The organism is Modestobacter roseus (assembly GCF_007994135.1).
Lineage (GTDB): Bacteria > Actinomycetota > Actinomycetes > Mycobacteriales > Geodermatophilaceae > Modestobacter > Modestobacter roseus.
In genome coordinates, this window is record NZ_VLKF01000001.1 from 3,149,359 (window position 1) to 3,375,106 (window position 225,748).

The 225,748-nt window shown below is 74.7% G+C and carries 233 protein-coding genes, 5 tRNA genes, 1 pseudogene and 1 riboswitch (2 of these 240 running past the window's edge); of the genes and pseudogenes, 103 read left to right on the forward strand and 136 right to left on the reverse strand.

All coding sequences use genetic code 11. The features are described 5' to 3' along the window. The 8 genes from JD78_RS14990 to JD78_RS15025 all read right to left on the reverse strand — a co-directional run. A protein-coding gene (locus JD78_RS14990; RefSeq protein WP_153358674.1) for a DUF2516 family protein crosses the window boundary here: on the reverse strand, positions 1-226 show its 5' portion. Its footprint begins 65 nt before the window's first position; only the first 226 of its 291 coding nucleotides appear in the window; it begins with the start codon at positions 224-226; its stop codon lies beyond the left edge, outside the window. A gap of 145 nt (positions 227-371) precedes the next feature. Further along, positions 372-1,190, reverse strand: a complete 819-nt coding sequence (locus JD78_RS14995) for a hypothetical protein (RefSeq protein WP_153358672.1) — start codon at positions 1,188-1,190, stop codon at positions 372-374. Continuing rightward, positions 1,187-1,717 (reverse strand): helix-turn-helix domain-containing protein, encoded by a 531-nt coding sequence (locus tag JD78_RS15000; RefSeq protein WP_166521212.1) that lies wholly within the window; start codon positions 1,715-1,717, stop codon positions 1,187-1,189. Before JD78_RS15000 ends, JD78_RS14995 begins: the two co-directional genes overlap by 4 nt. A gap of 60 nt (positions 1,718-1,777) precedes the next feature. Continuing rightward, positions 1,778-2,719 carry an asparaginase gene (locus JD78_RS15005; RefSeq protein WP_228395031.1) on the reverse strand — a complete coding sequence of 314 codons (942 nt, stop codon included), beginning with the start codon at positions 2,717-2,719 and terminating at the stop codon, positions 1,778-1,780. Between the two features lie 86 nt (positions 2,720-2,805). Next, entirely contained in the window at positions 2,806-3,369 is a 564-nt protein-coding gene (locus JD78_RS15010) for an RsiG family protein (RefSeq protein ID WP_153358668.1), read from the reverse strand. Further along, positions 3,366-4,253: a beta-keto acid cleavage family enzyme gene (locus JD78_RS15015; RefSeq protein WP_166521213.1), complete on the reverse strand. Its 888-nt coding sequence runs from the start codon at positions 4,251-4,253 to the stop codon at positions 3,366-3,368. Before JD78_RS15015 ends, JD78_RS15010 begins: the two co-directional genes overlap by 4 nt. Next, a complete protein-coding gene (gene ygfZ / locus JD78_RS15020) occupies positions 4,250-5,374 on the reverse strand; it encodes a CAF17-like 4Fe-4S cluster assembly/insertion protein YgfZ (RefSeq protein WP_153358666.1) in 1,125 nt (374 codons plus the stop codon). The genes JD78_RS15015 and ygfZ overlap by 4 nt, the downstream gene beginning before the upstream one ends. Then, on the reverse strand, positions 5,371-5,868 hold the full coding sequence (locus tag JD78_RS15025; protein WP_153358664.1) for a Fur family transcriptional regulator: 498 nt from the start codon (positions 5,866-5,868) through the stop codon (positions 5,371-5,373). The genes ygfZ and JD78_RS15025 overlap by 4 nt, the downstream gene beginning before the upstream one ends. A gap of 39 nt (positions 5,869-5,907) precedes the next feature. On the opposite strand from JD78_RS15025, the gene JD78_RS15030 reads away from it, so the two are divergent. From JD78_RS15030 to JD78_RS15040, 3 genes are all read left to right on the forward strand, one after another. Continuing rightward, positions 5,908-6,753: an aminotransferase class IV gene (locus JD78_RS15030; RefSeq protein WP_153358662.1), complete on the forward strand. Its 846-nt coding sequence runs from the start codon at positions 5,908-5,910 to the stop codon at positions 6,751-6,753. A 105-nt stretch (positions 6,754-6,858) separates the two neighbouring features. Continuing rightward, the gene (gene nhaA / locus JD78_RS15035; RefSeq protein WP_153358659.1) at positions 6,859-8,256 is read left to right on the forward strand and encodes a Na+/H+ antiporter NhaA; all 1,398 of its coding nucleotides are present in this window, start codon (positions 6,859-6,861) and stop codon (positions 8,254-8,256) included. Positions 8,257-8,595: 339 nt separating this feature from the next. After that, a complete protein-coding gene (locus JD78_RS15040) occupies positions 8,596-9,321 on the forward strand; it encodes a hypothetical protein (protein WP_153358657.1) in 726 nt (241 codons plus the stop codon). Positions 9,322-9,381: 60 nt separating this feature from the next. On the opposite strand, the gene JD78_RS15045 is transcribed toward JD78_RS15040, so the two are convergent. The 3 genes from JD78_RS15045 to JD78_RS15055 all read right to left on the reverse strand — a co-directional run bounded on the left by JD78_RS15045 (position 9,382) and on the right by JD78_RS15055 (position 12,955). Then, positions 9,382-11,085: a DUF885 domain-containing protein gene (locus JD78_RS15045; protein ID WP_208104108.1), complete on the reverse strand. Its 1,704-nt coding sequence runs from the start codon at positions 11,083-11,085 to the stop codon at positions 9,382-9,384. A 2-nt stretch (positions 11,086-11,087) separates the two neighbouring features. Continuing rightward, positions 11,088-11,660 (reverse strand): heme-binding beta-barrel domain-containing protein, encoded by a 573-nt coding sequence (locus JD78_RS15050; protein WP_153358655.1) that lies wholly within the window; start codon positions 11,658-11,660, stop codon positions 11,088-11,090. A gap of 284 nt (positions 11,661-11,944) precedes the next feature. Beyond that, the gene (locus tag JD78_RS15055) at positions 11,945-12,955 is read right to left on the reverse strand and encodes an NAD-dependent epimerase/dehydratase family protein (protein WP_228395028.1); all 1,011 of its coding nucleotides are present in this window, start codon (positions 12,953-12,955) and stop codon (positions 11,945-11,947) included. 85 nt (positions 12,956-13,040) lie between these two features. Here JD78_RS15055 and JD78_RS15060 point away from each other — a divergent pair, with 85 nt between their 5' ends. After that, the gene (locus JD78_RS15060; RefSeq protein ID WP_153358654.1) at positions 13,041-13,724 is read left to right on the forward strand and encodes a TetR/AcrR family transcriptional regulator; all 684 of its coding nucleotides are present in this window, start codon (positions 13,041-13,043) and stop codon (positions 13,722-13,724) included. A gap of 71 nt (positions 13,725-13,795) precedes the next feature. Here JD78_RS15060 and JD78_RS15065 read toward each other — a convergent pair whose 3' ends face one another. The 6 genes from JD78_RS15065 to JD78_RS15090 form a co-directional block, all read right to left on the reverse strand. Beyond that, on the reverse strand, positions 13,796-14,089 hold the full coding sequence (locus JD78_RS15065) for a DUF1416 domain-containing protein (RefSeq protein ID WP_153358651.1): 294 nt from the start codon (positions 14,087-14,089) through the stop codon (positions 13,796-13,798). A gap of 1 nt (position 14,090) precedes the next feature. After that, positions 14,091-14,924, reverse strand: a complete 834-nt coding sequence (locus JD78_RS15070; protein ID WP_153358649.1) for a sulfurtransferase — start codon at positions 14,922-14,924, stop codon at positions 14,091-14,093. A 227-nt stretch (positions 14,925-15,151) separates the two neighbouring features. Further along, entirely contained in the window at positions 15,152-15,490 is a 339-nt protein-coding gene (locus JD78_RS15075) for a thioredoxin family protein (RefSeq protein ID WP_228395027.1), read from the reverse strand. A gap of 46 nt (positions 15,491-15,536) precedes the next feature. Continuing rightward, positions 15,537-16,226, reverse strand: a complete 690-nt coding sequence (locus tag JD78_RS15080) for an LmeA family phospholipid-binding protein (protein ID WP_153358645.1) — start codon at positions 16,224-16,226, stop codon at positions 15,537-15,539. Between the two features lie 5 nt (positions 16,227-16,231). After that, positions 16,232-17,065 (reverse strand): hypothetical protein, encoded by an 834-nt coding sequence (locus JD78_RS15085; RefSeq protein ID WP_166521214.1) that lies wholly within the window; start codon positions 17,063-17,065, stop codon positions 16,232-16,234. Further along, on the reverse strand, positions 17,062-17,901 hold the full coding sequence (locus tag JD78_RS15090) for an alpha/beta hydrolase (protein ID WP_208104109.1): 840 nt from the start codon (positions 17,899-17,901) through the stop codon (positions 17,062-17,064). Before JD78_RS15090 ends, JD78_RS15085 begins: the two co-directional genes overlap by 4 nt. A gap of 75 nt (positions 17,902-17,976) precedes the next feature. On the opposite strand from JD78_RS15090, the gene JD78_RS15095 reads away from it, so the two are divergent. The 6 genes from JD78_RS15095 to pstB all read left to right on the forward strand — a co-directional run bounded on the left by JD78_RS15095 (position 17,977) and on the right by pstB (position 24,023). Then, the gene (locus JD78_RS15095; RefSeq protein WP_153358641.1) at positions 17,977-18,720 is read left to right on the forward strand and encodes a winged helix-turn-helix transcriptional regulator; all 744 of its coding nucleotides are present in this window, start codon (positions 17,977-17,979) and stop codon (positions 18,718-18,720) included. A gap of 5 nt (positions 18,721-18,725) precedes the next feature. Next, the gene (mshD, locus tag JD78_RS15100) at positions 18,726-19,676 is read left to right on the forward strand and encodes a mycothiol synthase (protein WP_153358639.1); all 951 of its coding nucleotides are present in this window, start codon (positions 18,726-18,728) and stop codon (positions 19,674-19,676) included. Between the two features lie 259 nt (positions 19,677-19,935). Next, on the forward strand, positions 19,936-21,054 hold the full coding sequence (pstS, locus tag JD78_RS15105; protein WP_153358636.1) for a phosphate ABC transporter substrate-binding protein PstS: 1,119 nt from the start codon (positions 19,936-19,938) through the stop codon (positions 21,052-21,054). A gap of 125 nt (positions 21,055-21,179) precedes the next feature. Beyond that, positions 21,180-22,130 carry a phosphate ABC transporter permease subunit PstC gene (pstC, locus tag JD78_RS15110; protein ID WP_153358634.1) on the forward strand — a complete coding sequence of 317 codons (951 nt, stop codon included), beginning with the start codon at positions 21,180-21,182 and terminating at the stop codon, positions 22,128-22,130. Then, entirely contained in the window at positions 22,130-23,218 is a 1,089-nt protein-coding gene (gene pstA, locus JD78_RS15115; RefSeq protein WP_153358632.1) for a phosphate ABC transporter permease PstA, read from the forward strand. The genes pstC and pstA overlap by 1 nt, the downstream gene beginning before the upstream one ends. Positions 23,219-23,243: 25 nt before the next feature. Beyond that, positions 23,244-24,023, forward strand: a complete 780-nt coding sequence (pstB, locus tag JD78_RS15120) for a phosphate ABC transporter ATP-binding protein PstB (RefSeq protein WP_153358631.1) — start codon at positions 23,244-23,246, stop codon at positions 24,021-24,023. A 202-nt stretch (positions 24,024-24,225) separates the two neighbouring features. On the opposite strand, the gene JD78_RS22335 is transcribed toward pstB, so the two are convergent. Beyond that, on the reverse strand, positions 24,226-25,779 hold the full coding sequence (locus tag JD78_RS22335) for an LCP family protein (RefSeq protein WP_243731054.1): 1,554 nt from the start codon (positions 25,777-25,779) through the stop codon (positions 24,226-24,228). A gap of 1,129 nt (positions 25,780-26,908) precedes the next feature. Between JD78_RS22335 and JD78_RS15130 the strand changes: the two genes are divergently transcribed. Next, complete coding sequence (locus tag JD78_RS15130; RefSeq protein WP_166521216.1) at positions 26,909-27,961, forward strand: hypothetical protein; 1,053 nt, start codon at positions 26,909-26,911, stop codon at positions 27,959-27,961. Between the two features lie 67 nt (positions 27,962-28,028). On the opposite strand, the gene JD78_RS15135 is transcribed toward JD78_RS15130, so the two are convergent. Next, complete coding sequence (locus JD78_RS15135) at positions 28,029-28,457, reverse strand: DUF2795 domain-containing protein (protein WP_153358629.1); 429 nt, start codon at positions 28,455-28,457, stop codon at positions 28,029-28,031. A 35-nt stretch (positions 28,458-28,492) separates the two neighbouring features. Next, positions 28,493-28,702, reverse strand: a complete 210-nt coding sequence (locus tag JD78_RS15140; protein ID WP_153358627.1) for a hypervirulence associated TUDOR domain-containing protein — start codon at positions 28,700-28,702, stop codon at positions 28,493-28,495. Positions 28,703-29,037: 335 nt separating this feature from the next. On the opposite strand from JD78_RS15140, the gene JD78_RS15145 reads away from it, so the two are divergent. From JD78_RS15145 to JD78_RS15165, 5 genes are all read left to right on the forward strand, one after another. Continuing rightward, complete coding sequence (locus JD78_RS15145) at positions 29,038-29,841, forward strand: siderophore-interacting protein (RefSeq protein ID WP_153358625.1); 804 nt, start codon at positions 29,038-29,040, stop codon at positions 29,839-29,841. A gap of 104 nt (positions 29,842-29,945) precedes the next feature. Beyond that, complete coding sequence (locus tag JD78_RS15150; protein WP_153358623.1) at positions 29,946-30,671, forward strand: response regulator transcription factor; 726 nt, start codon at positions 29,946-29,948, stop codon at positions 30,669-30,671. A gap of 4 nt (positions 30,672-30,675) precedes the next feature. Further along, the gene (locus tag JD78_RS15155; protein WP_228395022.1) at positions 30,676-32,295 is read left to right on the forward strand and encodes a sensor histidine kinase; all 1,620 of its coding nucleotides are present in this window, start codon (positions 30,676-30,678) and stop codon (positions 32,293-32,295) included. A gap of 104 nt (positions 32,296-32,399) precedes the next feature. Then, complete coding sequence (gene cysD / locus JD78_RS15160; RefSeq protein WP_243731055.1) at positions 32,400-33,320, forward strand: sulfate adenylyltransferase subunit CysD; 921 nt, start codon at positions 32,400-32,402, stop codon at positions 33,318-33,320. Beyond that, a complete protein-coding gene (locus JD78_RS15165) occupies positions 33,320-34,621 on the forward strand; it encodes a sulfate adenylyltransferase subunit 1 (protein ID WP_153358619.1) in 1,302 nt (433 codons plus the stop codon). The genes cysD and JD78_RS15165 overlap by 1 nt, the downstream gene beginning before the upstream one ends. A 108-nt stretch (positions 34,622-34,729) precedes the next feature. Here the strand turns inward: JD78_RS15165 and JD78_RS15170 are convergent, their stop codons facing one another. The 5 genes from JD78_RS15170 to JD78_RS15190 form a co-directional block, all read right to left on the reverse strand. Next, a complete protein-coding gene (locus tag JD78_RS15170; RefSeq protein ID WP_153358617.1) occupies positions 34,730-35,548 on the reverse strand; it encodes an FAD binding domain-containing protein in 819 nt (272 codons plus the stop codon). After that, positions 35,545-36,045: a (2Fe-2S)-binding protein gene (locus tag JD78_RS15175; protein WP_153358615.1), complete on the reverse strand. Its 501-nt coding sequence runs from the start codon at positions 36,043-36,045 to the stop codon at positions 35,545-35,547. Before JD78_RS15175 ends, JD78_RS15170 begins: the two co-directional genes overlap by 4 nt. Next, positions 36,042-38,327, reverse strand: coding sequence for a xanthine dehydrogenase family protein molybdopterin-binding subunit (locus tag JD78_RS15180; RefSeq protein ID WP_153358613.1), 2,286 nt, complete (start codon positions 38,325-38,327; stop codon positions 36,042-36,044). Before JD78_RS15180 ends, JD78_RS15175 begins: the two co-directional genes overlap by 4 nt. 144 nt (positions 38,328-38,471) lie before the next feature. Further along, on the reverse strand, positions 38,472-38,627 hold the full coding sequence (locus JD78_RS15185) for a hypothetical protein (RefSeq protein ID WP_166521218.1): 156 nt from the start codon (positions 38,625-38,627) through the stop codon (positions 38,472-38,474). Positions 38,628-38,701: 74 nt separating this feature from the next. Continuing rightward, positions 38,702-39,109 carry an ATP-binding protein gene (locus tag JD78_RS15190; RefSeq protein ID WP_153358611.1) on the reverse strand — a complete coding sequence of 136 codons (408 nt, stop codon included), beginning with the start codon at positions 39,107-39,109 and terminating at the stop codon, positions 38,702-38,704. Between the two features lie 160 nt (positions 39,110-39,269). On the opposite strand from JD78_RS15190, the gene JD78_RS15195 reads away from it, so the two are divergent. Beyond that, entirely contained in the window at positions 39,270-39,626 is a 357-nt protein-coding gene (locus JD78_RS15195) for a hypothetical protein (RefSeq protein WP_153358609.1), read from the forward strand. Positions 39,627-39,635: 9 nt separating this feature from the next. On the opposite strand, the gene hrpA is transcribed toward JD78_RS15195, so the two are convergent. Next, positions 39,636-43,592, reverse strand: a complete 3,957-nt coding sequence (gene hrpA / locus JD78_RS15200) for an ATP-dependent RNA helicase HrpA (RefSeq protein WP_153358607.1) — start codon at positions 43,590-43,592, stop codon at positions 39,636-39,638. Between the two features lie 195 nt (positions 43,593-43,787). Between hrpA and JD78_RS15205 the strand changes: the two genes are divergently transcribed. After that, complete coding sequence (locus JD78_RS15205; RefSeq protein ID WP_228395021.1) at positions 43,788-44,348, forward strand: MarR family winged helix-turn-helix transcriptional regulator; 561 nt, start codon at positions 43,788-43,790, stop codon at positions 44,346-44,348. Beyond that, positions 44,345-46,255 (forward strand): MDR family MFS transporter, encoded by a 1,911-nt coding sequence (locus JD78_RS15210; protein ID WP_153358603.1) that lies wholly within the window; start codon positions 44,345-44,347, stop codon positions 46,253-46,255. The genes JD78_RS15205 and JD78_RS15210 overlap by 4 nt, the downstream gene beginning before the upstream one ends. Positions 46,256-46,417: 162 nt before the next feature. Here the strand turns inward: JD78_RS15210 and JD78_RS15215 are convergent, their stop codons facing one another. Then, positions 46,418-47,587, reverse strand: a complete 1,170-nt coding sequence (locus JD78_RS15215) for a zinc-dependent alcohol dehydrogenase (protein ID WP_153358601.1) — start codon at positions 47,585-47,587, stop codon at positions 46,418-46,420. Positions 47,588-47,660: 73 nt separating this feature from the next. Beyond that, positions 47,661-48,131, reverse strand: coding sequence for a hypothetical protein (locus JD78_RS15220; protein ID WP_153358599.1), 471 nt, complete (start codon positions 48,129-48,131; stop codon positions 47,661-47,663). Positions 48,132-48,228: 97 nt separating this feature from the next. Between JD78_RS15220 and JD78_RS15225 the strand changes: the two genes are divergently transcribed. Then, entirely contained in the window at positions 48,229-50,034 is a 1,806-nt protein-coding gene (locus JD78_RS15225) for an acyl-CoA dehydrogenase (protein ID WP_194290420.1), read from the forward strand. 90 nt (positions 50,035-50,124) lie between these two features. Here the strand turns inward: JD78_RS15225 and JD78_RS15230 are convergent, their stop codons facing one another. Further along, a complete protein-coding gene (locus JD78_RS15230) occupies positions 50,125-50,295 on the reverse strand; it encodes a hypothetical protein (protein ID WP_166521219.1) in 171 nt (56 codons plus the stop codon). Between the two features lie 251 nt (positions 50,296-50,546). Between JD78_RS15230 and JD78_RS15235 the strand changes: the two genes are divergently transcribed. Further along, a complete protein-coding gene (locus JD78_RS15235; RefSeq protein WP_153358595.1) occupies positions 50,547-51,593 on the forward strand; it encodes a YihY/virulence factor BrkB family protein in 1,047 nt (348 codons plus the stop codon). Positions 51,594-51,667: 74 nt separating this feature from the next. Here the strand turns inward: JD78_RS15235 and JD78_RS15240 are convergent, their stop codons facing one another. From JD78_RS15240 to JD78_RS15250, 3 genes are all read right to left on the reverse strand, one after another. Then, the gene (locus JD78_RS15240; protein WP_153358593.1) at positions 51,668-52,408 is read right to left on the reverse strand and encodes an enoyl-CoA hydratase-related protein; all 741 of its coding nucleotides are present in this window, start codon (positions 52,406-52,408) and stop codon (positions 51,668-51,670) included. A gap of 90 nt (positions 52,409-52,498) precedes the next feature. Continuing rightward, complete coding sequence (locus JD78_RS15245) at positions 52,499-53,338, reverse strand: hypothetical protein (RefSeq protein WP_153358591.1); 840 nt, start codon at positions 53,336-53,338, stop codon at positions 52,499-52,501. Next, positions 53,335-53,631: a hypothetical protein gene (locus JD78_RS15250; RefSeq protein ID WP_153358589.1), complete on the reverse strand. Its 297-nt coding sequence runs from the start codon at positions 53,629-53,631 to the stop codon at positions 53,335-53,337. The genes JD78_RS15245 and JD78_RS15250 overlap by 4 nt, the downstream gene beginning before the upstream one ends. Positions 53,632-54,035: 404 nt before the next feature. Between JD78_RS15250 and JD78_RS15255 the strand changes: the two genes are divergently transcribed. Beyond that, complete coding sequence (locus JD78_RS15255) at positions 54,036-54,560, forward strand: hypothetical protein (protein ID WP_153358587.1); 525 nt, start codon at positions 54,036-54,038, stop codon at positions 54,558-54,560. 56 nt (positions 54,561-54,616) lie between these two features. Further along, positions 54,617-55,096: a hypothetical protein gene (locus JD78_RS15260; protein ID WP_153358585.1), complete on the forward strand. Its 480-nt coding sequence runs from the start codon at positions 54,617-54,619 to the stop codon at positions 55,094-55,096. Here JD78_RS15260 and JD78_RS15265 read toward each other — a convergent pair. From JD78_RS15265 to JD78_RS15290, 7 genes are all read right to left on the reverse strand, one after another. Continuing rightward, positions 55,086-56,123, reverse strand: coding sequence for a hemolysin family protein (locus JD78_RS15265; protein WP_153358583.1), 1,038 nt, complete (start codon positions 56,121-56,123; stop codon positions 55,086-55,088). The two genes, JD78_RS15260 and JD78_RS15265, sit on opposite strands and share 11 nt — an antisense overlap. Next, positions 56,120-57,523, reverse strand: coding sequence for a hemolysin family protein (locus JD78_RS15270; protein ID WP_153358581.1), 1,404 nt, complete (start codon positions 57,521-57,523; stop codon positions 56,120-56,122). The genes JD78_RS15265 and JD78_RS15270 overlap by 4 nt, the downstream gene beginning before the upstream one ends. A 199-nt stretch (positions 57,524-57,722) precedes the next feature. Further along, positions 57,723-57,795: transfer RNA gene (locus tag JD78_RS15275), tRNA-Lys, on the reverse strand. A gap of 54 nt (positions 57,796-57,849) precedes the next feature. Continuing rightward, entirely contained in the window at positions 57,850-58,305 is a 456-nt protein-coding gene (locus JD78_RS15280) for a hypothetical protein (protein ID WP_153358579.1), read from the reverse strand. Continuing rightward, entirely contained in the window at positions 58,302-58,817 is a 516-nt protein-coding gene (locus JD78_RS15285; protein ID WP_153358577.1) for a hypothetical protein, read from the reverse strand. Before JD78_RS15285 ends, JD78_RS15280 begins: the two co-directional genes overlap by 4 nt. A 79-nt stretch (positions 58,818-58,896) precedes the next feature. Then, the gene (locus JD78_RS22635) at positions 58,897-59,031 is read right to left on the reverse strand and encodes a hypothetical protein (RefSeq protein ID WP_267128555.1); all 135 of its coding nucleotides are present in this window, start codon (positions 59,029-59,031) and stop codon (positions 58,897-58,899) included. Beyond that, positions 59,025-59,843 (reverse strand): hypothetical protein, encoded by an 819-nt coding sequence (locus tag JD78_RS15290; RefSeq protein ID WP_153358575.1) that lies wholly within the window; start codon positions 59,841-59,843, stop codon positions 59,025-59,027. Before JD78_RS15290 ends, JD78_RS22635 begins: the two co-directional genes overlap by 7 nt. A 99-nt stretch (positions 59,844-59,942) precedes the next feature. Between JD78_RS15290 and JD78_RS15295 the strand changes: the two genes are divergently transcribed. After that, entirely contained in the window at positions 59,943-61,478 is a 1,536-nt protein-coding gene (locus tag JD78_RS15295; RefSeq protein WP_153358573.1) for an HAD family hydrolase, read from the forward strand. Positions 61,479-61,538: 60 nt separating this feature from the next. Here JD78_RS15295 and JD78_RS15300 read toward each other — a convergent pair whose 3' ends face one another. Genes JD78_RS15300 through JD78_RS15310 form a run of 3 tightly spaced genes read right to left on the reverse strand, consistent with a single transcriptional unit; the run spans position 61,539 to position 63,209 of the window. Further along, positions 61,539-62,426: a Rieske (2Fe-2S) protein gene (locus JD78_RS15300; RefSeq protein ID WP_153358571.1), complete on the reverse strand. Its 888-nt coding sequence runs from the start codon at positions 62,424-62,426 to the stop codon at positions 61,539-61,541. A gap of 10 nt (positions 62,427-62,436) precedes the next feature. Beyond that, positions 62,437-62,877 (reverse strand): VanZ family protein, encoded by a 441-nt coding sequence (locus JD78_RS15305; protein WP_228395020.1) that lies wholly within the window; start codon positions 62,875-62,877, stop codon positions 62,437-62,439. Continuing rightward, the gene (locus JD78_RS15310) at positions 62,874-63,209 is read right to left on the reverse strand and encodes a hypothetical protein (protein ID WP_166520871.1); all 336 of its coding nucleotides are present in this window, start codon (positions 63,207-63,209) and stop codon (positions 62,874-62,876) included. The genes JD78_RS15305 and JD78_RS15310 overlap by 4 nt, the downstream gene beginning before the upstream one ends. Before the next feature lie 316 nt (positions 63,210-63,525). On the opposite strand from JD78_RS15310, the gene JD78_RS15315 reads away from it, so the two are divergent. The 3 genes from JD78_RS15315 to JD78_RS15325 all read left to right on the forward strand — a co-directional run bounded on the left by JD78_RS15315 (position 63,526) and on the right by JD78_RS15325 (position 65,146). Next, complete coding sequence (locus JD78_RS15315; protein ID WP_153358567.1) at positions 63,526-64,056, forward strand: GtrA family protein; 531 nt, start codon at positions 63,526-63,528, stop codon at positions 64,054-64,056. A 77-nt stretch (positions 64,057-64,133) separates the two neighbouring features. Continuing rightward, positions 64,134-64,736, forward strand: coding sequence for an NAD(P)H:quinone oxidoreductase (wrbA, locus tag JD78_RS15320; RefSeq protein ID WP_208104110.1), 603 nt, complete (start codon positions 64,134-64,136; stop codon positions 64,734-64,736). Positions 64,737-64,807: 71 nt separating this feature from the next. Next, complete coding sequence (locus JD78_RS15325) at positions 64,808-65,146, forward strand: hypothetical protein (RefSeq protein WP_153358565.1); 339 nt, start codon at positions 64,808-64,810, stop codon at positions 65,144-65,146. Positions 65,147-65,167: 21 nt separating this feature from the next. On the opposite strand, the gene JD78_RS15330 is transcribed toward JD78_RS15325, so the two are convergent. After that, positions 65,168-65,788, reverse strand: coding sequence for an AMIN-like domain-containing (lipo)protein (locus tag JD78_RS15330; protein WP_153358562.1), 621 nt, complete (start codon positions 65,786-65,788; stop codon positions 65,168-65,170). 153 nt (positions 65,789-65,941) lie between these two features. Here JD78_RS15330 and JD78_RS15335 point away from each other — a divergent pair. From JD78_RS15335 to JD78_RS15350, 4 genes are all read left to right on the forward strand, one after another. Beyond that, positions 65,942-66,014, forward strand: a tRNA-Glu gene (locus JD78_RS15335). A 72-nt stretch (positions 66,015-66,086) separates the two neighbouring features. Beyond that, positions 66,087-66,163, forward strand: a tRNA-Asp gene (locus tag JD78_RS15340). A 31-nt stretch (positions 66,164-66,194) separates the two neighbouring features. Further along, positions 66,195-66,268 (forward strand) — tRNA-Phe (locus JD78_RS15345). 104 nt (positions 66,269-66,372) lie between these two features. Continuing rightward, the gene (locus tag JD78_RS15350) at positions 66,373-67,116 is read left to right on the forward strand and encodes a response regulator transcription factor (protein ID WP_153358561.1); all 744 of its coding nucleotides are present in this window, start codon (positions 66,373-66,375) and stop codon (positions 67,114-67,116) included. 59 nt (positions 67,117-67,175) lie between these two features. On the opposite strand, the gene JD78_RS15355 is transcribed toward JD78_RS15350, so the two are convergent. Beyond that, positions 67,176-68,204, reverse strand: coding sequence for a glycosyltransferase family protein (locus tag JD78_RS15355; RefSeq protein ID WP_153358559.1), 1,029 nt, complete (start codon positions 68,202-68,204; stop codon positions 67,176-67,178). A gap of 236 nt (positions 68,205-68,440) precedes the next feature. On the opposite strand from JD78_RS15355, the gene JD78_RS15360 reads away from it, so the two are divergent. After that, the gene (locus tag JD78_RS15360) at positions 68,441-69,076 is read left to right on the forward strand and encodes a hypothetical protein (protein WP_166521220.1); all 636 of its coding nucleotides are present in this window, start codon (positions 68,441-68,443) and stop codon (positions 69,074-69,076) included. 2 nt (positions 69,077-69,078) lie between these two features. Further along, on the forward strand, positions 69,079-69,852 hold the full coding sequence (locus JD78_RS15365) for a hypothetical protein (RefSeq protein WP_166521221.1): 774 nt from the start codon (positions 69,079-69,081) through the stop codon (positions 69,850-69,852). Positions 69,853-69,890: 38 nt separating this feature from the next. Here the strand turns inward: JD78_RS15365 and JD78_RS15370 are convergent, their stop codons facing one another. Beyond that, positions 69,891-70,466 carry a TetR/AcrR family transcriptional regulator gene (locus JD78_RS15370; RefSeq protein ID WP_153358555.1) on the reverse strand — a complete coding sequence of 192 codons (576 nt, stop codon included), beginning with the start codon at positions 70,464-70,466 and terminating at the stop codon, positions 69,891-69,893. 53 nt (positions 70,467-70,519) lie between these two features. Between JD78_RS15370 and JD78_RS15375 the strand changes: the two genes are divergently transcribed. After that, complete coding sequence (locus JD78_RS15375; protein WP_153358553.1) at positions 70,520-71,233, forward strand: MBL fold metallo-hydrolase; 714 nt, start codon at positions 70,520-70,522, stop codon at positions 71,231-71,233. A 22-nt stretch (positions 71,234-71,255) separates the two neighbouring features. Here JD78_RS15375 and pcaC read toward each other — a convergent pair whose 3' ends face one another. The 5 genes from pcaC to pcaH are packed head-to-tail and all read right to left on the reverse strand — an operon-like array spanning position 71,256 to position 75,294. Continuing rightward, on the reverse strand, positions 71,256-71,684 hold the full coding sequence (gene pcaC / locus JD78_RS15380) for a 4-carboxymuconolactone decarboxylase (protein ID WP_228395019.1): 429 nt from the start codon (positions 71,682-71,684) through the stop codon (positions 71,256-71,258). Further along, positions 71,681-72,457: a 3-oxoadipate enol-lactonase gene (gene pcaD, locus JD78_RS15385; protein WP_153358551.1), complete on the reverse strand. Its 777-nt coding sequence runs from the start codon at positions 72,455-72,457 to the stop codon at positions 71,681-71,683. Before pcaD ends, pcaC begins: the two co-directional genes overlap by 4 nt. Continuing rightward, positions 72,454-73,815, reverse strand: coding sequence for a lyase family protein (locus JD78_RS15390; RefSeq protein ID WP_228395018.1), 1,362 nt, complete (start codon positions 73,813-73,815; stop codon positions 72,454-72,456). Before JD78_RS15390 ends, pcaD begins: the two co-directional genes overlap by 4 nt. 55 nt (positions 73,816-73,870) lie before the next feature. After that, the gene (gene pcaG / locus JD78_RS15395; protein ID WP_153358549.1) at positions 73,871-74,527 is read right to left on the reverse strand and encodes a protocatechuate 3,4-dioxygenase subunit alpha; all 657 of its coding nucleotides are present in this window, start codon (positions 74,525-74,527) and stop codon (positions 73,871-73,873) included. Beyond that, entirely contained in the window at positions 74,527-75,294 is a 768-nt protein-coding gene (gene pcaH / locus JD78_RS15400; RefSeq protein ID WP_153358547.1) for a protocatechuate 3,4-dioxygenase subunit beta, read from the reverse strand. Before pcaH ends, pcaG begins: the two co-directional genes overlap by 1 nt. Positions 75,295-75,362: 68 nt before the next feature. Between pcaH and JD78_RS15405 the strand changes: the two genes are divergently transcribed. The 4 genes from JD78_RS15405 to JD78_RS15420 all read left to right on the forward strand — a co-directional run bounded on the left by JD78_RS15405 (position 75,363) and on the right by JD78_RS15420 (position 78,409). Further along, a complete protein-coding gene (locus JD78_RS15405) occupies positions 75,363-76,139 on the forward strand; it encodes an IclR family transcriptional regulator (RefSeq protein WP_153358545.1) in 777 nt (258 codons plus the stop codon). Positions 76,140-76,189: 50 nt separating this feature from the next. Then, positions 76,190-77,362, forward strand: a complete 1,173-nt coding sequence (locus tag JD78_RS15410; protein WP_153358543.1) for a 4-hydroxybenzoate 3-monooxygenase — start codon at positions 76,190-76,192, stop codon at positions 77,360-77,362. Between the two features lie 254 nt (positions 77,363-77,616). Then, positions 77,617-77,826 carry a hypothetical protein gene (locus JD78_RS15415; RefSeq protein WP_153358542.1) on the forward strand — a complete coding sequence of 70 codons (210 nt, stop codon included), beginning with the start codon at positions 77,617-77,619 and terminating at the stop codon, positions 77,824-77,826. Positions 77,827-77,956: 130 nt separating this feature from the next. Further along, positions 77,957-78,409: a hypothetical protein gene (locus JD78_RS15420; RefSeq protein WP_153358540.1), complete on the forward strand. Its 453-nt coding sequence runs from the start codon at positions 77,957-77,959 to the stop codon at positions 78,407-78,409. Here JD78_RS15420 and mftG read toward each other — a convergent pair. The 6 genes from mftG to JD78_RS15450 form a co-directional block, all read right to left on the reverse strand. Next, the gene (mftG, locus tag JD78_RS15425) at positions 78,390-80,048 is read right to left on the reverse strand and encodes a mycofactocin dehydrogenase MftG (protein WP_153358538.1); all 1,659 of its coding nucleotides are present in this window, start codon (positions 80,046-80,048) and stop codon (positions 78,390-78,392) included. The genes JD78_RS15420 and mftG overlap by 20 nt on opposite strands. 35 nt (positions 80,049-80,083) lie before the next feature. Beyond that, positions 80,084-80,953, reverse strand: a complete 870-nt coding sequence (locus tag JD78_RS15430; protein WP_153358536.1) for an MBL fold metallo-hydrolase — start codon at positions 80,951-80,953, stop codon at positions 80,084-80,086. 13 nt (positions 80,954-80,966) lie between these two features. Then, complete coding sequence (locus tag JD78_RS22640; RefSeq protein ID WP_208104111.1) at positions 80,967-82,178, reverse strand: M23 family metallopeptidase; 1,212 nt, start codon at positions 82,176-82,178, stop codon at positions 80,967-80,969. A 335-nt stretch (positions 82,179-82,513) separates the two neighbouring features. Next, positions 82,514-83,329 carry an ATP-binding cassette domain-containing protein gene (locus tag JD78_RS15440; RefSeq protein WP_208104112.1) on the reverse strand — a complete coding sequence of 272 codons (816 nt, stop codon included), beginning with the start codon at positions 83,327-83,329 and terminating at the stop codon, positions 82,514-82,516. Next, complete coding sequence (locus tag JD78_RS15445; protein ID WP_228395017.1) at positions 83,326-84,381, reverse strand: ABC transporter permease; 1,056 nt, start codon at positions 84,379-84,381, stop codon at positions 83,326-83,328. Before JD78_RS15445 ends, JD78_RS15440 begins: the two co-directional genes overlap by 4 nt. Positions 84,382-84,401: 20 nt before the next feature. Beyond that, positions 84,402-85,385, reverse strand: a complete 984-nt coding sequence (locus JD78_RS15450) for a sugar ABC transporter substrate-binding protein (protein ID WP_153358530.1) — start codon at positions 85,383-85,385, stop codon at positions 84,402-84,404. A 254-nt stretch (positions 85,386-85,639) separates the two neighbouring features. Between JD78_RS15450 and JD78_RS15455 the strand changes: the two genes are divergently transcribed. Both JD78_RS15455 and JD78_RS15460 read left to right on the forward strand, forming a co-directional pair. Then, the gene (locus JD78_RS15455; RefSeq protein ID WP_208104113.1) at positions 85,640-86,704 is read left to right on the forward strand and encodes a Glu/Leu/Phe/Val family dehydrogenase; all 1,065 of its coding nucleotides are present in this window, start codon (positions 85,640-85,642) and stop codon (positions 86,702-86,704) included. Between the two features lie 200 nt (positions 86,705-86,904). Further along, positions 86,905-87,126: a DUF3073 domain-containing protein gene (locus JD78_RS15460; RefSeq protein WP_153358526.1), complete on the forward strand. Its 222-nt coding sequence runs from the start codon at positions 86,905-86,907 to the stop codon at positions 87,124-87,126. 123 nt (positions 87,127-87,249) lie between these two features. Here JD78_RS15460 and purM read toward each other — a convergent pair whose 3' ends face one another. From purM to purS, 10 genes are all read right to left on the reverse strand, one after another. After that, positions 87,250-88,314 (reverse strand): phosphoribosylformylglycinamidine cyclo-ligase, encoded by a 1,065-nt coding sequence (gene purM, locus JD78_RS15465; protein WP_153358524.1) that lies wholly within the window; start codon positions 88,312-88,314, stop codon positions 87,250-87,252. A 67-nt stretch (positions 88,315-88,381) separates the two neighbouring features. Further along, positions 88,382-89,941, reverse strand: coding sequence for an amidophosphoribosyltransferase (gene purF / locus JD78_RS15470; protein ID WP_153358522.1), 1,560 nt, complete (start codon positions 89,939-89,941; stop codon positions 88,382-88,384). Between the two features lie 95 nt (positions 89,942-90,036). Beyond that, on the reverse strand, positions 90,037-90,651 hold the full coding sequence (locus JD78_RS15475; RefSeq protein ID WP_208104114.1) for an MBL fold metallo-hydrolase: 615 nt from the start codon (positions 90,649-90,651) through the stop codon (positions 90,037-90,039). A gap of 76 nt (positions 90,652-90,727) precedes the next feature. Further along, positions 90,728-91,819 carry an S-(hydroxymethyl)mycothiol dehydrogenase gene (locus tag JD78_RS15480; RefSeq protein ID WP_166521222.1) on the reverse strand — a complete coding sequence of 364 codons (1,092 nt, stop codon included), beginning with the start codon at positions 91,817-91,819 and terminating at the stop codon, positions 90,728-90,730. Between the two features lie 121 nt (positions 91,820-91,940). After that, positions 91,941-92,066, reverse strand: a complete 126-nt coding sequence (locus JD78_RS22645; RefSeq protein WP_279526846.1) for an MFS transporter small subunit — start codon at positions 92,064-92,066, stop codon at positions 91,941-91,943. Then, complete coding sequence (locus tag JD78_RS15485) at positions 92,063-93,478, reverse strand: OFA family MFS transporter (protein WP_153358482.1); 1,416 nt, start codon at positions 93,476-93,478, stop codon at positions 92,063-92,065. The genes JD78_RS22645 and JD78_RS15485 overlap by 4 nt, the downstream gene beginning before the upstream one ends. 279 nt (positions 93,479-93,757) lie before the next feature. Further along, a complete protein-coding gene (locus JD78_RS15490) occupies positions 93,758-94,147 on the reverse strand; it encodes a sterol carrier family protein (protein WP_166521223.1) in 390 nt (129 codons plus the stop codon). Then, positions 94,147-96,474 carry a phosphoribosylformylglycinamidine synthase subunit PurL gene (gene purL, locus JD78_RS15495; RefSeq protein WP_228395014.1) on the reverse strand — a complete coding sequence of 776 codons (2,328 nt, stop codon included), beginning with the start codon at positions 96,472-96,474 and terminating at the stop codon, positions 94,147-94,149. Before purL ends, JD78_RS15490 begins: the two co-directional genes overlap by 1 nt. Beyond that, a complete protein-coding gene (gene purQ / locus JD78_RS15500) occupies positions 96,471-97,166 on the reverse strand; it encodes a phosphoribosylformylglycinamidine synthase subunit PurQ (RefSeq protein ID WP_153358481.1) in 696 nt (231 codons plus the stop codon). The genes purL and purQ overlap by 4 nt, the downstream gene beginning before the upstream one ends. 12 nt (positions 97,167-97,178) lie before the next feature. After that, positions 97,179-97,418: a phosphoribosylformylglycinamidine synthase subunit PurS gene (gene purS / locus JD78_RS15505; RefSeq protein ID WP_153358479.1), complete on the reverse strand. Its 240-nt coding sequence runs from the start codon at positions 97,416-97,418 to the stop codon at positions 97,179-97,181. Between the two features lie 230 nt (positions 97,419-97,648). Here purS and JD78_RS15510 point away from each other — a divergent pair, with 230 nt between their 5' ends. Next, positions 97,649-98,311, forward strand: coding sequence for a flagellar brake protein (locus JD78_RS15510; protein WP_153358477.1), 663 nt, complete (start codon positions 97,649-97,651; stop codon positions 98,309-98,311). 221 nt (positions 98,312-98,532) lie between these two features. Here the strand turns inward: JD78_RS15510 and JD78_RS15515 are convergent, their stop codons facing one another. Further along, positions 98,533-99,393, reverse strand: coding sequence for a phosphoribosylaminoimidazolesuccinocarboxamide synthase (locus JD78_RS15515; RefSeq protein WP_153358475.1), 861 nt, complete (start codon positions 99,391-99,393; stop codon positions 98,533-98,535). Then, the gene (gene purB / locus JD78_RS15520; RefSeq protein WP_166521224.1) at positions 99,390-100,697 is read right to left on the reverse strand and encodes an adenylosuccinate lyase; all 1,308 of its coding nucleotides are present in this window, start codon (positions 100,695-100,697) and stop codon (positions 99,390-99,392) included. Before purB ends, JD78_RS15515 begins: the two co-directional genes overlap by 4 nt. A 492-nt stretch (positions 100,698-101,189) precedes the next feature. On the opposite strand from purB, the gene JD78_RS15525 reads away from it, so the two are divergent. Together JD78_RS15525 and JD78_RS15530 are read left to right on the forward strand one after the other, a co-directional pair. Beyond that, positions 101,190-102,275: an AI-2E family transporter gene (locus JD78_RS15525; RefSeq protein ID WP_243731056.1), complete on the forward strand. Its 1,086-nt coding sequence runs from the start codon at positions 101,190-101,192 to the stop codon at positions 102,273-102,275. 88 nt (positions 102,276-102,363) lie between these two features. Next, on the forward strand, positions 102,364-102,825 hold the full coding sequence (locus tag JD78_RS15530; protein ID WP_153358471.1) for a VOC family protein: 462 nt from the start codon (positions 102,364-102,366) through the stop codon (positions 102,823-102,825). A gap of 66 nt (positions 102,826-102,891) precedes the next feature. Here the strand turns inward: JD78_RS15530 and purD are convergent, their stop codons facing one another. Continuing rightward, a complete protein-coding gene (gene purD, locus JD78_RS15535; protein WP_153358469.1) occupies positions 102,892-104,160 on the reverse strand; it encodes a phosphoribosylamine--glycine ligase in 1,269 nt (422 codons plus the stop codon). A gap of 23 nt (positions 104,161-104,183) precedes the next feature. Further along, positions 104,184-105,122 (reverse strand): ribosome small subunit-dependent GTPase A, encoded by a 939-nt coding sequence (gene rsgA / locus JD78_RS15540; protein ID WP_228395013.1) that lies wholly within the window; start codon positions 105,120-105,122, stop codon positions 104,184-104,186. A gap of 179 nt (positions 105,123-105,301) precedes the next feature. Here rsgA and JD78_RS15545 point away from each other — a divergent pair, with 179 nt between their 5' ends. Beyond that, positions 105,302-106,348 (forward strand): glycerophosphodiester phosphodiesterase family protein, encoded by a 1,047-nt coding sequence (locus JD78_RS15545; protein ID WP_153358465.1) that lies wholly within the window; start codon positions 105,302-105,304, stop codon positions 106,346-106,348. Positions 106,349-106,415: 67 nt separating this feature from the next. On the opposite strand, the gene JD78_RS15550 is transcribed toward JD78_RS15545, so the two are convergent. Continuing rightward, a complete protein-coding gene (locus tag JD78_RS15550) occupies positions 106,416-107,705 on the reverse strand; it encodes an adenylosuccinate synthase (RefSeq protein ID WP_153358463.1) in 1,290 nt (429 codons plus the stop codon). A 65-nt stretch (positions 107,706-107,770) separates the two neighbouring features. On the opposite strand from JD78_RS15550, the gene JD78_RS15555 reads away from it, so the two are divergent. From JD78_RS15555 to JD78_RS15570, 4 genes are all read left to right on the forward strand, one after another. Further along, a complete protein-coding gene (locus JD78_RS15555; protein WP_153358461.1) occupies positions 107,771-108,388 on the forward strand; it encodes a hypothetical protein in 618 nt (205 codons plus the stop codon). Positions 108,389-108,404: 16 nt separating this feature from the next. Continuing rightward, positions 108,405-108,896: a YqeB family protein gene (locus JD78_RS15560; RefSeq protein ID WP_153358459.1), complete on the forward strand. Its 492-nt coding sequence runs from the start codon at positions 108,405-108,407 to the stop codon at positions 108,894-108,896. A 118-nt stretch (positions 108,897-109,014) separates the two neighbouring features. After that, positions 109,015-110,079 carry an ABC transporter permease gene (locus JD78_RS15565; RefSeq protein WP_228395012.1) on the forward strand — a complete coding sequence of 355 codons (1,065 nt, stop codon included), beginning with the start codon at positions 109,015-109,017 and terminating at the stop codon, positions 110,077-110,079. Further along, positions 110,076-110,906: an ATP-binding cassette domain-containing protein gene (locus JD78_RS15570; RefSeq protein WP_153358457.1), complete on the forward strand. Its 831-nt coding sequence runs from the start codon at positions 110,076-110,078 to the stop codon at positions 110,904-110,906. The genes JD78_RS15565 and JD78_RS15570 overlap by 4 nt, the downstream gene beginning before the upstream one ends. A 132-nt stretch (positions 110,907-111,038) precedes the next feature. On the opposite strand, the gene JD78_RS15575 is transcribed toward JD78_RS15570, so the two are convergent. Beyond that, complete coding sequence (locus JD78_RS15575; protein WP_153358455.1) at positions 111,039-112,508, reverse strand: AAA-type ATPase lid domain-containing protein; 1,470 nt, start codon at positions 112,506-112,508, stop codon at positions 111,039-111,041. Between the two features lie 201 nt (positions 112,509-112,709). Here JD78_RS15575 and JD78_RS15580 point away from each other — a divergent pair, with 201 nt between their 5' ends. From JD78_RS15580 to JD78_RS15590, 3 genes are read left to right on the forward strand one after another with little or no spacing between them, the layout of a single operon-like run. Beyond that, a complete protein-coding gene (locus JD78_RS15580; RefSeq protein ID WP_153358453.1) occupies positions 112,710-113,753 on the forward strand; it encodes an amidohydrolase family protein in 1,044 nt (347 codons plus the stop codon). Between the two features lie 8 nt (positions 113,754-113,761). Then, positions 113,762-114,541, forward strand: a complete 780-nt coding sequence (locus JD78_RS15585) for an iron-sulfur cluster assembly protein (protein WP_228395011.1) — start codon at positions 113,762-113,764, stop codon at positions 114,539-114,541. After that, positions 114,538-115,563 (forward strand): NAD(P)-dependent alcohol dehydrogenase, encoded by a 1,026-nt coding sequence (locus tag JD78_RS15590; RefSeq protein ID WP_153358449.1) that lies wholly within the window; start codon positions 114,538-114,540, stop codon positions 115,561-115,563. The genes JD78_RS15585 and JD78_RS15590 overlap by 4 nt, the downstream gene beginning before the upstream one ends. Positions 115,564-115,608: 45 nt before the next feature. Here the strand turns inward: JD78_RS15590 and JD78_RS15595 are convergent, their stop codons facing one another. The 5 genes from JD78_RS15595 to JD78_RS15615 form a co-directional block, all read right to left on the reverse strand. Then, a complete protein-coding gene (locus tag JD78_RS15595) occupies positions 115,609-115,752 on the reverse strand; it encodes a GPGG-motif small membrane protein (RefSeq protein WP_166521225.1) in 144 nt (47 codons plus the stop codon). 119 nt (positions 115,753-115,871) lie between these two features. Beyond that, the gene (locus JD78_RS15600) at positions 115,872-116,276 is read right to left on the reverse strand and encodes a DUF3151 domain-containing protein (RefSeq protein ID WP_153358447.1); all 405 of its coding nucleotides are present in this window, start codon (positions 116,274-116,276) and stop codon (positions 115,872-115,874) included. A 1-nt stretch (position 116,277) separates the two neighbouring features. Beyond that, positions 116,278-117,309, reverse strand: coding sequence for a class II fructose-bisphosphate aldolase (gene fbaA / locus JD78_RS15605; protein WP_153358445.1), 1,032 nt, complete (start codon positions 117,307-117,309; stop codon positions 116,278-116,280). A gap of 99 nt (positions 117,310-117,408) precedes the next feature. Next, complete coding sequence (gene pyrE, locus JD78_RS15610) at positions 117,409-118,011, reverse strand: orotate phosphoribosyltransferase (protein WP_153358443.1); 603 nt, start codon at positions 118,009-118,011, stop codon at positions 117,409-117,411. Positions 118,012-118,021: 10 nt separating this feature from the next. Next, a complete protein-coding gene (locus tag JD78_RS15615) occupies positions 118,022-118,738 on the reverse strand; it encodes a fasciclin domain-containing protein (protein WP_228395010.1) in 717 nt (238 codons plus the stop codon). Between the two features lie 192 nt (positions 118,739-118,930). Between JD78_RS15615 and JD78_RS15620 the strand changes: the two genes are divergently transcribed. After that, a complete protein-coding gene (locus JD78_RS15620; protein WP_153358439.1) occupies positions 118,931-119,410 on the forward strand; it encodes a hypothetical protein in 480 nt (159 codons plus the stop codon). 52 nt (positions 119,411-119,462) lie between these two features. Here JD78_RS15620 and JD78_RS15625 read toward each other — a convergent pair whose 3' ends face one another. The 3 genes from JD78_RS15625 to clpB form a co-directional block, all read right to left on the reverse strand. Next, complete coding sequence (locus JD78_RS15625; RefSeq protein ID WP_166521226.1) at positions 119,463-120,149, reverse strand: DUF2628 domain-containing protein; 687 nt, start codon at positions 120,147-120,149, stop codon at positions 119,463-119,465. Between the two features lie 49 nt (positions 120,150-120,198). Further along, positions 120,199-120,657 (reverse strand): hypothetical protein, encoded by a 459-nt coding sequence (locus JD78_RS15630; RefSeq protein WP_153358435.1) that lies wholly within the window; start codon positions 120,655-120,657, stop codon positions 120,199-120,201. Positions 120,658-120,789: 132 nt separating this feature from the next. Further along, positions 120,790-123,381, reverse strand: a complete 2,592-nt coding sequence (gene clpB / locus JD78_RS15635) for an ATP-dependent chaperone ClpB (RefSeq protein WP_153358433.1) — start codon at positions 123,379-123,381, stop codon at positions 120,790-120,792. 221 nt (positions 123,382-123,602) lie between these two features. On the opposite strand from clpB, the gene JD78_RS15640 reads away from it, so the two are divergent. Together JD78_RS15640 and JD78_RS15645 are read left to right on the forward strand one after the other, a co-directional pair. Next, positions 123,603-124,064 carry a MarR family winged helix-turn-helix transcriptional regulator gene (locus tag JD78_RS15640; protein ID WP_153358431.1) on the forward strand — a complete coding sequence of 154 codons (462 nt, stop codon included), beginning with the start codon at positions 123,603-123,605 and terminating at the stop codon, positions 124,062-124,064. 138 nt (positions 124,065-124,202) lie between these two features. Then, positions 124,203-124,637 (forward strand): OsmC family peroxiredoxin, encoded by a 435-nt coding sequence (locus JD78_RS15645; protein ID WP_153358429.1) that lies wholly within the window; start codon positions 124,203-124,205, stop codon positions 124,635-124,637. A gap of 123 nt (positions 124,638-124,760) precedes the next feature. On the opposite strand, the gene JD78_RS15650 is transcribed toward JD78_RS15645, so the two are convergent. The 9 genes from JD78_RS15650 to JD78_RS15690 form a co-directional block, all read right to left on the reverse strand. Next, a complete protein-coding gene (locus tag JD78_RS15650; protein WP_153358427.1) occupies positions 124,761-126,467 on the reverse strand; it encodes an MDR family MFS transporter in 1,707 nt (568 codons plus the stop codon). Continuing rightward, positions 126,464-126,997 carry a MarR family winged helix-turn-helix transcriptional regulator gene (locus JD78_RS15655; RefSeq protein WP_153358425.1) on the reverse strand — a complete coding sequence of 178 codons (534 nt, stop codon included), beginning with the start codon at positions 126,995-126,997 and terminating at the stop codon, positions 126,464-126,466. The genes JD78_RS15650 and JD78_RS15655 overlap by 4 nt, the downstream gene beginning before the upstream one ends. Before the next feature lie 213 nt (positions 126,998-127,210). Beyond that, on the reverse strand, positions 127,211-127,684 hold the full coding sequence (locus JD78_RS15660; RefSeq protein WP_208104115.1) for a MarR family winged helix-turn-helix transcriptional regulator: 474 nt from the start codon (positions 127,682-127,684) through the stop codon (positions 127,211-127,213). A gap of 67 nt (positions 127,685-127,751) precedes the next feature. Next, on the reverse strand, positions 127,752-128,171 hold the full coding sequence (locus tag JD78_RS15665) for a heat shock protein transcriptional repressor HspR (RefSeq protein WP_153358421.1): 420 nt from the start codon (positions 128,169-128,171) through the stop codon (positions 127,752-127,754). Then, the gene (gene dnaJ, locus JD78_RS15670) at positions 128,168-129,406 is read right to left on the reverse strand and encodes a molecular chaperone DnaJ (RefSeq protein WP_153358419.1); all 1,239 of its coding nucleotides are present in this window, start codon (positions 129,404-129,406) and stop codon (positions 128,168-128,170) included. Before dnaJ ends, JD78_RS15665 begins: the two co-directional genes overlap by 4 nt. Positions 129,407-129,488: 82 nt before the next feature. Further along, positions 129,489-130,235 carry a nucleotide exchange factor GrpE gene (gene grpE / locus JD78_RS15675; RefSeq protein WP_153358417.1) on the reverse strand — a complete coding sequence of 249 codons (747 nt, stop codon included), beginning with the start codon at positions 130,233-130,235 and terminating at the stop codon, positions 129,489-129,491. A gap of 64 nt (positions 130,236-130,299) precedes the next feature. Beyond that, a complete protein-coding gene (gene dnaK, locus JD78_RS15680) occupies positions 130,300-132,186 on the reverse strand; it encodes a molecular chaperone DnaK (protein WP_153358415.1) in 1,887 nt (628 codons plus the stop codon). 179 nt (positions 132,187-132,365) lie between these two features. Then, positions 132,366-133,427 carry an HAAS signaling domain-containing protein gene (locus JD78_RS15685; RefSeq protein WP_153358413.1) on the reverse strand — a complete coding sequence of 354 codons (1,062 nt, stop codon included), beginning with the start codon at positions 133,425-133,427 and terminating at the stop codon, positions 132,366-132,368. Beyond that, the gene (locus JD78_RS15690; RefSeq protein ID WP_153358411.1) at positions 133,424-133,753 is read right to left on the reverse strand and encodes a PadR family transcriptional regulator; all 330 of its coding nucleotides are present in this window, start codon (positions 133,751-133,753) and stop codon (positions 133,424-133,426) included. The genes JD78_RS15685 and JD78_RS15690 overlap by 4 nt, the downstream gene beginning before the upstream one ends. A gap of 204 nt (positions 133,754-133,957) precedes the next feature. On the opposite strand from JD78_RS15690, the gene JD78_RS15695 reads away from it, so the two are divergent. The 4 genes from JD78_RS15695 (at position 133,958) to JD78_RS15710 (ending at position 139,256) form a co-directional block, all read left to right on the forward strand. After that, a complete protein-coding gene (locus JD78_RS15695) occupies positions 133,958-136,249 on the forward strand; it encodes a (Fe-S)-binding protein (protein WP_153358408.1) in 2,292 nt (763 codons plus the stop codon). A gap of 58 nt (positions 136,250-136,307) precedes the next feature. Then, entirely contained in the window at positions 136,308-136,868 is a 561-nt protein-coding gene (locus JD78_RS15700) for a hypothetical protein (protein ID WP_153358406.1), read from the forward strand. Between the two features lie 63 nt (positions 136,869-136,931). Continuing rightward, positions 136,932-137,897, forward strand: a complete 966-nt coding sequence (locus JD78_RS15705) for a DUF389 domain-containing protein (RefSeq protein WP_194290417.1) — start codon at positions 136,932-136,934, stop codon at positions 137,895-137,897. Positions 137,898-137,945: 48 nt separating this feature from the next. Continuing rightward, positions 137,946-139,256, forward strand: a complete 1,311-nt coding sequence (locus JD78_RS15710) for a CynX/NimT family MFS transporter (RefSeq protein ID WP_153358404.1) — start codon at positions 137,946-137,948, stop codon at positions 139,254-139,256. On the opposite strand, the gene JD78_RS15715 is transcribed toward JD78_RS15710, so the two are convergent. Continuing rightward, positions 139,253-139,975 (reverse strand): class I SAM-dependent methyltransferase, encoded by a 723-nt coding sequence (locus JD78_RS15715; protein ID WP_228395009.1) that lies wholly within the window; start codon positions 139,973-139,975, stop codon positions 139,253-139,255. The genes JD78_RS15710 and JD78_RS15715 overlap by 4 nt on opposite strands. A gap of 126 nt (positions 139,976-140,101) precedes the next feature. After that, a complete protein-coding gene (gene dcd, locus JD78_RS15720) occupies positions 140,102-140,704 on the reverse strand; it encodes a dCTP deaminase (protein WP_153358400.1) in 603 nt (200 codons plus the stop codon). 191 nt (positions 140,705-140,895) lie between these two features. Between dcd and JD78_RS15725 the strand changes: the two genes are divergently transcribed. The 4 genes from JD78_RS15725 (at position 140,896) to JD78_RS15740 (ending at position 143,116) form a co-directional block, all read left to right on the forward strand. Next, the gene (locus JD78_RS15725) at positions 140,896-141,423 is read left to right on the forward strand and encodes a PAS domain-containing protein (RefSeq protein WP_208104116.1); all 528 of its coding nucleotides are present in this window, start codon (positions 140,896-140,898) and stop codon (positions 141,421-141,423) included. A 2-nt stretch (positions 141,424-141,425) separates the two neighbouring features. After that, a complete protein-coding gene (locus JD78_RS15730; RefSeq protein ID WP_153358396.1) occupies positions 141,426-142,376 on the forward strand; it encodes a methyl-accepting chemotaxis protein in 951 nt (316 codons plus the stop codon). A 64-nt stretch (positions 142,377-142,440) separates the two neighbouring features. Beyond that, positions 142,441-142,511 (forward strand) — tRNA-Gly (locus JD78_RS15735). Positions 142,512-142,570: 59 nt separating this feature from the next. After that, positions 142,571-143,116: a GNAT family N-acetyltransferase gene (locus JD78_RS15740; RefSeq protein ID WP_208104117.1), complete on the forward strand. Its 546-nt coding sequence runs from the start codon at positions 142,571-142,573 to the stop codon at positions 143,114-143,116. A gap of 1 nt (position 143,117) precedes the next feature. Here the strand turns inward: JD78_RS15740 and JD78_RS15745 are convergent, their stop codons facing one another. The 3 genes from JD78_RS15745 to JD78_RS15755 are packed head-to-tail and all read right to left on the reverse strand — an operon-like array spanning position 143,118 to position 145,286. Then, complete coding sequence (locus tag JD78_RS15745) at positions 143,118-144,143, reverse strand: type III polyketide synthase (protein ID WP_153358394.1); 1,026 nt, start codon at positions 144,141-144,143, stop codon at positions 143,118-143,120. A 28-nt stretch (positions 144,144-144,171) separates the two neighbouring features. After that, positions 144,172-144,942, reverse strand: coding sequence for a methyltransferase domain-containing protein (locus JD78_RS15750; protein ID WP_228395008.1), 771 nt, complete (start codon positions 144,940-144,942; stop codon positions 144,172-144,174). Beyond that, complete coding sequence (locus tag JD78_RS15755; protein WP_153358392.1) at positions 144,939-145,286, reverse strand: DUF3140 domain-containing protein; 348 nt, start codon at positions 145,284-145,286, stop codon at positions 144,939-144,941. Before JD78_RS15755 ends, JD78_RS15750 begins: the two co-directional genes overlap by 4 nt. A 48-nt stretch (positions 145,287-145,334) precedes the next feature. Here JD78_RS15755 and JD78_RS15760 point away from each other — a divergent pair, with 48 nt between their 5' ends. From JD78_RS15760 to JD78_RS15805, 11 genes are all read left to right on the forward strand, one after another. After that, on the forward strand, positions 145,335-145,859 hold the full coding sequence (locus JD78_RS15760; RefSeq protein ID WP_228395007.1) for a DUF6328 family protein: 525 nt from the start codon (positions 145,335-145,337) through the stop codon (positions 145,857-145,859). A gap of 32 nt (positions 145,860-145,891) precedes the next feature. Next, the gene (locus tag JD78_RS15765) at positions 145,892-146,815 is read left to right on the forward strand and encodes a ribokinase (RefSeq protein ID WP_153358390.1); all 924 of its coding nucleotides are present in this window, start codon (positions 145,892-145,894) and stop codon (positions 146,813-146,815) included. 42 nt (positions 146,816-146,857) lie between these two features. Continuing rightward, positions 146,858-147,022 carry a hypothetical protein gene (locus JD78_RS15770; protein WP_153358388.1) on the forward strand — a complete coding sequence of 55 codons (165 nt, stop codon included), beginning with the start codon at positions 146,858-146,860 and terminating at the stop codon, positions 147,020-147,022. A gap of 326 nt (positions 147,023-147,348) precedes the next feature. After that, positions 147,349-148,362 (forward strand): metal ABC transporter solute-binding protein, Zn/Mn family, encoded by a 1,014-nt coding sequence (locus tag JD78_RS15775; protein WP_166521227.1) that lies wholly within the window; start codon positions 147,349-147,351, stop codon positions 148,360-148,362. Beyond that, a complete protein-coding gene (locus tag JD78_RS15780; protein ID WP_153358385.1) occupies positions 148,359-149,156 on the forward strand; it encodes a metal ABC transporter ATP-binding protein in 798 nt (265 codons plus the stop codon). Before JD78_RS15775 ends, JD78_RS15780 begins: the two co-directional genes overlap by 4 nt. Before the next feature lie 3 nt (positions 149,157-149,159). Then, positions 149,160-150,041, forward strand: a complete 882-nt coding sequence (locus JD78_RS15785; protein WP_243731057.1) for a metal ABC transporter permease — start codon at positions 149,160-149,162, stop codon at positions 150,039-150,041. A 109-nt stretch (positions 150,042-150,150) separates the two neighbouring features. After that, complete coding sequence (locus tag JD78_RS22650; RefSeq protein WP_267128554.1) at positions 150,151-150,279, forward strand: hypothetical protein; 129 nt, start codon at positions 150,151-150,153, stop codon at positions 150,277-150,279. Positions 150,280-150,460: 181 nt separating this feature from the next. After that, positions 150,461-151,096 (forward strand): TetR/AcrR family transcriptional regulator, encoded by a 636-nt coding sequence (locus tag JD78_RS15790; RefSeq protein WP_153358382.1) that lies wholly within the window; start codon positions 150,461-150,463, stop codon positions 151,094-151,096. 37 nt (positions 151,097-151,133) lie between these two features. Next, the gene (locus tag JD78_RS15795) at positions 151,134-151,574 is read left to right on the forward strand and encodes a hypothetical protein (RefSeq protein ID WP_153358380.1); all 441 of its coding nucleotides are present in this window, start codon (positions 151,134-151,136) and stop codon (positions 151,572-151,574) included. 105 nt (positions 151,575-151,679) lie between these two features. Further along, complete coding sequence (locus tag JD78_RS15800; protein WP_153358378.1) at positions 151,680-153,524, forward strand: acyl-CoA dehydrogenase; 1,845 nt, start codon at positions 151,680-151,682, stop codon at positions 153,522-153,524. A 32-nt stretch (positions 153,525-153,556) separates the two neighbouring features. Then, the gene (locus tag JD78_RS15805) at positions 153,557-153,736 is read left to right on the forward strand and encodes a hypothetical protein (RefSeq protein WP_153358376.1); all 180 of its coding nucleotides are present in this window, start codon (positions 153,557-153,559) and stop codon (positions 153,734-153,736) included. 85 nt (positions 153,737-153,821) lie between these two features. On the opposite strand, the gene JD78_RS15810 is transcribed toward JD78_RS15805, so the two are convergent. Genes JD78_RS15810 through JD78_RS15825 form a run of 4 tightly spaced genes read right to left on the reverse strand, consistent with a single transcriptional unit; the run spans position 153,822 to position 157,459 of the window. Further along, a complete protein-coding gene (locus JD78_RS15810; RefSeq protein WP_153358374.1) occupies positions 153,822-154,427 on the reverse strand; it encodes a response regulator transcription factor in 606 nt (201 codons plus the stop codon). After that, complete coding sequence (locus JD78_RS15815; protein WP_153358372.1) at positions 154,424-155,635, reverse strand: sensor histidine kinase; 1,212 nt, start codon at positions 155,633-155,635, stop codon at positions 154,424-154,426. The genes JD78_RS15810 and JD78_RS15815 overlap by 4 nt, the downstream gene beginning before the upstream one ends. A 34-nt stretch (positions 155,636-155,669) precedes the next feature. Further along, a complete protein-coding gene (locus tag JD78_RS15820; protein WP_153358370.1) occupies positions 155,670-156,497 on the reverse strand; it encodes an ABC transporter permease in 828 nt (275 codons plus the stop codon). Further along, the gene (locus JD78_RS15825; RefSeq protein WP_153358501.1) at positions 156,494-157,459 is read right to left on the reverse strand and encodes an ABC transporter ATP-binding protein; all 966 of its coding nucleotides are present in this window, start codon (positions 157,457-157,459) and stop codon (positions 156,494-156,496) included. Before JD78_RS15825 ends, JD78_RS15820 begins: the two co-directional genes overlap by 4 nt. 304 nt (positions 157,460-157,763) lie before the next feature. On the opposite strand from JD78_RS15825, the gene JD78_RS15830 reads away from it, so the two are divergent. Beyond that, the gene (locus tag JD78_RS15830; RefSeq protein WP_153358368.1) at positions 157,764-158,654 is read left to right on the forward strand and encodes a 3-methyladenine DNA glycosylase; all 891 of its coding nucleotides are present in this window, start codon (positions 157,764-157,766) and stop codon (positions 158,652-158,654) included. A gap of 38 nt (positions 158,655-158,692) precedes the next feature. Here JD78_RS15830 and JD78_RS15835 read toward each other — a convergent pair whose 3' ends face one another. Continuing rightward, entirely contained in the window at positions 158,693-159,778 is a 1,086-nt protein-coding gene (locus JD78_RS15835) for a GGDEF domain-containing protein (RefSeq protein WP_153358366.1), read from the reverse strand. Between the two features lie 133 nt (positions 159,779-159,911). Here JD78_RS15835 and JD78_RS15840 point away from each other — a divergent pair, with 133 nt between their 5' ends. Then, positions 159,912-160,748 carry a tyrosine-protein phosphatase gene (locus JD78_RS15840; RefSeq protein ID WP_153358365.1) on the forward strand — a complete coding sequence of 279 codons (837 nt, stop codon included), beginning with the start codon at positions 159,912-159,914 and terminating at the stop codon, positions 160,746-160,748. Positions 160,749-160,920: 172 nt separating this feature from the next. Here JD78_RS15840 and JD78_RS15845 read toward each other — a convergent pair whose 3' ends face one another. After that, positions 160,921-161,073 (reverse strand): hypothetical protein, encoded by a 153-nt coding sequence (locus JD78_RS15845; protein ID WP_153358363.1) that lies wholly within the window; start codon positions 161,071-161,073, stop codon positions 160,921-160,923. Positions 161,074-161,311: 238 nt separating this feature from the next. Next, a complete protein-coding gene (locus JD78_RS15850; protein WP_153358361.1) occupies positions 161,312-163,024 on the reverse strand; it encodes a putative PEP-binding protein in 1,713 nt (570 codons plus the stop codon). A 220-nt stretch (positions 163,025-163,244) separates the two neighbouring features. Here JD78_RS15850 and JD78_RS15855 point away from each other — a divergent pair, with 220 nt between their 5' ends. Genes JD78_RS15855 through JD78_RS15870 form a run of 4 tightly spaced genes read left to right on the forward strand, consistent with a single transcriptional unit; the run spans position 163,245 to position 167,508 of the window. Continuing rightward, on the forward strand, positions 163,245-164,012 hold the full coding sequence (locus tag JD78_RS15855; RefSeq protein WP_153358359.1) for a DeoR/GlpR family DNA-binding transcription regulator: 768 nt from the start codon (positions 163,245-163,247) through the stop codon (positions 164,010-164,012). Continuing rightward, positions 164,009-165,037, forward strand: coding sequence for a 1-phosphofructokinase family hexose kinase (locus JD78_RS15860; RefSeq protein WP_153358356.1), 1,029 nt, complete (start codon positions 164,009-164,011; stop codon positions 165,035-165,037). The genes JD78_RS15855 and JD78_RS15860 overlap by 4 nt, the downstream gene beginning before the upstream one ends. Positions 165,038-165,053: 16 nt before the next feature. Beyond that, on the forward strand, positions 165,054-167,213 hold the full coding sequence (locus JD78_RS15865; protein ID WP_153358353.1) for a PTS fructose transporter subunit IIABC: 2,160 nt from the start codon (positions 165,054-165,056) through the stop codon (positions 167,211-167,213). Between the two features lie 34 nt (positions 167,214-167,247). Further along, positions 167,248-167,508, forward strand: a complete 261-nt coding sequence (locus tag JD78_RS15870; RefSeq protein WP_153358351.1) for an HPr family phosphocarrier protein — start codon at positions 167,248-167,250, stop codon at positions 167,506-167,508. Between the two features lie 118 nt (positions 167,509-167,626). Here the strand turns inward: JD78_RS15870 and JD78_RS15875 are convergent, their stop codons facing one another. The 6 genes from JD78_RS15875 to pdhA form a co-directional block, all read right to left on the reverse strand. Next, positions 167,627-168,247 carry a flavodoxin family protein gene (locus JD78_RS15875; RefSeq protein WP_153358349.1) on the reverse strand — a complete coding sequence of 207 codons (621 nt, stop codon included), beginning with the start codon at positions 168,245-168,247 and terminating at the stop codon, positions 167,627-167,629. A gap of 111 nt (positions 168,248-168,358) precedes the next feature. After that, positions 168,359-168,820 (reverse strand): SRPBCC family protein, encoded by a 462-nt coding sequence (locus JD78_RS15880; protein WP_153358346.1) that lies wholly within the window; start codon positions 168,818-168,820, stop codon positions 168,359-168,361. Positions 168,821-168,987: 167 nt separating this feature from the next. Beyond that, a complete protein-coding gene (locus JD78_RS15885; RefSeq protein WP_194290414.1) occupies positions 168,988-170,169 on the reverse strand; it encodes an AGE family epimerase/isomerase in 1,182 nt (393 codons plus the stop codon). A gap of 2 nt (positions 170,170-170,171) precedes the next feature. Next, complete coding sequence (locus JD78_RS15890; RefSeq protein WP_153358341.1) at positions 170,172-171,599, reverse strand: dihydrolipoamide acetyltransferase family protein; 1,428 nt, start codon at positions 171,597-171,599, stop codon at positions 170,172-170,174. Continuing rightward, the gene (locus tag JD78_RS15895) at positions 171,599-172,576 is read right to left on the reverse strand and encodes an alpha-ketoacid dehydrogenase subunit beta (protein ID WP_153358338.1); all 978 of its coding nucleotides are present in this window, start codon (positions 172,574-172,576) and stop codon (positions 171,599-171,601) included. Before JD78_RS15895 ends, JD78_RS15890 begins: the two co-directional genes overlap by 1 nt. After that, positions 172,573-173,712 carry a pyruvate dehydrogenase (acetyl-transferring) E1 component subunit alpha gene (gene pdhA / locus JD78_RS15900; protein ID WP_153358336.1) on the reverse strand — a complete coding sequence of 380 codons (1,140 nt, stop codon included), beginning with the start codon at positions 173,710-173,712 and terminating at the stop codon, positions 172,573-172,575. The genes JD78_RS15895 and pdhA overlap by 4 nt, the downstream gene beginning before the upstream one ends. Positions 173,713-173,927: 215 nt before the next feature. Between pdhA and JD78_RS15905 the strand changes: the two genes are divergently transcribed. Further along, positions 173,928-174,413 carry an Lrp/AsnC family transcriptional regulator gene (locus JD78_RS15905; protein WP_194290413.1) on the forward strand — a complete coding sequence of 162 codons (486 nt, stop codon included), beginning with the start codon at positions 173,928-173,930 and terminating at the stop codon, positions 174,411-174,413. Positions 174,414-174,430: 17 nt separating this feature from the next. Here JD78_RS15905 and JD78_RS15910 read toward each other — a convergent pair whose 3' ends face one another. After that, complete coding sequence (locus tag JD78_RS15910; RefSeq protein ID WP_153358334.1) at positions 174,431-174,685, reverse strand: DUF3253 domain-containing protein; 255 nt, start codon at positions 174,683-174,685, stop codon at positions 174,431-174,433. Between the two features lie 54 nt (positions 174,686-174,739). Between JD78_RS15910 and JD78_RS15915 the strand changes: the two genes are divergently transcribed. Continuing rightward, positions 174,740-175,258 (forward strand): hypothetical protein, encoded by a 519-nt coding sequence (locus JD78_RS15915; protein ID WP_153358332.1) that lies wholly within the window; start codon positions 174,740-174,742, stop codon positions 175,256-175,258. On the opposite strand, the gene JD78_RS15920 is transcribed toward JD78_RS15915, so the two are convergent. The 4 genes from JD78_RS15920 to JD78_RS15935 form a co-directional block, all read right to left on the reverse strand. Then, on the reverse strand, positions 175,255-175,968 hold the full coding sequence (locus JD78_RS15920; RefSeq protein ID WP_228395004.1) for an aspartate/glutamate racemase family protein: 714 nt from the start codon (positions 175,966-175,968) through the stop codon (positions 175,255-175,257). The two genes, JD78_RS15915 and JD78_RS15920, sit on opposite strands and share 4 nt — an antisense overlap. After that, on the reverse strand, positions 175,965-177,296 hold the full coding sequence (locus JD78_RS15925) for a serine hydrolase domain-containing protein (protein WP_153358330.1): 1,332 nt from the start codon (positions 177,294-177,296) through the stop codon (positions 175,965-175,967). The genes JD78_RS15920 and JD78_RS15925 overlap by 4 nt, the downstream gene beginning before the upstream one ends. Before the next feature lie 9 nt (positions 177,297-177,305). Further along, positions 177,306-177,653: a DUF3817 domain-containing protein gene (locus JD78_RS15930; protein ID WP_228395003.1), complete on the reverse strand. Its 348-nt coding sequence runs from the start codon at positions 177,651-177,653 to the stop codon at positions 177,306-177,308. A 177-nt stretch (positions 177,654-177,830) separates the two neighbouring features. Then, a complete protein-coding gene (locus JD78_RS15935) occupies positions 177,831-178,955 on the reverse strand; it encodes a C40 family peptidase (RefSeq protein WP_153358326.1) in 1,125 nt (374 codons plus the stop codon). A gap of 15 nt (positions 178,956-178,970) precedes the next feature. Next, a riboswitch (cyclic di-AMP (ydaO/yuaA leader) is annotated at positions 178,971-179,140 on the reverse strand. 548 nt (positions 179,141-179,688) lie between these two features. Here JD78_RS15935 and JD78_RS15940 point away from each other — a divergent pair. The 3 genes from JD78_RS15940 to JD78_RS15950 all read left to right on the forward strand — a co-directional run bounded on the left by JD78_RS15940 (position 179,689) and on the right by JD78_RS15950 (position 182,362). Beyond that, positions 179,689-181,239: a phytoene desaturase family protein gene (locus tag JD78_RS15940; protein WP_153358324.1), complete on the forward strand. Its 1,551-nt coding sequence runs from the start codon at positions 179,689-179,691 to the stop codon at positions 181,237-181,239. Between the two features lie 90 nt (positions 181,240-181,329). Next, entirely contained in the window at positions 181,330-181,479 is a 150-nt protein-coding gene (locus JD78_RS15945; protein WP_153358322.1) for a hypothetical protein, read from the forward strand. 52 nt (positions 181,480-181,531) lie between these two features. Beyond that, entirely contained in the window at positions 181,532-182,362 is an 831-nt protein-coding gene (locus JD78_RS15950) for a YhjD/YihY/BrkB family envelope integrity protein (protein ID WP_153358320.1), read from the forward strand. Here the strand turns inward: JD78_RS15950 and JD78_RS15955 are convergent. Both JD78_RS15955 and JD78_RS15960 read right to left on the reverse strand, forming a co-directional pair. After that, positions 182,352-183,203, reverse strand: coding sequence for a PPK2 family polyphosphate kinase (locus JD78_RS15955; protein ID WP_153358318.1), 852 nt, complete (start codon positions 183,201-183,203; stop codon positions 182,352-182,354). The genes JD78_RS15950 and JD78_RS15955 overlap by 11 nt on opposite strands. A 91-nt stretch (positions 183,204-183,294) precedes the next feature. After that, positions 183,295-185,349, reverse strand: a complete 2,055-nt coding sequence (locus JD78_RS15960) for a HelD family protein (protein ID WP_228395002.1) — start codon at positions 185,347-185,349, stop codon at positions 183,295-183,297. A gap of 102 nt (positions 185,350-185,451) precedes the next feature. Between JD78_RS15960 and JD78_RS15965 the strand changes: the two genes are divergently transcribed. Beyond that, a complete protein-coding gene (locus JD78_RS15965; protein WP_153358316.1) occupies positions 185,452-186,228 on the forward strand; it encodes a PRC and DUF2382 domain-containing protein in 777 nt (258 codons plus the stop codon). Between the two features lie 23 nt (positions 186,229-186,251). On the opposite strand, the gene JD78_RS15970 is transcribed toward JD78_RS15965, so the two are convergent. From JD78_RS15970 to JD78_RS15985, 4 genes are all read right to left on the reverse strand, one after another. Then, positions 186,252-186,935: an alpha/beta hydrolase gene (locus JD78_RS15970; RefSeq protein ID WP_153358314.1), complete on the reverse strand. Its 684-nt coding sequence runs from the start codon at positions 186,933-186,935 to the stop codon at positions 186,252-186,254. Positions 186,936-187,054: 119 nt separating this feature from the next. Next, positions 187,055-187,726, reverse strand: a complete 672-nt coding sequence (locus JD78_RS15975; RefSeq protein ID WP_153358312.1) for an acVLRF1 family peptidyl-tRNA hydrolase — start codon at positions 187,724-187,726, stop codon at positions 187,055-187,057. A 4-nt stretch (positions 187,727-187,730) separates the two neighbouring features. Further along, entirely contained in the window at positions 187,731-188,966 is a 1,236-nt protein-coding gene (locus tag JD78_RS15980) for an MFS transporter (RefSeq protein WP_228395001.1), read from the reverse strand. A gap of 148 nt (positions 188,967-189,114) precedes the next feature. Then, positions 189,115-190,929 carry a phosphoenolpyruvate carboxykinase (GTP) gene (locus JD78_RS15985; protein ID WP_153358310.1) on the reverse strand — a complete coding sequence of 605 codons (1,815 nt, stop codon included), beginning with the start codon at positions 190,927-190,929 and terminating at the stop codon, positions 189,115-189,117. A gap of 202 nt (positions 190,930-191,131) precedes the next feature. Here JD78_RS15985 and JD78_RS15990 point away from each other — a divergent pair, with 202 nt between their 5' ends. After that, complete coding sequence (locus JD78_RS15990; protein WP_153358308.1) at positions 191,132-192,310, forward strand: NADH:flavin oxidoreductase/NADH oxidase; 1,179 nt, start codon at positions 191,132-191,134, stop codon at positions 192,308-192,310. 57 nt (positions 192,311-192,367) lie between these two features. Here JD78_RS15990 and JD78_RS15995 read toward each other — a convergent pair whose 3' ends face one another. Both JD78_RS15995 and JD78_RS16000 read right to left on the reverse strand, forming a co-directional pair. Beyond that, a complete protein-coding gene (locus tag JD78_RS15995) occupies positions 192,368-192,859 on the reverse strand; it encodes an SRPBCC family protein (RefSeq protein ID WP_153358306.1) in 492 nt (163 codons plus the stop codon). After that, entirely contained in the window at positions 192,856-193,185 is a 330-nt protein-coding gene (locus JD78_RS16000; protein WP_153358304.1) for an ArsR/SmtB family transcription factor, read from the reverse strand. The genes JD78_RS15995 and JD78_RS16000 overlap by 4 nt, the downstream gene beginning before the upstream one ends. 84 nt (positions 193,186-193,269) lie before the next feature. On the opposite strand from JD78_RS16000, the gene JD78_RS16005 reads away from it, so the two are divergent. The 3 genes from JD78_RS16005 to JD78_RS16015 all read left to right on the forward strand — a co-directional run bounded on the left by JD78_RS16005 (position 193,270) and on the right by JD78_RS16015 (position 195,121). Then, positions 193,270-193,506: a hypothetical protein gene (locus tag JD78_RS16005; protein ID WP_153358302.1), complete on the forward strand. Its 237-nt coding sequence runs from the start codon at positions 193,270-193,272 to the stop codon at positions 193,504-193,506. 110 nt (positions 193,507-193,616) lie between these two features. Further along, a complete protein-coding gene (locus tag JD78_RS16010) occupies positions 193,617-194,117 on the forward strand; it encodes an FBP domain-containing protein (RefSeq protein WP_153358300.1) in 501 nt (166 codons plus the stop codon). A gap of 23 nt (positions 194,118-194,140) precedes the next feature. Continuing rightward, entirely contained in the window at positions 194,141-195,121 is a 981-nt protein-coding gene (locus JD78_RS16015) for an NAD(P)H-dependent flavin oxidoreductase (protein ID WP_153358298.1), read from the forward strand. Positions 195,122-195,184: 63 nt separating this feature from the next. Here the strand turns inward: JD78_RS16015 and JD78_RS16020 are convergent, their stop codons facing one another. Then, complete coding sequence (locus JD78_RS16020) at positions 195,185-195,880, reverse strand: DsbA family oxidoreductase (protein ID WP_153358295.1); 696 nt, start codon at positions 195,878-195,880, stop codon at positions 195,185-195,187. Positions 195,881-195,936: 56 nt separating this feature from the next. After that, positions 195,937-196,302: a MerR family transcriptional regulator gene (locus JD78_RS16025; RefSeq protein WP_208104118.1), complete on the reverse strand. Its 366-nt coding sequence runs from the start codon at positions 196,300-196,302 to the stop codon at positions 195,937-195,939. Between the two features lie 108 nt (positions 196,303-196,410). Here JD78_RS16025 and JD78_RS16030 point away from each other — a divergent pair, with 108 nt between their 5' ends. Then, positions 196,411-197,115: an SDR family oxidoreductase gene (locus JD78_RS16030; RefSeq protein ID WP_153358293.1), complete on the forward strand. Its 705-nt coding sequence runs from the start codon at positions 196,411-196,413 to the stop codon at positions 197,113-197,115. Positions 197,116-197,234: 119 nt separating this feature from the next. Here the strand turns inward: JD78_RS16030 and JD78_RS16035 are convergent, their stop codons facing one another. Continuing rightward, the gene (locus JD78_RS16035; protein ID WP_153358290.1) at positions 197,235-197,612 is read right to left on the reverse strand and encodes an FKBP-type peptidyl-prolyl cis-trans isomerase; all 378 of its coding nucleotides are present in this window, start codon (positions 197,610-197,612) and stop codon (positions 197,235-197,237) included. Between the two features lie 231 nt (positions 197,613-197,843). Between JD78_RS16035 and JD78_RS16040 the strand changes: the two genes are divergently transcribed. From JD78_RS16040 to JD78_RS16080, 9 genes are all read left to right on the forward strand, one after another. Next, entirely contained in the window at positions 197,844-200,507 is a 2,664-nt protein-coding gene (locus JD78_RS16040) for an ATP-binding protein (RefSeq protein WP_228395000.1), read from the forward strand. Between the two features lie 407 nt (positions 200,508-200,914). After that, on the forward strand, positions 200,915-202,012 hold the full coding sequence (locus JD78_RS16045; protein ID WP_153358288.1) for an ABC transporter substrate-binding protein: 1,098 nt from the start codon (positions 200,915-200,917) through the stop codon (positions 202,010-202,012). 80 nt (positions 202,013-202,092) lie between these two features. After that, entirely contained in the window at positions 202,093-203,007 is a 915-nt protein-coding gene (locus JD78_RS16050) for an ABC transporter ATP-binding protein (RefSeq protein WP_208104119.1), read from the forward strand. After that, positions 203,007-203,861 carry an ABC transporter permease gene (locus JD78_RS16055; RefSeq protein WP_153358284.1) on the forward strand — a complete coding sequence of 285 codons (855 nt, stop codon included), beginning with the start codon at positions 203,007-203,009 and terminating at the stop codon, positions 203,859-203,861. Before JD78_RS16050 ends, JD78_RS16055 begins: the two co-directional genes overlap by 1 nt. Next, positions 203,858-205,603 (forward strand): dihydroxy-acid dehydratase, encoded by a 1,746-nt coding sequence (ilvD, locus tag JD78_RS16060; protein WP_208104120.1) that lies wholly within the window; start codon positions 203,858-203,860, stop codon positions 205,601-205,603. Before JD78_RS16055 ends, ilvD (JD78_RS16060) begins: the two co-directional genes overlap by 4 nt. After that, positions 205,600-206,964, forward strand: a complete 1,365-nt coding sequence (locus tag JD78_RS16065; RefSeq protein WP_153358282.1) for an FAD-dependent oxidoreductase — start codon at positions 205,600-205,602, stop codon at positions 206,962-206,964. Before ilvD (JD78_RS16060) ends, JD78_RS16065 begins: the two co-directional genes overlap by 4 nt. Continuing rightward, complete coding sequence (locus JD78_RS16070) at positions 206,961-208,238, forward strand: aconitase X (RefSeq protein WP_153358279.1); 1,278 nt, start codon at positions 206,961-206,963, stop codon at positions 208,236-208,238. The genes JD78_RS16065 and JD78_RS16070 overlap by 4 nt, the downstream gene beginning before the upstream one ends. Continuing rightward, positions 208,235-208,654 carry an aconitase X swivel domain-containing protein gene (locus JD78_RS16075; RefSeq protein ID WP_153358277.1) on the forward strand — a complete coding sequence of 140 codons (420 nt, stop codon included), beginning with the start codon at positions 208,235-208,237 and terminating at the stop codon, positions 208,652-208,654. The genes JD78_RS16070 and JD78_RS16075 overlap by 4 nt, the downstream gene beginning before the upstream one ends. Positions 208,655-208,737: 83 nt before the next feature. Further along, positions 208,738-209,577 (forward strand): IclR family transcriptional regulator domain-containing protein, encoded by an 840-nt coding sequence (locus tag JD78_RS16080; protein ID WP_153358275.1) that lies wholly within the window; start codon positions 208,738-208,740, stop codon positions 209,575-209,577. A gap of 10 nt (positions 209,578-209,587) precedes the next feature. Here JD78_RS16080 and ilvD (JD78_RS16085) read toward each other — a convergent pair whose 3' ends face one another. From ilvD (JD78_RS16085) to JD78_RS16125, 8 genes and pseudogenes are all read right to left on the reverse strand, one after another. Next, positions 209,588-211,258, reverse strand: coding sequence for a dihydroxy-acid dehydratase (gene ilvD, locus JD78_RS16085; protein WP_208104121.1), 1,671 nt, complete (start codon positions 211,256-211,258; stop codon positions 209,588-209,590). Next, positions 211,255-212,637: an FAD-dependent oxidoreductase gene (locus JD78_RS16090; protein ID WP_208104122.1), complete on the reverse strand. Its 1,383-nt coding sequence runs from the start codon at positions 212,635-212,637 to the stop codon at positions 211,255-211,257. The genes ilvD (JD78_RS16085) and JD78_RS16090 overlap by 4 nt, the downstream gene beginning before the upstream one ends. After that, complete coding sequence (locus tag JD78_RS16095; protein WP_166521229.1) at positions 212,634-214,325, reverse strand: AMP-binding protein; 1,692 nt, start codon at positions 214,323-214,325, stop codon at positions 212,634-212,636. The genes JD78_RS16090 and JD78_RS16095 overlap by 4 nt, the downstream gene beginning before the upstream one ends. Beyond that, complete coding sequence (locus tag JD78_RS16100; protein WP_153358271.1) at positions 214,322-214,744, reverse strand: hotdog family protein; 423 nt, start codon at positions 214,742-214,744, stop codon at positions 214,322-214,324. Before JD78_RS16100 ends, JD78_RS16095 begins: the two co-directional genes overlap by 4 nt. 9 nt (positions 214,745-214,753) lie before the next feature. Then, entirely contained in the window at positions 214,754-215,818 is a 1,065-nt protein-coding gene (locus JD78_RS16105; protein WP_153358269.1) for a hypothetical protein, read from the reverse strand. Next, positions 215,815-216,351: pseudogene (locus tag JD78_RS22920) on the reverse strand (UGSC family (seleno)protein). Before JD78_RS22920 ends, JD78_RS16105 begins: the two are co-directional and overlap by 4 nt. Before the next feature lie 159 nt (positions 216,352-216,510). Continuing rightward, the gene (locus tag JD78_RS16120) at positions 216,511-217,845 is read right to left on the reverse strand and encodes an acyl-CoA dehydrogenase family protein (RefSeq protein ID WP_153358263.1); all 1,335 of its coding nucleotides are present in this window, start codon (positions 217,843-217,845) and stop codon (positions 216,511-216,513) included. 105 nt (positions 217,846-217,950) lie between these two features. Then, positions 217,951-219,204 carry an amidase gene (locus JD78_RS16125; RefSeq protein ID WP_228394998.1) on the reverse strand — a complete coding sequence of 418 codons (1,254 nt, stop codon included), beginning with the start codon at positions 219,202-219,204 and terminating at the stop codon, positions 217,951-217,953. Between the two features lie 304 nt (positions 219,205-219,508). Here JD78_RS16125 and JD78_RS16130 point away from each other — a divergent pair, with 304 nt between their 5' ends. Beyond that, positions 219,509-219,799 (forward strand): FmdB family zinc ribbon protein, encoded by a 291-nt coding sequence (locus JD78_RS16130; protein ID WP_153358261.1) that lies wholly within the window; start codon positions 219,509-219,511, stop codon positions 219,797-219,799. Between the two features lie 68 nt (positions 219,800-219,867). Continuing rightward, entirely contained in the window at positions 219,868-221,121 is a 1,254-nt protein-coding gene (gene fmdA, locus JD78_RS16135) for a formamidase (protein WP_153358259.1), read from the forward strand. A 40-nt stretch (positions 221,122-221,161) separates the two neighbouring features. Here fmdA and JD78_RS16140 read toward each other — a convergent pair whose 3' ends face one another. Continuing rightward, the gene (locus JD78_RS16140; protein WP_153358257.1) at positions 221,162-221,956 is read right to left on the reverse strand and encodes a CPBP family intramembrane glutamic endopeptidase; all 795 of its coding nucleotides are present in this window, start codon (positions 221,954-221,956) and stop codon (positions 221,162-221,164) included. Then, on the reverse strand, positions 221,953-222,879 hold the full coding sequence (locus tag JD78_RS16145; RefSeq protein ID WP_153358255.1) for an NAD(P)H-binding protein: 927 nt from the start codon (positions 222,877-222,879) through the stop codon (positions 221,953-221,955). The genes JD78_RS16140 and JD78_RS16145 overlap by 4 nt, the downstream gene beginning before the upstream one ends. Before the next feature lie 91 nt (positions 222,880-222,970). Here JD78_RS16145 and JD78_RS16150 point away from each other — a divergent pair, with 91 nt between their 5' ends. Then, positions 222,971-223,396 carry a DUF2237 family protein gene (locus tag JD78_RS16150; RefSeq protein WP_153358253.1) on the forward strand — a complete coding sequence of 142 codons (426 nt, stop codon included), beginning with the start codon at positions 222,971-222,973 and terminating at the stop codon, positions 223,394-223,396. 6 nt (positions 223,397-223,402) lie between these two features. Further along, on the forward strand, positions 223,403-223,897 hold the full coding sequence (locus tag JD78_RS16155) for a glutathione peroxidase (protein ID WP_153358251.1): 495 nt from the start codon (positions 223,403-223,405) through the stop codon (positions 223,895-223,897). Positions 223,898-223,918: 21 nt separating this feature from the next. Here JD78_RS16155 and JD78_RS16160 read toward each other — a convergent pair whose 3' ends face one another. The 3 genes from JD78_RS16160 to JD78_RS16170 all read right to left on the reverse strand — a co-directional run. Next, complete coding sequence (locus JD78_RS16160) at positions 223,919-224,875, reverse strand: EamA family transporter (RefSeq protein WP_153358250.1); 957 nt, start codon at positions 224,873-224,875, stop codon at positions 223,919-223,921. 49 nt (positions 224,876-224,924) lie between these two features. After that, positions 224,925-225,326: a VOC family protein gene (locus JD78_RS16165; protein ID WP_153358248.1), complete on the reverse strand. Its 402-nt coding sequence runs from the start codon at positions 225,324-225,326 to the stop codon at positions 224,925-224,927. Positions 225,327-225,398: 72 nt separating this feature from the next. Beyond that, on the reverse strand, positions 225,399-225,748 hold the end of the coding sequence (locus tag JD78_RS16170; protein WP_153358245.1) for an alpha/beta fold hydrolase. Its footprint extends 439 nt past the window's final position; only the last 350 of its 789 coding nucleotides appear in the window; the start codon falls outside the window, past its right edge; it ends in the stop codon at positions 225,399-225,401.

The following is a 225,748-nucleotide window of genomic DNA, read 5'->3' on the forward strand; positions in this document are numbered from 1 at the left end:
AGACCACGGCCGCGATGACCGCCGGCAACCCGAACAGGTTGAGCGGCCCCTGCCACCACAGCAGCAGCGCGGCCAGGCCGGTGATCGCCATCCAGCCGGGCTTGGTCAGCTTCCCCGCGGCCACGAAGGCGGGCGCCGGGCGGATCACCGCGTCGACGAACGCCCACAGCGCGAGCGCCAGCGTGCCCAGGCGGACCAGCTCGTAGACGAACCCGTCGAAGCCCATGCCCCCGAGGATAGGCGTCCCCGGGCCCGCTCCGGCGGGTCTGCCCGCGGCACGTCGGCGACCTGACCCGCCCGGGTGAGACGCACGCCGCCCCGGCACCCGCGACGATCGCGGGTACCGGGGCGGCGTGCCGGGCGGAGGTGCCTTACTCGGTGTCGCTGCTCTTGGCCGGGACGGCGAGCGGGTCGGGCACCGGGGTGCTGCTCTGCGCGGCGGTGTCCGGTGCTGCCGCCTTCTTGGCCGGGGACTTGCGGGCGGTGGCCTTCTTCGCCGGCTTCGGGGCGCCGTCCCGGACGCGCCGCTTCGTGGCCGCGGCGGCCTCGGCGGTCTCGTCGGTGACGGTGTCGAGCGCGTCGTCGGCGCGGGCCGCCGTCTTCTGCGCCACCGAGGTGACCTCGTTCGACGCGGCGTCGACGGTCTCCTGCACGGTGTCGGCGGCGTCGGCGACGGCATCCTCGACCGTGTCGACGGCCTGCTCGGCGCGCCCGGCGAACCGCTGGAACGTCGGGCCGACCAGCGTCGCGCCCCGGTCGGCGAGCTCGCCGATCGTGGTCAGCGCCTGGGTGCGGGCGGTGCCGACCAGGCCGGTGACCGTGCCGAAGACCGTCTCCGGCCGCACGGTGGCGGCGGCGTCGACCGCCGCGGTGCGTGCCTGGGCGGCGGCGACGCGGGCCTGCTGGGCCGCCGCGGCGGCCTGCTCGCGGGCCTGACCGGCGCGGGCGCGGGCCTCGGCGGCGGCGTGGGCGGCGCGGGTGCGGGCGTCCTCGGCGCGGGTGCGCGCCTCCTTGCCGGCGAGGTCGGCCTGGACCTGGGCCTCACCGGGCAGCGCCTCGGCGCGGGAGCGGAACTGGCCCACGACGGTGCGGGCCCGGTCGACGGCGACGTCGCCGGCGCCGAGGGCGGCCAGCAGGCCGGTGCGGACGACGTTCTCGCCGTGCTTGATCAGGGTGTCGGTGCGGCTCATGCCGTCTCCTCCTGAGGTGACTGGGGTGACTGGGTGGGTGACTGGGGTGCGGCCGGCTGCGCTGCCGCGGTGTGTGCCTGCTCGGTGCGCGCCTGCTCGGTGCGCGCCTGCTCGCGGGCGTAGGTCTCGTAGAGCTCCAGCAGCACCGCCTTGTGCCGCTCGGAGAGCGCCGGGTCGGCCCGGATGGCGGCGACCGTGCCGGCGGTGCCCGACCGGCGGTCGAGGATGCCGGCCTGCTCGTAGAGGGTCTCGGCGGAGATCTTCAGGCCGCGGGCGATCTGGGCCAGGATCTCCGCCGACGGCTTGCGCAGGCCGCGCTCGACCTGGGACAGGTAGGGGTTACTCACCCCCGCGGCGCGGGCCAGTTCGCGCAGCGACACCTGGGCGGCGCTGCGCTGGCTGCGGATGAAGTCGCCCACGTGGGTGCCCACGCTGGCCGGCACGTGGCCGGCCTCGGCCGCGGCCGAGGTGACCGTCTCGCGGACGGCGCTCACCTGGTCGCGGACGAACTCCGTGGGGCGTGGCACGACTCCACGGTAACCTCGTGTGCTAGCTCTTGCAAGCGCAGTGCTAGCACCTGTCGGTCGTCAGGCGAGCGATGCCGCCGCCCGCACCTGGCCGACGACGCCGTCGCCTCCGCTCACCGGCGTGAGCAGCCAGCGGGACAGCGACTGGGCCGGCAGCCCCAGCCGCAGCAGACCGGCGGTCAGCGCCGGCAGCCGCCCGCGGTCACCGCCGTCGTCGAGCTTGAGGGCCACCGCACCCGCGCCGGGCAGGGCGGCGACGTGCACGCCGTCGGCACCGCCCTTCACCAGGAGTCCGGGCACCCCCTGCATCAGCTCGGTGTCGTCGCGGCCGGTGCCGGCGACCAGCCAGGGGTGGGCGCGCATCGCGTCGGCGACCAGGCGCTCCGGCGTGCCGGGGTCGGCCTCCACCAGCGACAGCACCCCGCGCGCCAGCCCGGTCAGTGACAGGGCGTGCTGCGGGGCGCCGCAGCCGTCGACGACGACGGCGCTGACCGGCTCACCGGAGGCCTCGCCGAGACGCGCCTCGATCGCCTGCTGCAGCGGGTGCTCCCGCTCCAGGTAGCCCTGGGTCGGCCAGCCGGCCGCCACGCAGGCGGACAGCATCGCCGCGTGCTTGCCCGAGCAGTTCATCGCCAGCCGGTCCGGCGACCGGCCGGCCACCAGCCACTGCGCCCGGGTGCCCTCGTGCTGGGGCAGCGCGGGCGGGCAGCCCAGGTCGTCCGGCCCGAGACCGGCCACCGCCAGCACCTGGGCGGCGAGCTCCCGGTGCTCGTCCTCGCCGTTGTGCGAGGCGGCACCCAGGGCCAGCTCCCGGTCGTTCCGGGGCCGCCAGCCGGCCGCCAGCAGCGCCGTCGCCTGCACCGGCTTGTTCGCCGAGCGGGGCAGCACCGGGCGGCGGACGTCGCCCACCTCCAGCAGCGGGGCGCCAGCGGCGTCCAGCACGACCAGCGAGCCCCGGTGCACCGACTCGAGGAAGCCCGAGCGCCACACCTCGACCAGCACCGGGGAGTCCGGCCACGCGCTCTGCTGGCCCCCGTGCAGGGGCCCGGGCCGAGCCTGCGAGGCCTGGGGAGCACGGGGGTCCTTCATCACGCGCGGTGCCGCGACTCGTCGGCGAGCAGCTGGGCGACGTCGGCCAGCCCGTCCCGGTACCGCCGGCCCAGCTCCCCGGCGAGCGCGTCCATGACCTGCTGCACCCCGCGCCGGCGCTCGGACAGGCTGCGCTCGCCCTCACCCAGGGCTCGCGCCGCGCGCTCGAGGTGGTCGTCCGGCAGCGCCGGGACGTCGGAGAGGTCGACCCCGGGGGCCAGCCCGTTCACCCAGTGCTCGTGCTGCTCGGGGGCGGTCGGCTGCACCGTCTGGTGCCGGCCCAGGCCGTGCGCGGGCCCACGGCCCTTCTCGGCCAGGATCTCCGGCAGCAGGTCGACCAGCGAGCGGCCGTCGTGCTCCGCGCGGCGCTGCAGCTCGCGGCGGACGATGTCCAGCCGGCCCTGCAGCAGGCGGCGCGTGTAGGAGAGGTTGACCTCGGCCTGCTCGGCCTGCTGGCGCAGCGCGCGGACCTCGGCCATCGGCAGGTGCTCCACGCCGTCGAGGAAGGACGGGTCGAGCAGCGCGTCGACGGCGGCGCCGCCGGCAGCGGTCGGGCTGGTCACGAGGAGACCTCCGCGGGGGTGTGGGACGGACCGGTTCGGGGGGACGGGGGTGCGATGCCCAGCAGCTGCCGGGCCTGCCCCGTGGACAGCGGTGGACGCTGGGCGATCCGGGCGAGCCCGGCCGCACGCGCCACCAGCTGGGCGTTGTCACGCACCGGCTCACCCGGTGCGTAGGTGAGGGTGTCCTCCATGCCCACGCGCAGGTGCCCGCCGGCCGACAGCGCGGCCAGCATCACCGGCAGCGAGGTGCGCCCCACGCCGGTGGCGGCGAAGGTCGCGCCGGGCGGCAGCGCGGGCAGGCAGGCGGCCAGCGCCGCCGTCGTCCCGGGCATGCCGCCGGGGACGCCCATCACCAGGTCGACGTGCACGTGGCCACCGTGCGGCGGGCCGTACCGGTCGAGCAGGCGGGTCAGGGTGGCCAGCTGCCCGAGGTCGAACACCTCGTACTCGGGGACGACGCCGCGCTGCTGCATCTGCGTGTGCAGCTCGACGATCAGGTCCCACGGGTTGTAGAAGACGCCGCGGCCGAAGTTCACCGTGCCCAGTGACAGCGAGGCGGCGTCCGGCTCCGCGTCCAGGACGGCGAGCCGCGCGTCCGCGGGGTCGGTGACCGCCCCGCCGGTGGACAGCTGCACCACCAGGTCGGTGGCCTCGCACACCGCGGCGACCACCTCGCGCACGCGGGGCAGGTCGAGCGTGGGGCGGGTGTCGGTGCCGCGCACGTGCAGGTGCAGGACGCCGGCGCCCAGCGCCTGGCAGTCCCGGGCGGTGGCGACGACCTCCTCGACCGTGACCGGCAGCGCCGGCACGTCGGCCTTCGCCGACTCGGCTCCGGTGGGGGCGAGGGTGATCAGCGTCCCCTCGACCCCGCCGGCAGCACTCACCCCCGCATCGTCGCAGACCGCACGGCCTTGACCCGGTTGCGGGCCGCCGCCACGTCGGCGTCGACCTCCTGCGGGGCGTCGTCGGGGTCGATGCCGGCGACGGCCTCACCGACGTGCAGCGCCGCGTCCGGGGCCACGGACTGCTTGACCAGGGCCAGGGCGATGACCCCGAGCTCGTGGTGGCGGACCACGGTGCCGACCCGGCCGACCTCGCGACTGCCGGAGGTGACCGCGGTCCCGGGGGCGGGGAGCGTCTCGCTCATGCCATCGAGGTGCAGCAGCACCAGCCGACGCGGCGGGCGGCCCAGGTTGTGCACCCGGGCGACCGTCTCCTGACCGCGGTAGCACCCCTTGTCCAGGTGCACCGCGGTGCGCAGCCAGGGCAGCTCGTTGGGGATGGTGCGGTGGTCGGTGTCGACGCCGGCCCGCGGGCGCCGGGCCTCCACCCGAAGCGCCTCGAACGCCTCGAACCCCGCCGGGACGGCGCCGGCGGCGAACAACGCATCGGCGCGGGCGGCCAGCTCGGCGCGCGGCACGAGCAGGTCGACCACCGCCGCGGTCCCGTCGCCGATCGCGGCCGACCGGCGGGCCCACCCGCCGTCGGGCAGGGCGACGACGGTGCCCACCACGCCCGGCACCGGCCAGCCGGCCGCGGTCAGCACGTCCTCGGCGCGCGGCCCCACCAGGCTCAGCAGCGCCCAGGCGTCGGTGACCAGCGCCGGGTCCACGCGGAGCATGAACCGCATCTTCTGCAGCCACCCGGCCAGCTCGGCGCCCGCCTCCGGCTCGACGTCGGCCCAGGTCGTGCCCGCCAGCTCGGCGAGGACGGCGTGGTGCTCCACGTGCCCGTTGGGGCCGAGGAACAGCGCCTCGGTGCCGGCGCCGTCGGCCAGCTCCCGCAGGTGCTGGGAGCTGAGGTCGTGCAGCCAGGACAACCGGTCGGCGCCGGTCACGGTGAGCACGTCGCGGTCGCTGCGGTCGACCAGCCCGGCGCCCTCGGCCAGGCGGCGCTGCTCGGGCAGCGGCTCGCCGTAGTGGGCGGCGACCGTGCCGGTGCCGCCCTCGGGGAGGGCGAGCGCGACGGCGCCCGGCCGGGACAGCAACGGGGAGGGGGTGGTCATGGGTGCTCCGTCCGGATCGTGTCGGCACAGGCCCGGCAGGTGCCCGACAGGGCCACGTGGCCCACGTCCAGGGTGAAACCCAACTCGGCCCCCAGACGTTCCGCGGCGCCGTCGAGCACCGCGGGGTCGACCGAGCTGATCTCCCCGCAGGTCTGGCAGACCACGTGGACGTGCCGGTGCTGCTGGCCCGCGTGGTAGATCGGAGCGCCCTTGCCCAGGTGGGTGTGCCAGACCAGGCCGAGCTGCTCCAGCAGCTCCAGGGTCCGGTAGACCGTGGAGGTGTCCGGCGCGGCGCCGTCCGGACCGGCCTCGGCGCGCAGCCGGGAGCTGATGTCCTCGGGGGTGCCGTGCGAGAGCGCGGTGACGGCGGCGAGCACCCGCTGGCGCTGGGTGGTCAGCCGCAGCCCCCGGGACCGCAGCTGCTCGGCCAGCGGTGCGGTGCTGGGTCCCTCGGACGGACTGGGTCCCTCGGACGGACTGGGCTCCTCGGACACGCCGCCCAGCCTAGGACCGCCGTACGGCAGGGTGGAGCCGTGACGAGCGCGCGCGTGGCGGTCTGGACCGACGGTGGGGCCCGGGTGGTCGACCCCACCGAGCCGGTGGTGACGGCGCTGGACCTGGGACTGGGGCGCGGTGACGGCTGCTTCGAGTCGGTGCTGGTCACCGGCGGCTCGACCCCACAGCTGGCCGGGCACCTGACCCGGCTGCGCCGGTCGGCCGCGCTGATGGAGCTCGCCCACCCCGGCGACGACGCGGTCCGCGCGGTGGTCGGCGCGCTCGTCGCGGACTGGCCGGGCGAGGTCGACGGCGCCTGCCGGGTCTTCCTCACCCGCGGGCTCGGCGACGGCACCCCGCCGACGCTGCTGGCCCTGCTGGCCCCGGTGCCGGCCGAGACCCTCCGCCAGCGGGCGCAGGGCGTGGCGGTGGTGACGCTGACGCTGGGCCTGGCCGCCGACGTGCGGGCGGCGTCGCCGTGGCTGCTCGGCGGGGCCAAGACGCTCTCCTACGCGGTCAACATGGCCGCGCTGCGCGAGGCCCACCGGCGCGGCGCCGACGACGTCGTCTTCACCTCCCTGGAGGGGCAGCTGCTGGAGGGCCCGACGTCGACCGTGGTCTGGGCCGCCGGCGGGCGGCTGCACACCCCGCCGCCGGAGACCGGCATCCTCGCCGGCACCACCCAGGCGCGGCTGTTCGCCGCCGCCGAGGCCGACGGCTGGCCGACCGCGGTCACCCCCGGCACGGTCGCCGACCTGCACGCCGCCGACGCGGTGTGGCTGCTGTCCGGGATCCGGGGGGCGACGGCCGTCGTCCGGCTCGACGGCGCCCAGCGCGGGGACGCGGGGCTCACCCCGCGCGTGCGGGAGCTGCTCGCCGGCTGACCGTCGTCCAGCGGGTGACCCTCGTCGCCGGTAGTGTGGCCGGGAGGTGCGCCGGGAAGTCTGGTCGGCAAGTCCATTCCCGACCCCGCACAACGGAGCCGCCTCGTGAGCACACCCACCCGCCTGTTCAGCCGGGGGTCGTACCCGGAGGCCACGCGCATCGCCGCGATCCTCCGCAAGGAGACCATCGGCGGGGCCCTGTTGCTGGTGGGCACGGTCATCGCCCTGGTCTGGGCCAACTCGCCGTGGTCGGAGGCCTACGAGTCGCTGCGTGACACCCGGGTGGGGCCCGAGTCGCTGCACCTGGACCTCACGCTGGGCACCTGGGCGGCCGACGGGCTGCTGGCGATCTTCTTCTTCGTCGTCGGGCTGGAGCTGAAGCGCGAGTTCGTCGCCGGCGACCTGCGCGACCCCCGGCGGGCGGCCCTCCCGGTCGCCGCGGCGGTCGGCGGCATGGTCGTCCCCGCCCTGCTGTTCGTCCTGGTGAACCTCGGCACCGGTGACGGCGCGCTGCGCGGCTGGGCCATCCCGACGGCCACCGACATCGCCTTCGCCCTCGCCGTCCTCGCGGTGATCAGCACCCACCTGCCGACCGCGCTGCGCACCTTCCTGCTCACCCTCGCGGTGGTCGACGACCTGCTGGCCATCACGGTCATCGCGGTCTTCTACACCTCCAGCCTGGCGATGACACCGCTCCTGCTGGCGCTGATCCCGCTGGCCGTGTTCGGCTTCCTGGTGCAGAAGCGGATCCGCTCCTGGTGGCTGCTCGTCCCGCTCGCCGTCATCACCTGGGTCCTGGTGCACGAGTCCGGGGTGCACGCCACCGTCGCCGGCGTGCTGCTGGCCTTCACCGTGCCCGTGGTGCGCAGCCAGGCAGCCGGTGGACCGGACGCCGGGCCGGGCCTGGCCGAGCACTTCGAGCACCGCATCCGGCCCATCTCCGCCGGCTTCGCCGTCCCGGTGTTCGCCTTCTTCGCCGCCGGCGTCACCATCGGCGGGTTGTCCGGGCTGGTCGAGTCGCTGTCCGACCCGGTGGCCATCGGCATCGTGGTCGGCCTGGTGGCCGGCAAGACGATCGGCATCACCGGCGCCACCTGGCTGGTGTCCCGCTTCACCCGCGCCGAGCTCGACGAGTCGCTGGGCTGGCCCGACGTCATCGGCCTGGCGATGCTGGCCGGGATCGGGTTCACCGTGTCCCTGCTCATCGGCGCACTGGCGTACGGCGAGGGCTCGCTGCGCGACGAGCACGTGAAGGTCGGCGTACTGGTCGGCACCCTCACCGCCGCGCTGCTGGCGTCGATCCTGCTGAAGTCGCGCGACCGCCGGTACCGGCAGATCGCCGTCATCGAGAGCGCGGACGTCAACGCGGACGGCGTGCCCGACGTCTACCAGACCGAGGACGGGCAGCAGGTCCACACGGTCGACGACAAGGCCCGCCACGACCCGGACTGGGAGGGCAGGACGCCGCCCGGGCGCACCGCCGGTCCGTCCGCCGACAGCTGAACGAATGTCGTTGCCGACCTCCCGGCAGCCGTCGTACCGTCTCAGGTACACGAGAGAGGAGGTGGTCCAGAAGTTGCATACGTTCAGGACTCGTGAGGTGGCTGTCCGCTAGCCGCCGTCCAGATGGGCCGCCCGTTCAGGTGCTGCTGGAGACCGGCAGGAACTGAACGACGGCAATCCCGCCCGTCCGTCGTACGGCGGCGAGCGAGAACCGGACAGTCACCCGACCCCCGGGCCGCCGACCGTTGTCCAGTCGGCCCGCGTGCAGCTCCCCGCTCCGGCGGGTCCAGCGCCGCGGAACAGCCCGGGGGTTGTCCGTTCCCTGGGAGACTCGACGCCGTGCAGTTCGCCGGGCGCGCGGTCGCGCTGGACACCACCGCGGGCCAGTGGCTCGCCGACGCAGCCCGCGGCGCCCGCCCGGACACCGTCGGGAAGCTGGTCCCCGGCACGTTCCCGGCGCTGGCCCGGGTGTTCCACCCCGCCGTCCGCTACGTCGGGGACGACGACGTCGAGGTCCCCTGGTCCTCCGTCGCCGCCGCCAACGGCACCGCCGCCCACCCGCTGATGCAGTGGGGCTCGGTCACCGGGGCGATGGACTACTTCGAGAACGACGACCAGGCGCCGCTGTGGCACGGTGCACCCGCGCGCGGGCACCTGCCGGTGCCGGTCGCCGAGCGGCTCGTCGAGGTGCTCACCCGCTGGACGCGCACGCCTGACGTCTGCTGGTTCGGCGTCGCGCTGGGCGGCGCCGTGCTCACCGACCACCCGACCCTGACCCTGCCCGAGCGGGAGTACTGGCTGGTCAACGGGCCGATCACGCTGGCCGCGGAGAACTTCGCCGCCGAGCCCTACGAGCAGAGCGCCAACCTGTGGTGGCCCGCCGACCGGGCCTGGTGCGTGGCCACCGACATCGACCTGGTGACCACCTACGTCGGGGGCAGCGCGGCCTGCATCGCCGAGCTGCTGGAGCTGGCGGAGCTGGAGACCGCGCCGGCAGCCGCGACCGACCGCACGACCTGGGACGCCGACGAGGTCAACCCCGTTCCCGCCGACGCCCCCGACTGAAGAAGGACCCCCTTCCTCCCCACCCTTCGCACGCTCAGCGCGGGCCCCTGGAAGGAGGCCTCACAGCTGGGCGAGCTCGGCCTCGAGGTCGTCCAGGCCCAGGCTGCCCTGGGCGAGGGCGGCCATGTGCCAGGCCTTGAGGTCGAAGTCGGCGCCGCGGGCCTGCTGGGCGGCCGCGCGGCCGGCGAGCCAGGCCCGCTCCCCCAGCTTGTAGCTGATCGCCTGCCCCGGCATGCCCAGGTAACGGACCAGCTCGCTGTCCAGGAACTCCGGGTCGCGGCCGCAGTTCTCCCCGAAGAACGCGCGGGCCAGCTCCGGGGTCCACGGCCGGCCGCGGTGGTCGGCGACCGCACCCTCCGCGTCGTCCGGGATCGGCAGCTCCAGGTGCATGCCGATGTCGATCACCACGCGGACGGCGCGCATCTGCTGCGCGTCCAGATAGCCCAGCCGGGCGCCGGCGTCGCCCAGGAAACCGAGCTCGTCCATCAGCCGCTCGGCGTAGAGCGCCCAGCCCTCCGCGTTGGCGCTGACCATGCCCAGCGACGTCTGGTAGGTCGACAGCTCGCCGGAGACGTAGGCCCACTGGGCCAGCTGCAGGTGGTGGCCGGGAACGCCCTCGTGGTACCAGGTGGAGACCAGGTCCCACAGCGGGAAGCGGTCCTTGCCCATGGTCGGGAGCCAGGTGCGGCCCGGGCGGGAGAAGTCCTGCGTGGGCCGGGTGTAGTACGGCGCGGCCGCACTGCCGGGCGGAGCGATCATCGCCTCGACCCGGCGCACCGGCTCGGCGATGTCGAAGTGCACGCCGTCCAGGGCGTCCACCGCCTCGTCCATCATCGACTGCAGCCGCTGCCGGACGGGCTCGACGCCCTCGACCGCCTCGCCGTGCTCGTTGAGCCAGCGCATCGCCTCCATCGGCGTGCTGCCCGGCAGCACGAGCTCGGCGAGGGTGCGCTGCTCGGCGAGGATCCGCTGGTGCTCGGCCCAGCCCCAGGCGTAGGCCTCCTCGAGTCCACGGTCGACGCCGAGGTCGCTGCCGTTCCAGGACCGGGCGAAGCGGACGTAGCGCTCCCGGCCCACGGCGTCCGGGGTGCCCTCGGCCCGCGGCGCGTACTGGTCGCGGAGGAAGTCGCGGACCTCGGCGACCGCGGCGTCCGCGGCCTGCGCCGCGGCGTCCAGGTCACCGCGCAACTCGTCCGGCCCCGCGGCGACCAGGCCGGCGAAGTAGGGCCCGGTCAGCCACTCGTCGAGCTGGCCGACGACGGTGTGCACCTGCCGCGGTGCGGCGAACAGCCCCTGGGCCGCCCCCGCCGACAGCGAGGCGCAGTACCCGCGGTAGGCCTCCGGCACCCGGGCCAGCCGACGGCCCAGCACGGCCCAGTCCTCGGTGCTCTGCGTGGGCATGAGCGAGAAGACCTGCCGGATGGCGTGCACCGGGGAGAACAGGTTGGACACCGAGCGGAGGTGCTCGCCCGCCTCGTGCAGGTCCAGCGCGGCGGTCAGCCGCTCGCGCAGCAGCCGGGCGCACCGGCGCTCCACCGGGTCGTCGGCCAGCGCCGGGTCCTCGGCCAGCACCCGGTCGAGCTCGGTCAGCGTCCGGCGGAGCAGCTCCGCCTCCGCCTCGGCGCCGGCCGGACTGGTGTCGGGCAGCCGGTCGTCGCCGGGCCGGGTGCCCAGGCCGGTCGCCACGAGCGGGTCGAGGTCGGAGATCGCCTCGACGTAGGCGTCGGCGACCTGCCGCGGTGTGCGGGGGGCGGGGCTGGTCACGGTCAGCGGATCCTCTCCAGGCGGGCGGACATGGTGGGCCGCAGCGGCTGGTCACCGGCGGCCCGGTCGATGGCGTACATCAGCGCGCCGTCGACGATGCCGTAGAGCCGGGTGGCGCGGCTGGTGTCGGGGTGGTCCGGGGTGCGGGCCAGCACGTCGCTGACCAGCTCCCAGCTCGTCGTGGTCCGGGCCGTGCCGGCGTAGATCTCGACGAGGCCGGCCGGGGAGGCGACCAGCAGCTCGACCTCCTCCTCACCGCGCGGGCGCCAGAAGCCGGACTCCCGCTGGTCGGCGCCGGCGACCTCGCCGTCGACCCCGATCCGCCAGGTGCGCGACTCGTAGAAGAGGAAGCCCCGGCCGTCGTGGGCGAAGCGCATCCACTGGCCGAAGCGGTGGTCGCCCTCGGCTCCGGCCGCCTGGCCCTCGCCGTGCCACTCCCCCAGCAGCGGGAGCAGCGACAGCAGCTCGTGGGCGACCTCCGGGCCCTCGCGGACGTCGACGGTGTCGGGCACCGGCAGCTCGGTCGGCCCGGCGGCCGGCTGCTCGGGCAGGCCGGGCGGGGTGGCGGCGGTCATCGGGCGCGCTCCGGACGCTCGCGGCGCGTCAGCCGCCACGCGGACACCGCGCAGCCGGCAGCGGTCAGCGCGGTGCACGCGACCAGGAACCAGGCGGAGAACAGACCCATGCCGTCACGGTAGTGCGCCGCCCCGCCGGCCCCAGGAACGGGTCGCGCTCGTCCGCGCGGGGCACACCGGGCTCGACCGCCGCGTGCTCCCCGCCGACGTACGGGTCGGCACGGGCGGGGAGACGACGGCGAGCGGGATGCGCTGACCGCGCCGGGTAGGCACCGGCCCGGGGCCTACGCCGCCGGCCGGCCCGTGCTGGGCGCGGACGCGCGGTTGCCGGCCGTCGTGCCGGCCTGAGCGGTCGCCCGCACCACGTCCTCCCACGGCGTGGCCCGCAGGCCGAGGACGGCGGTGGTCTCGCTGCCGTCCATCACGAAGTCGGCGTCCCACTGGTGCCGGATGGCGACGAGCTCGCGCATCTGGGAGTCCACGACCCCGAGCGCGCGCAGCACCGGCCAGGGGATGCCGCTCACCCGCGCCGGTCGGCTGCCCATCGCGGCGGCGAGGTCGGTGAGCACCTCCCGCTGGCTGCGCGGTGCGCCGCTGGGCACCAACCAGGCCCGCCCCTCCGCCTGCGGGTCGGCACCGAGGGCGACCAGGGTCGCCGCGACGTCGGGGAGGTAGGTCCAGCTGTGCCGGGCGTCGGGGTCCCCGATCACCCAGGCGCGCCGGCCGGCACGCAGCGTGGCCAGCTGCCGGACGACGTGCGACTGCGGAGCCGGGACGGTCGGTCCGACGAAGTCCGAGGCCCGCGCCTCGGTGACCCGCACCCGCCCGGCGGCCCGGGCGGCGAGCGCGTCGCTCCACATCCGCGCCTTGAGCCGCCCCTTGACGTCGGTGGCCGCCAGCGGGCTGCCGGCGGTGATCGGACCGTCGGGACGGCCGTACCCGTAGAGACTGCCCATCACCACCAGCAGGCCGGTGCGCTCGGCCGCGCTGAGCACTGCGGCCGCGATCGGCGGCCAGTCGCGGGTCCAGCGGTCGTACCTCGGCGGGTTGATGGCGTTGTACAGCACGTCGGCCGCGCCGACCGCGGTGGTGAGCGCTCCGGCGTCGGCGGCGTCCACGGCCCGGTGCGCCACGGCGTCCGTGCTCACCCCGCCGCTGCGGGAGAGCACGACCACCTCGTGCCCGCGCTCGGCCAGCAGCTGCGCGGTCGCCGTCCCGACCGGGCCCTTGCCCAGCACCACGTGTCGCCCCATGACGTCCTCCGATCGACATCCGAGAGCGGTGCTCTCGGTCATGTCGTGACCGTCCTCGCCGTCCGCCCGCTTGTCAAGAGCAGTGCTCTCCTTTGCGTGCAGTGCTCTCGTCGCGCACACTGGGCGGATGCCGACCGCCCGGGACCGCGCCCGCGCCGAGCTGACCGCCGAGATCACCGATCTCGCGCGGGCCCAGCTGGCCACCGTCGGTGCCGCCGGCCTGTCGCTGCGCGCCGTGGCCCGGGAGCTGGGCATGGCGTCCTCGGCCGTCTACCGCTACTTCCCGAGCCGCGACGAGCTGCTCACCCGGCTGATCGTCGAGGGGTACGACGCCCTGGGCGCGGCCGCCGAACAGGCCGACGACCCGACGGCGTCGCCGATGACCCGGTGGCTGGGGGTCTGCCGCGCGGTCCGCCGGTGGGCGCTGCGCCACCCGCACGAGTACGCCCTGCTCTACGGCTCACCCGTGCCCGGGTACCGGGCGCCCGAGGACACGGTCCGGCCGGCGATGCGGGTCGCCGCCGTCCTGGGCGGCATCCTCGGCGACGCCGCCCAGGCCGGCCTGCTGCCCCCGTCGGCCGGCCGGTCGCCCGGTCCGGTGAGCCCGGCCGTGACGCCGGTGCTGGGCGGGGAGCACCCGGCGCTGGACGACGCGGTGCGGGCCCGCGGGCTGCTGACCTGGAGCAGCGTGTTCGGCGCGATCAGCTTCGAGCTCTTCGGCCACTTCACCGGCGCCGTCACCGACGCCGATGCGTTCTTCGACGAGGCGATGCGGGACCTCGCCGGGCTCATCGGTCTGCCGGAGACCTGACCAGGGTCCTGGGCCGCACACGACAGCGCCCGCCCCGGCCGGGGCCGGGACGGGCGCTGGGTGATCGCGCGTCAGGAGATGGCGAGGGTGGTCTCGTTGAGGCCCACCTCGGCGTCGACCTTCCGCTCCGCGCGCCCCACGGGGGCCAGGGTGCGCAGGGTCCACGTGCCCGGCGCCGCGAAGAACCGGAACTCACCCTCGGGGCTGGTCACCACCTCGGCGGTGAACTCGTCCGTGGCGTCGAGCAGGCGCACGTAGGCGCCGGCCACCGGGGAGCCGTCGTGCCAGACCGAGCCCTGGATCACCGTCTGGGTGGTCAGGTCGATCCCGGCCAGGGCCCCGCCCTGCTTCGGGGCGCCGCACACGTCAGGCGCCCTTCGCGATCGGGACGCCGACCAGCGAGCCGTACTCGGTCCAGGAGCCGTCGTAGTTCTTGACGTTCTCCTGGCCGAGCAGCTCCCGCAGCACGAACCAGGTGTGGCTCGAGCGCTCGCCGATGCGGCAGTAGGCGATGGTGTCCTTGCCGCTGTCCAGGCCGGCGTCGGCGTAGAGCGCCCGCAGCTCGTCGTCGCTCTTGAAGGTGCCGTCCTCGTTGGCGGCCTTGCTCCACGGCACGTTGATCGCACTGGGGACGTGGCCGGGGCGCTGGGCGCCCTCCTGCGGCAGGTGCGCCGGGGCGGTGAGCTTGCCGGAGAACTCGTCGGGCGAGCGGACGTCGACCAGGTTCTGCGTGTCGATCGCGGCCACGACCTCGTCGCGGAACGCGCGGATCGAGGTGTCCGGCTCGGCGGCGGCGTACTGGGTGGCCGGGCGCTGCACGGTGTCGGTGGACAGCGGGCGGCTGTCCAGCTCCCACTTCTTGCGGCCGCCGTCGATCAGCTTGACGTCGCGGTGGCCGTAGACCTTGAAGTACCAGTAGGCGTAGGCGGCGAACCAGTTGTTGTTGCCGCCGTACAGCACGACGGTGTCGTCGTTGCTGATGCCCTTGGCCGACAGCAGGGCACTGAAGCCCTCGCGGTCGACGAAGTCGCGGGAGTCGGTGTCCTGCAGGTCGGTCTTCCAGTCCAGCTTGACAGCGCCCTCGAGGTGGCCCTTGTCGTAAGCGCTGGTGTCCTCGTCGACCTCGACGAAGACGATGCCGGGGTCGCCGAGGTGCTCCTGGGCCCAGTCGGCGGTGACGAGCACGTCGCTACGGCTCATGGGTCGTGTTCCTCCATCGGTAGGTGGATGGTGCGCGATCTGCGGTGCGTTCGCGGGGCCGGTACCCACTCGACCGCCGGCACACGGGCTCGGGCGGGAGGGGACGGCGGGGTGGCCGGAGGGAGGTGGTTCCTCAGCAGGCCGGACAGAGGCAGCTGCCGACGCGGCACAGGTCGACTGTGCGTCGCGAGGTCAGCAGGATGCCCACGGCCGCCGAGCCTAACCGATCAGCGGACAGCAGGTGCGTGCGCGTCGACCAGGGCGGTCAGCTCCTGCGGCCGGGGCGCCCCGGAGAACCGCGCCACGACCGCCCCGGTCCGGTCCAGCGCGATGAGCGTCGGGGTCACCCGGACCCCCAGCGCCCGGACCGCCGCCAGGTGGCTCTCCGCGTCGACGTGCAGGTGCCGCAGGCCCGGCCGGGTGGCCTCGAGCTGACGCAACCGCGCGCGGGTGGCGCGGCAGGGCCCGCAGAAGGCGGTGGAGAACTGGACCACGGTGAGGTCGACCTCCTCCCAGCGCGCACCGAGCTCGGCCAGGACGGCGCGGGTCGGCACGGGGTCGGTCACCTCCGGGGCAACGCCGCCCCGCGCCGGGGGCATTCCGTCGCGCCGGTCAGCCGCCGAGGACGGTGTCGGTCGCCTCGGCCCGCACCCGCACCCCGTCGTCGCGCGGGTCCACGCCGGTGAGCACCAGCCCGAAGGGCAGCTCCGGCACGGTGTACCGGAAGTCCAGCAGGTCGGCGGCGCGGCCGACGACGAACGCCGGGAGGTCGACGCCGGCGGCCGTGGCGTCGTCCACGTCGACCACCAGGTCCCGCCCGTCGAGGGTGACCGTGCCGGTGGCGCTCAGCGGCACCGCCGTGCCGAGCACGTCGACCGTGCGGGTGATCTGCAGGCCGTCGCCCGACCGCTGGAGCACGCTGTCCCCGCCCAGCTGCTGGCTGAGCAGCTCGTAGGAGAGCGTCGCCGCGCCGTCGACCCGCTCGACCGGGACCTCCTGCACCGAGCCGGAGACCACGTCGGACAGCGGCAGGTGGACACCGTGCAGCGTGACGTCGGCCGTGGTGCCGGCCGGCTGCCCGAGCTCCTCGGCGGTGGCCTGCACGCGCACCTCGTCGTACCGGCCGCCGATCACCTGGGTCAGGAACGGGAAACCGGCGATGTCCACCTCCGGCTCCCCGGCGAGCCCACCCTGCTCGACGAGCTGGCCGGCCACCTGGTCCTCGGCCACGAGCACCGCCACCCGGTCGGCCACGACGAGCAGGACCGCCAGGACGAGGAGGACGACGAGCAGCTTGCGCACCCCGCTCAGCCCGTCGCGTAGAGGGTCAGCGCGTACCCGAACGGCGCCGCGGCGGCGAAGGGGAGCACGGCCTGCACGACCGGGAGCGCCCAGCTGGGCTCCGCCCGCTCGACCACGACGTAGGAGGCGCCCACCGCGGTCAGCGCGGCCACACCGGCGAGCGTCGCCCCGTAGAGCGCCGCCCAGAGCTGCTCCACCAACGCCCCCCCGCCGTCGGCCAGCAGGGCGACGGCGACCCCGGCGAACACCGCGAGCACCAACCCGACCAGCCCGCGAGGCACGCCGGCGGCCAGTTGCGGGCGGGGCAGCAGGAGGTCGACCAGGTGGCCGACCACGAGCGCCGCGCCCACCACGAGCACCCCGGTGGCGGCCGCTTGCGGGCCGTCGTCGACCCGGGCGACGCCCAGCTGCACCGCCAGGGCGCACACCGAGGAGAGCAGCAGCAGCACCCCGGCCAGCGACGCCACCAGGTACTCCCGCGGCGCGCGGCGGGTCATCTGGTGGACGACCGCGGCGAGGAAGCCCAGCCCGAGGACGACCAGCAGCCCGTCGAGCTCCGGGCGCTCGGGCAGCAGCAGTGCGACGTCGGCCCCGGCGGCGGCCAGCACCCCGAGCACGGCCGAACCGACCGCCCCGCGGAGGCCGGTGGCCACCACCCAGCCGCCGACGAGCGCCAGCTGCAGCACCGCGACGGCAGCCACCCGGCCGGCGTCGTCGAACAGCGCCGGGAGCCCGGTCAGCAACGCGGCCACCGCGATCACGGCGCCGGCGGCGGGCAGGTGGTGGCGCGCCGACGACAGCTGCGGCGACGGCAGGGCGTCGGGCGCGGCGGAGGTCACCGGTCGATCGTCGCAGAGTGCGCCGTCACCGTCGGGACACCCCGGTCGGACGTGTCGGCGCCGGCCGCGACCGCCCAGCGGCCGATCCGCCCGGCGAGCGGGGCCGTCACGCCGTTCTCCGCGTGCCCCATGCCCGGCTCCACCCAGACCGTGGCGGCGGGGCCCGCCGCCTGCGCAAGGCTGCGGAAGTGCTCCAGCGGGAAGTACTCGTCCCGGTCGCCGTGCACCAGCAGCAACGGCACGGGCGCGATCGCCGCGGCCACCCGCGCCGGCGCGAGCGGCAGCTCGGCCCACGGCGCACCGAGGCGCAGCCCGAGCAACGGCGCGACCAGCCGCCGGCCCGGGGTGGTCTCCAGCAGCCAGTGCACCCGCCGCATGGGCGGGGTGTCCCGGACGTACCAACGGCTGACCGCGCTGACGCTGACCACGGCGTCCGGGCGGTGCGCGCCCAGCGCCGCCTGGCGCAACGCCACTCCACCACCCATCGAGAAGCCCACGGTCACGACCCGCCCGGCGCCCGCCTCCCGGGCGGCGCGGACCGCGGCGTCGAGGTCGAGCACCTCGGGGTCGCCGCCCACCGTGCTGGCCCCGGCCGAGCGGCCGTGCCCGCGGAAGTCGACGGCGCGCACGTCGCCGAACGCGCGCAGCCACCCGACCAGCCGGCGGAACGGCTCCGCGTCGACCGAGCCGGCGAACCCGTGCGCCAGCACGAACGTCGGCCCGGCCGCGCCGGCCTCCGGCCGGGCGGGTGCGGTGAAGCCGGAGAGCTGCACGCCGTCGGCGGTGCGCACCCGCAGCCGCGCGCCGCCGCTCGGCAGGGTGGACCGGGAGCGCACGTCCGCTATCCTGCCTGCTCACCTCGACATCGCCGTCGACGGCCCGCCAGATGGCAGCACGCTGAGGAGACCCCCATGCGACTCGTGCTCATGACCTCGGCCCGGCAGGCGACCACCGAGGTGCTCCCGGCCCTCGGCCTGCTCGCCCACCAGGTCCGCATCGTGGCCCCCGAGCTCTCCAGCCTGCTCGACGGCGACGCCGGCGACGTCGTCCTGGTCGACGCGCGGCACGACCTGGTCTCCGCCCGCACGCTCTGCTCGCTGCTGGCCTCCACCGGCGTAGCGGCCTCGCTGGTCGCCGTCCTCTCCGAGGGCGGCCTGGTCGCGCTCTCGGCCGACTGGGGCGTCGACGACGTGGTGCTCGACACCGCCGGCCCCGCCGAGGTCGACGCCCGGCTCAAGTGGGCCACCGCCCGCCGGCTGGCCGCGGCCACCCCGGTCGACGGCGGCGACGGCGGGGTGACCAAGGCCGGCGAGCTGGTCATCGACGAGCACAGCTACTCGGCCAAGCTCCGCGGGCGGCCGCTCGACCTGACCTACAAGGAGTTCGAGCTCCTCAAGTACCTCGCCCAGCACCCGGGCCGGGTGTTCTCCCGGGCCCAGCTGCTGCAGGAGATCTGGGGCTACGACTACTTCGGCGGCACCCGCACCGTCGACGTCCACGTGCGCCGGCTGCGGGCCAAGCTCGGCACCGAGCACGAGGCGCTGATCGGCACCGTGCGCAACGTCGGCTACAAGCTCGACCAGCAGGTCGCCGACGCCACCGCCGCGGCGAGCACCTCCCCCACCGCCACCGACGCCGGCTCGCCGGTCGCCTGAGCGGCGTGCCCGCCCCGCTCCAGATCACCGACGCCGACCGGCTCCCCCCGGAGGCCGTCGCCGAGGTCCGGGCGCTGCTGGCAGCCGCCCTGGGCACCGACGGCGTCCGGCCGGTGTCGGAGGAGGGCGAGCTGCGGCTGCAGCACGGCGGCCCCGCCGGCGGCCGGGACGTCGTCGCCCGGGCGGCTGACGGCACCCTGCTCGGCTACGCCCGGCTGGAGGCCGACCCGGCCGCGCCGGAGGCCGAGGCCGAGCTGGTGGTCGCGCCGCCCGCACGGCGGCGCGGTGTCGGCAGCGCGCTGCTGGCCCACCTGGAGACGCTCGCCGGGGGCCGCCCCCTGCGCGTGTGGGCGCACGGCGAGCGGCCGGGGTCGGCCGAGCTGGCCGCACGCCGTGGCTACGGACGCGCCCGGGTGCTGCTGCAGATGCGCCGCCCGCTGACCGACGTCGACCCCGATCCGCGGCCGGCGCTCCCGCCGGGGGTCACGGTGCGCACCTTCCGCCCGGGCGCCGACGAGTCCGCCTGGCTGCGCGTGAACGCCCGCGCGTTCGCCACCCACCCCGAGCAGGGCCGCTGGACCACCGAGGACGTCGCCCTGCGCGAGGCCGAGCCGTGGTTCGACCCGGCCGGCTTCTTCCTGGCCTGGCAGGGCGACCCCGATGACGGCGGCCGGCTGCTCGGCTCGCACTGGACGAAGGTGCACCCGGCCGGGGACGAGGGGCCGGACCCGGTGGGCGAGGTCTACGTGCTGGGCATCGACCCCGACGCGCAGGGCATGCGGCTGGGCCGCGCCCTGACCGACCTCGGCCTCGCCCACCTGCGCCGCCAGGGACTGGACACGGTGCTGCTCTACGTCGAGGAGGACAACACCCCGGCGGTGCACCTGTACGAGCGCAGCGGGTTCGTCCGGCACGCCGTGGACGTCGCCTGGCGGCGGGACTCCACCCCTTCCTGACGGCCGCACGGCGCCGGCACCCCGGAGAGTGAGCCACGCCACGCATTACCGTAACGAAGGGATAACGGCCACCGCGAAACGAGCTCGTTCACCCATTGGACGGACAACGTCCGCACACCGGGCACTCAAGCTCCGTCGGTCGTTCATCGCGCGTTCACCGACGCACCCGGATCCGTCCACCTGGCCTGCTTAGCGTCGTCGTCGTTCGGTTCCCGCTGCCCGGCTCCGACGTCCGGGCACACCAGCGAAAGGCACTGAGTTGAAGCTCAGCACGACGACGCGCGCTGCGGCCCTGTCCGCGGGGCTCGCCGCCACCCTCGCCCTCGCCGCCTGTGGCGCCTCCAACGAGGAGAGCTCCGCGTCCACCTCCGGTGGCGGCGACTCCTCCGCCGAGCAGCTCAGCGGCACCCTGGTCGGCGCCGGCGCCAGCAGCCAGCAGGCCGCCATGCAGGGCTGGACCGCCGGTTACTCCAGCGTCCAGCCCGACGTGACGGTCAACTACGACCCGGTCGGCTCCGGCGGTGGCCGCGAGCAGTTCCTCGCCGGCGGCACGGACTTCGCCGGGTCGGACGCCGCCCTGGACGAGGAGGAGCTCGCGCTGGCCGAGGAGCGCTGCGGCGCCTCCGGCATCTTCGAGCTGCCGAACTACATCTCGCCGATCGCGGTCGTCTTCAACCTCGAGGGCGTCGACGAGCTGAACCTCCCCCCGGAGGTCCTCGCCGGCATCTTCAACCAGCAGATCACCAACTGGAACGACCCGGCGATCGCCGAGGCGAACCCGGACGCCACCCTCCCGGACCTGGCCATCACCCCGGTGAACCGGTCCGACGAGTCGGGCACCACGGAGAACTTCACCGAGTACCTGGTCGCCGCCGCCGGCGACGCGTGGCCGCACGAGGCCAGCGGTGACTGGCCGGTCTCCGGCGGCGAGGCCGCCCAGGGCACCTCCGGCGTGGTCAGCGCCGTCGGGGCCGGCAACGGCGCCATCGGCTACGCGGACCTGAGCCAGGCCGGCGACCTCGGCGTGGCCAGCATCGGTGTCGGCGAGGAGTTCGTCGCGCCGTCCGCCGAGGCCGCGGCCGCCGTCGTCGAGAACTCCGAGACGCTGGAGGGCCGCGGCGAGTACGACTTCGCCATCGAGCTCGCCCGCGACACGACCGAGTCGGGCAACTACCCGATCGTGCTGGTCAGCTACCACGTCGGCTGCATCGAGTACGACGAGCAGGAGACCGCCGACCTGGTCAAGGACTTCATCGGCTACGTGATCAGCGAGGACGGCCAGCAGGCGGCGGCCGAGGCCGCCGGCAGCGCGCCGATCTCCGACGCCCTGCGCGAGCAGGCGCAGACCGCGGTCGACGCGATCACCGCCGGCAGCTGATCGAGCCCGTTCCACAGCGCGGTGCGGCGGCCCGGAGTGTCCCCTCGGACACCCCGGGCCGCCGTGGCGCGTGATCCACTGCCCCCGTCCCCGCACCAAGCACCACGAGCCCCCCGGAGCGATCGGTGACCTCGACCACCAGCGCACCACCCACCCGGCAGCAGCCCAAGCGCCGGCCGGGTGACCGCGTCTTCGCCGGCACCGCCAAGGGCGCCGGCATCCTGATCCTGGTCATCCTGGCCGGGGTCGCCGTCTTCCTCATCAGCGAGTCGGTCCCGGCGCTGACAGCCTCCCCGGACGAGCTCCCCGGCGACGCAGGCCTGGCCTCCTACATCGGCCCGCTGGTCTTCGGCACGCTGCTCTCTGCGGTGATCGCCCTGCTGGTCGCCACCCCGCTGGCGGTGGCCATCGCACTGTTCATCACGTTCTTCGCCCCGCGCCGACTGGCCGCCGGGCTGGGCTACGTGGTCGACCTGCTGGCCGCGATCCCGAGCATCGTCTACGGCTTCTGGGGCATCGCCTGGCTGGCGCCGCGACTGGTGCCCTTCTACCGCTGGCTCGAGGAGAACCTCGGGTTCATCCCGTTCTTCGCCGGCCCCGTCTCCTCCACCGGCCGCACCATGCTCACCATCGGGCTGGTGCTCGCCGTGATGATCCTGCCGATCATCAGCGCCATCTCCCGCGAGGTGTTCAGCCAGGTGCCGACCCTGCACACCGAGGCCGCCCTCGCGCTGGGCGCCACCCGGTGGGAGATGATCAAGATGGCCGTCATCCCCTACGGCAAGTCCGGCATCATCGGCGGGGCGATGCTCGGCCTCGGCCGCGCGCTCGGTGAGACGATGGCGGTCGCGATCATCCTGTCCGGCTCCGCCGCCGGGATCACCTGGGCACTGATCTCCAGCGCCAACCCGCAGACGATCGCGGCGAACATCGCGCTGCAGTTCCCGGAGTCCACCGGCCTCGCCGTGAACACCCTGATCGCCAGTGGCCTGGCGCTGTTCGTGATCACCCTCCTGGTCAACATGCTCGCCCGGTGGGTCGTCAACCGCCGGGCCGACTTCTCCGGAGCCAACTGATGAGCACGTCGACGCAGCAGCCCAGCACCGCGCCGGCCGGCCCGGCGCAGGAACAGGCCGAGCTGGGCCGTCACGCGAAGCAGGCGCCGTGGGTGCCGTGGGCGGTGTTCGGCGCCGCTGCGGTCGTGTCCCTGGGGATCGGGCTGCTGACCGGCTTCAACGTGGTGCTGTTCGTCATCTACACGGTCGTGTTGGGGACGGTGGGCACCTACCTCCTCTCCCGGGCCACCGAGGGCCGGCGCAAGGCCACCGACCGCCTGGTGACCTGCCTGGTGGTCAGCGCCTTCGGGATCGCGATGGTGCCGCTGGTCTCGCTGGTCTACGAGGTGGTCCGCCGCGGGGCGGAGCGGTTCGACGGCGAGTTCTTCGGCGCCTCCCTGGTCGGCATCATCGGCCCGGGCGGCGGCGCCTACCACGCCATCATGGGCACCCTGATCATCACGCTGCTGACGACGCTGATCTCCGTGCCGATCGGCCTGATGACCGCCATCTACCTGGTCGAGTACGGCACCGGCCGGCTCAAGCGGTCCATCACCTTCCTGGTCGACGTCATGACCGGCATCCCCTCGATCGTCGCCGGCCTGTTCGCCTACGCGCTCTTCGTGCTGATCTTCGGCCCCGGCGTCCGACTGGGCATCATGGGTGCCATCGCACTGTCGGTGCTGATGATCCCGGTGGTCGTCCGCTCGGCCGAGGAGGTGCTCAAGCTGGTGCCGAACGAGCTGCGCGAGGCCTCCTACGCGCTCGGCGTCTCCAAGTGGCGGACCATCGTCAAGGTGGTCATCCCGACCGCGATCGCCGGTCTCGGCACCGGCGTCACCCTGGCCATCGCCCGGGTCATCGGTGAGACCGCACCGCTGCTGATCACCGTGGGCATCACCAACGCCACCAACTTCGACCCGTTCGACGGGCGGATGGCGACCCTGCCGGTGTACGCGTACTACCAGCTCACCCAGCCGGGCGTACCGCCGGAGAACGCGATCGACCGGGCCTGGACAGCGGCCCTGGTGCTCATCATGCTGGTCATGGGCCTCAACGTGGTCGCTCGTCTGATCAGCCGCTTCTTCGCCCCCAAGACCGGTCGCTGACCGACCCGATCCGGAGGATCTCCCCGTGGCCAAGCGCATCGACGTCTCCGACCTCGACATCTACTACGGCAACTTCAAGGCCGTCGAGGGCGTCAACCTCTCCATCGAGCCGCGCAGCATCACCGCGCTGATCGGCCCCTCCGGCTGCGGCAAGTCGACCTTCCTGCGGTCGCTCAACCGCATGCACGAGGTGATTCCCGGCGCCCGCGTGGAGGGCAAGGTCGTCATCGAGGGGCAGGACCTCTACGGCGGTGACGTCGACCCGGTCGACGTCCGGCGGCAGATCGGCATGGTCTTCCAGCGGCCCAACCCGTTCCCGACCATGTCGATCTACGACAACGTGGTCGCCGGCGTGCGGCTGAACAGCAAGAAGATGAAGAAGTCCGACATGGACGACCTCGTCGAGCGCTCGCTGAAGGGCGCCAACCTCTGGGCCGAGGTGAAGGACCGCCTCGACCGGCCCGGCTCCGGCCTCTCCGGTGGCCAGCAGCAGCGGCTCTGCATCGCCCGCGCGATCGCCATCGAGCCCGAGGTGCTGCTGATGGACGAGCCGTGCTCGGCGCTCGACCCGATCTCCACCCTGGCCGTCGAGGACCTGATGATGGAGCTGAAGGAGCGCTTCACCATCGTCATCGTCACGCACAACATGCAGCAGGCCGCCCGGGTCAGCGAGACCACCGGCTTCTTCAACCTCAACGGCGTCGGCCAGCCGGGGCGCCTCATCGAGTTCAACCCCACCGAGAAGATCTTCAGCAACCCGGACCAGAAGGCGACCGAGGACTACATCTCCGGCCGCTTCGGCTGATCGCAGGGCCACCTCCGTCGCCGCCCCCGGCGCCGCGCCCGCCCGGGCGCCGCGCCGGGGGCGGTGTGGTGTCCGGGGGCGGTGTCGTGTCCGGGGCCTGCCGCCCACGCCAGTGTGCGCTGGACGTCGGTCTCCGCCCCCAGGACCGACGACCACTGCACAACGGCGGGCCGGCCGATGCGACGGCGCCCGTGTGGCGGGGTCAGCCGCAGTCGGCGGAGCCCTCCGGCACCGGCGCGGGGGCGGCCGACGACGGGACCGGGGTGCCCAGGGCAACCGGCACGACGCCGGTGAAGTCGGGGCCGATCACCAGCTGCACCGCGCCCCCCACCAGGTCGCTCTCGACCAGGACGGCACCGGGGACGGCGGCGGCCACGGTGCGGGCCGGCTCCAGCGACGCCGGGCCGTACCGGACGACGGTCCGTGCGACCGCGGCGGGCTCTGCCCCCTGCGCACCGACCCGGAAGCCCTGCGCGGTCAGGGCGCCGACGGCCTCCGCCGTCCGCTGACCGCCGGTGGCGTCGAGCACGTCGACGGTGACGCCGGCCGGTTCGACGCTGACGGTCGTCCCCGCCGGCACCGGGTCGGTCTCGGTGGGCACCGGCAGCTCGTCCGCCGGCGCAGCGCCGGCCGCCCCGCCCTCGGCCGGTGCGCCCTCCCCCGCGACGTCCTCGGCGGCGGCGTCCGCGGGCACCGGCAGCCGGCCGGTGTCGATGACCGCGTCGAAGAGCTGCCTGGTGGCGGCGGCGTCGACCACGACGGCCGCCTGGTCGCTGCCCGCGGGGACGTACCCGATCCGGCTCACCGGCAGGTCGGCGCGCTCGACCGCCTCGGCGCCCAGGTCGGCGAAGGTGGTGCCGAAGGTGCGCACGTCGCCGAGCGTGGTGTCGCCGTCGACGGTCAGCGCATCGGCAGCGCGGGTGAGGAAGCGGGTCAGGGTCATCGGGTCGGCCAGCGTGCCGCCGGCCGCGGCCGTACCCAGGGTGGCGGCGAGCACCCGCTCCTGGCGCTGCGCCGTCGCATTGCCGGTGACGTCGTGCCCGTCCCCTCCCGGACTCAGGTACCCGCCGGCCTCGTCGCCGGTCAGCCCGTGCGCACCGGCCGGCAACGGGAGGGCCGAGCCGGTCGTCGGCCCGGGCAGACACACGGTCACCTCGTCCAGTGCGTCGACCAGCTCCGGCAGCCGCGCCGCGTCCACCTGCAGGTAGTGGTCGATCCGCAGGCCCGACACCTGCTGCACGGCCCGGACCAGGCAGGCCGGCCCCCCGTCCAGCAGCGCGGCGGCGAAGGACTCGGTGACCGCCTCCCGGACCTCGCCGTCGGCGCCCAGACAGGTGGGCGTGTCGGTGAGCGCGGTGGGCGGCACGGAGACCAGCACCGCCGAGCTGCCGTCGCCACCGACGTGTGCCACGAGCGTGCTCACCGCGGCCGGGCCCGTGCGCCCGGGCAGGTCGGTGCCGACGACCAGGTAGGTGCGGGACGTCTCCTGCAGCTGGGGGGCGAGCACCTCGGGGCCGTCGGTGGCGAGCGCGTCGACCCGCGTCATGCTCACGTCGGCGTAGAAGTACAGCCCCACGTAGAAGGTCAGCACGGTGGCGAGCAGGGCGGCCGCGACGACGCCGGCCCGGCCGAGCCGACGTCGTGCCGGCCCGGCCGGCGCCGCGCGGCGGTGCACCTGAGCGGGCGGCTCGGGCGGGGGCGGGGCGGCGGGGGCATCCCGGCCGGGGATCGGCGGCACCGGGAGGCTGCGGCGCACGCCGGGGACCGGGACGGACGGCTGGGCGGGCAGCGGCGGACGGGCGGGCACGACGGGCGCGGAGGCCGACGCCGACCGGGACACCGGCGGATGGGACGCGGGCGGCTGGGACGCCGGCTGCTGGGACACCGGCGCCACGGCGGGCCGGGGCTGTAGTAGCCGTCCGGGCTGCTCGACGGGCCGTTGCGCCGGCCGGGGCGGCTCGGCGAGCTGCGGCGGCGCGGCGGGCTGCGGCGGCGCGGCGGGCTGCGGAGGCGCCGTGGACCGCGGCGGCACCGGCTCGGGCGGCGCCGTGCGGGGCGGCCGCTGCGGCGCTGGCGGGACCCGCTGGGCGTCGGAGGAGGGGCGGGCCCGACGGGGCCCGGCGTCTGCGGGGCGGGGGACGGCCGCGGCGGTGCACCGGGCCGACCGCCCGCCGCAGGCCGCGGGGCCGGCTGGGCTCCCGTGCTCGGTGCACCGGGAGGGCGCACGTGCGGCGTCGGCCGCGACGGGGGCGCCGGGTGGGGTGCGGGCGCAGCCGGCTGGAACCACGTGGCCGGCCGGGGGTCGCCGGTGGTCACCGGCTCGACCGGCAGGGCCGGCTGCCAGCCGGTGGGCAGGACGGCGGGTGCGGAGGGGCCGGGCGAGGCGCACCGTTCGGCCGCCCCGGCGGCGGCGAGCCCGGGGCGCCGCCGGTCCCCGGGTCGCGCACCACAGGGGTCGCCCCGGTGCCCTCCGCGGCCTCCCGCCGTTCCGCGCGCCGGCGGCGCACGCCGGCTCCCGCGCCGGTCCGGGCCAGCAGCTCGTCGACCGTGAGGGGAGCCGCCGGCCCGGCCGGGCCCGGCGCAGCGGGCCCCGACGGTGACCGGTCACCGTCGAGGCCACGTCGCCTGGGGTCGTCCGCCACCGGTCTGGGCACTCCATCGTCTGGTCCTGCGGCACCGCGTCCGGGCCGCCCGCTCGCTCGATCCCGCGCCGGCCGGTGACCGGTCGAGCACGGACCGTTCCACGATACGGGTGCCCGGCGCTCCTTCCACGCCGAACGCGCGGTGCGTACCGGCCGAGTCGGCCCGGCCGCGGTGGCGTCGTCCCCACCGTTCGACCGGCGCGGGCCGGGATGCCTCAGTAGCGTCGCCCCGGTGAGGACGCCGTGAAGCTGCCGATCCCCGGGCCATCCGACCTGCTGGGCGCCGTCGACGGGCTGCGCGAGGGCATCACCCAGGCGCTCGCCCTGCTGCCGCGGGCGGTCGGTGCGGTCGGGCAGGCCGAGCAGCTGCTCGTCCGGGTCGGCGGCCTGGTCGACCGGGCCGAGCTGGCCGTCGAGCGGGCCGAGGCAGCGATGGTGCACATCGACGCCACCCGGTCGCGCGCCGACGCCGCCATCACCGCCGTGGACGGCACCCGGCAGCGCGCCGAGCAGGCGATCGACGCCGTCCGGACCACGCAGCTCGCCGCCGGCGAGCTGGTGGCAGCGGTGGGCCGCACCACCGACCGGGCCGGGGAGCTCGTCACCAAGGTCAGCACCACCACCGACCGGGCCGGGGAGCTCGTCACCAAGGTCAGCACCACCACCGACCGGGCCGGGGAGCTCGTCACCAAGGTCGACACCACCACCGACCGGGCCGGCGACCTCGTCACCAAGGTCAGCACCACCACCGACCGGGCCGGTGAACTCGTCACCAAGGTCAGCACCACCACCGACCGGGCCGGTGAACTCGTCACCAAGGTCAGCACCACCACCGACCGGGCCGGTGACCTCGTCACCAAGGTCGGCACCACCACCGACCTGGCCGGTGAGCTGGTGACGGCGGTGGGCGGCACGACCGCCGACGCCGATGGCCTGCTGCGCCGCAGCGAGGCGCTGCTCGCGGCCTTCGCCCCGCTGCTGGACGCCTACCGCCCGGCCCTGGGCGAGCTCGCGCCGGTCGTCACCCGGCTCGCGGAGGAGCTGGACGAGTCCGAGGTGCAGGCGCTGGTCCACCTGGTCGACCGGCTGCCCGCGCTGGTAACCCACCTGGACGAGGACGTGCTGCCGGTGCTGGTCACCCTCGGCGACGTCGCGCCCGACGTGCACCAGCTGCTGGACACGGTCCAGGACATGCGCCAGGTGGTGAAGGGCTTCCCCGGGTCCAAGCTGTTCCGCCGCCGGGGCGCGGAGGAGATCGCCGAGGAGGAGTCCGACAGCGAGGCCCCGCCGCAGTGAACGGACGCCCGCACGCACGACCGGCGTCGCCCCCCAGGGGACGACGCCGGTCGGGGAGCTGTCGGGCTCAGGTCTCGGTGGGGTACCCCAGCGCCCGGACGACGTCGCCGATCCGGTCGTAGGACTCGCCGGCCGGGAGCTTGGCCAGCTCATCGGCCACCGCGTCGGGCGCCCGGTGGTCGCGGGCGGCCTCCACCAGGTCCCCGCCAGTGGCCGGGAAGTCGGCGCGGTCCAGCCAGCGCGCGAGCTCGGCGCGGGCGACCACGGCGTCCGCGGTCGTCCCCTGCGGAACGCCACCGGTCAGCGTGCCGGCCGGGTCGGCGTCGATGTCGGGCTGGTCCTCGCCGACGGGCTCGACCTCCCGCCACTCCTCCGAGCGGGTCGCCCGCTCGGCCTTCATCATCCCCTGCACCTCGTGCTCGAGCTCCTCGTCCAGGCGCGGGCTGTGCTTGGTGCTCCGGCTCGATGCGGCGTCGAAGCCTGCGGTCTCGCTCACGTCTCCTCCTCTCGCGCGGCCCCCGGCCGCGACGGTCAGTCCTTCTCGAGTGCGCCGGGCTTGTGGACGGCGGTCCCGCCGCTCTTCTCGCTCTTCACCTCGTACTGCGGGTCGTCCTCGCTGGCCCGCACGGTCCGGCCGGCGGCCTTCGTGTCGGAGGTGATCTCCCGCTGGACCGTGCCCTCCGCCTCACCGCCGTGGCTCTTCCACGTGACGTGGTCGCCCTTGCTGAACTCCTCGGCCATCCGGCCTCCTCCGTGCGGTGGGTCCCCGGCTCGGCACCCGTCGTGCGGGGGTGCCTGCCCGGGCCGGCGGCGCGGCACACATCAGCGGCACACCCGGCTGCCGGGCGCACCTCGGGGTCCCTCCAGCGCTCACCCCATCGAGGGGGGTCACCCGGCCGGGGAGTGCCGGGGCGAAGATCGTCACGTAGCGTGCTCACAGACGGAGGTCCTGGGACGTCTTCCCTGGCCAGTGCCGCGCACTGGTCACGTTCCGTGAGACCTCGTCCGCGATCGCCGGCCCGGCTGGCCCCTTTCCCCCGGGGCCGGTCGGGTCGGCCCGCTTAGGCTGGCTGACCGTGAGCGCCCCCGTCGACCCGCCGCCCGCCAGCACCGCCCCGGACGCACGCCCGGTCGACGTCCTCACCGTCACCGCCGTCCGCGACGTCACGCCCGCCGTCCGCCGGGTGACCCTGCACGCCCCGGCGCCCGTGGTCGCGGCCGCGGGTCCCACGCTCTCCCTGCTCGTCCCCCGCGTGGGCGACCCCGACCCGCGCTGGCCCGCCGTGGCCCGGGACGGCCGGATCGTCTGGCCCCAGGGCAGCCACGGCGTGAGCCTGCGCAGCTACACCTCGCGCCGGCAGGACCCGTCCGCCGGCGAGGTCGACGTCGACTTCGTGCTGCACGGCGACGGGCCGGCCGCCTCTTGGGCCGCCGCGGCCGCGCCCGGCGCCCTCCTCGGCGTCGCCAGCGCGGCGCCGCTGGGTTCGGCACCCGCGGGGTGGCTGCTGCTGGCCGGCGACGAGACGGCCATCCCGGCGATCAGCCGGGTGCTGGCCGACGCCGGCCCGGACACCCGCGGGGTCGCTCTGCTCGAGGTGGCCGGGCCGGCGGAGGAGCAGGGCCTGCCCGCCCCCGCCGGGGTGGAGCTGCGCTGGCTGCACCGGGGCGGCACCGAGCCGGGCCTCAGCTCGCTGCTCACCGATGCCGTCGCGGCGCTGCCCCGTCCCGAGGGGGACGACGTCTTCGCCTGGGTGGCCGCCGAGTCCTCGGTGGTCCGGGCGGTCCGGGCCGACCTGCGCACCCGCTGGGGCCTGCGCCGCGGACAGCACCACGCCATCGGCTACTGGCGCCGCGGCCGGGCGATGTCCCCGACCGCGTGACCCCGCCTCGCAGCGTTCTCACAGGTAGCGTCCAGGCCGGACGCAGCCACGGCGACGACCGTCGCGGCATGACGACGGCCGGACCGGCTCCATCGGGGGGAACAGTGACCGCCAGCAGCTCGACCACCGCGGCACCCGAGGCCCGGCTGCTCGTGGTCGACGACGAACCGAACATCCGCGAGCTGCTCTCGGCCAGCCTGCGCTTCGCCGGGTTCGAGGTGGCCACCGCCGCCGACGGCCAGCAGGCGCTGGCCATGGCCGAGGAGTTCCGCCCCGACCTGCTGGTCCTCGACGTGATGATGCCCGGCCTCGACGGTTTCGGCGTCGTCCGCCGGATGCGGCAGAACGGCCGGCACACCCCGGTGCTGTTCCTGACCGCCCGCGACGCCGGCGAGGACAAGGTCACCGGCCTGACCCTGGGCGCGGACGACTACGTCACCAAGCCGTTCAGCCTCGACGAGGTGCTCGCCCGGATCCGGGCGGTCCTCCGCCGTGCGCAGGGCGTCCAGCAGGTCGCGGAGTCGCCGAAGCTGGTCTTCGCCGACATCGAGCTGGACGAGGAGTCGCACGAGGTCATCAAGGCCGGGAAGCTGGTCAGCCTCTCCCCCACGGAGTTCAAGCTGCTGCGCTACCTGATGACGAACGCCGGCCGGGTGCTGTCCAAGGCGCAGATCCTCGACCACGTGTGGAACTACGACTTCAACGGCGAGGCCAACGTCGTGGAGTCCTACATCTCCTACCTGCGGCGGAAGATCGACACCACCGAGCCCCGGCTGCTGCACACCCTGCGCGGCGTGGGCTACTCGCTGCGCCTGCCGCGCGGCAGCTGAGCGCGTGACGGGCACCCCGACCGGACGGGTGCCGGGGAGCAGCAGCTCGGCCGGCACGCTCACGTCCAGCCCGGACGACGGGCAGGACGCCGCCGACGACGTCGCTCCGCCGGCGGCCGGGCAGCGGACGGCCGGTGCCCCCCGCATCCCGCTGCGGGTCACCCTGGTGGCGCTGCTGGTCGCCCTGGTCGCGCTGGCGCTGACCGCGACCGGCTTCGCCGCGACGTCACTGCTGCGCAGCTACCTGCTCGAGCAGCAGGAGCAGCAGCTGGGCAGCCTCGTCCGGGAGGTGACCAACGACCCGACGCTGGTGCAGCAGGCCTGCAGCGGCGAGGGCATCGACGTCACCGGCCGGGGCGTCTACCTGGCCTGCCTGGGCCCCGACGGGCTGATCGGGCAGTACGCCGCCCCCCAGTCCGACGACGAGCTGCCCGACCTCGGCGACCTCACCGCCGAGACGGCCGCCGGCTACGGCAGCAAGGCGTTCACCCTCCCCGCCGTCGACCACCGCAGCTCCTGGCAGGTCGCCCTGGTCCAGGTCGCGCCGGACCGCACCCTGGTGATCGGGCAGGACCGCGCCGGCGACCAGGCGGCGCTCGAGTGGCTGGTCCGGATCCAGCTCCTGGTCGGGCTGACGGTGCTCGTCGTCCTCGGCGTCGCCGGCTACCTGCTGGTGAGCAACAGCCTGCGGCCGCTGGAGGAGGTGGAGGACACCGCCCGCGCCATCGCCGGCGGCGACCTGTCCCGCCGCGTGCCGGCGGGTGACGACCGCACCGAGATCGGCCGGCTGTCGGCCGCGCTCAACGGCATGCTCGGCCGGATCGAGAGCTCCTTCCGCGCCCAGCAGTCCTCCGAGGAGCAGGCGCGGGCCTCGGAGGCGCGGATGCGCCGGTTCGTCGCCGACGCCAGCCACGAGCTGCGCACCCCGCTCACCTCCATCCGCGGGTTCGCCGAGCTGCACCGCCAGGGCGCCGTCCGCGGCCCGGAGGACACCGGCCGGCTGATGCAGCGGATCGAGTCCGAGGCCACCCGGATGGGCTCCCTGGTCGAGGACCTCCTGCAACTGGCCCGGCTGGACCAGCAGCGCCCGCTCTCACTGGGCCCGGTCGACCTGGCACAGGTCGCCGGCGACGCCGTCCACGACGCCCGCGCCGTCCAGCCGGAGCGCGCGGTCAGCCTGCACCTGGACGACTCGCTGACCGACGCACCGGTGGTGCGCGGGGACGAGGCCCGGCTGCGCCAGGTGGTCGGCAACCTGGTCACCAACGCCCTCACCCACACCCCGGTCGACGCCCGGGTCACCGTGCGGGTCGCCGAGGACGCCGAGGACCCGGACTCCGTCGTGCTGGCGGTCTCCGACGACGGACCGGGCCTGGCCCCGGCCGACGCCGACCGGGTGTTCGAGCGCTTCTACCGCGCCGACGCCTCCCGCACGCGGGCCGCCGGGGGCACCGGCCTGGGGTTGTCGATCGTCGCCTCGCTGGTGGCCGCGCACGGCGGCCGGGTGGAGCTCACCACCGCCCCCGGCGAGGGCGCGACCTTCGCCGTCCGACTGCCCCGCTCGGGCCCTCCCGAGGTGGCCACCGAGGGGTCCGGCGACCCGGCGGAGGAGCCGGGGGCCTGACGAGTAGGGCCATGACGGACACTGGTGCCGGGAATCCCCACCACGTTGATGTGGTTGGCCCACTGAACCGCCGCCCCTGCCGCCGTCCCCGGGAGCTCGACAGCGTGACGCCGCTCGACGCACTGCCCGACCACCGGCTCACCCAGCTGCAGACGCTGGAGGCCGAGTCCGTCCACGTCATCCGCGAGGTGGCCGCGGAGTCCGAGCGCCCGGTGCTCCTGTTCTCCGGCGGCAAGGACTCCATCGTCATGCTGGAGCTCGCCCGCAAGGCGTTCGCCCCGGCGCGCATCCCCTTCCCGGTGATGCACGTCGACACCGGGCTGAACTTCCCCGAGGTGCTGGAGTTCCGCGACAAGCGGGTCGCCGAGCTCGGCGTGGAGCTGGTGGTCGCCTCGGTGCCCGACGCGATCGCCGCCGGCACCGTGCGCGAGGAGCCCAACGGTTCCCGCAACCGGATCCAGACCCCGGTGCTGCTGGACGCGGTCGAGCAGCACGGCTTCACCGCGCTGTTCGGCGGTGCCCGCCGCGACGAGGACAAGGCCCGCGCGAAGGAGCGGATGTTCTCCTTCCGCGACGAGTTCGGTCAGTGGGACCCGAAGAACCAGCGACCGGAGTTGTGGGACCTCTACAACGGCCGCACCCACCAGGGCGAGTCGATCCGGGTGTTCCCGCTGTCGAACTGGACCGAGCTGGACATCTGGGGCTACATCGCCCAGGAGGAGATCGCCATCCCGCAGCTCTACCTGGCCCAGGAGCGGGACGTCGTCGACCGGGCCGGGATGCTGTACGCGGTCAACGAGTTCATCACGCCGAAGGACGGCGAGACGGTACTGCACGAGAGCGTGCGCTACCGCACCGTCGGTGACGCCAACCTGACCGCCGCGGTCCGCTCGACGGCCACCACGGTCGAGGAGGTCATCGCCGAGATCGCGGTGACCCGGCTGACCGAGCGGGGCGCCACCCGCGGCGACGACAAGGTCAGCGACGCGGCGATGGAGGACCGGAAGAAGGAGGGGTACTTCTGATGAGCGCTCTCTCCCAGGCGGCCGCCGAGATCGCCACCGCCCGCAAGGACATCCTGCGGATCGCCACCGCCGGCTCGGTCGACGACGGCAAGAGCACCCTCATCGGGCGGCTGCTGTTCGACAGCAAGGCCGTGTTCGAGGACCAGTACGCCGCGATCGAGCGGGCCAGCCGTGGCGACTACGTCGACCTGGCGCTGCTCACCGACGGCCTGCGCGCCGAGCGCGAGCAGGGCATCACCATCGACGTCGCCTACCGGTACTTCACCACCCCGCGGCGCACCTTCATCCTGGCCGACACCCCCGGGCACGTGCAGTACACCCGGAACATGGTCACCGGCGCCTCGACGGCGGACCTGGCGATCGTGCTCGTCGACGCCCGCAAGGGCATGGTCGAGCAGAGCCGCCGGCACGCCTTCCTCGCCTCGCTGCTGCGGGTGCCGCACCTGGTGGTCGCGGTCAACAAGATGGACCTCGTCGACTGGTCCGAGTCCGTCTACGAGGGCATCCGCGAGGAGTTCACCGCCTTCGCCACCAAGCTCGAGGTCCCCGACGTCACCGTCGTCCCGATCTCGGCGCTGCAGGGCGACAACGTCGTCACCCGCTCGGCGAACATGCCCTGGTACGAGGGCACCTCGCTGCTGCACCACCTCGAGCACGTGCACGTCGCCAGCGACCGGAACCTGGTCGACACCCGGTTCCCGGTGCAGTACGTCATCCGCCCGCAGGTCCTGGGTCCTGACAGCGCTGCGTTCCACGACTACCGCGGCTACGCCGGCCGGGTCTCCGGCGGTGTGCTGCGCCCCGGTGACGAGGTGCAGGTGCTGCCCAGCGGCCTGACCACGACGATCGCCGGCATCGACGGCCCCGACGGCCCGGTGGAGGCGGCGTTCCCGCCCATGTCGGTCACCGTCCGGCTCACCGACGACCTCGACGTGTCCCGCGGCGACCTGATCTGCCGCCCGCAGAACGCCCCGCAGGTCACCCAGGACCTCGACGCGATGGTCTGCTGGATGTCCGACCAGCCGTTGCAGGCCCGGCAGCGGCTGGCGGTCAAGCACACCACCCGCTCGGTGCGCGCGATGGTCAAGGACGTGCAGTACCGGCTGGACGTGAACACGCTGCACCGCGACCTCGAGGCGGGCAGCCTCGGGCTCAACGACATCGGCCGGGTCACGCTGCGCACCACGCAACCGCTGTTCGTCGACGACTACCACCGCAACCGGGCGACCGGGCGGTTCATCCTCATCGACGAGTCCACCAACGCCACCGTCGGCGCCGGGATGCTCACCCCCGCCCGCTGAGGCAGCGCCCTCCGCCGTCCCCGGCCTCCGCCCGATCCAGCTCTCGGCGCCGAAACCCAACCCGGTTTCGGCGCCGAAACCTGGCCGGGTTTCGGCGCCGAAACCGGGTCAGGACGACGCGGCGGCGGTCTCCAGGGCGCGGCGGGTGAGCAGCCGGGCCAGGTGCCGGCGGTAGTCGGCGTCGGCGTGCATGTCCGACGACGGCGACAGGCCCTGGTCGGCCAGCGCGGCGGCGTCGGCGATCGACGCCCCGCCGGCCAGCGCCTCCTCGGTCGCGGTGGCCCGGACGACGGCGCCGGCCATGTTGGCCAGCGCCACCCGGCCCTGCACCGCGGCGGCGGCGACGATCGGCCAGTCGTTCTCCCGGCGGGTGAACTTCTCGTAGCCCCAGCCCGCGGCCCCGGTGCGCGGCACCCGGACCTCCACCACCAGCTCGTCGGGCTCCAGCGCCGTCTCGAAGAAGCCCAGCCAGAACGCGGTCACCGGCACGGCGCGCCGCCCGCCGGGGCCCTGCAGGACGACGTCCCCGCCCAGCGCGAGCAGCGCGGTGGGCAGGTCGGAGGCGGGATCGCTGTGCGCGACCGTGCCGCCGAGGGTGCCCCGGTGGCGCACCTGCGGGTCGCCGACCCGGCCGGCGACGTGCGGCAGCAGCGGCACCTCGGCAGCGGCGACGGCGGAGCGCTGCAGCTCGTGGTGCCGGGTGCCGGCGCCGATGGCCACCTCCTCCCCCTCCACCCGCACGTAGGAGAGGTCGGGGATGCCGCTGATGTCGACCAGCACCGCGGGCACGGCCAGCCGCAGCTTCATCAGCGGCAGCAGCGAGTGCCCACCGGCCAGCACCTTGGCGTCGTCGCCGTGCTCGGTCAGCGCGTCCAGCGCCTCCTCGACCGACCGGGCGCGGACCAGCTCGAACGGCGCGGGGATCACCGCTGCACCTGCGCCTGGGGCACCTGGCCGGCGGCCGGGCCGGCCTGCGCCGCGGCCTGCACCGCACGGACGATGTTGTGGTAGCCGGTGCACCGGCAGAGGTTGCCCTCCAGGCCCTCGCGGACCTCCCGGTCGCTCGGGTCGGGGTTGTCGGCGAGCACCCCGATCGCGGCCAGCACCATCCCGGGGGTGCAGAAGCCGCACTGCAGCCCGTGCTCGGCGCGGAAGGCGGCCTGCACCGGGTGCAGCTCGCCGTCCGGACCGGCCAGCCCCTCCAGGGTGGTCACCTGCGCCCCGTCGGTCTGCGCGGCGAGCACGGTGCAGCTCTTCACCGTGAGCCCGTCGACGACGACGGTGCACGCGCCGCAGGACGTCGAGTCGCAGCCGATGTTGGTGGCGGTCAGCCCGCAGGCGTCCCGCAGCCAGTGCGCCAGCAGCATCCGCGGCTCCACGTCGTCGGTGCGCTCCTGGCCGTTGACCGTGATCGAGACCTTCACCGGTCCCCCTCCTGCCGTGCCTGCTGGATCGCCCGCCACACCCGCATCGGGGTGGTGGGCATGTCGATGTGCCGGACGCCGAGGTGGGCGACGGCGTCGATGACGGCGTTCTGCGTCGCCGGGGTGGAGCCGATCGTGCCCGCCTCGCCGATGCCCTTGGCGCCGAGCGGGTTCACCGGCGTCGGGGTGGCCATCTCGACCAGCTCGAAGCTGGGCAGCTCGGTGGCGGAGATGAACGGGTAGTCCGCCAGCGTCGAGGTGGTCGGGTTGCCGTCGGCGTCGTACAGGACCTCCTCCAGCAGGGCCTGCGCGACGCCCTGGGCGAGCCCGCCGTGGCGCTGCCCGTCGGCCAGCAGCGGGTTGAGGATCGTGCCGGCGTCGTCGACGGCGACCACCCGGACGACCTCGGCCTTGCCCGACTCCACATCGACCTCGACGACGACGACGTGCGCGCCGAAGGGGAACGTGGGCGCCGCGGCGGAGAAGGTGGTGCGCACCAGCAACGGCTCGTCGGCCGCGAGCTCGGCGAAGCCCACCCCGCTGCCCGGGGAGCCCTTCACCGCCATCCCGGCCAGGCCGAGGTCGACGACGAGGTCGGCGGGGTCCACCTCCAGCCGCTCGGCGGCGCGGGCGCGGGCCAGCTCGACCAGCTCCCCGGCGGCCTGGTGCACCGCCGCACCGCCCTGCTGGAGGCTGCGGGAGCCCATCGTGCCGCCGCCCCTCGGCACCAGGTCGGTGTCGCCGTGCAGCACCGTGATCTTCTCGATCGGGATGCCGAGCTGGTCACTGGCGATCATCGCCCAGGCTGTGGCGTGACCCTGCCCGTGCGGGGAGGTGCCGGTGAGGATCGTCGCCGTCCCGTCGGGGTGGACCTCGATCGACGCGTCCTCGGTCGGGGCGCCCGACTCGCCGCCGGCGCCGGTGATCTCCACGTAGACCGATAGCCCGATGCCCAGCTGGCGGACCTCGCCGGCCGACCGCCGGCGGGCCTGCTCGGCGCGGAGCTCGGCGTAGCCCGCGGCGTCGAGGGCCTTCTCCAGCGCGGCGGCGTAGTCGCCGGTGTCGTAGGTCGCGCCCATCGCCGTGGTGTGCGGGGTGTCGAACGGCGGGACGACGTTGATCCGCCTCACCTCGGCCGGGTCCATGCCGATCTCGGCGGCGAAGAGGTCGACGGCCCGTTCCACCGCCGCGGTGGCCTCCGGCCGGCCGGCGCCCCGGTAGGCGCCGATCGACGTCGTGTTCGTGGCCAGCACCCGGGCCTGGGCGTGCACCCGGGGGAAGGCGTAGACACCCGGGGTCATCAGCATGGTCAGCGTCGGCAGCACCACGGCGAACCGCGGGTAGGCGCCGGCGTCCTGGTCGGCGACCAGGCTGTAGGCCTCGATCGTCCCGTCGCGCCGCCCGCCGATGGCGATCTGGTGGTCCTGACCGCGGCCGTGCAGCATCCCGACGAGGTTCTCCGAGCGGCTCTCCGACCAGCGGACGGGGCGCTGCACGAGCTTCGCCAGCTGGGCCACGAGGGCGAACTCGGGGTCGGCGCCGATCTTGGCCCCGAACCCGCCACCGACGGCGGGGGTGATCAGGTGCACCAGGTCGGGGTCCAGGCCGAGCCAGCCGGCCACCTGCGCCTTGGCCATCTGGGCACCCTGGTTGGAGCACCACAGGGTGACCCGCCCGTCCTCGCCCCAGACCGCGGATGCGGCGCGGGTCTCCAGCGGCACCGGCGCGACCCGCTGGTTCACGATCCGGTGCCGGACGACGACCTCGCAGCCGGCGAAGAAGTCCTCGGGCGCCGGTTCGCCGAAGGAGGCGACGAGGTTGGTGCCGACCTCCGGGAACAGGACGACGTCGTCGCTGGCCGCCGCTGCCGTGCCGACGACGGCCGGCAGGGGGTCGATGTCGACCGCGACGAGCTCGGCGGCGTCCTCGCCCTGGTAGCGCTCCTCGGTGAGGACGACGGCGATGACGTCGCCGACGAAGCGCACCACGTCGGAGGCCAGCCAGGGACGGGTGAACGACTCGTGGACGAACGGGAACCCGGTCGGGATGGGCGCCAGGTCGGTCAGGTCGGCCGCGGTGACCACCGCGACCACCCCGGGCGCCTCCCGCGCCGCGGCGGTGTCGACCGACAGCACGCGGCCGTGCGCGACCGGCGAGCGGACCAGCGTGGCGTGCAGGGCTCCGGTGAGCCGGTCGTCGGCGAGGTCGTCGGTGTACACCGCCCCGCGGGTGAGGAACAGCGGGTCCTCCGTGCGGACGACCCGGGTGCCGAGGATGCTCATGCGCCTGCCTTCGTCGACGATGACGGGACCGGCACACGGTGCCACAGCGTGTGAGCGTGGCCACAACGCGCTCCCGCCTGGCGGGAGACCGGCCCGGCAGACGCGGCCGGCTGCGGGGTCTGACGACACCCGCAGCCGGCGCGGTCACGGCTGTGGTGCCTGCGAGGGGTCACCGTCCCAGTCCCGGCCGGCGCGATCGGCGTTCTCCGACGCGCTGTCCGTGGAGCCCTCGACGGCCTCCACCATCTCCTGGTCGGTGAGCTCCTCACCAGCCGGCTGCACGTTGCTGGGCTCGGTCATCAGGACTCCTCGTCGTCCGCGGGACTGCTGTCCCAGCGGCCCTCCCCGCTGCCCCGGGGGCGCAAACCAGGCGCTCAGCCGGCCGGTGGCGGCTCGCCGGCGGCCACCGGGGCCAGCTCGAACCACACCCGCTTGCCGCCCCGGTGGTCCTCGGCCCCCCAGCGGTCGGAGATCGCCGCGACCAACCGCATGCCGCGGCCCCGCTCGGACTCGTGGTCGAGCTCGCGCACGACCGGGCGGACGGCGGAGCCGTCGACCACGCCGATGCGCAGCCAGGCACCGCCCAGCGTCAGCTCGAGGGTGAACGAGCCGTCCCCGGCGTGGTCGACGACGTTCGCCACCAGTTCCGTCGCCAGCAGTTCGGCGTCCTCACGGTCGTGCGGGGCGTCCCACGTGCGCAGCACCTCGCGGACCAGCCGGCGGACCAGGGGGACGCTGGCGGGGGCGACCGGCAGGTCGATGCTGGCGGTGAAGGTGGACATCTGGCCCCGTTCGTACCGAGTCAGTCGCGGCCGACTGGATCGGGGCCAACGATGACAGTGACGCTGCGCATCTGCAACCCCCATTGCGTGCAATGGGCGTGTCGTTGGATAGTGTGCAATCGAACGACGGTCCCCGACCCCGACCGCTGATCGGACGGACATGAGCGGATCTGCCGACGAGCCCGCCACCCGCGCGCTGACCCACCTCGTCGCCGAGCTGGACGCCTGCGTCTCCGCGCTCGAACACGCCCGGAATCGCGCGGAGACCCTGCTCGACGCGCGCGAGGCCGGCCGCCCGTGGCTCGACGTCGTGAGCGAGGAGCAGCGCCCGCTGGTGGTCGAGAGCATCAGCACCGTGCTGGGCACGCTCTCGACCGCCGGCCACGCCTGGCGGCGCGAGCAGGCGGCGGCGCTCCGGGCGGAGGGCGTGAGCATCAACCGCATCGCCGCACTGTTCGGCGTGACCCGGCAGCGGATCTCCGCCCTGCTCCGGGAGGCCGGCGACGACCGGCCCTGACGGCCCGGGTCAGGGCAGCAGCTGGTCGATCGCCTTGTAGACCCGCTGCTCGGAGACCGGCCGGGACGTGCCCACCACCTGGGCGAAGAGCCCCACCCGCAGCTCCTCGACCATCCACCGCACGCGCGCGACCGGGTCGTCCGGCGCCCCGGTGGCTGGCACCTGCCCGCGCAGCTGCTCGTACTCGGCGGTGACCGCCGCGACGGACTCCATCAGCAGGGCGTCCCGGACGGCGTTGGCCGGCAGCCGCTCCAGCCGGTGGGCCATCGCGGTGAGGTAGCGGACCAGGTCCGGCAGCCGCCGACGACCGGCCGCGGCGACGAAACCGCGGTGCAGCAGTCCGCCCATCTGGGCGCGCAGGTCGGCGATCGCCGCCTCCGGCACCCGGCGTCCGGGCGCGGCACCGATGGCGATGGCGACCTCGCGGGCCTGGGTCAGCACCGCCTCCACCCGGCGGACGGCGTCGGAGGTCAGCGGCAGCAGCTGCTCGCGCGCCGAGGCGACCAGCGCGGTGAACGCCGCCTCGGTCCGCGGCGGACCGCCGCCCGCGGCGATGAGCTCGTCGGCCGCCGCGTCCACGCAGTCGGCCACCAGGTCGGGGATCTCGCCGTCCGGGTTGAACTGCAGCGCCAGCCGGCTGCGCGGGCCCAGCCCCTTGACCACCTGCTTGACCGGTGCCCCGGCGACCAGCACCAGCAGCCGCCGCGCGCCGCGCCAGCCCAGCCGGGTCGCCTCGGCCTGGGTGGCCACCACCCGGACGCCGACCGTCGCGCCCTCGTCGACCAGCGCGGGGTACGCGGTGACCACGTGGCCGCCGCGCTGCACCTCCACGGTCGCCGGCAGGTCCCCGAAGGTCCAGCTGGTCTGGCCGGTGCGCTCGTAGGTGGACGCCGCCCGCGCCAGGCTGGCCCGGGCCTGCGGTGCCACCTCGGCACGCAGCGCGGTCAGGTCCTTGCCCTGGGCCAGCGGGCGCTGCTGGTCGTCGAGCACCCGGAAGGTCGCCCGCAGGTGGGCGGGCACCTCGGCCGGCTGCCAGGCGTCGGGCGGGATGACGACCGAGGTGGCCCGGCGCAGTTCGCGCTCCAGCGCCGGCAGCAGCGGCTCGGTGGGGTCGATGTGCGGCAGGACCTCACGCACCCGGTCGGGGATGGGCACCAGGCCGCGGCGCAGCTGCTTGGGCAGGGAGCGCAGCAGCTCGGTGACCAGCTCCGCCCGCTGCCCGGGCACGGTGAACGCCAGCGACTCCCCGGAGGTCGCGGCCAGGGTGTCCAGCACGCCCAGCGGGACGTCGACGGTGACGCCGTCCCCGGCCGCGCCCGGGTCGAAGGCGTAGGACAGCGGCAGGGTCAGCCCCTGGGTCAGGCGCACCTCGTCGGGGTAGTCCTCGACCTGCACCTGCCCGGCCACCGCGGCGTTGGTCAGCATCTCCGGGGTGAAGGTGAGCAGGTCCGGGGTGTGCCGCCGGGCCTCCTTCCACCACCGGTCGAAGTGCCGGGTGGACACGACGTCGGCCGGCACCCGCTCGTCGTAGAGCTCGAACACCGTCTCGTCGTCGACCCGGATGTCCCGGCGGCGGGCCCGCTCCTCCAGCTCGGCGACCCGCTCGATCGCCGCCTGGTTCTCCGCCCAGAACCGGTGGTGGGTCGTCCACTCGCCCTGCACCAGGGCGTGCCGGATGAACAGCTCGCGGGAGACGCCCGGGTCGATCGAGCCGTACTGCACCCGCCGGCCGACCACCAGCGGCAGGCCGTAGAGGGTGACCCGCTCGGTGGCGACCACCGAGCCGCGCTTGGCGTCCCACCGCGGCTCGCTGTACTGCCGCTTCACCAGGTGGTCGGCGAGCCGCTCGACGACCTCGGGGTCGATCCGGGCGACGGTACGGGCGAACAGCCGGCTGGTCTCGACCAGCTCGGCGGCGACCACCCAGCGCGGCGGCTTCTTGGCCAGCGGCGTGCCCGGGGCGAGCACGAACCGGGTGTTGCGGGTGCCCAGGTACTCGCGTCCGGGCCGGCCGGGCTTGCCGCTGCGGTCCTTCACCGGCTCGGCCTGCACCCCCACCTGGCTGAGCAGCCCGGCCAGCAGGGACGCCGTCACCCCGCGCTCGTCGGGGGCGTCGGCGAGCGTGCCGGTCGTCATGCCCAGCCGGCGGGCGGTGCTGCGCAGCTGGCCGTGCAGGTCCTGCCACTCGCGGATGCGCAGGTAGTGCAGGAACTCCCGCTTCACGGTGCGGCGGAACTGGTTGCCGGAGAGCTCGTCCTGCTGCTCCCCGAGGTACCGCCACAGGTTGAGCAGCGCCAGGAAGTCGGAGTTCTCGTCGGCGAAGCGCTTGTGCAGCTCGTCGGCGGCCTGCTGGTGCTCGGCCGGGCGCTCCCGCACGTCCTGCACGGTGAGCCCGGCGGCGATGACGAGCACCTCCTCCAGCACCCCGCGCCGGTCGGCCTCCACGACCATGCGCGCGATCCGCGGGTCCAGCGGCAGCGCGGCCAGCGACCGGCCGGTCTCGGTGAGCTTCCCCTCGCCGTCGAGGGCGGCGAGCTCCTCGAGCAGCGCCAGCCCGTCGGCCACCGCCCGGCGGTCCGGCGGGTCGATGAACGGGAAGTCCGCGACGTCACCCAGGTCGAGCGAGGCCATCTGCAGCAGCACCGAGGCCAGGTTGGTGCGCAGGATCTCCGGGTCGGTGTACTCGGGGCGGCCGTCGAAGTCGGCTTCGCTGTAGAGCCGGATCGCGATGCCCTCGCTGGTGCGCCCGCACCGGCCGGCGCGCTGCCGGGCAGAGGCCTGGCTGACCGGCTCGATCGGCAGCCGCTGCACCTTCGTGCGATGGCTGTACCGGGAGATCCGCGCGGTGCCCGGGTCGACGACGTACGTGATGCCCGGCACCGTCAGCGACGTCTCGGCGACGTTGGTGGCCAGCACGATCCGCCGTCCGGTGTGCGCCTGGAAGACCTTGTGCTGGTCGGCGGCGCTCAGCCTGGAGTAGAGCGGGAGCACCTCGATCGGCGCACCGGACCGTTCCGTCACCCCGCCCAGCGCCTCGGCGGTGTCCCGGATCTCGCGCTCACCGGCGAGGAAGACCAGCACGTCGCCCGGGCCCTCGGCGACCAGCTCGGCGCAGGCGTCGACGATCGCGCTCACCTGGTCGCGGTCCGGATCGGCGTCCGGGTCGTCGGGGTCGATGACGGGCCGGTAGCGGACCTCGACCGGGTAGGTGCGCCCGCTGACCTCGACGACCGGCACCTGCGCGCCGTCCTGGCTGAAGTGCTTGGCGATCCGGTCGACGTCGATGGTCGCCGAGGTGATGACCAGCTTCAGGTCCGGGCGGCGGGGCAGCAGCCGGGCGAGGTAGCCCAGCAGGAAGTCGATGTTGAGGCTCCGCTCGTGCGCCTCGTCGATGATGATCGTGTCGTACTGGCGCAGCATCCGGTCGCGCTGCACCTCGGCCAGCAGCACGCCGTCGGTCATCAGCTTGACCAGGGTCCGGTCGCCCACCTCGTCGGTGAAGCGCACCTTCCAGCCGACGACGTCGCCCAGCGGGGTGCCGATCTCCTCGGCGATCCGCTCGGCGACCGTACGGGCGGCGATCCGCCGCGGCTGGGTGTGCCCGATGCGACCGCGCACGCCGCGGCCGAGCCCGAGCAGGATCTTCGGCAGCTGGGTGGTCTTCCCCGAGCCGGTCTCGCCGGCCACGACCACGACCTGGGAGTCGCGGAGGGCCGCGGCGATGTCGTCCCGCCGCTGACTGACCGGCAGCTCCTCGGGGTAGCTCAGCACCGGGACGGCGGCGCGACGGGCCGCGAGGCGGGCCTCGGCGGCGGCCACGTCCGCGGCGATGCGGTCGCGCTGGCCGGCGCGGGCGGCCGGGTCCTTGGTGCGCCGGGTGCCGTCCAGGCGCCGGCGGAGCCGGTGCTCGTCGGCGAGGGTCAACGCGGGCAGCCGCGAGCGCAGTTCGTCGTGCGGGGTGCTCACGGTCGTTCGGGGTTCCTCTCCGGTGCGGGCTCCCTCCAGCGTCCCATCCCGGCCCCGGACGTCGTCCGCGTCACAGTCCGTGCTCGGCGCAACTTGTTGCATGCATGGCGCAACGGCTTGTAGGGTGCAACCGTTCCCGGCGCAGCGCGGCGCCGTCGGCACCCCCCGATGACCCTCCTGACGACCGGAGACGCCGTGACCGACCTCGCGTCCGCACCGGGCCCCGCCCCGGCCGCCGAGACGCCCACGACCCTCTCCGACGAGCTGTCCCGCCTGATGCGCCTGATGCACGCGCTCAAGGCCGCCGGCCCCACCGGGGCGGCGGGCGGCGACGCGCGCGAGCGCGCGGCCCACGTCCTGCTGTTCCCGCTGACCCGCCTCGGCCCGCTGCGCCAGGGCGCGCTCGCCGAGCTCGTCCACGCCGACCCGTCCACGGTGAGCCGGCACGTCACCCTGCTGGTCGACCGCGGGCTGGTGCGCCGGGTCGCCGACGAGCAGGACGGCCGGGTCAGCCGCCTGGTCGTCACCGCGGCCGGCGAGGCCGCCCTCGACCAGCTCCGCCAGGAGCGCGACGCGCTGCTCACCGCGGTGACCGCCGACTGGGCGCCGGGTGACCTGGCCGGGTTCACCGCCCAGCTGCGCCGGTTCGTGCAGGACCTCACCGACCACCTCCCCACCCTGGGCTCCGCCACCGGCGGCGCCCTCACCTCCAGCGGCGCCCCCACCGGCACGACCTCCCCCGAGAAGGACCGATGACCCAGACCAGCGACCGCGCGTCCGCGGCCGACCGGCGCGGTGCCCGCGCCGCCGCCGCCGCGCCCGACGCCTCCGGGGCGTTCACCCACCGCCAGATCATGACCATCCTCGGCGGCCTCCTGCTCGGCATGTTCCTCGCCGCGCTGGACCAGACCGTGGTCTCGACCGCGATCCGCACGATCGCCGACGACCTGGAGGGCTACGACCTCCAGGCGTGGGCGACCACCGCGTTCCTGATCACCTCGACGATCACCACCCCGCTCTACGGCAAGTTGAGCGACATGTACGGCCGCCGGCCGTTCTACCTGTTCGCCATCGCCGTCTTCGTGGTCGGCTCGATGCTGTGCGGCCTGGCCGACACGATGTACCAGCTGGCCGCCTACCGGGCGGTCCAGGGCATCGGGGCCGGTGGCCTGATGTCGCTGGCGCTGGCGATCATCGCCGACATCGTGCCGCCGCGGGAGCGCTCGAAGTACCAGGGCTACTTCATGGCGGTCTTCGGCACCTCCAGCGTGCTGGGCCCGGTCATCGGCGGGTTCCTCTCCGGCCAGTCCTCGATCCTGGCGATCACCGGCTGGCGCTGGATCTTCTACGTCAACGTGCCGCTGGGCATCCTGGCCTTCGCCGTCGTCTTCAAGGTGCTGCACCTGCCGCACACCAAGCGCGAGCACCGCATCGACTGGCCGGGCGCGCTGGCCCTGATCACGTTCCTCGTCCCGCTGCTGATCGTCGCCGAGCAGGGGCGGACCTGGGGCTGGGGCAGCACCGGGGCCCTGGTCTGCTACGCCCTCTCCGCCGTCGGCCTCGTGCTCTTCGTGCTCGCCGAGCGGGCCTACCGGGACGACGCCCTGCTGCCGCTGCGGATGTTCGCCAACCGCACCTTCGCGGTGAGCAGCCTCAGCAGCATCGTGCTGGGCGCCGGCATGTTCGGCGGGATCCTGCTGCTGCCGCAGTACCTGCAGATCGTGCACGGGTCGACCCCCACCGAGGCCGGCCTGGAGATGATCCCGCTGGTGCTGGGGATCATGCTCGGCTCGGTCATCGCCGGTCAGACCATCGCCCGGACCGAGAAGTACAAGCTGTTCCCGCTGGTCGGCGTGGTGTTCATCGTCGCCGCGCTGGTGTCCCTGTCGTTCATCGTCGGCGCGGACACCTCGGTCCTGGTGATGTTCCCGTTCATGCTGCTGATGGGCCTGGGCCTGGGCTTCAACTTCCAGCCGGTGATCCTCGCGGTGCAGAACGCGGTCAGCCCCCGGGAGATCGGCGTCGCCACCTCGTCGGTGACGTTCTTCCGCCAGATGGGCGGCACCCTGGGGACGGCGGTCTTCCTCTCCGTGCTGTTCACCCGGCTGCCCAGCGACATCGGGAACGCCGTCGCGGACAGCGCCGCGGCGAACCCCGAGCTGGCCCCGCAGCTGCAGGCCGCGGCGGGGAACGCGAGCGACCTGTCGGACACCTCGTTCATCCAGCAGCTGCCCAGCGCCGTGGCCCTGCCGTTCAAGACCGGCTTCGCGGACTCCATCGACATGGTCTTCCTGATCGCCGCGGGCGTGGTGGCCCTGGGCTTCTTCGTGCTGCTCTTCCTGCCCCAGCTGCCGCTGCGCACCCAGTCGGGCATCCAGGCCCAGCAGGCGGGTGAGGGACCGGCCAGCGACCCGGCCGCGCACGACCCGGCGCTGGCCAGCGCGAACGCCGCCGGGGCGGCCGCACCCACCTCGACGCCGCCGCCGGTGGACGACGCCGACCGCACCGACCGGCGCCTGACCGAGGGCGGTGGCCGCCACGAGGCCGCCGAGGCCGAGGACGACCGATCCGAGGGTGGCCGGCACGAGGCGGCGCCGGACCAGCCGACCGGGCTGGCCAGCGTGCCCGCCGACCACCTGCCGGACGACGTCCGCAGGGGCTGACCCCGCACGTCGGCGGCCCCTCTCCCTGCCCGGGAGAGGGGCCGCGGTGTCGTCCTCGATGGGCAACCGCCGGTTGATCATGGGCGAATGGCCACCGACACGCCGTCGACCGGCGTGTCTCGCGTCCAGACGCCCATGATCAACGGGCGTGGGGTGGCCGTGTTACGGCGTGAAGACCGCCCGCACGCAGCCGTCGGTCTTGTCCTTGAACATCTCGTAGCCCCGGGGCGCGTCGCTCAGCGGCAGCACGTGCGTGGCGAGGTGCTCGGTGACCAGCTCGCCGCGCTCCATGTGCCCGAGCAGCTCGGGGATGTAGCGCTGGGCGTGCACCTGGGCGCCGCGGAAGGTCAGGCCCTTGTTCATCAGCGCGCCGAGCGGGAACTTGTCCACCATCGCGGCGAAGACGCCCAGGCTGAACACCGAGCCGCCCTTGCGGCAGGCCATGATCGCCTCGCGGATCGCGGTGGGCCGGTCGGTCTGCAGCCGCAGCTGCTGCTTGACCTGGTCGTAGACGCCCGGGCCGCCGGGGCTGTGCGCCTCCATGCCGACGGCCTCGATGCAGACGTCGGGGCCGCGACCCCCGGTGCGCTCGCGCAGCTCCGCGAGCACGTCGGTGCTGGTGTAGTCGACCGCCTCGGCACCGACGTGCTCGCGCACCTGGGCCAGCCGCTCGGGGAGCCGGTCGATGACCACGACCTGCTCGGCGCCCAGCAGCATCGCCGCGCGGGCGGCCATCTGCCCGACCCCGCCCGCGCCCCACACGGCGACGACGTCGCCGGGCTTCGTGCCGCCCAGGTGGGCCCCCATCCAGCCGGTCGAGGCCGCATCGGAGGCGAACAGCGCCCGGGTGTCGGAGACGCCCTCGGGGACGACGAAGGTGCCGACGTCGGCGTAGGGCACCCGCATGTACTCCGCGTGGCTGCCGGCATAGCCGCCCATCGCGTGGGAGTAGCCGAAGCAGCCGCCCGGGCTCTGCCCCCACAGCCCCTCGGTGATGCCCGGGTTCGGGTTGCCGTTGTCGCACAGCGAGTACTGCTCCTGCGCGCAATACCAGCAGTTGCCGCAGGCGGCGAACGGCGCGACGACGACCCGGTCGCCGACCTTGCGGTCCCGCACCGCGGAGCCGGTCTCGACGACCTCGCCGATGAACTCGTGGCCGAGTACGTCACCGGACCGCATGAACGGGATGTAGCCACCGAGCAGGTGCAGGTCCGACCCGCAGGTGACCGACTGCGTGATCTTCAGGATGACGTCGTGGTCGTTGAGCAGCGTCGGCTCGGGAACCTCCTCGACGGAGACCTCGTTGACGCCGGTCCAGGTCGCGGCCTTCACGATGCCACCCCGCTCCCGCGGTCGCTCCGCTCCTCACTCGCAGAGCTCGCTGCGATGCTCACTCCCTGTCCGCTCACAGCACGCCCTCCTTCGGTGCGGCCTTCGTCATGCCCTCCAGCGCCTCGCCCTGCGGCGTCGGCTTGCGGTGGCCGTGCGGTTGCGGGTCGACCCGGAGCACCTCGCCCACCTCGACCAGCTGCTTGGCCTCGCGCAGCGCCGACCGCAGCTCGCCGATCTCCTCCTCGGTGACCGGGCCGCGGAAGCGCGCGGCCAGCTCGGCCCCGCGGTCGCCCGGCGCGGGCGTCACCCGCACCTCCAGGCGGTCGCCGAACGCGGCGAGCGGCGCCGGCGTCGTCGTCCGCAGCTGCTCGGGGTCGGTGCGCACGGTGACCGCGCGCCAGCGGCGGGCCGACGTCCCCGGGTCGTCGGTGACCGAGGCCTGGCCGACCCCGGGCACCCGGATGTGCTGCAGCTGTTTCAGGGCGGTGCCGCCGGCCTGGCTGGCCAGCCCGGCGGCACGGGCCACGATCGTGGACAGGTCCATGGGCGGGTCGGTACCCGGTGACCACCGGGAGAACACCCGGCCTAGCCTGGCGGCACGGGCCTCGGCCCGCCGACACCGCCGTCGCCAGGAGGAACCCGTGCCCGCGTCGTCGATCCTCAGCGCCCGCGACCTGGAGTTCCTGCTGCACGAGTGGCTGCAGGTCGAGACGCTCACCGAGCGCGAGCGGTACGCCGAGCACTCGCGGGAGACGTTCGACGCGGTGCTGGAGCTCGCCGCCGAGATCGCCACCGACCACTTCGCGCCGCACAACCGCGCCGCCGACGAGCACGAGCCGCACGTCGTCGACGGGAAGGTGGTGCTCGTCCCGGAGGTGGCCGCCGCGCTGCGGGTCTTCGCCGACGCCGGGATGACCGCGGCCGCCCTGCCCGAGGAGCTGGGCGGGCTGCAGCTGCCGGCGGTGGTGAACCTGGCGGTGCACGCCTGGTTCCAGGCGGCCAACATCGGCACCTCGGCCTACCCGTTCCTCACCGCGGCCAACGCGAACCTGCTGGTGGCGCACGGCACGCCCGAGCAGGTGCGGACCTACGTGCCGCCGATGGCCGAGGGCCGCTGGTTCGGGACGATGGCGCTGTCCGAGCCGCAGGCCGGCTCCTCGCTGGCCGACATCACCACCCGCGCCGAGCCGCAGGACGACGGCAGCTACCGGCTGACCGGCACCAAGATGTGGATCTCGGCCGGTGACCACGAGCTGACCGAGAACATCGTCCACCTGGTGCTGGCCAAGGTCCCCGGCGGCCCGGCCGGGGTGAAGGGCATCTCGCTGTTCATCGTGCCCAAGGTGCTGGTCGGCGAGGACGGCGCGCTGGGCGAGCGCAACGACGTGGTCCTGGCCGGGCTGAACCACAAGATGGGCTACCGCGGGACGACGAACACCCTGCTCAACTTCGGCGAGGGCGGGCACACCCCCGGTGGGCGGCCCGGCGCGGTCGGCTTCCTCGTCGGCGAGGAGCACCGCGGCCTGACCTACATGTTCCACATGATGAACGAGGCGCGGATCGGCGTCGGGGTGGGCGCCACCGCGCTCGGCTACACCGGCTACCTGCACGCCCTCGACTACGCGCGCACCCGCACCCAGGGCCGCCCGCTGGCGGGGAAGGACCCCGCTGCCGCCCCCGTGCCGATCGTCGAGCACCCCGACGTGCGGCGGATGCTGCTGGCGGCCAAGTCCTACGTGGAGGGCGGGCTGGCCCTCGGCCTGTACTGCGCGCGGCTGGTCGACGAGGAGCGGACGGCGGGGTCGGCGGCGGACCGCGACCGCGCCCACCGGCTGCTGGAGGTGCTCACCCCGATCGCGAAGAGCTGGCCCTCGCAGTGGTGCCTGGCCGCCGACGACCTCGCCGTCCAGGTGCTCGGCGGCGCCGGCTACACCCGCGACTTCCCGGTCGAGCAGTTCTACCGGGACAACCGGCTGAACCCGATCCACGAGGGCACCCACGGCATCCAGGCCCTGGACCTGCTGGGCCGCAAGGTGGTGGCCGACGACGGCGCGGGTCTGGCCCTGCTGGCCGAGACGATCGCAGCCACCACCCAGCGGGCGCGGGGCACCGAGTGGGCCGACCTCGGCGCCACCCTGGACGAGCTGGTGGCGCGGATCGGCGCGGTCACCGGCGCGCTGTGGGCCGACGGCGACCCGGAGCGGGCCCTGGCCAACGCCACGGTGTACCTGGAGGCCGTCGGGCACGTCGTCGTCGGCTGGTTGTGGCTGGAGCAGGCGCTGGCCACCCCGGACCAGGGCGAGGGCCGGGAGGGCGCGTTCTACGCCGGCAAGCGCCAGGCGGCCCGGTTCTTCCAGCGGTGGGAGCTGCCCAAGGTGGGGCCGCAGCTGGCGCTGCTGGCCACCGGGGACCGGACGGTGCTGGACACCTCACCCGCCTGGCTCTGACGCCGGTTGGGCTCCGGACGCGACCAGGTCCGGACGCCACGACGGCGGCCTCCCCACCGGGGAGACCGCCGTCGGATGCTGCGAGGAGGGCTACAGGGTCGCTGCGGCCCGCGCGCCCTCGGGGGCCGCGTGCCGGGCCCGCGGGGCGGACGCCGCCCGCTTCTCCGCCTCCCACCGCGCCGTCGACTGCGTGCCCATGGCGATCACCAGGGCAGTCAGGACCAGGAAACCGACCAGGGTCACCGCCGGCCACAACACCATCTCGTCTGCTCCACGTTGCTCTCGGGGACCGCCGGGGGGAAGCCAGCGGGTGCCGTTCTGGACGGGTCGATGCCCGCTCCACCGCGGCCGAACCCCATTCGGGCCGAGATCTTCCGCGTATCGGTGTGACCTCCGTCGCTCCCGACCCTCGAGGAACAGCCGTTACCGGAATGCCGCCTCCGGAGGCGTGACCGGTGTCCGGACTGGGAACCGCACCCCCGACCCAGACCAGCGGCACACCGGAGGGCCTGATGGCCGGAGCACGAGCACGCAGCGCCCAGCAGGGCGCCCAGGGGGACTCGTCCTCACACGATCCGAACGTCGCCCGCGACATCGCACCCGGCGACGACAACATCACCCACGAGCGAGCCGACTACGCGCCCACCGGCGCCGACCCCGAGCCCACCACCGGTGGCACGCTCAAGCGGACGTTGAAGGAGTTCAGCGAGGACGGCCTGACCGACTGGGCCGCCTCGCTCACGTACTACGGCGTGCTGGCCCTCTTCCCCGCGATCACGGCGCTCGCCTCCATCGTCGGCCTGCTCACCACCCCGCAGCAGCTCACCGACGCGCTCACCACCGTGGTCCCCGAGTCCGCGGCGGAGACCCTCGACCCGGTCATCCAGCAGGTGGCGGGCAACTCGACCGCCGCCGGGTTCGGGCTGATCCTCGGTCTCGTCGGCGCGCTCTGGACGGCGTCGGCCTACGTGGGCGCCTTCACCCGCGCGGCGAACGTCGTCTACGAGACGCCCGAGGGCCGCAAGATCTGGAAGCTCAAGCCGCTGCAGCTGCTGATCACCCTGGTCGGCATCCTCTTCGCCGCGCTCATCCTGGCCATGCTGGTGCTCAGCGGTCCGGTGGTCGACGCGATCGGGCAGTCCATCGGGCTGAGCGACACCCTGCTGACCATCTGGAGCTGGGCCAAGTGGCCGGTGATCCTGGTGCTGCTGGCGCTGATGATCGCCGTCCTCTACTACTCGACGCCGAACGTGAAGCTGCGTGGCTTCAAGTTCGTCAGCCCCGGGGCCGGCGTCGCGATCCTGGTCGCCGTCGTCGCCTCCGCGCTCTTCGCCTTCTACGTGGCGAACTTCGGCAGCTACAACGCCACCTACGGCGCGCTGGCGGGCGTGGTGATCTTCCTGATCTGGTTCTGGCTGATCAACCTCTCGCTGCTGTTCGGCATCGAGCTGGACGCCGAGGTCGAGCGCACCAAGGAGCTGAAGGAGGGCGTGCCGAGGGCGGACAAGGAGATCCAGCTCGACGCGCGCTCGGACCCCAAGCCCCAGCAGACGACCTGATCACCCGCGGGTGATGATCACCCGCGGGTGACCGTCGGGCCCGGCTCCACCCGTGGAGCCGGGCCCGACGCACGTCAGCCGGCGGAGCGGCGCATCGACCACATCTGCGCCGGCCGCTCGTACTGGCTGGCGGCCTCCCAGCCCAGCTGCGGAGGACCGGTCTCGGTGCGGAAGCTGGTGACCGCCAGCCGGGCGAGCTCGGGGTCGCGGGCCACCCGGGCGGCGAGCTCGTGCGCCCGGTCCTCGACCGCGTCGTCGTCGTGGGTCTCCCAGGCCAGGCCCAGCCGCACCGCCGCCGCGCCGTCGAGCTCCTCGCCGAAGAGCGCCAGCGCCGCCGCCGCCTCCCGGCCGACCAGCCGGGACAGCAGCACGAAGTGCCCGCCACCGGGGTGCATCCCGCGCTTGAGGAAGCCGCAGAGCAGCCGCGCGTCCCGCGCGACGATCCGCAGGTCGGCGGCGAGCAGCAGGTTCATCCCCGCACCCACCGCCGAGCCGCGGACGGCGGCGATGGTCGGCGCCTGCACCCGGCCGAGCCGGAGGAACGAGTCGTAGATGGCCCCCATGTCGGCGTAGGCCCCCGGCTCGGCCGGGTCCCGCCCGGCGTCGGTGAGCGTCTGCACGTCCCCACCCGCGCAGAAGGACCGGCCGACCCCGCGGACGACCACGGCACCGACCTCGGGCCGCGCGTCGGCCTCGTCGAGAGCGGCGACCAGCTCCCCGGCCATCGCCGGGGTCAGCGCGTTGCGCCGCTCCGGGGCGTTGAGCGTGACGACGGCGACGCCGTCGGCCACCTCGAGCAGGACCTCACCGGACATGCGGCTCCTTCGACAGGACCGGCGCCGGTGCCGGCCGTTCGCCCCGATCAGACCACGCCGGCACCTCGCCGGCCCCGGCTGTCCGCGTCCTCAGCCGGTGACGAGCACGCAGCCCGCATCCCCGAACGGCTCGACCGCGAACCCCAGCGACTCCAGGCAGCCGGCGACCGCCACGTTCATGGTGGCCTGCACCGCGGCCGACACGTCCGCGCCGTGCACCTGGTCACGGCTCATCCGGTCGTGCTGGTGCCAGCTGACCAGCACCCCCGGGCGCCCCGGCTCCGGCGTGAGGCAGACCCCGCCGGAGGCGCCCTCCCCCGCGCAGTCGTGCAGCGACAGCCCCGCCTCGACCAGCGCCGAGGCGATCTCCACCACCAGCGTCACCAGCTCGTCCTCGTCGGCCAGCGGGCTGTCCCACTCCGCGGGCAGCCGGTCCAGCTGGGTGCCGAGGTCGGCCAGCCACGTCTGCTCCCCCGGCAGCGGCCGGCGCAGCAGCCGGCCGTCGGCCCGCAGCACCCCGTGCACGGCCTGCGCGGAGCCCGCCCGCCCGCCGGCCAGCGCCGCCCAGTCGGCGTCGACCCGGTCGGGGAAGGGCCCGGCCAGGACCTCCTCGCCGGACCGGCCCACCGGCTCCACCAGCCACCACGCCGTCGCAGCCGCCGGGCCGCCGGCCCGGGTCCCGGCCGGGTGGTTGGCGACGCGGACGGCCGCGGCCTCGCGCTGGACCGGCTCGGCGCCGGACGCCGACTGCGCCGGAGCCGCGGCGACCGCGGCGGCGGGGACGGGATCCACCTCCGCCACCCGGCGCTGCCCCTGCACCTGGTTGCGCTCGAACTCGTAGCGCGCCGTGGAGCTGGTGGCCAACGCGACGACCAGCGCGGCGAGGAGGAAGAAGCCGCCGACGGCGACGGCCGGCCACAGGAGGGTCACTGCCCGACCTCCGCGGGAACGCGCACCGGACGGGTGGTCCACTCCTCGGCCGTGCCCGGGACGGCACCCCAGTCGGCAGCCCGCCGCGACCAGGCGCCCAGCCGCGCGCGCAGCGTCCCCACGACCTCGCGGAGGCTCGGGCGCGCCGCCGTCGCGACACCGTGCGCGCCGTCCGTGGCGTCGTCCACGTCGTCATCCGCGGCGGTGAACAGCTCCCAGAGCGCCGCCAGGTCGGTGTCGACGTCCCCCGGGTGGGGCGACGTCCTGGTGGGCAGGTCGACGAACGTGGTCACGCGGGGGCTCCTCGGTGCTGGACGCCGCGGCTGGGGAAGTGCTGCGGACGTGCCGAAAGGTAGGGCCCGGGAGGCCCCGTCCGCCGCGCTCGGCGGCACGTTCGCCGGCGCCGTCACCTGATCGTTGTGCAGAGCACCGCTCAGGTCGCCGACCGCGTGCGGATGCCCCCTTGTCGACAAGCGGCACCGCGCCGACCTGGGCTTTCGCCGGTCACCGACCGTCGGCGGCCCGGATGACGGCCGGGCCCGGCGTGGCGCGCGGACCGCCTCCACCGCGTGTCCGGTTGAGTTCCGCCTCTCGGCTCAAGGAACTGCGTCGTCCACCCGTTGATTGGGCACGACGGGACGAACTCGTTCCGCGAATCGTCGGCACGGATGCCCCGATCGGAACGGAGTCCCTCCTCATGAAGCACCGCGCACCCACCCCGGTCACGACCCGCCGCCGCATCGGCGTGGTCCTGACCGCCAGCGCCCTCATGATCAGCTGCGGCGTCGCCGTCGCCGCCTGGACCAACAGCGGGACCGGCGCGGCGAACGCACGGGCGACGACCGCCGGCGCGCTGGTCGTGACCGCGGGGACCCCGGTCGGCACGCTCTACCCGAAGCCTGCGGGCGGGTACAGCTCGACGACGATCGGCGCCGTCTACACCACGGTCGCCAATCCGAACCCGTACCCGGTGCGCGTCCTCACCGCCACCTTCGGCACCGTGGTGATCACACCGCTCCCCGGGCAGACCTGCGCGGCCGGCAGCGTCGTCCCGTCGACGGCCGGCCCGATGACGCTCGGCGCGCCGGTGGACCTGCCGGCCAACGCCCCGGCCACGGCGGTGACCGTCCCCGGCGCCATCGAGATGGTCGCCACCGCCGAGGACGGCTGCCAGGGCGCGTCGTTCACCGTGCCCGTCACCCTCACCGGCGCCTCGTCCTGACCCACCGGCCGGGGTGCGTGACCGTCGCACCCCGGCCCCGATCCCGGAGGGCACCCGTGCGCGCCCGTCTCACCGCCCTGGCCGCCGTGGTCGCGGCCGTGCTCGCGACCGTCCTCGCCCTCGGCCACGCCACGCCGGCGCACGCCCAGTGGCACACCAGCGGCGCCGGCCCGGCCCGGCAGGCGGCGGTGCGGATGCCCGCCGGCCCCGTGCCCACCGTGACCATGCGCGTCGACGTCCGGCTCGGGTACGTGTACACGCTGACCTGGCCCACCGCGACGCTCCACGACGGGCAACCGGTGACCGGCTACGTCGTCTCCCGCGACCGCGGCGGGGCACTCCTGGCGACCGGGACGTGCGCCGGGCCGACGCTGCTCGGGATCGGCCTGACGGGCTATGCACCCACCGACCCGGCGGCACCCACCCAGAGCTGCACCGACGTCACCCTGACCCCGCTGGGCGCCGTCCGCTACACGATCACGCCGGTGTACGGCCGCTGGAAGGGAACCGCCTCGTCCTGGTCGCTCACCGTCTGAGAGGCGCCTCCGGCGAGGCCGTCGCCGGCGTCGGCTGCGGGAAGAGCCGGCGCAGCACGTCCGACAGCGTGATCACACCACGGACGGCGCCACCGTCGGTGACCACCGCGAGGTGGTTGCGGGTCTCCCGCATCGCCTTGAGCGCGGCGTGCACGGTGGTGGCGGCCTCCAGGGCGAACACCGGTCGCGCGAACTCCGCCGCGGCGGTGTCCGCCGGCGCGACGAGCATGTCGCGGACGTGCACCACCCCGGTGAGGCGGGTCCGCTCGCCCAGGAGGATGCGCAGGTGCCCGGTCCGCCGGGTGGCCTCGCGGACGGCGGCCACGGTGGCGTCGGCCGGCACCGACACCAGCGGCGCCTCGGCGGTGACCAGGTCGCGGACGGTCATCCGTTCCAGCTCCAGCGCGCCGGAGATCTGCGCGGAGAAGCTGGTGTCGAGCGCACCGACGTTGGCCGAGTGCTCGACGAGGTGGCGCAACGCGGCCGGGCTGTGGCCCACGGCGAGCTCGTCGGTCGGCTCGACGCCCACCCGCCGGACCAGCCAGTTGGCCGCGGCGTTCAGCGCGCGCAGGAGGGGACGGAACACCGCCATGAAGGCCCGCATCGGCGCGGCCAGCAGGGTGGCCGAGCGCTCGGGGTGGGCGATCGCCCACGACTTGGGCGCCATCTCCCCGACCACCAGGTGGATGAAGGTGACGATGACCAGGGCGAGGACGAACCCGACGACGTCGGCGGCGACCTCCGGGAGCCCCCAGGTCTCGAACAGCGGGGTGAGCCAGTGGTGCACGGCGGGCTTGCTGATCGCACCGAGGGCCAGGGTGGCCGCGGTGATGCCGAGCTGCGAACCGGCCAGCAGGAGGGTCAGCTCGGAGGAGTTGCGCAGCGCGGCCCGCGCCGAGCGGCTGGACGGCGCGGCCTCCTCCAGGCGGTGCCGCTTGGCGGCCAGCGCGGCGAACTCCACCGCCACGAAGAACGCGGACAGGGCGACGATGGCGACGGTCACGGCGACGACGGCCCACGCGCTCATCGGGTGCTCTCCTCGGTGGTGCCGGCGACCGGGGCGGTGGCGGCGGTGCGGTCGGGCAGTTCCAGGCGGACCCGGGAGGGCACGTGCCGGGCGACGGCGAGCACTTGGACGTGCAACAGCCTCGTCTCCGGCTCGTCGGCCAGCACCAGGTCGCCCGGGTCCGGCGGCAGCTCGACGGTCAGCGTGGCGCCCGGTTCGGGCAGGCTGCCCGCCTCGGCGATGACCAGGCCGGCGATCGTCTCGTAGTGGCCGCGCGGCAGTTCGACGCCGAGGGAGCGCTCGACCTCGTCGACGTGCACGTCACCGGCCATCTCCCACACGCCATCACCCTCGACCGGGACGTACTCGGGGGCGACGTCGGCGTCGTGCTCGTCGGTGATCTCCCCGACCAGCTCCTCGGCGAGGTCCTCGAGGGTGACGATGCCGGCGAAGCCGCCGTACTCGTCGATGACGCAGGCCAGCTGGTTGCCGGAGTCGGCGAGCTGGCGCAACGCGTCGGGCAGCGGGGTGAAGGTGGAGACCACCAGGCACTCGCGGGAGATGGCGGTCACCGGGGCGGTGTCCGCCGCCGGCGTGGTCAGCAGGTCGGCCAGGTGCACGACGCCGACGACGTCACCGGTCTCGTGGTCGAGCACCGGGTAGCGGGAGTGCCCGGAGCTCATCAGCTCGCGGACGTCGCCGAGGGTGTCGGTCACCGAGACGCTGCCGACCTGCGGGCGCGGGATCATCGCGTGCTCGACGGTGCGGTCGGGGAAGTCGAGGATGCGGTCGACGAGCATCGACAGCTCGGGATCGAGGTCACCGCTCTCCCGCGACTCCTCGACGATGTGCTCCAGGTCGCGGACGGTCGCCGCGTGCTCGACGTCGTGCACCGGCTCGATCTTCAGGGCTCGCAGCAGCAGGTTGGACGCCTGGTCGAAGACCCAGATCAGCCAGCCGAAGACCGCGAGGTAGACGGTGGTGGAGGCGCTCAGCCAGCGGGCGACCGGTTCCGGCCGCGCGATGGCGAGGTTCTTCGGGAACAGCTCGCCGAACAGCATCTGGACAACGGTGGAGAACAGCAGCGCGAGCACCGCGCCGACCCCGACGCCGACGGCGGTGGGGATCCCGACGCCGCCCAGCAGGGTGCCGAGGGACTGCCCGATCAGCGGTTCGGCGACGTAGCCGACCAGCAGCCCGGTGACGGTGATGCCCAGCTGCGCACCGGAGAGCATGAACGAGGTGCGACGGGTGACGCCCAGCGCGCGCTGGGCGGCGGCGTCACCGGCCTCGGCGCGGGCGCCCAGGGTGGCCCGGTCGACCGCCATGTAGGCGAACTCCTGGGCCACGAAGTACCCGGTGACCACGGTGATCCCCAGGACCACCAGGACGCCGAGCAGCAGAGAGAAGACCTCGGTCACCGGCCACGCACCTCCTCAGCACTGGAGGGGGTCGTGGCCTGGGGACTGTGATACGGGCTCATGGTTCTCTTCTGCGCGGGGGCGGTCGGTCACGACGGTCAACGCGGCGCCGTCGCTCATCGTTCCGAGATCCCCCGACCGGGTGGGTGTGGTCGTCAGCGGCTCACGGGCATCGGGTCGACGACGCAGGTCGGCGCGGTGGGCCCCGTGGGGATCGAACCCACAACCCGCGGATTAAAAGTCCGCTGCTCTGCCAGTTGAGCTAGAGGCCCGGGACGCGGAACGAGTCCCGGCACGAGGATAGGGACACCCGCGGTCGGCCAGCGTCAGTGCCGCCCCGGGTGCCACCTGGCCGCGAGCACCAGCATCGCGATGAAAGTGCCGACGGCGACGAGGCCGAGCGCGGCGGACGCCGTCCGGAGCCAGCCCAGGTCATCGGCCAGCCCGGGCCACCCGGCGAAGACGGCGTTCGGCACCAGCGCCGTGCCGTAGGCCCCCAGCACCACCGAGGACAGCCGCCGGGCCCGGACGGCGGGGGCGTCGTCCGCCACCTCCGGGTCGTACCAGGCGCGGCGGAGGAAGCCGAGACCGAGCAGCCCGCAGGCGAAGGCACCGATCCCGAGCAGCACCCACAGCGAGTCCTCTCGCACGGCACCCGCCAGCAGGGCCGTGACGAAACCCGCGAGGCAGGCGACTGCCGTCCCGCAGAGCACCAGCCCGGTGCGTCGCCACGCCACCAGGGTCGGCAGACCGACCGGCTCCGGCGCCTGCCCGTCGGTCACCGGGAGGCTCCACGCAGCAGGGCCGCTCGCCGCTCGAGGTGCCGCGGGATCAGCACCACGGAGGTCGACGTCCCCAGGCAGACGACGACGGCGATCCACCACCACGGGGACTGCGCGACGGCGAGGAAGGTGGCCACCAGTGGCAGGACCGCCGCCGACACCAGCGCACGGCCCCGGCTCGCGGACAGCAGCGCCAGCCGGTGCTCGACGATCCGCAGGGCATCCCCCCGCACGTCGTCGTCCTCGGGCACCGGGCCACGCCGCGCTGCGCGCTCGGCCCGCGCCTCGTCCGGCGACGACTCACCGGCGGGCAGCGACTCACGCGTCTGCTGCCACGTCAGGTACCCGACCACCGGGCCGCAGATCGCCGCGGCGCCGACGCCGGTGACCAGGGTGCCGACGGCGCCGAAGTCCCTCAGCCCCCAGAAGATCCCGACGAAGAACGGCGCGAGCAGCAGTGTCATCAGGGCGGAGACCTGCCACAACGAGGCGCGAAGCAACCAGGCGTTCACCCCGGCATCCTCTCCGTACCCGGCACCTCCCAACGCCGGCCGTCACCCGCTCAGGTGACACGGCCCAACGCGCCCTGCGTCAGAAGACCGCGACGAACAGCAGGACGAGCAGCGCGGTCACCACGAGGCTGACCAGCAGCGAGCCCAGGCCGCCGAGCCGGTTGGAGAAGAAGAGGAACATCCACGGCCGGTGCCCACCGGCGCTGGTCAGCACACCCGGCCCAGCAGCTCCTGCAGCTGTCTGCGCTGGCCATCGTCGAGCGGCAGGTCCACCGCGACCTCCTCGGCGGCGCCGATCTGCACCCGCAGCGGGAAGACGAACGGCTGCTTGGTCTCGGCCAGCACGTGCGGCTCGCAGCTCGCCGACCGCACGGTCACCGGCAGCCGGAGCTCCTCGTCACCGGCCGCGAGCACCTCCGGCAGCTCGCGGCCGGGCACCGGCTCGAGGACGACGCTGCGCTGCAGCGCCAGCACCCGGACCGGTCCGTCCGCGGCCCGGCGGCGCACGACCACCTCGCCACCGAGGGTCACCCCCGTGCCGCTGAACCCCTCGACGGTGACGCCGACGGCCGCTAGCGCCGCCGCGACCGCGCACTCCTCCGCGTGCACCCGGGCCAGGTCGTCGCCGGCCAGCGGCACCCGCAGGTCCTCCACGGCGCCGTCCGGCCGGACGACGGTCAGCCGCGCCGCCGCGGGCTCGACGTCCGCGTCGCACGCGACCTCCCCGTACTGCACCGGCAGGGCGAACGTCCGCCCCGGCGGGAACTCGGTGCGCACCTCATGGGGCGCCACCGCCCGGAAGCCGGGTGAGTCCAGCGCGACCGAGGTGACGGTGAACGCCGCCGTCCCGGTGTCGGTGATCCGCAGGTGCACCTGCCCACCGACGGCCTCGTCGGTGCGCAGCCGCACCGCCTCGGCCGCGATCCCCGCCACGGGCGGCACCGTCGGCTCCGTGACCGGGACGGGCGGCGGCGGCGCCGCGCAGGCGGCCAGCGCCAGCAGCCCCACGACCACGCCCCGCCGCACGCGGGCAGCGTAGGGCGGGATAGCCCGGGCGGCGGGCGATCCCGGCGCGCGTGGCACATCCCACCCGTCACTCCTGCCCCAGCCGTGAGACCTTGGGGAGTGCCCGAACTCGCCACCGAGCAGCTCGCGCCGGACTTCTTCGACGTCCGACGGCAGTCAGCGGTCTCCGCCGACACCGTCCGGCGCGAGGTGGCCGAGCCGGACTCGCCCGTCCTGGTCGACTTCGACCACACGCTCGTCGCCACCAACAGCACCGAGCTGTTCATCGCACACTGCCGGCCCTCCCTCGTGGTCGCCGTCATCGACCTGCTGGTGCGGGGGCGCCTGCCGTGGGGGCTGTTCCCCGGGCGCAGCGGCTACCGCTTCCGGGACTACCTCTGCGTCGTCCTGATCGTCGTCCTGACGCCCTGGAACCTGCTGCGGTGGCGCCGGGACGCACCCGCGCTCTTCGCGCAGCACCGCGCGAGCGAGATCTCCGGCCTGCTCACCGACGTCGACCGGTCCCGGCTGACGATCATCTCCTTCGGCATGTCCTTCGTGATCCGGGCGCTGCTGCGGGGGAGCGAGTACGAGTCCGCCGCGCTGCTGGCGACGCCGCTGCTGCCCGCGCCGTCCCGCTTCGCCGGGGGCAAGACGAGGACGGCGGTCGGGGCCGTCGGCGAGCACGAGGTCGCCCGGGCGGTCTTCCTCACCGACTCGCTCGACGACGCCGACCTGCTCGGGGCATCCCGGACGGGTCTCCTGATCCCGCGACAGGGCGAGCCCCTGTCGGCCCGCGAGCGGCTCTACGTCCCGCTGCGCTACACCGTCCGGGTCAAGTCCTCGCCGTGGTACACGTTCGACCGGCTGATCCTGGTGGACGCCCTGGTCGTCGCCATCGCCGTCGCCTACGACCTGGAGAGCCTGCTCCACTTCGTGCTGATCGTGCCGTTGCTGCTGCTGTCGGTGATGTCGGTCTACGAGATCGGCTACGTCGAGAACGACATGCACGCCGCGAGGTCCGAGGCGCGTCCGGTCCTCAGCCCACTCGTCTCACGGTTCCGGGACTACCCGATCCGGCTCGGCCCATGGATCTGGGCCACGGCCTTCGCCGCCGCCGGCCTGGCCGTGGCCGTCCTGCTCGACGAGCTGAGCAACGAGGAGCTCCTCGCCACCGGGGTCGCCTGGGCGCTCCTGCTGCTCGCGGTCCGAGGGGTGTTCTACGTCTACAACCGGATGCGGACCGAGACGCGGATCTTCGCCTACCCGGTGCTTCAGGGGCTGCGGTTCGGCGGCGTCTTCCTGGTCTTCGTCCCCAGCGTCCTCGGCGTGGTCCTGGTGCTGAGCCAGCTCACGGCGATGTGGGCCACCTACGTGGTCTACCGGCTGGGCGGCCGCAAGGAGGCCCTGAACCGCGATCTGTTCGGCACCGTGGCGTTCCTGATCGGCGCAGGCCTGCTGGGCATGACCGAGGTCCTGCACGGCGGGGTCCTCGCCGAGCCCCCCGGCCGCGAGTCGGCGACCGAGCTCTGCCTGGTCAGCGCCCTGCTGTGGTCGCTGGCCCGCCTCGGCAAGGCGCCGGTGTTGCGCCGCGTCAAGGGCGCACTCGCCTCGCGCCCGGGCCGGGACCGGACGGCTGCTGCGGTCGCGAGCTGATCGTCGGCGCTCGCACAGCGGGCCGACGACCAGCTCCCGGGCGGGGTCAGCCCCGCGGGATCACTTCGGCTCGTGCCGCTGCGGCAGCCGGGCGAAGGCGCGCCCGGCCTCGTAGCGGACCTCCATCTTCTCCTGGGCGACGGCGGCCGGTCCCCGCCGCGGCTGCCCGTTCTCCAGATCGAACGCCGAGCCGTGCCACGGGCAGACCAGGCAGGCCCTGCCCCGGACGTCCTCGACCTCCCCGTCGGCCAGTGGCCCGCCGACGTGCGAGCAGGCGCCGATGAAGGCGTCGACCCGGGGGCCGCGCCGCACGGCGGCGACGGCGATCGGGGTGCCCTGCCCCTCCCCGGTGCGCAGGGTGGGCCGCCCCTCCGGCAGGTCGTCCAGGGGACCGAGGTCGATCCAGTCGGTGGTCATCTGCCGGGCCATCGGCACCGCGTGGTTCATGCCGGAGGCCTGCGCGTACGACATGTGCCCGCCGATCGCCGCCGAACCGGTGACCAGGCCCAGCCCGCCGTAGGCCAGCGCCCGGCCGAGGCCGCCACGCCCCTTGGCCCGGGCGACCATGGACCCGACGTACAGGCCGAGGGCGGCCACGTTCGTCGCAGCGTGCACCGCACCGAGCCGGGTGACGTCCTTGTCCTGCTCGGACCAGTCGGCCGCTCCGGCCATCGCGGCCGGGAGGCTGGCCGCGACCCCGGTGCCGATCAGCACGGTCGCGGCCGGCCGCGCCGGCGGCAGCAGGTCGAGGATGCCGGCCGACGCCCAGGTGCCCACGGGCACCATCGCCAGCACCGGGTGCAGGGGGTGCCCCAGCCACCTGCCGTGCAGCAGGTCCTTGAACGCCTGTGGTCGCAGCAGCCCGCTGACCGCCGTGCGGGCGGCTTCCAGCTGCTCGTCGAACTTCGACACCTCGGACAGGCGGTCCAGCACACCCAGCAGGCTCATGCGCCCTCCCCTACCCGGCGGAGCCCGCCGGAACCCGGGAGCCGGGGAGAGCCGCGCGGAGACCGATGACCAGCAGCCCGGCCACCACCGCACCCGCCGCGTTGAGGCCGGCGTCGACCGGGGAGACGACCCGGCCCAGCGGCAGCTGCCACTGCAGCAGCTCGATCGCCGCACCCGCGGCGGCCGCGGCCGCCACCAGCCGGCCCGGTGACCGCAGCGCCGGCCAGCGGAGCACCGCGAGCACCGCCGCGGGCACCAGCAGCAGCAGGTTGCCCACCAGCTGCAGCGCGACCGCGGGGTCCCCCGGGGCGGTGGCGTACCACCGCAGCTCGGCCACCGGGTCCGCCCACGCGGTGACCCCCGCGGCCGCCGGGGTCAGGGTCACCAGCGCGACCAGCACCAGCACGCCGGCCAGGGCCAGCTCCAGCCCCCGGCGCGAGGTCGCCGTCACCAGGGCGCCGTCCAGTCCGCCTGCTGCGCCACCAGCGCCACCGCGGCGGCACCGACGGCGTCGACCTCCCCGGCCAGCGCGGGCAGCGCCTCCACCCCGGCCGTCGTCCGCAGCCGGACGGCCAGCCGGTCCGCGGCCTGCTGCAACCGGCGCGCCGCCGGGCCGTCGCCCTCCGGTGGCACCTCGACCGAGTAGCCCACCCCGAGCTCCCCGACGAGCCCGGGGAGGCGGGCGAGCAGCCGGGCGCTCGCGGCGGCGGTGCGCCACGCGGCGCCGGACACCAGCTCCGGCCGGCACGTGCCGGTGGCCTCCGCCCAGCGCAGCAGGGTCACCACCTCCGCCCAGATGACGTCGGAGACGACCTGGTCGACGGCCCCGCCGGACGGCGACCGGTGGGCGCGGACCAGCCCCCGGCCCGCGCGGGGTCGAACAGCCAGTGACGACGCTCGGGATCGCGCATGGACCGACGCTTGCGTGGGCACCTGACGCCCAGCTGGGACCCACCTGGGAACAGGCTGTCGACGGGTCGGGGTGACCGACCTCACCGAAAGTTGTAGAACGCACCGGGAATTCACATGCGTCACACGGACTTCGAGCCCGAGCATGGGTCTCCCCCGGCCCCCGCACTGCTCCCGAGAGGACGCCCCCGTGACCTGCCCGTCCCTGCTGCGCCGCTCCACCATCAGCGGCGCCCGCGAGGGGCAGGTGCTGGTCGCGGCCGGCCGCCGTCGGGCGCGCACCGTGCTCCAGGCCACCGCCGTCCGGCTGCGCCAGGACGACGCGGTCGCCCAGTTCGCCCGCTTCGTCGTCGTCGGTGGCCTGTCCAGTGCGCTGTACGCCGCCGTCTTCGTGGGCCTGGGCGGGCTGGGCGACCAGACCGCGAACCTCTCCGGGGCGATCGCCTCGACGTTGCTCGCCAACGAGCTGCACCGGCGGCTCACCTTCCACGCCGGCGGTCGGGTCTCCTGGTTCACCGCGCAGTGGGAGGGCGGCGGGCTGGCCGGCATCGGCCTGGTCGCCACCTCGCTCACGCTCGCCGGGGTGCACGCCCTGGTCGGCGACATCGGCACCGGCCCGCAGCTGCTCCTGATCGCGGCCGTCACCGGGATGATCGGCCTGATCCGGTTCGTCGCCCTGCGCAGCTGGGTCTTCTCCGCCGCGGGCGAGCGGCAGGAGTAGCTCGCTCGGACCCGGGGTAGCCCCGGGCTGGCTGGTTGAGAACGCAACCAGTCCACCCGACTGCCGAGGAGTCCCCCGTGGCGAAGATCGCCGTCGTCTACTACTCGTCCACCGGCAACACCCACCAGCTGGCCGCCGCGCTCGCCGAGGGCGCCGCCGAGGCCGGAGCCGAGGTGCGGCTGCGCCGCGTGCCGGAGCTGGCGCCCGCCGAGGCGATCGCCGCCAACCCGATGTGGCAGGCGCACGTCGACGCGACGGCGGGTGAGGTCGAGGAGGCCACCCCCGCCGACATGGAGTGGGCCGACGGCTACGCGCTCGGCACGCCGACCCGCTTCGGCACGCCCGCCGCGCAGATGAAGCAGTTCATCGACACCCTCGGCGGGCTGTGGTTCCAGGGCAAGCTCGCCAACAAGGGCGCGACCGCGTTCACCAGCGCGCAGAACGTCCACGGTGGCAACGAGTCGACCATCCTGACGCTGTTCAACATCTTCTCCCACTTCGGCGCGGTCATCGTGCCCCCGGGCTACACCGACCCGTTGCTGTTCGCCGCCGGCGGGAACCCCTACGGGGTGTCGACCGCCTCCGGCGGGGAGGCCGCCACCGCCTCCGACGCCGAGCTGGCCGCGGCCCGCTACCAGGGCCGGCGACTGGCCGAGGTGACCGCCAAGCTGGTCGCCTGAGCCCGTTGCGGCGACCCGCCGACGCCGGTGGGTCGCCGCGCCCGGCGGCCGCCCCGCCCTACGCTCCGGGCATGCCGACCCAGCCCAGCCACCGGACCCGGTCGACGGCCGCCGCGCTCGCCGCCGGCGCCCTGCTGCTCGCCCCCCTCACCGCGTGCAGCTTCAGCTCGGAGAACGTCTCCTGCGCCGACAACCGCTGCACGGTGTCCCTCTCCGGCGAGGGCGCCACCGCCACCCTGCTCGGCACCGAGGTCGCCTTCGGTGGCGTGCAGGACGGTCAGGCGACCCTGACGGTGGGCCAGACCTCGGTCTCCTGCGGTGAGGGTGACAGCGTCACGGCCGGGCCACTGGAGCTCAGCTGCACCTCGGTGGACGGCGACTCGGTCGAGCTGACCGCCTCGCTGGGCTGACCCGGCACAGCAGCCCCGGAGTCAGGGGACCTTCGCCACGTCGACGACCAGCCGGGACGGGTCGCTCAGCGCGGACACCTGGAAGGGAACCTGCCCCGTGGTGCCGATCCAGGCCACCGACTGCCCCTCGAACGTCGCGTCGTAGACGACCCCCTCGACCGGCCCCGTGCCGGTCGCCACCGGGCCGCGGCCCAGCTCCTCGGCGCCGGTCTCGTAGGGGTAGCTCGTGCCGGTGAGGACCACCTGCAGGTACGCCTCCCCCGGGACGTCGACCGGCGCACCACTGCCCTGCGACGAGGGTGCGTCCACGTACTCGACCAGCCAGCCGGGGGTGCCGGTGCCGGCGAGCTCGAAGACCACGCGCTGGAACTCCTCGTGCTCCCCCACCCGCACCGAGGTGACGGTCAGCCCTTCGGCACCGGCCGGGTCGCCGCTGGCGGCCGCCGTGCCCGTGGGGGCGGGCTCGTCACCCTGCCCGGTGGTGGGGGCTGCGCTCGTCGTCACCGGGGCGCTGGACGTCGTGACGCCGGACGCGGCGGTGTCGGTGTCGGTCGACGCCGCCTGGCCACACCCGGCGAGGAGCAGGGCGGTGGCCAGCAGGACGGCGGAGCCGGCCCCACGGCACAGCGGGGAGATGCGCACGCCGCGATGCTGGCACGTCCGGACCGCGCGCCGGGGCTGCCACGCGGTCCGGGCGGACAGCCGTCGGCGGTGCGCCCGACAGGCCGACCGCCCCCCCGGTGCGAAGCACCCCCGCGGGGCATGTATGGTTCTCCATGCCTCCGGCGCTGATGAGCCCTCATCGTCTAGCGGTCCAGGACGCCGCCCTTTCAAGGCGGTAGCACGGGTTCGAACCCCGTTGGGGGCACGCACGAACAGCACCACCAGAACACAGCAACACGGCACCACCGGAACACGGCACCACCAGAAGAACATGCAAGGCCCTGTAGCGCAGTTGGTTAGCGCGCCGCCCTGTCACGGCGGAGGTCGCGGGTTCGAGTCCCGTCAGGGTCGCCATCCGGCGCCCGGCACCAGCCGGGTCCGGTGGGGGCAGGTAGCTCAGTCGGTACGAGCGCTCGCCTGAAAAGCGAGAGGTCGGCGGTTCGACCCCGCCCCTGCCCACCCACTCCCCGTTCCGCGCGGCCCGTCGTCCGGTTGCGCACCTGACAGCCACTTCCTGGCGCGATCACAGTGAACTCGCAGGATCGCCCGGCAGGGTCGCTGGCATGACCACGAGCACCCCCTCGGCCCCGAGCTCCCGGGCCCAGCTGACCCGCCCCGACGGCAGCGCCCTGCGGGTGCTGGTCGTCGATGACGAGCCCTCCATCTGCGAGCTGCTGTCGATGGCGCTGCGCTACGAGGGCTGGGACGTGCGCACCGCGGCCGACGGGGCCGAGGCCGTCCGCACCGCGCGCGACTTCCGTCCCGACGCCGTCGTCCTGGACGTGGTGCTGCCGGACACGGACGGCCCGGAGGTGCTTCGCCGGCTGCGCGCGGACACCCCCCTGGTGCCGGTGGTCTTCCTCACCACCAAGGACGCCCTGGAGGACCGGATCGCCGGCCTCACCGCCGGTGGCGACGACTACGTCACCAAGCCGTTCAGCCTGGAGGAGGTCGCCGCCCGGCTGCGTGGCCTGCTGCGCCGCACCAGCCGCGCGGTCGCCGACGACGGCCTGCTGGTGGTCGGCGACCTCACGCTGGACGAGGAGAGCCACGAGGTCACCCGCGGCGGTGCCGACATCCGCCTCACCGCCACCGAGTTCGAACTGCTGCGCTACCTCATGCGCAACCCCAAGCGGGTGCTGTCCAAGGCGCAGATCCTCGACCGGGTCTGGCAGTACGACTTCGGCGGCCAGGGCAACATCGTCGAGCTGTACATCTCCTACCTGCGCCGCAAGATCGACGCCGGCCGGACGCCGATGATCCACACGCTCCGTGGCGCCGGGTACGTGATCAAGCCCGCGGCGTGACCCGCTGACGCGTCTCGTCCCCGGCGGACGCGCCAGGACGGCCGCTGCCGGACCCGGGCTCAGACCGCCCGTGCGTCGGCGGAGACCTGGGCGTAGACCTGCGCGTGCAGCCGCCGCACCGCCTCCGCCTGCTCGATGCGCCACTGCCGGTCGACCCGCGGCGGCGCGGGCCGGGTGAGGGCCGCCACGACGGCGGAGTTCAACGAGGCGGCGTCCAGCCCGTCGCGGGGCTCGTTGCCGTAGACGACGACGTCGGACCACTGCTGGGTGTGGAAGCCACCGCCCGGCACGACCGCCCGGGTGCCGGCGTCCCGGCACAGCTCCACCCAGCTGTCGTGCGTGCCCGATCGGTGGGGCAGCACCGAGACGTGCAGCTCCTGCAGGTACCGCACCCAGGCGGCCGGGTCCTCCGCCCAGCTGCCCCGCAGCTCCAGCTCCCCGGCAGCGGCGAGGGCGGCGAGCTCGGGCAGGCGGTCGGCGACGTCGACGTCGGGGTGCACGTCCACCCGTAGCCGCCCACCACCGGAGACGGCACCGGACAGCGCGGCCCGCACCAGCTCCACCGGTTCGGCCACCTCCGGCTCGAGCCGGCCCAGGTGCACGCCGACCAGCCGGGTCTCCCGGCCGATGTCGGGCGTGGGCGCCGCCAGGGACGGGTGGGCCACCACGATGGCGGTGCGGGCGAACCGGTCGGCGATCTCGTCGGCCGCGCCGGGGGTCAGCGTCAGGACCACCTCGGCGGTGGTGAGCAGCGACCTCAGGTGCGCCTGGTGCCGCCCCGGGGTCGAGCCGGTCGGTGGCCGCAGGTCGTGGACGGTGACCACCAGCGGCACCCCGGCCCGCCGGACCGCCGTGGTCCAGCGCTCCATCTCCGGGATCGAGAGGTGCTCGTAGCCGGCGTGCAGGTGCAGCACGTCGATCTCACCGGCGTGCGCGGCCAGGTGCTCGACGTCCAGCCACGGGCTGGGCGTGGCCTCGGGGCCGACCGGCACCACCGAGGCAGGCGAGACCGCCGCGACGTACGGGCTGCGAGCGGGGATGCTCGCCACCCGGGTGGCGGGCGCGCTCGGTCCAGACGCTGCGGTCACGCGGTCGTGCTCCTCCTGCGGTCGTGCACGGCGACAGGAGGGTGCGGCGCTCCTCGGCGGTCGGTGCGGTGGGCCTCTCAGCCTGCCGGACGCAACTACCCGGCGTGGTCGGGAGTCAACCCACAGCTCACCCGAGCGGGGGACCCGGGGACCGCGCGGCTGAGTGCGCCGGCCCCGTGCCGTCGGTTACGTTCCGCCCACCTGACCAGCACGGCGGGACGACGGGAGGCGCGCGGGTGGACGAGCACGGCGGACCGGTCGCGACGGCGGCCCCCGCGGTCCCCCACCCCCGCCGGCGCCGGGTCGACCCCCGGCTGATCGCCGCGGGGGTGCTGGTGGTGCTGCTCGCCCTCGGCGCCGGCGTGATGCTCGTGCTGCGCGGTCACCCGCTCACCGTCGACGGGCGCTACGTCACCGACCCGGCGGCGGTGCTCGCCGACGCCGACCGGAGGTTCGCCGACTACGTCGACCAGCGCGCCGGAGCCCGCGGCCCGCAGAGCCGCTGCTGGTTCCAGCTCATCGACCCCGACGGCAGCGAGATCGCCCGGGAGCTGCGGTGCGGCCCGGTGCTCTTCGTCGGTGGCGACCCCGCGCGCAGCTGGCTGCGGTTCCCGCTGACCGCCACCCCGGCCGGCGGCGACGTCCGGCTGCGCCCGGCCGGCCTGCCCACGGACCCCGACCCGCAGGCCCTTGACGACGCCGGCCTGCTCTTCCACCCCGACGGGGCCAGCCCGCCGTCGGGCAGCGCCGGGCTGCGGGTGCCCGAGGTGCCGCGCGCCGAGCCGGGCTACACCGCTGTCGGCCCGTTCCCCACCCTGTCCTGGACGGCGCCCGCGGGCCCGCCCGGCTGGCCGGGCCCGCGGCCGCGGTGACGGTGACCGGGCTGGCCACGCCGGACGTCGTCGGCAGCGGCGACGCGGCCCGCCGTCCCGCCGAGGGCCAGCGGTTCCTGGCCGTCCGGTTCACGGTCGAGCCCGGCGAGGGCCGGTCGGCCACCCCGCCCGCCCTCAGCTACCAGGTCCCGGGGGCCGCGCCCGTGCCGGTGGCCCCGGCACTGGTCGCCCCGGGCAGCACGGTGGAGGCCGTGGTCGCCGTCCCCGCGGACGCGACGCAGGCCGACCTGGTGGTGCTCGACGACGGGCTCGAGCAGCGGCTGTCACTGGTCGACGGCGCCCCCGGCCCGGGCAACGTGCAGGTGCTGGCCCGGACCCAGCGGACGGCGGAGGTGGGGGCGAGCCGGGAGACCGATGCCCTGTTCAGCGCGCCCGGCCGGGTACCGGCGACCTTCCCGGTCACGGTGCGCCTGGACGCGGCGACGCTGCAGTGGTTCGCCGGCCCCGACGGCTCGGTGCGCCCCCGCGACCCGGCCCGGGCCTACCTGGTGCTGGACGTGACCATGGCGCTGCCCGAGGGCGAGCCGGGCGCCGTCCCCGTCGACCTGCTCACGCTGGTCCTGCCCGACGGCACCCGGCGCCCCGGGGTCGACCTCACCCGGTCCGCGGACCGGGTGCTGGCCGCCTTCGACGTCCCCGCCGGCTTCACCACCGGGGAGGTCGCCGTCCGGGGGCGGGCCACGTTCCCGGACGGGGTGACCGCCGACCTCGGCGCCGACGGGGTGCGGTTCCCCGTCACGATCCCGGCCGGCTGACCCGCTGGTGGGGCCCGGCGGACGGGGACACCGCGCCGTCACCGATCGGTGATCGCCTCGGCGAGACGCCGGATCCCGTAGTCGAACGCCTCGTCGAGGTCGCCGCCCAGCCGGAAGGCACTGCTCAGTTCCATCAGGATGAAACCCGTCGCCCACGCCGTCACGGTGCGGGCCGCCTGGAGTGCGTGCCGGGGTCCTGCCAGCTCGGCGACCACGTCGAACAGCGGTGCGCTCGTCGCCGCCAGCAGCGCCGGGTCCAGCCTCAGGTCGCCCGGCGCGAAGACCAGCCGGAAGGCGGCGGGGCGGACCCGCGCGAACTCGCGCGCCGCCACGATGAGCGCTTCGAGCCGGGCCCGGGGATCGCCGACGGGAGCGCCGTCCCCGCCGGCGCCGACCGCCCGGGCCAGCCGCTCCCGCAGGTCGCCGAGCGCGGCCTCCGCGACCATCTCGATGAGCTCGTCGCGGTTGCGCAGCCGCTTGTACAACGACGGCGCCCGCACGCCGACCCGCGCCGCGACGGCCGCCATCGTCACGGCGGGGAGTCCGTCGGACTCGAGCAGGTCACCGGCGGCGGACACGATGGCGGAGAGGGACGTGCGGTCGGGGGTGGGCACACCGCCAATGTAGCTATTGCCCGTAGCCATGATGGCTAAGTATCATAGCCATCATGGAACTCGCCCCCGGCCTCCACCGCATCGGCAACGACCTCGTGGCCGCCCACCTCGTCGTGACCGACGAGGGCATCACCGCCATCGACGCCGGTCTCCCCGGCCACTGGCGCGACCTGGTCCGCGAGCTGACCGCCATCGGGCGGGAGCCCGCGGACATCCGCGGCGTCGTGCTCACCCATGGCGACTCCGACCACATCGGCTTCGCCGAGAGGCTGCGGCGCGACCACGGGGTGCCGGTGTTCGTGCACGCGGCTGACGCCGCCCGGGCCCGCGGTGAGGAGTCGAGCAAGCCCGCCTGGGGCGGCACCCGCCTGGGTCCGCTGGCGCGCTTCCTGGCCTACTCAGCCCGCAAGGGCGGGCTGCGCACCACCCACGTCGAGCAGGTGGTGGAGGTCGCCGACGGTCAGGTCCTCGACCTGCCCGGAGCCCCGGAGGTCCTCAACCTGCCCGGGCATTCACCCGGCAGCATCGCCGTCCACGTGCCCGAGGTCAGTGCCCTCTTCGTGGGCGACGCGCTCACCACCGGCCACGTGCTCACCGGCCGGCAGGGGCCGCAGCCGGCACCGTTCACCGACGACCAGGCGACCGCGGCTGCCTCTCTCGCCCGGCTGGAGCCGCTGCAGGTGGACTGGGTGCTGCCCGGGCACGGTGCCCCGTGGCGGGGCGGCGTCCCCCAGCTGCTGGCGGCCTACCGCGCCGCAGCGGGCTGAGTCGCCACCCCCGCAGCGGCGCTCACCCCTGGGCGCGCAGCTCCGCGAGGATCGGCTTGGCGACGGCGAGGGCGTGGTTGGCCGCCGGCACCCCCGCGTAGACCGCAGTGTGCAGGCAGACCTCGGCGATCTCCTCGTCGGTCAGCCCGTTGTGCACCGCCGCCTTCACGTGCAGCGCGAACTCGTCCCAGTGCCGCAGGGACGCGGTGATCGCCAGGGTCAGCATGCTGCGCTGCCGCCGGTCCAGGCCGGGCCGCTGCCACAGGTCGCCCCAGGCGACCCGGGTGATGAAGTCCTGGAAGTCGGCGGTGAACGGGGTGACGCCGGCGACCGCGCGGTCCACGTGCGCGTCGCCGAGCACCTCCCGGCGCACCCGCATGCCGGCGGCGCGGCGCTGCTCGTCGGTCTCCAGCGGGTGGCCCTCGGTCCCCCGTGGGTGCTGCTCGGTCACAGTGCGCCTCCGGTGGCGTGCGCGATCAGCGCATCGGACACCTGGGGCACCCGCTCCAGGTTGGCCAGGTGGGCGGCCGGGCTCAGGCTCAGCAGCGTGGCGCCGGGCACCCCGTCGGCGATCGCCCGCTGGTGCTCCGGCGGCACGGCCTGGTCCTCCGCGCCGGAGACCACGAGCGTCGGCGCGGTGATCCGCCCGAGGTCTGCGCGCTGGTCCATGTGCTGGATCGCCGCACAGCAGCCGGCGTAGCCCTCGTCGTCGGCGGCGGCCACCATCGCCTGCAGCCGGGCCACCAGGTCCGGGTGCGCGGCGGCGTACGCCGGGGTGAGCCACCGGCTGACCACCGGCTCGGCGATCACGGCCGTGCCCTGGGCGCGCACGGTGCGCGCCCGGTCGGCCCAGCTCTCGGCGTTGCCGGTGTACGCCGAGCTGCACAGCACCGCCAGCGTGAGCAGCCGCTGCGGCTCACGCACCGCCAGCCGCAGCCCGGTCATCCCGCCGATGGAGACCCCGGCGACGTGCGCCCGGGCCACCCCGAGCCGGTCCAGCAGCGCGACCACGTCGTCGGCGAGGTCGTCGATCGTCGAGTCACCTCGCACCGACGGCGACCGCCCGTGCCCGCGGGTGTCGTAGCGGACCACCCGGAACCGCTCGGTCAGCGCCGGTACCTGCGGGTCCCACATGGACAGGTCCGTGCCCAGCGAGTTGGACAGCAGCATCACCGGTGCGTCGGCCGGCCCCTCGACGACGGCGTGCACCTCGACGGCGGTCATGGAGCTCCTCCCTGCCCGGCGGGGTCCGCCTGGGTCGCGATGGTGTGCGCGGCGAGCACGGCGTCGACCTGCGCGCCGGCCTCGCCGACGTCGGGCGTGGTGTCGGCGACCAGCGCGGCCCCGTCGACGTCGGACCGCTCGAGCACGACGTCGGCCAGCGAGCGGTCCTGCTCGGCGGCGCTGCGGACGGCGGTGGCCGCGGCGTCGTGCGCGGGCCCCGCACCCAGCGCCGGGGTGAGCGCCTCGGCCAGCGCACCGGCCAGGACGGGGTCGGTGGCGGCGGCGACCGTCGCGGCCATCCGCCCGGTGTCCAGGCGCAGGCTGCCCAGGCTCTCGGCCAGCCAGGACGCCGCCGAGCCCACGGTGCCCAGCAGGTCGGTCAGCGTGGGCCACTCGGCGTGCCAGGTGCCCGCGCCCCGCTCGTGCTCCTGCTCCATCGCGGCGAACAGGGTGGCCACCAGGCCGGGTGCCCGCCGGGCGCAGGCCCGGGCGGAGATCGCGGCCACCGGGTTGTTCTTGTGCGGCATGGCCGACGAGCCACCGCGGCCCTCGGCGACCTCGGCGGCCTCGGCCACCTCGGTCTGCGCCAGCAGGACGACGTCGACGGCGATGGTGGCCACCACGCCCGCGGCCGCCCCGAGCACGCCGGCGACGTCGGCGATCGGCAGCCGGACGGTGAACCAGGGCACCTCGGTGGTCCGCAGCCCCAGCTCCTCGGCCAGGGCGCCCCGCAGGTCGACCCCCGAGCCGGAGCTGGCCGCCAGGGTGCCGACCGCCCCGCCGTACTGCACCGGCAGCGTGCCCTGCACCGCGGCGATCCGGGCGCGCACGCCGTCGAGCCCGGCCAGCCAGCCGGCCGCCTTGAGCCCCACCGTGGTGGGCAGCGCCTGCTGGAGCAGGGTGCGGCCGATCAGCACGTCGTCACGGTGATCGGTGGCCAGCCGGGCGCACACCCCGGCCGCGGCGGCCAGGTCGGCGTCGATCAGCTGCAGCCCACGCCGCGCCAGCAGCACCGCCGCGGTGTCCAGGACGTCCTGGCTGGTCGCGCCGACGTGCACCGCGCGCGCCGCGTGCGGGCCCACGGCCTCCTGCAGCGCGCGGACCAGCGGCGGCACCGGGTTGCCGGCGTCCCCGGCGCGGGCGATGACGCCGGCCAGGTCGAGCCGGCCGGGATCGGCGCAGACCCGCCCGACCTCCTCGGCGGCGGTCTCCGCGACCAGCCCGACCCGGGCCGCTGCGCGGGCCAGCGCCGCCTCCACCTCCAGCAGCGCGACCAGCCAGGCGTCGCCGGCCCCGGCGTTCACCGGGCCACGGGCGAAGGTGGCGGCCAGCAGGCCGGACACGGGGAGTCCAGTCACCGGCCCATCCTGGCGGGTGCCAGGTCGCCGCGGGCGGTCAGGTCGCCGCGGGCGGTCACACCGCGAAGAAGACGGTCTCGTCGGCACCCTGCAGGTGGACGTCGAGCAGGTAACCGTCGTCGGCGGGGGTGGCGATGAGGGTGGCGCGCGCGGCGTCGTCGGGCAGGCTCGCCAGCACGACGTCCTCGGCGTTGGCCGCGGCCTCGTCGGCGAAGTAGATCCGGGTGACCACCCGGTCCAGCATGCCGCGGGCGAACACCGAGACGTCGACGTGCGGGGCCTGCAGGCCACCCTCGCCGTCGGGCACCCGGCCGGGCTTGAGCGTGCAGATGGCGTACCGCCCGCCGTCCCGGGTCTGGGACCGGCCGAAGCCGCGGAACCCGGGGCGCACCACGGCGCCCCGCGGGTCGTCGGGGTGGGCGAACCGGCCGTCGGGGTCGGCCTGCCAGGTCTCGACCATCGCGTCGGGCACGGCATCGCCGTTGCCGTCGAGCACCCGGCCGCGCAGCCAGATCGCCCCCGCCGTGCCCTCGGCGACGGCGAAGGGTGCGTCGGGCCAGGTCAGCCCGATGGCCAGGTACGGGCCGACGGTGGCGCTGGGCGTGGTGCCCAGGCGCAGCGGCTCGTCGAGGAAGCCGGTGCCCGGCCGCCCCGACCGGGGCCGGCTGATCTCCGTGCTGGGCGGCACGTCCAGCGGGTCGCTCAGCGTCATCAGGCCACGTCTCCGTCGTCGTCGGTCTCGAACGGCGTCTGGTCGGTGCCGCGCAGGACGATGTCCCACTCGAAGGCCAGCGCCCAGTCGGGCTGGGTGCGCGCCAGGTCGAACCGGCTGATCGCGCGGTACCGGGCCGACGGCGGGATCGCCTGGAAGATCGGGTCCTGCCCGAACAGCGGGTCGTCCGGGAAGTACATCTGGGTGACCAGCCGCTGGGTGAACGCCCGGCCGAACAGGCTGAAGTGGATGTGCGCCGGCCGCCAGGCGTTGTGGTGGTTGCCCCACGGGTAGGCGCCGGGCTTGATGGTGGTGAACTCGTACCGGCCCAGGCTGTCGGTGACGACCCGGCCCAGCCCGTCGAAGTGCGGGTCCAGCGGCGCCGGCCAGTTGTCCACGACGTGCCGGTAGCGGCCGCCGGCGTTGGCCTGCCACACCTCCACCAGCGCGTCGGGCACCGGGCGGCCGTCGCTGTCGAGCACCCGGCCGAACACGATGATCCGCTGCCCCTGCGCCTCCCCGCCCAGGCGCACGGTGAGGTCGGCGTCGGCGGCGGTCACCCGGTCCTCGCCGAGCACCGGGCCGGTCACCTCGGTGAGCCGGTGCGGCAGGTCGACCGGCGTGCGCAGCGGCGCCCGCAACCCCGTGCTCTTGTACGCGGGGAAGCCGACCGGCGTGCGGGACCCCTCGGGTTCACGCAGGTAACGCGGCAGGATGAGGGCGCTGCCCTCCGCGGGCCGCGGCGCCCGCGATGTGGTCCCGGTCATGTCCGGACCGTACGGCCGGGGATAGGCTCGCACAGCCCTGACTTCCACTGAGCAGAACGGACGATGCCGTGGCCGGAGGTGCAGCCGCGGCCGGGCGGTCGGTGACCTCCCGGGCGCTCGGCGTGCTCGACGCCTTCGACACCGACCACCCGCGGCTCACCCTGTCCGAGGTCGCGACCCGGTCGGGCACACCCCTCACCACCACGCACCGGCTGCTCGGCGAGCTGGTCGAGTGGGGTGCACTGGTCCGCCGCCCGGACGGCCGCTACGAGATCGGCCGCAAGCTCTGGGACCTCGGGCTGCTCGCGCCGGTGCAGCTGGAGCTCCGGCAGGTGGCCGCCCCGTTCCTGCTCGACGTGCACACCGCCACCCGGGACACCGTGCACCTCGCCGTCCGGGAGGGCCTCCGCGCGTTGTACGTCGAGCGGATCTCCGGGCGGGAGTCGGTGCCGGTCGTCAGCACCGTGGGCAGCCGGCTGCCGCTGCACGCCACCGGCGTGGGCAAGGTGCTGCTGGCCTGCGCGCCCGACGAGGTCGTCGAGCGGGCGCTGCAGGAGCTCACCCGGGAGACCCGCTACACCGTCGTCGACCCGCGGGCGATCACCCGCGAGCTGGGCGACGTCCGCCGCCGCGGCTGGTCGCGCACCACCGAGGAGATGTCCCTGGGCACCGCGTCGGTCGCCGTCCCGGTCACCGTCGACCGGTCCGCCGGCCCGGTCGTCGTCGCCGCGCTGGGCATCGTCGTCCCCACCCACCGCCGGGACCTCACGCGGCTGGCACCCGTGCTGCAGGTCGCCGCCCGGGGCATCGGGCGGGCCCTCGCCCGGACCGTCGAGTTCCACTGAGCAGAAGGCCCGACTCGGCCCGGGGGCGCGACCGGGGCCACACTCGCCCCATGCGGACCCAGGTGGGGATCATCGGAGCCGGCCCGGCGGGGCTGCTGCTGTCCCGGCTGCTGCAGCTGCGCGGCATCGACACCGTGGTGCTGGAGAACCGGTCGCGGGCCTACGTCGAGGCCCGCATCCGCGCCGGCATCCTCGAGCAGCACACCGTCACCACCCTGATCGACGCCGGGGTGGGCGACCGGCTGCAGCGGGAGGGGATGCCGCACGACGGTGTCCACCTGCAGTACCCCGGCACCCGACACCACCTCGACTTCGCCCAGCTGTGCGGCCGGAACGTGTGGCTCTACGGCCAGTCCGAGGTGGTCAAGGACCTCATCGCGGCCCAGCTGGACGACGGCCCGCCACTGCTGTTCGAGGTCTCCGACGTCAGCCCCGAGGACGTCGACGGCGACGCCCCGCGGATCCGGTTCACCGACGCCGAGGGGAGGGCGCAGGTGCTCGAGTGCGACGTCGTAGTCGGCGCGGACGGCTTCCACGGCGTCTCCCGCCCGGTGGTGACCGCCGGCACGTCCGGCCGCACCTGGGAGCGCACCTACCCCTACGCGTGGCTGGGGATCCTGGCCGACGTCGCGCCGTCGAGCGACGAGCTGGTCTACGCCTGGCACCCCGACGGCTTCGCCCTGCTGTCGATGCGGTCACCGACGGTCTCCCGGCTCTACCTGCAGGTCGACCCCACCGAGAAGATCGAGGACTGGTCCGACGACCGGATCTGGGACGGGCTCTCGACCCGGTTCGCCCTCGACGGCTGGGAGCTGCAGACCGGCCCGGTGACCGAGAAGTCGATCCTGCCGATGCGCTCGTTCGTCAGCGCGCCGATGCGCCGGGGCCGGCTCTTCCTGGCCGGCGACGCTGCGCACATCGTGCCGCCGACCGGCGCCAAGGGCCTGAACCTCGCCGTCGCCGACGTCACCCTGCTCGCCACCGCGCTGACCCGGCTGGTGCAGGAGCAGCGGACCGACCTGGTCGACAGCTACTCCGACCGGGCGCTGGCCCGGGTCTGGCGGTGCACCCACTTCTCCTGGTGGATGACCTCGATGCTGCACCGCTCCGGCGACGACTTCGACGCCGAGCTGCAGCTGTCCCAGCTCCGCCGGGTGTGCTCCTCGGAGGCCGCGGCCCGCGAGCTGGCCGAGAACTACACCGGCCTCCCCGTCGACGCCTGACCTCCCGTCTTTCGGCGCCGAAACCCGGCCGGGTTTCGGCGCCGAAGGCCGGGGTCCGGGGGCTGCTCGACCCTGCTCCGCCACCCGGTGACGGATCGACGACCTTCTGTCAGACTCTGACCAGCCGAATCGTCCAGCCCGAGTCGACACGTCGACCCCGTTGGCACAGTGACCCCACTCTCCCGGTGATCTTCGGTGAGATCTGCCTCCGCGCGGCTCTGACACGGACCGGTTCGCACCACTAGCTTCCAGTCATGCTCTCGACGCTCTTGACCCTGGCCGGCGTGCTCGTGGGGCTCCTCGTGCTGCTCACCCTGATCGTGCGGCTCAGTGCCCGGCCGGAGACCCGCGGCCGGACGAGCGCGGCCCGGGCCCCGGGCTGGGTCGTCGACGCCGGGCAGCCGCACCCGGACGCCTGGTCGCCGCTGTCCCAGACGAGCACCCAGGTCCGCGCCCTCCGCTGACCGGCGGGCACCCCCCGCCCCCTCCCGCGCCGCCGCATCCGCTCCGGGTCCGGCGGCGCCGGTGTCCCGCCTCCCGGCGCGCCGTATCGTGGCCGCCGGCGACGCGCACCCGGAGCATGTGGAGGACCCGATGGGAGCCCGCACCACCCGCGGTGCACGGCGACGTGCGTCCGCGCTCGGCGCCGCCGCGGCCCTGGTCCTCCTGCCGGGGTGCTCCGCCGACGACGCCGCGGAGGTCGCCGGCACCCCGGCCAGCTCCGGCAGCGCAGCCGCGACCGGCGCCGCGGGGGCGTTCCCGCTGCCCGCGGGCTGGCCGGCCCGGAGCGTGCCGGTTCCGCCGGGTGGCACCACCGAGGACACGTCGGCCGCCGCGGACTCCCCGTCCTTCGTCGTCTTCGACGTCGGCATGGAGGACGCCATGGCGTTCTACCGCGAGGCCCTCCCCGCCGAGGGCTGGCAGCTGCTCACCGACACCACCGACCCCGTGGCCCTGACCGCCGAGCGGCAGGGCGCGCAGGTGCTCGTCCTGGGCTCCAGCGACCCCGAGGTGGTCAGCGTGGTGCTCAGCCGGCCAGCGGGCTGAACCGGGCCGGGTCGTCGGTCATCAGCTCCGCGGCCCGCTCGCCGAGCATCACCGCGGTGGCGGCCGGTCCACGGGAGGTCACCCGCGGCATCACCGAGGTGTCCACCACCCGCAGGCCGCGCACCCCGCGCACCCGCAGCTGCTGGTCGACCACCGCGCCGGGGTCGCCGTCGGGCCCCATGCGGGCGGTGCCGGCCAGGTGGATGGCGGTGGCCAGGTGCCGCCGGGTCCAGCGGTCCAGCTCGCGGTCGTCGGCCAGCACGTCGTCGTCCAGGCCGGTCCGGGCCGCCACCAGGGGGGCGAAGGCCGCCGTCCGCAGCAGCTCGGTGGCCAGGCGCACCACCTCGCGCATGCGGCGCCGGTCGGACTCCTCGGTCAGGTAGCGGTGCTCGATCCGCGGCTGCACCGCCGGGTCGGCGCTGACCAGGCTGAGCCGGCCCCGGCTGTCCTCCTGCTGCAGCGCCACGGCGAGGAAGAGATCCTCCCGCCGCCGGGCCTGGTCCAGCAGCCGGTGCAGCGAGGCGCCCCGCAGCGCGCGCAGCGTCGTCACCGGCCGCCGCAGCGCCTCGGCGACCGGGGAGCCGGGGGCGCGGTCCAGCAGCACCCGGCTGAACGGCTTGAGCCAGGGCATCACCTCGAGGTCCCCGGGCGTCGGCGAGCCCGCCGACGTGGTGTGCAGCGCGCTGGACAGCGGGAGCAGCCCGCGCGGGGCGGGCAGCCGCTCACGGGGCTGCCAGGTCAGGTAGAGGTCCGGGTGGTCGGTGAAGTCCGCCCCCACCCCGGGGGCGTGCACGCGCACCGCCACGCCGGCGGCCCGCAGCTGGTCGGCGGGGCCGATGCCGGAGAGCATCAACAGCTGCGGGGTGGCCACCGCGCCGGCGGCGAGCACCACCTCGTCCGCGTGCACGGCGCCGTGCTCGGTCTGCACCCCGACCGCCCGGTCCCCGGCGAACAGCACCGCGGTCACCCGGGTGCCGCCCCGCACGGTGAGCAGCGGTGAGCCGCGCCGCGGGGAGAGGTAGGCCATCGCGGTGTTCACCCGCACGCCGTCGGCCACGTTGAGCGGCAGCGGGCCGTGCCCGGGTGGTCCGTCGGCGTTCTTGTCCGGCTCGGCCGGGAAGCCCAGCTCCCCGCAGGCGGCGGCGAACGCCTCGGTGACCGGGTGACCGCCGGCGACCCGGCGCACCGGCATCGGGCCGGAGTCGCCGTGCACGGGCGACCCGGGGTGGTCGGCGTCGGTCTCGGAGCGCCGGAACGCCGGCAGCACCGCGTCGTAGGACCACAGCTCGTTGCCGTCGGCGGCCCAGCCGTCGAAGTCCGCGCGGGTGCCGCGCACGAAGTAGGTGCCGTTGACCGCGCTGGAGCCGCCCAGCACCCGGCCGCGGACCACCGGGTAGCTGACGTCCTCGGCCAGCTGCGCGGTGTAGGTCCAGTTGGCGGGGTGCCCGGGGGTGACCGCCCCCAGGACGGCGGCGTCGCGCAGGGCCGGGGGGAAGTCACCCGGCTGCGGGTGGTCGGCACCGGCCTCCAGCACCAGCACCCGCCGCCCGGCGTCGACCAGGCGGGCCGCCAGCGCGCACCCGGCCGACCCGGCGCCCACGACGACGACGTCCCAGTCGCTGTCCGCCGGTCCGCTCACCCCGCCGACGCTAGGCGACGCCGTCCCCCGGCGTCTCAGGCCAGCCGCACCGCGTCGTCGCCGGCGGGCTCCACCCGCCCCTCGACGGCCAGCTTGGCCAGCGTGGCCCGGGTCGACTGGGCGGCGGCCGGCCACACCGCGCGGGGGACGGCGGCGTACACCTGCGCGACGAGCTCGGTCACCGACCGCGGCCCTCCGGTCAGCGCGGCCAGCAGCTGCTCCTCCCGGTACGCCCGGTGGGCCAGGTAGTACTCGACGACCGCACCGGGGTCCACGGTCAGCTCCGGGCCGTGGCCGCAGTAGAGCGCGGCCGGGCCGAGGTCGTGCAGCCGGCGCAGCGACGCGAGGTAGGCGAGCACGTCGCCCTCCGGGTGGGTCACCACCGACGTGCCCCGGCCCAGCACGTGATCGCCCACCAGCACGGCCCCGGAGTCCAGCCGGAAGGCCAGGTGGTCGGCGGTGTGGCCCGGGGTGGGCACCACCTGCAGCGTGGTCCCGGCCAGCCGGAGCCGCTCCCCCGGCACGAGCACCCGGCCGCGCGGTCCGGCGACCGCCGCCGTCGCCGCGGCCACCGGCGCGTCGAAGTGCCGGCCCCACGGCTGCGCCGCCTCGGCGTGGTCGCCGTGGTGGTGGGTGACCAGCACCGCCACCACCCGGGCGTCCCGGGCGGTGAGCGCCTCGTGCACCGCGGACAGGTGGGCAGGGTCGTCGGGGCCCGGGTCGACGACCACCGCCTGCCCGCTGCCGGGCTCGCCCACCAGGTAGGTGTTGGTGCCGTCCAGCGTCATCGGCGAGGGGTTGGGCGCGAGCACCCGGGTCACCAGCGGCTCGGGCGCCGCGGTGCGGGGCAGCGCCCCCGGCGCGGGCAGCCCCCAGCCCGCCCGGGGGTCCGGCGGTGCGGTCATCGGGGGACGCCGGTCAGCAGCCGGAGATGGAGATGCCCCGGGCGCGCAGCCACGGGACCGGGTCCACCTGGCCGCCGTAGAGCGCACCGCCGGGGTGCACCTCGAAGTGCAGGTGCGGTCCGGTCGACTGGCCCCGGTTGCCGACCTCGGCGATCTGCTCCCCGACCCCGACCCGGTCACCGGCGGAGACGAAGTGCCGGTTCACGTGCCCGTACACGGTCACCGCGCCGTCGTCCCCGCGGATGTAGACCGCCAGCCCGAAGCCGGTCGCGGAGCCGGCGCGGACGACCGTGCCGGTGGTGGCGGCGTAGATCGGCGTCCCGATCGGCGCGGCGATGTCCACCCCGAAGTGGGTCACGCCCCAGCGGGCCCCGTAGCAGCTGCTGGTCCGGCCACTGGCCGGGCGCACGTAGCCGTGACCGCCGGGGTCGCCACCGGAGACGACCTCCTGGCGGACGGCCGCGGCCTCCGCCGCCGCCTCGGCCGCCGCCCGGGCCGCCGCCTCCTCCGCCGCCCGCTGCTGCGCCTGCCAGACCTCGAAGGCGTTTCGCTCGCCCTGCAGCTGGAGCAACCGGACCTGGGCGTCCTGCAGCTGCTGGTCCAGCGCCGCCTTCTGCGCCACCACCTGGCCCACGGCGCTCTCCTGGGCGGCGAGCTGGGCGTCGGCCTCGAGCTTGGCGGCCGCCGCCGCGGCCTCGGCGGCGGCGGCCTGGTCACGCGCGGTGCGGGCACCGGCCTCCGCGGCCGCCTGCTGCGCCTCGGCGGCCTGCAGCGCCCCGAGCACGTCGAGCTGGTGGTCGGCGACGTACTCCAGGACCGCCGCCTTGCGCACCAGTTCGCCCGGCCCCTCGACGTCCAGCAGCGCCGCGGCGCTGCTGAGCGAGCTGCCGTTCATGTAGGTGTCGCGGGAGAAGTCCGCGATCCGCCCCCGCGCCTCGGTCACCGCGGCGATGGCGGCCGCCAGCTCGCGCATCGCCTGGTCCGCGGCCGCCTGGGCGAGCTGCCGTGACTCCTCGGCGGCCAGGTAGGCGGTGCCGGCCGCCTCGGCCAGGAACTGCACGCGCTCCAGCTCGGACTCCGCTGCGGCGACCAGGGCGGCGATCCGGCCGACCTCGGCAGCCGCCTGGTCCTGGGCCGACTGGGCCTGGCCGAGCTGCTCGTCACTGGGGTTGACCGGCTCGGCGAGCGCCGGCCCGGTGCCGGCGGCGAGGAGGGCCCCGGTCATGGCCAGGACGAGCAGCCGGGACCGCACTCCCGGTGCCGGACGGCGTCGCGCGGGGGCCGCCGGGGGTGTGCGGCGGCGGCGCAACGGGTGCTGCGGCATGGTCGCTCCCTGGGGAAGAGGGATGGACGTCGGGCCCAGCGAGAGTCGCACCGCCACCACCAGTCACGAAGGCAACACGCGGCGCAGTGGAAACCGCCGCCGGACAACACGAGGTCACCGGTCCGGGACGTCGAGTTGTCGACGTGGCGGTCGGTGCACCGGGATCCAGCACACCACGGGACCGCTTCCCGGACCCCACCCGGGCGTGTCCGCGCCCCCGTCGTGGGCGCCGCCGTTCAGCCGCCGGTGGGGCGCTGCAGCTCCTGGGCGAGCTGCGCGAGCTCGTCGCCGCCGGCCATCATCGTCGTCAGCTGCTCGGGGCTGACCTCGCCCTTCGCGAAGTCGCCCATGCTGCGGCCGCGGTTGAGCAGCAGGAACCGGTCGCCCACCGGGTGGGCGTGGTGCGGGTTGTGGGTGATGAAGACGACGCCGAGGCCGCGGTCGCGCGCCTGGGCGATGTACCGCAGCACCACGCCGGCCTGCTTGACCCCCAGCGCCGACGTCGGCTCGTCGAGGATGAGCACCCGCGCGCCGAAGTGCACCGCCCGCGCGATCGCCACCGACTGGCGTTCACCACCGGACAGCGTGCCCACCGGCTGCTCCGGGTCCCGGATGTCGATGCCCATCGCCGCCAGCTCGCGCCGGGTCACCTCCTTCGCCGTCGCCCGGTCGAAACGCCGGAACGGGCCGCGGCCGACGGTGGGCTCCGAGCCGAGGAAGAAGTTCCGCCAGATCGACATCAGCGGGATCATCGCCAGGTCCTGGTAGACGGTGGCGATGCCGGCGTCCAGCGCGTCCCGCGGCGCGTCGAAGGTCACCGGGCGCCCGTCGAGCAGCAGCTCGCCCCGGGTCGGCCGGTGCACCCCGGACAGGATCTTGATCAGCGTGGACTTGCCCGCCCCGTTGTCCCCGAGGACGCAGGTCACCTCACCGGCCCGGACCGCGGTCGAGATGCCGTCCAGCGCGATCACCGAGCCGAAGTCCCGGCCGATGCCGCGCAGCTCGAGCAGGGGCGCATCGCCCATCGGGGTGTTCATCGCAGCGGCGTTCATCGCCGGGTCGCCTCGGCGTAGCGGCGCACCAGCCGGTTGGTCAGCACCGCCAGCAGCAGCATCGCGCCGAGGAAGAAGTAGAACCAGTCGGCGTCCCAGTTCAGGTAGACGATGCCCTGCTGGGTCATGCCGAAGATCAGCGCGCCGAGCGCCGCGCCGATCGCCGAGCCGAACCCCCCGGTCAGCAGGCAGCCGCCGATGACCGCCGCGACGATGTAGATCAGCTCCTGCCCGGTGCCGGTGTTGGCCTGCACCGAGGTGAGCCGCACCGCGGTGATCGAGCCCACCAGCCAGGCCGCCCCGGCGGTGGTCATGAACAGCGCGATCGTGGTGCGCCGGGCCGGGACGCCGACGTTCCGGCTGGCCACCTCGTCACCGCCGGTGGCGAAGACCCAGTTGCCGAACCGGGTGCGCAGCAGCACCCAGCTGGCCACGACGGTGACCAGCACCCACCACAGGACGGCGACCCGGAACGGCTGGCCGAAGACGGTGATCGTGGAGGCCAGCAGCAGCTCGGCGGAGTGGTAGCCGGGCGCGTCGGCCAGCCCGCGCACCTGCACCGTGCCGGTGAACAGCTTGGTCAGCCCCAGGTTCAGGCCCTGCAGCATCAGGAAGGTGCCCAGCGTGATGATGAAGCTGGGCAGGCCCGTGCGGGTCACCAGCCAGCCGTTGACGAAGCCCACCGCCAGCGCCAGCACCCCGGCCACCGCGATGGCCACCCAGATGTTCTGGCCGAGCTCGACCGCGACGATGCCCACGGTGAGCGCGGTGGTGCCGGTCATGACGCCGGCGGAGAGGTCGAAGTGCCCGCCGATCATCAGCAGCGCGACCGCCACCGCCATGATGCCCAGCGTCGAGGCGACGTCGAGCCAGTTGGCGACACCGCTGAGCGACCGGAACACCTGCGACTGCGCGGCGAAGAAGGCGAAGACCGCCACCGCGCCGATCAGCGACCCCAGCTCGGGCTTGACCAGCAGCCGCCGCCACCAGCTCACGGCGGCGATGCGCTCGTCGACGCGCGGCGGTGCGTCCGCCGGCACGTCCTGCGTCACCCCGCCGGGCCCCTGGCTGCTCAGCGCGTGCCCTCCGCGGCGAGGTCGGCGATCGCGTCGACGTTGGACGGGTCGACGATGCCCGGCCCGGTGAGCACGGGCTGCCCACCGCCGACGGTGTTCAGGTTCTCCGCGTACAGCTGGAGCATCACGATCGGCAGGTAGCCCTGCTCGAACTGCTGCTGGTCGACGGCGAAGGCGACCGTGCCGTCCTGGATGGCGGAGATGACGTCACCGTTGAGGTCGAAGGTGGCGATCTCCACGTCGGCGCCGGCGTCCGAGGCGGCCGACGCGGCGATCGGTGCCACCGCGGAGTTCAGCGTGAGGACGGCGTCGATCGAGTCGTCGCTCTGCAGCTGCGAGGTGATCGTCGACTGCGCGGACTGCAGGTCGTTGATGTCCACCTGCAGCAGCCGGACGTCGGTGCCCAGGCCCTGCGACGCGCCGGCGCAGCGCTGCTCCAGGCCGATGTTGCCGGCCTCGTGCACGACGCAGAGGACGTTCTGCGCGCCGTCGGCGGCCAGTCGCTGCCCGGCGCCGATGCCGGCGATCGTCTCGTCCTGGCCGACGTGGCCGATCGCACCGAACTCGGCGGAGCGGTCCGCGCCGGAGTTGATCGTGACCACCGGGATGCCCGCGTCGACCGCCGCGGTGATGGAGTCCTGCAGCGCGTCCGGGTTGGCCATCGACACGACGATGCCGTCGACGTCCTGGTTGACCGCGGCCTCGATCAGCTGCGACTGGCGCTGCGGGTCGCCGTCGCTCTGGTAGTCGACGCCGACCCCGAGGTCCTCACCGGCGGCCTCGGCCCCGTTCTGCACGACGTCCCAGAACGCGTCACCCGCGGAACCGTGGGTCACCACCGCGAAGTCCAGGTCGCCGTCCGACGTGGCGGCACCGCCCGCGGCGCTGTCGGTCCCGCCACCGGAGTTCTCGGTGGAGCAGGCGGCCAGCACCAGGGGCGCGGCCAGCGCGAGCGCCAGCAGCCGCATGGGTCGGGCCATCGTGTGCCAGTTCCTCAATGTCGTCGCTCCTGTGTCGCGGCGCAGTCGTGCCCCGCTGGTGCTCCCCCGGCCGGCCCTGGACTCGGGCGATCCGGGTGAGAGTGTGCGGCACCGGGATGACCGGCGCCTCTCCTGGTCGGCTGATCATGCCTCCACCGGGTGGTGCGCCGGTCAGCGACCTCCCCGCCGAGACCAGGTCGTTGCCGAGCGCGGCAATGGGAGCCGGACCGGCGGCCGCGCCTACGCTCCTCGCCGTGGACGTTCTCGGTTCCGGTCACGAACAGGTCGTCTTCTGCTCCGACCCCGGGTCGGGGCTGCGGGCGGTGATCGCCGTGTACTCCACGGCGCTGGGGCCGGCCCTCGGCGGCACCCGCTTCTTCCCCTACGCCTCCGAGGAGGCCGCGGTCGCCGACGCGCTGGCGCTCTCCACCGCGATGGCCTACAAGAACAGCCTCGCGGGGCTGGACCTGGGCGGCGGGAAGGCGGTGATCATCGGCGATCCGCGCACCGACAAGACCGAGGCGCTGCTGCGCGCCTACGGCCGGTTCGTGGAGAGCCTGGGCGGCCGCTACCTCACCGCCTGCGACGTCGGCACCTACAACGCCGACCTCGACGTCGTCGCCCGGGAGACCCGGTTCGCCCACGGTCGCTCGGAGGCGTTCGGCGGCTGCGGGGACTCCTCGGTGCTCACCGCCTTCGGCGTCTTCCAGGGCATGCGCGCCGCCGCGCAGCACCGCTGGGGCGCCCCGACGCTGGCCGGGCGCACCGTGGCGGTGGCCGGGGTCGGCAAGGTGGGCTCCCACCTGGTCGACCGGCTGGTCGCCGACGGGGCCTCGGTCGTGGTGACCGACGTCGACCCGGCCGCCGTCGCGCGGGTGCGCAGCCGCCACCCCGACGTCGCCGCGGTGGCCGACACCGCGACGCTGGTGCGCACCCCGCACGACGTCTACGCGCCCTGCGCCCTCGGTGGCGCGCTGGACGACGGGACGGTGGCCGCCCTGCCCGCCGAGATCGTCTGCGGCGGCGCCAACAACCAGCTGGCCCACGAGGGCACGCCCGAGCTGCTGGCCGGCCGCGGCATCCTCTACGCCCCCGACTACCTGGTGAACGCCGGCGGGGTGATCCAGGTGGAGGACGAGCGGCACGGGTTCTCCTTCGCCCGGGCCGAGGCGAAGACGACGACCATCTTCGACGTGGCGCTGCGGGTGTTCGCCACGGCGGACGCCGACGGGGTCTCCCCCGCCGTCGCCGCCGACCGACTCGCCGAGGAGCGGATGCGCTCGGTGGGCCGGCTGGCGACCATCCGGCTGCCCCGCTGACCTGCCGTTCCGGGCCGCGCAGCGGGTGATCCCGGTCACCACACCCCTCCCGACGAGGGGCCCGGGGATGCCGACGTGTGCCCGTGACCCATCCGTGTCGTAAGCTCGGTCCAGGACACAGTCACTCAGTCGGGGTCGCCACACGGGCCGTCCAGCCCAGTGCTGGGCGACCCGCACTCCGTCACGAGGGGGTCGAGCCAATGGGGCGCGGCCGAGCGAAGGCCAAGCAGACACGCGTGGCCCGTGAGCTCAAGTACAGCTCACCCAACACCGACCTCACAGCCCTCCAGCGCGAACTCGCTGGTCAGCCGTCGTCCTTCCCCAGCCGGGGACCCAAGGACGACGACGATGATGAGGACGAGGGCTACGCCGATCGTTGGGCGTCGGACGACGAGGACGACGACTGGGCAGCCAGTCGTTGACCTGCTGATCCGGCGGTAACGACAGTCGATCGATCGCGAGGACACCGCCGGACCCCTGGGCCCGGCGGTGTCCTCGCGCGTCCGGCCCCTGCCCGACGGCGCGCCGTGGGCAGGGGTCGGACGTCAGCGGTAGTCGCCGTGGAGGGTGACCTCAGGGGGCGTCGCAGCTGACGCAGCCCGGGTCACCGTGCCGGCGACCCAGGCCGGGACGCCGCGCGCGGTGAGCAGCGCGACCGCCCGGTCGGCCTGCTCCGCGGCCACCGCGGCGACCATGCCGACACCGCAGTTGAAGGCGCGCTCGGACTCCGTGCGCGGCACGCCGTGCTCCTCCAGCAGCCGCACGGCCGCCGGCAGCGCCCAGCTGCCACGGTCCAGTTCGGCGGCCAGCCCGTCGGGCAGCACCCGGACGGTGTTGCCGGCCAGGCCTCCCCCGGTGATGTGCGCGTAGGCGTGCACGGTCTCCACGCCGAGCTCCTCCACCAGGGCCAGGCAGTCCCGGGCGTAGATGCGGGTCGGCTCCAGCAGCACGTCGCCCAGCGGGCGGTCCAGCCCGGCCGGAGTGGCGCTGAGGTCGAGCCCCGCACGGTCGACCACCCGGCGCACCAGGGAGTAGCCGTTGGAGTGGAAGCCGGAGGAGGCCATGGCGACCACCGCGTCGCCGGCCCGCACCCGCTCCGGGCCGAGGACCGCGTCGGCCTCGACCACGCCGACGGCGGTGGCGGCCAGGTCGTACTCGTCGGCGTCCATCAGGTCGCCGTGCTCGGCGGTCTCCCCGCCGACCAGCGCGGCACCGGCCTGCTGGCAGCCGGTGGCGATCCCGGTGACGATGGCGGCGATCCGCTGGGGCACCACCCGGCCACAGGCCACGTAGTCCTGCAGGAACAGCGGCTCGGCGCCGCAGGCGACCAGGTCGTCGACGACCATGGCGACCAGGTCGATGCCGACGGTGTCGTGCCGGTCCAGCTGCCGGGCCAGCGCGATCTTGGTGCCGACGCCGTCGGTGGAGGAGGCCAGCAGCGGCGCCCGGTACTTCGCGGTGTCCAGGGCGAACAACCCGGCGAAGCCGCCCAGCCCGCCGACGACCTCGGGCCGGTTGGTCCGCTCCACGGCGGCGCGCATCAGCGTGACCGCACGCTCACCGGCGTCGATGTCCACGCCGGACGCGGCGTAGGTGAAGTCGCTGCTCATCGCTCGTTCCGCTCCTCGGTCGCCGGCGCTCCCTGCGGTGCTCGCTCGCGGTCGCCCTCGCACGGGCTCACGGGCGGGACAGCGCGTCGTCGGCGCCCCCGGCCAGGGCCGGGCTGCCGGCCTGCTGACCGGTCCAGCCGGACACGGCGGGGACGCCGTCGCCCAGGGCCCGCCGGCCGATGCCCTCGAGCACGTGCTTGCCGAGCACCTCCGGCTCGCCCAGCGGGATGGGGTACTCGCCGGTGAAGCAGGCGGTGCACAGCCGGTTGGCCGGCTGCTCGGTGGCGGCGATCAGCCCCTGCTCGGAGACGTAGCCCAGCGAGTCGGCGTTGATCGAGGCGCGCACGCCGTCGACGTCCAGGCCGTTGGCGACCAGCTCGGCGCGGCTGGCGAAGTCGATGCCGTAGAAGCACGGCCACTTCACCGGCGGGGAGGAGATGCGCACGTGCACCTCGAGGGCGCCGGCCTCGCGCAGCATCCGGATCAGCGCGCGCTGGGTGTTGCCACGCACGATCGAGTCGTCGACGACGACCAGCCGCTTGCCCCGGATGACGTCGCGCAGCGGGTTGAGCTTCAGCCGGATGCCGAGCTGGCGGATCGTCTGGCTGGGCTGGATGAAGGTGCGGCCGACGTAGGAGTTCTTGACCAGGCCCACGCCGTAGGGGATGCCGGAGGCCTCGGCGTAGCCGACCGCGGCCGGGGTGCCCGACTCGGGCACCGGGATGACCAGGTCGGCGTCGACCGGGTGCTCCTTGGCGAGCCGGCGGCCGACCTCCACCCGGGCGGCGTGCACGCCGCGGCCGGAGATCGTGGTGTCCGGGCGGGCGAGGTAGACGTACTCGAAGACGCAGCCCTTGGGCTGGGCCGGGGCGAAGTGCTGGCTGCGCAGCCCGTCCTCGTCGATGGCGATCAGCTCGCCCGGCTCGACCTCGCGGACGAAGGAGGCGCCGCAGATGTCCAGCGCGGCGGTCTCGCTGGCCACCACCCAGCCGCGCTCCAGGCGACCGAGCACCAGCGGACGCACGCCCTGCGGGTCGCGGGCGGCGTAGAGGGTGTGCTCGTCCATGAAGGTGAAGCTGAACGCGCCGCGCAGGCGGGGCAGCACCTCCATCGCCGCGACCTCGACCGACACGTCGGGCCGGGCGGCGATCAGCGAGGTGACCAGGTCGGAGTCGTTGGTGGCCACGAACGCCCCGGCCACGCCCTCGTCGGCGGCGGCGCTGGCCAGCTCGGCGGTGTTCACCAGGTTGCCGTTGTGGCACAGCGCCAGCCCGGTGCCGGCCTCCGTGGTGCGGAAGGTCGGCTGGGCGTTCTCCCAGGTCGACGCGCCGGTCGTGGAGTAGCGGGCGTGGCCGACGGCGAGGTGGCCGCGCAGGCTGCCCAGCGTCGCCTCGTCGAAGACCTGGCTCACCAGGCCCATGTCCTTGTAGACCACGACCGAGGCGCCGTCGGACACCGCGATGCCCGCCGCCTCCTGTCCGCGGTGCTGGAGGGCGTACAGACCGAAGTAGGTCAGCTTCGCGACCTCCTCCCCCGGGGCCCAGACCCCGAAGACGCCACAGGCGTCCTGGGGACCAGGGGAATGGGGGTCGAGGTCGTGCGTCAGCCGTCCGTCACCGCGAGGCACCCCCAGAGAGTACCGGCTGCGTCGTCCCCACCCGGGTGGGACCGCTCACCCGGGTGGGGACGACGCCGTCCGGAACGTCCAGCTCAGCGGTGTGGTCAGGCGATGTTGCCGAGTTCGGCGTTGATCGTGGTGTCGTCGCCGTGCCCGGTGCGCACCACGGTGTCGCCGTGCAGGGTGAGCAGCCGGGCCCGGATCGAGGCCAGGATCGTCGGCTTGTCGCTGTAGGACCGCCCGGTGGCGCCCGGGCCACCGGAGAACAGCGTGTCGCCGGAGAACACCGTGTTCAGGTCGGCGGAGTACAGGCAGGTGCTGCCCGGTGAGTGGCCCGGGGTGTGCAGCGCCTGCAGCTGGAGCCCGGCCACGCTGATCCGGGCGCCGTCGACCAGGTCGCGGTCGGGCGCGGCCTCCGGGTGCACGACGTCCCACAGCATCCGGTCGGCCGGGTTCAGCCAGATCGCGGCCGCGGTGGCCTCCCGCAGCGCCACGGCGGCGGTGATGTGGTCGTTGTGCGCGTGGGTGAGCACGATCGCCTGCACCCGCCGGCCGCCGATGGCGTCCACGATCGGCTCGGCGCGGTGCGGCGCGTCGATGACGACCACCTCGTCGTCGTCCCCGACCAGCCAGACGTTGTTGTCGACGTCGAAGTCCTGCCCGTCGAGGCTGAAGACGCCGCTGACGACGACCTTGTCGATGCGCGGGGTGCCGGTCACTGCTCCACTCCGCACTCGTTCCGCTCCTCGGTCGCTCGCGCTCCCTGCGATGCTCGCTCGCGCGTCGTCATCGTGGTCACTTGTCCAGCACCACCACGGAGCGCAGCACGTCGCCGTGGTGCATCTTCTCGAACGCCTGCTCGACGTCGGCCAGGCCGATCGTCTCGGTGACGAAGTCGTCCAGCGGGAACCGCCCCTGCAGGTACAGGTCGACCAGCATCGGGAAGTCCCGGCTGGGCAGGCAGTCGCCGTACCAGGAGGACTTCAGCGCGCCACCGCGGCCGAAGACCTCCAGCAGCGGCAGGGTGATCTCCATGTCCGGGCGGGGGACGCCGACGAGCACGACGCGGCCGGCCAGGTCGCGGGAGTAGAAGGCCTGCTCGAAGACCGCCGGGTGGCCGACCGCGTCGATGGTGACGTCGGCACCGAAGCCACCGGTGAGGGACTTGATCGCCTCGACCGGGTCGGTCTCCTTGCTGTTGACCGCGTGGGTGGCGCCGAGCTTCTTCGCCCACTCGAGCTTCCGGTCGTCGATGTCGACGGCGATGATCGTGGTCGCCCCGGCCAGCTTCGCCCCGGCGATCGCGGCGTCACCGACGCCGCCGCAGCCGAACACGGCCACGCTCTCCCCGCGCTGGACCGCGCCGGTGTTGATCGCCGCGCCGACGCCGGCCATGACGCCGCAGCCGAGGAGCCCGGCCGAGGTGGCCGGCGCCTGCGGGTCGACCTTGGTGCACTGCCCCGAGTGGACCAGCGTCTTCTCGGCGAACGCCCCGATGCCCAGCGCGGCGGACAGTTCGGTGCCGTCGGCCAGGGTCATCTTCTGCGCGGCGTTGTGGGTGTTGAAGCAGTACTGCGGCTGGCCCTTGCGGCAGGCACGGCACTCCCCGCAGACCGCGCGCCAGTTCAGGACCACGTAGTCGCCGACCGCGACGTTGGTGACGCCCTCACCCACCGCGGAGACGACGCCGGCGGCCTCGTGCCCGAGCAGGAAGGGGAACTCGTCGTTGATCCCGCCCTCGCGGTAGTGCAGGTCGGTGTGGCAGACCCCGCAGGCCTGCACGTCCACGACCGCTTCGCCCGGACCCGGGTCGGGCACGATGATCGTCTCGATGGTGACCGGTGCACCCTTGCTTCGGGCGACGACGCCCTGGACCTCGTACGGCATGCCCCGACCCTAGGGCGGGGCCGGTGCATGCGCGCGGGCGCATCCCGCACCACCGGCCGGACAGCACAGCGCCCCTCCTGCCCAGGGGCAGGAGGGGCGCTGCGGTGGTGCCGGGTCCGGCTCAGCCGGTGAACAGCGTGCTGGCGGTGCGGATGGTCTGCACCAGCCCGTACACCAGCGGCAGGCCCACCAGGGCCCAGGCGAAGGCGACCAGGCCGGTCGGCGTCGTGCTCTGCTGCTCGCTCATCGTGCGGTGCTCCGTTCGGGGTTGGCGCGGGCGGTGGCGGGGGTGGTGGCGTGCGGCTCGTGCCACTTCGCCGCGACCGGCTTGACCAGCAGGTTGGCGACGAAGCCCACGGCCAGCAGGCCGACCATGATGAACAGCGCCGGCCGGTAGTCACCGGCGTTGAGCTGGCCCGGAGTGCCCTGGCTGTCCAGGACGCCGTTGACGATCAGCGGACCGGCGATGCCGGCGGCGGCCCAGGCGGTCAGCAGCCGGCCGTGGATGGCGCCGACCTGGTAGGTGCCGAAGAGGTCGCGCAGGTAGGCCGGGACGGTCGCGAAGCCACCACCGTAGAAGCTGATGATGATCGCGGCGAGCGCGACGAACAGCCAGACGGCGCTGCTGCCGACGGTGGCCAGCAGGACGTAGAGCACCAGGCCGACACCCAGGTAGACCATGTAGATGCCCTTGCGGCCGATGTAGTCCGACGTGGAGGACCAGACGAACCGGCCCGCCATGTTGAACAGCGACAGCAGCCCGACGAAACCGCCGGCCGCGGCGGCGGCGACCGCGGAGGTCTCACCGTTGCGGAAGAAGTCCTGGATCATCGGCGCGGCCTGCTCGAGGATGCCGATGCCGGCGGTCACGTTGCAGAACAGCACGGTCCACAGCAGCCAGAACTGCGGGGTCTTGATGGCGTTGCCGGCCGAGACGCTCTCGCTGGTGACCATCGACTTCTGCTTGACCGTCGAGGGGTCGAAGCCGGCGGGCCGCCAGTCGTCGGCGGGGACGCGGACGATGAAGGCACCGAACATCATGAAGACCAGGTAGAGCAGGCCCAGGGTGAGGAACAGACCTGCGACGGCGTTGCCGCTCGGGGTGGTGCCCGCGGTGCCGTCGTAGACCGGGTCGTACCAGTTCATCAGCTGGCGGGACAGCGGCGAGGCGATGAGCGCGCCACCACCGAAGCCCATGATCGCCATGCCGGTGGCCAGGCCCGGACGGTCCGGGAACCACTTGATCAGCGTGGAGACCGGCGAGATGTAGCCGATGCCCAGGCCGATGCCGCCGATGACGCCGTAGCCGAGGTAGAGCAGCCACAGCTGCTCGGTGTAGATGCCCAGGGAGCCGACGAGGAAGCCGGTGACCCAGAAGACGGCCGAGGTGAACATGGCGGCGCGGGGACCGTTGCGGTCCACCCACGTGCCGAAGAGCGCGGCCGACAGGCCCAGCATCACGATCGCGATCGAGAAGACGATCCCGATGGCGGTGAGGGTGGAGTCGAAGTGCGAGACGAGAGCTGCCTTGTAGACGCTCGTCGCGTAGGCCTGGCCGATGCACAGGTGCACGGCCAGCGCGGCCGGCGGGATGAGCCATCGGTTGAAGCCCGGCTTCGCGATGATGCGCTCCCGGGCCAGGAAGCTGGGTACTGCCACGGAACGACCTCCGAGGTGACGTGACGGCGCGGCCGGTCGGACGAGCCAGCCGCGCGAGTCACTCTCCTTGTGAGCTGCATCGCGACCGGGGGGACCGTACGTCGTCCCCGACCGTTTCGCCCTCCGCAGTACCCGAAGTGGGGACGGCGTGTCTCATCACGATTCCGCAGGTCGCGCTGCGAGTCCTCGACTGGTCGACACGGCCGTGGGGTCACCGGTGCCGGGGGTCCGCTGCCCAGCCGGCGCCCGGCCGGCGCTCGGCCGCCGCTCGGCCGCCGCTCAGCCGGCGCGCAGCGGGGACAGCGGCAGGTGAGTTGCGAGGTCGGCGCGGTTGCCGCTGGCGCTGACCCGCCCCTCGGCGAGCGCGTCGGCCCAGGTGAGCGTCCCGGTGGCCAGCCGCAGCCAGGTCCCGGCGTCGGTCTCCACCACGTTCGGCGGGGTGCCCCGGGTGTGCCGCGGGCCCGGGATGCACTGCACCGCCACGAACGGCGGCACGCGGACCTCCACCGACCGGCCCGGCACCTGCTGGGCCAGCCAGCGCGCCGAGGTCTTCACGGCAGCGCCGAGCACCGCGCGCGGCGGCTGCTCGGCGTGACCGGTCAACCACGGCCGGACGGCGTCGACCGCGGCGCGCAGCTCGTCCGCGGGGATGGGCCGGGCCGCCGTCATCAGCTGGTCGGGACGGTCCCCGCGGGAACGGTGCCGACGGTGACCTCCGGGCTGCCGAACAGCGCCGGCAGGGTCGCCGCCCACGCCGCGCGCAGCTCGGCCAGCGGCAGCTCCAGCAGGCCGTCCAGCACGAGTGCGTCGCCGCCCGTCGCGCCGAGCTCGGTGACCGGCACGCCGGCCGCCTCGGCCGCGGCGCGCACCGCCGCCGGGTCGGTGGTGGTGACGACGACGCGGGCCACGGACTCGCCGAACAGCGCCGCCGTCGGGTCGCCCGGGACGCGCAGCCGGGCGCCGGTGCCGTACCGCAACGCCGACTCGGTCAGCGCCTGGGCCAGACCGCCGTCGGCCAGGTCGTGCGCGGAGCTGACCAGCCCCTCGGCCGACAGGGTCGCCAGCAGCTCGCCCAGGGACCGCTCGGCCGCCAGGTCCAGCCGGGGCGGCAGCCCGCCCAGGTGCCCGTGCACGACCGCGGCCCAGGCCGAACCACCGAACTCCGCCCGGGTCTCCCCCAGCAGCAGCACCGACTCGCCGTCGGCTCGCCAGCCGGTGGGCACCCGGCGGGTGACGTCGGCGTGCACGCCCAGCACCCCGATCACCGGGGTGGGGTTGATCGCGACGTCGCCGGTCTGGTTGTAGAGGCTCACGTTGCCGCCGGTGACCGGCAGCCCGAGCTCGCGGCAGCCGTCGGCCAGGCCGCGGACCGCCTCGGCGAACTGCCACATCACCTCGGGGTTCTCCGGGGAGCCGAAGTTCAGGCAGTTGGTGACCGCCAGCGGCTTCGCGCCGGAGACGGCGACGTTGCGGTAGGCCTCGGCCAGGTTCAGCTGGGCACCGGTGTAGGGGTCCAGCCGGGCGTAGCGGGCGTTGCCGTCCAGCGAGAGCGCGATGCCCAGGTTGCTGGACTCGTCGATCCGCAGCACGCCGGCGTCCTCGGGCTGGGCGAGCACGGTGTTGCCCCGCACGTAGCGGTCGTACTGCTCGGTGACCCAGCTCTTGTCCGCGCCGTCCGGGCTGGAGACGACGGCGAGCCAGTCGGCCCGCAGGTCGGCCGAGGACGACGGCGGCGCGTCGGCCTGCAGCGCGTCCAGGTCGGCCGGGCGGGCCATCGGGCGGTCGTAGCGCGGGCCCTCCAGCGCCACCGTGCGCGGCGGGACGTCGACGATCCGCTCGCCGTGCCAGTCGATGGTGAGCCGGTCGCCGTCGGTGACCTCACCGATGACCGTGGCCAGCACGTCCCACTTCGCGCAGACGGCGAGGAACTCGTCGACCTTGCCCGGCTCGACGATCGCGCACATCCGCTCCTGCGACTCGCTCATCAGGATCTCGGCGGGGGTGAGCGTGGAGTCGCGCAGCGGGACGGCGTCCAGGTCGATCGCCATGCCGCCGGAGCCGGCGGCGGCGAGCTCGCTGGTGGCGCAGGAGATGCCGGCGCCGCCGAGGTCCTGGATGCCGGTGACCAGGCCGGCGGCGAAGATCTCCAGGCAGGCCTCGATCAGCAGCTTCTCGGTGAACGGGTCGCCGACCTGCACGGCGGGGCGCTTGGCCGGACCCTCGGCGTCGAAGGTCTCGCTGGCCAGCACCGAGACGCCGCCGATCCCGTCGCCGCCGGTGCGCGCCCCGAACAGCACGACCTTGTTGCCGACGCCCTCGGCCTTGGCCAGCTGCAGCTCCTCGTGCCGCAGCACGCCGACGCACAGGGCGTTGACCAGCGGGTTGCCCGCGTAGGTCTCGTCGAAGAGCAGCTCGCCGCCGATGTTGGGCAGGCCGAGGCAGTTGCCGTAGCCGCCCACGCCGGCGACCACGCCGGGCAGCACCCGGGCGGTGTCGGGGGCGTCCGCGGCACCGAAGCGCAGCGAGTCCATGACGGCGATCGGCCGGGCGCCCATGGTGAGGATGTCGCGGACGATGCCGCCGACCCCGGTCGCCGCGCCCTGGTAGGGCTCGACGTAGCTCGGGTGGTTGTGCGACTCGACCTTGAAGGTGACCGCGTAGCCCTCGCCCACGTCGACGACGCCGGCGTTCTCGCCCATGCCGACCAGCAGCGCGTCGCTCTTCGGCAGGTCGCCGAAGCGGCGCAGGTGCACCTTGGAGGACTTGTAGGAGCAGTGCTCGCTCCACATCACCGAGTACATCGCCAGCTCGGCGGTGGTCGGGCGGCGGCCGAGGATCTCCCGGATCCGGGCGTACTCGTCGTCCTTGAGCCCCAGCTCGGCGAAGGGCTGCGCGTCGTCGGGGGTGCGCCCGGCCCGGTCGACGGTGTCGAGGTCGGGCATCGCCCGGACGGCGGCGTCGGCCGGGCCGTCGGCGGCGTGCGGGGTGGCGGTCACGCGGCGACCATCGCGGTGAGCACGGAGGTGAAGAAGCCCAGGCCGTCGGTGCTCGGACCGGTCAGGTCCTCGACCGCGTGCTCCGGGTGCGGCATCAGCCCGACCACCCGTCCGTCGGCGCTGGTCACCCCGGCGATGTCGCGGGAGCTGCCGTTGGGGTTGCCGTCCACGCCGGACCCGGGCGTCGTGCTGACGTAGCGCACGACCACCCGCCCGTCACCCTCGAGACGGTCCAGGTCTGCGGGTGCGGCCACGTAGCGGCCCTCACCGTTCTTCACCGGGACGACGATCCGCTGCCCCTGCGTGAACGACGTCGTCCACGCGGTGTCGGCGCGCTCGACGAGCAGCCCCTGGTCACGGTTGCGGAAGTGCAGGTGGCTGTTGCGGGTCAGCGCCCCGGGCAGCAGACCCGCCTCGCACAGCACCTGAAAGCCGTTGCAGATGCCCAGCACCGGCAGCCCCTGCCGGGCCGCGGCCACGACGTCGGCCATCAGCGGCGAACGGGCGGCGATCGCCCCGGCGCGCAGGTAGTCGCCGTAGGAGAAGCCCCCGGGCAGGACGACGGCGTCGACGTCCTTCAGGTCGTGGTCGCCGTGCCAGAGCGAGACGGGCTCAGCGCCGGCGAGCCGCACCGCGCGTGCGGCGTCGACGTCGTCCAGGGAGCCCGGGAAGGTGATGACACCGATGCGCACTGTTCTTCGTCCTCAGTCGGTGGGGAGGTGCAGCTCGACGTCCTCGATGACCGGGTTGGCCAGCAGCGTCTCCGCGATCTCGCGGAGCTCGGCCTCGTCGGGGTCGCCGTCGACCTCCAGGACGAAGTGCTTGCCCTGACGGACACTGCGGACACCGGAGTGCCCGAGCCGCCCCAGGGCGCCGAGCACGGCCTGCCCCTGCGGATCGGAGATCTCTGGCTTCAGGACGACGTCGACGACCACCTGGGGCACGCCGGGAAGCCTACCGGCACCCTGTGCACACCCCGAGGGACGGGCAATCCCCGTTGTGCACGATCAAATGCGGGAAGCCAGTGTCCCTCGGCCGCCTTCCCACCAACGGGTGACCCGGAGCCGGGGTTGACCTCCACATCGAGCCGATCCCGTCCGATGATGGGCCCGACCGGTCGCCGCGGACAGCGGCCCGGAGGCGTACGACCGAGACGAGTGGAGGCAGCCAGGTGGTGGCGGGCACACCGAACGTCGACTTCCCGGCCGACACCACCGCGCTGAGCGTGCTGCCCCTCGGGCAGGACGAGGCGCTGACCAGCCGGGTCCGGCGCAGCAGCGACACGCTGCTGCACGTGAGCCACCCGCGCGACCCCCGCGGCGACGGCGCCGAGTTCGTGCTCCGGGACATGCTCGAGCTGTCCTGGCAGGCCGACGACGGGCTGCGGTCGATCCCCACCGAGGCCGTCGGCGTCACCGACGACGGCCTCTGGAAGCTCAAGATCACCGGAACGGCCAGCCGGCTGCAACGCCGCGACGCCGTCCGCGCCCCGATCGGACTGCCGGTGACGCTCGCCTACGACGGGATCACCCTCACCGGGAGCACGGTGGACCTCAGCGAAGGCGGCCTGCTCGCCGTCTTCCGCGGCTACGCCGACCTCGGGGTCGGCACTCCGTTCCCCAAGCGCGGCCAGGTCATGCCCCTGCGGCTGGACCTGTGGTCCGACGAGCTGGTCACCGACGTCCAGATGGTGCGCCGCCGGCCCCGCCACGACCAGCTGCACGAGTGGTCGCTGGCCTTCGTCGGCCTGCCCGAGCCCGCCGCCGACCTGATCCGCTCGCACGTGTTCACCGCGCTGCGCAACGCCCGCGCCCGCGGCATCTCCACGCTGTACTGATCGCGATCCTCCGGATCGCACCGCGGCCAACAGCCGTGCCCGGCGGCCGTGGAGCCGTTGCCCGCGATGCCGGCGGGAGGCCTCCGGCCTCCGCACCGGCGTCGCGGAACGGTTCTGGCGGCCCGTGGGTCGCCTGCCGTGCCCGGCTGGTCCCGCACGTCCCCACGTCGTCCCCGACTGCACCTTTGCGCAGGTGGTGAGCCGGGAGGATCGCCGTCGGCTCAGACGAACTGCTGGCCGGTGAGCTTCTCGTAGGCGGTGACGTAGCGCTCGCGGGTGGCGGCGACGACGTCCGCCGGGAGCTCCGGCGGCGGGGAGACCCGGTCCCAGCCCGACGTGGTCAGCCAGTCCCGTACGAACTGCTTGTCGAAGGAGGGCTGCGGCGCCCCCGGCGACCAGGTCATCGCCGGCCAGAAACGCGAGGAGTCGGGCGTGAGCACCTCGTCGCCGAGCACCAGCTGCCCGTCGGCCGTGCCGAACTCGAACTTGGTGTCGGCCAGCACGATCCCCGCGTCGTGCGCGATCTCGGCGCCCCGGCGGTAGAGGGCCAGGGTGAGCGCGCGCAGCGCCTCGGCCCGCTCGGCACCGACGGCGTCGACCACCTGCGCGAAGCCGATCGCCTCGTCGTGCTCGCCGAGCTCGGCCTTCGTCGACGGGGTGAACACCGGCTCGGGCAGCTGCGAGCCCTCCACCAGGCCGGCGGGCAGCGGCACGTCGAGGATCGCGCCGGTGCGCTGGTACAGATGCGTCCCGGAGCCGGAGAGGTAGCCGCGGGCCACGCACTCCACCGGCAGCATCTCCAGCCGGCGCACCAGCATCGCCCGCCCGGCCACCTCGGCCGGGACGTCGGTCGCCGACACCAGGTGGTGCGCGGCGCCGTGCTCGGCCAGCACCGGCGCGAGCTGCTCGAACCACCACACCGACAGCGCGGTGAGCACCCGGCCCTTGTCCGGGATGGGCGTGGGCAGCACGTGGTCGTAGGCGGAGATCCGGTCGCTGGCGACCAGCAGCAGCCGGTCGTCGTCGACGGCGTAGACCTCGCGGACCTTGCCCCGGGCGACGAGCTCGAAGGGCAGGCTCACGACAGCGCGGCGAGCCGGTCGAACAGCGGTCCCAGGTTGGCCACGTACTGCTCGGGCCGGCAGATCTCGTCCAGCCGTGCCTCGTCCAGCGTCACGCCGTCCTCGCCCGCCCGCTCACGCAGCGTGTGCCGGAACGGCGTGCCCTCGGACCAGGTCCGCATGGCCGCGGACTGCACCAGCGCGTACGCCTGCTCCCGGCCCATGCCGGCCTCGACCAGCTCCAGCAGCACGGAGGAGGTGTAGATCAGCCCACCGGTCGACTCGAGGTTGGCCCGCATCCGCTCGGCGTCGACGACCAGGTTCTCCACCAGGCCCGCCGTCAGGTGCAGCAGGTAGTCGGTGGTGATCGCGGCGTCGGGCAGGAAGACCCGCTCGGTGGAGGAGTGCGAGATGTCCCGCTCGTGCCACAGCGGGATGCCCTCCATCACCGGGACGATCGCGGCCCGGACGACCCGCGCGAGCCCCGCGATCCGCTCGGAGCGGATCGGGTTCTTCTTGTGCGGCATCGCCGAGGAGCCCTTCTGCCCCGACCCGAACGCCTCGGACAGCTCGCGCACCTCGGTGCGCTGGCCGTGCCGCACCTCCAGCGCGATCGCCTCGCAGACCGTGGCGATGATCGCCAGCGCGGAGACCCACTCGCTGATCCCGTCGCGCAGCACCACCTGGGTGGAGGCGTCCGCGGCGCGCAGGTGCAGCGCCTCGGCCACCGTGACCTCGACCGAGGGGTCGATCAGGGAGTAGGTGCCGACGGCGCCGGAGATGGCGACCACGCCCACGGCCTCGCGGGCGCGGCGGAGCCGGTCCCGGGAGCGGGCCATCGCGAAGGCGAGGTCGGCGACCCGGTGGCCCCAGACGTCGGGCTCGGCGTGCACGCCGTGCGTGCGGCCCACCTTGATCGTGTGCCGGTGGGCCAGCCCGTGGTCGCGCAGCGCCGCGACCAGGCGGTCGGCCTTGGCCAGCAGGACGTCGGTGGCGTCGGTGAGCTGGACCGCGAGCGCGGTGTCCAGCAGGTCCGACGACGTCATGCCGTGGTGCACGTAGGCGGCGGCCGAGCGCGGCTCGGTGTTGTCGGCCCACGCGGTCAGGAAGGCGATGACGTCGTGCTGGGTCGTCTCCTCGATCTCCGCGACCCGCGCCGGCGTGGGCGGCGGGGCGTTGCGCACCGGCTCGACGACGTCGGCGGGCACCCGGCCGGCGGCGGCGTGCGCCTCCAGGACGAGCGTCTCCACCCGGCACCACAGCTCGTACTTGTGCTCGTCACTCCAGACCCGTCCCATCTCGGGCAGGGTGTAGCGGTCGATCATGCGGGCACCGCCGGGAACTGGTCAGCAGGTCGTGGCACCGTGACATCCTCCCGCACGGGCCGGTCGGCCCGTGCATCCCCTCGGAGGAACCATGCTGAAGCGGGCCACCCGCGCGCTCTCCCGCGCCCGGGCGCACCTCCGGGCGGCCGCCGAGCGCGACCCCTACGCCTGGCCCGACGGGACGGTGCTGGTGCTCGGCGACGGCACCCGCGCCGTCGTCGACCACGTCGAGGGGCACCCGCTCCCCGGACCGGACGCCGACGTGCGGCCGAACGGGCATCCCACCCGGCGGCCGGCCGTCGACGGCGCGGGACCCGGCGCCCCGCGAGCACCCCTCCCCCAGGCAGCCCGCAGCCGGACGCCCCCGACGTCGACGTGCCGGGCGGGGTCAGCGGGCCACCCCGCCCCGGTGGTCCGCCCCCCGGTCCGGGCCGGGACCGCAGCCGGGGCAGCCTGCTGGCGCCGGATGCACCGGTCGCCCCGGACCGTGAGGTGCCCAACGGGCTGCGGATCGCCGCTGCCTGGTCGTGGCGGGCGATCGTCGTGGTCGCGGCCGGCTACCTGGTGCTGCGCGCGGCCGGCTACGTCGCCGTCGTCCTGGTGCCCGTCTTCGTGGCGCTCCTGCTCGCGGCGCTGCTGCAGCCGGGTGCTGCGTGGCTGCGCCGGCGGGGCTGGCCGACGTCGCTGTCGGCGATCACCATGCTCGTCGTCGGGCTGGGAGTGGTGGCCGGGCTGCTCACCCTGGTCGTCGAGGAGTTCGTGGCGGGGTACGACGACCTCGCCGACCAGGTCGGCCAGGGGATCGACCAGATCCGCGACTTCGCCGTCAGCACCTTCCCGGTCTCCCAGTCGCAGATCAACGACGCGCTCGACAGCGCGCAGACGGCGATCAGCGACAACCGCGACGTGCTCACCTCGGGCGCCCTCACCACCGCGGCCACCGTCGGGGAGCTGCTGACCGGCGCGCTGCTGACCCTGTTCACCCTCTTCTTCTTCCTGCTGGACGGCCGGCAGATCTGGCTGTGGCTGGTCGGCCTGACGCCCGCCAACTCCCAGGCCTACCTGGACGAGGCGGCCCGCCGCTCCTGGCGGACGCTGATCTCCTACGTGCGGGCCACCGTGGCCGTCGCCGCCTTCGACGCGGTGTTCATCGGGGTGGGTCTGCTCGTGCTGGGCACGCCACTGGTCGTCCCGCTGGCGGCGCTGGTGTTCCTCGGCGCCTTCATCCCGATCATCGGCTCGTTCCTGGCCGGCACCGTCTCGGTGCTGGTCACCCTCGTCGCGGTCGGGCCGGTCCAGGCGCTCGTGGCGCTGGGCATCATCGTCGTGGTGATGCAGCTGGAGGGCCACGTGCTCCAGCCGCTGCTGCTGGGCCGGGCGGTCTCGGTGCACCCGCTGGCGGTGGTGCTCGGCATCGCCGCCGGGCTGCTCGTCGGCGGCATCTTCGGCGCGCTGATCGCCGTCCCGGTGATCGCCTGCGGCAACGTGGCGGGCACCTACCTGTCCCGGCGGCACGAGGGGCCCCGGCCGCCGCAGCCGGACACCCGCCGCGCGCGCCGGCTGGTCCGCGCGGAGTGACCGGCGCGCGCCGCGGCCCCTTCCCCGGCGCGCCCGGGGATGGTCTGGTGTGCCCTGTCCGGCCGGAGCACCCTCCAGGAGGAACCCGATGAGCCGCCAGGTCCAGGTCACCTTCGACGCCGCCGACCCCCGGGCGCTGTCGATCTTCTGGCGCGACGCGCTGGGCTACGTCCACCCCGCGCCACCCGGGGTCGACCTGCCCGCGGGGGCCGACCCGCTCGCCGCCTGGGACGACCTGCTGGCCCGGATGGACGTCCCGGAGGAGCAGCGCAACTCCAGCTCGGCCCTCGAGGACCCGGACGGACCCGGCCCGCGGTTGTTCTTCCAGCAGGTGCCGGAGGGCAAGGTCGCCAAGAACCGCCTGCACCTCGACGTCCGTGCCGCCCCCGGGCTGCAGGGCGAGGAGCGGATGGCGGCGCTGGAGGCCGAGTGCGACCGGCTCGTCGCGCTGGGGGCCACCCGGGTGCAGCGGTTCGAGCCGGAACCCCCGATGAGCGCCGGGTTCATCGTGCTGACCGACCCCGAGGGCAACGAGTTCTGCCTGGACTGAGGAAGGAGCTGCCTGCCCCCGTGACGCGCTGCGCGCACCTCGGGGCCCTGCAGGCAGGCCGACCGGTCAGGTCACGCGGATGCGCCCCTCGACGGCGGCCAGGCCGATGTCGGTGCGCCAGTGCGCGCCGGCCAGCCGGACACCGGCGACCCGCTCGTACGCGGTCTGCCGCGCCGCGGCCAGGTCGTCCCCGACCGCGGTGACCGCGAGCACCCGGCCCCCGGCCGAGTGCACGAGGCCGTCCGCGCCCACCGCCGTGCCGGCGTGCAGCACGCCCTCGCCGTCGGCGCCGGTGACCGGGTCGCCGACGCGCGGCCGCTCGGGGTACCCGGAGGCCGCGACGACGACGGTGACCGCCGCCCCGTCCCGCCAGCGCAGCGGCGGGTGGTCGGCGAGCGCACCGGTGGCCGCGGCGTGCAGCAGCCCGGCGAGCGGGGTCTCCAGCAGCGGCAGCACCACCTGGGTCTCCGGGTCGCCGAACCGGGCGTTGAACTCGACCACCCGCAGGCCGCGCGAGGTCAGCGCCAGCCCGGCGTAGAGCAGCCCGCTGAACGTCTCGCCGCGCCGGCGCAGCTCGTCGACGGTGGGCTGCAGCACCGTGCGCAGCACCTCCTCGACCAGGCCCGCGGGCGCCCACGGCAGCGGGGCGTAGGCGCCCATGCCCCCGGTGTTCGGGCCGCCGTCGCCGTCGTCGCGGCGCTTGTGGTCCTGGGCCGGCAGCAGCGGGACGACGGTGGTGCCGTCGGTGACGGCGAACAGCGACACCTCCGGGCCGTCGAGGAACTCCTCGACCAGCACCGCGCCGCCGGCGTCGAGCACCCCCCGGCCGTGGGCGAGCGCCGCATCCCGGTCGGGGGTGACCAGCACGCCCTTGCCGGCGGCCAGCCCGTCGTCCTTGACCACGAACGGCGTCGCACCCGCGGCGGCCACCTCGTCGAGCGCCGTCCCCAGCTCGGCCACGCCGCCCACCGGCCAGGCCCGGGCGGTCGGCACGCCGGCGGCGGCCATCACGTGCTTGGCGAACGCCTTCGACGCCTCGAGCTGCGCGGCCTGCGCCGACGGGCCGAAGCAGGCGATGCCCGCCTCGCGCACGGCGTCGGCCGCGCCGGCCACCAGCGGCACCTCCGGGCCGATGACGACCAGGTCGGCGCCCCACTCCCGGGCCAGGGCCGCGACCGCGACCGGATCGGCGACGTCGACGGGCAGGGCAGCGGCGATCACCGCGGTCCCGGCGTTGCCCGGCGCGCACGCCAGCGCCGTGACGGCGGGGTCGGACTGCAGAGCCACGCACAGGGCGTGCTCCCGGGCACCGGAGCCGATCACGAGCACGCGCACGACGCAGAACCTACCGAGCGGCGTCAGCGCCCGGGCCGGGCCCGGTGCTGCCGGTGCAGCGCCCGCAGCCGGGCGGTCTCCGTGGCCCGGGCCCGCGCGTCCGACCGCAGCGCCTGCCGGTGGGCCTCGGCCTGCAGCTTCCGCCAGCCCAGGAGCCGGCCGGGGTCGAGCTCGCCGTCCTCGATCGCCGCCGCGACGGCGCACCCGGGCTCGGTCCGGTGCGCGCAGTCCCGGAACCGGCAGCCGGTGGCGAGCGCGACGACGTCGGCGAAGGCGTCGTCCAGCCCGTCCTCCCCGGCCAGGGCGAGCTCCCGCATCCCGGGGGTGTCCACCAGCAGTGCACCGCCGGGGAGCTGGTGCAGCTGGCGGGCGGTGGTGGTGTGCCGGCCCCGGCCGTCGCCGCGGATCCCCGCGGTGGCGGCGACCGGCCGGCCGGCCAGCGCGTTCGCCAGGCTCGACTTGCCGACCCCGGACGGGCCGACCATCGCCGCTGTGCAGCCCGGCGCGAGCAGCCCGCGCACCGCCTCGATGCCCGCGCCGGTGACCGCCGAGACCGGCAGCACGACCACCCCGATCGCGTCCTCGGCGACCTGCGCGACCGCCGCCGGCACGTCCGGGCAGAGGTCGGCCTTGGTCAGCACGACGGCCGGGGGCGCGCCGCTGCCCCATGCCACGGCCAGGTAGCGCTCGATCCGGCGCAGCCGGGCCGGGGCGGCCAGCGAGTCGACGACGAGCACCAGGTCGACGTTGGCGGCCACCACCTGCGGCGCCGACCCGCGGCCGGCCGCGGTGCGGACGAACGCCGTCCGCCGGGGGAGCAGCGCCACGGCGAGCTCGCCGCGCACGGCGACCCAGTCACCGACCGCCGGTGCGGAGCCGCCCCGCAGCAGGCTGCCGGCGTGCACGCGCTGCTCCCCGTCGGCGGTGAGCACGGTGAGCAGGCCGCGGTCGACCCGGGCCACCCGCCCCGCGCGGCACCCCGCGGGGACCGGCGGACCGGTCGTGCCCGACACACCCGGGACTGAGACATCACTCACACGGGTCATGCTGACCTCCAGGTGAGGCGCTTGTCCCCCGATTTGTCCCCATGGAGTCGGCGCACGTTCACCCGCCGGACGGCGGGGTGGGTTTCCCTGGAGTCATGTCCGAGACCGGCCTGCGGGCCGCTCCCTCTTCCCGACGGACCTCCTCACCCGTGGTGATCGGTCACCGCGGTGCTCCCAGCTACCGCCCCGAGCACACGGCCGCGAGCTACGAGCTCGCCATCGACCTGGGCGCGGACCGCATCGAGCCCGACCTCGTGGTCTCCCGGGACGGCGTCCTCATCGCCCGGCACGACGCCGAGCTCTCCCGGTCCACCGACGTGGCCGACCGCCCGGAGTTCGCGATCCGGCGGCGCACCGCGGACGTCGACGGCGAGCTGCAGACCGGCTGGTTCGTGCAGGACTTCACCCTCGCCGAGCTGCGCACGCTGCGGGCGATCGAGCGGCTGCCCGCCGTGCGGCCGCTGAACACCGCCTACGACGGCCGCTTCGGCGTGCTCACCCTGGCGGACGTGGTGGAGCTGGTCCGGCGCCGGTCGACCCCCACCCGGCAGATCCAGGTGCAGGCCGAGCTCAAGCACCCCGCCTGGTTCGCCACGCAGGGCCTGCCGATGACCGAGCTGCTCGCCGCCGAGCTGCGCCGGCTGGACGCCGCGCGCCCCGACGGGCCCGTCGTCGTCATGGCGTTCGAGCAGGAGGCGCTGCGTCAGCTGCGCGCCGACCTCGGCAGCGGCGGCCCCACGCTGGTGCAGCTGGTCGACGAGGAGGGCGTGCAGGACGCCCTGCTCACCCCCTCCGGCCTGCGGGAGATCTCCACCTACGCCCAGGGCATCGCCCCGCACAAGGGCCGGATCCTGCTGCACGGGGCCGACGGCTCGCTCGTCGGCGTCTCCGACCTGGTCAGCCAGGCCCACCGGGCCGGCCTGACCGTCACCCCGTGGACGTTGCGGCCGGAGAACCTCTTCCTGCCCCGGCACCTGCGCTCCGGCAGCGACCCGCACGGGCTCGGCGACGCGCAGACCGAGGCCCGGCTGCTGTTCGCCCTCGGCTGCGACGGCGTGATCAGCGATGCCCCGGAGACCGCCTACCGGGCCCGCGCCGAGCTGACCGCCGAGGCCCTGGCCCCGGTCCGCCCCCGCGTCTGATCCCGAGATCTGCGTTCTCGGGGCCTCCCGGCGCGGGTGACCCCGAGAACGCAGATCTCGTCGCGCGCTAGCCGATGAGGTCGTGGATGACCACGTTCTGGTCGCGGCCCGGACCCACGCCGATGACGCTCACCCGCGCGCCGGAGAGCTCCTCCAGGCGCCGCACGTAGGCCTGCGCGTTGGCCGGCAGGTCGTCGAAGGTGCGGCAGTCGGTGATGTCCTCGAACCAGCCGGGCATCTCCTCGTAGACCGGCTTCGCGTGGTGGAAGTCGGTCTGCGTCATCGGCATCTCCTCGTGCCGGACGCCGTCGACGTCGTAGGCCACGCAGATCGGCACCGTCTCCAGCCCGGAGAGGACGTCGAGCTTGGTGACGAAGTAGTCGGTGATGCCGTTGACCCGGGTCGCGTACCGGGCGACGACGGCGTCGAACCAGCCGCAGCGCCGGTCGCGGCCGGTGGTCACGCCGACCTCGCCGCCGTGCTTGCGCAGGTACTCGCCCCAGTGGTCGTGCAGCTCGGTCGGGAAGGGCCCGGAGCCCACCCGGGTCGTGTACGCCTTGAGGATGCCCACCACGCGCTCGATCCGGGTGGGGCCGACGCCGGCGCCCACCGCCGCGCCACCCGCGGTCGGGTTGGACGACGTGACGAACGGATAGGTGCCGTGGTCGACGTCGAGCAGGGTGCCCTGCGAGCCCTCCAGCAGCACCCACTCGCCGGCGTCCAGGGCGTTCCCCAGCAGCAGGCGGGTGTCGGCGATGCGGTGCTTGAGCTCCTCGGCGTAGCCGGCGTACTCCTCGACCACCTCGTCGACGTCGATCGCCTTGCGGTTGTAGACCTTGACCAGGACCTGGTTCTTCTCCGCCAGCGTGCCCTCGAGCTTCTGCCGGAGGATGGAGAGGTCGAGCAGGTCGGCCACGCGGATGCCGTTGCGGGCGACCTTGTCGCCGTAGGCCGGGCCGATGCCGCGACCGGTGGTGCCGATCTTGCGCTGGCCGAGGAACCGCTCGGTGACCCGGTCCAGCGCGCGGTGGTGCGGCATGATCAGGTGCGCGTCGGCGGAGATCACCAGCCGCGAGGTGTCGACGCCGCGTTCCTCCAGGCCCGCGAGCTCACCGATGAGCACCTCGGGGTCGATGACCACGCCGTTGCCGATGACCGGCGTGCAGCCCGGGGTCAGGATGCCCGACGGGATCAGGTGCAGGGCGTACTTCTCGCCGTCCGGGGTGATCACGGTGTGCCCGGCGTTGTTGCCACCCTGGTACCGGACGACGTAGGGGACGCGCCCGCCCAGCAGGTCCGTCGCCTTCCCCTTGCCCTCGTCGCCCCACTGGGCGCCGATCAGCACGACTGCGGGCATCGGGTCGGTCTCCTCGTCACATCGACACCGGCAGGAACCGGTTGGCCAGGTGGCAGGGTATCGGCATGCCCGCGACTCAGCTCGACCTGCGCGGTCTGGCGGCCGAACAGCCGCCGTCCCGCCGGCACGTCGCCTCGGTCGTCGACGACGCCGAGGAGGTGCGCGTGCTGGGCCCGGTCCCCGCGCTGGCGGCGGTGCTGGCCCGGCTGTGGCGTCGGGACCGGCTGCCCGCCGTCCCGGTGGCCTGGGAGCCGGCCGACGACGCCGCCTCCCGGGGACTGGCCCGGGCGCTCGGGGTGGGCTCCGGCGCCGAGCGCGAGCTGCCCCTGGTGCGTGACGACCACGGCGGCGTGCTGCTGTGGCACGGCCGGGTCACCGCCTTCGGCGCCCCGCGCCGCCCGCTGGCCCGGCGGCTGGGCTCGCAGGCCTACAACGACGACCAGCGGGTGGCCAACGGGCCGGTGACCCGGATCGACGTGCGGCCGGACTGGACGGCGGTCGACCGGATCTCCGTCGCCGTGGTCACGCTGCCGCTGCGCCCGGTGCGCCGCACCACGGGGCGGGCGCTGCAGGTGGCCAGCGCCCCCGCCCAGGTGACCCGGGACGGGGTGCCGTTCGACCGCGAGGTGACCAAGTGGACCTGGTACGGCGACGACCGGGTCCGCTGGCTGCTGCGCCCCTGACGGACGGGGCCCCGCGATGACCGACGGACCGACCGAGCGGACCGTGGGCGGCTTCGACCGCCCGGCCCGGGCGTGGGTGCTCAGCCTGTTCGGCGCCGGTGGCGCGGCGGCGGGCGTCCTGCTGCCCCGGCTGGCGGGCTGGGCCGCCGACCTGCCCTGGGTGCCGTTCCAGGGCCCGCTGGAGCTGATCGGCTCCCTCGAGACCTGGCCGGCCTGGGGGTGGCCCGCGGGTGGCCTGGTGGTCGGCCTGCTGTTCGCCGGGTACGTCATCGCCGTCTCACCGGTGCTGCACGTCGACCCGGCCGAGGTGGAGGTCCGCCGCCGTGGCCGGGTCGAGCGGGTGGTCCCTCGTGACGCGGTGGACGCCGTGTTCCGCCGTGGCTCGCACCTGGTGATCGAGAACCGCGCCGGGCGCGTCCTGTTCGACGACGACGTGGAGGGGGATGCGGATCTGGTCCGCGACGCCTTCCTGGCCGCGGGCTGGCCGTGGGAGGGCCCGCGCGACTGACCGGCGCCGGGCCGCCACCTGCGTCGGCCGCCCGGCCGCGGATCGTGGACACTGGGGAGACCGTCCCGCCCGAGGAGGTCGTGCTGCCGTCGTCCCGTCGCCCGCCCGGTCCCTGCCGGTGACCCCCGACCGCCCCCTGGCGTTCGGCCCGCCCGCGCCGGTGGTGCCCCGCTCGCGCGGCCGTCGGATGTTCGACCGGCTGCTCGCCCGCCCCGGCGTCAGCGCGCTGATCGGCGTCGCCGTGCTGACGCTGCTCTTCGGCGCCCAGTCCCCGGACCTGCTGTCCTCCGCGGGCCTGGCCTCCGTCCTCGAGGTCGCCGCGCCGCTGGGCATCGGCGCCGTGGCGGTCGCCCTGCTGCTGGTCGCCGGGCAGTTCGACCTGTCGATCGGCGTGGTCGCGGTGAGCAGCGCGTTGCTGACCGCGCTGCTGGTCACCGAGCTGGGGCTGGACCTCTGGCCCGCCCTGCTGCTGTCCCTCCTCGCCGCCCTGCTCGTGGGGGCGGTGAACGGGTTGCTGGTGGTCAGCACCGGTCTGCCGAGCTTCCTGGTCACCCTGGCGACGTTCCTCATCCTGTCCGGCGCCGCGCAGGCGGTCGCCGCCGCCGTCGCCGACGCGCCCCGGGTCGGTGGTCTGCGGGGGGAGCCCGGGTGGGACTCCGCGCACGCCCTGTTCGGCTCGATGGCGCAGATCGGTGACGGACGGTTCCCGGTCTCGGTGCTGTGGTGGGGCGCGGCCACCGTCGTCACCACCTGGCTGCTGTGGCGCACCCGGTTCGGCAACGCCGTCTTCGCCAGCGGCGGTGCCCCGCGGCCGGCCCGCGAGCTGGGCGTGCCGGTCGGTCGGACCACCGTGCTGCTCTTCCTGGGCACCGCCGCGGCCGGCTGGCTGATCGGCACCCTCGGGGTGGCCCGGCTGGGCGCGGTGCAGGTGACGCCGGCGCTCGGCGCGGAGATCCAGTTCGTCGTCGTCGCCGTCATCGGGGGCTGCCTGCTCACCGGTGGCTACGGCTCCACCGTGGGGGCGTCGCTGGGCGCGCTGCTCTACGCCGTCGCCCACGAGGGCATCGCGCTGTCCGACTGGGACCCGCGGTGGTTCGAGGCCTTCCTCGGGGCGCTCCTGCTGGTCGCCCTGCTGGTCAACGGGGTCGTGCGGCGCCGGCTGCGGGCGGTGCCCCGATCATGAGCACCGCATGGCAGGGGCCCGCTGAGCCCGCCGACCAGACCGCCACCGACGTCCCGGCGCCGGTCCTCGAGCTGCGCGGCGTCACGGTCCGCTTCGGCAGCGTGCCGGCGCTCTCCCGGGTCTCCCTGGCCCTGCGGAGCGGGGAGGTGACCTGCGTCCTCGGCGAGAACGGCTCGGGCAAGTCGACGCTGGTCGCCGTGCTCTCCGGCATGGAGCAGCCGGCGGAGGGCGAGCTGCTGGTCGACGGCCGCCCGGTGCGGTTCCGCTCACCGCAGCAGGCCCGGGCGCAGGGCATCGCCACCGTCTGGCAGGACCTGGCGATCGCGCCGCTGATGTCGGTGTGGCGGAACTTCTTCCTCGGCGCCGAGCCCACCCGTGGCCTGTGGCCGTTCCGCCGGCTGGACGTCGGGCGGGCCGAGGAGATCACCACCCGCGCCATGGCCCGGGTGGGCGTGACCGGCCTGGACCCCGACCAGGCGGCGAGCGCGCTGCAGGCGGGTGAGCGGCAGAGCCTGGCGATCGCCCGCGCCCTGCACTTCGGCGCCCGGGTGCTGGTGATCGACGAGCCGACGGCGCCGATGACCGTCAGCCAGCGGGCGATGGTGCTGCAGGCCGTCGTCGCCGCGCGGGAGGACGGGCTGGCGGTGGTGTTCGTGACGCACAGCCCGCAGTACGCGCACCTGGTGGGCGACCGGTTCCTGCTGCTGGGCGGCGGCCGGGTGGCCGGGCACCTCACCCGGGAGGACGTCGACGTCGACGACCTGACCCGCCTGGTCGCCGGCGGCGACGAGCTCAGCCGCCTGACGGAGTCCTTGCGCCGCGAGTGAGCTGACCGGCCGTCTGCGGCCTCCGGGACGGCGGCACGGGGCCCGGAGGGTTCCTGCCGCCGGCTCGGGCAACGGCTCCGCGCGAGCCCGGGGACAGCACGTGGCCGCGGTTGGAGGCCGGCAGGCCGACGATCAGACACTGATCCGGTACTGGGCGATCTTGCGGTAGAGGGTCGCCCGGGACAGGCCGAGCTCGGCGGCGGCCCGGCCCACCGTGGTGCCGGGCCGGGTCAGGCAGCGCACCATCTCGTCGCGCTCCAGCTGCTCCAGCCGGGTCAGCGGCCGGGCGGCCTCGCTGAGCACGCCGGGCGGCAGGTGCTGGACGTCGACGACGTCGGTCCGCGCGGCGGCGTCCCGGACCGCGGCCCGCAGCTCCCGGACGTTGCCCGGCCAGGCGTGCGCCCGCAGCGTGCGGAGCGCCCGCGGGGTGAACTCCACCTCGCGGTGGCGCAGCTGGGCGGCCAGCGCCCGGGCGAGCGGTTCGACGTCGTCCGGGCGGTGGCGCAGCGGCGGCACCTCGACGACGGCGTCCACCAGCGTCCGCAGCGCCTCGGGGAGTGCGGTGTAGCCGGCCGCGGTGACCACCAGCGGCGACGGCGCCCCGGGCGGGCGCCCGGCGGCGGCGACGTCCGCGGCCAGCTGCTCGGCGGCCCACGCCGGCAGCGCGTCGGCGTCGCCGAGGACGACGCAGGTGTCGGGCGCGCGCAGTTCCGGGGACCACAGGGCGAGCCACCCGGCGACGTCCTCGGCTGCGGGCGGGCGGGCCACGAGCACCCGTTCCCGCAGGCCGGCGGCCCGGCGGGCGAGGGACGCCGCCGTCGCGCGCCCGGCCCCCGGCTCGCCGACCACGGCGACCACCCGGCCGGCCGCGACCGCCGTCCGCACCGAGGCGACCGCCGCCCGCCAGCCGGCGGAGGTGCACGGGTCGGCGTCGCCGGCCGGGCACTGCCCGGCGAGCACGTGGAAGACCGTCCCCCGGGTCGGCGGCAGGGGGGCGCCACCGCCGGCTCGCACCTGCATCAGCGCCGTCGTGTTGCCCGCGGCGGCCTGCGCGAGCGCGAGCAGCAGGTCGGAGGAGGCCTGCGACCAGGTGGTCAGGTTGATGCTGCCGACGAGCCCGCCGCCGCGCGGGTCGAGCACCGGCACGGCGGCGCAGGTGTAGCGCCGCAGCGGGGCCACGTAGTGCTCGTCGCCGCGCACCAGCGTGGGCACCCGGTCGGCGAGCGCCAGCCCCAGCCCGTTGGTGCCCGCGGTCTGCTCGCCGAAGTAGAACCCGGGCGCCAGGTGCACCCGGTCCAGCGAGCGGTTGATGGCCGGGTCGTCGCACCAGCGGCCGAGCACCAGGCCCTGCGGGTCGGTGAGCATGAAGCCGACGGGCTCACCGGCCAGGGTGCCGTGCAGGGCGCGCACGACCTCGGCACCGCACTCGTAGAACAGCGAGTCGGTCGGCACGCCGTCGGCGTAGACCGGCACGACCTCCTCCGGCGTGACGCCGTAGCGCTCGCTGCGCTGCCAGGAGGCCCGGACCCGCGCCGGACTGCTCGGCGCGACGGCGGCGGGCGGGACGGTGGCGGGCACCGGGACGGCGGGACCAGCGGGCACGGCTGCCTCCCCGGGAACGCTCCGATGCGTACCGACGAATGTAGGCCCGTCCTGTGACGCGGGCCACGACCGAGCAGCACGCGCGTGCTGTCTCAAAGTGAGACAGCGGTCCCCTGCCCCGGCGTCCCGGCCGCTCCTAGCGTCGTCCCCGATGTGACCCAGTTCGCAATGCGGCGGCTGGGGAGGTCGAGGAGGACCCCGATGTACAGCAAGGACGGCGAGGACTACTTCGTGGTCGACGCGCACATCGCCCTGTGGGACGCGCGCCAGGAGAACCAGCGGAACGTGCACGGCAAGCAGTTCATCGACTGCTTCTACGACTACCACCGCAACCTCAGCCCGGAGTCCGAGGTCTGGCCCTACGAGGAGTACCTCTACCAGGGCGGCGAGCGGCTGATGCGGGACGTGTTCGGCAACGGCATCGTCGACCACGCGATCTTCCAGCCCGCCCGGCTCGGCGAGTTCTACCACCGCGGGTTCGGCCAGACCGAGGAGGCGTTCGCGCTCGCCCAGGAGCACCCGGACAAGCTCACCTACAACCACTGGTGGGACCCGCGCGACGGCGAGAACGGCCTGGACCAGCTGCGCGCGGACGCCGAGCGGTTCGGCCTGAAGGGCGTGAAGCTCTACACCGCCGACTGGCACGGGGAGTCCCGTGGCTGGAAGCTCACCGACCCGATGGCCTACCGGTACCTCGAGGCCTGCCGGGAGCTGGGCATCACGAACATCCACATCCACAAGGGCCCGACGATCCGCCCGCTGGACCGGGACGCCTTCGACGTCGCCGACGTCGACCACGCGGCCACCGACTTCACCGACCTCAACTTCATCGTCGAGCACTGCGGCCTGCCCCGGCTGGAGGACTTCTGCTGGATCGCCACCCAGGAGCCCAACGTGTACGCCGGCCTGGCGGTGGCGATCCCGTTCATCCACACCCGGCCGCGGTACTTCGCGCAGATCATGGGCGAGCTCGTCTACTGGCTCGGGGAGGACCGGATCCTGTTCTCCAGCGACTACGCGCTGTGGACGCCGACCTGGCTGGTCGAGCGGTTCGTGGACTTCCAGATCCCGGAGGACATGGCCGAGTACGCAGCGCTGACCACCGAGGTGAAGAAGAAGGTGCTCGGGCTCAACGCCGCGAAGCTCTACGACCTCCCGGTGCCCGAGCGGCTGCGGCTACCCGACGCGGCCGAACCGGCCACCGGCCCGCGCCAGCCGGCCGCCGCCGACCTGGCGATGTCCTGATGACGGCGATGCTGCTGGCAGGCCCCACCGAGACCGACGTCCGTGCCGCCCTGGGCGCCGTCGTCGACCCGGAGCTCGACGAGCCGATCACCGACCTGGGGTTCGTCCGGTCGCTGACCGTCACGGGGTCGGCGGTGGAGGTGCACCTGCGGCTGCCCACCTCGTTCTGCGCACCGAACTTCGCCTGGCTGATGTGCGCCGACGCCCACGACGCGGTCTCCGCCGTGCCGGGGGTGGGCCGGGTGGTGGTGGAGCTCGACGACCACCACGACTCCGACCTGATCAACCGCGGCCTGGCCGCCGGGGCCGGCTACCGCGGCACCTTCGGCCACGAGGCGGAGGAGTCGCTGGACGAGCTGCGCGCGACCTTCCAGCGGAAGGCGCACACGGCGGCGATGGAGCGGGCGCTCACCGCGCTGCTGCGCGCCGACCGGTCGCGCACCGAGGCGGACGTGCACCGGCTGACCCTGGGCGACCTGCCGACCGGCGCGCCGACGACGGCGGCGCTGCTGCGCCGGCGGGCCACCCTCGGCCTGCCGACGGACGACGCCGCCCCGGTCCTGGTCGCCGCCGACGGCACCCCGCCGGCCCCGGCCGAGGCCGCCCTGTTCCTGCGGAAGGCGCGGTCGGTGCGCATCTCCGTCGACGGCAACGCGCACTTCTGCCGCGGCCTGCTCGCCACCCGCTACCCCGGTGCCGAGGCCGACCAGACGCACCGGTCCAGCGTGGACGACGTCCCGCTGCCCGGCCCGACCCGCCCCACGATCCCCCTGGAGGTCCTGTCATGAGAGCCGTCCGCGTCACCGGCTACCACCAGCCGCTCCGGATGGACGACGTCCCGAAGCCGGAGGTCACCGGCCCGCACGACGTGATCGTGCGGATCGGTGGTGCCGGGGTCTGCCGCACCGACCTGCACATCCTGGAAGGTCAGTGGGCGGAGAAGTCCCAGGTCGCGCTGCCCTACACGATCGGGCACGAGAACGCCGGCTGGGTCGAGGCCGTCGGCAGCGCGGTCAGCAACGTCGCCGAGGGCGACAAGGTGATCCTGCACCCGCTGGTCACCTGCGGGCTGTGCCGCGCCTGCCGGTCCGGCGACGACGTGCACTGCGAGAACTCGCAGTTCCCCGGGATCGACAGCGACGGCGGGTACGCCGAGTACCTGAAGACGACGGCGCGCAGCGTGGTGCGGATCGACGACGCCCTGGAGCCGGCCGACGTCGCCGCGCTGGCCGACGCCGGCCTCACGGCGTACCACGCGGTGGCGAAGGCGGCCCGCCGGCTGCGGCCGGGGTTCCGCTGCGTGATGATCGGCGCCGGCGGGCTGGGGCACATCGGCATCCAGGTGCTCAAGGCGCTCTCGCCGGCCGAGCTGATCGTCGTCGACCGGAACCCCGACGCGCTGAAGCTGGCCGAGTCGATCGGTGCCGACCGCTCGGTGCTGGCCGACGGCAGCCAGGTCGAGCAGGTGCAGGAGCTCACCGGCGGGCACGGCGCCGAGGTGGTCGTGGACTTCGTCGGCGAGGGCGGCTCGACGAAGGAGGGCCTGGCGATGACCCGCCGGGCCGGGGACTACCTGGTGGTCGGGTACGGCGAGAACGTCGACGTCCCGACGATCGACCTGGTCTCCGCGGAGGTCAACGTGCTGGGCAACCTGGTCGGGAGCTACAACGACCTGGTCGACCTGATGGCGCTGGCGGCGCAGCAGAAGGTCACGCTGCACACCGCGAAGTACGCGCTGGACGACTACCAGTCGGCGATCGACGACCTCGACGCCGGCCGGGTCCGCGGCCGCGCCATCCTCGTGCCGTGACGCCCCGGGTGGGGCCGAGAGCGTTCTCGGCCCCACCCGGGCAGGTCAGGCGAAGAGGCTCACGCCTCCCGGGCCGACCAGCAGCCCGACGACGATCAGCACGATCCCCCACAGCAGCTGCTTGCGGACGATCGCGACGATCCCCGCGACGACGAGCACGACTGCCAGGATCCAGAGCAACGTGGCCATGATCCACCCCTCTTCTCGAGGCGGCGCCTGATGGCACCGCCGACCGGAGGCAGACGTTAACGAGACCTCACGGTCTCGGCATCGGGACGATCAAGATCCGGATCCAGTGGAAGCGCAGGTCAGGGGACGAGCGTCGGGTCGCAGTCGCGCAGCAGCTCGGTGCAGCGCTGCTCCTCGTCCACCTCGCCGATCCGCCCGGCCGCCGCGGCCAGCACCGTGACGCAGCGCAGGAACCCGCGGTTGGGCTCGTGCGACCACGGCACCGGGCCGAAGCCCTTCCAGCCGTTGCGGCGCAGTGCGTCCAGCCCCCGGTGGTAGCCGGTGCGCGCGTAGGCGTAGGCCTCGATCGTCCGGCCGGCTCCCAGCGCACCCTCCGCCAGCGCCGCCCACGCGGCGCTGGAGGTGGGGTGGGTGGCCGCGACCCCCGCGGGGTCGACACCGCTGGCCAGGCCCGCGGTGCCCGGGTCGACCGGCAGCAGGGTGGCCGGCGGCTCGCCGAGCAGGTTGCGGTGGGAGTGCGTCACGTCAGGCCGCCTGCGACTGGCCGGCGGACAGCAGGTCCTCGCAGGCCTGCACGACGCGGTCGGCCATCGCCGCCTCGGCCACCTTCATGTAGGTGCGCGGGTCGTAGGTCTTCTTCACGCCCACCTCGCCGTCCACCTTCAGCACGCCGTCGTAGTTGCTGAACATGTGGCCGGCGATGGCCCGGGTCAGCGCGTACTGGGTGTCGGTGTCGACGTTCATCTTCACCACGCCGTAGGAGATCGCCTCCCGGATGTCGGACAGGTCCGAGCCGGAGCCGCCGTGGAAGACCAGGTTGAACGGCTTGGCGTCGCCGAGCCCGAACTGCTCGGCGACGACGGCCTGCCCGCGCTGCAGCACGTCGGGGCGGAGCTTGACGTTGCCCGGCTTGTAGACGCCGTGCACGTTGCCGAAGGTGGCGGCGAGCAGGTAGACGCCCTTCTCCCCGAGCCCGAGCGCCTCGGCGGTGCGGACGAAGTCGCCGTCGGCGGTGTACAGCTTCTCGTTGATCTCGTGGGCGACGCCGTCCTCCTCGCCGCCGACGACGCCGATCTCGACCTCGAGCACGATCTTGGCCGCGGCGCACTTCTCGATGAGCTCCTGGGCGATCTCCAGGTTCTCGGTCAGCTCCACGGCCGAGCCGTCCCACATGTGCGACTGGAACAGCGGCGCCTGCCCGGCGTCGACCCGGTCCTGGCTGATCGCGATCAGCGGGCGGACGTAGCTGTCCAGCTTGTCCTTCTGGCAGTGGTCGGTGTGCAGCGCCACGTTGATCGGGTACCGCTCGGCCACCACGTGGGCGAACTCGGCCAGCGCGACGGCGCCGGTCACCATGTCCTTCACCCGGGTGCCGGAGCCGAACTCCGCGCCGCCGGTGGAGAACTGGATGATCCCGTCACTGCCGGCGTCGGCGAACCCGCGCAGCGCGGCGTTGATCGTCTCCGAGGAGGTGCAGTTGATCGCCGGGTAGGCGAACCCGCCCTCCTTGGCACGGCTGATCATGTCGGCGTAGACCTCGGGGGTCGCGATGGGCATGCGGTGCTCTCCTGACGTCGGGACCAGCGGCTCCTGCTCGCCGGTCAGTATCCCGCTGGCCGGTCCGGGGGTGGTCCCCAGGTCACCCCCGCGGACGGATCACCCCAGGCCGAGGTCGGCGAGCTCGAAGGCCGCGCGGTACTCCAGCCCGGCTTCCTCGACCGCCGCACGGGCCCCACGGTCGACGACCACGGCCACGCCGACCACCTCCGCGCCGGCCTCGCGCAGCGCCTCGACCGCCTGCAGCACGCTGCCCCCGGTGGTCGAGGTGTCCTCGACGGCGAGCACAGTCCGGCCGGCCACGTCCGGGCCCTCGATCCGCCGCTGCAGGCCGTGCGCCTTGCCCTGCTTGCGCACGACGCAGGCGTCGAGGAAGCCCTCCCCGGCGGCGGCCGCGTGCAGCATCGCGGTGGCGACCGGGTCGGCGCCCAGCGTGAGCCCGCCGACGACGTCGTAGTGCAGGTCGCCGGTGAGCTGGCGCATCACCCGGCCGACCAGCGGGGCCGCCTCGTGGTGCAGCGTCACCCGGCGCAGGTCGACGTACCAGTCGGCCTCGCGGCCGGAGGAGAGGGTGACCTTCCCGCGGACGACGGCGAGCTCGACGACGAGCTCCAGCAACCGGTCGCGGTCGGGGTGGGTGGCCCCGTTCCAGGGGCCCGGCCCGAGGGACGAGGGGTGGGGGGGAACGGGGTCCTTCGACATGCCCCCGACCCTACTGAGCGGGCGCGAGCACCTGGTCGAGGACGTAGACGGTCGCGTTCGCCGTCTGCAGCGGCCCGCAGAGCAGCGTCGCCGGCGCGGCGCCGGCCACGGTGTCCTCCGCGGCCACCTGCACCTCCGCCCCGCTGCCGGTGATCGTGAGCTCGTCGCCGAGCAGGGTGGTGTGCGCACCGGTCAGCTCGTCCAGGCCGAGGCGGCCGGGCACCACGTGGTGGGTGAGCAGCGCGGTGAGCCGCGGGACGTCGGCCTGCAGCTGCGGGAGCGCGTCCGGGCCGAGCGCGGCGAAGGCGGTGTCGGCCGGCGCGAGCACGGTGACCTCCTGCCGGGTGTTGAGCACGTCGACGAGGTTGGCGGTCACCACCGCCTGGGCCAGCGTGCCGAGCGCCGGGGTCTGGCTGATCGCGGTGGCCGCGGGCAGGCCGGCGTTCGCCGCCACGCTGCCCGGCCCCTCGGGCGGCAGCCCGGCGCACCCCGGCCCCACGGGCGTCCCGGCGGGCGCACCGCTGGCCGCACCGGCCGATCCGGAGGCCGGTGCGGAGGAGCTGGTCTCCGCGGGGCTGCTGCTCGCCGCCGTCGCGCTCTCGTCGCCGTCGGCGGTGCAGCCGGTGGCCAGGGCCAGCAGGCCGCCGGCCAGGGCCGCGGCGAGGGCGCCGACCCAGGGGCGTCCGGCGGGTCGTGCGGCGGGTCGGCTCGGCCCGGTGGCCTTCACGGGTTCTCCTCTGCGGTGCTGCGGCTCTGCGGTGCTGCGGCTCTGCGGTGCTGCGGCTCTGCGGTGCTGCGGCTCTACGGCGCGGGCCCGCTCCGGTCGTCGGGGGCGCTGGTGGTCGAGCATCGCATCCCGCCGACCGCCACACCGGGAGGTCAGCGGCTGGTGATCGTCCGGGCGTGCCACGCTGGCGGGGTGAGCGCCGATCCCTCGTCCCGTTCCGCGGGCAGGTCCCCCGACCGCCCGTCGATGCCGGTGTCGGTGAAGGTGGCCGTCGGCGTGCTGGCTGCCCTGGCCCTGCTCCTGCTCTTCAGCGGCGTGGTCAGCCTGGCCCTGCGGGACAGCATCGTCGACGGCTTCCTCGAGGCGCAGCCGGACCTGGAGCGGGCGGAGGTGGACCAGTTCGTGCTGATCGGACTGGTCCGTGACATCGCCGTCGGCCTGCTCTGCGCCGCGGCCGCCCTGTTCCTGCCGCAGCGACGGCGGTGGGCCCGCTGGGCGGGTCTGCTGGGCGCCCTGTTCCTCGGCGCGCTGACCGTGGTCTCGATGGTCACCGCCGGGGGCCTGAGCCCGTTCACGCTGCTGCTCGTCGTCCTGTGCGCCGCGGCGGCCACCAGCCTGCTCGCCCGGACGACGACGGAGTGGCTGCCGCCGGTCGCGCGCCGGCCGGGCTGAGCCGAGCGCACCCGGGCGCCGCCCCGGGGACTCCCCGGGGCGGCGCGCGGTGTCAGCGGAGGGCCCGCCGCCGGCGCTCCGAGCGGTACCACTCGTTGGACTGCTTCTGGGCCAGCAGCACGATCCCGGCGGCCACCAGCACGAGCTGGACCAGGCCCAGGAACGACAGGCCGACACCCGCGCCGAGCAGGCCGAGCAGCACGCTGATCCCGCCCAGCACGAACAGCACGATGCGCGCCCAGTTGTGCCCCTGCCAGGCGAACCAGATGACCAGCAGGAAGGCCGCGATCAGCACCAACGTGATCACGATCGTCGTGTTGACGAGGGCGTCCACCTGCTCCTCGGTGAGCCCCGAGTCGGTGGCGGCCTGGCGCCGGACCTCGTCGAGATCGGAGAAGCCGAGCACGAGGCTGATCAGGTTGATCAGCGTGCTGGCCAGGAAGGCGCCGAGGCCGAACCGGACGGTGCTGGGCCGGGGCTGGGGCTCCTCGGGGGGGCCGGACTCCCAGCCGCCGGGCGCGGCGGGATAACCGCCGTACTGCCCGTACTGCGGCTGGCCCCCCTGTCCGGGGCCACCCCAGCCGCCCTGCTGCCCCTGACCGGGCGGCGGGCCCCAGCCACCCTGCTGCCCCTGGCCGTACGGCGGCTGGCCCTGACCCGGTGAGCCCTGACCCTCCGGGCCCTGTCCGGGCGGCGGGCCCCAACCACCGTGCTGCGGGTCCTGCGGTCCTGACGTCATGACGGCTCCTCGTGCGACCGGTTCGGTACGACTGCGCTCCTGTTGATCATCAGCCATCCGGACGGTCCCGGCACGCTCGGGCGCCGGGCCGCGCGCCGGGCCGCCCGCTCGGCGCCCGGTCCACCGGGTCGGGGGTGACCCAGTCCCGGCTGTCCGGGTGGAGCAGCAGGAGCACGAACACGACGTCCAGGACGTTCCCCGCGACCGCCAGCAGCCCCGCCCCGGGGGCGAGCAGGCCGGCACCCGCGGACAGCACGCCGGTGACCACCAGCACCCACCAGGACCAGCGCCGGTGCCGCTCGAAGGCCCGGACCACCGCGGCCCACAGCCCCGCCAGCAGCGCGACCGCCGCGGACACGACGAGCCCCGGGAGCTGCAGGGTCAGCACCGACACGCACACCGTCCAGACCGCGGCGGCGACGTAGAGCGTCACGTGGAACCAGCCGATCCGGATCACCCATCGCGCCGCCTGCAGGGTGTGCCCCGCCGTGCCCGTGGTGGTGCTCATCGCCGTCCTCCCGCCTGCCGTGGCGCCGGGTGCGCCACGGGGCAGGCCGGACGGTAGAGCGGCGGAGCCGACCCACGCGGTCGCCGTCCACAGGCTGTGGACAGCGACCGCGCCAGGCGTTCCGGCCCGCCGTCAGCCGCGGGTGACCGACAGCCCGGCGTCGCCCTCGGCGACGTCGGCCGGCCAGTCGACGAGCACCGCGTCGCCGTCACGGATCTCCCCGGACAGCAGCGCCCGGGCGAGCTGGTCGCCGATGGCCGACTGCACCAGCCGGCGCAGCGGCCGGGCCCCGTAGACCGGGTCGAAGCCGTTGAGGGCCAGCCACTCCCGCGCGGCGTCGGTCACCTGCAGCGTGAGGCGGCGGGCCGCCAGCCGGCGGGCCAGCACGCCCACCTGGATGTCGACGATCCCGCTGAGCTCCTCCGAGCCCAGCGCCCGGAACATCACCACGTCGTCGAGCCGGTTGAGGAACTCCGGCTTGAAGTGCGCGCGCACGACGTCCATGACGGCCCGGCGCCGCGCGTCCTCGGGGACCGACTGGTCGGCGATGACCTGCGAGCCCAGGTTGGAGGTGAGGATCAGCAGGGTGTTGCGGAAGTCGACGGTGCGCCCCTGCCCGTCGGTGAGCCGGCCGTCGTCGAGCACCTGCAGGAGGACGTCGAAGACGTCGGCGTGCGCCTTCTCCACCTCGTCGAGCAGCACGACGGTGTAGGGCCGGCGCCGGACGGCCTCGGTGAGCTGGCCGCCGGCCTCGTAGCCGACGTAGCCGGGCGGGGCGCCGACCAGGCGGGCCACCGAGTGCTTCTCGGAGTACTCGCTCATGTCGATGCGGACCATCGCCCGCTCGTCGTCGAAGAGGAACTCCGCCAGCGCCTTGGCCAGCTCGGTCTTGCCGACGCCGGTGGGGCCGAGGAACAGGAACGAGCCGGTCGGCCGGTCCGGGTCGGACACGCCGGAGCGCGCCCGGCGGACGGCGTCGGCCACGGCCCGGACGGCGTCGGGCTGGCCGACGACCCGCTGGGCGAGGTCGTCCTCCATCCGCAGCAGCTTCTGGGTCTCCCCCTCCAGCAGCCGGCCCGCGGGGATGCCGGTCCAGGCCTGCACGACCTCGGCGATGTCGTCGGGGCCGACCTCCTCCTTGAGCATCGACTCCCCGGCGGCCACCGACGCCTCGGCGGCCACGAGGTCACGCTCCAGCTGGGGCATCCGGCCGTAGCGCAGCTCGGCGGCGCGGGCCAGGTCGCCGTCCCGCTCGGCCCGCTCGGCCTCGAGCCGGGCCGCCTCCAGCTCCTCCTTGGTGCGCTGGATCCGGTCGATCGCGGTCTTGTCCTGCTGCCAGCGGGCGGTCAGCTCGCCCAGCTCCTGGCGCCGGTCGGCGAGCTCGCTGCGCAGCGCGGCCAGCCTCTCGATCGAGGACGGGTCGTCCTCCTTGGCCAGCGCCATCTCCTCGATCTCCATCCGGCGCACGGCGCGCTCGACCTCGTCGACCTCGACCGGCCGGCTGTCGATCTCCATCCGCAGCCGGCTGGCCGCCTCGTCGACCAGGTCGATGGCCTTGTCGGGGAGGAACCGGGCGGTGACGTAGCGGTCGGAGAGGGTGGCGGCGGCGACGATGGCGGCGTCGGTGATCCGGACCCCGTGGTGCACCTCGTAGCGCTCCTTGAGGCCGCGCAGGATGCCGATGGTGTCCGGCACGCTCGGCTCCCCCACGAAGACCTGCTGGAACCGGCGCTCGAGCGCCGCGTCCTTCTCGATGTGCTCGCGGTACTCGTCCAGCGTGGTGGCGCCGACCATCCGCAGCTCACCGCGGGCCAGCATGGGCTTGATCATGTTGCCGGCGTCCATCGCCGAGTCACCGGTCGCGCCGGCGCCGACGATGGTGTGCAGCTCGTCGATGAAGGTGATCACCTGGCCCTCGGCCTCGGTGATCTCCTGCAGCACGGCCTTGAGCCGCTCCTCGAACTCGCCGCGGTACTTGGCCCCGGCCACCATCGCGCCCAGGTCGAGGGCCATCAGCCGCTTGCCCTTCAGGCTCTCCGGGACGTCGCCGGCGATGATCCGCTGCGCCAGGCCCTCGACGATGGCGGTCTTGCCCACGCCGGGCTCGCCGATCAGCACCGGGTTGTTCTTCGTGCGCCGGGACAGCACCTGCACCACGCGGCGGATCTCGGTGTCCCGCCCGATGACCGGGTCGATCCGCCCGTCACGGGCCCGCTGGGTCAGGTCGACGGCGTACTTCCCCAGCGCCTGGAAGGTGCTCTCCGGGTCGGGGCTGGTGATCTTGCGAGTGCCCCGCACGGTGCGGAAGGCGGCCAGCAAGGCGTCGCGGGTCGCCCCGGTGCTGGTCAGCACGGTGCCGGCCTCGCCCTCGGTGGTGGCCAGCCCCACCAGCAGGTGCTCGGTGGAGACGTACTCGTCCCCCAGCGCACTGGCCTGCTCGCCGGCGGCGTTGATCGCGCGCAGCAGCTCCCGGGACGGCGACGGCGCGGCCACCGTGGCACCGCTGACGCTGGGCATGCGGCGCAGCGCGGCGTCGGCCTTCGCGCGGACGTCGGCGGGGTCGGCCCCGGCCGCCTGCAGCAGCGGGCCGGCGATGCCGTCGGTCTGCTCGAGCAGGGCGACCAGCAGGTGCAGCGGCTCCAGGGCGGCCTGGCCGCGGTCGACCGCCAGTCGCTGCGCACCGGCGACGGCCTCCTGCGCACGGGTGGTGAGCTTGCTCTGCATGGTCGGGGGTCGCGTCCTCTCGTGTCGGAACGTCGTGCGGGGGGTCGTGCTCGCCGGGTCCAACGGCCCAGGAGTTGAGTCTGTTCCGCTCAACCCTCGGCGTCCAGTGGCACACCGCGACCGATCCGGGACCTCCGCCACTGGCGCCCCTCGTGCCCCGTTCGGGCACCGAGATGGGTGACACAACCTTCTCCTGCCCGATCGCGCCCTATTCTGTGGGCATGACGGACACCCCGTCGCCGAGCGTCGCTCTCGACGACCAGCTCTGCTTCGCCCTGTACGCGGCTTCCCGCGCGGTCACCGCGCGGTACCGGCCGATGCTCGACGAGCTGGGGGTCACCTACCCCCAGTACCTCGTCCTGATGCTGCTGTGGGAGGAGGACGGCCAGACCGTGGGGCAACTGGGAGCCCGGCTCGCACTGGACTCTGGCACCCTGTCGCCGCTGCTCAAGCGCCTCACCGCCGCGGGCCTGGTGACCCGCCACCGCCGGGCCGACGACGAGCGCTCGGTGTCGGTGCGGCTGACCGAGCAGGGCCGCGCCCTGGAGGCCCCGGCGTGCGCGATCTCCGCGGAGATGATCGGCGCGCTGGCGCTGGACCAGCAGGAGTTCGACGCGCTGAAGGACCAGCTGCGCACGATCACCCACCGGGTCACCGAGCCGGCGGCCGACGCCCGCGCCTGACCTCGGCCCCACGGCGGCGCCGGGGACGGTGTTCCGGTGGCGGGAATCCCGGCCGATGCGCACGGTTGTGCAGGTCTGGACCAGGTGACAGCTCCCGCCGCACCGCGCGGTGGGCACCCGTCCACGCAAGGAGGCCCCGTGCCCACCCGTACCGCACGCACCGCCTGGAACGGCTCGCTGCAGGAGGGCTCCGGCCAGGTCGAGCTGAGCAGCTCGAAGGTCGGCACCTACGACGTCAGCTTCCCCAAGCGCGCCGCCGACGAGGCCGGGGGCACCACCAGCCCCGAGGAGCTCATCGCCGCAGCGCACTCCTCGTGCTTCGCGATGGCCCTGTCCAGCGAGATCGGCAAGGCCGGCGGCACGACCGAGTCCCTCGAGGTCTCCGCCGACGTCACGCTGGGCCAGGTCGACGGTGCGCCGACGATCACCACCATCAAGCTGACCGTGCGCGGCGAGGTCGGCGGCCTGGACGCCGACGGCTTCCAGCAGGCCGCGCAGGCCGCCAAGGCCGGCTGCCCGGTGAGCAAGGCGCTGTCCTCGGTCGACATCAGCCTGGACGCCTCGCTCGTCTGAACAAGGACCCCCTTGCCCCCCGCCACTCGCAGGCTCGCGGCGGGGCCCTGCACGGGGGCCGCTCCAGGACGTCACCAGGGCCCGCCTCCCCCGACGGGGAGGCGGGCCCGTCGTCGTCGCGGGTCAGCGCCGGGCCGCGCCCACCCCGGCCTCGGCCAGCTGGTCGTCCACGTCGGCGGTGACGCCCCCGGCCCGCGCGGCCGGGCCGTCGGTGGACTCGGTGTGCAGCCGCTCGTCACCGGTCTCGGTGCGCAGCGCCACCTCGCGGATGGCCACGATCGCGGCGATGGTGACCAGCGACAGGGCGGCGGCGATGAAGAAGACCCGTCCGGTGGCGTCGCCGTAGGAGACGGCGATCAGCTCGCGGATCGGCGCCGGGGCGTCGGCGAGGTCGGCCAGGCCGATGTCCCCGGACCCGCCGGACTCCGCCGCCCCGGGCACGCCCGACAGCCCCTGCTGGATCAGGTCGCCGACCCGGGTGGACAGCACCGCACCCAGCACCGAGACGCCGATCGTGCCGCCCAGGCTGCGGAAGAAGGCGACCGCGGAGCTGGCCGCGCCCAGGTCGGTGGCCGCAACGGTGTTCTGCACCGCGAGCACGAGGTTCTGCATGGTCATGCCGATGCCGGTGCCGAGCACCGCCAGGAAGACACCGAGCACCACCATGTTCGTCGAGTGGTCGATCGTCGACAGCAGCGCGAAGCCGACGGCGACCAGCAGCGACCCGGCCACCAGGAACCGCTTCCACCGACCGTGCCGGGTGATGAGGATGCCCGAGACGGTGGAGGAGACCAGCAGGCCGCCGACCATCGGGATGGTGAGCAGACCGGCCGCGGTGGGCGAGTAGCCGCGGGAGATCTGCAGGTACTGGCCGAGGAAGACCGTCGAGCCGAACATCGCGACACCGATGGCGACGCTGGCGATGATCGCCAGGGTGGTGGTGCGGTCGCGGAAGAGCCGCAGCGGGACGATCGGCTCCCTCGCCCGCAGCTCGGTGACGACGAACGCGACGATCGCCAGGACACCGCCGCCGACGAACAGCGCCGTCTCCACCGAGGCCCAGGCGAACGTGCCACCGGCCAGGGTGACCCAGATCAGCAGCGCGGAGACCCCGGCGGCGAGGAACCCGGCACCGAGGTAGTCGATGGACACCTCGCGCTTGACCACCGGCAGGTGGAGCGTGCGCTGCAGCAGGACCACCGCGGCCAGCGCGAACGGGACGCCGACGAAGAAGCACCAGCGCCAGCCCAGCCAGCTGGTGTCGACCAGCAGGCCACCGATGAGCGGGCCACCGACGGTGGCCACCGCCATGACCCCGCCCAGCAGGCCCGAGTACCGGCCGCGCTCCCGCGGGCTGATCATCGCCGCCATCGCGATCTGCACCAGCGCCTGCAGGCCCCCGAGGCCGAGGCCCTGGAGCACCCGCCAGCCGATGAGGGTGGGCACCGTCTGGGCCAGTCCGGCCAGCATCGAGCCGACGATGAAGACCACGATCGCGATCTGGATCAGCAGCTTCTTGCTGAACAGGTCCGCGAGCTTGCCCCAGATCGGGGTGGACGCCGTGGAGGCCAGCAGGGTGGCGGTGACCACCCAGGTGTACTGGCTCTGCGATCCGCGCAGCTCGGTGATGATCGTCGGCAGGGCGTTGGAGACGACGGTCGAGGACAGGAAGGCGACGAACATCGCCAGCAACATCCCCGAGAGCGCGGACAGCACCTGCCGGTGGGTCATCCGCCCCTGCTGCTCGACCGGCGCCTCGTCGACGAGGGTGCGGTCGGCGGCCGCGGGGGCGGGACCGGCCACGGGCCGGGTCGGGGCGGGGGTGCTCATGCGCGGGTCTCCTGAGGGTGGTGCGGTGCGGTGGAGAGGGCCGGGGCCGCCGGGGCGGCGCCGGGGTGGAGCGGAGCGGCCGGGCGACCGGCCCGGTCCAGGCCGTCGGCGAGCTTCTCCAGCGAGTGGGCGAACTGCCGGGCCTCGTCCTCGGTCCAGTCGTCGAGGGCGCTGCGCGCCCACTGGCTGCGGACGTCGCGGGTGTGCGCGAGCGCGGCGGCCCCGACGTCGCTGAGGCTGATCAGGCTGGCCCGGCCGTCCTGCGGGTCGGGACGGCGCTCGACGTACCCGACGCGTTCCAGCGCCGCGACCTGCCGGCTGGCGACCGAGACGTCGACGCCGGCGTACCCGGCCAGCGCGCTGCAGCGCTGCGGCCCGTGCTCCTCGAGCGGGGCGAGCACCGCCCAGCCGGAGGACGGCAGGTCACCGTAGAGGTCGGCGGCCACGCGGTGGCCGAGCTGCCGGGTGGTGCGCAGCAGCCGGGCCAGCTCGGCGGTCAGTCGCTGGGAGGTCTCCAGGGTGATGCGCATCCCCCGCGCACCTCCCTCGCCGTCGACGTTGCGTGCAGACAGCAAGCATCATGCGCCTGTTGGTTGAGACATGCAACGGGTTACGGCTGTGACGGTGCCCTCAGGGGCGCGGTCGGGGGCACTGTGCAGTCAGGGCCCGTTCCGATGCCGGAACGGGCCCTGACTGCACAGTGCTCGACGCGCACGAGCGCGCGGTGCTGCTCGGGAGGCGGCTCAGTCGGCCGTGGCCTCGGCCTCGCGGGCCTCGCCGATGCGGTTGAGCCGGCCGAGCAGCTCGGCCAGCGTGGCGACGTCGGAGGTCGCCCAGTCGGAGAGGTCGGCCTCCCAACGGGCCCGGCGGGCATCGCGCAGCTCGCTGAGCCGGCGGTGGCCCTCGGCGGACGTCGACAGCACCTGGGCGCGCCCGTCGTCGGGGTCGGCGGCCCGGTCGACCAGCCCGAGGTCGACCAGGGAGGCCACCTGCCGGCTGACCGTGCTCTTGTCCAGGCCCAGCTTGGCCACGACGTCACTGGCCCGCAGCGGGCCGGCGTCGTCGAGCAGCACCAGCAGGCCGTACGCCGCGCCGTCCAGGTCGTGGTGGAGCTGGCTGCCCAGCCGGCCCTGGATGGCGCGGGAACGCCGCAGCAACAGGGCGACCTCTCGCTCCAGGTGCACGTACGCCTCGTGGCTGTCCAACTCACTGCTCACGGTCACATCGTGTCCCACGTGCGGGGCGGGCTCAACGTTCCCGTGCAGACGTCACCCAGCCGTGGCCTCAGCCCTGGCCGCCGGGGCGCCAGATCACCAGGGCGGAGCCGGCGGTGCGCGGGACGAGGTCACGCCGGTAGGTCGCGGCGACCGCGGACTCCGCGGCGATCCGCCGTGACTCGGCGACCTGCAGCTCCTCGAGCAGCTCCCCGACCCGGTTCTGCAGCGCCTCGACCTGCGACTCCAGCTCGATGATCCGTTTGATGCCGGCCAGGTTGACGCCGTCCTCCTGGCTCAGCCGCTGCACCTCGCGCAGCAGCGCGACGTCCCGGGGGCTGTAGCGCCGCCCGCCGCCCGCCGTGCGCCCCGGACTGACCAGCCCGAGCCGGTCGTACTGGCGCAGGGTCTGGGCGTGCATGCCGGCCAGCTCGGCGGCGACCGAGATGACGAAGACCGGGGCGTCCTCGGCGAAGGCGGGGCCGGTCACCGGGAGCCTCCGCGGCGCAGGGCGGCGGTGACCTCCGGCCGGGGGTCGTCGGGCAGCTCGGCGGCGAGCTTCTCGACCGCCTCGCGGGCGCCGGGCGTCAGCCGCTGCGGAACGGCCACCTCGACGGTGACCAGCAGGTCACCGGCCGAGCCCTTGCCGGGCACCCCGCGGCCGCGCACCCGGAAGGTCCGGCCGCTGGCGGTGCCGGCGGGCACCTTGAGCGACACCGAGCCGTCGAGCGTCGGCACGGTGAGGGTCGTGCCGAGGGCTGCCTCGGCGAAGGAGACCGGCACGGTGAGCGTGAGGTCCTCGCCGCTGCGGCCGAACAGGTCGTGCCCGCTGACGTGGACGACGACGAAGAGGTCGCCGGCGGGGCCGCCGCGGCGTCCGGGCGCGCCCTTGCCGGCGAGCCGGATGCGCTGCCCGTCCCGGACCCCGGCGGGGATCCGGACGGTGATCGTGCGGGTCTGGTTGGTGACCCCGCTGCCGGCACAGGTCGAGCACGGGTCGTCGACCACCGAGCCGGTGCCCCGGCACTCCCGGCACGGCTCGGAGAAGGCGAACGCCCCCTGACTGCGGCTGGTCACGCCGGCCCCGTTGCACACCGGGCAGGTGTGCGGGCTGGTGCCGGGCTTCGCGCCGCTGCCGGCGCAGGTGGGGCAGGTGCCCGGGCTCTGCATGCGCAGCGGCACGGTCACGCCGAGGACGGCCTCGTCGAAGGCGAGGGTCGCCTCGGTCTCGACGTCCTGGCCGCGGGCCGGGCCGGAAGCTGCCTGCTGGCGGCTCCGGGTGCCGGCACCCCCGGACGCGCCGCCGGTGAACAGGCCGCCGAAGAGGTCACCGATCCCGCCGGCGCGACCACCCGCGTTGGGCGCACCCGCTCCACCGAAGAGGTCACCGAGGTCGAAGGGCTGACCACCCGCGCCGGCGCTCCCGCCCGGGAAGCCGCCGGGGAACCCACCGGCCCCGCCGGCGCCGGGCCGGAAGCCACCGGAGCCGAACAGCCGCCGGGCGTCGTCGTACTCGGCGCGCCGCTTGGGGTCCGAGAGGACGTCGTAGGCCTCGGAGACCTCCTTGAACCGCGTCTCGGCCTGGGCGTTGCCCGGGTTCTTGTCCGGGTGCAGCTCCCGGGCCAGCTGGCGGTAGGCCTTCTTGATCGCCGCCGCGTCGGCGTCCTTGGGGACGCCCAGGGCCGCGTAGTAGTCCTTCTCGATGAAGTCCCGCGTGCTGCTCATCGGGCGCCTCCTCTCTGCTGGGCTGCGGTCGGGCCGGTCCGGCGCCCGGGTCGTGGGCGCCGGACCGGCGGTGGTGGTGGGCTCAGCGGTCGGCCGGGTCGGCGTCCGGCTGCCCGGCGACGTCGGACTGGCCGGCCGCGGCCGGCTGCTCGGCCACCGGGGACGCCGCCACCGGGGCCGGTGACTCCGGCTCGGTCACCCCGACCATCGCCGTGCGCAGCACCCGGTCGCCGCGGCGGAAGCCCGGACGCAGCACCGTGGTGGCGGTCGGCTCGGTCACCTCCGGCGAGGTGTCGTGCAGCACCGCCTCGTGCAGGGCCGGGTCGAACGGGTCACCGGGCTTGCCGAAGGACTCCACACCCAGCCCGTCGAGCAGACCGAGCACCCGGTCGGCGACGACCTTGAAGGCGCCGGTCAGGTCGCCGTGGTCGCGGGCCCGCTCGATGTCGTCGACGATCGGGAACAGCTGTCCGGCGAACCGCTCGGCCGCCTGGTCGACCACCAGCACCCGGTCCCGGTCCACCCGGCGCCGGTAGTTGGCGTACTCCGCGGTCACCCGCTGCAGGTCCTCGGTCCGCTCGGCCAGCTGGCGGGCGGTCTCCCCGCCCTGGTCCCCGACCTGCTCCCCGCCCAGGTCACCGGCCGGGACGTCGGTGTGCTCGGCGACCGGGGCCGCCCCCTCGTTCTGCTCGCTCATCTGCTCTCCCTGGGCGGCCGCGGGGCCGGCCGGCTGGTCGCCGGCCGGCTCGCGGACCGCGCCGCTGGTCGGGTCGATGCGCCGCCGGTCGCGGATGACGACCCGCGGCGCCTGCTCGTCCTGCTGGCTCATGGCTCACCCCCCTGCCCGCCGGCCCGGTCCCCCGGGCCGGCGGACCGGCACGCAGCCGGTGTGGTCACCGCTTGTCGGCGTCGTCGTCCACGATCTCGGCGTCGACGACGTCGTCGTCCGCGGACGAGGCGGTGGCCCCGGTGGCACCCGGCTCGCCGGTGGCGCCGGCGAAACCGGCGTCGCCGCCCCCGGCCGCTGCGCCGTCGGCCTGCGCCTGGGCGTAGAGCGCGCCACCGACCTCCTGGGAGACCCGGGCGACCTTCTCCTGGGCGGTCTTGATCGCCGCGACGTCGGAGCCGCCGAGGGCGGAGCGGAGCTCGGTCAGCGCCTCACCCAGCTCCTCCTTCTTGTCGGCCGGGATCTTGTCGCCGTTCTCGGCCAGGAACTTCTCGGTCTGGTACTGCAGGGACTCGGCGAGGTTGCGGGTCTCGGCCTCGTCGCGGCGGCGCTTGTCCTCCTCCGCGTGCGACTCGGCGTCGCGCATCATCCGCTCGATGTCGTCCTTGGGCAGGGCCGACCCGCCGGTGATCGTCATCGACTGCTCCTTGCCCGTGCCCAGGTCCTTGGCGGACACGTGCACGATGCCGTTCGCGTCGATGTCGAAGGCCACCTCGATCTGCGGGACGCCGCGCGGCGCCGGCGGCAGACCGGTCAGCTCGAACATGCCGAGCTTCTTGTTGTAGGCGGCCATCTCGCGCTCGCCCTGGAAGACCTGGATCTGCACGGACGGCTGGTTGTCGTCGGCCGTCGTGAAGATCTCGCTGCGCTTGGTCGGGATCGTGGTGTTGCGCTCGATGAGCTTGGTCATGATCCCGCCCTTGGTCTCGATGCCCAGGGACAGCGGGGTGACGTCGAGCAGCAGGACGTCCTTGACCTCACCGCGGAGCACCCCGGCCTGCAGGGCGGCGCCGACGGCGACGACCTCGTCGGGGTTGACGCCCTTGTTGGGCTCCTTGCCGCCGGTCAGCTCACGGACGAGCTCGCTGACGGCCGGCATGCGGGTCGAGCCACCGACGAGGACCACGTGGTCGATGTCGGAGACGGAGACGCCGGCGTCGCGGATCGCCTGGTTGAACGGCGCCTTGGTGCGGTCCAGCAGGTCCTGGGTCAGCCGCTGGAACTCCGCCCGGGTGATCGTCACGTCCAGGTGCAGCGGGCCCTCGGCGCCGGCGGTGATGTAGGGCAGGTTGACGTTCGTCGACTGCGCACCGGACAGCTCGATCTTGGCCTTCTCGGCGGCCTCGCGGAGCCGCTGCATGGCCAGCTTGTCCTTCGCCAGGTCGATGCCGGACTGGGCGTTGAACGTCTGCACCAGGTGCTTGACGACCCGCTCGTCCCAGTCGTCGCCACCGAGCTTGTTGTCGCCGGCGGTGGACTTGACCTCGATGACGCCGTCACCGATCTCCAGCAGCGAGACGTCGAAGGTGCCACCACCGAGGTCGAAGACCAGGATGGTCTGCTCGGTCTCGCCCTTGTCCAGGCCGTAGGCCAGCGCGGCCGCGGTCGGCTCGTTGACGATGCGCAGCACGTTCAGGCCGGCGATCTCCCCGGCCTCCTTGGTGGCCTGGCGCTGGGCGTCCTCGAAGTACGCCGGGACGGTGATGACCGCCTCGGTGACCGGCTCGCCCAGGTAGGTCTCGGCGTCGCGCTTGAGCTTCTGCAGCACCCGCGCGCTGATCTCCTGCGGGGTGTACTGCTTGCCGTCGATGTCGCCGGTCTTCCAGGTGGTGCCGATCTCGCGCTTGACGCTGCGGATCGTGCGGTCGACGTTGGTGACCGCCTGGTTCTTGGCCGACTGCCCGACCAGCACCTCGCCGTTCTTGGCGAAGGCGACGACCGAGGGGGTGGTGCGGGAGCCCTCGGAGTTCGCGATGACGGTGGGCTCGCCGCCCTCGAGGACCGAGACGACGGAGTTGGTGGTGCCCAGGTCGATACCGACCGCTCGTGCCATGGGGGCTTCTCCTCTGTGCGGGTGGGTGGTTCAGGTCCGGAGGGAGCCGAGGGCCGACGGCGCCGGGTCCCGGTCGTGCCGGGGACGCCTTGCGCCTGGTCCGCTCAACTTTCCTGCCCACCGTAACGGCAGGACCGACCCCTGTGTTCCCGGGGGCCGGACTGCCGCCCGCAGCCGGGTCAGTCGCCGGAGGGGGAGGCCTCCGAGACCGACCCGGACGTCGACCCGGACACCGACCCGGACACCGACCCGGACGGCGGGAACTCCGGCAGCGACACCTCCGGCCGCTGCACGGTCGCATCACAGGACCCGAGCGGCACGGGCTGCCCGAACTCGTCCGTACCCGAGCCGTCCAGCACGTACCGCTGGGGGAACGCGTGCGCCACCGGCACCCCGTCGGCGGCCAGCGGCTGGCGCAGCTCCCGGCTGCACCCGTCGGCCCACCACTCCTGGAAGCCGACCGCCAGCGGGCGGCCGTCCTGGTCGTAGAGCAGCACGTCCGTCAGCGGGGTGCCGTCCGCGGCGTAGGGCAGCACGTCGGTGACCGGGCCGTACCGGGACACCAATGGGTACTGGCCGATCGCCTGCTCGGGCACCACATCGGGGTAGCCGTACTCGGCGGCGTACCCGTAGTCGGCGGAGTCCGACGGCGAGCCGTCCACCGCCGCGACGAAACCGAGGAAGCCGAGGAACGCGCCGCCGACGACGACCGGCACCCGCCAGCGGGAGGGCAGCTCCCGGCGGCCGAGCCAGACCGACCCGGCGACGGCGGCGGGGACGAGCAGGACGCCGAGCGCCTCGCTGCCCAGCGGGGCCGGCACGGGGAAGTCCCAGTCGCCGGAGAGTGCGGTCGGCACCGCGATCAGCAGGTAGCCGCGCAGCACCCACCAGGCCGGGCGCAGCTCCAGCAGCAGCCGGTGCACCTCGTGGCCCAGCGGGTGCGCCTGGGCGCGGCCCACCCAGCGGCGCAGCTCGGCCGACCGGTCCCGCGACGGGCGGGCACCCTCGCGCGGCGGCAGCCCGGCGGCGGACCGCAGCTCGGCCGCGTAGGCGACCGGCGAGCCCAGCCGGACGTCGATCGGCCGGTCGTCGTCCTCCTCGGCCAGTGACGCCAGGTGGGTCTCCAGGTCCTCGAGCAGGTCGCCGCGCTCCTCGGCGGGCAGGTCGCTGAGCTCGCACTCCACCGCCACCAGGTAGTTCTGCACCTGGCGGGCGAGGTCTGGGGCCGCCGGCGCGGTCACGCGGCCACCGTCCGGCCCAGCACGCCGTCGACGGTGTCGACGAACGTCCGCCACGTCTTGGTCGAGTCCTCGAGCACCGAGCGCCCCCTGTCGTTGATCGCGTAGTACTTCCGGTGCGGCCCCTCGTCGCTGGGGACGACGTAGGAGGTCAGCGCGCCGGCCTGGTACAGCCTGCGCAGCGTGCCGTAGACCGAGGCGTCGCCGACGTCCTCCAGGCCCGCGTTGCGCAGCCGGCGCACCACGTCGTAGCCGTAGCCGTCGGCGTCCCGGACCACCGCGAGCACCGCGACGTCGAGCACGCCCTTGAGCAGCTGACTGGCGTCCACGCGCCACCTCCCCCACCGCCCCGCTGGCGGTTCGGCGCTAGTGCACCATGCGGAGTAGTGCGCGGAGAAGAGCAACACGCGCACGGATCGTCGCGACCCGGCCCCCTGGGGTCACCTGTTACCGGCCGGTAGCGTGGCCCTGGCCCGGTCAACGTCGGTCCCGGGTGGGCGGCGACGCCCGCAGGTGCGCACGAGAGGGAGCCCATGGGCCCGCTGCAGATCGTCCTCGGCACGCTCGCCGTGCTCCTGCTCGTCGTCTCGGTGGTCTACGCCACCAAGGCGGTCCGCGCCATGCTGCGGATCTTCCGCACCGGTCAGCCCGACCCGACCCGCTCCGGCCCGGTCGGCCCGCGGCTGAAGACCCTCGCCGTGGAGTCCCTCGGCCACACCCGGATGCTCAAGTGGTCGGCCATCGGCGCGGCCCACTGGTTCGTGTTCGTCGGGTTCTACGGCCTGTTCCTCACCCTCGTCGAGGCGTTCGGGGAGGTGTGGAACCCGGCATGGCACCTGCCGCTCATCGGCGAGTGGAGCCTGTGGAACCTCTTCGCCGACCTGATCGGCACCGCGACGATCCTCGGGATCCTGTACCTGATCGTGCGCCGCCAGCTCGACCACCCGCGCCGCAAGGGCCGGGACAGCCGGTTCGCCGGGTCCAACGAGGGCCGCGGCTACTTCGTCGAGGCCGTCGTCCTGACCATCGGCATCTGCATCCTGCTGATCCGCGCGATCAAGGTCGCCGCCGACCTCACCGACGCACCGGCCTGGTCGCACCCGGTCTCCGGGCTGCTGGCGAACGTCGTCCCGGCCAGCCCCGACCTGCTGTCGGTCGTCGCGTTCGTCAAGATCGTGGTGAGTCTGGGCTGGCTGATCACCATCTCCCGGGTGCTCAACATGGGCGTCGCCTGGCACCGGTTCAGCGCGTTCTTCAACATCTACTTCAAGCGTGAGGACGACGGCGGCCAGGCGCTCGGCCCGCTGCCGGCGATGACGTCCGGTGGCAAGCCCATCGACTTCGAGGACCCCGGCGAGGACGACGTCTTCGGCCGCGGCAAGATCGAGGACTTCACCTGGAAGGGGATGCTGGACTTCACCACCTGCACCGAGTGCGGGCGGTGCCAGAGCCAGTGCCCGGCCTGGAACACCGGCAAGCCCCTGTCGCCGAAGATGGTGATCATGGACCTGCGGGACCACCTGTACGCCAAGGCCCCGTACCTGACCGGCGTGACCAAGGCCTCCGACGAGGCGCCTGACTTCGCCGACTTCACCACCCTGGAGCCCAGCGACGAGCAGGTCTGGGCCTCCGGCTACGCCCGGATCGAGGGCACCAACGACGCCCAGGCGCACCGCCCGCTGGTCGGCACGCTGGAGGAGGGCGGGGTCATCGACCCCGACGTGCTGTGGAGCTGCACCAACTGCGGCGCCTGCGTCGAGCAGTGCCCGGTCGACATCGAGCACGTCGACCACATCATGGACATGCGCCGCTACCAGACGCTGATCGAGTCCAGCTTCCCCTCCGAGGCCGGCGTGATGATGCGCAACCTGGAGAACCGCGGGAACCCGTGGGGCGTGGGCGGCAACGTCCGCGAGGAGTGGATGAAGGACCTCGACTTCGAGGTCCGGCAGGTCGAGGGGGCGATCGACGACGACGTCGAGTACCTGTTCTGGGTCGGCTGCGCCGGGGCCATCGACGACCGCGCCAAGAAGGTCACCAAGGCCGTCGCCGAGCTGCTGCACATCGCCGGCGTGGAGTTCGCCGTCCTGGGCAACGGGGAGACCTGCTCGGGCGACCCGGCCCGCCGGATGGGCAACGAGTTCCTGTTCCAGCAGCTGGCCCAGGAGAACGTCGAGACGCTCAACGCCGTCTTCGAGGAGCGCCCGGCCGGCCGGCGGAAGATCGTCGCCACCTGCCCGCACTGCTTCAACTCCATCGGCCGGGAGTACCCGCAGCTGGGCGGTGACTACGACGTCGTCCACCACACCCAGCTGTTGGGCCAGCTGGTCGAGGAGGGGCGGCTGACCCCGGTCACCCCGGTCGACCGCAAGGTCACCTACCACGACCCGTGCTTCCTGGGCCGGCACAACAAGGTCTACACGCCCCCGCGGGAGATCCTCGACTCCGTGCAGGGCCTGTCCACCCAGGAGATGCACCGCTGCAAGGACCGCGGCTTCTGCTGCGGCGCGGGCGGCGCGCGGATGTGGATGGAGGAGAAGATCGGCAAGCGGATCAACGTGGAGCGCACCGAGGAGGCGCTCGACCTCGACCCGGACGTCATCTCCACCGCCTGCCCGTTCTGCATCACCATGCTCAGCGACGCGGTGACCAGCAAGCAGCAGGCCGGCGAGGCCAAGGACCACGTCGAGGTCCTGGACGTCAGCCAGATCCTGCTGCGGTCGATGGCCCCGGCGGGTGCGCCGGGCACGGCGTCCGGACCCGGCGTGGGCACCGAGCCCGACGACCCGGCCGGCACCGGCTCGGCCGCCACCGAGCACTCCTGAGCCGCCGCCCAGCGGTGACCAGCGGACCTGACCACCGGCCGCCGGGGACACTGGCGGCGTGAGCTTCATCTTCGGGGGCGTCCGCGGACGCGAGGACCCCGAGCTGGCGGCGGGCAACCGGCGCACCCGGCTGCACTTCGCCCGGGACGTCAACGACGAGCGGGCGCTCGCCGACGACCGGCCCCCGGCGCAGCGCAACCGCGGCTGGGCCTGGCTGGCCGTCGCGACGGTCGTGCTCGCGGTGCTCGCGCTGGTCGGCACCCGCGGGGCCGGGGACGTCCCGCTCGCCGCGGACTGCGACACCCCGGCGATCGCGGTGGCCAGCAGCGTCGTCGCCCCGGGAGCGGTGCTCCGCTACCGGCTCACCGGCGCCGACGGCGTCGACTACGTGGCCACGCTGGACGGCGCCCCGGTGCAGGGCGACGCCGGCAGCACGGTCAGCTACATCCCGACCGCCGCCGGGCCCGCGCTGCAGCTGCGCCAGTGCCTCAGCCCGACGCTGGCGATCGCCGCCCCCGCCGGGGACGGGCCGCACGAGCTGGCGATGCTGCGGGTGGCGGCCGACGGCAGCACCGAGCAGGTCGCGGCGGTGATCGTCACCGTCGACGGCGTCCGGTAGTGGGAGGACCACCCTGCCCCCCGCCACTCGCAGGCTAGCGGCGGGACCCTGCAGAGTGGCCTGATGCTGCTGCACCTGCGGATCTCCGTGCCGGTCGACCGGACGGCGGCCGTCCTCGACCTGATCGACGACTGCCCGGGGGTGGCCCACCTGGCGGTGCTCCCCGGTGGGTCGCTGCGCCCGGCCGGTGACCTGTTCCTGGTCGACGTCGCCCGCGAGTCCGCCGACGCCCTCCTCACCGGGCTCCGCCGGCTGCACGTCGACACCGACGGCGGCATCGCGATGGAGGCGGTCGACGCCGCGGTGTCCCGCCGGGCCGAGGAGGCCGAGCGGCTGGCCCCGGGCGACGGCGCGGACGCCGTGGTCTGGGAGCAGGTGGTGCGCAACACCGACACCGACGCCGCCCTGTCGGTGTCCTACCTGGCCTTCCTCACCATCGCCACGCTGCTGGCCGCGGTGGCGATCGTGAACGACTCGGCGGTGCTGCTGATCGGCGCGATGGTGCTGGGCCCGGAGTTCGGCCCGCTGGCCGCCGTCGCGGTCGCCGTCGTGCACCGCCGCCGGCTGCTCGCCCGCCGGGCGGTGACGGCGCTCGCCGTGGGGTTCGCCGTGGCCATCGCGGTCACCACGGTCGCGGTGCTGGCCGCGCGTGGGCTGGACTGGTTCGGGCCCGAACTGCTCGCCGAGGCCCGCCCGGCCACCGGGTTCATCACCCAGCCCGACCGCTGGTCGGTGGTGGTCGCGGTGCTCGCGGGGGTGGCCGGGGTGCTGTCGCTGACCTCCGCCCGCTCGGGCGCGCTCGTCGGGGTGTTCATCTCGGTGACCACCGTGCCGGCCGCCGCGGACATGGCGGTGGCGGTGGCGCTGGGTGGCGGCACCGAGTTCCGCGAGGCGGCGACCCAGCTGGGCATCAACCTGGTCGGCATCCTGGTCGCCGCGCTGCTCACCCTGCTGGTGCAGCGCGCACTGTGGCACCGCGTCCCGGCCGCCGTCCCCCGGCTGCAGCGGGTGGGGCGCACCCGCGCCTGACCGCCCCGGTCCGCCCGGGCGGGGAGGGCAGGAGGAAGATGTGGGCACGTGACCCGCTCCGCCCCCGACGCGCCGGCCGCCCCCGCCGGCCCGGCCTCCTACGGCGCCGTCCTGGTCGGCACCGCGATCGTGCTCACCGGCTTCAACCTGCGCACCGCGATCAACAGCGTCGGGCCCGTGCTCGCCGAGATCGAGCGTGGCCTGGGGATCTCCTCGGGGCTGGCCGGCCTGATCACCAGCCTCCCGCTGCTGTGCTTCGCCGTGATCGGCTTCGCCGGCCCGCCGCTGGCCGCCCGGTTCCGGGACGGGCACGTGCTGGCCGCCGCCCTGCTCATCATGGTCGTCGGTCTGCTGGTCCGGGTGTCGACCGACAGCGTGTGGGTCTTCCTGCCCGGCACGGTGGCCACGATGGTCGGCGGCGCGCTGGGCAACGTCCTGCTCCCGGGCCTGGTCAAGCGCTGGTTCCCCGGCCGCACCGGGCTGCTGGTCGGCGCCTACAGCACGGCGATGGCGATCGGCGGCGCCGTGGCCAGCTTCTCCGCCGCGCCGATCGCCGCGGCCGCCGGAGCCGACGGCTGGCGCTGGGCGCTGGGCATCTGGGCGGTGTTCGCCCTGGTGGCCGCCCTCCCCTGGCTGCTCGTGCCGGTGCGGCCCGGCGCCTCGCGGAGCACGCACACCGCGGTCCCGCTGCGGGCGCTCACCCGCAGCCCGTTGGCCTGGACGATGGCCGCCTTCTTCGGCCTGCAGGCGATGCAGGCCTACGTGATCATCGGCTGGACCGCCCAGTACCTGCGCGACCAGGGCATGTCCGCCGCGGTCGCTGGTTCGCTGGTCGGGCTGAACACGCTCGTCGTCATCCCGCTCAACGCCCTCATCCCGCTGGGGGCGGTGCGCCAGCGGCTGCAGCGGCCGCTGCTGCTCGGCTTCCTGGCCTGCTACCTGACCGGCTGGACCGGGCTGCTGCTCGCCCCGCTGACCGTGCCGTGGTTGTGGGTCTCCCTGCTCGGCGTGGGCATGGGCAGCTTCGCCCTGGTGCTGGCGTTGTTCGGCCTGCGCGGCCGCACCCCGGAGTCGGTCTCGGCGCTGTCGACGATGGCACAGGGCTGGGGGTATGCGCTGGCCGGCGTCGGGCCGCTGCTCGTCGGGCTGTTCCGCGGGCTCACCGGCGGCTACACCGGCATGTTCGTGCTGGTCTACACCGGCGTCGCCCTGCTGGGGGTCACGGGGTGGGCGATCTGCCGGGAGCGCTACGTGGACGACGAGCTGCCCGGCCCGCCGCCGCGGGACACCGGCCTCGCGGCGGAGGTGGAGGTCGCCGGGGCGGAGCCGCCGATCGCCGTCCCCCGGGCCCCTCGCTAGACCGGCAGCTGCAGGGCCCGCAGCAGCTCCACCGCCCGGTCCCGGCGGAGCTCGGGCGAGCGGGTGAGCAGGGCGACCGCGACGACGTACTCGTCCTCACCCGCCCAGCCGCGTCCCTCCGCGGTGAGCCGCGAGATGTGTTCACGCACCTTCGGCTCGCGGCTGTACACGCCGAACTCCAGGCCCATGGCGAGGAAGTTCGCCACCCGGAAGCCCTGCTCCGCGGCCACGGCCAGGGTGCCGGCCGGGTCGGAGTAGCTGGGCAGGGCCACCAGCAGGTGGTCGAAACCGGCCTTGAGCAGCCGCAGGGCGAGGTCGTTGCCGTACCACCCGCCCCACAGCTCGGGCATGAGCAGCTCGCCGTCGGGCGCCGGGAGGTAGGGCGGGTTGGCGATCACCGTGCTGACCCGCTCGCCCCCGGCGGAGTCGGCCCAGGCGAAGAAGTCGCCGTGCTCGACGGTGTAGCGGTCGGCCACGCCGACCCCCTCGATCGTCTCCCGGGCGCGGGCCACCGACGACCCGCTGATGTCCGTGCCGTGCACCCGCAGGGCCGGCACGGCGCGGACGACGTGGGCGATGGCGCGCGCGTCGCCGCTGCCGAGCTCGGCCACGCCCTCCCGCTCCCAGGGCACCAGGGAGGCGTACTGGGTCAGCAGCAGCTGCACCCCGAAGGCGTAGTGCGCCGACTCCTCGGCGCAGTCGAAGAAGCCGTCCGTCACGCGGTCGTCAGAGGCCGGCGGCAGCAGAACGGCAGTGTCCCGGGGGTCCATGGCGGCCTCCCTACCCCGCAGGGCGGGCCGTCACCCCATCGCGGACGACTGTTCACCCACCGGTCGCGAACGAGGTCAGGCCAGCGGGGCGGCGTCGGGCCGCCGGGTCTCGGTCCGGCTGAAGTTGCGGAACGAGCGGGACGGCGTGGGGCCGCGCTGGTCCTGGTAGCGGGAGCCGTAGACCGACGAGCCGTAGGGGTGCTCGGCCGGTGAGGTCAGCTGGAACAGGCAGAGCTGGCCGATCTTCATCCCCGGCCAGAGCGTGATCGGCAGGTTGGCCACGTTCGACAGCTCGAGGGTGATGTGCCCGGAGAACCCCGGGTCGACGAAGCCGGCGGTGGAGTGGGTGAGCAGGCCCAGCCGGCCCAGCGAGGACTTGCCCTCCAGCCGGGCGGCGAGGTCGTCGGGGATGCTCACCACCTCGAGGGTGCTGCCGAGCACGAACTCCCCGGGGTGCAGCACGAACGGGTCCTCGCCGGTCGGCTCGACCAGCGTGGTCAGGTCGTCCTGCTGCTGGGCCGGGTCGATGTGGGTGTACCGGGCGTTGTTGAACACCCGGAAGTACCGGTCCAGCCGGACGTCGATGCTGGAGGGCTGCACCATCGCGTCGTCGTAGGGCTCGATGGCCAGCCGGCGGTCGGCCAGCGCGGCCCGGATGTCGCGGTCGGACAGCAGCATGCCGCGGAGTCTAGGGACCGCGTGCCGGCTCGGGACCTTGGTCCCGAGCCGACGCCTTCGGTTCAACACCGATTGCGCACTGCCGATGTACGCCTGACACGACGGAGTGCCGGAACGGCACTTGGATGGAAGCAGGCGGCGTGGTCATGACACGTCCGGCGCCCAGCGCGCCGAGGACCGCACGGACGGCGGTGCGCCCGACGGGGGTCGAACGCACCTTCGCCGAGGACGAGCTGATCGTCTCCAAGACGGACGCCCGAGGGGTGATCACCTACGCCAACGACGTCTTCCTGCGGGTCGGCGCGTACTCCCTGGACGAGGTGATCGGCCAGCCGCACAACCTGATCCGCCACCCCGACATGCCCAAGGCCGTGTTCAAGCTGCTCTGGGACACCCTGGCCAGCGGCAACGAGCTGTTCGCGTACATCAACAACCTGGCCGCGGACGGGGCCAACTACTGGGTGCTCGCGCACGTGACGCCCTCCCGCGACGCCGCCGGCCGGGTCGTCGGCTACCACTCCAACCGCCGCCGCCCGGCGCCCGGCGGCATCGCCGCCGTCCGCCCGCTCTACGAGCAGCTGCTCGCCGAGGAGCGGCGGCACCCGAACGGCCGGGCCGCGGTCGAGGCCTCCTCGGCGCTGCTGGGCCGGCTGGTCGCCGAGCAGGCCGCGAGCTACGAGGACTTCATCTGGTCGGTCATCTGCGAGAAGGGCCGCTGACCATGGGACGACGGGGCAACCGCGACGAGGCCGGGGAGCTGGCCGTGTACCGCGCGTTCGTGCAGTCGCTGACCGAGGTGTGCGACGCCGCCGCCCGGGGCGACCTGGAGTCCCGCGCGCGGCCGGTGCCCGGGTCCGACGACGTCCCGGAGCTGGTGGCGCTGCAGCACGCGGTCAACCGGGCGCTGGACGTCTCCGACGCGTTCGTGCGGGAGTCGAGCGCCGCGCTGACCTCGGCCGCCGACGGTCGCTTCCACCGCCAGGTGCTGCTCACCGGGCTCTCCGGCGCGTACCGGAACGGCGCCGCGGACATCAACTCCGCGCGGGAGGCCATGGCCGCGACCCAGGGCCGGGTGCACGAGGCCCGCGACTCCCGGCTGAAGCTGGCCGACGACTTCGAGTCCGTCGTCCTGGCGATGAGCGAGGGTGTGGCCACCGCCGCCACCGAGCTGAGCGCCAGCGCCGCCGGGCTGACCGGCGCCGCGGGCGCGGCCAGCGCGGAGGTCGGGCGGGCCCGGGAGACGATCGTCTCGCTCAACCGGTCCTCGACCGAGATCCAGCAGGTGATCGCGCTGATCGAGACGGTGGCCGACCAGACGCGGCTGCTCGCCCTCAACGCCACCATCGAGGCGGCGCGGGCCGGCGAGCTCGGCAAGGGCTTCGCCGTCGTCGCCTCGGAGGTCAAGGACCTCGCCGACCAGACCGCCCGGGCCACCGAGCGGGTGACCACCCAGGTCGCGTCGGTGCGGGTGGCCTGCGACGACGTCGCGACCGTCATGACCAACGTCGGCAACACCGTGGACGAGATGACCGGCCTGGTCGACGGGATCTCCGCGGCGGTGGACGGGTCGTCGTCGCTCGGGCCGGCCGGCACGGACACCACCGGGCTGTCGCGGATGGCGGAGACGCTGCGGTCGGAGATGACCGGATTCCTGGGCGTCATGCGGGGCTGACCGGGGGGCTGACGCGGCACCACGAGCGCTTGCTACGCTCGTGGTGCAGGGCGTGAGCCCCGCTGCGGGTGTAGTTCAATGGTAGAACATCAGCTTCCCAAGCTGACAGTGCGAGTTCGATTCTCGTCACCCGCTCTCCTCTCCCCCCGGGCGCCCGGGCTGCGCCTCCTGGCCCGGTCCGCTTGGCTGGGTCGGTGACTTCCCCCGACGTCCGGCTGCGCACCGCCCCGACGGCGGACCTCTCCGGCACCGAGCTGCGCGACCTGCGCCGCTTCCTCGACACCGCCTTCGCGCACTTCGACGAGGAGCACTGGGGCCACGCGCGGGGCGGGCTGCACGTGCTGGCCACCGTCGGCGGGGAGCTCGCCGGCCACGCCGCCGTCGTCGGCCGCCAGCTGATCGCCGGGGCGACGACGCTGCGCACCGGCTACGTCGAGGCGGTCGCCACCGCGGCGGCGTTCCGCCGCCGGGGCGTGGGGACGGCGGTGATGGCCGAGGTCGAGCGGCTGATCGCCGGCGGCTCCGAGATCGGCGCCCTGGGTGCCAGCCCGGCCGGCGCGGCGCTGTACACCGCCCGCGGCTGGCTGGACTGGGCCGGGCCGACCGCCGCGCTCACCCCCGACGGGGTGCGGAACACCACCGGCGAGCGCGTCTTCGTGCTGCCCACGCCCTCGACCCCGGCCGGCCTGGACCCGGGCGCCCGGCTGGTCTGCGACTGGCGTCGCGGTGATCTCTGGTGAGTCAGGCGGGCAGCAGCAGCGTGGCGTAGAGCGTCAGGCCCGGCCCGAACGCCATCGCCACCACCGGCCCGTCGACGTCGGCGAGCTCCTCGAGCACGAGCAGCACGGTGGCCGACGAGCAGTTGCCGTGCTCGGCGAGGACCCGCCGGGACGCGCTCATCTGCTCCTCGGCGAGCCCGAGCTGGTCGCGGACGACGTCGAGGATCCGCGGTCCGCCGGGGTGCACCGCCCAGCCGGCGACGTCCTCGATCCGCAGGCCCGCCCCGGTCAGCAGCTCGTCGACCACCCCGCCCACGTGCCGGGAGAGCACGTCGGGCACCCGCGGGGACAACCCCATCCGGAAGCCGAGGTCGGTGACGTCCCAGGTCATGTGGTCGGCGGTGGCGTAGTCGGTGCGCGCCACCGTGGCCGCGATCCGCCGACCGCGCGGCGCCCCCGGTTCCACGACGACGGCCGCGGCCGCGTCGCTGAACAGCGAGTGGTTGACCACCTGCTCCAGCTCCGGGACGGCCGGCTGCACGTGCAGGCTGGTCAGCTCCAGGCACAGCAGCACCGCGGGCCGCGACCGGGCGCTGACGTAGTCACCGACCGCGCCCAGCCCGGGCAGCGCCGCGTAGCAGCCCATGTGCCCGACGAGCAGCCGCTGGAGCCCGGCGGGCATGCCGAGGTCCTGGGCGAGCCGGATGTCCAGCCCCGGGGTGACGTACCCGGTGCACGAGGCGACGGCGAACAGGCCGACGTCGCCCGGCGCCAGCCCCGCGGCGTCCAGCGCCCCGGCCACCGCCTGCTTGCCCAGCGGCATCGCCTCGGCGACGTAGCGGAGCATCCGGGCCTCGGTGCCGGCATCCGCGAGGTCCTCGTCGCCGGGGTAGACCACCGCGTGCCGGGTGGTCACCCCGGCGGCCATGAAGACCCGCTCGGCGGCGCGCACCCCCTCGTAGCGGGGGGCGAAGTACTCGCGCCAGACGGCGGACTGCTCGTAGGTGGCCGGCAGCGCCCGACCGGCGCCGGTGACGACCGCGCTCACGGCAGGGGGCGGCTTCCGTCGGACCAGCTCATGACCCGACCGTACGTCCGGGGGCGGGCTTCCGCCCGCCGCGCTTGACCCCGTAGCCGGCGAACACCACCGCCGTGGACCGCACCTGCTTCATCCGCACGACCGCCCGCCGTCCCCGGCGCCAGGCCAGCCAGTCGCGCACGGACGGCCGGAGCCCGACCAGGCGGAGGTCCAGCCCGCACCGGTCGGCGGTCGCGAGCAGCCGCTCCCGGTCGACGAAGAGCGCCGGGTCGTGGATGCCGGGCGGCGGCCCGCCGGGCACGTGTTCCCCGATGCGCACCAGCAGCAGCTCGGCCAGCCGGGTGTCGGGCAGGGCGTCGATGACGAGGGTGCCGCCCGGCCGCAGCAGCCGGGCGCACTCGGCCACCACCCGGTCGTGGTCGGCCACGTGCTCGAGCACCTCGCCGGCGACGACGACGTCGGCGCACCCGTCGGCCAGCGGCACGGCCAGCACCGACCCCCGCACCGGCGCGACCCCGTGCTCCCGGGCCACCCGCAGCCCGGCCAGCCCGAGGTCGACCCCGACGTGCCGGTAGCCCAGCCGGGCGACGTGCGGCGCCATCAGCCCGCCGCCGCACGCGAGATCGACCAGGACGGCGTCCGGCCCGGCCGCCGGCGGCACGTGCTCGGCGCGCGAGGCGGCCAGCCAGTGCAGCGCCGCGAACCCGCCGTTGCCCTCCCACCACTGGTCGGCGAGCTCGTCGTACTGCGCCGGGTCGTTTCGGGAGAGGTCGGTGCGGGAGAGGTCGGTGCGCGGCAGCGGGATCACTCCTTCAGCGGGTCGTGGCCCCAGTTCATCAGGCTGTACCGCCACTTCGACGTCCCGACGTCCTCCTTCTTCGGCTGCTGCGCCAGGTGCCGCTGCACGTAACCGTGCACCTTCCGCATGTGTGCGAGGTCGTCGTCGGTCAGGTCGGCCTTCTTCGTGTGCAGCAGCGCGACGATCCGTCGCCCGGACTCGTGCCCGGTCGACTCCCCCGAGCCGCCGTCCTTCTGCCCCACCGACTGCGACTCCTCGGTGCCCAGCCAGCGCTCGAGCTCGCCGGCGGTCATGTTCACCGCCTCGCCGAACTCGCGGCGAACCGTGTCGGCGTCGTCCTGGTGCTGCGCCACGTGCGTCTCCCGGGTGTTGATCGACTGCGCCTGCGGTACCGCGCGGACGTGGCAGAGAAACGGATCGAGGCCGAGCGGGCGGACGCCCAGCGGACGGCGCAGGCGCGCGGCGAGACGCCCGACGAGGTGCTGGACCGCAACGTCAGCGAGGCCCTGCAGGAGATCCGGGTCACCATCACCGCGGTCCAGGTGCTGTTCGCCTTCCTGCTGACCCTCCCGTTCCAGTCCCGCTTCACCGACCTGGGCACGTTCGGGACGACGGTCTACGCGATCACGATGATCAGCACCGCGCTGTCCACCGTGGTGCTGGTCGCGCCGGTCTCCTTCCACCGGATGCTGTTCCGGCGGCGGCAGAAGGCGGCGATCGTCGCGTTCGCCGACCGGTCGCTCGTGGGCGGGCTGACCCTGCTGCTGATCGGCATCGGCAGCGCGGTGCTGCTGGTGCTGGACGTGGTGCTCGGCCGGGGCCCGGCGATCGCGGCGTGCGCGGTGATCGGCACCCTCGGGCTGGTGACGTGGTACCTCCTGCCCCTGCGGCTGCGCCAGCGCCGGTCCGCCGACCCCGACTCCTAGGCTGCCCCCGTGGTGATCACCGGGAGGCCCGCGTGTCCGTGACCGTCGTCGGCAGCCTCAACGAGGACCTGGTGGTGACCGTCGACCGGCTCCCCGGTCGCGGCGAGACCGTCGTCGGCTCGGCGGTGGCGCTGCTGCCCGGCGGCAAGGGCGCCAACCAGGCCTCGGCGGCCGGCCGGCTCGGCCGTGGCGTGCACATGGTCGGGCGGGTGGGCGACGACCCCGCGGCCGGCCGCCAGCTGGCCGCCCTGGCCGACTGCGGGGTGAACGTCGGGCGGGTGCAGCGCACCCCCGGCGCACCGACCGGGTCGGCCACGATCCCGGTGGAGGCCCGGGGCGGGGAGAACCTGATCGTCGTCGTGCCCGGGGCCAACGCCGCCCTCACCCCGGCCGACGTCGACGTCGAGTCGGTGCACCGGGCCGGCGTGCTGCTCCTCCAGCTGGAGACCCCGCTCGAGACGGTGCGCGCGGCCGTGGCGGCCACCGGGGGGACGGTGGTGCTCAACCCGGCACCGCCGCAGCCGCTGCCGGCCGAGCTGCTCGCCGAGGTCGACGTGCTGGTGCCCAACGAGCCGGAGCTGCGCGCACTGTCCGGCGTGCCCGACGGGGACGACTCCCCGGCCGCCCTCGTCGCGCTGGCCCGGGCAGTGGGCAGCGGTGACGTGGTGGTCACCCTGGGCGGGCGCGGCGCGCTGGTCGTGCCGGCCGGCGGCCCGGCGCTGCTGCAGGCGCCGCCCCCGGTCGACGCCGTGGACACCACCGGTGCCGGTGACTGCTTCTGCGGCGCACTGAGCAGCGCACTGGACCGCGGCGCGGACCTCGCGGCGGCGGTCCGCTACGCGGTGACCGCCGCGGCGCTGTCGACCACCGGCCCCGGCGCCCGGGGCGCGCTGCCCGACGACGACGCCGTCCAGGCCCTGCTGGACCGCACGCCGCCGGCCGAGCCGGTCGCCTGAGCGGTGGGTTTCCGCACCGGCCGGCCGGGCATCCGCCCAGGCATGACCGAGAGCGCACCCCAGCACAGCAGCGAGCCTGCCGAGGGCTCCGACCCCGCCGTCGACCAGGAGGGTGGCCGGACGCCACACGCCAGCGAGCCCGCGGAGGGGTCGGAGGCGGCCGCCGAGGACGGGGTCGACCCGGAGAACCGCATCAGCGGCGCCTGACCCCGCCGGCGGCTGGCCCGGCGGGACCGGTTCAGCCGCGCGGCAGGTCCTCCTCGACCGGCTCCGCCCGCTCGGGCTCCGGAGGCGGCGGGGCCGGAGCCCGCGGAGCCCGGCGCGGTGGCGCGGTGGGCGGACGCACGGACGACCGGCGGTCCGGTGACAGCGGCACGGGGTCCTCCTCCAGCGGGGCCCTCCGGCCGACCCGGACGACCGTCGCTGCCCATGATGGCCGTCACAGCCGGGGACCGGAGTCGACCGCACGGCACCGCACGGGTGATACTGGGTCTGAGAGTCATTCCCACCAGGTATCCACGTGAGGACCCGCCGTGCCCCGCCCTGCCCCGCTCCGCCGCCCCGCGCTCGCCGCGCTGGCCGCCACCGCCACGCTGACCCTCGCCGCCTGCGGCACCTCCGGCGGCGCCGGCACCACGACCGCCGAGGCCGATGCGGGCAACTGCCCCGGCGAGGTGCTCGACGTCGTCGTCTCGGTGAGCCAGTGGGGCGACGTAGTCGAGCAGCTGGCCGGGGACTGCGCCACCGTCACCACCGTGCTCGCCTCCTCCGCGGTCGACCCGCACGACTACGAGGCCACCTCCGCCGACATCGCCGCCTTCACCGACGCCGAGCTGGTCGTGGTGAACGGGGCCGACTACGACCACTGGGCGGAGGACGCGATCGCCTCGCTCGACACCGCCCCCGCCGTCGTCGACGCGGCGGAGGTCGTCGGGGTCGAGACCGAGGAGCACGCGGAGGAGGAGCACGCCGAGGAGGAGCACGCGGACGGCGAGGAAGGGCACGCCCACGGCGGGGTCAACCCGCACCTGTGGTACTCCCCCGAGTACGTCCAGGCCGTGGCCACCGCGGTGACCGAGCAGCTCACCGAGCTGTCGCCGGACGCCGCCGACCACTTCACCGAGCAGGCCGAGGCGTGGGAGGCCGACCTGCAGGCCTACCTGGACGAGCTCAGCGCGCTGCAGTCCGCCGCGGCCGGGCGCAGCTACGCCGCCACGGAGAGCGTGTTCGAGTACACCGCCGAGGCGATCGGCCTCACCGACGCCACCCCCGAGGGCTACCGCGAGGCGGCGAGCAACGAGGCCGAGCCGGCGCCCGGCGACGTCGCCGCGTTCGAGGCCGCGCTCTCCGACGGCTCGGTCGACGTGCTGGTGTACAACTCCCAGACCGAGGGCAGCATCCCCGAGCAGCTGCGCGCCTCCGCCGAGGCGGCTGACGTGCCGGTGGTCGAGGTGACAGAGTCGGTGCCGGACGACGAGTCGTCGTTCATCGCCTGGCAGCTGTCCCAGCTGGAGCAGCTCTCCGATGCACTCGGTGGGGGTCAGTGACCGACGTCAGAACGGCCGACCCGGCACCCGCGGCACCTCCGGCGCTCGTCCTCGACGACGTCTCGGTGGTGCGCGGCGGCCGGACCGTCTGGTCGCAGGGCACCCTCACCGTGCCCACGGGCGCGGTCGTCGGGGTGATCGGCCCCAACGGGGCCGGCAAGACCACGCTGTTCCAGCTGGCCCTCGGGCTGCTGCCCCCGGCCACCGGCCGGATCGAGGTGCTCGGCCGCACCCCCAGCCGGGGTGACCGCCGGATCGGCTACGTGCCGCAGAACTACACCGCCGCGCTCGGCGAGACGGTGCGCGCCCGCGACCTGGTCATGCTCGGCCTCACCGGCGGCCGCTTCGGACTGCGCCGCGCCTCCGCCGAGGAGCGGGCGCGGGTCGACGGGGCCCTGGCCCGGGTCGGCGCGTCCGGCTACGCCGACCGGCGGATGTCGGAGCTCTCCGGCGGCCAGCAGCAGCGGGTCGCCATCGCGCAGGCGATCGTCGACGACGCCGAGCTGCTGCTGCTCGACGAACCCCTGGCCAACCTCGACCTGCGCAACCAGCACGAGGTGGTGACGCTGCTCGGCGAGCTCACCCGCTCGCGACAGGTGACCATCATGGTCGTGGTGCACGACCTCAACCCCCTGCTGCCGGTGCTCACCGACGCCGTCTACCTGCTCGACGGGCACCCGCACCACGACCCGATCGACGCCGTCGTCACCGAGGACCTGCTCACCCACCTGTACGGCACCCCGGTCCGGGTGGTGCGCACCGCGCAGGGCGATCTCTTCACCCGGGGCGGCTGAACCGTGGTCACCTTCCAGGAGAACTGGCTGCAGGTGCTGCAGACCACGTTCATGCAGCACGCCCTGATCGGCGGTTCGATGGTCGCGCTGGCCGCCGGGCTGATGGGCTGGTTCGTCGTCACCCGGCAGAACGCCTTCGCCGCGCACGCGCTGGCCCACATCGGCTTCCCGGGCGCCACCGGCGCCATCCTGGTCGGCGCCCCGGTGACCCTGGGCCTGGCGGTGTTCTGCGTCGGCGGCGGGCTGCTGATCGGCCTGCTCGGCAAGCGGGTGGCCGACCGCGAGGTCGCCACCGGCACGATCCTCGCCTTCGCCACCGGCCTCGGGGTGCTGTTCGCCTCGCTCGCCACCGCCAACGCGAGCAGCACCACCACGGTGCTGTTCGGCAACCTGCTGGCGATCTCCACCGACCAGCTGTGGGTCTTCGGCGGCTTCACGCTGCTCGTCGTCGGGGCGCTCGCGGTGATCGCCCGCCCGCTGGTCTTCGCCTCCGTCGACCCGGCGGTGGCCGAGGCGCGGGGCGTGCCGGTGCGCGCCCTGGGGGTGGCGTTCATCGTGCTGCTCGCCCTGACCGTCACGATGGCCGTGCAGGTCGTCGGCACGCTGCTGCTGTTCGCGCTCGTGGTCACCCCGGCCGCCGCGGCCCTGCGGATGACCGCCCGGCCCGGGATGGTCGCCGCGCTCGCCGTGGCCATCGCACTGGGCAGCGTCTGGCTCGGCCTGGTGCTCTCCGCGATGGTCAACCTGCCGCCCAGCTTCTTCGTGACCACCCTCGCCGTCCTCACCTGGGTGCTCACCCTGCTGGTCACCCGCGACCGGACGCCCCGCGGCGCCGCCGTTCCGGTGGCCGACCCGGCGCCGCTCGCCGCCCACCCCGCCGGCTGACCACCGCCCGCGGCGCCGGCCGCTGGGTGATCGACGTCTCAGCCCCCGAACGGGTTCTCCTGGCCCCGGGGCTGTTTTGCCGTGCCGGGTGCGGGGGAAGCTCGGCGACATGCCGAACAACGACACCGACCAGCAGCGGCTGGACCAGAACGCCCCCGGCGGCACCGACGAGGCGCGCGCCGAGCAGCAGCCGCTGGTGCGCATGCTGGCCAACCCGCGCCGCATCCGCCGGGCCTGACCCACCCCGCCTCAACCGCACCCGATCGCATCGCCGCGACGGGTGCGGCGTCGTCCCACGAGCCTCACCGGACCCCTGTCGTCCCGGCTGGTGCCGTGTGCCACGATGGCACTGCGTGAGCGCCTGAACACGTCGGCGTGCCGCGAACTGCTCCGTCACGGGGTGCTGCACGATCGCTGACGTGACTGCCGCAGCCCTCCCCCTGCACACGGCCGACGACGGCTCGGCACCCGTCCGTCGATCCCGCGCGGAGCGCCAGGAGATCGTCCTGGACACCGCCGAGCGACTGTTCTCGGCGCGCAGCTCGCGCAGTGTGGGCATGGACGAACTGGTCCGCGAGACCGGGCTGGGCAAGATGACGGTCTACCGGCTCTTCAAGAGCAAGGACGACCTGGTCGGCGCCTACCTGGCGCGCAAGGCGGCCACGGTGCTGTCCTACATCGACGCCGAGCTGATCCGGCTGGAGGGCGACCCCCGGGCCGCCCTGCTCTCGGTGGTCGACGCGGTGGAGAAGGACGTCACCCGCACCGGCTTCCGCGGCTGCCCGTTCACCAACGTCAGCAGCGAGTACGACGACCCGCAGCACCCCGCCCGCAGCGCCGCCGCCGACTACAAGTTCGAGCTGCACATGCGGCTGGAGCGGCTGGCCGCCGAGGTGGTGCCCGGCGGCGGGGAGGACCTCGCCGCCCAGGTGCACCTGATCATCGACGGGATGTACCTCTCCGGCGGGCTGCTGGGCCCCGACGGGCCGGCCTCCCACGGCCGCCGGCTCGCCCAGAAGCTGATCGACGCCGCCGTCCGGGACGCCACCGCCTGAACGGGCGGCCGGGCGCGGGAAGCCGCAGGATCGGCTCATGACCGACCGCTCGCGCCCTGACCTCGACGACGACACCGTCACCGCCGTCGGCAAGCTCTCGGAGGCCCTCGAGGCCGTCGAGCACGCCCGGGGCATGCTCTACGGCTTCCACCAGCTCACCGGCCGCGCCGACCTGCTCCTGCAGGACGCCGTCGACCTGTTCCGCCAGGCGGGCCACGGCGAATTCGCCGACGACCTGGACCGGGACCTGGTCGGCCGCAACGTCATCGCCGACCGGTGGACCTTCCAGATCGTCGAGGACTACGACGCGAACTACTGGTCCACCTTCCGCTCCTTCGACCAGCGGGCCCGCGAGGCCTTCACCGACGGCGAGCGGCACGTCCACGAGGCGCGGATGAAGCAGCGCGAACGCACCCACGGCCACCCGCACCACGAGGCCGGCCCGGTGCTCGACGAGAACGCCGCCGGGGACGACTGAGCCACGGGCGCGGTGGGTCCTTGTGCCGGTCACCGGTCGGCCCTAGCGTTGGTTACCAGCCAGTAACCCGCGCCGTCCGGCCCCGCACCCAGGAGCGCTCCGCAGATGAGCCACTACACGGCCAACCTCCGCGACCTCGAGTTCAACCTCTTCGAGTTCCAGAGCACCAAGGACCGGTTCGGCACCGGGCCGTTCGCGCAGATGGACGCCGAGACCGCCCGCGGGGTGCTGGCCGAGGTCCGCCGGCTGGCCGAGGGGCCGCTGGCCGCATCCTTCGCCGACGCCGACCGGAACCCGCCGGTGTTCGACCCGGCGACGCACACGGTGACGCTGCCGGAGTCGTTCCGGGAGTCGGTCCGCGCGGTGGAGGCCGGCGAGTGGTGGCGGCTGGACCTGCCCGAGGAGCTCGGCGGCTTCGGCGCACCGTTCAGCTTGCGCTGGGCGGCGTTCGAGATGATCCTCGGCGCCAACCCGGCGGTGTTCATGTACGGCTCGGGCGCGACGTTCGCGGCGATCCTGCACTCGCTCGGCACCCCGGACCAGCAGCGGCTGGCCGAGCTGATGATCGAGCACCTCTGGGGCGCGACGATGGTGCTCACCGAACCCGACGCGGGCTCCGACGTCGGCGCCGGGCGGGCCCGGGCCGTGCAGCAGCCCGACGGCTCCTGGCACATCACCGGCGTCAAGCGCTTCATCTCCTCGGCCGAGCACGACCTGAGCGACAACATCGTGCACCTGGTGCTCGCCCGCCCGGAGGGGGCCGGGCCGGGCACCAAGGGGCTGTCGCTGTTCGTCGTCCCCAAGTTCCACGTCGACCTGGCCACCGGCGAGCTCGGCGAGCGCAACGGCGTGTACGTGACCAACCTCGAGAAGAAGATGGGCCTGAAGGTCTCCACCACCTGCGAGCTCACCTTCGGGGACGGACCGGTCCCGGCCCGGGGCTGGCTGGTCGGCGACGTGCACGACGGCATCGCCCAGATGTTCCGGGTCATCGAGTACGCGCGGATGTTCGTCGGCACCAAGGCGATCGCCACCCTGTCGGCCGGCTACCAGGTGGCCCTGGAGTACGCGAAGACGCGGGTGCAGGGCGCCGACCTCACCGCCACCGCCAAGGACGCCCCGCGGGTGCCGATCACCCACCACCCCGACGTCCGGCGCTCGCTGATGCTGCAGAAGGCCTACGCCGAGGGCATGCGCGCCCTCTACCTCTACACCGCCACCTTCCGCGACCAGGTGATGGAGGCCCAGGCCGCGGGCACCACCGACAGCCCGGAGGCCGTGCTCGCGGCGAAGCTGAACGACCTCCTGCTGCCCGTGGTCAAGGGCTTCGGCTCCGAGCGGGCCACCCAGCTGCTCACCAGCGAGTCGCTGCAGACCCTGGGCGGCTCGGGCTACCTGCAGGACTACCCGGTCGAGCAGTACGTCCGGGACTCCAAGATCGACACCCTCTACGAGGGGACGACGGCGATCCAGGGCCAGGACTTCTTCTTCCGGAAGATCGTCCGGGACGGCGGGGTGGCGCTGACCTGGCTGGCGGAGCAGGTCCAGGCCACCGTCACCGCGGAGGCGGGCAACGGCCGGCTCAAGGTCGAGCGCGCGCTGCTCGGCACCGCGCTGGGCGACGTGCAGGGGATGCTGACCGCGATGTTCGGCCAGCTGACCGCCGCGACCGAGGACCGCACCAAGCTCTACGCGGTCGGCCAGAACACCAGCCGGCTGCTGCTGGCGGTCGGCGACCTGGTCACCGGGTGGCTCCTGGTCCGCCAGGCGGAGGTGGCGCTCGCCGCGCTGGCCGGCGACGTGGGCGAGCGGGACCGGCACTTCTACGAGGGCAAGCTCGCCGCGACCCGGTTCTTCTGCAGCCAGGTGCTGCCGAAGCTGACCAGCGAGCGGTACCTCGTCGAGCACACCGACAACGCGCTGATGGAGGTCGACGAGGCCGCGTTCTGAGTAGCCGCGCCACCGCCGGGCATGCACGGGTCATGACCGAACCCAGCGACAGCGGCTACCACGACTCCCCCGCCACCTCCGACCCCGACGGCGACCTGGTCGACGGCACCCCCGGCCACGACCGCGGGGACGGCGGCGAGAAGGACACCGTGCTGCTCACCGACGACGAGGCGCAGCGCGAGGACTCGGTCGCCCGCCCCGCCAACGACTGACGAAGGACCCCTCTGCCCCTTCCCCGGCTCCCTCGCAGGGGCCCGCGCGGAGCGTGCGAGGCGTGGGGGGGCGAGGGGGTCCTCCTCAGATCCAGCCGTGCCGGCGCGCGGCCTCCACGGCCGCGTGCCGGTTCGACGCGCCCAGCTTCGCCGCGGCCGCCGACAGGTAGTTGCGCACGGTGCCCGGCGACAGGTGGGCGCGGACGGCGATCTCCTCGACCGGGGCGCCGCTCGCGGCGAGCTCGAGGACATCGGCCTCCCGCGGGGTCAGCGGGCTGTCCCCGGCGCTGATCGCCTCCGCGGCGAGCTCGGGGTCGACGTAGCGCCCACCCCGGTGCACCGTGCGCACGACGTCGCCCAGCACGGCCGCCCCCACCGTCTTGGGCAGGAAGCCCCGGACCCCGGCCTCCAGCGCCCGCTTGAGGTGCCCGGGCCGGCCGTGGCCGGTGACGATGACCAGCCCGCAGCCGGGCAGCACCGTGGTCAGCTCCCCCGCGACGCTGATCCCGTCCCGGTCGGGCATCTGCAGGTCCAGCACGGCGACGTCCGGCGTGTGCAAGCGGGCCATGGCCAGCGCCTCGGCGCCGGAGGACGCCTGGGCGACCACCTCGAGGTCGTCCTCCAGCCCGAGCAGGGCGGCGAACGCCGAGCGGACCAGGTTCTCGTCGTCGGCCAGCAGCACGCGGATCATGCGGCACCTCCGGTGGGCAGGGTGGCGGTCAGGGTGAAGCGGTCGCCGTCACGGGAGGCGTCCAGCGACCCGCCGGCCCCGGCCAGCCGCTCGCGGAGGCCGGTCAGGCCGTTGCCGGTGCCCGGCTCGCCGGTCACCCCGTCGTTGGTCACCGTCAGGGCGACCTCCCCCTCACCGCGCTCCAGCCCGATCCAGCAGTCGGCGGCGTCGCTGTGCCGCAGCACGTTGGTCACGGCCTCCCGCACCACCCAGCCCAGCGCCACCTGCACCGGCTCGGGCAGCCCGACCGCCGCGTCCTCGCCGTGCACCGTGCAGGCCACCCCGGCGGCGCGCAGCACCGACCGGGCGCCGGCCAGCTCGCCGGCCAGGTCGGTGCGGCGGTACCCGCGGACCACCTCGCGCACCTCCCGGAGCGACTCCTCGGCGATCCGGCTGATGTCGGCGACCTCGTCGGCGGCCTCCGGCCGGTCCCGGCGCACCAGCTCGCCGGCCAGCTGGCTCTTGACCGCGATCGCCGAGAGGTTGCGGCCCATCACGTCGTGCAGGTCCCGCGCGAAGCGGAGCCGCTCCTCGGCCACCGCCAGCTGGAGCTCCACGCCCCGGGTGCGCTCCATCTCCAGCACCACGTCGAGCACCCACACGGTGAACCGGAAGGCGAGCACCACGAACAGGACCGTGACGGCCAGCACGACCCCCTGCGCGACGGCCGCGACCGGGTGCGCGCCGGCCAGCGCGGCGGCGACGCCGCTGACCACGCCGACGCCCACCGCGTACGGGGTGAGCTGCCGGGTCGCCCAGACCGTCGAGCAGGCGATGAGCACGGCGGCGAGGGGCAGGCTGACCGACCACGGGACGGCGCCGGCGGAGTCGGACCCGGCGAACGCCCACGCGCCCCCGACCGCCGTCGCCCCGGCCGCCGCGAACGCCGCGATCGTCAGGCCCCCGGGGAGCTGACGACCCTCCCGGTGCGCCGCCAGTCCCCGACGGCTGAGCTGGACCGCCGCCACCCCGGTGACGGCCGAGCCGGCCAGGAACACCAGCCCGCCGCCCCCCGGGGCCGCGCCATCGACCCCGGCGCCGAGCACCGCCAGCGCGAGGACCGGCAGCGCGGCCAGGAAGGAGTAGAAGGACCAGCGCGTGTACAGGTCGATCCGCTGGGGCGCCGTCCGGCTGTTCCACCAGCGCGAGACGGTCGGCACGGCGGTCATGCTGCCGTACCGACCGTGCCGCGGCGGTGTGGCCTCACCGGCGGGGAGCCCACCGGAACCCGCGCCGGGCGGCGACCGCGCCCACCACCAGCCACCCGGCGAGCACCGCCAGCGGCATGCCGGCGTGCGGCCAGACGCTCCCGTCGACCAGCTCGCCGTCCCAGGTCTGGCCGGCCAGGCCCAGCTGCAGCAGCTCCACGACGGGGGTGAGCGGCAGGAACCGGGCGATCTCGCCCAGCGTCTCGGGCAGCACGGACAGCGGGTAGAAGACCCCGGAGAGCCCGGTGGAGACGACGATGATCGGCAGCGTGGTGATCTGCGCGGACTCCGGCGTGCGGGTGAAGCTGGTGCTCGCCGCGGCCAGCACGACCATCAGCAGCGTCCCGGCGAGCAGGGCGAGCAGCGGCAGGACGACGTCGGCGGGGGCCGACCACTCACCGAGCAGCGCCACGCCCGCGGCGATGACCACCACCTGGCCGAGGGTGACGAACACGGTCGGCGCGGCGGTGCCGGCCAGCACCTCGACGTCGGTCAGCTCCCCGGTGCGCATCCGCTGCAGCACCAGGTCCTCCCGGCGGGCGACGTAGGTGGTGACCAGGTTGTAGTAGGTCAGCATCACCAGGGTGATGCCGGCGGCGGTCACCAGCAGCCGGGCGCCGATGGGGAACTCCCCGTCGTCCAGGCCCAGGGCCGGCACGACCGCGACGAACAGCAGCGGCAGGACCACCGAGTTCACCAGGGCGGTGCGGTTGCGGCCCAGTAGCCGGGTCTCGGCGGAGGCCAGGGACCAGACCCGGGACAGCCGGCCCGGTCCGCTCGTGGGGCGGTCGAGGGTGCTGCGATCGGTGGTCGGGGCGCTCATCGGTTCTCCTCCTGCGTCGTGCGGGGGTCGGTGCCGTCGGCGACGGCGAGGAAGGCCTGCTCGAGGGAGCCCGCGCGGGCCAGCAGCGTCCGCAGCACGACGCCGTGCTCGGCGGCCCAGGCCAGCAGCTCGGCCAGCACCGGTTGCAGCGCGCGGGTGTGCCACTCGACCCGCCGGCCCTGGCCGACCACCTGCACGCCCGTGGGCACGGGTGGCTGCGGGGCGTCGTCGTCGAGGGTGAAGCGGATGGTGGCCGGCTGGGTCTCGGCGATCTCGGCCTGGGTGCCGGACAGCACGATCTGGCCGCCGCGCATGATCGCGACCCGGTCGGCGAGCTCCTCGGCCTCCTCCAGGTGGTGGGTGGTCAGCAGGACCGCGGCGCCGTCGGCCACCAGCCCCTTCACCAGCTCCCAGACCTGCCGGCGGGACTCCGGGTCGAGTCCGGTGGTCGGCTCGTCCAGCACGACGACGGCGGGCCGGCCGAGCAGCGACAGCGCGAGGTCCAGCCGGCGGCGCTCACCGCCGGAGAGGCTGCGCACCCGGACGTCGGCGCGGTCGGCCAGCTGCACCTGGGCCAGCGCCTCGGGCACCGGCCGCGGACCGGTCAGCGTGCCCGCCCAGGCGCGCAGGGTCTCGGCGACCGTCAGGTCGCCGGGCAGGCCGCTGGTCTGCAGGAGCACCCCCAGGTGCGGCCGCACCCGGGCCCGGTCACGCACCGGGTCGGCGCCGAGCACCCGCACCGCGCCGGCCGCGGGCGGGGCCAGGCCCTCGAGCACCTCCAGCGCGGAGGTCTTGCCCGCCCCGTTGACGCCGAGCAGGGCGAACACCTCACCGGGCTGCACCTCGAACGAGATGCCGCGCACCGCCTCGAAGTCGCCGTAGCTGCGGCGCAGGTCGGTGACCTCGATCGCCGGGGCCGCCGTCGGTGCGATGGACGGTGAGCGGGTGGGGGTGGGGTGCACGTCGACCTCCTCGGTGCGCCGCCGGCCGCCGTCGGGCCGGGCTGTCGGACGCACCCCTCACGTTGCCGCCCGGACCCGGCTGGCACAGGTGCCGCCGTGCACCTCTTCGCGGCCTCGGCGCACGGGTGGGGCATGACACGTGTCATGGGCGCGCGATGCGCCCGGTGCGCGGTGCCTCGGGTGCGCGGTGCCTCGGGTGCGCGGTGCCTCGGGTGCGCGGTGCCTCGGGTGCGCGGTGCCTCGGGTGCGCGGTGCCTCGGGTGCGCGGTGCCTCGGGTGCGCGCACCCGACCTACCCTGGCCCGGTGCCCCCGCTGCTCTCCACCGCGCCGACGGTGCTGCCCGAGCGGGAGTGGCGTGCCCGGGAGGCGGACCACCAGGCCCGGATGGAGACCTGGCTGGGACCCCACCGCGCACGCCGGCAGGCCGGCGCCACCCACCCGGTGCTGGACTTCCTGTTCACCTACTACTCCGAGCCCCCCGGCCGGCTGCGGCGCTGGCACCCCGGCGTCGGCACCGTGCTGGCCGGTGCGGCGGCCAGCGAGCGGCTGAACTGGCCGTTCTACGCGGCCACCGCCGACGGCGTCGGCCTGGACCGGGCCGCGTTCCTGGACAAGCGGCGCAGCGCCGTCGGCTGGATCGAGGGCCTGCTGGGCGGCACCGCGTCCCGGCCCGGCCAGTTCGGCTGCTTCGGGCTGCACGAGTGGGCGATGCTCTACCGCCCCGAGGACGGCGAGGTGCGCCACCCGCTGCCCTTGCGGTTGGGGCAGGCCGGCACCGACGCGGTGGTGGAGTCGCACCGGGTGCAGTGCAGCCACATCGACGCCTACCGGTTCTTCACCCGCGCCGGCGCACCGCGGAACACCCTGCGGCCCACCCGGGAGACCCAGCCCGCGATGGACCAGCCCGGCTGCCTGCACGCGACGATGGACCTCTACAAGTGGGCGTACAAGCTCAGCCCGGCCGTCCCCGGCGAGCTGCTGGCCGACTGCTTCGCGCTCGCCGCCGACGTCCGGGAGCTGGACATGCGTGCCTCGCCCTACGACCTGAGCGCGCACGGGTACTCCCCGGTGGCGATCGAGACGCCGGAGGGCAAGGCCGAGTACGTGGCCGCCCAGCGCGGCTTCGCCGCCCGCGGCGGGGTGCTCCGCGAGCGACTGCTGACCGTCTGCCGGGAGCTGCTGGACGGCGCGTAGCGGCGCCGTGCCGCTGGCGCTCGGCGCCGTCCCGCGGGCTACGGGACCGCGTCGGCGGGTACCGCCTGCGGCAGCGTCCGGCGATCGTGGCGCTGATCACCGGACGCCTGGTCCCGGCCGGACGTCTTCGCCGCGTACAGGGCCGCGTCGGCGGCCGCGTAGAGCGCCACCCGGTCCCCGTCGTCGGAGGTGGCCACGCCGACGCTGATGCTCAGCGGCAGGGAGATGCCCGCGGGCAGGACCAGCGGCGCCGTCCGGACGGCGCGCACGAGCTCCTCGGCCCGCTCCAGGGCCACCGGCTGGGCGCAGCCCACGAGCAGGACGCCCAGCTCGTCGCCCCCGAGGCGACCGACGAGGCCACCGAAGCGGCGCACCGCGGCCTCGACCAGGCCGCCCACGTGCCGCAGTGCGGCGTCGCCGGCCGGGTGGCCGAACCCGTCGTTGACCGACTTGAAGCGGTCCAGGTCGACCAGCAGCAGACTGCACGGCGCCGACGACCGCTGCAGGGCGTCGTCCAGACCGGCCTCGAAGGCCCGCCGCGAGAGGAGGCCGGTCAGGCCGTCGACGTCGGCCGCATGGGCGAGCCTCGCCACCAGCAGGTCCTGCTCGTCCGCGGCCCGCGCCAGGGTGACGTGCACGAGGAGCAGCACCCCGCCGACGAAGACCACGTGCACCGCAAGGAGGGCGATGCCGCCGTCCAGCTGGCTGGCGATCCACGCGCCGACCCCCACCGCCTCGGCCGTGACCAGCCGTGCCACCCCCCGCCCCAGCAGTTTCGCGGTGAAGACCACGAGCAGGAACAGCACGGGGACCGCGACGAGGACGGCTTCGGGGTAGTAGACCGGCACCACGCCCAGCATCGGGGTCGCCAGGACCGTCAGCGTGGGCCAGGTCCGCGCCGGCAGCCGCGATCGCCAGCGGTACACCGCGGCACAGGCCACCAGCTGGGCCGCCAGGACCACCAGCTGCAGGCCGGCGTTCTCCGGGTCGGGACCGAGCGCAGCGACCAGCCCGACGTGGAGCAGCACACCGGCGCCCAGCAGACCCAGGCCGGTCAGGGTCACACCCTCGGCTGCGGGTCGCTCCCCGCGCCGTGGCCGGTCCACGCCACTGCTGCCTGTCATGCTCCGGTCATCGGCGCGGGAGCACCGCTCCCTGAAGCGCTTCACCCGAGCGGGTGGCCAGCCGGGGAGTGGCCGCGATGGTGGCGCGCCGGGGCGGCCTGCCGGACGCCGCGTGACGTCGTACGGTCGGCGGGTGACCTCCACCCGCACGGACCGCTGGCTGCACCTGGACGGGACGACGAACACCCGGGACCTGGGCGGGCTGCCCACCGTCGACGGCGGCACGACGCAGTTCGGGCGGGTGCTCCGCAGCGACAACCTGCAGACGCTCAGCGACGCCGACGTCCGCACGCTGGTGGAGGAGGTCGGGCTGACCGAGGTGATCGACCTGCGCACCACCGCGGAGATCCTGATGGAGGGCCGCGGCCCGCTGCGCGCCGTCGACGCCGTCACCCACCGGCACTTCACGCTGCTGCCCGAGCGGGGCCTGCGCACCGACGTCTTCGCCGCCGAGGAGGACGACGAGGAGATCCGCGCGCAGCTGCCGGCCGACTGGGCGGAGTCGATCCTGCCCCGGCAGCACGCGCCCGGCGACGAGGGCGAGCCGCCCGCCGTCCGCTCCTACCTGGGCTACCTGACCGACAGCGCCGACAACGTGCTGGCCGCGCTGCGGGCGCTGACCGCCGGGCCGGGCGCCGCGGTGGTGCACTGCGCCGCCGGCAAGGACCGCACCGGGGTGGTGTCGGCGCTGGCCCTGGCGGTGGCCGGGGCGACGCCGGAGGCGATCGTCGCCGACTACGCGCAGACCGCGGAGATCATCGACGCGCTGGTCGCCAAGCTGGCCAGCAGCTCCACCTACGCCGAGGACATGACCCGTCGCGACGTCGCCAGCCACACCCCGCGGGCGGAGTCGATGCGCCGGGTGCTGGAGGTGCTCGACCAGCGCTGGGGTGGCCCGGTCGGCTGGCTGGAGCAGCACGGCTTCGGCGCCGACGAGCAGTCCGCGCTCCGCGCCCGCCTCCGCGACTGACCAAGGAACCCGTCCTCCTCACCCCGCACACGCTCGGGGCGAGCCTCGGGACGGGGCCGAACACCACGATCAGCACGGGCCCGGACAGCAGACGACCCCGGCTCCCTGAGGGAGTCCGGGGTCATGCTGCGTTGCCGTGCGCGGCCCCCTCACACGGCGAGGGGGTCAGCGCTCAGCGGAGGTTGCTGAACTGGCTGCTGTTGGCCAGGGTCAGCAGCTCGTCGCGCATCGCCGGGCTGCTGGTGCGGGCGACGGCGGCGTCGAGTGCGCGTCGCGTACGCGCCGCCTGCCGACGCTTCCGCCAGCTGGAGGTCACGCTGCTCATGGTGCCTTCTCTCAGTGGTGTCACGTGGGTGTTACGCCCGTATTAAAGCAGGCGAGCTGCCGGGTATTCCATCGGAAGCAAGGTCGTGTTGCTGAAGTCGCCGATGATTCACTCATCCGAAGGGGTGAGGGCCATGGATCCGTCACCCGGCGGTCACCCACTGGCCGCTCACGGAACGCACGCGGGCCCCGCCGGTCGGTGACCGGCGGGGCCCGTGCAGGCGGATCGGGGTCCGTCGTCAGGCGCTGAGCACCTCGCGCACCGCAGCACGTGCCGCCTGCGGGTCGGCGGCAGCGAGGGCCGCCTCGGCCGCCCGCTGACAGGTGGCGAGGTCGACCGTCGCCAGCCGGCCACCCACCCCGGCGACGGAGGAGGCGGCACAGGACAGCGAGGAGATGCCCATGCCGACCAGCACGACGGCCAGCATCGGGTCCGCGGCCGCCTCGCCACAGACGCCCACCGGCTTGCCGAGCCGCTGCCCGGCGGCGGCCGCGGCGTGGACCAGGGCCAGCAGCGCGGGCTGCCACGGGTCGGTCAGGTCGGCCAGGTCGGCGGAGAGCCGGTCGGCGGCCAGCGTGTACTGCGACAGGTCGTTGGTGCCGATGGACAGGAAGTCCAGGTGCTCCAGGAACCGGTCGGCGAGCACGGCCACCGACGGCACCTCGACCATGACGCCGGGCGACATCCCGCGCTCCCGCACCTGCGCGGCGAAGTCTGCGGCCTCGGCGACGGTGGCCACCATCGGCGCCATCACCCACGGCGAGGTGCCGGTGCGCTCGGCGGCCTGGGCGATCGCGTCCAGCTGCCGGGTGAGCAGGCCGGGGTCGCGCCGCGCGGTGCGCACCCCGCGGACGCCGAGAGCCGGGTTGGCCTCGTCCGGCGGGGTGGCGAACGGCAGCGGCTTGTCCGAGCCGGCGTCCAGCGTGCGGATGACCACCTTGCCGGCGGGGAACGCCTCCAGCACGCCGGCGTAGATGTCGGCCTGCTCGGCGACGGCGGGCTCCTCCGTGCGGCCGAAGAAGGCGAGCTCGGTGCGGAGCAACCCGACGCCCTCGGCGTGCGCGTCGCGGGCGGCCCGGGCACCGGCGCCGTCCTGCACGTTGGCCAGCACCTGCACCTGGTGGCCGTCGCGGGTGGCGCCGGGCCCGCGGTAGCCGGCCAGCGCAGCCGCCACCTGCTCCGCCTCGGCGACCCGCGCCTTCGCCTCGGCGGCGTCCGGCTCGACGGTCACGGTGCCGTGGTCGCCGTCGACCAGGACGGTGGCCCCCACCGGCACGTCACCCAGGCCGCCCACGGCGACCACGCAGGGCAGGCCGAGCTGGCGGGCGATGATCGCGGTGTGGCTGGTCGCCCCGCCCAGGCGGGTGGCCAGCGCGATGATCCGGCTGGTGTCCAGCCCGGCGGTGTCGGCCGGGGCGAGGTCGTCGGCGAGCAGCACCGACGGCGTCTCCGGCGCCGGCACGCCCGGCTCCCCCTGCCCGGTGAGCTCGGCGACGATGCGGTTGCGGACGTCGCGGATGTCGGTGACCCGCTCCGCCATGATCCCGCCGAGGCCGGTGAACAGCTCGATGAACTGCTCGGCGGCGCCCACAGTGGCCACCGGCGCGGTGGCGCCGTCGCCGATGCGCTGCTCGACGGCGGAGAGCAGGCCCCGGTCACGCGCCAGCTGGGCGGTCGTGTTCAGCACCTCGGCGCTCACCCCGGTCGCCGCGGCGGCACGGGCGGCGAGCCGCTCGGCCACCGCCTCGGCGGCCGCGGTGAACCGCTCCTTCTCGGCCGCGCGCTGGTCCTCGGCCACCCAGGGCCCGGCGGTCTCGGGCAGCTGCACCTCCCCGACCGGGCGCACCACGGGACCGACGGCCACCCCGGGCACCACGGGGGTGCCCGTCAGCACGGCCGGCGCCGTCAGGTCGGCCGGGTCGATCCCGGTTCCGGTGGAGGAGGAGGACATCGGGGCCTCACTGTCTGCTCGGGCCTGTGGGCGCGGGGTGGGGGTCCGGCGCGCAACGACGATGGTGCGTCCGGTGACCAGAGTCACCACTCAGGCTTGACTTGTCAACTGATCCCACGTAGAACAACACAAACAAAGCGCCGAAACCACACGATCGGACACCGGTCGCCAGGCGCCCTCTGTCGCCGAGCCCCCACGCACCGCACCCCCGGAGGTGGACGTGTACGCCGAGGAACGACAGCAGGCCATCGCCGGGCTGGTCACCCAACGGGGCCGGGTGGCCGTCACGGCGGTCGCCGAGCACTTCGGGGTGACCACGGAGACCGTCCGCCGTGACCTGGCCCTCCTGGAACGCGCCGGGATGCTACGCCGGGTGCACGGCGGCGCCGTGCCCGTGGGCGCCCTGGCCGTCGTCGAGCCGGCCCTGGGCGAGCGGCGCAGCACCCGCACCGACGCCAAGCGCCGGATCGCCGCCGCCGCCCTCTCCCTGCTCCCGTCGGCCAACGGCAGCGCCATCCTCGACGGCGGCAGCTCCACCGCCGCCCTGGCCGAGCTGCTGCCGCCCGAGCGCGCCCTGGTGGTGGCCACCAACTCGGTGCCGATCGCCGCCCGGCTGGCCGGCGCCCCGGCGGTCACCCTGCACGTGCTCGGCGGGCGGGTGCGCGGCATCACCCAGTCGGCCGTCGGGGAGTCGACCGTCAGCGCCCTCACCGACCTGCGCGCCGACGTCGTCTTCCTCGGCACCAACGGGATCAGCGCCGGGCACGGCTTCTCCACCCCCGACGAGGCCGAGGCCGCCGTGAAGCGCGCGATGGCCCGCGCCGCCCAGCGGGTGGTCGTGCTCGGGGACAGCAGCAAGCTCGGCCGCGAGCACCTGGTGCGCTTCGCGGCCGTCGAGGACGTCGACGTCCTGGTCACCGACGACGAGGCCGACCCGGCCGTCGTCGCCGAACTCGAGTCGCAGGGGATCGAGGTGCTCGTCGCATGAAGACGCCAGCCACACCGGCGGGGCGGGTGGTCACGCTGACCGCCAACCCCAGCCTGGACCGGACGCTGGACCTGCCCGGCCCGCTGGACCGGGGAGCGGTGACCCGCCTGGGTCGCAGCTCCACCGAGCCCGGCGGCAAGGGCGTGAACGTCGCCCGCGCCGTCGCCGCCGCCGGTGCCGACGTCGTCTCGGTGCTGCCCGCCCCGGACGACGACCCGCTGGTGCGCGCGTTGCAGGCCCTCGGCCTGCCGCTGGCCACCGTGCCGATCGGCACCCCGGTGCGCACCAACTACACGCTCACCGAGCCCGACGGCACGACCACGAAGCTCAACGAGCCCGGCGCCCCGCTGGACGACGCGGCGCTGGCCGCGCTGCAGGCCGCGCTGCTCGAGCAGGCCCGCTCGGCCCGCTGGGTGGTGCTGTCCGGCTCGCTGCCGCCCGGGGCGCCCCGCGACTGGTACGCCGCCCTGGTCCGTGCGCTGCGCGGCACCGGTGCGCGGATCGCCGTCGACACCTCCGAGGCCCCGCTGCTGGCGCTGCTGGCCGCCGGGCCGGACGCCGCCCCGGACCTGCTCAAGCCGAACACCGAGGAGCTGGCGCAGCTCGCCGGCCTGCCCGAGGCCGCCGTCGCCGACGACCCCGACGCCGCCCTCGCCGCCGTCGCCACGCTGCACGAGCGCGGCGTCGCGGAGGTGCTGCTCACCCTCGGCGCCGACGGCGCCGCGCTCTCCACCGCCGACGGCGGGCTCTGGTGGGCGCGCCCGCCGCGGGTCGCCGTCCGCAGCACGGTCGGCGCCGGCGACTGCAGCCTGGCCGGCTACGTGCTCGCCGACCTGGCCGGCGAGGAGCCGGCCGAGCGGCTGCGCACCGCGGTCGCCTACGGCACCGCCAGCGCCGCGCTGCCCGGCTCGGCGGTGCCCGCGCCGTCGCAGGTCGACCGTGCCGCCGTCACCGTCACACCCGGCCTGCCCGGCCACCCAGCTCCTGCCGCGGCCGCTCCGGCCGCCGGCGCCGACACCCACTGACCCCGGGGGAACGACCATGCCCGCACTGATCACGACCGACCTGGTGGCGCTCGACGCCGACCTCGGTCCCGACAAGAGCGCCGTCGTGCACCGGCTGGCCGGCCTCGTCGCCAACGCCGGCCGCGCCACCGGCGCCGGCGCGCTCGCCGACGACGCACTGGCCCGGGAGGCGAAGGCGGCGACCGGGCTGCCCGGCGGGATCGCCATCCCGCACTGCCGGTCCGCCGCGGTCACCCAGGCCTCGCTCGGGTTCGCCCGGCTCTCCCCGCCGGTCGACTTCGGTGCCCCGGACGGCCCGGCCGACCTGGCCTTCCTCATCGCCGCCCCCGAGCACGGCGACGCCGACCACCTGACCCTGCTCACCGCACTGGCCCGCGCGCTGGTGCGGCCGGAGTTCGTGGCCTCCCTGCGTTCGGCCGGCTCCGCCGACGAGATCGTCGCCCTGGTGCAGGACGTCGTCTCCCCCGCCGAGACCCCGGCGACGCAGACCCCGGCGACGCAGACCCCGGCCGCCGCCCCGGCCCCGCAGGCCCCGGCGCCCGCCGAGCCGGCGCAGGCCCGCCGCAGCATCGTCGCGGTCAGCGCCTGCCCGACCGGGATCGCGCACACCTACATGGCCGCCGACAAGCTCACCGTCGCCGCCCGCGAGCTCGGCGTCGACCTGCACGTGGAGACGCAGGGCTCGTCGGGCTCGACCCCGCTGGACCCCGCGGTCATCCGGGACGCCGACGCGGCCATCTTCGCCGTCGACGTGGGCGTCAAGGACCGGGACCGCTTCGCCGGCAAGCCGCTGGTGCAGTCGGGCACCAAGCGGGCGATCAACGAGCCCGAGGCGATGATCCGCGAGGCGCTGGCCGCCGCCGACGACCCGAACGCCCGCCGGGTGCCCGGCACCGCCGCCGACGGCGCCACCCCCGCCGCGACCAGCGGGGACCGGCCCGGGATCGGGTCGGAGATCCGCCGCTGGCTGCTCACCGGCGTCAGCTACATGATCCCGTTCGTCGCCGCGGGTGGCCTGCTCATCGCGCTGGGCTTCCTGTTCGGCGGCTACCAGATCGTCAACGGCGACCCGGCCACCGACGGCGCGCAGAGCTACGCGCTGAACTGGGCGCTGAACAACACCTTCTTCGACCTGCCCAGCGCCGCGCCGCTCGAGGGCCTCAACGACGGGTTCTGGGGCTACCTCGGCGCGCTGTGCACCGTGCTCGGGCAGGCCGCCTTCGGCTTCCTCGTCCCAGCGCTGGCCGGCTACATCGCCTACGCGATCGCCGACCGGCCGGGCATCGTCCCCGGCTTCGTCGTCGGCGCGGTCTCCCTGACCGTGGGCGCCGGCTTCCTCGGCGGCCTGGTCGGCGGCATCATCGCCGGCTTCGCCGCGCTGTGGATCAGCCGCTGGAAGCTGCCGGCGTTCGCCCGCGGACTGCAGCCTGTCGTGATCATCCCGCTGCTGGCCACGCTCATCTCCAGCGGGCTCATGGTGGTCGTGCTGGGTCAGCCGCTGGCCTGGGCGCTGGAGTCGCTCGGGGACTTCCTCAACGGCCTGACCGGCGCCGCGACGATCGTGCTGGGGATCATCCTCGGCCTGATGATGTGCTTCGACCTGGGCGGACCGGTGAACAAGGCCGCCTACGTCTTCGCCACCACCGGGCTCACCGCGGCCATCGCCGGCGACGGCGGCCAGCAGCAGCTGGTCATCATGGCCACCGTGATGGCCGCCGGCATGGTGCCGCCGCTGGCGATGGCGCTGTCCAGCACGGTCCTGCGGCCGAGGCTCTACACCCCGGCCGAGCGGGACAACGGCAAGGCGGCGTGGCTGCTGGGCGCCTCGTTCATCTCCGAGGGCGCGATCCCGTTCGCCGCGGTCGACCCGCTGCGGGTGATCCCGTCGATGATGCTCGGTGGCGCCACCACCGGCGCGATCGTGGCCGGCCTCGGCCTGGAGCTGCAGGCACCGCACGGCGGGTTCTTCGTCTGGTTCGCGATGAGCAACTTCTGGCTGTTCCTGCTGGCGGTCGTCGCCGGCGCGATCGTCGGCGGCGTCGCCGTCACCCTCGCCAAGGGCATCGGCCGGAGGTCCTCGGGCGGAGCCGACGCCGATCTCACCACCGACGTCGCCGGTGGACCGGCGAGCGGGAGCGCCCCGGCGCACCCGGTCGCCGCCCGACCGGCACACTGATCACCAGGACCCTCGACACAGAAGGCAGGCATCGATGCCCTCCAAGACCGTGACCGTCGGCTCCGCCGTCGGCCTGCACGCCCGCCCGGCTGCGCTCATCGCCGAGGCCGTCACCAAGTCCGGGGTGCCGGTCACCCTGGCCGGCCCCGGCGGCAATCCCGTCGACGCCGGGTCGCCACTGATGATCATGACGCTCGGTGCCAAGCAGGGCACCGAGGTCACCGTCAGCAGCGACGACGAGGCGGTGCTCGACCGGATCGCCGGCATGGTCGAGAGCGACCTCGACGCCGAGTGAAGGACCCCTCTGCCCCCCACCGCTCGCACGCTCGCGGCGGGGCCCTGCAGAGGGGCCGTTCCAGCAGGTGAAGACGGCGCCCGCCCCCTCCAGCGAGGGGACGGGCGCCGTCGTCGTCTCAGGAGGCCGGCGGGTAGGGCTGCTCCTTGAGCAGCCGGGCCAGGTGGGCGGCGTTGCGGGCCACCGTGGCCGTCGTCGTCGCGACCGCCTCCGGGGTCTCGTCCAGGTCCTGGTAGTCGGTGCCGTGCATCGCCTCGCCGTTCCAGTACGTGGCGCCCTGGGCCGGGAGGGTGAAGCCGACGTCGTCCAGCGCCTGGAACAGGTCGGCGCTGATCTTGTGCGCCCCGTCCTCGTTGCCGACGACGGCGACGATGCCGACCTTGCCGAACGTGTGCGGCCGGCCCTGGTCGTCGGTCTCGGAGATCTCGGCGTCCAGCCGCTCGACCACCCGGTTGGCGACGCTGCTCATCTGCCCGACCCAGGTCGGGGTGGCGATCAGCAGGATGTCGGCCGCCAGCACCTTCTCCCGGATCGCGGGCCAGGCATCCCCCTCGCCCATGTCCACCTCGACGCCGGGCTTCACGTCGTGGTCGACGACCCGGACCAGCTCACCCTCGACGCCGTGCCCGGCCAGGGCGTCGAGCACCTGGCGGGCCATCAGGTCGGCGCTCGACGGGGCGGGAGAGGGCTTGAGGCTGCAGGTCAGCGCGAGCGCGCGCAGGGGCGTCGGAGTCGTCATGACCTGTCCGTGCCCCATTCGATCGTGCGCTGCACATGGAGATCGCCCCGGGATGCGACGGCGCCCGCCACCTCCGGTGCGGAGGTGGCGGGCGCCGGCCCAGCTGGTCGATCAGCCCTCGCGGGGGACGTCCCCGCGCCAGGCACCGGTCTCGGTGCCCCGGCTCTCGATGAACTCCTTGAACCGCTTCACGTCGGCGCTGATCTGCCGGTCGTCGACACCGACCGCGGCACCGACCTTCTCCACCACGCCCTGCGGCTCCCAGTCCAGCTGGACCATCACCCGCGTGGTGTTGTCGCTGATCTTGTGGAAGGTGACCACGCCGGCGTGCTTGGCCTCGCCGTCGGTGCTCTTCCAGGCGACCCGCTCGTCGGGGTGCTGCTCGGTGATCTCGGCGTCGAACTCGCGCTCCACCCCACCGATCTTGGTGACCCAGTGGGTGTGCCGGTCGTCGAGCTGGGTGATCCGCTCGACGCCGTTCATGAACTGCGGGAAGGACTCGAACTGCGTCCACTGGTCGTAGGCCTGCCGGATCGGCACGTCCACGTCGATCGACTTCTCCACGTTCGCCACGGGGAGCCTCCTCTGCTCGGGGGTCTCGTACGTCCGTGGGCTCCGTACCCCGGAGTGCGAGACCGGTACACCCGCCGTCACCGGACGCCCCCGTTCCGGCTCGCTCGCCGGGGCAGACATGGCCATCTCCGCCCCCGGCGGGAGGGCGGAAGTGGCCATGTCCGCCCTCAGGGGGTGCGGACGGCGGCGGCCACGCTGCCGGCGAGCGGGGCGTTCCGCAGGAGCAGCATCTGCGCCAGGTGGTAGGCGTCGGGCTTGCCGGTCCAGGTGCCCTCGGCGACCGCCCCCTCGGGGGTGAGCTCGTGGTGCCAGCTGCCCACCGCCTCGTCCAGGAACGACCGATCGCCCAGCTCCTCCCAACGGTGCTGCAGGGTGGCCGTCCGCGGGTCGCCGGTGACGGCGAACCGGACCGCGGCCGCCGCCACCGCCTCGCAGAGGACCCAGTGCATCCGGGCGCCCACCACCGGCCGGTCGGACCAGTCGAGCGTGTAGGGGAACCCCGGGTGCCCGTCGGCGGCCCAGCCCCGCTCGACCGCGGCGGTGAACAGCCCGTCGGCGTCGGTGCGCAGCCAGCCGGGGGCGTGCTCGCCGAGCGCGGTGTCCAGGTGCCAGCACAGCCGGGCCCACTCGAACTGGTGCCCGATCGTCACGCCGTAGGGCCGGAACGGGTCGGCCGGGCGATCGCGGTTCAGCTCGGGCAGCGGCTCCCAGCCCGCGGTGAAGTGCTCGGGCAGCCGCCAGCCCCGCTCCCGCGCCCAGCCGTGCACGACCCGCTCGGTGACCCGCAGCGCGTGCGTGCGCAGCCGGGCCGTGGCGCCGGGGTCGCTGCCGGCCAGCGCGTCGGCGGCGGCGAGCATGGCCTCCACCCCGTGCATGTTCGCGTTGGCGCCCCGGTAGTCCTCGCCGGAGGCCCAGGTCCGGTCGAAGGACTCCCGGGCCAGCCCCTCCTCGTCGTCCCAGAAGCGCTGCTCCCAGACCGCCAGCGCCTCGTCCAGCAGCTCGCGACCGCCGGCGGTCCCGGCGGTGGTGGCCGTCGCCCCGGCGAGCACCGCGAAGGCGTGCACGTAGGCGGCCTTGGTGTCGTCGTCGGTCGCGGACCGCCAGCCGCCGCGCTCGTCGTCGTGCAGCGGCCCGGTCCGCAGCGCGGCCACGCCGTGCGCGGCGAGCTCGTCCGCGCCGGCGTGCCCGAGCAGCGTGGCCAGCCCGAAGACGTGCGTCATCCGGGCGGTGATCCAGGTCTGCAGCGGCCGATCGGGCAGGACGGCGCCGTCCCCGCCCTGCCAGCCGAACCCGCCCGGCACGCGGGAGCGGGCGGCGAAGGACAGCAGCGGCGTCAGTGAGGTGCCCACGCTCAGAAGGTGAGCGCGGTGCCGGGGTCGTGCAACAGCGCGCCGACGTCGGCGAGGAACCGCGACCCCAGCTCGCCGTCGATGACCCGGTGGTCGAACGACAGCGCCAGCGTGGTCACCTGCCGGACGGCGAGCTTCCCCTTGTGCGCCCAGGCCATCTCCCGCACGGCACCGAACGCCAGGATCGCCGACTCACCCGGGTTGAGGATCGGCGTGCCGGTGTCGACGCCGAACACGCCCACGTTGGTGATGGTGATCGTGCCGCCGGTCATCTCGGCGGGCTGGGTCTTCCCGGCCCGCGCCGTCGCGGTGAGGTCGGTGAGCGCCCCGGCCAGCTCGGGCAGCGACAGCCGGCCGGCGTCCTTGATGTTCGGCACGACCAGGCCGCGCGGGGTGGCGGCGGCGATGCCCAGGTTCACCGCGCCGTGGACGACGATCTCCTGCGCCGCCTCGTCCCAGCTGCTGTTCACCATCGGGTGCCGTCCGACCGCGAGCAGGAGCGCCTTGGCCACGAACAGCAGCGGGCTCACCTTGACCTCGGCGAGCTCCGCGCGGGCGGCCAGCCGCTGGCGCAGCTTCATGGTGCGGGTGACGTCGACGGTGAGGAACTCGGTGACGTGCGGCGCGGTGAACGCGCTCCGCACCATCGCCGCGGCGGTGGCCTTGCGCACCCCCTTGATCGGGATCCGGGTCTCGCTCCCGGTTTCGGCGCCGAAACCCGGCCGGGGTTCGGCGCCGAAACCGGGACGGGGTTCGGCGCCGGGAGCTGGGGTCGCCCGGGCGGCGTCGACGTCGGCGCGGGTGATCACCCCACCGTCCCCGGTGCCGGTGATGGTGGCCAGGTCGATGCCGAGGTCCTTGGCGTACTTGCGCACCGGCGGCTTGGCCAGCGGGCGCAGCGCACCGGCGCCTGGGGTGGCCGCGGTCGCCGGCGCCGCTGCGGCGGCGCGGTCGGCCTGTGCCTCCGCGGCCCGGCCGGCCTCCAGCCCGCCGTGCCGCATCGGCTTGACCGCGGTGTCCGGCGCGGTGGCCAGCAGCGGCGGGCGGTCACCGCCGCTGCCGTAGTCGGCCTCGGCGGGGACGGGCGCCGCCCGGCGGGGACGACGGCGCGGCTCGGTGGTCCGCGGCCCGTAACCCACCAGGACGGCGGTGCGCCCCTCGTCCGCGGGGGCCTCCGCGGATCCACCGCCGGTGTCGATGGTGATGATCGGCGCACCGACGTCGACCGTCGTCCCGGCCTCGTGCAGCAGCTCGACGACGGTGCCGGCGAACGGCGAGGGCAGCTCGACGGCGGCCTTGGCCGTCTCGACCTCGCACAACGGCTGGTTGACCGCCACGGTGTCGCCCACCGTGACCAGCCAGGAGAGGATCTCGCCCTCGGTGAGCCCCTCGCCGACGTCGGGCAGCCGGAACTGGCGCAGCTCGGCCATCAGAACCCCAGCGCCCGGTCGACGGCGTCCAGCACCCGGTCGAGGTCGGGGAGGTAGTCCTCCTCGAGCTTCGACGGCGGGTAGGGCGTGTCGTACCCGCCCACCCGCAGCACCGGCGCCTCCAGGGAGTGGAAGCAGGTCTCGGTCACCCGGGCGGCGATCTCCGCACCCAGGCCCAGGGTCAACGGCGCCTCGTGCACCACCACGCACCGGCCGGTGCGGCGCACCGAGGCGTAGACCGGCTCCAGGTCCAGCGGGGACAGCGTGCGCAGGTCGACCACCTCCAGCGACCGGCCCTCCTCGGCGGCGGCCTCGGCGGCCTGCAGCGCCGTCTTCACCATCGGCCCGTAGGCGAGCACCGTGACGTCGTCGCCGCCGCGGACCACGCGGGAGGCGAACAGCGGGGCCGGCGCCCCGTCGAGGTCGACCTCCCCCTTGTCCCAGTACCGCCGCTTGGGCTCCAGGAAGATGATCGGGTCGGGGTGCGCGACCGCCTGCTGGATGCCCCAGTAGGCATCGGCGGGGCTGCTGATCGCCACCACCTTCAGCCCGGCGGTGTGCACGAAGTAGCCCTCCGGGCTCTCGCTGTGGTGCTCGACCGCGCCGATGCCCCCGCCGAACGGGATCCGGACGACGATCGGCATCGGCAGCCGGCCCTTCGAGCGGGCGTGCAGCTTGGCCACCTGGGTGACGATCTGGTTGACGGCGGGGAAGACGAACCCGTCGAACTGGATCTCGCACACCGGCCGGTAGCCGCGCATCGCCAGCCCGACCGCGGTGCCGAGGATGCCGGCCTCGGCCAGCGGGGTGTCGACGACGCGGTCCTCGCCGAAGTCCTTCTGCAGGCCGTCGGTGATCCGGAAGACCCCGCCCAGCCGGCCGATGTCCTCGCCCATCAGCACGACCTTGGCGTCGTCCTCCATGGCCCGGCGCAGCCCGAGGTTGAGCGCCTTTCCGATGGTCAGCGTCTCGGTCACTGCCCCGCCCCCTCGAATCTGGAGTGGTACTCGACGAACTCCGCGCGCTGGCGGGCCAGCTCGGGGGGCATCTCGGCGTAGACGTGGTCGAAGATCTCCGTGGGCGCCGGCGGGGCCAGCTCCCGGGTGCCGCTGCGGATCCGCTCGGCCAGCGCGTCGGCGTCGGCCTCGACCCCGGCGAAGAAGTCGGCGTCGGCGATGCCGCTGCGGGACAGGTGGGCCTTGACCCGGGCGATCGGGTCGCGCAGCTTCCACTCCTCCAGCTCGCTGGCCAGCCGGTAGCGGGTCGGGTCGTCGGAGGTGGTGTGCGCGCCCATCCGGTAGGTGAAGGCCTCGATGAAGGTGGGGCCCTGGCCGTCGCGCGCGGCCGCGAGCGCCGCGCGCGTGACCGCCAGCACGGCGAGGACGTCGTTGCCGTCGACCCGGACGCCGGGGAAGCCGAAGCCGGCGGCCCGCTGGAACAGCGGCACCCGGGACTGCCGCTCGATCGGGGCGCTGATCGCGTACTGGTTGTTCTGGCAGAAGAACACCACTGGCGCGGCGAAGGTCGAGGCCCAGATCAGCGCCTCGTTGACCTCGCCCTGGCTGGTCGCGCCGTCGCCGAGGAAGGCCAGCGTGGCGCTCTCCGCGCCGTCGCGCTGCATCCCCATCGCGTAGCCGGTGGCGTGCAGGGTCTGCGCGCCGATGACCACGGTGTAGAGGTTGAACCCGGTGGTCACCGGGTCCCAGCCGCCCTGGTCGACGCCGCGGAACAGGCTCAGCACGTGCAGCGGATCGACCCCGCGGGTCCACGCCACGCCGTGCTCGCGGTAGGTGGGGAAGGCCATGTCGTCCGCGGCGAGCGCCCGGCCGGCGCCCACCTGGGCCGCCTCCTGGCCGAGCAGCGACGCCCAGAGCCCCAGCTCGCCCTGCCGCTGCAGGGCGGTGGCCTCGGAGTCCCAGCGACGGACGAGCACCAGGTCCCGGTACAGACCGCGCAGCTCCTCCGCAGTCACGTCGAGGGCGTAGTCGGGGTGCTCGACCCGTTCACCCTCGGGGGTCAGGAGCTGCACGAGATCGGGCTGGTCGGGCAGGTGCGGGGCACCGGCTCCCGGTACGGGGTCGACCACCTCGGTGGTGTGCGACAGCGCGGTCATGCGCGTCCCTCCTCGCCGTCTCGCGGGGCCCGGGGTCTCCGGGCGCCCCGCGCTGGACGTCCTCGCGGGCGCCCGGGTGTGGCGCCGCTCACACATGGTGGCACGCCTGGGCATCGAGCAGCACATCACCACGCGGCCGATCTGCGCAAGATCCATCCCGGGTGCTGCGCACGATGACCGGTACTAGGACGTCCACGCATGTCAGACTGCGCACTGTGACCGCCGGCACGACCCGACTCGACGCCACCGACGCCCGGCTGCTGCTGGCCCTGTCGGAGGACCCGCGGGCCACCGTGCTCTCGCTCGCCCAGACCCTCGGCCTGGCGCGCAACACGGTCCAGTCCCGGCTGGCCCGGCTGGAGTCCGGCGGCGTCCTGGACCCGTTCGAACGCCGGGTCCGCCCCGAGGCCCTCGGCTACCGGCTGGGCGCCTACGTGACCGTGCAGGTGGTGCAGCGCAGCCTGGCCGACGTCGCCGACGCGCTGGCCGCGATCCCGGAGGTCCTCGAGGTGACCGGCCTGTCCGGCGTCGCCGACCTGCTGGTCCAGGTCGTCGCCGTCGACGCCGACGACCTCTGGCGGATCACCGAGCAGGTGCTGGCGATCCCGGGCGTGCAGCGCACCGACACCAACCTCGCGCTGCGCCGCTTCGTCGACCACCGGATGGCCCCGCTGCTGGAACGCGCTGCCGGGACGGACTGATCCGTCCCGGCGGGCGGTCAGGACGGCGGGCGGTCAGGACGGCGCAGCCGTACCGGGCCGCGGGCCGTGCCGACGTCGACCACCTGCCCGCCCTGGGTGACCACCACGGCGCCTCGGGCGGCCAGCCGGCCGGCCGCCGCGGGCATCAGCGCCCGCCAGTCGTCGGCGCCGACGGCGCGGGCGGCCTCCGAGGGGCAGATCGAGGTGCCGGGGCGCCGCTGGTCGAGCAGGCCCTCGATGGTGCGCTCGAGCACCGCGTCGACCTCGTCCACCCGGCCACCCTCCCGCCGTTTCGCCTCCGGCGCGCGCCGGGTAGTGGCGGGCGCATGACGAAGCGGACCCCTCTGGGCACCATCGGCAAGGGCCGGCGCGGGATCAGCACCGTGGGCTGGGTGCTGCGGGGCGCCGCCGCCGGCGCGGCCGGGACGACGGCGCTGAACGCCGTCACCTACCTGGACATGGTGGTGCGCGGGCGGGGCAGCAGCTCGACCCCGGAGCAGACCGTCGAGGCGCTGGCCGACAAGGTGCACGTGCAGATCCCCGGCGACGAGGGGACCCGGCAGAACCGGGTGCAGGGGCTCGGCCCGATGACCGGGCTGGTCGCCGGGGTCGGCGTCGGGGTGCTCGCCGGCCTGGCCCGCGCCGCCGGGTTCCGCTCCGCGCCGCTGGTCGGCACCGCGCTGACGACGGTGGGCGTGCTGATCGGCTCGAACGGACCGATGACCGTCCTGGGCATCACCGACCCGCGCACCTGGTCGACCACGGACTGGGTCAGCGACGTCGTCCCGCACCTGGCCTACGGCGCGGTGGTCAAGACGACGATGGACGCCTTCGACCGTCCCTAGTCCGCGAGGGCGGCGGCGACCGCCGCCTCGACGTGCAGCCGGGTGGTGGGGAACACCGGCACCGGGCTGTCGTCCGGCCCGACGAGCAGCTCGATCTCCGTGCAGCTCAGCAGCACTCCCCGGGCACCGGCCTCGACCAGCCGCTGGATGACGGCGCGGTAGGCCTCCCGGGACCGCTCCCGCACCACGCCCAAAGCCAGCTCCTCGTAGATGACACGGTGCACCTCGGCCCGGTCGTCGGCCGGGGGCACGAGCACCCGCAGCCCGTGCCGGGTGAGCCGGTCGCGGTAGAAGTCCTGCTCCATGGTGAAGGCGGTGCCCAGCAGCCCCACCGTGTCGAGTCCGGCTGCGGTCACCGCGTCCGCCGTGACGTCGGCCAGGTGGAGCAGCGGGATGCCCACGGCGTCCTGCACCTGGTCGGCCACCTTGTGCATGGTGTTCGTGCACAGCAGCAGCAGCTCGGCCCCGGCGGCCTCCACCCCGCGGGCCGCCGCCGCGAGGAGCTCACCGGCCTGCGTCCACTCCCCGGCGGCCTGGCAGCGCTCGATGTCGGCGAAGTCGACCGAGGACAGCACGAGCCGGGCGGAGTGCAGCCCACCGAGCCGCTCCCGGACCAGCTCGTTGGCCAGCCGGTAGTACAGCGCGCTGGACTCCCAGCTCATCCCGCCGATCATCCCGATCACCCGCGGCCCGGCCCCCGTGGCGGTCACCGCGGACCCTGCCAGCCGCGCTCGTCGACCCCGCCGGGCACCGGCGCGGCCGGGTCGTAGGGCGTGCGGGTGAAGACGAACGTCGCCAGGTCCAGGTGGTCCGGGGCGATCCGCAGGGTCTCGCCCGCGTAGTAACCGTCCAGCCCCACCCAGGTCCCGTCCCCCCGGGCGGCGAACCGGCTGGCCCGGCCCGGCCGGCCGGGCAGCGGGCCCAGGTGCAGCAACCGGTCGCCCTGCGCCCGCAGCACGTGCGGGGCCGGCCCCCAGAACCACACCCCCAGGGTCTCCAGCGGCACGGGCGGGGCGGCCGGCGTCCAGGCCTCGACCACGCGCGGTTCGGCCGACCGGAGGTCGGCCAGCAGCCCGGGGACGAGGGGGTCCAGCCCGCTGGTGGTGTTGGCCAGCACGACCGCGCCGGTCTGCTCGGCCCGGTCGACGAACACCCCGGCGAGGAACCCGGGCATCGAGCCGCCGTGGCCGACCAGCGTCACCCCGTCGGCGCGCACCACCTGCAGGCCCAGCCCGTACGCCGACCAGCCGGCCGCTGAGGCGTCGACCCCGGCCGGCACCGTCATCTCCTCCAGCGTCGCCGGGGAGACCACCTCGGCGGTGTCGCCGAGCAGGAAGGCGGCGAACCGGCCCAGGTCGGCCAGCGTCGCCCAGAGCTGACCGGCCGCGGCCATCACCCCGGCGTCGTGCTCGGGCTCGGGCAGGACGACGTCGGCCCACGGGTGCACCGCGTGCCCCTGGGCGGCCGCCCCGCTGGGGCGTGGGGTGGTGCGGGTCATGCCGAGCGGCAGCAGCACCTCGGCGCGCACGACGTCCGCCCATGGCGCCCCGCGGTGCCGGGCGACGAGCTCACCGAGCAGGCCGAAGCCCAGGTTGGAGTAGTGGAACCGCCGCGCCGCACCGAGCACCACGTCGTCGTCGCTGAGCGGGAGCTCGTCCAGGGTGCCGCCGGGCACCCGCTCCCACCAGCCGCCCGGGCTCTCCGAGCCCGCCCCGGCCAGGTGGGAGAGGAGCTGGCCGACGGTGCGGTCGCCCAGCGGGGTGCCCGGCACGTGCTCGTCGAGCAGGTCGTCGAGGTGCAGGGCGCCCTCGTCGCGCAGCCGCATCACCACCAGGGCGGTGACCGTCTTGCTGATCGAGCCGAGCCGGTACTGGACGTCGGTGTGCGACTCGGCGACGTCCCCGCGGCCCGCCGACCAGGCCAGCCCACCGCCCCGGACGACGCCGGCGACCAGGCTGGGCGCCCGGCCGTCGCGCTGCACACGGGCGGTGCGCGCCAGCAGCGTGCGGGCGGTGGAGGGCAGCACGGGGTCGGCCATGCCGCGAGGCTAGCCAGCGCTGGCGGTCGCGGTCTCCCCCACCGGCAGCCGGCCGGTGCGCCGGGCCCAGTGCTCGAACCAGAGGGTGACCAGCGGCGGCACCGAGGCGGCGAGCGCCAGGACGGTGGTGCCGATCGACCAGCGGAGCACCCGCCAGGCGACCAGCGTGACGACGACGTAGGCGACGAAGACCGCGCCGTGCACCGGGCCGAAGACCTGGACGCCGACCTCGGAGGTGCGCAGCACCCACTTGACGAACATCCCGGCGAGCAGGAGCACCCAGGACACCGCCTCGGCGACGGCGACGACGCGGAAGGCGCGGGCCACGGGGGCAGGGGCGAGCAGTCGGGCAGCCACGACCGGGGACAACGAACCACCGGCGCCGCGGTCTCCCGGATGTGATCGACGTCCCCCGGAGACACCGGTGCCCCGGTCGCCGTGCGGCGACCGGGGCACCGGTGGTGAAGCGCTGGAGCGGCCCTGTCCGGGGGCTCACCCCGAACGTGCGAGGGGTGAGCGGGACGGGGTCCTTCCTCAGCCGGCGATGCGGCGCATCGCGGTGATGCTGCCCATCACGTCGATGCTGGCGACCTTGACGACGTCGCCGGAGGTCGGCGCGTGCACCATCTGGCCGTTGCCGATGTAGATGCCGATGTGGCTGACCGGGGAGTAGAAGGCGATCAGGTCGCCCGGCTGCAGCTCACCCCGGGACACCGCGCGCCCCATGCTGGCCTGGGCCCGGCTGGAGTGCGGCAGCGAGACACCGGCGGCGGCGTAGGCGTACTGCACCAGACCGGAGCAGTCGAACGACCCCGGACCGGCGGCGGCCCACACGTAGGGCTTGCCCTGCTGGGCCATGGCGGTGCTGACCGCCGTCCCGGCGGCGCCGCTGGAGGCGACGACCGGCGCGGACGGGGCCTGCGCGGCCGGAGCCGCGCCGCGGGCGGCGCTGCCGCCCCCACGGGAACCGGAGCCGGAGCCGGACGCCTGCTGTGCCGCGGCGGCCTCGGCGGCGTGCCGGCGCTCGGCCTCGGCCCGCGAGGCGGCCTGCTCCGCGGCGGAGAGGCGCTCGTACAGCGCCTGGTACTCGGCGATCTGCTTGTTCAGGTCCGTGCGCTGCGCCTCGACCTGGTCGAGCTGGGCCTGCGCCTCGGTGGCGGCGGCCTCGGCCGCCGCCTTGGCCTCGGTGGCCTGCTCGTCGGCCGTGACGGCCTCGCCGAGGATGCCGTTGTTGTGGTCGGCGATCGAGTCCAGCGTGCCGACCCGGTCCATCAGCTCGTCGGCGGACTCGCTGGTGAGCATCGCCTGCAGGGTGCTCAGCTGGTCGCCGGTGTAGGCGCTGCGGGCGACCTCGCGGACCCGGTCGCGGGCCCCGGCGAGGGCGGCCTCGGCGGCCGCGACCTGGGCGGTGGCGGCGTCGACCTCGGCCTGCTTGGTGTCCAGCTCGACGCGGGCGTCGTTGAACTGCTCGGTGACGACCTCGAGGTCGTGCGCGCGCTCGGCGACCAGGGTGGCGGCCTCGGCGGAGGTGGTGGGCTCGGCCGCGGCGGGCGCGGGGGCGAGCAGCGGGGCGGCGACGAGGGCGCCGGCGGCGATGAGGGTGACGACGGCCCGGCGGGAGACGGACCCGCGACGGGCAGGGTTGAGCGAACTCGCCATGTTCGGCGGGTGGTCCTTTCTTCCAACGTGCCGCCTACCGAGTTAGCTGACGGGTTCGGATGGGAAGACACCCGGCACCTGCGGCCCGGCTGGGCCGCGCAGTGCTTCACCCCAGTGCTGCGGTGGGTCCCCGGTCCCCTGGCCCGCCGTCGTGCGCGGGCCGTGGAGTTCGGCGGCGGTCTGGTCGGTCGCCACCGAGGGGTGGCTGAGGTGCCCGTCCGGACCGCCGCCCACCGTAAGGGCGTTATGGGCTCGTGACAAAGGCTCATTGCGATTTTGTTGAGAAACTCCGGTGGTGTGCTCCAACACGCTCACCGAGGGTGACTGGCGCGCCGGGATTCGCGGCTCCCGGACCCGACCACTCTCCCCGGGCTCCGGGTCCGGACCGGCGACACGCGACCCGACCTGGGCACCCGCGGGCGCCCGGTCGGAGCCCCCCCCCGACCCCCGGCCGGTGCTGTCCCCCCGGCCCCGGCGACCGTCTGATCACGCTCCGCGATCGCACGGGCCGCCCACGCGCCGGCTCCGCTGGGCGGCCCGACGGGCTCCCGGCGCGGCGTTGCCCGGGAGCGTGCGCCGGACCTGCTAGCGCCCCGCGGTCCCCGGCCCGCCAGGATGACCCGGTGCCGACCCTTGCCACCGCCCCCTGGGCCGCCCCCCACCTCGCCGTCGCGGTGCCGTTCGGGCACGACGTCGACGCCCCGTTCGCGCCGCGCCCCGCCCGGGACCTGGCGTGAGCACGGCGGCGCGGTACGACGCGGTCGTGGTCGGCGGCGGGCACAACGGCCTGGTCGCCGCCGCCTACCTGGCCCGGGCGGGGTGGTCGGTGCTGGTGCTGGAGCGGCGGGACGTGCTCGGCGGCGCCGCGGTCAGCCAGCAGGTGTTCCCCGGCGTCGACGTCCGGCTGTCGGCGTACTCCTACCTGGTCAGCCTGCTGCCCGACCGGATCGTCACCGACCTGGGCCTGCCGCTGGACCTGCGCGACCGGGCCGTGGCGTCCTGGACCCCGCTGCGCCGCGACGGGCGGCACCGGAGCCTGCTGGTCGAGCGGGACGAGGGGCCCGCGACGGCGGCGTCCTTCCGCGCGCTCACCGGCTCCGACGCCGAGCTGGCCGGCTGGCAGCGCTTCTACGGCCGGCTGAGCACCCTCGCCGAGGACCTCGCACCCACCCTCACCGAGCCGCTGCCCGGCGAGGCGGAGCTCGCCGGGCGGCTGCGCGACCCGGGCATCTGGCACGACCTGCGCGAGCGGCCGCTGGCCGACGTCGTCGGCGACCACCTGACCGACGACGACGTGCGCGGCATCGCGCTCACCGACGGGCTGATCGGCACCTTCGCCGACGTGCACGCCGCCGACGGGCTGGCCGGGCGCTGCTTCCTCTACCACCTGGTCGGCAACGGCACCGGCCGCTGGCGGGTGCCGGTCGGCGGCATGGGCGCGGTCAGCGGCGCGATCGCCACCGCTGCCCGGGCCGCCGGCGCCACGCTGCTGACCGGGGCCACGGTGACCGCGCTGGAGACCCGCGCGGACGGCGTCACGGTGCACTGGACCGACGCGGACGGGGTCGCACACGCGGCCGACGCCGGGCACCTCGTGGGCGGCGCCGCGCCGGCGGTGCTGGACGACCTGCTCGGCGCGCCGGCCGGCCCGCGACCGTCGGGTTCCCAGCTCAAGGTCAACATGGTGCTGCGGCGGCTGCCCGGGCTGCGCTCCGGCGACGACCCGCACCGGGTGTTCAGCGGCACGGTGCACGTCGACGAGTCGGCGTCGGCGATCGACGCCGCGTACGCGAAGGCCGCGGCCGGGCAGCTGCCGGACGTCGTCCCGTTCGAGGTGTACTGCCACTCGCTGACCGACCCGTCGATCACCGGCGGCACCGGGCTGCACACGCTGACCCTCTTCGGCCTGCACACCCCGGCGGAGCTGTTCGCGGCCGACCCGGTGGGCACCCGCGAGGAGGCGGTGCGCCGGGTCGTCGCCCAGTTCGACGACCACCTCACCGAGCCGCTGGCCGACTGCCTGGCCATCGACGCCGAGGGCCGGCCCTGCCTGCAGGCGGCCTCGCCGCTGGACGTCGAGGCCGCACTGGCCATGCCCGGCGGGCACATCTTCCACGGCGACCTGTCCTGGCCGGTGGCCACCGACCCGGCCCAGGCCGGCACCTGGGGCGTGGCGACGTCGCACCCGCGGGTGGTCGCCGCGTCGTCCGGGGGCACGGTGCGCGGCGGTGCGGTCAGCGGGCTCGGCGGGTTCGCCGCGGCCCAGCACCTGCTCGGCCGCTGACTCCCGCGATCCGTGCGTGATCAGCCGCTCACGGGGAACGGAGGCTGCAGAGCCAGGGGCCACCCGGCCCTGACGACGACGGGAGCCGCCATGAGCACGCCGCCGAACGACCCCTCCGACCCGCAGCCGACGTCGAAGTCCCGGCAGAACCGCAGCCGGGCGATCGTCGCCGGCGCCATCGCGCTGATCCTGGTCGTGATCTTCGGCTACATGCTGCTGGTCGGCGGCCTCGTCGACTGACGCCCGGCCCGCCGCTGCGCGGTCCCGGCCCGCGGCGTGGTCACATGACCCGGTGCGGGCGGCGGAGGAGGTGCGGGGGCTCGCGGCGTCGGTGCGCCGCCGGCTGGGTGGGCGCGACACCGCGCTCATCGCCGCCGGGCTCACCTTCTACGCCGGGATCGCCGTCGTCCCGGGGCTGGTGCTCTCCCTCGCGCTCACCAGCTGGGTCACCGGCGGGGACACCGTCGAGCGGCTGACCGCCCGGCTGGCCGACGTGCTGCCCGCCGAGCTCGGCGCCCCCGCCGCGCTCACCCGGCTCGCCGAGGCCGGCACCGGGCTGTCCCTGGTCGGCGGGCTGCTCACCCTGCTGCCGATCTCGCTCTACGGCGAGGGCCTGCGCCGGGCGCTGCTGCGCTTCAGCCCGGCGCACGACCGGTTCACCGCCTGGCGCGGCCGGCTGCTGGCGCTGCCGCTGCTGCTGATCGCCCCGCTGCTCACCTGGCCGCTGCTGCGGGCCGGTGAGGCGCTCGCGGAGCTCTCCGCAGAGCCCGGGGTCAGCAACGGGCTGGCCGCGCTGGCGGTCGGCTACTACTCGGTGCTCGCCGTGCTCACCGTGCCCCTGGCCTGGGTGTTCGGCGTGGTCGCCGCCGGCCGGTTGCGCTGGACGGCGGTGCTGTCCGGGGCGCTGTTCACCGCCGCCTGCCTGTCCGGCTTCCTCCAGGGCTTCGTGCTGTTCCTGTCCCTGCCGCTGGACCTCGGCGCCCCGTTCGGCGGGCTGACCGTGGTCGGCGGGGTGGTCGCCGTCGGGTTCTGGCTCTTCCTGCTGCACCTGGTGCTCATCGCCGGCTGGCTGTGCACCGAGGCGCTGGACGAGCGGCTCGCCCGGCGCCCGGTCAACCGCTGAGCGGCTGCTCCTCGACGAGCCGGTCACGCTGCTCGTCGACGTCCCAGGTCGGCTCGGGCAGCCGCGGCTGCAGGGCCGTCAGGGTCTCCAGCAGCAGCCGGCCGACAGCCCAGTTCCGGTACCACTTGCGGTCGGCCGGCACGACGTACCAGGGCGTGGTGTCGGTGTCGGTGCGCTCCATCGCGGTCGCGTAGGCCTCCTGGTACTCCGGCCACAGCGCTCGCTCGTCGACGTCGGAGGGGTCGAACTTCCAGCGCTTGGTCGAGTCGTCGAGCCGGGCCAGCAGCCGCTGCTTCTGCTCCCACGGCGACAGGTGCAGGAAGACCTTGACGACGGTGACGTCGTCGGCGACCAGCTGCCGCTCGAACCGGGTGATCTCCCGGTAGCGGCGCTCGATCACCTCGGGGGCGGCCAGCTGCCGCACCCGGCCGACCAGCACGTCCTCGTAGTGCGAGCGGTCGAAGACGCCCACCTTCCCCGGCCCGGGCAGCGCCTTGCGCACCCGCCACAGGAACGAGTGCCGCAGCTCCTCCGGCGTCGGCCTGCCGAAGGAGACCACCTGCACGCCGTGCGGCTCCATCGCGCCGACGACGTGCTTGACCACCCCGCCCTTGCCGCTGGTGTCCATGCCCTGGAGCACCAGCAGCACCCGGCGTCGGCCGCCACCGACGCCCTCCGCGTAGAGCCGCTGCTGCAGCTCGGCCAGGCGCTCGGCGTCGACCCGCATGACCTCCCTGGTCCGCTCCTTGTCCCCGGGCACGAGCGGCGTCGACCGCGGGTCGAGCCCGCTCAGCCGGACCGGGGCGGGGGGCACGCGGAGGGCTCGGCGCAGGGAGGACATCCGTGCAGCCTAGGGACGACGACCCCCGGCTTCCTCGCGGCATAGGAGGCTCTGCACCCGGTTTCGGGGCCGAGAGTGGGTGCACAGCCTCCTATGCCTGGGCCAGGAGGTCGGGGAGGTCGCCGCGGTGCAGCACGACCATGCTGCTCACCGCCCGGGTGAGGACGACGTAGAGCCGGTGCAGCCCGCGCGGCTCGGCGGCCACGATCGCCGCCGGCTCCACGACGACCACGTGGTCGAACTCCAGCCCCTTGACCAGCGTCGCCGGCACCACCGACACCCGGGTGGGCGCACTGCCGTCGTCGGCCAGCGCCGCCAGCTCCAGCCCGGCCGCGGCCAGCATGCCGACCACCTCGGCGACGTCGGCGTCGGCGCAGACCACGCCGGTCGACCCCTCCGCCCCGGCCAGCTCGGTGACCACCCCGGCCAGCGGCCCGGCGAGCGTGGCCACCGGCTGCAGCCGCAGCGCCCCGGGCTCCGAGCGCGCTGCGGTGGCCGCGGGCAGCCCGGGCGCGATCCGCGGCAGCAGCCGGTTGGCGAAGTCGAGCACCTCACCGGGCACCCGGTAGCCGCGGGTCAGCGGCCGGATCGTCGTCGCCGGCCGCCCGAGGCCGGCCAGCGTCTGCGCCCAGTCCGGCGCCGACCAGGGGCTGGTGGCCTGGGCGAGGTCGCCGAGCACGGTCAGCGAGCCCGCGCCCAGCCGCCGGGCGATGGCGCGGCACTGCATCGGGGAGAGGTCCTGCGCCTCGTCGACGACGACGTGCCCGTAGCCGGGGGTGCGCTCCAGCAGGCCGGCGACCTCGTCGACCAGCACGGCGTCCGCGGCGGTCCACGGTGCGCTCCGCACCGACCGGGGCGCCTTCGGCCAGCGCAGCAGCGCCTGCTCCTCGTCGGTGAGCACGCCCCGGGCGGCGCGGGCAAGCCGCTCGGGGTCGGTGAGCAGGTCGTGCACCAGCCCGGCCGCGTCCACCGCGGGCCAGACGCTGTCGCAGAACGCCCGCACCTCGGCGCTGCGGGCGCACCGGCGGGTCTCGGCGTCGGTCGGGCTGCCGCCCCCGGCCTCCTTCAGCCGGCGGGCGTACTCGGCCAGCCCCATCGCCAGCCGCTCCCGGCCGGCCGCGTAGTGCACCAGCTGCTGCTCGTCGGCGCCGCTGGTGCCGGCCCGGCGCAGGTCGTCGACGAACCGCTTGAGCCGGTCCTCGCCGATCCGGTACTTCCGCCCGGACAGCGTCACCTGCACCGACTCAGCGGGCTTCCGGACGCCGCCCCACAGCGCCCGGCGCAGCACCTCGGCCAGCCGCGGGTCGCCCTTGAGGACGGCGACGTCCGGCGCGTCCTCGGCGCGGACGGTCACCCGGGCGGTGAGGTCGGCGACGGTGGCCTGGTCGACCTCCACCTCCCCCAGCGCGGGCAGCACCTGCTCGATGTAGCGGAGGAACGCCCGGTTCGGGCCGACCACCAGCACGCCGGTGCGGGCCAGCTGCTCGCCGTGGGTGTAGAGCAGGTAGGCCGCCCGGTGCAGCCCGACGGCGGTCTTCCCGGTGCCCGGGGCGCCCTGCACGCAGATCGACTCGGTGAGCGGCGCCCGGACGATGTCGTCCTGGTCGGGCTGGATGGTGGCCACGATGTCGCGCATCGGGCCGCTGCGCGGGCGCTCGATCTCTTGCCGGAGGAACGCGCTGTCGTGCTCCTCCCCGACCGGCTCGTCGCCTGCCGCCAGGACCTCGTCCTCGTAGCCGGTGAGCTCCCCAGCGGAGAAGCCGAACCGGCGGCGGCGCACCAGACCCTGCGGTTCGGCGGCGCTGGCCTGGTAGAACGGCCGGCTCATCGGCGCCCGCCAGTCGATGACCACCGGGTCGCCGGCGGCGTCACGCACGTGCCGGCGGCCGATGTGGAAGGTCTCGGCGGCACCGTCGGTGCGGCCGAAGAACGGCGGCACGCCGGGGTCGGTGGCCAGGGAGCGCAGTCGTTCGGCGCGAGCAGCACCGAGCCGCTCGGAGGCCCAGGCGTCCACCCCGGCGTCGGTGACGGCGACGGCCGCGGTGCGCATCTGGGTCAGACAGTCGGCCGCGCGGGCCAGGTGGGCGCGCTCGGCGGCGAGGACGGGATCGGGGGTGGTCTCGGCGGGGGCGGGAGTCGGAGACACGGTTGGAGGACGCTACGCGCGGGAGCGCAGCGGCTCAACGGGGATGCGTGACGGCGCGCCGGGGCATGTGTAGCCGGGGTCACCCCGGAGCACCCACGAGGCATGACCACTGACTCCGCGCCGCCGCCCGTGATCGGGGCGACCGTCGACGACCGGGACGGCACCGCCCTCGGCACCGTGACCGCGGTCTTCCTCGACGACGTGACCGGCCGACCGACCTGGATCGGCCTCACCGAGGGACAGCACGCCGCGCCCGACGACGAGGAGGTGCCGGTGATCGCACCGATGGCCGGTGCCGAGTTCGACGGCGGGCGGCTGCACCTGACCGTGCCCGCCACGGCGGTCCGCACCGCCCCGCGCGTGGCCCGCCCCGACCACCTCAGCCCGGACGAGGAGGCCACGCTGCAGGCGCACTACCGGGTCGGCGCGGCCGCCGGCACGGGACCGGAGCCGGCGCACGCGCGCACCGCCCCCGTCCCGACCACGCGTGACGGCGCCGGCGACGGCACGATGACCCGCTCGGAGGAGCAGCTTGAGGTCCACACGGTGGTCGAGCCGTGGACCCGGGCGGTGCTCCGGATCGAGGAGGTCACCGAGGAGGTCATGGTCCCGGTCACCGTCACCCGGCAGCGCGCCCGGATCGAGCACCTCCCGCTCCGCGCGGGCGGGGGCGCCGACGGCGACCGCACCGAGGTGGGCGGCGACCGGACCGGGGAGTGGGTGACCCTGTTCGGCGAGCGGCCGGTGGTCTCCGTCGAGCGCGAGCCGGTCGAGCGGGTCCGGCTGACGACCTCCTGGACGACGGAGGAGCACGAGGTCGGCGAGCAGCTGCGGCGTGAGCGGGTCGAGCTCACCACCACCGAGGACCCGCGGGGCTGACCCGGATCAGGCGCGGAGACCCGTCAGACCCGGGGCCCGTCCAGCCACCAGCGCAGGGCGCCGGAGACCAGCCGTGGCGGGAGGTCGTGGCCGCCGGCGAACTCGTCGTAGGTGACGACGTACCCGTCGGCGGCCAGCTCGGCCGCCACCCGCCGCCCGCAGCGCGCCACCGGCAGCACACGGTCGTCGGTGCCGTGCGCGATCCAGAACCGCGGGCGCCCGTGCCGGCCGGGTGGGGCCGCGAACCCCGGGGAGAAGGCCAGCACCGCGTCGGCGAGGTCGCCGTTGGCGATGCCCAGCGACAGGGCGTAGGAGGCGCCGTCGCTGAACCCGCCGATCGCGACCCGGTCGACCGCCGTGCGCGCGAAGACCTGGGCGAGGGCGGCGTCGATGGTGGCGATGTCGCGCCCCGGCCCACCGGCGACGAGGTCCCAGGTGAACGCCGTCGACGACGGCGCGAGCACCAGCGCCCCGCGGTCGGCGGCGAGCTCCCCGACCTCGGCCAGCGAGTCGGCCGCCGAGCCCCCGGCGCCGTGGCAGAACACCAGCAGCGGCCGGGGCACCGGGTCACCGGGTGGGACGGCGAGCACCGCCTGCGCCGACGTCCCCAGCTCCAGGGTGGTGCGCCCCGGCGGGAACGGCTCCCCGGACGGCTCGGCGAGCGGGCGGCTGTCGAGGCGGCCGTCGGCGGCGCGGGGAACGGTCACCCGGCGGCACTACCCACGGGCCGGGCGCGCCGCACGGCCCGAGTGCGCAGTCCTGGTCGCGGACACGCACCGACACGCCGGTACTGGCGACCGGAAGCGCTCACTCGGCCAGCCGGGGCTCAGTCGGCCGGTCGCTCGCCCGGTTCGACGATGTGCACCCGCACGGCGCGGAACTGGGCGGGGGTCTGCAGCAGCACCGCCTTCGTCGGCTCGCCCACCTCCAGCGGGGGCAGCCGGGGCAGCTCGGCCAGCCGGCGCAGCCGCGGGTCCTCGAGCACCTCCGCGACCAGCCCCCGGTCACCGCCGGGCGCCAGCGCCTGGAGCCGGCCGGCGTGCGGCAGCAGCACCCGGGCCGTGGTGTCGGCGGCCGCACCGACCACGGCGTCGGTCTGGTTGGCCCGCCGCCGGGCGAACCGCTGCTGCGACCAGCCTCCGGCGGCGGTGCGGCCCTGGACCTGCCGGGTGTCGACCTTGGAGACGACGAGCGCGGCGCCGTCGAACACCCCGACCGCCCACCGGCCCCGCCGGACCAGCAGCACCGCGGTGCGCCGGGGCGCCTTCGCCGCGACGGTGAGCGAGGTGAGCAGCGCGGGCCCGGGCGTCCAGCCCGGCGGGCCGGTCACCCGCAGCCAGGTGGTGTCGGCGCAGGTGACCACCACGTCGCCGTCCTCGACCCGGACGTCGGTGAAGGCGCCGTGCCGGTCGGCGACGCCGTCCAGCCAGCGGCCCAGCCGTTCGGGGGCCACCCCGAGCAGCCGGCCACCGCCCGCGGCCGGGCGGGGGGCGGTCACGGCCTCATCGGGCCAGCGCCGGGTCGGCCACGTGCTCGGCGGGCACGTGCAGCAGCCGCTGCCCGAGCGCGACGACGACGGCCGCGACGACGGCGGCGGCGGTGGCCACCAGCACGCTCGCGTTCGCGCCCTCGGCGTCGACGATCTTGCCCGCCAGCGAGGCCCCCACCGCGACGCCCAGGGCGAGCGCCGTGCCGATCCAGGTGAAGGCCTCGGTCACCGCCGCCCGCGGGACGAGCACCTCGGCCAGGGTGAAGGCGCTGATCAGCGACGGCGAGACGGCGATCCCGGCGACGACCACCAGCGGCAGCATCATCCAGTAGCCGTCGACGAGCAGCAGGGGGACGGTGCAGACGCTCAGCACCAGCAGCGCGGCCACCAGCCGGTGCCGCAGCGGCAGCCGCCAGTGCACGGCGCCCCAGCCGATCCCCGAGGCCATCGACCCGGCGGCCAGCCCGGCGATGAGCAGCCCGGCCAGGGACCGCTGGTCGACCTCGTCGGCGAAGGCCACCAGCGCGATCTCCAGGGTGCCGAGGACCGCCCCCACCGCGGCGCCGACGACGAACAGCACCCGCAGCCCGCGGATGCGCATCGCCGAGGGCCCGCCGCGGTGCTCGTGCTCGGCCGGCGGCGGCTCGGTGCGCTGCTGGACGGCGAAGAGCACGCCCCCGACCGCGGCCAGCGTGAACGCGGTGACCAGGCCGGAGGTGGTGTGCCCGGTCGTGGACAGGAACGTGACCAGCACCGGCCCGACGATGAAGACGAACTCGTCGACCACCGACTCCATGGCCAGCGCGGTGGGCAGCCGCGGCGTCCCGCGCAGCAGGTGCGTCCAGCGCACCCGGATCATCGAGGAGACCGGCGGGATGCTGGCCCCGGCCGCGCCCGCGCTGAGGAACACCGTCCACAGCGGCCAGTCCTGGCGGACCGAGGTCAGGAAGACCACGCCGGAGGTGACGAAGACGGCCAGCACGGTGAGCAGCACCCGCCGCTGGGCATGGGTGTCGGCCAGCCGGCCGATCACCGGGCCGGCGACGGCGGTGGCCACCGCCCCGACGGCGGCGACGGCACCCCCCAGCCCGTAGGAGCCGGTCTCGGCCTGGACCAGCAGCACGCTGCCCAGGCCGAGCATCGACAGCGGCAGCCGGCCGATGAGGGCCGCCAGCACCATCGGCACCGCGTGCGGGGTCCGCAGCACGTGCAGGTACGGGTTGGGCACGAGCGGGACTGCCTCCGTCACGGGGTGGTGCGTGCCGGCGCCACGGTAATCGACGGATCCGTCCGGCCCCGGGTACGACGGGATCCCGTCCCCGACCACGCTGTCGGGGACGGGACACCGTCCGGACCGGACCGCGACGGCGACGCTGCCGCGCGGACCGGGGTCTTCGTCAGGCGAGGCGGCTCTTGAGGATCTCCAGCTCGTCCCACAGGGTGCTGGGGAGCTTGTCGCCGAACTTCTCGAACCACTCGGTGATCTGCGGCACCTCCGCCTGCCACTCGCCCGTGTCCACCCGCAGCGCCTGCTCGACCTGCTCACGGGTCATGCCCAGGCCGGAGACGTCGAGGGAGTCCGGCGTCGGCACGTGGCCGACCGGCGTCTCCTCGGCGGCGGCGGTGCCCTCCAGGCGCTCGACGACCCACTTGAGCACCCGGCTGTTCTCCCCGAAGCCGGGCCACAGGAAGCCGCCGTCGTCGTCCCGGCGGAACCAGTTCACGTAGAAGATGCGCGGCAGCTTGCTGGCGTCGTGGGCCTTGCCGGTCTCCACCCAGTGCCGGAAGTAGTCGCCGGCGTTGTAACCGATGAACGGCAGCATCGCGAAGGGGTCGCGGCGGACGACGCCGACGGCGCCGGTGGCCGCCGCGGTGGTCTCCGAGGAGAGCGTGGCGCCCATGAACACGCCGTGGTTCCAGTCCCGGGCCTCGCTGACCAGCGGGATCGTGGTCTTGCGGCGGCCACCGAAGAGGATGGCCGAGATCGGCACGCCCTTCGGGTCCTCGTACTCCGGGGCGAGGATCGGGCACTGGGTGATCGGGGTGCAGAACCGGCTGTTCGGGTGGCTGGAGGGCTCGTCGGAGTCCGGCGTCCAGTCCCGGCCCTTCCAGTCGGTCAGGTGCGCCGGCGGCTCGTCGGTCATCCCCTCCCACCAGATGTCGCCGTCGTCGGTCAGGGCGACGTTGGTGAACACCGAGTTGCCCTGGTCGATGGTGCGCATCGCGTTGGGGTTGGTGTCCCAGCCCGTGCCCGGCGCGACGCCGAACAGGCCGTACTCGGGGTTGAGCGCGTAGAGCCGGCCGTCCTCGCCGAACCGCATCCAGGCGATGTCGTCCCCGAGGGTCTCGACCTTCCAGCCCGGGATGGTCGGCTCGAGCATGGCCAGGTTGGTCTTCCCGCAGGCGCTGGGGAAGGCCGCGGCCACGTAGTAGGTCTTCTGCTGCGGGCTGGTCAGCTTGAGGATCAGCATGTGCTCGGCGAGCCAGCCCTCGTCGCGCGCCATGACCGAGGCGATCCGCAGCGAGTAGCACTTCTTGCCCAGCAGCGCGTTGCCGCCGTACCCGGAGCCGTAGGACCAGATCATCCGCTCCTCGGGGAACTGGACGATGTACTTGGTCTGGCTGCACGGCCAGGGGACGTCGGCCTGGCCGGCCTCCAGCGGCGCGCCGAGGGAGTGCATGGCCGGCACGAAGTCGCGGTCGGTGCCCATCGCCTGGAGCACCCGGCTGCCGATGCGGGCCATCACCCGCATGGAGACGACGACGTACTCCGAGTCGGTGAGCTCCACGCCGAACATCGGGTTCTCGGCCTCGACCGGGCCCATGCAGAACGGGATGACGTACATGGTGCGGCCGCGCATGGAGCCGCGGTACAGCTCGGTCATCACCGCCTTCATCTCGCCCGGGTCCATCCAGTTGTTGGTCGGGCCGGCGTCGGCCTCGTCGACCGAGCAGATGAACGTGCGGTCCTCGACCCGGGCGACGTCGCTGGGGTCGGAGGCGCAGTGGAAGGAGTTGGGCTTGGCCGCCAGCCGGGTGAACGTGCCGGCGTCGACGAGCTTGGTGGTGAGGCGTTCCCACTCGGCGTCGCTGCCGTCGACCCACACCACCTGGTCCGGCGTCGTCAGCTCGGCCATCTCCTGCACCCAGGCGAGCAGCCGGGGGTGCGTGGTCGGGGCGTTGTCGAGGCCGGGGGTGGCAACAGAAGTCACGGCGTCTCCTCTGGGGTACGCCGGTGCGGGCCACACCGGCGCTGAGCTGGACGGCTGGGGAGCGCCGACCCGGCCACGTCGGTGGGGCCGGGGCGGATCGCACGAGACTAGCCGCTGATTTCAGTACGTATAAGACGTCTTTTCGAAGTGTGACCCAGCTCGCCCCGGGATGCCCCGGGACGAATGACCTGTTGTGCGCCCCGTGAGCGAACCGACCACCCCCGCCCTGCTGCAGCCGCTGACCCTGCGCGGGGTGACGCTGCCCAACCGCCTCGCCGTCGCACCGATGTGCCAGTACTGCGTCACCGACGGCGTCGTCGGCGACTACCACCTGGTGCACCTGGGCCGGTTCGCGCTCGGCGGGTTCGGCCTGGTCGTGGTGGAGGCCACCGGGGTCACCGCCGAGGGTCGGATCAGCCCCGGCGACGTCGGCCTGTGGAACGACGAGCAGGTGCCCGGCCTGGCCCGGGTGGCCGCCTTCCTGCGCGACCACGGCAGCGTGCCGGCGATCCAGCTGGCGCACGCCGGCGGCAAGGCGAACACCCTGCGCCCGTGGGACGGCAACGGCCAGGTGACCGCCGAGACCGCCCGGCCCGGCGACGCGCCCTGGACCCCGGTCGCCCCCAGCGCGGTCCCGATGGGCGAGGGCTGGACGGCGCCGCACCCGCTGTCGGTGGCGGAGCTGGCCGGCGTCCGCGACGCGTTCGTCGCCGCCGCCCGGCGGGCGCTGGCCGCGGGCTTCCAGGTCGCCGAGGTGCACGCCGCGCACGGCTACCTGCTCAACGAGTTCCTCTCCCCGCTGACCAACCTGCGGGACGACGAGTACGGCGGCTCGCTGGAGAACCGGATGCGCTTCCCGCTCGAGGTGGTCGCCGCCGTCCGCGAGGTGTGGCCGGCCGACCTGCCGCTGATGGTGCGGGTCTCCGCCGTCGACGCCACCCGGGAGGGGACGTCGCTGGCCGACACCGTCACCTTCGCCCGCGAGCTGAAGGCGCTCGGCGTGGACGCGATCGACGTCTCCGGCGGTGGCATCGGCCCCGGCTGGGAGCACCCGATCGGCTACGGGTACCAGGTGCCCTTCGCGGCGGCGATCCGCGAGCAGGCCGGGATCCCGACGATGGCCGTGGGGCTGCTCGTCGACCCGCAACAGGCCGACACCGTCGTCGCCACCGGGCAGGCGGACCTGGTCGCCGTCGCCCGCGAGGCGCAGGACGACCCGAACTTCGCCGTCCACGCCGCCCGCGCGCTGACCGGCTCCCACGACGCCTACCCGGTGCAGGCCGGCCCGCGGCTGGCCTCCCGGGAGCGGCTGCTGCAGCGGCTGGGGCCGTGGACCGGCCCCGACCCGGTCCGGGTCGAGCAGCCCGCCGCCCAGGCCTGACGAAGGACCCCGGCCCCCTCACCCCTCGCGAGCTCGGGGCGAGCCTCGGGCCGGGGCCTAACGGCCGTAGGCGGGGCCGGTGGCGGCCAGGAAGTCGTCCCAGCTGCCCGGCGCGGGGTGGCCGCCCACCTCGGCGGCGAGCTTGTCCAGGTACCAGTGCCAGCCGAGGGTGTAGTCGGTGAGCTCGGTGCCGGCCGGGAAGACCTGGGTGAACAGCAGGACGGTCTGCCCGTCCGCCCGGGTCAGGTCCAGCTCGACCCGCCAGGCCTCGTCGGTCAGCCACTCGACGACCAGCCGGTGCGGCGGGGCGCACTCGACGATGCGCATCGGCTCGCCGACCAGCTCCTCCTCCTGCGTCATGGTGAAGGTGCCGGTGCCACCGACGGACCGCTCGCCGTCGTAGGTGCCGATCCAGCGGGCCATCCGGTCGGGCTCGGTGAGCGCAGCCCACACGTCCTCGACCGGGTCGGGCCAGCTGCGGCGGAACTGCAGCCGCACGCCCTCGGGCACCTCACGGACCTGCCCCAGCCGCTCGTCCTGCGTCGTCATCGACCGTCCTCCTGCCTCCGGGCCCGCCGGCCGCGGGCGATCTCGGTGTCCAGCGCGTCCAGGCGCTGCGCCCAGAGCCGGCGATAGGGCGCCAGCCAGGCGTCGAGCTCGGCGAGCGGGGCGGGGTCGAGCGCGTACACCCGGCGCTGCCCCTCGGCGCGGACCCGCACCAGCCCGGCTTCCCGGAGCACCCGCAGGTGCCGGCTGACCGCCGGACGGCTCACCGGGAAGCGCTCGGCGAGCTCCCCGGCACCCTGCTCACCGGCGGCGAGCAGGGCGACGATCTGCCGCCGGGTGGGGTCGGCCAGGGCTCCGAGCGCCTCCATGACACATGTGTAACAGAGGTTTTACGTAAACGTCCAGTTACGCACGACGGTTCGGACGCCGGCCGCCCGGGAACGGCGGGGTGCATGACCGTCACCGATCCCGGCACCCCCGACCCGCTCAACGACCCCCGGACCACCCAGGCCGACCCCGGCGCCCTCGGTGAGGGGGAGGACCTCGCCTCGACCGAGGACGACGCCGTCGCCACCGGGGACGACGAGCTCGCCACCTCCCGCACCGAGGCCGACGAGGCCGGCGGCGGCGACGTCACCGGCGGGTTCGCCGGCGCGGTGGGCGAGGCGCCCACCAGCGACCGGACCTGAGACGGACCGGTCCGCACCACCCCCGCCCGTGCTGCCGAAATCGGCGTGCGCCGGCCCAGCGTCGTTCCGTAACCTCCCCGGGCCCCGTCCCGACGCCCAGGAGGCTCCCCGTGCAGGCCCTGTCCGAGGCCGCGATCCGCCGCTCGCTGGTCAACTGCTCGCGCAGCGAGGCCGCGGCGATGACGCTCCCCCGCGACATCGACGAGTTCGACTGGACCGCGGCCGACGTGCTCGGCTGGCGCGACCCGAAGGCCGAACTGCGCGGGTACCTGGTGCACGAGCAGGGCGGCGACCTGGTCGGTCTCGCCCTGCGGGCCGCGGACACGAAGATGTCCAGCCGCCGGTCGGCGATGTGCCTGCTCTGCCACACCGTGCAGTCGGCCGACGCGATCTCGCTGTTCACCGCCCGCCGGGTGGGCGAGGCGGGCCGCAACGGCAACACGGTGGGCACCTACGTCTGCGCCGACCTGCGGTGCGCCGGCCGGGTGCAGGCCGTCCCGCCCTCGGCCCAGCACCTGGACGAGGAGCTGCAGGCCCTCGCCGTCGAGGAGCAGGCCGAGGGCCTGCGGCAGCGACTGGCGGCGTTCACCGCCGACGTGCTGCGCCACTGATCCCCGGGGACGACGATGGGCCGGTGATCAAGACCCCGCTGACCCGCTGGTTCGACCTCGACACCCCGGTCTTCGGGGCCCCGATGGCCGGCGTGGCCGGCGGCGAGCTGGCCCGGGCGGTGTCGCTCGGCGGCGGGCTGGGGATGATCGGCGTCGGCGCTGCGACACCGCCGGAGTGGATCACCGAGCAGGCCCGGCTGTCCACCGAGGCCGACGTCTCCTTCGGCGTCGGCCTGATGGCCTGGGTGCTCGCCGACCGCCCGGAGCTGCTGGCCGCCACGGTGGCCGCCGAGCCGGCGCTGGTCTCGGTCTCCTTCGGCGACCCGGCACCGTTCGTCGGTCCGCTGCACGACGCCGGCATCGCCGTCGCCACCGCGGTGAACAGCCGCGCCGACCTGGACCGGGCGCACGCGGCGGGGGCCGACGTGATCGTCGCCCAGGGCACCGAGGCCGGCGGCCACACCGGGCACCGGTCGACCCTTCCGCTGCTGCAGGAGGTGCTGGCCGCCACCGACCGGCCGGTGCTCGCCGCAGGCGGGGTGGCCACCGGGGCCGGGCTGGCCGCCGTGCTGGTGGCCGGGGCCGCCGGGGCGTGGATCGGCACCCCGTTCCTGGCCTGCACGGAGGCCACCACCTCGCCGGCGGCGCGCGAGCGGGTCCGCGCCGCGAGCGGCGACGACACCGTGCTGACCAGCGCCTTCGACATCGCACAGGGGCTGGCGTGGCCGGACCGCTGGCCCGGCCGGGCGCTGGTCAACGACTTCACCGAGACCTGGCACGGCCGCGAGGCCGAGCTGCGCGGAGACACCCGGGCGGCCGAGTGGGTGCGCCGCGCCCGCGCCGACGGCGACCTCGCCGCGGCACCGGTCTACGCCGGGGAGTCCGTCGGGCTGGTCACCGCGGAGGAGTCGGCCACCGACGTCGTCCGGCGACTGACCACCGACGCACGGACGGCGCTGGAGCGCGCCCCCCGTCTGCTCGGCCGGGCGAACACGATTCCTTGAGCAGTGCCGGCCCCGTCCGGAGGCTCGCCCCGAGCTCGCGAGGGGTGAGGGGGACGGGGTCCTTCACCAGACCGAGCAGCTGCCGTCCTCGCAGCCCTCGGCGGCCGGCACGGTGGTGAGCGGGTGGGTGTCGGCCCAGGCCCGCTCCAGCAGCTGCAGCAGCGTCTCCGCGGGCTGGGCACCGGCGGCGCCGTAGGTGCGGTCGACGACGAAGAAGGGGACGCCGGTCGCGCCGAGCGTCCGCGCCGTCTCGATGTCCGAGCGCACCGCGGGCAGGAAACGGCGGTCGGCCAGCGCGGCGCGCACCTCCGCCTCGTCCAGCCCCACCTCGACGGCCAGCGGGACGAGCGCGTCGACGTCGAACACCGACCGCTGCTCGGTGAAGTGCGCGTGCAGCAGCCGCTCCTTCATCTCGCTGCGCAGCCCGTGCTCGGCGGCGAGGTGGATCAGCTGGTGGGCCAGCAGCGTGTTGCCGCTGACGCCGTCGGCCAGGTGGTACTCCAGGCCCTCCCCGGCGGCGATCTCCTCGACCCGGCGCATCTGGCCGGCCATCTCCTCGACGCTGCTGCCGTACTTGGCGGCCAGCGCCGGGAGGGTCGGCTCGGTGTGCCCCTCGGGGATGCTCGGGTCGAGCTGGAAGGACCGCCAGACCACCTCGACCTGGTCGGCGTGCGGGAAGCGGGAGAGCGCCGTCTCCAGCTTCCGCTTGCCGATGTAGCACCACGGGCACACGACGTCGGACCACACCTCGACCTGCATGACCCGCGCAACCAGCGGCCGGCCGTGATCATTCCGGCCGGCCACCCGGCGCCGGCTCAGGACGCAGCAGCGCCCGGCACGTACTGCGCGCCGATCCGGATGATCTCCTCCAGCCGCTCCCGGGCCCGGGTGAGCTCGTCGATCTGCCGGCTGATGCGATCCCGCTGATCGGCCAGGTGCGCCAGCATCGCCGGGGTCGCGACGCCGGTGTGGACGCACGGCAGCAGCTCCAGGACGTCCTTGCTCGACAGCCCGGCGGCGTAGAGCTGCTGCACGAACCGCACCCGGCCGACCGCCTCCTCGGCGTATCGGCGCTGCCCGCTCGGGGTGCGCTCGGCCTCCAGCAGCCCCTGCTCCTCGTAGTAGCGCAGCGCCCGGACGCTCACGCCCGACCTGCTCGCGACCTCGCCGATGCGCAGCACCGGACCTCCTCGGGTGTTCGGGACCACAGTTGACCCTGACGTCAACGTCAGGTCCTAGCGTCCGCCATGCACCCACCCGAACGCAAGCACCCGACTGCAGGAGAACCCATGGACATCACCGGATCGGTCGCCCTCGTCACCGGCGCCAACCGCGGCCTCGGCCGCGCCTTCGCCCAGGAGCTGCTCGCCCGCGGGGCCAGCAAGGTCTACGCGACGGCCCGCCGCCCCGAGCTCGTCGACGTCCCGGGCGTGCACGTGCTCTCCCTGGACGTCACCGACCCGGCGTCGGTCGCCGCCGCCGCGGCCGCGGCCCCCGACGTGACGCTGCTGGTCAACAACGCCGGGATCACCACGCACACCAACCTGGTCACCGGCGACCTGGCGGAGGTCCGGCGGGAGATGGAGACGCACTACTTCGGCACGCTCGGCGTCGTCCGGGCCTTCGCGCCCGCGCTGGCGCGCAACGGCGGGGGTGCGATCGTCAACGTGCTCTCCGCGCTGTCCTGGTTCTCCACCGCCGGCGCCAACGCCTACGCCGCGGCCAAGGCGGCGGAGTGGAGCCTGACCAACGGCGTCCGGATCGAGCTCACCGGCCAGGGGACCCAGGTCACCGGGCTCGTGCTGGGCGCGGCGGACACCGACATGATGGCCGGCTACGACGGCCCGAAGACCGCCGCGGTGGACGTCGTCCGGACGGCGCTGGACGGCGTGCAGGCCGGCGACTGGGAGGTGCTGGTCGACGACTGGAGCCGCGGCGTCAAGGCCGCGCTGGCCGCCGACCCGCGCGAGTTCTACGCCGCACCCACGGCCTGAACCGGCGGGGGCTGCGCCGCCGTCCCCCTGCACCAGAGGGCGTCCCCCTGCACCAGCGTCGGTGCGGGGGGACGCCCGTTGATCAGGTCACCTGATCGAAGCCCGGCGGAGGGCCGGGATCAGCGGACGCCGACGAGGTCGACGACGAAGACGAGCGTGGCGCCGGGCTTGATCACGCCACCGGCGCCGCGGTCGCCGTAGGCCTTGTGCGGGGGGATGGTGAGCCGACGGCGGCCGCCGACCTTCATGCCCTGGATCCCCTCGTCCCAGCCCTGGATCACCATGCCGACGCCCAGCCGGAACTCCAGCGGGTCGCCCCGGTCCCAGGAGGCGTCGAACTGCTCGCCGCCGTCGTGGGTGACCCCGACGTAGTGGGCGCTCACCAGGCTGCCGGCGGTGGCCTCGGGACCGTCGCCGACGACGAGGTCCTCCTGCACCAGGTCGTCGGGGGCCGGACCGGTCGGCGGCTCGACGTCGGGGCGGGTCAGCTCTGCCACGGGGGTCTCCTCGGGGTCGGGCGCCGGGCGGTCCCGGCGCGGGCACTCCCCCCATCCAACCCGCCACCCGGCCGGGCCCGCAGACCGGGCCGTCCGCCTCGACGGCACGCCACCGCCCGGCGGGAGGTAGGTTGCCCAGGGTGGCCGGACGTGCACAGTCGGCTGCGGTCCTGGGGCGCGCGTGGCGCGTCGCCCCCGTCGTCGAGCCGACACCGGTCGGGAGGTGGGCAGGTGACGCCTGGTGCCGCATCGGCTGCAGCCGGCGACCTGTTCTCCGGCGGCGGCGAGGCGGGCCGGCTGATGGCCGCCCTGGACTGGTCGACCACCCCGGTGGGCGCCGTCGGCACCTGGTCGGCGGGCCTGCGCTACGCGGTGCGCACGGTGCTGGCCTCCCGCTACCCCATGGTGCTCACCTGGGGGCCGGAGTACACCCAGTTCTACAACGATGCCTACGCCCCGTTCATCGGCGCCAAGCACCCGGCGATCGGCGAGGACATCCGGGTCACCCTGGCCGAGGGCTGGGCCGCGCTGGCCGACCCGGTCGACCACGCGATCACCGCCCGCGAGGCGTCCTGGCTGCCGCGGCTGCCGCTGCTCCTGGAGCGCGCCGGCTACCGCGAGGAGACCTACTTCACCGTCTCGCACGCCCCGGCCTTCGAGGACGACGGATCGGTCGGCGGCATGCTCGGGGTGTGCACCGAGGTCACCGGTGAGGTGCTCGGGGAGCGCCGGCAGCGCCTGCTGCACGACCTGTCGAGCACCGGCGCGTCCATGACCGACGAGGACCAGCTCCTCACCGCGCTCTGCGGCACCCTGGGCAGCGACCCGCTGGACCTGCCGTTCGCCGCGGTCTACCGCCACGGCGACGGGGCCCTGCGGCGGGCCGCGGTGGCCGGCTGCCCGCCGGAGCGACTGCCGGCGGAGGTGCCCGGTCCCCAGGCGCTCCCCGACCCGGTCGCCGCGCTGGGCCTGCGCGGCGGCGCCTGGTCCGACCCGGTCACCGCCGCCGTCGCGCTCCCGCTCACCGCACCGGGCGGGGAGCCCCTCGGTCAGCTGGTCGCCGGGGTCAGCCCCAACCTCGACCTGGACGAGGAGTACCGGACCTTCCTGGAGCTCGCCGCCGGCCAGGTCGCGACCGCACTGGGCAACGCCCGCGCCTTCGAGGCCGAGCGCCGGCGGGCGGAGGCGCTGGCCGAGCTGGACCGGGCCAAGACCGCCTTCTTCTCCGACGTCAGCCACGAGCTGCGCACCCCGCTCACCCTGCTGCTGGGGCCGATCAGCGACGTGCTGGCCGATCCGGGCGCACCGCTGCCGGACGGCGCCCGGGAGCAGCTGACCCTCGCGCTGCGCAACGGGCAACGGCTGCAGCGCCTGGTCAACGACCTGATGGACGTCGCGGCGATCGAGGCCGGCCGCGCCGCCGCCGTCCGGGTGGAGACCGACGTCGCCGCGTTCACCACCGAGCTGGCCGGGGTGCTCCGCGCCGCCGCCGAACGGGCCGGCCTGACGCTCACCGTCGACTGCCCGCCGCTGCCGCGACCGGTCTTCGTCGACCCGCGGATGTGGGAGAAGGTGGTGCTCAACCTGCTGTCCAACGCGGTGAAGTACACCTTCGTCGGCAGCATCGCGGTCACCCAGCGCGCGGCGGGTGACCAGCTGGTGCTCACCGTCCGCGACACCGGCATCGGCATCCCCGCCGCCGAGCTGCCGCTGGTCTTCGACCGGTTCCACCGGGTGCAGGGCTCCGTGGCGCGCACCCGGGAGGGCACCGGCATCGGGCTGGCGCTGGTCCGCGAGCTCGTGGCCCTGCACGGCGGCTCGGTCACCGTGGACAGCGAGCCCGGCGTCGGCAGCACGTTCACCGTCACCGTCCCGTTCGGGTCACCCGATGCCACACCGGAGGACGGCGCACCCGCGTCCCCCTCCGCCGCCGCGCTGGGCACCGCGGCGAGCTGGGAGCAGGACGTCACCGTGCTGCCGGACCCGGTCGCCCCGCCGGGCGCCACCGCGACGGTGCTGGTGGTCGACGACAACGCGGACATGCGCAGCTACCTGGTCCGGGTGCTCTCCCCGCACTGGGCGGTGCGCACCTGCGCCGACGGCGAGGAGGCGTTGCGCAGCATCGCCGAGCACCGCCCGGACGTCGTGGTCACCGACGTCATGATGCCGCGGGTCGACGGGTTCGAGCTGCTGCGCCGGCTGAAGGGCGCCCCGGGCACCCGGTCGATCCCGGTGATCATGCTGACCGCCCGAGCCGGGCAGGAGGCCGCGGTGGAGGGCCTCGCCGCCGGCGCCGACGACCACCTGGCCAAGCCCTTCCAGGCCACCGAGCTGGTGCACCGGGTGCGGGTCGCGGTCGAGCGCGCGGGCCGTCACCGACCGCCACCGCCGCAACCGGCCGCCTCCCCGGTGCCCGCCCCGGACGTGCGCGCACTGGTCCCGGCCAGCCGTCGGCCGGCCACGCCCCTGCCCACGCCACCCCCACCGCCGGCCGGCGAGGGGGTCACCCGGGAGCGGTGGCGGTTCGCCTCCGTGCCGCAGTCGATCGCCGGGCTGCGCCGCGCGCTGCGCCGGTTCCTCGCCGCCGCGCAGCTGGACGAGGACCAGGCCTACGACCTGACGCTGGCCACCTGCGAGGCGGCGACCAACGCGATCGAGCACGCGCAGGACCCGAGCGAGCCCTTCTTCGACGTCACCGCCGAGGCCGGCGCCGACACGGTCGTCATCACCGTGCGCGACTACGGCCAGTGGCGCGAGCGGGGCGCGAGCATGGACCGCGGACGCGGCGGGATGCTGATGAGCGCCTTCGCCGACATCACCGCCACCCCCGGCCCCGAGGGCACCACCGTGGTCATCCGCGCGCACCGCGCCGGCGAGGGCCCGAACTCCGCCTAGCCACCACCCCGCCCGACCCCACCCCGCCCGACCCTGACCAGGTTTCGGCGCCGAAACCTGTCCGGGTTTCGGCGCCGGAAGCCGGAACGGTCGTGCGACATGTGCGCCGGGTGATCGTCCGCATGCGCTCAGGGAGGGCGTCGATCGGCATTGACAGCGGGAGTTGTGACCCCGATAACATGTACGGCAGCAGCACGGTTGTACGGATGCCGAACACCGTCTCCTGGCAATGCCGCCTCGGGACGTCGCCGTCGAGCCACCGGGAGAGCAGCGTGAGCACTCCAGAGCACCTGCCGCGACCGCGGGCCGACGCCCCCGCCCCGAGCCGCACCCGGGACACCGCCGGGGCCGTGCTCTCCGCCTCGCCCGCCGACCTCGCCCCCACCGCCTCAACGAGGAGACCGTCCATGAGCAGCCGTCGCACCTCCCTCCGATCCCCGGTGCGCGCCGCCCGCGCGCCCCTCGCCCTCGGCCTCGCCGCGCTGCTGCTGGCCGCCTGCGGCGGGAGCGACTCCGAGGGGTCCGACGCCGCCGCCGGGTCCGGCACCGACGGCGGCGGGAGCGGTGGCACGGAGCAGGTGACGTTCCTGAACATCCTGCCGCTGGCCAGCCTCTCCTTCGCCCCCGAGCTCGTGGCGACCGAGTGCGGGTACTTCGAGGACCAGGGCCTGGAGGTCAGCTTCGAGACCACCCAGGGGTCCGCCCAGGCGATCCAGACGGTGCTCGCCGGCTCCGCCCTGATCACCCGGGTCGGTGACCTGGAGACCCAGCTGGCCGTGGCCGAGCGCGATGCGCCGCTGGTCGCCGTCGGGCAGCCGACCAAGCAGGGCACGATCCGCTTCATCTCCGCCGAGAGCGACCCGCTGGAGACCGCCGAGGACCTCGAGGGCCGGCTGATGGGCACCCCGTCGGAGGGCGGCACCAGCCAGATCCTGCTCGAGCTCGTCGCCGAGTCGGCGGGCATCCCCAAGGAGGACGTGCAGACCCAGGTGGTCGGGCTCGCCCCGGGCGTGTTCGACCTGGTCTCCTCCGGCCGGATCGGCGGCTACATCGTCTCGCTGGACACCGCCGTGCAGCTGGAGCAGCAGCAGCCGGAGGCCGTCGTGTTCGCGCCGAACGACGCCATCGCCAGCGGCGGCCAGGTCTACGTGACCTCGCAGGACCAGAGCGAGGACCCGGCGAAGCAGGAGCAGCTGCGCCGGTACCTCGCGGCGATCGACGAGACGCTGCAGTTCATCATCGAGGACGAGGCGAACGACTTCGCCGAGACGTTCGAGTGCCTCGAGCCCTACGACATCCCGGCCCTGGAGACCCCCGAGGTCGCCCGGGAGAGCCTCTCGACCTACATCGAGTCCTGGACCGCCGCCGGCGAGGAGGAGCTCGGCGCAGTGGTGCCGGACCAGTGGGACGCGGTCTACCAGGAGATGGTCGACGGCGGGTTCATCGAGGACGGCCTGGAGCCCTCCGAGTGGTACACCAACGAGTTCCTGCCCGGGGGCAACTGATGCGACTGCCCGGGACCACTCCCCCCTCCGAGACCGCGACCGGTGTCCCGCCGGAGAGCGCCGCCGGCACGAACGCCGGGGTGACCCACCACCCTGCGACCGACCCGCGGACCACCGGGTCGACGTCGGCACCGACCCCGCCGCCCGCCGCACCCGAGCGGGGCGCCGCCCAGACGGCCCCGTCCCCGGCCGCGGCACCCGGGGACGGGACGGCGCCGCCGCAGCTGCGGCTCACGGACGTGGACAAGACGTACCAGGCCCGCCAGGGCGAGGTGCACGCGCTCAGCAACGTGAACCTGACCATCGCCCGCGGGGAGTTCATCTCCCTGGTCGGCCGGTCCGGCTGTGGCAAGACCACGCTGCTGCGGATCCTGTCCGGACTGCTGCCGCCGACCTCCGGTGAGGTGGAGGCCGACGGGGCACCGATCTGGCGGGGCAACAAGCGCAACGACGAGGCGTTCAAGCAGTTCGGGCTGGTGTTCCAGGACGCCAACCTCTTCCCCTGGTACACGGTGGCGGAGAACATCTCGCTGCCGCTGAAGCTGCGCGGCGTGGGCAAGAAGCAGCGGCTGGCCCGGGCGAGCGAGCTCGCCGAGCTCGTCGGCCTGCCCGGCTTCGAGAAGGCCTACCCCCGGGAGCTCTCCGGCGGCATGCGGCAGCGCGCCGCCATCGCCCGGGCGCTCAGCTACGACCCCACGATCCTGCTGATGGACGAGCCCTTCGGCGCCCTGGACGCCCTCACCCGGGACAAGATGAACCTGGAGCTGCAGAACATCCACGCCCAGGCCGGCGCGACGGTGGTCTTCGTGACCCACTCGATCCCCGAGGCGGTGTTCCTCGCCGACCGCGTCGTGCTGCTCTCCCCCCGGCCCGGCCGGATCCGCTCCATCACCCCCGTCGGGCTGCCCCGCCCCCGCTCGCTGGAGACCGAGACCTCCAACGACTTCCAGGCGATCGTCCGCACCCTGCGCACCGAACTGGACGAGGAGGACTGATGACCGCAGTCGAGAACGGCGTCCGCGACGACAGCACCACGGCTCCGGCCACGAACCGGCAGGGTGGGGGCGTCGACCGCGAGAAGCTGCTGAAGGCCCTGCCGTGGATCAGCACCCCGATCATGCTGCTGCTGCTCATCGGCAGCTGGCAGTTCGCGGTCAGCGTCGTCGGGGTCTCGGAGTTCATCCTCCCCGCCCCGCTCGCGGTCTGGGACTCCCTGGTCGACCTGCTGTCCACCAGCGCCGTCTACAGCGACATCTGGATCACGCTGGCCGAGGTGCTGATCGGCTTCGCCATCGCGCTGGTCGTCGGCATGGCCGTCGGTGCCGTGCTCGGCCGGGTGATCTGGCTGGAGAAGGCCGTCCAGCCCGCCCTGGTCGCCCTGCAGGTCGTGCCGAAGGTCGCCTTCATCCCGATCTTCGTCATCTGGTTCGGCTTCGGCATGACCTCGAAGATCATCATGGCCGCGATCCTGGCGTTCTTCCCGATCATGCTGAACGTGATGCTCGGCGTGCGGTCGGTCGACCGCGGCCACCGCGACGTGATGCGCGGTCTCGGTGCGAGCCGCTGGGCCACCTTCAAGAGCCTGGAGCTGCCGAGCACGCTGCCCTACGTCTTCGCCGGAGCGGAGGTCGGCATCGTGTTCGCCGTCATCGGTGCGATCGTCGGGGAGTACCTGGGTGGCAGCGAGGGGCTGGGCCACCTGGTGGTCTCCAGCCTGAACTCGCTCAACGCACCGCAGCTGTTCGCCGTCATCGTGCTGCTGGCGCTGATGGGCTCGCTGCTCTACCTCGCGGTCACCACCACCAAGCGGCTGGTCATCCCCTGGCACGACTCGGTGGCCAAGCAGTGACCCGTGCGCCCGACGGGTCCCCGGCGCCGCTGCGCAGCAACCTGGCGGTGGGCAGCTCGCGCTGGGCCGTCCGCCGGGCCCAGTGGCGGGCGCTGGGCATCGCCGACGAGGACATGACCAAGCCCAAGATCGCCATCGTCAACTCCTCCTCGAAGCTGGCCATCTGCTTCAGCCACCTGGACGACGTCGTGCCGCCGCTGGAGGAGGCGATCCGGGCCGCCGGGGGGCTCCCCTTCGAGGTGCGCACCGCGGCGCCCAGCGACTTCATCACCAGCGCCGGGCGCGACGGGCGCTACATCCTCCCCAGCCGCGACCTGATCGTGAACGACATCGAGGTGGCCGTGGAGGGCGCGCAGCTCGACGGCATGGTCTGCCTCGCCTCCTGCGACAAGACCGCGCCCGGGCAGGTGATGGCCGCCGCCCGACTGGACGTCCCCACGATCATCGTCGGCTGCGGCTACCAGCCCAGCGGGCAGTACGCCGGCGAGCACGTCGACATCGAGGAGGTCTTCCTCGCCGCCGGGCACGTCGCGGCCGGCCGGATGACGCTGGACCACCTCACCGGGATGAGCGAGAACGCGATCCGCGGCCCCGGCGTCTGCGCCGGCATGGGCACGGCGAACTCCATGCACATGGCCTGCGAGGCGCTGGGCATGGCGCTGCCCGGCACCACCCCGGTGCTGGCCAACAGCCCGGCGATGTGGGACGGCGTCGCGCGGGCCGGCGCCCGGATCGTCGAGCTGGTCACCGAGGGGCTCCGCCCCCGCGAGGTGCTCACCCCGGCGGCCTTCCGGAACGCGGTGACGGTGATGCTGGCGACCAGCGCGTCGGTCAACAGCATCAAGCACCTGCAGGCCATCGCCCACGAGGCCGGCTGCGACGTCGACGTCCCGGGCCTATTCGCCGAGCTGGCCGACCGGGTGCCGTTGCTGTGCTCGGTGCGGCCCAACGGGCCGGACTCGATCGAGGACCTCGAGGCGGCCGGCGGCACCCGGGCGGTGATGCACCAGCTCGGCGACCTGCTCGACCTCTCCGCCCGCACCGTCGCCGGCGGCACCCTCGCCGACGCCCTGACCGGGGCGACCGTGGCCGACCCCGAGGTGGTCCGGCCCCTCGACCGCCCCTTCGGGGACCGGCCGAGCATCGTGATGGTGCACGGCTCGCTGGCGCCCGGCGGCGCCGTGGTCAAGCGGCCGGTGCACGACACCGGCGCCCAGGTGTTCCGCGGCACCGCCCGCTGCTACGCCACCCGAGACGAGGCCCTGGCCGGGCTGTCCGACGGGGAGATCCGCCCCGGCGACGTCGTCGTCCTCGGCGGGCTCGGCCCGGTCGGCGGACCCGGCATGGCGCTGGGGTCGGCCCTGGTCTTCGCCCTCGACGGCGCCGGCCTGGGCGACAGCGTCGCGCTGGTCACCGACGGTCAGATGTCCGGGCTGGTCAACACCGGCACGGTGGTCGGCGAGGTCTCCCCGGAGGCCGCCGTCGGCGGCCCGCTGGCCCTGGTGGCGGACGGCGACCCGATCGTCATCGACCTGGTGCGCCGCGCGGTCGACCTGGAGGTGCCCGCCGACGAGCTGGCGCGCCGCGCCGCCGTCTGGGCCGAGCGCCACCAGCTGCCGCCCGACACCGGCTGGCTGTCCATCTACCGGCAGCTGGTCACCCCGGTGGCCGCCGGCGCCGTGCTGACCCCGCCCCCGCACCGCCCATCCGGAGAGACGGCACAGGAGACGAGCACCCCGTGAGCGCACCACCCACCTGGCTGGACGAGCCCAGCCGCCGCACCCCGGTGCTCGGCGCCTACGAGGTCGTCGTCGTCGGCGGCGGCCCGGCCGGGGTGACCGCGGCCGCCGCGGCCGCCCGCGCCGGCCGCTCCACCGTGCTCGTCGAGCGCTACGGCTACGCCGGTGGCGCCGGCAGCGGCGGGGGCCTGAGCACCTTCTGCGGGCTGCACGCCAACGTGCACGGCGAGCACCGGCAGGTCGTGCACGGGCTGGCCGACGAGGTGCTGGAACGGGTCGACCGGCTGGGCGGGCTGAACGCGCCGCACCTCAGCTTCGCCGACCGGATCCTGGCCCAGGCCTACGACATCTCCGCCTACAAGATCGCGCTGGACGACGTCCTGGTCTCCTCCGGCGTCGACGTGCTCTTCCACGCCCTCGGCGTCGGGGTGCTGATGCGCGACGAGCAGACCGTCGGGGCGCTGCTGGTGGAGTCCAAGTCCGGCCGCGGCGCGATCACCGGTGAGGTGTTCATCGACTGCTCCGGCGACGGCGACGTCGCCGCCTGGGCCGGGGCACCGTACGAGAAGACCGACCCGGCGCACGGGATGCTCTACCCGTCGCTGATGTTCCGGGTGAACGGCGTGGACGCCCCCGCGGCCGTCGCCGCCCAGCGGCAGATCGCCGGGCTGATGGAGGAGGCCGAGGAGGCGGGGCGCTACCGCTTCCCGCGCAAGCGCCCGATCGTCCGGCCGCAGCGCAACCCGCTGGAGTGGCGGGCCAACCTCACCCAGCTGAGCAACCCCGACGGCAGCGCGATCGACGGCACCGACCTGCGGCAGCTCTCCCGCGGGGAGCTGCAGGGCCGCCGGCAGGTGCGCGACGTCTTCCCGTTCTTCCAGGAGTCGGTGCCCGGCTTCGCCGACTCCTACGTGGTCGACATCGCGCCGTCGATCGGCATCCGGGAGACCCGCCGGATCATCGGCGCCTACCAGCTCACCGAGGACGACATCCTCGACTGCGCCGACTTCCCCGACTCCATCGGCGTGAACGGCTGGCCGGTCGAGGCGCACGTCGAGGGCGATGTGGACATCCGCTGGCAGCGCGGCGAGGACAACCGCGGCTACAACCAGCTGCCCTTCCGGATGCTGGTGCCGCAGGTGCTCACCAACACCTACGTGGCCGGGCGCTGCGCGTCGATGACCCACGAGGGGCAGTCCAGCGCCCGGGTCACCGGCCCGTGCTTCGCGATGGGCCAGGCCGCCGGCACCGCCGCCGACCTCGCGCTCGGCGCGGGCGTCGCCGTCGGCGACATCGACGTCCCGGAGCTGCAGCGGCGGCTGGAGAAGGACGGCGCGTGGCTCGGTCAGGAGGAGGGCGCATGAGGCTGGCCCCCGACGAGCAGGCCATGCTCGACGGCGACCAGGGCGAGGCGGTGGCCGCCGCGATGGACCTGCTGGTCCGCTACGGCGAGGTGCTGGGCGCCGAGCGCCTGGTCGACACCGACAACGTGTGCGGGGCCAACCTCTTCGGCTCCCGGCACACCATGGTCTGCGGCTCCCCCGGCCCGGACGCCGCCTTCGCCGAGCACAGCCTGGACGCCCCGGCCCCGCTGCCGATCCCCGCGGTGCGGGCGCAGAGCTACCAGCTCATCGGCCCGATGGACACCCGCAACTGGGAGGTGCAGGGCGTCTCCCCCGAGGAGCGGGACGCGGTGGTGGCCAGCGAGGCCTACAGCGCCGAGCACGGCATCCACCTGATGAACACCTGCACGCCCTACCAGGTGGGGAACGTGCCGGTGAAGGGCGAGCACTGCGCCTGGATGGAGTCCTCGGCGGTGGTCTACGTCAACTCCGTGCTCGGCGCGCGCACCAACGTGGAGGGCCGGGAGAGCACCGGCGCCGCCATGCTCACCGGCAAGATCCCCTACTGGGGCTACCACCTCCCGGAGAACCGGTTCGGCAGCCACCTGGTCGACGTCGGCGTCCCGGTCGTGGACACGCTCGACTGGGGGCTGCTCGGCTACTGGATCGGCGAGCAGGTCGCCGAGGGCGTGCCGGTGCTCGACGGCATCACCGCCACACCGGACCTGGTCAAGCTCAAGCACTTCGGGGCGGCCGCGGCCTCCTCCGGCGGCGTCGAGCTCTACCACGTCCCGGGCATCACGGCCGAGGCCCGCACCGTGGAGGAGGCGTTCGACGGCGCCGCGCCCGCGGAGCGGCTCGCCTACACCCCGGCCGAGCGGCAGCGCACCTACGAGCACCTGAACTCCACCGGCCGGGACGAGCACGTGGACCTGGTGATGATCGGCTGCCCGCACGCCACGCTCGGCCAGATCCGGGACGTCGTCCGGCTGCTGGAGGGCCGGCGGGTGCACGCCGACAGCGAGCTGTGGGTGTTCACCCCGCGCGCGCTGCGCGAGGTGGCGGAGTCCAACGGCTACGCCCGGGCCCTCGAGGCCGCCGGCGCCCGGCTGATGAGCGACACCTGCCCGGCGATCGGCCAGTTCCTGCCGAAGGGCACCCGGGTGATCGCCACCGACTCGGCCAAGCAGGTGCACTACCTGCCGGCGATCATGGACGTGCAGGGCTGGTTCGGCACGCTCGGGGACTGCGTCGACGCCGCGGTCACCGGCACCTGGCGGGGGGAGCTGCGATGAGCACCCGGACCCTGCACGGCCGGGGGCTGGTGGGCGGCGTCGCCGAGGGCGAGGCGCTGGTCACCACGGAGGCGCTGTCCGGCTGGGGCGGCGTGGAACCGCGCCGCGGCCGGGTGATCGAGCTGCGGCACGAGCTGGTGGGGCAGTCCTTCGCCGGCAAGGTGCTGGTCTTCCCCGGCGCCAAGGGCTCCTCCGGGTGGTCGGGGATGTTCCACATGTCCCGGCTGATGGGCACCGCGCCGGCGGCGATGGTCTTCACCACGATGAACACCAAGATCGCCCTCGGCGTCGTCGTCACCCGGGTGCCGGCGCTCACCGACCTCGACGGCGACCCGCTGACCAGCGTGCGCACCGGCGACTGGGTGCGGGTGGACGCCGACCGCGGTGAGCTGACCGTGCTGCGCACCACCGGGTAGCGTCCCGGAACGGGAACGGGCGCACACCCCGGCCCCGCCGCCCGGGGCAGGCACCACGACGCAGGAGCGGGGACGGGATCGGGATGGACGGCGCAGGCGAGGACGCACCGGACGACGGCGCCGCGGAGGCCCCGCGGGGTGACTGGTTCGTGCAGTCCCTCGAGCGCGGGTTCTCGGTGATCAAGGCCTTCTCCGCCGACGAGCCGGAGCTGACCCTCAGCGACATCGCCCGCCGCACCGGGATGACCCGCGCCGCGGCGCGGCGGTTCCTGCTCACCCTGGTCGACCTGGGCTACGTCGCCGTCGACGACCGCCGCTTCCGGCTGCGCCCCCGGGTGCTGGAGCTGGGGTTCACCTACCTGTCCATGCTGCGGCTGCCCGAGCTGGCGATGCCCTACCTCAGCGAGCTCTCCCGCGACATCCAGGAGACCACCAGCATGGCGGTGCTCGACGGGCCCGACGTGGTCTACGTCGCCCGGGTGGGCGGCCGCCGGGTGATGGCCAGCGGCATCACCGTCGGCAGCCGGCTGCCCGCCTACGCCACCTCGCACGGCCGGGTGCTGCTGGCCGCGCTCCCCGACGACCAGCTGGACGCCTACCTGGCCGGCACCGAGCTGGTCCGCCGCACCGCGCGGACCGTCACCGACCCGGTGGTGCTGCGGGAGCGGGTGCTCGCCACCCGGGAACGCGGCTGGGCGCTGCTGGACCAGGAGCTGGAGGAGGGCGTGACCTCCCTGGCCATGCCGGTGTGCGGCGCGACCGGTGCGGTGATCGCCTCGGTCAACATCGGGGCGCACTCCAGCCGGCACACCCCCGAGCATCTGGAGGAGGTCGCCCTCCCGCTGATGACCGACGCCGTGCAGCAGCTGGAACGGGACCTCCGCCTGGCCGGCGTCCGGACGCCGGGCCACCCGCTGCTCTGAGCCCGCGCCCTCAGGCGCCCAGCGTGGCACCGCGGGCGACCGGCTGCACCGAGCGGGCGTAGACCGACAGCCAGCTGCACCCGGTGGGTGCGGGGTGCGGGGCCAGCCGCTCGCGCCGGGCCGCCAGCTCCTCGGGCGGCACGTCGAGGTCGACGGTGCGGGCCTCGACGTCGACGCTGATCACGTCGCCGTCCTCGACCAGCCCCAGCGGTCCGCCGAGCGCACCCTCCGGCGCCACCTCGGCGACCACCAGCCCCTTGTTGACCAGCCCGGACATCTGCCCGTCGGTCACCACGACCACCTCGTCACCGAGCCCGGCGCCGTCCAGGGCGAAGACGAACGCCGAGGTGAAGGCCATCCCGGGCGAGCCGCGCAGCCCGAGCCCGCTGAGCACGAGCACCTCGCCGGCCTGCACCTGCCCGCCCCGGATGGCGGCGATCCCCTCCTCGCGGGAGCGGAACACCCGCGCCGGGCCGCGGAACACCTTGATCCCGTCGTCGGCCACGGTCCGCTTCACCACCGCGCCGTCCGGCGCGAGCGTCCCGCGGACGATCATCACCCCGGGATGGCGGGCCAGCGGGTCATCGACCGGGCGGATGACGTCGGAGTCGGGCACGTCGACGCCGCCGAGCACCTCCCCCAGCGTCCGGCCGGCCACGGTGAGCTGGTCGAGGTCGAGGAACGGCCGGAGCCGGTACAGCAGCGCCTGCGCGCCGCCGGCCGCCTCGAACTCGTCGATCTGCCGGTCGCCGTTGGGCTTGACCGCCGACAGCAGCGGCACCTGCCCGGCGAGCTCCTCGAACAGCGCGATCACGTCGACGTCGCAGCCGGCCTCGACCGCGACCGCCTGCAGGTGCTTGACGCAGTTCACCGACCCGCTGACCGCGAGCACGGCGGCCACCGCGTTCCGGAAGGCGCCCGGGGTGAGGATCCTGCGCGGGCGGAGGTCCTCGGCGACCATGGCCACGATCCGCGCGCCGGCGGCCGCGACCGCCTCCCACATCCGCGGGCCGTTCGCCAGCACCGGCGTGGAGCCGGGCAGCGCCATGCCCAGCGCCTCGGTGGCGATGTGCATGGAGTTGGCGGTGCCCATCCCGGCGCAGACGCCCGGTCCGGTGACGGCGTTGGCCGCCATCTCGGCCAGGTCCTCGACCGTCATCCGCCCGGTGGCCACGTGCCCGGCGTAGAGGAACACGTCCTCGAAGTCGACGTGCTCGCCGCGGAAGAGCCCGCTCGGCTGGTAGCCGCAGGCCACCACGATCGTCGGGACGTCGAGCCGGCCGGCCGCCATCAGCTGGCCGGGCGTGGTCTTGTCGCAGGAGGCCAGGGTGACCATGCCGTCCAGCAGCGCCCCCTCGACCGCCACCTCGATGTCGCTGGCGATCAGGTCGCGGGTGGGCAGGATGTACTGCCCGGCGGCGCCGGCGCTGGTGATCGCGTCGCTGGACGCGGCCGTGCGGACCTCGAACGGCACGCCACCGGCGGCCCGGACCGCCTCCTTCAGCGGTCCGACGATGCCGTCGAGGTGGCTGAAGCAGCTGGCCAGGCCGGACGAGCTGTTCACGATGGCGATCTTGGGCTTGGCCATGTCCTCGGCGGGGATGCCCAGCGCCGTCCACTGGGCCAGCCGCATCGCCCACCGCGTGGTGCCCGGCTCGAAGTCGCTGCGCAGCCCGGTCACGCCGGCTCACCGCCCAGGAACACGCCGTCGCGGACCAGCTGGCGCTGCAGCCGGTCGACCGCGACGTCCCGGACGGGCACGCCGGCGTCCAGCGCCAGGTCGGCGGCGGTGCCGGCGGCCTGGCCCATCGCGAAGCACGGGCCGGTGACCCGCGCGGAGGACTGCCCGAACCGGGTCATCGAGGCGCACCGCCCGGCGACGAGCAGGTTGTCCACCCGCTGCGGCACGAGCATCCGGTAGGGGAGCTGGTTGTACCCGCGGGGGTCCTCGCCGCGCTGCCAGCGGAACTCGACCGTGCCGGCCACGTGCGCCTCGACCGGCCAGCCGTTGACCCCGATCGAGTCGGGGAAGTCGGCGCAGTCGAGCACGTCGTCCTCGGTCAGCAGGTGCTCCCCCAGCACCCGCCGGGTCTCCCGGATCCCGATCTGCGGGGCGATGTCGACGATGTAGGAGTCGGTGAAGCCGGGCGTGTGGTCCTTGATGAAGGTGAAGGCGTCGAGCACCTGCTGCCGGCCCTGCAGCTCCCCGTGGCTCAGCTGCTCGACGTCGGTTCCGTCGACCGCGCTGCCGTCGGGGTTGCTCAGCTGGGTGAGGTTGGCCCGCCACTCCAGCGGGTTGCGCTGCGGGCGCACGATCGGCTTCTTGCGCGGGAAGGAGTGCGTGCCGGCCTGCTCGGCGGCGTCCATCAGCCGCTCCACGGTGCGCCAGGGCTTCTCGCCGGCCGCCGCGACGTCGACGCCGTTGATCCGGAACATCAGCGAGGGGTAGAGCAGCCCGGGCGACTTCTCGTACGGCACCCCGGCCCAGGCCGACACGTCGGCGTCCCCGGAGGCGTCGACGAACACCCGGCCGCGGACGGCCTGCCGGCCGGACTTGGACTCGACCAGCACGGCACCGATCCGGTCCGGCCCGTCCATGACGACCCCGACGGCCATCGCGTGGAACAGGATGCGGGCCCCGGACCCGACGACCAGCTCGTCGGCGGCGATCTTGTAGCTGGAGATGTCGAACGCCTGGGCGAGGATGCCGTCGTTGATCGTCAGGTGCGGCTCGGAGAGGCCGTCCATCTTCGCCAGCCGCTCGAGCAGCTCGTCGGCCAGGCCGTGCACCACCTGCCGGTGCTCGCCGTGCACCTTGGCGTGCAGCCCGCAGAAGGTGCTCAGCCCACCGGCCGTGCCGGCGCCGCCGAGGAAGCCGTAGCGCTCCAGCAGCAGGGTCGAGCGGCCGGCGCGGGCCGCCGCCGCCGCGGCCATCAGCCCGGCCGGGCCGCCGCCGATGACAACGACGTCGAACTCGCCGAGGACCGGGGTCCGCCGGGCGGGTTCCCCGATCGTGTCCGGCCCGTGCTCGTCCACCCCGTGCTCCTCCGACGTGCTCACCGGCGTGCCTCCTCGATCTCAGTGGAACTGGTGGGTGCCGGCCCGGTCAGCTGCCGGGCGGCCTGCTGGGCCCAGGAGCGGTCGACCTTGCCGGAGGCGCTGCGCCGCACCGTCTCGACGAAGAGGACCGACCGGGGCCGCTTGTAGCCGGCCAGCACGCTGCCGACGTGGTCGGCGAGCGACCGCGCCGTCGCCTCGCCCGGTGGGTCGGCGACGACGAGCGCGGTGACCCGGCTGCCCCAGCGGTCGTCGGGCAGCCCGAGGACGACGGCGTCGCGGACCAGCGGGTGGTCCAGCAGCGCCTGCTCGACCTCCTCGGCGAAGACCTTCTCGCCGCCGGTGTTGATCACCCCGGAGCCGCGGCCCAGCAGGCTGAGGGTGCCGTCGGCCTCGACGGTGGCGGAGTCCCCGGGCACCACGTGCCGGACGCCGTCGACCATCCGGAAGACCGACGCGGTCAGCTCGGGCGCGTCGAGGTAGCCCAGCGGCAGCGCCCCGGAGCTGGCGAGCTCGCCGACCTCCCCGGAGCCGGGCACCACGTCCCGGCCGTCGGGGGTGAGCACGCGCGCGTTCTCCGGCAGCGCGAACCGGGTGGTCACCGACTCCGGGTCCGGCCCGACCAGCGAGACGCCGAACGGGCCGCCCTCGGTGGCGGCGATCGTGTCCTGCAGGGTCATCCGGCCGGCCGCCAGCAACCGCCGCTTGACGTCGGGGCTCCAGCGCACCCCGGAGCTGATCACCCGGCGGAGGCTGCCGAGGTCGTAGGGGCGCCCGGCGGCGGCCGCCCGGTCGAGCTCGGCGAGCAGGGGGACGGCGAACGCGTCACCGACGATCGCCAGCTCCTCCACCCCGTGCCGCTCGACGGCGCGCCACAGCTCCGCCGGGTCGAGGGAGGGGTCGGTGAGGGTGACGACGCAGCCCCCGCGCAGCAGGTTGCCGAACGCGGCGAAGAAGCCGGTGCCGTGCATCAGCGGTGACCCGGGGAGCACGACGGGGGCGGTGCCGCCCCGCACGGCGGCCACGGCGGCCGCCACCGCCCCGGCCCGGTCCCGCGGCACGGGCACCCCGGCCCGCCTGTACGCCGACGCCACGACCGCGCAGACGCCGGCGGAGTCCCAGACGACGGCCTTGGGCGCCCCGGTGGTGCCGCCGGTGAGCAGCCAGACCTGGTCGTCCGGCGACCGCTCGCAGCGGGGCAGGGGGGCGGCGTCCAGCGCCTGCTCCCACGGGACGGCGCCGTCGTCCTGGGAGCCCGGGCCGCAGCGCACCACCGTGCGCAGGCTCGGCAGCCGGCCGGCCACCTCGGCCAGCGTCCCGGCCAGGCCGTCGTCCACCAGCACCGCCTCGGCGGCGACGTACCCGAGCACCTGGGCGAGCTCGGTGGCCCGGTACCGGTAGTTGACGTTGACCGGCACCGCCCGCAGCTTGCACGCGGCGAACACCCCGATCAGGTACTCCGGCGAGTTGTGCAGCCCGATGCCCACCCGGGCGCCGGGGCCCACCCCGGCCGCGGCCAGGTGGCCGGCCAGCCGGGCCGCCTGCTGGTCGAACTCGGCCCAGGTGACGGCGCGCTCACCGGCGACCAGCGCCGCCCGCCCCGGGTCCAGCGCGCTGATCGCGTCGGCCACCGCCTCCAGCCGGGTGGCGACGTCGTCCCGCTGGACGGCGTCGGCGGCCGGCGCGGTCACAGGTACCGCCGGACCAGGGTCGACGCGACGCAGGCCGGCTCGGTGTGCCCCTCGGCCTCGAACACCAGGGTGAGCGCCAGCTGCACCCCGCCCGGCACGGCGTCGACCGCGTCGACCGTGGCCGTGCAGCGCACCCGGCTGCCCACCGGCACCGCAGCGGGGAAGCGCACCGACCGGCAGCCGTAGTTGACCGACAGGGCGAACCCGCGGGACTCCAGCAGCTCGGGCATGAAGACCGTGGTGAGGGCGAGCACCAGCAAGCCGGGGACGGTGCGGTCCGCGGGCGGCGGGGTGCCCGTCGCGGCGCAGAAGCGGTCGACCCGCTCGGCCGTGACCTCCACCCAGGAGCTGGTGCCGAGCGTGCGGCCGGCGAGCGCCTGGGTCTCCTCGACGCCGGTGACGACGGTGGCGGCGGGCATCGTGCCTCCTCAGTTCCCGGCCGGCTGCACGCGGGCGACGGCCGGACGCCCACCGCGCGGCCCGAAGGTCTCCACGACCGCCGACACCCCGGCGTTCGACGCCCCGGCGACCACGACGAGCACCGCCTCCGGCGAGGAGAGGGCGTGGATGCCGTCGCGGTCGGGGTCGGGGCCGGGGTCGACCTCGCCGTCGGGGTGGCCGGTGGGCACCCGCCAGCGGCTGACCTGGGAGACCGCGCCCTTGCCGACGGCGTCGAGCTCGGCGCGGCTGCGGAAGGACGCGTCGTAGAGGAACTGCGCGATGTCCCGCTTGCTCCAGCCGTGCCCGGCCAGCAGCCGCGCGTGCTCCGGTCCCAGCACGATGCAGGCGCTGATCCCGGCGTGGATCAGCGCCCCGGTGCGGGAGACGGTGCCGGCGATGTCGGTGAGCAGCTGCTCGGGGACGGAGGTGTGCCGGGCCTCGATGTGCACGGTGGAGCGCATCGTCATCGCCGTCACCGTGCTCTCGCCCGGGTCGTGCCCCTCGTCGACGTGCAGTGGAGCCCAGGGCGACTCCTCCTCGTTCTCGGCGATGCAGCAGGTGTACTTCGCCGGGGTGCCCTGGGTCGCCTGGTCCAGCTCGTGCGGCCGGACGCCGAGCACGTTGAGCGCGGTGAGCCGGAGCGCCCGGCCGATGGTGGCGTTGGCGCGGAACCCGGGCCCGAAGACGTTGCCCGTGCTGTTCAGCCCGAGCTGCTCGCGCACCGGGCCGTTGACCAGCAGCAGCGGCGCGGTGCCGGTGGTGGACTGCCAGATGCCCTTGCGGACGTAGCCCTCCTCGCGCAGGGCGTCCCAGCCGGCGAGCACGACCGGGAAGTACTCCGGACGGCAGCCGGCCATCACCGCGTTGATCGCCGCCAGCCGGACGGTGATCGCCCGGTTGATCTGCGGCATCGCGAGCACCGTCTCGCCCGGGTCGCGGTCGACCGTGGCGAGGAAGGCGTCGAGCTGCTCCTGCGTGCACGGGACGACGGGCAGCCCGTCGGTCCAGCCCTTCTCGTAGCAGTGCTCGAGCGCTTCCAGCGTCGTGGTCACTCCTCCACCCCCAGGATCTCCAGCACCTGCGGGAGCGCGGCGGTCACCCGCTCCCGGATCTGCTCGGCGGTCAGGCTGGCCACCGGATGAGGCAACGAGACGTACTCGTAGCCGGGGAAGCCGTAGCCGCTGGCCATGGCCGCCCCCGTGATGCGGAAGGCGTCGGTGCAGACGGAGACGGCGGGCACGCCCGCGCGCTCCAGCAGGATCCCGTCGGCCACACTGGCCGCGCTGCAGGAGCCCTAATCACCGATCGCGGTGATCGCGAAGTCGCACTCCTGGAAGATCCGCTGGGTCTGGGTCGGCTCGACCGGGGTGCCGAAGTAGGGCTTGGTGAACATCAGCACCTCGCCCACGCCGTGCCGCTCGCGCAGCTGCCGGGCGAACTCCTCCAGCAGCGCCGCGCCGTTGGGCTTGCCGTTGTCGAGCAGGCCGAGGGTGGCGCCGCGCAGGGTGCGCGTGCGGGGTGCCAGGGCGGTGTCCTGCCCCTGCTCACCAGCGCCGGTGGGGTCGAGGATCTCGTGCAGTTCCATCGCGCCGTCCGTTCTCCGGAGCGGGAGCTCTCGTGCCGCAGTGTTCGGGATGCGAACAGGAGTGCTCTTGTCGAACGCGACGTTAGCCAGGTCACAGGGGCACGTCAACGGGCGACGGCGCGATGGCGCCGCCGCCCGTCGGACCGGCGGGAGAGGGGGTCAGGCCAGCGGGCTGCGGGGGAGCAGGCGGTTGCTGATGATCCGCTTCTGGATCTCGCTGGTGCCCTCGAAGATCGTGGTCAGCCGGGCGTCGCGCCAGTGCCGCTCGACCTGGCGCTCCGTGGTGTAGCCGTTGCCGCCGTGCAGCTGCATGGCCTGGTTGGTCACCCGCACGGCCATCTCGGTGGCCTGCAGCTTCACCATCGCCGCCTCCCGCTCGCAGGGCACGCCCTCGTCGAGCAGGTGCGCGACCTGGCGGTAGAAGGCGCGGGCCTGCTCGACGTCGGCGGCCATCTCGGCGAGGGTGAACCGCAGCGCCTGGAAGTCACCGATCGGGCGACCGAACTGCGCCCGCTCCTGCAGGTACCGCGTGGTGTCCTCCACCGCCGCCCGGGCCAGGCCCACCGCCCGGGCCGCGGTCTGCACCCGCGCGGTGTTGAGGAACGCCTGCGCCTCCCGGAAGCCCGCGCCGGAGTCCCCGCCGCCGCCCGTGCCGCCCTCGCCGGGGCCGACGATCAGGTCACCGGCCGGGATCCGCACCCCGTCGAAGGTGAGGTCCCAGGTGAGGAAGCCGTGGTAGCCGACCTTGTCGATGGCGTAGCCGGACAGCCCGGGCGGGAAGGCGCCGCGCTCCTTGACCAGCAGCAGGTTGCGCAGGCCGCGGGAGCGGGACTCCCCCGGCTGCGGGTCGGCGACCCGGACCAGCACCTGGATGAAGTCCGCGGCGAGCGCGTTGCCGGCCCAGCGCTTGTGACCGGTCACCACCCACTCGTCGCCGTCCAGCACGGCGCGGGTCTGCACGTTGGCGAGGTCCGAGCCCGCCTCGGGCTCGGACAGCGCCACGCTGCCGATCCACTCGCCCCGGGCGCTCCGGCGGAGCAACCCGGCCCGCCGGGCGGGGTCGGCGACCTGGGTGCCCATGCCCTGCGCGCGCGCCAGGATGCTCGCCACGCTCATCCACGCCCGCGCCAGCTCCTCGCTGACCAGGCAGTACTCGAAGACGCCGAGCCCCAGGCCGCCGTCGGCCGCGGGGATGGTCAGGCCGAACCAGCCGAGCTCGCCCAGCCGCGCGATCAGCTCGGGCGGGATCTGGCCCTTCTGCGGGTCGAGCTCGTCGGCGACCGGGAGCACCTCGTCCCGGGCGAAGGCCCGCGCCTGCTCCATCAGCGCCGCCCGGGCGGGGGTGTGCCACGGCGAGTGCAGCACCGGCGGCTGGGGCGGCCACGGCTCGGCGAGCACCGGCTCGGTGGGCACCGGCTCGGTCGGCTCGGTCGGCGCGGTCGGCTCGGTCGGCGCGGTCGGCGCGGTCTCGGGGCGGCGGGCGGTCGACGTCACTGTCGTCCTCCAGGGCTCGGGTGTCCGGATGTGGCGACCACTCTCCGGCACCGCCGCGGCCCCGCACAGCCCCGCTGGGCCGGCAGTGACCAGCGCAACACCCGGTCAGTCGACCGTGCAGGGTGGGCGCTCGACGTGCCAGCTGGTGCGCTGCTGGAACCAGGCCCCGGCGTCGAGCAGCAGGTCCTCCCCGCCGACGGCGGCCGTGAGCTGGGCGCCGACCGGCAGACCGGAGACGGGGTGCCGGCCGACCGGCAGGGCGAGCGTGGGCCCGGCGTGCAGCGACCACGGCGCGGTCAGCGTGCTCAGCCGGCGGGTGAGGGTGAGCACGTCGTCGGCGCCGACCGCCGTGGGGACGTCGCCGGGCAGGGTGGGCGTGAGCAGCACGTCGACGGAGCCGAAGAGCTCCTCCAGGCCGCGCTGGTACTCCGCGCGCACCTGCAGCGCCGCGGACCGGTCGCCCTCGGACACGCCCTCGCCCACCCGCAGCCGGGCGAGCGTCTCGGGCTGGAAGAGCTCCGGCTCGGCCAGGCGCTCGCGGTGCAGGTCGGCGATGGTGGAGTAGACGATCGTGTAGAGCACGTCCTGGGCGACGCTGATCCCCGGCACCGTCACCGGCACCAGCTCGGCGCCACCCTCGCCGAACACCGCGCCCGCGGCCGCGACCACCTCCGCGACGCCGGGGTCCAGGTCGTCGAACCAGGGTTCGGGGACGCCGATCCGCCGGGGCACGGCCGGGCGCAGCGTCCGGGGCGGCCGGCCGGCGAGGACGGCGAAGGCGCGGGCGGCCAGCTCGACCGTGCGGGCCAGCGGGCCGACCGTGTCGACCAGTTCGCAGACCGGGAAGGTGCCGGCGTCCGGGACGACGGAGATCCCCGGCCGCAGCCCGGTGACCCCGCAGGCCGCGGCGGGCAGCCGCACCGAGCCGCCGGTGTCGGTGCCCAGGGCGACGTCGACCAGGCCGGCGGCGACCGCGGCACCCGCGCCGCCACTGGAGCCCCCGGGCAGCCGGTCCAGGGCCCACGGGTTGCGGACCGGGCCGACGGCCGAGTTCTGGCTGGTCAGCCCGATGGCGAACTCCGACAGGTTCAGCTTGGCGACCATCTGCGCGCCGGCGTCGGCCAGCCGGGTGACGACGACCGCGTCGGTCTCGGGGACCCGGTCGGCGAAGAACGCCGATGCGCAGGTGGTGGGCACCCCGGCGGTGTCGATGTTGTCCTTCAGCCCGACCCGCACCCCGGCGAGCGGGCCGTCGGGGGCGTGCGCCAGCGGCGGGTCGATGCGGCGCAGCACCGCATTGGTGGCCGCGCGCACCTCCTCCTCCCGCCGAGCGCGCTCGGCGGCGTCCAGGGGTCCCACCTTCAGCACCCGGCGTCGGACGGGGGCGGCGAGGTCGGGACGGCGGTCACGGACGGTGAGACTGCCACCTCCGGGCCCGTCCGTCAGCAGGGCGGTCCAGCGGCCTGGACCAGGGGACACCGGACGGGGACCGCCGCATGCCCGGCCCCCGGCTGCCCACCCGGTGCGTCACGACGCGCCGCCGGGGGCCGTGGCCGGAGCCGGCCCGGGACGCGAGCGCCTTGACCGCCCTGCCGGCGGGGTCGAGGGTCCGTCTGGTCCGGAGGGCCGAGTGCCCTTCCGCCGGTGCCCCCGGAGGTCCGACATGGCCGTCTACCTGTACCGCTGCCGCGCTCACGGGCCGACCGAGGCCCGTTTCGCGATGGGCTCCGCGCCCGCTGCGGTGGCGTGCCCGGCCTGCGGTTCGACCGCGGCACGGGTGTTCACCGCCCCCCGGCTCTCATCCGGGTCCGCGGCGCGCCGCGCCCTGATCGAGCGCGCGGAGCGCAGCAGCGAGCAGCCCGACGTCGTCGCCGCGCCGCCGCCGGGACCGCGCTCCGCGCGGGGGGCCGACGTGCTGCGCAACCCGGCCCTGAGCCGGCTGCCCCGGCCCTGAGGTCGGCCCGTTCCCCGCCCTTCCGCAGCCGGCAACCCGCGAGCAGACCCGAGACCAGGAGGCAGACCATGCCCGAGCGACTGTTCCCCCTCGACTCCAGCAAGCCGTTCACCGAGCAGCAGCACATCGGTCACAACCGCTGGCACCCCGACATCCCGGCCCAGGTGACCGTCCGTCCCGGGGACACCTTCCGGGTCGACTGCCGCGAGTGGTTCGACGGGGCCATCCACGACGACGACTCGGCCGACGACGTCCGGGACGCCCCGCTGTCCACGGTGCACGTGCTGAGCGGCCCGTTCGCGGTGGAGGGCGCCGAGCCGGGTGACCTGCTGATCGTCGACATCCTCGACGTCGGGCCGATCCCGCAGGAGGACTCCGGGCCGCTGGCCGGGCAGGGCTGGGGCTACACCGGGATCTTCGCCACCCGGAACGGCGGCGGCTTCCTGACCGAGCAGTTCCCCGACGCGTACAAGGTCATCTGGGACTTCGCCGGGCAGACGGCGACCTCCCGGCACGTCCCGCACGTGTCCTTCACCGGGATCGTGCACCCCGGCCTGATGGGCACGGCGCCGTCCGCGGAGCTGCTGGCCCGCTGGAACCGCCGCGAGGGCGCGCTGATCGCCACCGACCCCGACCGGGTGCCGCCGCTGGCCCTGCCACCCCTCCCCCAGGACGCCATCCTCTCCGGCCTGACCGGCGCGGAGTACGACCGCGTCGCCGGGGAGGCCGCCCGCACCGCCCCGCCGCGGGAGAACGGCGGCAACCAGGACATCAAGAACCTGACCAAGGGCAGCCGGGTCTTCTACCCGGTGTTCGTGCCCGGGGCGAAGCTGTCGCTGGGCGACCTGCACTTCTCCCAGGGCGACGGCGAGATCACCTTCTGCGGGGCCATCGAGATGGGCGGCTTCGTCGACCTGCACGTCGACCTGATCAAGGGCGGCATGGAGACCTACGGGGTCGGCGAGAACGCCATCTTCATGCCGGGCAACGTCGACCCCCGGTACGAGAAGTGGCTGGCCTTCTCCGGGACGTCGGTGACGCTGGACGACGAGCAGCGCTACCTGGACTCGCACCTGTCCTACCAGCGGGCCTGCCTGCACGCGATCGACTACCTGACGAGGTTCGGCTGGTCGCCCGAGCAGGCGTACATGATCCTCGGCGCGGCGCCGATCGAGGGGCGGCTGTCCGGGGTGGTCGACATCCCGAACTCCTGCGCCACCGTCTACCTGCCCACCGGCATCTTCGACGTCGACGTCACCCCCGCGGCGTCCGGGCCGACGCGGATCGACCCCGGCATGGGCGTCCCCCGCTCCGGGTTCTGAGACCCCGGGCTCCTCGGCCGTCGGCCGAGGAGCACGACGGTCAGAGCTCCTCGGCCGGGCGCGGGTCGTCGACGGAGGGCTCGTCGGCGAACAGCGGCGGCAGGAACCGCAGCATCAGCACCGACCAGGTGGCGTGGGTGAGCATCGGCGCCTGGATCCCGCCGGTGACCCGTCGCTGGAAGGCGAACAGCAGCCCCATCGGCACCGAGGCGAGCACCAGCGCCGGGTTGCGGGTGGCGACGGTGGCCAGCGTGTAGACGGCGGAGGACTTCAGCACCGGGTGGTGCACGCCGGCCGCCGCGTACAGCGCACCGCGGAAGAAGACCTCCTCGGCGAGGCCGTTGGCCAGGGTGGTGGTGAGCACCAGCGGCGGCGAGCCCTGCTGGGCGTACCGCAGCACCCGGGAGATCGCTGCGTCCAGCGGTGGGATGCGCTTGGCGACCAGCGCGGCGCCGTAGAACAGCCCGAACGACGCCACCCCGCCCACGACCGGGGTGAGCAGCGGGCGGCGCAGCGTGGCCTTCGGGGTCTGCACCCAGCCCCGGTGGAGCGGGCCGGAGGCGATGCCCCCGGCGACCCAGGTGCCCGCCACGCCCATGGTCAGCGCGTAGAAGGCCGTCGAGTTCGGCTTCTGCGACAGCGACACCCCGAGCAGCCCGGCCCCGGCCAGCGACACCCCGGCGGTCACCCGGCGGCGGCGGCGGAAGGCCTCGTCGGACTCGCGGTGGTCGCGCGGCACCTTGTCCACCAGCCAGGACGGCGCCCAGGCCAGCAACCGGGCCAGCCGGGCGTCGGTCAGCAGGGACTGTCCGGGCCGTCGCACGGTGCGGGTCATCCCGGCTGCCCCGCGGCCTTCGTCGCCCGCGCGTCCCGGCGGGCCCGGGCCCGTTCGCCCAGGGCGGTCAGCACCGCATCGTCGTAGGACATCGGCTCGAACGGGACCACCCGACGGATCGAGTCGTCCTTCACCACCACCTCGTTGGTCATCGAGTCGATCAGCGACCGGCCGGTCTGCACGTCGACGTCGGTGACCAGCGACAGCCAGTAGGAGGAGAGCTTCGGGCTCAGCAGCGGCACCGGGACGATCAGCAGCCGGCGGCCCTGGATCTCCGCGACCCGGGTCAGCATCTCCAGGTACTCCAGCACCTCGCACCCGCCGACGTCGAACGCCCGCCCCTCGGCGTCCGGGGCCTCCAGCACCCCGACCAGGTACCGGACGACGTCGGCGATCGCGATCGGCTGGGTGCGGGTGTGCACCCAGCGCGGGGTGATCATCGCCGGCAGGTGGGCGACGAGCTGGCGCGTCATCTCCCAGGAGACGCCGCCGTGGCCGATCACGATGCCGGCCCGCAGCGTGGTGACCGGCACGCCGGTCTCGCCCAGCAGCCGCTCGACCTGGCGGCGGCTGCGCAGGTGCGCGGAGAGGTCGTCGTCGTCGCTGCCCAGCCCGCCGAGGTAGACGATCCGGCGGAGCCCGGCGTCGGCCGCGGCCCGGGCGAAGGAACGGGCGGCCGCGGCGTCCTTCTCCTGGAAGTCCGGCGAGTCCAGCGAGTGCACCAGGTAGTAGGCCGCCTCGCAGCCGGCCAGCGCGGCGCGCAGCGACGCCTCGTCGCCGACGTCCCCCTGCACCGGGGTGCCGGCGCCGGCGTAGGTGTCCGGGTGCCGGGTCATCGCCCGGACCTCGTGCCCGGCCTCCTCCAGGGCAGGCCCCAGCCTGCTGCCGACGAACCCCGACGCCCCGGTGACCAGTACTCGCACGCCCCCAGCCTCCCGGTGCGGCCGGTCGGGCGCGACTCAGAGGTGTCCGACCCACCGCGCGGCCCGGCCGGACCCGCGCGATGATCGGCCCATGAGCGCCCCCGGCGAGGACCGCAACGTGCTGGGCGGCCCGCTGGAGCCGTGCGGCACCGACCCGATGACCGGCTTCACCCGGGACGGCTCGTGCCGCACCGGGCCGGCCGACCTGGGCAGCCACACGGTGTGCGCCGTGGTCTCCGCGGAGTTCCTGGCGATGCAGCGCGAACTGGGCAACGACCTGGTCACCCCACGCCCCGAGTACGACTTCCCCGGCCTGCGCCCCGGTGACCGCTGGTGCGTCGTCGCCGTCCGCTGGTGGCAGGCGCTGCAGGCGGGCGCGCCGGCCGGGGTGGTGCTGGCCGCCACGAACGCCCGCGCCCTGGAGGTGGTCCCGCTCGAGGCCCTGCGGTCCCAGGCCGTGGACGTCCCCGACGACGCCTCCGCCCTGGGGGAACACCCCGGCGACGGCGACGGTTGAGCCGGCGTGACCGACCTCCTGGCGCTGCCCCTCACCACCCTCGACGGCGAGGAGACGAGCCTCGGTGCGCTGACCGGCGGCCGCGTGGCCCTCGTCGTCAACGTCGCCAGCCGCTGCGGGCTCACCCCGCAGTACGAGCAGCTCGAGGCGCTGCACCGGGAGTACGCCGACCGCGGGTTCACCGTGCTCGGCGTGCCCTGCAACCAGTTCGCCGGCCAGGAGCCGGGCAGCGCCGAGGAGATCAGCACCTTCTGCTCGGCCACCTACGGCGTCACCTTCCCGCTGACCGCCAAGACCGAGGTCAACGGCGCGGATGCGGCGCCGCTCTACCGCGAGCTCACGTCGGTGCCCGACGCCGCCGGCGAGGCGGGGCCGGTGCAGTGGAACTTCGAGAAGTTCGTGCTCGCCCCCGACGGCGCCGTGGTGGCCCGCTTCCGGCCCCGGACCGAGCCGACCGCACCCGAGGTGCGCGCCGCCGTCGAGTCGGTGCTGCCCGGCTGATCCCGGGTCAGCTGGGCAGGGTCAGCTGGGCACGGTCTCCGGCACCGGGCCGGGCTCCGCCGCCGTCCGGGCGGTCTGGGCCAGCACGATGCCGGTCAGGACGACGGCCCCACCCGCGATCTGCCACCCGGTGAGCACCTGCTCGACCCACAGCCAGGCGACGATCGAGGCCAGCACCGGTTCGGCGGTCGCCAGGATGCCGGCGGTGGTCGGTGGCAGGTGGCGCAGCGCGGCCAGCGAGAGCCAGAACGGCAGGGCGGCGCCCAGCACGGCGATCCAGCCCACCAGCACCCAGAGCGGCAGCTGGGCGTTGCCCAGGGAGACCGGCACCCGCTCGGCAAGGACGCCGGCGTCGAACCGCCACCACGGCGCGGCGACCGCCCAGAAGACCGCGGCCGCCGCGAAGCTCCACGCGGTCACCGCCATCGGGTCGAGGCCGGCCGCGCTGCGCTCGCCCACCAGGTAGTAGGTGGCCAGGCAGACCGCGGCGGCGAGGGCCACGGCGACGCCGAGCGGGTCCAGCGACCCGCCACCGGACCAGACCTCGGCGACGAGCACCAGGCCCGACAGCGACAGGGCCAGCGCCCACCACAGCCGGTTGCGGACCTGCTCCCGGCGGACCAGCCACACGTAGAGCGCGATGAAGACCGGGGCGGTCATCTCGAAGACCAGCGCGATGCCCACGGGCAGCCGGCCGTCGATGGCGGTGTAGAAGAGGAACTGGGTCGCCGCGATGCCCACCACGCCCAGCAGCGCGACCAGCGGGACGTCGGCCCGCCGCAGCCGCAGCCGCCGCGGGGCGACGACGGCCAGCGCCAGCAGCAGGGCGATCGCCGCGCCGGTGCAGCGCAGCGCGGTCAGGTTGGTCGGCGGGATGCCGGCCTGCAGCGCCAGCGTGGAGACCGTGCCGTTGATCGCGAAGACGCCGGCCGCGGCGAGGGTGAGCAGGGAGCCGACGGCGGGGCGGGCGACGGGCACACCGGCAATGTAGCGGGTGAACGAGCCCTTGCCACCTACCCGGCGCTGCTCAGCCCTGCAGGGCGGCCGAGTCCATCCACGCGACCTCCCAGACGTTGCCGTCCGGGTCGGTGAAGCTGGTGCCGTACATGAAGCCGTGGTCCTGGGCCGGCTGCCAGGGCTTGCCGCCGGCGGCCAGCGCCCGGGCCAGCAGGTCGTCGCACTCCGCCCGGTCGGCCGCGGAGACCGCGTTGATCACCGAGGTCGCCTGCGCCGGGTCGCCGACCTCGCCCGCCACGAACCCGGCGAACTTCTCCCGGGTCAGCAGCATCACCAGGATGTTCTCCTCGACCACCACCGCGGCCGCCGTCTCGTCGGTGTACCGGTGGTCCGGCGTGAAGCCCAGCGCGGTGTAGAAGGCCACCGCCCGGTCCAGGTCGGTCACGGGCAGGTTGATGAAGACGGTGCGCACGGGGAGCTCCTCGATGGGTGGGGGACCGCCGTCGGGTCCCGTCCCCCCTCAGACCGGCCGGCGACGGAGAACTCATCGGCGGGCGGTCCCGGCGAGCACCACCGCGACGGTCTCCTCCGGGGCGTCCCACATCGGGAAGTGGCCCGACCCGGCGAACCAGTGCAGCTCCGCGTCCGGGAAGGCCCGCACCGCCCGCGCCGCCTGCCGGGCGAGGGTCACCCGGTCCCGCCGTCCCCAGCCGATGGTCAGCCGCCCCGGCAACGACCCGGCCGGCGCCCCCTGCTGGCGGGGCCCGCGGGCCAGGTCGGTGAGCGCCGCGTCGAAGGACGGCGACGCCACGTACCCGGTCAGCTCCCGGGTGACCACCCCGCCGTCCAGCGCCCACGGGTGGGCGGAGAACTGCGACAGCAGCGCCGTCCGCC

Coding starts and splice junctions, on each gene's coding strand:
- JD78_RS16130 (WP_153358261.1), top strand. CDS start 219,509: ATGGCCGTCTACCTGTACCGCTGCCGCGCTCACGGGCCGACCGAGGCC.
- JD78_RS15625 (WP_166521226.1), bottom strand. CDS start 120,149: ATGACGTCAGGACCGCAGGACCCGCAGCACGGTGGTTGGGGCCCGCCG.
- JD78_RS15410 (WP_153358543.1), top strand. CDS start 76,190: ATGCGGACCCAGGTGGGGATCATCGGAGCCGGCCCGGCGGGGCTGCTG.
- clpB (WP_153358433.1), bottom strand. CDS start 123,381: ATGCAGAGCAAGCTCACCACCCGTGCGCAGGAGGCCGTCGCCGGTGCG.
- JD78_RS15195 (WP_153358609.1), top strand. CDS start 39,270: ATGAGCGGATCTGCCGACGAGCCCGCCACCCGCGCGCTGACCCACCTC.
- JD78_RS16100 (WP_153358271.1), bottom strand. CDS start 214,744: ATGCCCGCCGCCACCGTCGTCACCGGCGTCGAGGAGACCCAGGCGCTC.
- JD78_RS15585 (WP_228395011.1), top strand. CDS start 113,762: ATGCTGCTGGCAGGCCCCACCGAGACCGACGTCCGTGCCGCCCTGGGC.
- JD78_RS15795 (WP_153358380.1), top strand. CDS start 151,134: ATGACCGACCGCTCGCGCCCTGACCTCGACGACGACACCGTCACCGCC.
- JD78_RS15165 (WP_153358619.1), top strand. CDS start 33,320: ATGAGCGCTCTCTCCCAGGCGGCCGCCGAGATCGCCACCGCCCGCAAG.
- ygfZ (WP_153358666.1), bottom strand. CDS start 5,374: ATGACCACCCCCTCCCCGTTGCTGTCCCGGCCGGGCGCCGTCGCGCTC.
- JD78_RS15050 (WP_153358655.1), bottom strand. CDS start 11,660: ATGACCGCCGCCACCCCGCCCGGCCTGCCCGAGCAGCCGGCCGCCGGG.
- JD78_RS15095 (WP_153358641.1), top strand. CDS start 17,977: ATGCGACTCGTGCTCATGACCTCGGCCCGGCAGGCGACCACCGAGGTG.
- JD78_RS22650 (WP_267128554.1), top strand. CDS start 150,151: ATGCCGAACAACGACACCGACCAGCAGCGGCTGGACCAGAACGCCCCC.
- JD78_RS15770 (WP_153358388.1), top strand. CDS start 146,858: ATGACCGAGAGCGCACCCCAGCACAGCAGCGAGCCTGCCGAGGGCTCC.
- JD78_RS16075 (WP_153358277.1), top strand. CDS start 208,235: ATGAGCACCCGGACCCTGCACGGCCGGGGGCTGGTGGGCGGCGTCGCC.
- JD78_RS16055 (WP_153358284.1), top strand. CDS start 203,007: ATGACCGCAGTCGAGAACGGCGTCCGCGACGACAGCACCACGGCTCCG.
- JD78_RS15640 (WP_153358431.1), top strand. CDS start 123,603: ATGACGGACACCCCGTCGCCGAGCGTCGCTCTCGACGACCAGCTCTGC.
- JD78_RS15870 (WP_153358351.1), top strand. CDS start 167,248: ATGCCCTCCAAGACCGTGACCGTCGGCTCCGCCGTCGGCCTGCACGCC.
- JD78_RS15815 (WP_153358372.1), bottom strand. CDS start 155,635: ATGACCGCCGTGCCGACCGTCTCGCGCTGGTGGAACAGCCGGACGGCG.
- JD78_RS15550 (WP_153358463.1), bottom strand. CDS start 107,705: ATGCCCGCAGTCGTGCTGATCGGCGCCCAGTGGGGCGACGAGGGCAAG.
- JD78_RS15705 (WP_194290417.1), top strand. CDS start 136,932: ATGCTGCTGCACCTGCGGATCTCCGTGCCGGTCGACCGGACGGCGGCC.
- JD78_RS16045 (WP_153358288.1), top strand. CDS start 200,915: ATGAGCAGCCGTCGCACCTCCCTCCGATCCCCGGTGCGCGCCGCCCGC.
- JD78_RS15240 (WP_153358593.1), bottom strand. CDS start 52,408: ATGTCCGGTGAGGTCCTGCTCGAGGTGGCCGACGGCGTCGCCGTCGTC.
- JD78_RS15965 (WP_153358316.1), top strand. CDS start 185,452: ATGACCACTGACTCCGCGCCGCCGCCCGTGATCGGGGCGACCGTCGAC.
- JD78_RS16030 (WP_153358293.1), top strand. CDS start 196,411: ATGGACATCACCGGATCGGTCGCCCTCGTCACCGGCGCCAACCGCGGC.
- JD78_RS15695 (WP_153358408.1), top strand. CDS start 133,958: ATGGGCCCGCTGCAGATCGTCCTCGGCACGCTCGCCGTGCTCCTGCTC.
- JD78_RS15850 (WP_153358361.1), bottom strand. CDS start 163,024: ATGTCCTCCTCCTCCACCGGAACCGGGATCGACCCGGCCGACCTGACG.
- JD78_RS15055 (WP_228395028.1), bottom strand. CDS start 12,955: ATGACCGAGAGCACCGCTCTCGGATGTCGATCGGAGGACGTCATGGGG.
- JD78_RS15800 (WP_153358378.1), top strand. CDS start 151,680: ATGAGCCACTACACGGCCAACCTCCGCGACCTCGAGTTCAACCTCTTC.
- JD78_RS22645 (WP_279526846.1), bottom strand. CDS start 92,066: ATGAGCGAGCAGCAGAGCACGACGCCGACCGGCCTGGTCGCCTTCGCC.
- JD78_RS15185 (WP_166521218.1), bottom strand. CDS start 38,627: ATGACCGAGCCCAGCAACGTGCAGCCGGCTGGTGAGGAGCTCACCGAC.
- fbaA (WP_153358445.1), bottom strand. CDS start 117,309: ATGCCCATCGCGACCCCCGAGGTCTACGCCGACATGATCAGCCGTGCC.
- JD78_RS15450 (WP_153358530.1), bottom strand. CDS start 85,385: ATGGCCCGACCCATGCGGCTGCTGGCGCTCGCGCTGGCCGCGCCCCTG.
- JD78_RS16080 (WP_153358275.1), top strand. CDS start 208,738: ATGGACGGCGCAGGCGAGGACGCACCGGACGACGGCGCCGCGGAGGCC.
- fmdA (WP_153358259.1), top strand. CDS start 219,868: ATGCCCGAGCGACTGTTCCCCCTCGACTCCAGCAAGCCGTTCACCGAG.
- JD78_RS15590 (WP_153358449.1), top strand. CDS start 114,538: ATGAGAGCCGTCCGCGTCACCGGCTACCACCAGCCGCTCCGGATGGAC.
- JD78_RS15530 (WP_153358471.1), top strand. CDS start 102,364: ATGAGCCGCCAGGTCCAGGTCACCTTCGACGCCGCCGACCCCCGGGCG.
- JD78_RS16140 (WP_153358257.1), bottom strand. CDS start 221,956: ATGACCCGCACCGTGCGACGGCCCGGACAGTCCCTGCTGACCGACGCC.
- pstA (WP_153358632.1), top strand. CDS start 22,130: ATGAGCACGTCGACGCAGCAGCCCAGCACCGCGCCGGCCGGCCCGGCG.
- JD78_RS15460 (WP_153358526.1), top strand. CDS start 86,905: ATGGGGCGCGGCCGAGCGAAGGCCAAGCAGACACGCGTGGCCCGTGAG.
- purB (WP_166521224.1), bottom strand. CDS start 100,697: ATGATCGACCGCTACACCCTGCCCGAGATGGGACGGGTCTGGAGTGAC.
- purM (WP_153358524.1), bottom strand. CDS start 88,314: ATGAGCAGCGACTTCACCTACGCCGCGTCCGGCGTGGACATCGACGCC.
- pdhA (WP_153358336.1), bottom strand. CDS start 173,712: ATGACCGCGCTGTCGCACACCACCGAGGTGGTCGACCCCGTACCGGGA.
- JD78_RS15845 (WP_153358363.1), bottom strand. CDS start 161,073: ATGAGCAGCGTGACCTCCAGCTGGCGGAAGCGTCGGCAGGCGGCGCGT.
- JD78_RS22640 (WP_208104111.1), bottom strand. CDS start 82,178: ATGACCGGGGCCCTCCTCGCCGCCGGCACCGGGCCGGCGCTCGCCGAG.
- JD78_RS15265 (WP_153358583.1), bottom strand. CDS start 56,123: ATGAGCGCGTGGGCCGTCGTCGCCGTGACCGTCGCCATCGTCGCCCTG.
- pyrE (WP_153358443.1), bottom strand. CDS start 118,011: ATGTCGAAGGACCCCGTTCCCCCCCACCCCTCGTCCCTCGGGCCGGGC.
- JD78_RS16020 (WP_153358295.1), bottom strand. CDS start 195,880: ATGCAGGTCGAGGTGTGGTCCGACGTCGTGTGCCCGTGGTGCTACATC.
- JD78_RS15545 (WP_153358465.1), top strand. CDS start 105,302: ATGTCCGAGACCGGCCTGCGGGCCGCTCCCTCTTCCCGACGGACCTCC.
- JD78_RS15490 (WP_166521223.1), bottom strand. CDS start 94,147: ATGACGGCGGCCCGGCCCATCCCCGCGGACGAGCTGCGCGCCGCGGTC.
- JD78_RS16000 (WP_153358304.1), bottom strand. CDS start 193,185: ATGGAGGCGCTCGGAGCCCTGGCCGACCCCACCCGGCGGCAGATCGTC.
- JD78_RS15595 (WP_166521225.1), bottom strand. CDS start 115,752: ATGGCCACGTTGCTCTGGATCCTGGCAGTCGTGCTCGTCGTCGCGGGG.
- pcaD (WP_153358551.1), bottom strand. CDS start 72,457: ATGACCGCCGTCGAGGTGCACGCCGTCGTCGAGGGGCCGGCCGACGCA.
- JD78_RS15820 (WP_153358370.1), bottom strand. CDS start 156,497: ATGAGCGCCCCGACCACCGATCGCAGCACCCTCGACCGCCCCACGAGC.
- JD78_RS15140 (WP_153358627.1), bottom strand. CDS start 28,702: ATGGCCGAGGAGTTCAGCAAGGGCGACCACGTCACGTGGAAGAGCCAC.
- JD78_RS15180 (WP_153358613.1), bottom strand. CDS start 38,327: ATGAGCATCCTCGGCACCCGGGTCGTCCGCACGGAGGACCCGCTGTTC.
- JD78_RS15570 (WP_153358457.1), top strand. CDS start 110,076: ATGAGCACCGCATGGCAGGGGCCCGCTGAGCCCGCCGACCAGACCGCC.
- JD78_RS15375 (WP_153358553.1), top strand. CDS start 70,520: ATGGAACTCGCCCCCGGCCTCCACCGCATCGGCAACGACCTCGTGGCC.
- JD78_RS16005 (WP_153358302.1), top strand. CDS start 193,270: ATGACCGTCACCGATCCCGGCACCCCCGACCCGCTCAACGACCCCCGG.
- JD78_RS15440 (WP_208104112.1), bottom strand. CDS start 83,329: ATGAACGCCGCTGCGATGAACACCCCGATGGGCGATGCGCCCCTGCTC.
- JD78_RS15420 (WP_153358540.1), top strand. CDS start 77,957: ATGGGAGCCCGCACCACCCGCGGTGCACGGCGACGTGCGTCCGCGCTC.
- JD78_RS15730 (WP_153358396.1), top strand. CDS start 141,426: ATGGGACGACGGGGCAACCGCGACGAGGCCGGGGAGCTGGCCGTGTAC.
- JD78_RS15935 (WP_153358326.1), bottom strand. CDS start 178,955: ATGGCGAGTTCGCTCAACCCTGCCCGTCGCGGGTCCGTCTCCCGCCGG.
- pcaG (WP_153358549.1), bottom strand. CDS start 74,527: ATGACGCTGAGCGACCCGCTGGACGTGCCGCCCAGCACGGAGATCAGC.
- JD78_RS15860 (WP_153358356.1), top strand. CDS start 164,009: ATGAAGACGCCAGCCACACCGGCGGGGCGGGTGGTCACGCTGACCGCC.
- JD78_RS15810 (WP_153358374.1), bottom strand. CDS start 154,427: ATGATCCGCGTGCTGCTGGCCGACGACGAGAACCTGGTCCGCTCGGCG.
- JD78_RS15210 (WP_153358603.1), top strand. CDS start 44,345: ATGACCCAGACCAGCGACCGCGCGTCCGCGGCCGACCGGCGCGGTGCC.
- JD78_RS16070 (WP_153358279.1), top strand. CDS start 206,961: ATGAGGCTGGCCCCCGACGAGCAGGCCATGCTCGACGGCGACCAGGGC.
- JD78_RS15805 (WP_153358376.1), top strand. CDS start 153,557: ATGACCGAACCCAGCGACAGCGGCTACCACGACTCCCCCGCCACCTCC.
- JD78_RS15480 (WP_166521222.1), bottom strand. CDS start 91,819: ATGCCGTACGAGGTCCAGGGCGTCGTCGCCCGAAGCAAGGGTGCACCG.
- JD78_RS15060 (WP_153358654.1), top strand. CDS start 13,041: ATGCCGACCGCCCGGGACCGCGCCCGCGCCGAGCTGACCGCCGAGATC.
- pcaH (WP_153358547.1), bottom strand. CDS start 75,294: ATGACCGGGACCACATCGCGGGCGCCGCGGCCCGCGGAGGGCAGCGCC.
- JD78_RS15955 (WP_153358318.1), bottom strand. CDS start 183,203: ATGTCCTCCCTGCGCCGAGCCCTCCGCGTGCCCCCCGCCCCGGTCCGG.
- JD78_RS15300 (WP_153358571.1), bottom strand. CDS start 62,426: ATGAGCCTGCTGGGTGTGCTGGACCGCCTGTCCGAGGTGTCGAAGTTC.
- dcd (WP_153358400.1), bottom strand. CDS start 140,704: ATGCTGCTGTCCGACCGCGACATCCGGGCCGCGCTGGCCGACCGCCGG.
- JD78_RS15865 (WP_153358353.1), top strand. CDS start 165,054: ATGCCCGCACTGATCACGACCGACCTGGTGGCGCTCGACGCCGACCTC.
- JD78_RS15655 (WP_153358425.1), bottom strand. CDS start 126,997: ATGCGCATCACCCTGGAGACCTCCCAGCGACTGACCGCCGAGCTGGCC.
- dnaK (WP_153358415.1), bottom strand. CDS start 132,186: ATGGCACGAGCGGTCGGTATCGACCTGGGCACCACCAACTCCGTCGTC.
- JD78_RS15875 (WP_153358349.1), bottom strand. CDS start 168,247: ATGACGACTCCGACGCCCCTGCGCGCGCTCGCGCTGACCTGCAGCCTC.
- JD78_RS15325 (WP_153358565.1), top strand. CDS start 64,808: ATGCCGACCCAGCCCAGCCACCGGACCCGGTCGACGGCCGCCGCGCTC.
- grpE (WP_153358417.1), bottom strand. CDS start 130,235: ATGAGCCAGCAGGACGAGCAGGCGCCGCGGGTCGTCATCCGCGACCGG.
- JD78_RS14995 (WP_153358672.1), bottom strand. CDS start 1,190: ATGAGCCGCACCGACACCCTGATCAAGCACGGCGAGAACGTCGTCCGC.
- JD78_RS15430 (WP_153358536.1), bottom strand. CDS start 80,953: ATGACCGCACCGCCGGACCCCCGGGCGGGCTGGGGGCTGCCCGCGCCG.
- JD78_RS15835 (WP_153358366.1), bottom strand. CDS start 159,778: ATGACAGGCAGCAGTGGCGTGGACCGGCCACGGCGCGGGGAGCGACCC.
- JD78_RS15255 (WP_153358587.1), top strand. CDS start 54,036: ATGAAGCACCGCGCACCCACCCCGGTCACGACCCGCCGCCGCATCGGC.
- JD78_RS15650 (WP_153358427.1), bottom strand. CDS start 126,467: ATGAGCACCCCCGCCCCGACCCGGCCCGTGGCCGGTCCCGCCCCCGCG.
- JD78_RS15915 (WP_153358332.1), top strand. CDS start 174,740: ATGACGAAGCGGACCCCTCTGGGCACCATCGGCAAGGGCCGGCGCGGG.
- JD78_RS15415 (WP_153358542.1), top strand. CDS start 77,617: ATGCTCTCGACGCTCTTGACCCTGGCCGGCGTGCTCGTGGGGCTCCTC.
- dnaJ (WP_153358419.1), bottom strand. CDS start 129,406: ATGAGCAGCACGCGGGACTTCATCGAGAAGGACTACTACGCGGCCCTG.
- JD78_RS15995 (WP_153358306.1), bottom strand. CDS start 192,859: ATGACGACGCAGGACGAGCGGCTGGGGCAGGTCCGTGAGGTGCCCGAG.
- JD78_RS15070 (WP_153358649.1), bottom strand. CDS start 14,924: ATGAGCCGTAGCGACGTGCTCGTCACCGCCGACTGGGCCCAGGAGCAC.
- JD78_RS15220 (WP_153358599.1), bottom strand. CDS start 48,131: ATGGACCTGTCCACGATCGTGGCCCGTGCCGCCGGGCTGGCCAGCCAG.
- JD78_RS15555 (WP_153358461.1), top strand. CDS start 107,771: ATGCCCGCGACTCAGCTCGACCTGCGCGGTCTGGCGGCCGAACAGCCG.
- JD78_RS15890 (WP_153358341.1), bottom strand. CDS start 171,599: ATGGCCGAGCTGCGCCAGTTCCGGCTGCCCGACGTCGGCGAGGGGCTC.
- JD78_RS15945 (WP_153358322.1), top strand. CDS start 181,330: ATGAGCACGCCGCCGAACGACCCCTCCGACCCGCAGCCGACGTCGAAG.
- JD78_RS15630 (WP_153358435.1), bottom strand. CDS start 120,657: ATGAGCACCACCACGGGCACGGCGGGGCACACCCTGCAGGCGGCGCGA.
- JD78_RS15190 (WP_153358611.1), bottom strand. CDS start 39,109: ATGTCCACCTTCACCGCCAGCATCGACCTGCCGGTCGCCCCCGCCAGC.
- JD78_RS15580 (WP_153358453.1), top strand. CDS start 112,710: ATGTACAGCAAGGACGGCGAGGACTACTTCGTGGTCGACGCGCACATC.
- JD78_RS15925 (WP_153358330.1), bottom strand. CDS start 177,296: ATGGCCGACCCCGTGCTGCCCTCCACCGCCCGCACGCTGCTGGCGCGC.
- JD78_RS15350 (WP_153358561.1), top strand. CDS start 66,373: ATGACCACGAGCACCCCCTCGGCCCCGAGCTCCCGGGCCCAGCTGACC.
- JD78_RS15235 (WP_153358595.1), top strand. CDS start 50,547: ATGGCCGGAGCACGAGCACGCAGCGCCCAGCAGGGCGCCCAGGGGGAC.
- JD78_RS16150 (WP_153358253.1), top strand. CDS start 222,971: ATGAGCGCCCCCGGCGAGGACCGCAACGTGCTGGGCGGCCCGCTGGAG.
- JD78_RS15230 (WP_166521219.1), bottom strand. CDS start 50,295: ATGGTGTTGTGGCCGGCGGTGACCCTGGTCGGTTTCCTGGTCCTGACT.
- JD78_RS15560 (WP_153358459.1), top strand. CDS start 108,405: ATGACCGACGGACCGACCGAGCGGACCGTGGGCGGCTTCGACCGCCCG.